The 226895-nt window shown below is 64.8% G+C and carries 203 protein-coding genes, 2 tRNA genes and 1 other RNA gene (2 of these 206 running past the window's edge); 81 read left to right on the forward strand and 125 right to left on the reverse strand.

Annotated elements, in window-relative coordinates:
* Together ACSQ8Y_RS18900 and ACSQ8Y_RS18905 are read left to right on the forward strand one after the other, a co-directional pair.
* Positions 1–738, forward strand: partial view of an isocitrate lyase/PEP mutase family protein gene (locus tag ACSQ8Y_RS18900; RefSeq protein WP_436267975.1) — the 3' portion only. It extends 69 nt beyond the left edge of the window; only the last 738 of its 807 coding nucleotides appear in the window; its start codon lies beyond the left edge, outside the window; its stop codon occupies positions 736–738.
* An 85-nt stretch (positions 739–823) separates the two neighbouring features.
* Positions 824–1741 carry a substrate-binding periplasmic protein gene (locus ACSQ8Y_RS18905; protein ID WP_436267976.1) on the forward strand — a complete coding sequence of 306 codons (918 nt, stop codon included), beginning with the start codon at positions 824–826 and terminating at the stop codon, positions 1739–1741.
* A gap of 6 nt (positions 1742–1747) precedes the next feature.
* Here ACSQ8Y_RS18905 and ACSQ8Y_RS18910 read toward each other — a convergent pair whose 3' ends face one another.
* The 12 genes from ACSQ8Y_RS18910 to puuE form a co-directional block, all read right to left on the reverse strand.
* Entirely contained in the window at positions 1748–2005 is a 258-nt protein-coding gene (locus ACSQ8Y_RS18910; protein WP_436267977.1) for a hypothetical protein, read from the reverse strand.
* Between the two features lie 2 nt (positions 2006–2007).
* On the reverse strand, positions 2008–2235 hold the full coding sequence (locus ACSQ8Y_RS18915; protein ID WP_436267978.1) for a type II toxin-antitoxin system HigB family toxin: 228 nt from the start codon (positions 2233–2235) through the stop codon (positions 2008–2010).
* Between the two features lie 135 nt (positions 2236–2370).
* On the reverse strand, positions 2371–3516 hold the full coding sequence (locus ACSQ8Y_RS18920; protein ID WP_436267979.1) for a S1/P1 nuclease: 1146 nt from the start codon (positions 3514–3516) through the stop codon (positions 2371–2373).
* Positions 3513–4730: a phospholipase D-like domain-containing protein gene (locus ACSQ8Y_RS18925; protein WP_436267980.1), complete on the reverse strand. Its 1218-nt coding sequence runs from the start codon at positions 4728–4730 to the stop codon at positions 3513–3515. The genes ACSQ8Y_RS18920 and ACSQ8Y_RS18925 overlap by 4 nt, the downstream gene beginning before the upstream one ends.
* A gap of 13 nt (positions 4731–4743) precedes the next feature.
* Complete coding sequence (locus ACSQ8Y_RS18930) at positions 4744–6438, reverse strand: bifunctional metallophosphatase/5'-nucleotidase (RefSeq protein WP_436267981.1); 1695 nt, start codon at positions 6436–6438, stop codon at positions 4744–4746.
* Between the two features lie 160 nt (positions 6439–6598).
* Complete coding sequence (locus ACSQ8Y_RS18935) at positions 6599–10036, reverse strand: carboxypeptidase regulatory-like domain-containing protein (protein ID WP_436267982.1); 3438 nt, start codon at positions 10034–10036, stop codon at positions 6599–6601.
* Positions 10037–10577: 541 nt separating this feature from the next.
* A complete protein-coding gene (locus ACSQ8Y_RS18940; RefSeq protein ID WP_436267983.1) occupies positions 10578–12077 on the reverse strand; it encodes an adenosine deaminase in 1500 nt (499 codons plus the stop codon).
* 164 nt (positions 12078–12241) lie between these two features.
* Positions 12242–13549 (reverse strand): guanine deaminase, encoded by a 1308-nt coding sequence (gene guaD / locus ACSQ8Y_RS18945; protein ID WP_436267984.1) that lies wholly within the window; start codon positions 13547–13549, stop codon positions 12242–12244.
* 8 nt (positions 13550–13557) lie between these two features.
* Positions 13558–14808, reverse strand: a complete 1251-nt coding sequence (gene xdhC / locus ACSQ8Y_RS18950; RefSeq protein ID WP_436267985.1) for a xanthine dehydrogenase accessory protein XdhC — start codon at positions 14806–14808, stop codon at positions 13558–13560.
* A gap of 1 nt (position 14809) precedes the next feature.
* On the reverse strand, positions 14810–17140 hold the full coding sequence (gene xdhB / locus ACSQ8Y_RS18955) for a xanthine dehydrogenase molybdopterin binding subunit (RefSeq protein ID WP_436267986.1): 2331 nt from the start codon (positions 17138–17140) through the stop codon (positions 14810–14812).
* A 10-nt stretch (positions 17141–17150) separates the two neighbouring features.
* Positions 17151–18617: a xanthine dehydrogenase small subunit gene (gene xdhA, locus ACSQ8Y_RS18960; RefSeq protein WP_436267987.1), complete on the reverse strand. Its 1467-nt coding sequence runs from the start codon at positions 18615–18617 to the stop codon at positions 17151–17153.
* Between the two features lie 87 nt (positions 18618–18704).
* Positions 18705–19658, reverse strand: coding sequence for an allantoinase PuuE (gene puuE, locus ACSQ8Y_RS18965; RefSeq protein WP_436267988.1), 954 nt, complete (start codon positions 19656–19658; stop codon positions 18705–18707).
* An 82-nt stretch (positions 19659–19740) separates the two neighbouring features.
* Here puuE and uraH point away from each other — a divergent pair, with 82 nt between their 5' ends.
* A complete protein-coding gene (gene uraH, locus ACSQ8Y_RS18970; protein WP_436267989.1) occupies positions 19741–20094 on the forward strand; it encodes a hydroxyisourate hydrolase in 354 nt (117 codons plus the stop codon).
* A gap of 84 nt (positions 20095–20178) precedes the next feature.
* Here the strand turns inward: uraH and ACSQ8Y_RS18975 are convergent, their stop codons facing one another.
* Positions 20179–21420 (reverse strand): glutamate carboxypeptidase, encoded by a 1242-nt coding sequence (locus tag ACSQ8Y_RS18975; protein ID WP_436267990.1) that lies wholly within the window; start codon positions 21418–21420, stop codon positions 20179–20181.
* 133 nt (positions 21421–21553) lie between these two features.
* On the opposite strand from ACSQ8Y_RS18975, the gene ACSQ8Y_RS18980 reads away from it, so the two are divergent.
* Positions 21554–21808 carry a type II toxin-antitoxin system prevent-host-death family antitoxin gene (locus tag ACSQ8Y_RS18980; protein WP_436267991.1) on the forward strand — a complete coding sequence of 85 codons (255 nt, stop codon included), beginning with the start codon at positions 21554–21556 and terminating at the stop codon, positions 21806–21808.
* Positions 21798–22091, forward strand: a complete 294-nt coding sequence (locus tag ACSQ8Y_RS18985) for a type II toxin-antitoxin system RelE family toxin (RefSeq protein WP_436267992.1) — start codon at positions 21798–21800, stop codon at positions 22089–22091. Before ACSQ8Y_RS18980 ends, ACSQ8Y_RS18985 begins: the two co-directional genes overlap by 11 nt.
* A 7-nt stretch (positions 22092–22098) precedes the next feature.
* On the opposite strand, the gene ACSQ8Y_RS18990 is transcribed toward ACSQ8Y_RS18985, so the two are convergent.
* Entirely contained in the window at positions 22099–22527 is a 429-nt protein-coding gene (locus tag ACSQ8Y_RS18990) for an META domain-containing protein (protein ID WP_436267993.1), read from the reverse strand.
* Between the two features lie 105 nt (positions 22528–22632).
* On the opposite strand from ACSQ8Y_RS18990, the gene ACSQ8Y_RS18995 reads away from it, so the two are divergent.
* On the forward strand, positions 22633–22938 hold the full coding sequence (locus tag ACSQ8Y_RS18995) for a PsiF family protein (RefSeq protein ID WP_436267994.1): 306 nt from the start codon (positions 22633–22635) through the stop codon (positions 22936–22938).
* Between the two features lie 22 nt (positions 22939–22960).
* On the opposite strand, the gene ACSQ8Y_RS19000 is transcribed toward ACSQ8Y_RS18995, so the two are convergent.
* On the reverse strand, positions 22961–24178 hold the full coding sequence (locus tag ACSQ8Y_RS19000; RefSeq protein WP_436267995.1) for a hypothetical protein: 1218 nt from the start codon (positions 24176–24178) through the stop codon (positions 22961–22963).
* Positions 24179–24446: 268 nt separating this feature from the next.
* Between ACSQ8Y_RS19000 and ACSQ8Y_RS19005 the strand changes: the two genes are divergently transcribed.
* The 3 genes from ACSQ8Y_RS19005 (at position 24447) to ACSQ8Y_RS19015 (ending at position 28824) form a co-directional block, all read left to right on the forward strand.
* Positions 24447–25724 (forward strand): HlyC/CorC family transporter, encoded by a 1278-nt coding sequence (locus ACSQ8Y_RS19005; RefSeq protein ID WP_436267996.1) that lies wholly within the window; start codon positions 24447–24449, stop codon positions 25722–25724.
* Between the two features lie 123 nt (positions 25725–25847).
* Positions 25848–27578 (forward strand): type IV-A pilus assembly ATPase PilB, encoded by a 1731-nt coding sequence (gene pilB / locus ACSQ8Y_RS19010; RefSeq protein ID WP_436267997.1) that lies wholly within the window; start codon positions 25848–25850, stop codon positions 27576–27578.
* A 22-nt stretch (positions 27579–27600) separates the two neighbouring features.
* Entirely contained in the window at positions 27601–28824 is a 1224-nt protein-coding gene (locus ACSQ8Y_RS19015; RefSeq protein ID WP_436267998.1) for a type II secretion system F family protein, read from the forward strand.
* 6 nt (positions 28825–28830) lie between these two features.
* Here the strand turns inward: ACSQ8Y_RS19015 and ACSQ8Y_RS19020 are convergent, their stop codons facing one another.
* Genes ACSQ8Y_RS19020 through ACSQ8Y_RS19030 form a run of 3 tightly spaced genes read right to left on the reverse strand, consistent with a single transcriptional unit; the run spans position 28831 to position 31426 of the window.
* Positions 28831–29229 (reverse strand): carboxymuconolactone decarboxylase family protein, encoded by a 399-nt coding sequence (locus ACSQ8Y_RS19020; protein ID WP_436267999.1) that lies wholly within the window; start codon positions 29227–29229, stop codon positions 28831–28833.
* A gap of 16 nt (positions 29230–29245) precedes the next feature.
* Positions 29246–30025 carry a 3-hydroxybutyrate dehydrogenase gene (locus tag ACSQ8Y_RS19025; RefSeq protein ID WP_436268000.1) on the reverse strand — a complete coding sequence of 260 codons (780 nt, stop codon included), beginning with the start codon at positions 30023–30025 and terminating at the stop codon, positions 29246–29248.
* A 9-nt stretch (positions 30026–30034) separates the two neighbouring features.
* Positions 30035–31426 (reverse strand): GntP family permease, encoded by a 1392-nt coding sequence (locus ACSQ8Y_RS19030; protein ID WP_436268001.1) that lies wholly within the window; start codon positions 31424–31426, stop codon positions 30035–30037.
* 252 nt (positions 31427–31678) lie between these two features.
* Between ACSQ8Y_RS19030 and ACSQ8Y_RS19035 the strand changes: the two genes are divergently transcribed.
* The 5 genes from ACSQ8Y_RS19035 to yacG all read left to right on the forward strand — a co-directional run bounded on the left by ACSQ8Y_RS19035 (position 31679) and on the right by yacG (position 35665).
* The gene (locus ACSQ8Y_RS19035) at positions 31679–33088 is read left to right on the forward strand and encodes a sigma-54 interaction domain-containing protein (RefSeq protein ID WP_436268002.1); all 1410 of its coding nucleotides are present in this window, start codon (positions 31679–31681) and stop codon (positions 33086–33088) included.
* Between the two features lie 56 nt (positions 33089–33144).
* Complete coding sequence (locus ACSQ8Y_RS19040) at positions 33145–34014, forward strand: prepilin peptidase (protein ID WP_436268003.1); 870 nt, start codon at positions 33145–33147, stop codon at positions 34012–34014.
* Between the two features lies 1 nt (position 34015).
* The gene (coaE, locus tag ACSQ8Y_RS19045; protein ID WP_436268004.1) at positions 34016–34663 is read left to right on the forward strand and encodes a dephospho-CoA kinase; all 648 of its coding nucleotides are present in this window, start codon (positions 34016–34018) and stop codon (positions 34661–34663) included.
* 64 nt (positions 34664–34727) lie between these two features.
* Positions 34728–35483 (forward strand): cell division protein ZapD, encoded by a 756-nt coding sequence (zapD, locus tag ACSQ8Y_RS19050; protein WP_436268005.1) that lies wholly within the window; start codon positions 34728–34730, stop codon positions 35481–35483.
* Positions 35484–35494: 11 nt separating this feature from the next.
* Entirely contained in the window at positions 35495–35665 is a 171-nt protein-coding gene (gene yacG, locus ACSQ8Y_RS19055; protein ID WP_436268006.1) for a DNA gyrase inhibitor YacG, read from the forward strand.
* 129 nt (positions 35666–35794) lie between these two features.
* On the opposite strand, the gene mutT is transcribed toward yacG, so the two are convergent.
* From mutT to argJ, 3 genes are read right to left on the reverse strand one after another with little or no spacing between them, the layout of a single operon-like run.
* Positions 35795–36208, reverse strand: coding sequence for an 8-oxo-dGTP diphosphatase MutT (gene mutT / locus ACSQ8Y_RS19060; RefSeq protein WP_436268007.1), 414 nt, complete (start codon positions 36206–36208; stop codon positions 35795–35797).
* Complete coding sequence (locus tag ACSQ8Y_RS19065; protein WP_436268008.1) at positions 36205–37086, reverse strand: ATP-binding protein; 882 nt, start codon at positions 37084–37086, stop codon at positions 36205–36207. The genes mutT and ACSQ8Y_RS19065 overlap by 4 nt, the downstream gene beginning before the upstream one ends.
* Positions 37087–37089: 3 nt before the next feature.
* Positions 37090–38325, reverse strand: coding sequence for a bifunctional glutamate N-acetyltransferase/amino-acid acetyltransferase ArgJ (gene argJ, locus ACSQ8Y_RS19070; RefSeq protein ID WP_436268009.1), 1236 nt, complete (start codon positions 38323–38325; stop codon positions 37090–37092).
* Positions 38326–38635: 310 nt separating this feature from the next.
* Here argJ and ACSQ8Y_RS19075 point away from each other — a divergent pair, with 310 nt between their 5' ends.
* The 5 genes from ACSQ8Y_RS19075 (at position 38636) to ACSQ8Y_RS19095 (ending at position 44214) form a co-directional block, all read left to right on the forward strand.
* Positions 38636–39853 carry a porin gene (locus ACSQ8Y_RS19075; RefSeq protein ID WP_436268010.1) on the forward strand — a complete coding sequence of 406 codons (1218 nt, stop codon included), beginning with the start codon at positions 38636–38638 and terminating at the stop codon, positions 39851–39853.
* Between the two features lie 10 nt (positions 39854–39863).
* Positions 39864–40283 (forward strand): hypothetical protein, encoded by a 420-nt coding sequence (locus ACSQ8Y_RS19080; RefSeq protein ID WP_436268011.1) that lies wholly within the window; start codon positions 39864–39866, stop codon positions 40281–40283.
* A 208-nt stretch (positions 40284–40491) separates the two neighbouring features.
* Entirely contained in the window at positions 40492–41706 is a 1215-nt protein-coding gene (locus tag ACSQ8Y_RS19085) for a porin (RefSeq protein ID WP_436268012.1), read from the forward strand.
* Positions 41707–41740: 34 nt separating this feature from the next.
* Positions 41741–42139, forward strand: a complete 399-nt coding sequence (locus tag ACSQ8Y_RS19090; RefSeq protein ID WP_436269859.1) for a hypothetical protein — start codon at positions 41741–41743, stop codon at positions 42137–42139.
* A 68-nt stretch (positions 42140–42207) separates the two neighbouring features.
* On the forward strand, positions 42208–44214 hold the full coding sequence (locus tag ACSQ8Y_RS19095) for an ATP-binding protein (protein WP_436268013.1): 2007 nt from the start codon (positions 42208–42210) through the stop codon (positions 44212–44214).
* A 40-nt stretch (positions 44215–44254) separates the two neighbouring features.
* On the opposite strand, the gene secA is transcribed toward ACSQ8Y_RS19095, so the two are convergent.
* Positions 44255–47011: a preprotein translocase subunit SecA gene (secA, locus tag ACSQ8Y_RS19100; protein ID WP_436268014.1), complete on the reverse strand. Its 2757-nt coding sequence runs from the start codon at positions 47009–47011 to the stop codon at positions 44255–44257.
* A 341-nt stretch (positions 47012–47352) separates the two neighbouring features.
* On the opposite strand from secA, the gene ACSQ8Y_RS19105 reads away from it, so the two are divergent.
* Positions 47353–47760, forward strand: coding sequence for a hypothetical protein (locus ACSQ8Y_RS19105; RefSeq protein WP_436268015.1), 408 nt, complete (start codon positions 47353–47355; stop codon positions 47758–47760).
* A 27-nt stretch (positions 47761–47787) separates the two neighbouring features.
* Here ACSQ8Y_RS19105 and lpxC read toward each other — a convergent pair whose 3' ends face one another.
* Positions 47788–48726 carry a UDP-3-O-acyl-N-acetylglucosamine deacetylase gene (gene lpxC / locus ACSQ8Y_RS19110; protein WP_436268016.1) on the reverse strand — a complete coding sequence of 313 codons (939 nt, stop codon included), beginning with the start codon at positions 48724–48726 and terminating at the stop codon, positions 47788–47790.
* Positions 48727–48879: 153 nt separating this feature from the next.
* On the opposite strand from lpxC, the gene ACSQ8Y_RS19115 reads away from it, so the two are divergent.
* Positions 48880–50271 carry a KAP family P-loop NTPase fold protein gene (locus ACSQ8Y_RS19115; protein ID WP_436268017.1) on the forward strand — a complete coding sequence of 464 codons (1392 nt, stop codon included), beginning with the start codon at positions 48880–48882 and terminating at the stop codon, positions 50269–50271.
* Positions 50268–53078 (forward strand): NACHT domain-containing protein, encoded by a 2811-nt coding sequence (locus ACSQ8Y_RS19120; protein WP_436268018.1) that lies wholly within the window; start codon positions 50268–50270, stop codon positions 53076–53078. Before ACSQ8Y_RS19115 ends, ACSQ8Y_RS19120 begins: the two co-directional genes overlap by 4 nt.
* Before the next feature lie 635 nt (positions 53079–53713).
* Here the strand turns inward: ACSQ8Y_RS19120 and ACSQ8Y_RS19125 are convergent.
* Positions 53714–54556 carry a DMT family transporter gene (locus tag ACSQ8Y_RS19125; RefSeq protein ID WP_436268019.1) on the reverse strand — a complete coding sequence of 281 codons (843 nt, stop codon included), beginning with the start codon at positions 54554–54556 and terminating at the stop codon, positions 53714–53716.
* Positions 54557–54780: 224 nt separating this feature from the next.
* Here ACSQ8Y_RS19125 and ACSQ8Y_RS19130 point away from each other — a divergent pair, with 224 nt between their 5' ends.
* Positions 54781–55236 (forward strand): DUF2628 domain-containing protein, encoded by a 456-nt coding sequence (locus ACSQ8Y_RS19130; protein WP_436268020.1) that lies wholly within the window; start codon positions 54781–54783, stop codon positions 55234–55236.
* Between the two features lie 15 nt (positions 55237–55251).
* On the opposite strand, the gene ACSQ8Y_RS19135 is transcribed toward ACSQ8Y_RS19130, so the two are convergent.
* Positions 55252–55656 carry a hypothetical protein gene (locus tag ACSQ8Y_RS19135; RefSeq protein WP_436268021.1) on the reverse strand — a complete coding sequence of 135 codons (405 nt, stop codon included), beginning with the start codon at positions 55654–55656 and terminating at the stop codon, positions 55252–55254.
* The gene (locus ACSQ8Y_RS19140; protein WP_436268022.1) at positions 55635–56099 is read right to left on the reverse strand and encodes a hypothetical protein; all 465 of its coding nucleotides are present in this window, start codon (positions 56097–56099) and stop codon (positions 55635–55637) included. Before ACSQ8Y_RS19140 ends, ACSQ8Y_RS19135 begins: the two co-directional genes overlap by 22 nt.
* A 55-nt stretch (positions 56100–56154) precedes the next feature.
* On the opposite strand from ACSQ8Y_RS19140, the gene ACSQ8Y_RS19145 reads away from it, so the two are divergent.
* Positions 56155–56646: an SET domain-containing protein gene (locus ACSQ8Y_RS19145; RefSeq protein WP_436268023.1), complete on the forward strand. Its 492-nt coding sequence runs from the start codon at positions 56155–56157 to the stop codon at positions 56644–56646.
* A 53-nt stretch (positions 56647–56699) separates the two neighbouring features.
* Here the strand turns inward: ACSQ8Y_RS19145 and ACSQ8Y_RS19150 are convergent, their stop codons facing one another.
* The 19 genes from ACSQ8Y_RS19150 to rnpB form a co-directional block, all read right to left on the reverse strand.
* Positions 56700–57203: a peroxiredoxin gene (locus ACSQ8Y_RS19150; RefSeq protein WP_436268024.1), complete on the reverse strand. Its 504-nt coding sequence runs from the start codon at positions 57201–57203 to the stop codon at positions 56700–56702.
* Between the two features lie 108 nt (positions 57204–57311).
* The gene (gene ftsZ / locus ACSQ8Y_RS19155) at positions 57312–58538 is read right to left on the reverse strand and encodes a cell division protein FtsZ (RefSeq protein WP_436268025.1); all 1227 of its coding nucleotides are present in this window, start codon (positions 58536–58538) and stop codon (positions 57312–57314) included.
* A gap of 121 nt (positions 58539–58659) precedes the next feature.
* On the reverse strand, positions 58660–59892 hold the full coding sequence (gene ftsA / locus ACSQ8Y_RS19160) for a cell division protein FtsA (RefSeq protein WP_154375265.1): 1233 nt from the start codon (positions 59890–59892) through the stop codon (positions 58660–58662).
* Between the two features lie 40 nt (positions 59893–59932).
* On the reverse strand, positions 59933–60700 hold the full coding sequence (locus ACSQ8Y_RS19165) for a cell division protein FtsQ/DivIB (RefSeq protein ID WP_436268026.1): 768 nt from the start codon (positions 60698–60700) through the stop codon (positions 59933–59935).
* A gap of 17 nt (positions 60701–60717) precedes the next feature.
* Positions 60718–61692, reverse strand: a complete 975-nt coding sequence (locus tag ACSQ8Y_RS19170; protein WP_436268027.1) for a D-alanine--D-alanine ligase — start codon at positions 61690–61692, stop codon at positions 60718–60720.
* A gap of 4 nt (positions 61693–61696) precedes the next feature.
* Entirely contained in the window at positions 61697–63085 is a 1389-nt protein-coding gene (gene murC, locus ACSQ8Y_RS19175) for a UDP-N-acetylmuramate--L-alanine ligase (RefSeq protein ID WP_436268028.1), read from the reverse strand.
* Entirely contained in the window at positions 63082–64161 is a 1080-nt protein-coding gene (gene murG / locus ACSQ8Y_RS19180) for an undecaprenyldiphospho-muramoylpentapeptide beta-N-acetylglucosaminyltransferase (RefSeq protein WP_436268029.1), read from the reverse strand. Before murG ends, murC begins: the two co-directional genes overlap by 4 nt.
* The gene (gene ftsW / locus ACSQ8Y_RS19185) at positions 64158–65369 is read right to left on the reverse strand and encodes a putative lipid II flippase FtsW (protein ID WP_436268030.1); all 1212 of its coding nucleotides are present in this window, start codon (positions 65367–65369) and stop codon (positions 64158–64160) included. Before ftsW ends, murG begins: the two co-directional genes overlap by 4 nt.
* 3 nt (positions 65370–65372) lie before the next feature.
* Positions 65373–66902 carry a UDP-N-acetylmuramoyl-L-alanine--D-glutamate ligase gene (murD, locus tag ACSQ8Y_RS19190; protein WP_436268031.1) on the reverse strand — a complete coding sequence of 510 codons (1530 nt, stop codon included), beginning with the start codon at positions 66900–66902 and terminating at the stop codon, positions 65373–65375.
* Positions 66902–68071: a phospho-N-acetylmuramoyl-pentapeptide-transferase gene (gene mraY / locus ACSQ8Y_RS19195; protein WP_436268032.1), complete on the reverse strand. Its 1170-nt coding sequence runs from the start codon at positions 68069–68071 to the stop codon at positions 66902–66904. The genes murD and mraY overlap by 1 nt, the downstream gene beginning before the upstream one ends.
* A gap of 2 nt (positions 68072–68073) precedes the next feature.
* Entirely contained in the window at positions 68074–69531 is a 1458-nt protein-coding gene (locus ACSQ8Y_RS19200; RefSeq protein WP_436268033.1) for a UDP-N-acetylmuramoyl-tripeptide--D-alanyl-D-alanine ligase, read from the reverse strand.
* The gene (locus tag ACSQ8Y_RS19205) at positions 69531–71111 is read right to left on the reverse strand and encodes a UDP-N-acetylmuramoyl-L-alanyl-D-glutamate--2,6-diaminopimelate ligase (protein WP_436268034.1); all 1581 of its coding nucleotides are present in this window, start codon (positions 71109–71111) and stop codon (positions 69531–69533) included. Before ACSQ8Y_RS19205 ends, ACSQ8Y_RS19200 begins: the two co-directional genes overlap by 1 nt.
* A gap of 8 nt (positions 71112–71119) precedes the next feature.
* Complete coding sequence (locus ACSQ8Y_RS19210) at positions 71120–72901, reverse strand: peptidoglycan D,D-transpeptidase FtsI family protein (RefSeq protein WP_436268035.1); 1782 nt, start codon at positions 72899–72901, stop codon at positions 71120–71122.
* Positions 72901–73173, reverse strand: coding sequence for a cell division protein FtsL (gene ftsL / locus ACSQ8Y_RS19215; protein WP_436268036.1), 273 nt, complete (start codon positions 73171–73173; stop codon positions 72901–72903). The genes ACSQ8Y_RS19210 and ftsL overlap by 1 nt, the downstream gene beginning before the upstream one ends.
* Complete coding sequence (rsmH, locus tag ACSQ8Y_RS19220) at positions 73170–74135, reverse strand: 16S rRNA (cytosine(1402)-N(4))-methyltransferase RsmH (protein WP_436268037.1); 966 nt, start codon at positions 74133–74135, stop codon at positions 73170–73172. The genes ftsL and rsmH overlap by 4 nt, the downstream gene beginning before the upstream one ends.
* A gap of 11 nt (positions 74136–74146) precedes the next feature.
* Positions 74147–74575, reverse strand: coding sequence for a division/cell wall cluster transcriptional repressor MraZ (mraZ, locus tag ACSQ8Y_RS19225; protein ID WP_436268038.1), 429 nt, complete (start codon positions 74573–74575; stop codon positions 74147–74149).
* A gap of 603 nt (positions 74576–75178) precedes the next feature.
* The gene (locus ACSQ8Y_RS19230) at positions 75179–75460 is read right to left on the reverse strand and encodes an acylphosphatase (RefSeq protein WP_436268039.1); all 282 of its coding nucleotides are present in this window, start codon (positions 75458–75460) and stop codon (positions 75179–75181) included.
* Positions 75457–76962 (reverse strand): glycerol kinase GlpK, encoded by a 1506-nt coding sequence (gene glpK / locus ACSQ8Y_RS19235; RefSeq protein ID WP_436268040.1) that lies wholly within the window; start codon positions 76960–76962, stop codon positions 75457–75459. The genes ACSQ8Y_RS19230 and glpK overlap by 4 nt, the downstream gene beginning before the upstream one ends.
* Positions 76963–76991: 29 nt before the next feature.
* Positions 76992–77333, reverse strand: an RNA gene (gene rnpB / locus ACSQ8Y_RS19240) — RNase P RNA component class A.
* Positions 77334–77624: 291 nt separating this feature from the next.
* On the opposite strand from rnpB, the gene ACSQ8Y_RS19245 reads away from it, so the two are divergent.
* The gene (locus ACSQ8Y_RS19245) at positions 77625–79340 is read left to right on the forward strand and encodes a thiamine pyrophosphate-binding protein (protein WP_436268041.1); all 1716 of its coding nucleotides are present in this window, start codon (positions 77625–77627) and stop codon (positions 79338–79340) included.
* Between the two features lie 147 nt (positions 79341–79487).
* Here ACSQ8Y_RS19245 and ACSQ8Y_RS19250 read toward each other — a convergent pair whose 3' ends face one another.
* Together ACSQ8Y_RS19250 and ACSQ8Y_RS19255 are read right to left on the reverse strand one after the other, a co-directional pair.
* Positions 79488–80060, reverse strand: coding sequence for a hypothetical protein (locus ACSQ8Y_RS19250; protein ID WP_436268042.1), 573 nt, complete (start codon positions 80058–80060; stop codon positions 79488–79490).
* A gap of 74 nt (positions 80061–80134) precedes the next feature.
* On the reverse strand, positions 80135–81211 hold the full coding sequence (locus ACSQ8Y_RS19255) for a porin (protein WP_436268043.1): 1077 nt from the start codon (positions 81209–81211) through the stop codon (positions 80135–80137).
* Between the two features lie 788 nt (positions 81212–81999).
* Between ACSQ8Y_RS19255 and ACSQ8Y_RS19260 the strand changes: the two genes are divergently transcribed.
* The 7 genes from ACSQ8Y_RS19260 (at position 82000) to ggt (ending at position 89457) form a co-directional block, all read left to right on the forward strand.
* Positions 82000–82941, forward strand: a complete 942-nt coding sequence (locus tag ACSQ8Y_RS19260; protein ID WP_436268044.1) for a MerR family transcriptional regulator — start codon at positions 82000–82002, stop codon at positions 82939–82941.
* A gap of 123 nt (positions 82942–83064) precedes the next feature.
* Positions 83065–84183: a signal recognition particle-docking protein FtsY gene (gene ftsY, locus ACSQ8Y_RS19265; RefSeq protein WP_436268045.1), complete on the forward strand. Its 1119-nt coding sequence runs from the start codon at positions 83065–83067 to the stop codon at positions 84181–84183.
* A gap of 18 nt (positions 84184–84201) precedes the next feature.
* Positions 84202–84885, forward strand: a complete 684-nt coding sequence (locus ACSQ8Y_RS19270; RefSeq protein WP_436268046.1) for a cell division ATP-binding protein FtsE — start codon at positions 84202–84204, stop codon at positions 84883–84885.
* Positions 84882–85796, forward strand: a complete 915-nt coding sequence (gene ftsX / locus ACSQ8Y_RS19275) for a permease-like cell division protein FtsX (protein ID WP_436268047.1) — start codon at positions 84882–84884, stop codon at positions 85794–85796. The genes ACSQ8Y_RS19270 and ftsX overlap by 4 nt, the downstream gene beginning before the upstream one ends.
* A 343-nt stretch (positions 85797–86139) precedes the next feature.
* Positions 86140–87033, forward strand: a complete 894-nt coding sequence (rpoH, locus tag ACSQ8Y_RS19280; RefSeq protein ID WP_436269860.1) for an RNA polymerase sigma factor RpoH — start codon at positions 86140–86142, stop codon at positions 87031–87033.
* Between the two features lie 182 nt (positions 87034–87215).
* Complete coding sequence (locus ACSQ8Y_RS19285; protein WP_436268048.1) at positions 87216–87659, forward strand: hypothetical protein; 444 nt, start codon at positions 87216–87218, stop codon at positions 87657–87659.
* Positions 87660–87702: 43 nt separating this feature from the next.
* Positions 87703–89457 carry a gamma-glutamyltransferase gene (gene ggt, locus ACSQ8Y_RS19290; RefSeq protein ID WP_436268049.1) on the forward strand — a complete coding sequence of 585 codons (1755 nt, stop codon included), beginning with the start codon at positions 87703–87705 and terminating at the stop codon, positions 89455–89457.
* 132 nt (positions 89458–89589) lie between these two features.
* Here ggt and ACSQ8Y_RS19295 read toward each other — a convergent pair whose 3' ends face one another.
* Positions 89590–89934: an antibiotic biosynthesis monooxygenase family protein gene (locus ACSQ8Y_RS19295; RefSeq protein ID WP_436268050.1), complete on the reverse strand. Its 345-nt coding sequence runs from the start codon at positions 89932–89934 to the stop codon at positions 89590–89592.
* The gene (locus ACSQ8Y_RS19300) at positions 89931–91151 is read right to left on the reverse strand and encodes a cytochrome P450 (protein WP_436268051.1); all 1221 of its coding nucleotides are present in this window, start codon (positions 91149–91151) and stop codon (positions 89931–89933) included. Before ACSQ8Y_RS19300 ends, ACSQ8Y_RS19295 begins: the two co-directional genes overlap by 4 nt.
* A 76-nt stretch (positions 91152–91227) precedes the next feature.
* Between ACSQ8Y_RS19300 and ACSQ8Y_RS19305 the strand changes: the two genes are divergently transcribed.
* From ACSQ8Y_RS19305 to ACSQ8Y_RS19320, 4 genes are read left to right on the forward strand one after another with little or no spacing between them, the layout of a single operon-like run.
* On the forward strand, positions 91228–91920 hold the full coding sequence (locus ACSQ8Y_RS19305; RefSeq protein ID WP_436268052.1) for an ArsR/SmtB family transcription factor: 693 nt from the start codon (positions 91228–91230) through the stop codon (positions 91918–91920).
* A gap of 60 nt (positions 91921–91980) precedes the next feature.
* Positions 91981–92664 (forward strand): signal peptidase I, encoded by a 684-nt coding sequence (gene lepB, locus ACSQ8Y_RS19310; protein WP_436268053.1) that lies wholly within the window; start codon positions 91981–91983, stop codon positions 92662–92664.
* Positions 92661–93395 carry an ABC transporter ATP-binding protein gene (locus tag ACSQ8Y_RS19315; RefSeq protein WP_436268054.1) on the forward strand — a complete coding sequence of 245 codons (735 nt, stop codon included), beginning with the start codon at positions 92661–92663 and terminating at the stop codon, positions 93393–93395. The genes lepB and ACSQ8Y_RS19315 overlap by 4 nt, the downstream gene beginning before the upstream one ends.
* Positions 93392–95911 carry a CPBP family intramembrane glutamic endopeptidase gene (locus ACSQ8Y_RS19320; protein ID WP_436268055.1) on the forward strand — a complete coding sequence of 840 codons (2520 nt, stop codon included), beginning with the start codon at positions 93392–93394 and terminating at the stop codon, positions 95909–95911. The genes ACSQ8Y_RS19315 and ACSQ8Y_RS19320 overlap by 4 nt, the downstream gene beginning before the upstream one ends.
* Before the next feature lie 9 nt (positions 95912–95920).
* Here the strand turns inward: ACSQ8Y_RS19320 and ACSQ8Y_RS19325 are convergent, their stop codons facing one another.
* Both ACSQ8Y_RS19325 and garD read right to left on the reverse strand, forming a co-directional pair.
* Positions 95921–96727 (reverse strand): NAD-dependent epimerase/dehydratase family protein, encoded by an 807-nt coding sequence (locus ACSQ8Y_RS19325; protein ID WP_436268056.1) that lies wholly within the window; start codon positions 96725–96727, stop codon positions 95921–95923.
* A gap of 47 nt (positions 96728–96774) precedes the next feature.
* Positions 96775–98337: a galactarate dehydratase gene (gene garD / locus ACSQ8Y_RS19330; protein ID WP_436268057.1), complete on the reverse strand. Its 1563-nt coding sequence runs from the start codon at positions 98335–98337 to the stop codon at positions 96775–96777.
* Positions 98338–98469: 132 nt separating this feature from the next.
* Here garD and ACSQ8Y_RS19335 point away from each other — a divergent pair, with 132 nt between their 5' ends.
* The 5 genes from ACSQ8Y_RS19335 to ACSQ8Y_RS19355 all read left to right on the forward strand — a co-directional run bounded on the left by ACSQ8Y_RS19335 (position 98470) and on the right by ACSQ8Y_RS19355 (position 106521).
* On the forward strand, positions 98470–99174 hold the full coding sequence (locus ACSQ8Y_RS19335) for a FadR/GntR family transcriptional regulator (protein ID WP_436268058.1): 705 nt from the start codon (positions 98470–98472) through the stop codon (positions 99172–99174).
* A 182-nt stretch (positions 99175–99356) separates the two neighbouring features.
* Positions 99357–102047 (forward strand): TonB-dependent receptor, encoded by a 2691-nt coding sequence (locus ACSQ8Y_RS19340; RefSeq protein ID WP_436268059.1) that lies wholly within the window; start codon positions 99357–99359, stop codon positions 102045–102047.
* Positions 102048–102060: 13 nt separating this feature from the next.
* The gene (locus ACSQ8Y_RS19345; protein WP_436268060.1) at positions 102061–103026 is read left to right on the forward strand and encodes a rhamnogalacturonan acetylesterase; all 966 of its coding nucleotides are present in this window, start codon (positions 102061–102063) and stop codon (positions 103024–103026) included.
* 152 nt (positions 103027–103178) lie between these two features.
* Positions 103179–104651 (forward strand): pectinesterase family protein, encoded by a 1473-nt coding sequence (locus ACSQ8Y_RS19350; RefSeq protein WP_436268061.1) that lies wholly within the window; start codon positions 103179–103181, stop codon positions 104649–104651.
* Between the two features lie 10 nt (positions 104652–104661).
* A complete protein-coding gene (locus tag ACSQ8Y_RS19355) occupies positions 104662–106521 on the forward strand; it encodes a glycoside hydrolase family 28 protein (protein ID WP_436268062.1) in 1860 nt (619 codons plus the stop codon).
* A 49-nt stretch (positions 106522–106570) separates the two neighbouring features.
* On the opposite strand, the gene ACSQ8Y_RS19360 is transcribed toward ACSQ8Y_RS19355, so the two are convergent.
* The 4 genes from ACSQ8Y_RS19360 to ACSQ8Y_RS19375 all read right to left on the reverse strand — a co-directional run bounded on the left by ACSQ8Y_RS19360 (position 106571) and on the right by ACSQ8Y_RS19375 (position 110793).
* On the reverse strand, positions 106571–107446 hold the full coding sequence (locus ACSQ8Y_RS19360) for an SMP-30/gluconolactonase/LRE family protein (RefSeq protein ID WP_436268063.1): 876 nt from the start codon (positions 107444–107446) through the stop codon (positions 106571–106573).
* Entirely contained in the window at positions 107434–109008 is a 1575-nt protein-coding gene (locus ACSQ8Y_RS19365) for an aldehyde dehydrogenase (NADP(+)) (RefSeq protein ID WP_436268064.1), read from the reverse strand. The genes ACSQ8Y_RS19360 and ACSQ8Y_RS19365 overlap by 13 nt, the downstream gene beginning before the upstream one ends.
* A gap of 13 nt (positions 109009–109021) precedes the next feature.
* Complete coding sequence (gene kdgD / locus ACSQ8Y_RS19370; protein WP_436268065.1) at positions 109022–109933, reverse strand: 5-dehydro-4-deoxyglucarate dehydratase; 912 nt, start codon at positions 109931–109933, stop codon at positions 109022–109024.
* Between the two features lie 113 nt (positions 109934–110046).
* Complete coding sequence (locus ACSQ8Y_RS19375) at positions 110047–110793, reverse strand: FadR/GntR family transcriptional regulator (RefSeq protein ID WP_436268066.1); 747 nt, start codon at positions 110791–110793, stop codon at positions 110047–110049.
* A 307-nt stretch (positions 110794–111100) separates the two neighbouring features.
* Between ACSQ8Y_RS19375 and ACSQ8Y_RS19380 the strand changes: the two genes are divergently transcribed.
* From ACSQ8Y_RS19380 to ACSQ8Y_RS19395, 4 genes are read left to right on the forward strand one after another with little or no spacing between them, the layout of a single operon-like run.
* Positions 111101–113047 (forward strand): TonB-dependent receptor domain-containing protein, encoded by a 1947-nt coding sequence (locus ACSQ8Y_RS19380; RefSeq protein ID WP_436268067.1) that lies wholly within the window; start codon positions 111101–111103, stop codon positions 113045–113047.
* Positions 113044–113589 carry a YfiR family protein gene (locus ACSQ8Y_RS19385; RefSeq protein WP_436268068.1) on the forward strand — a complete coding sequence of 182 codons (546 nt, stop codon included), beginning with the start codon at positions 113044–113046 and terminating at the stop codon, positions 113587–113589. The genes ACSQ8Y_RS19380 and ACSQ8Y_RS19385 overlap by 4 nt, the downstream gene beginning before the upstream one ends.
* Complete coding sequence (locus ACSQ8Y_RS19390; RefSeq protein WP_436268069.1) at positions 113586–116630, forward strand: response regulator; 3045 nt, start codon at positions 113586–113588, stop codon at positions 116628–116630. The genes ACSQ8Y_RS19385 and ACSQ8Y_RS19390 overlap by 4 nt, the downstream gene beginning before the upstream one ends.
* A 3-nt stretch (positions 116631–116633) precedes the next feature.
* Positions 116634–119297: an EAL domain-containing protein gene (locus ACSQ8Y_RS19395; protein WP_436268070.1), complete on the forward strand. Its 2664-nt coding sequence runs from the start codon at positions 116634–116636 to the stop codon at positions 119295–119297.
* Between the two features lie 46 nt (positions 119298–119343).
* Here ACSQ8Y_RS19395 and ACSQ8Y_RS19400 read toward each other — a convergent pair whose 3' ends face one another.
* The 4 genes from ACSQ8Y_RS19400 to ACSQ8Y_RS19415 form a co-directional block, all read right to left on the reverse strand.
* Positions 119344–119925: a TerD family protein gene (locus tag ACSQ8Y_RS19400; protein ID WP_436268071.1), complete on the reverse strand. Its 582-nt coding sequence runs from the start codon at positions 119923–119925 to the stop codon at positions 119344–119346.
* Between the two features lie 26 nt (positions 119926–119951).
* Positions 119952–120647: a TIGR00266 family protein gene (locus tag ACSQ8Y_RS19405; protein ID WP_436268072.1), complete on the reverse strand. Its 696-nt coding sequence runs from the start codon at positions 120645–120647 to the stop codon at positions 119952–119954.
* Between the two features lie 2 nt (positions 120648–120649).
* Entirely contained in the window at positions 120650–121225 is a 576-nt protein-coding gene (locus ACSQ8Y_RS19410) for a TerD family protein (RefSeq protein ID WP_436268073.1), read from the reverse strand.
* 91 nt (positions 121226–121316) lie between these two features.
* On the reverse strand, positions 121317–122363 hold the full coding sequence (locus ACSQ8Y_RS19415; protein WP_436268074.1) for a DUF475 domain-containing protein: 1047 nt from the start codon (positions 122361–122363) through the stop codon (positions 121317–121319).
* Between the two features lie 101 nt (positions 122364–122464).
* Here ACSQ8Y_RS19415 and nhaR point away from each other — a divergent pair, with 101 nt between their 5' ends.
* Together nhaR and ACSQ8Y_RS19425 are read left to right on the forward strand one after the other, a co-directional pair.
* Positions 122465–123373 (forward strand): transcriptional activator NhaR, encoded by a 909-nt coding sequence (nhaR, locus tag ACSQ8Y_RS19420; protein ID WP_436268075.1) that lies wholly within the window; start codon positions 122465–122467, stop codon positions 123371–123373.
* 123 nt (positions 123374–123496) lie between these two features.
* Positions 123497–124840 (forward strand): hemolysin family protein, encoded by a 1344-nt coding sequence (locus ACSQ8Y_RS19425; RefSeq protein WP_436268076.1) that lies wholly within the window; start codon positions 123497–123499, stop codon positions 124838–124840.
* Between the two features lie 19 nt (positions 124841–124859).
* Here the strand turns inward: ACSQ8Y_RS19425 and ACSQ8Y_RS19430 are convergent, their stop codons facing one another.
* The 8 genes from ACSQ8Y_RS19430 to ACSQ8Y_RS19465 all read right to left on the reverse strand — a co-directional run bounded on the left by ACSQ8Y_RS19430 (position 124860) and on the right by ACSQ8Y_RS19465 (position 133007).
* Positions 124860–127094 (reverse strand): EAL domain-containing protein, encoded by a 2235-nt coding sequence (locus tag ACSQ8Y_RS19430; protein WP_436268077.1) that lies wholly within the window; start codon positions 127092–127094, stop codon positions 124860–124862.
* Complete coding sequence (locus ACSQ8Y_RS19435) at positions 127091–127642, reverse strand: heme NO-binding domain-containing protein (protein ID WP_436268078.1); 552 nt, start codon at positions 127640–127642, stop codon at positions 127091–127093. The genes ACSQ8Y_RS19430 and ACSQ8Y_RS19435 overlap by 4 nt, the downstream gene beginning before the upstream one ends.
* Positions 127643–127694: 52 nt before the next feature.
* Complete coding sequence (locus tag ACSQ8Y_RS19440; RefSeq protein ID WP_436268079.1) at positions 127695–128732, reverse strand: AI-2E family transporter; 1038 nt, start codon at positions 128730–128732, stop codon at positions 127695–127697.
* A 70-nt stretch (positions 128733–128802) separates the two neighbouring features.
* Positions 128803–129402, reverse strand: a complete 600-nt coding sequence (locus tag ACSQ8Y_RS19445; protein ID WP_436268080.1) for an SCO family protein — start codon at positions 129400–129402, stop codon at positions 128803–128805.
* A 5-nt stretch (positions 129403–129407) separates the two neighbouring features.
* Complete coding sequence (gene cyoE, locus ACSQ8Y_RS19450; RefSeq protein WP_436268081.1) at positions 129408–130301, reverse strand: heme o synthase; 894 nt, start codon at positions 130299–130301, stop codon at positions 129408–129410.
* Positions 130298–131662, reverse strand: a complete 1365-nt coding sequence (locus tag ACSQ8Y_RS19455; protein ID WP_436268082.1) for a COX15/CtaA family protein — start codon at positions 131660–131662, stop codon at positions 130298–130300. Before ACSQ8Y_RS19455 ends, cyoE begins: the two co-directional genes overlap by 4 nt.
* A 9-nt stretch (positions 131663–131671) precedes the next feature.
* Positions 131672–132220 (reverse strand): SCO family protein, encoded by a 549-nt coding sequence (locus ACSQ8Y_RS19460; RefSeq protein WP_436269861.1) that lies wholly within the window; start codon positions 132218–132220, stop codon positions 131672–131674.
* Positions 132221–132275: 55 nt separating this feature from the next.
* A complete protein-coding gene (locus tag ACSQ8Y_RS19465) occupies positions 132276–133007 on the reverse strand; it encodes an SURF1 family protein (protein WP_436269862.1) in 732 nt (243 codons plus the stop codon).
* Between the two features lie 36 nt (positions 133008–133043).
* On the opposite strand from ACSQ8Y_RS19465, the gene ACSQ8Y_RS19470 reads away from it, so the two are divergent.
* Positions 133044–133247 (forward strand): twin transmembrane helix small protein, encoded by a 204-nt coding sequence (locus tag ACSQ8Y_RS19470; protein WP_436268083.1) that lies wholly within the window; start codon positions 133044–133046, stop codon positions 133245–133247.
* 98 nt (positions 133248–133345) lie between these two features.
* Here ACSQ8Y_RS19470 and ACSQ8Y_RS19475 read toward each other — a convergent pair whose 3' ends face one another.
* The 7 genes from ACSQ8Y_RS19475 to ACSQ8Y_RS19505 form a co-directional block, all read right to left on the reverse strand.
* The gene (locus ACSQ8Y_RS19475) at positions 133346–134200 is read right to left on the reverse strand and encodes a cytochrome c oxidase subunit 3 (RefSeq protein ID WP_436268084.1); all 855 of its coding nucleotides are present in this window, start codon (positions 134198–134200) and stop codon (positions 133346–133348) included.
* Between the two features lie 25 nt (positions 134201–134225).
* On the reverse strand, positions 134226–134429 hold the full coding sequence (locus tag ACSQ8Y_RS19480; RefSeq protein WP_436268085.1) for a DUF2970 domain-containing protein: 204 nt from the start codon (positions 134427–134429) through the stop codon (positions 134226–134228).
* Positions 134430–134438: 9 nt separating this feature from the next.
* The gene (locus ACSQ8Y_RS19485) at positions 134439–134987 is read right to left on the reverse strand and encodes a cytochrome c oxidase assembly protein (protein WP_436268086.1); all 549 of its coding nucleotides are present in this window, start codon (positions 134985–134987) and stop codon (positions 134439–134441) included.
* 1 nt (position 134988) lies between these two features.
* Positions 134989–135093 carry a cytochrome oxidase small assembly protein gene (locus ACSQ8Y_RS19490; protein WP_436268087.1) on the reverse strand — a complete coding sequence of 35 codons (105 nt, stop codon included), beginning with the start codon at positions 135091–135093 and terminating at the stop codon, positions 134989–134991.
* Positions 135094–135102: 9 nt separating this feature from the next.
* Entirely contained in the window at positions 135103–136716 is a 1614-nt protein-coding gene (ctaD, locus tag ACSQ8Y_RS19495; protein WP_436268088.1) for a cytochrome c oxidase subunit I, read from the reverse strand.
* 16 nt (positions 136717–136732) lie between these two features.
* On the reverse strand, positions 136733–137956 hold the full coding sequence (coxB, locus tag ACSQ8Y_RS19500; RefSeq protein WP_436268089.1) for a cytochrome c oxidase subunit II: 1224 nt from the start codon (positions 137954–137956) through the stop codon (positions 136733–136735).
* A 268-nt stretch (positions 137957–138224) separates the two neighbouring features.
* Positions 138225–139151: a methyltransferase domain-containing protein gene (locus ACSQ8Y_RS19505; protein WP_436268090.1), complete on the reverse strand. Its 927-nt coding sequence runs from the start codon at positions 139149–139151 to the stop codon at positions 138225–138227.
* 68 nt (positions 139152–139219) lie between these two features.
* Here ACSQ8Y_RS19505 and ACSQ8Y_RS19510 point away from each other — a divergent pair, with 68 nt between their 5' ends.
* A complete protein-coding gene (locus tag ACSQ8Y_RS19510; RefSeq protein ID WP_436268091.1) occupies positions 139220–140164 on the forward strand; it encodes a ComF family protein in 945 nt (314 codons plus the stop codon).
* Positions 140165–140186: 22 nt separating this feature from the next.
* A complete protein-coding gene (gene trmL, locus ACSQ8Y_RS19515; RefSeq protein ID WP_436268092.1) occupies positions 140187–140657 on the forward strand; it encodes a tRNA (uridine(34)/cytosine(34)/5-carboxymethylaminomethyluridine(34)-2'-O)-methyltransferase TrmL in 471 nt (156 codons plus the stop codon).
* Positions 140658–140728: 71 nt separating this feature from the next.
* On the opposite strand, the gene ACSQ8Y_RS19520 is transcribed toward trmL, so the two are convergent.
* From ACSQ8Y_RS19520 to ybaK, 7 genes are all read right to left on the reverse strand, one after another.
* On the reverse strand, positions 140729–141646 hold the full coding sequence (locus ACSQ8Y_RS19520) for an ion transporter (protein ID WP_436268093.1): 918 nt from the start codon (positions 141644–141646) through the stop codon (positions 140729–140731).
* Positions 141647–141748: 102 nt separating this feature from the next.
* Positions 141749–142975 carry a metal-dependent hydrolase gene (locus tag ACSQ8Y_RS19525; RefSeq protein ID WP_436268094.1) on the reverse strand — a complete coding sequence of 409 codons (1227 nt, stop codon included), beginning with the start codon at positions 142973–142975 and terminating at the stop codon, positions 141749–141751.
* The gene (locus ACSQ8Y_RS19530; RefSeq protein ID WP_436268095.1) at positions 142976–143266 is read right to left on the reverse strand and encodes a DUF427 domain-containing protein; all 291 of its coding nucleotides are present in this window, start codon (positions 143264–143266) and stop codon (positions 142976–142978) included.
* 20 nt (positions 143267–143286) lie between these two features.
* Entirely contained in the window at positions 143287–144348 is a 1062-nt protein-coding gene (locus ACSQ8Y_RS19535; RefSeq protein WP_436268096.1) for a sensor domain-containing diguanylate cyclase, read from the reverse strand.
* A 135-nt stretch (positions 144349–144483) separates the two neighbouring features.
* Positions 144484–145131: a DsbA family oxidoreductase gene (locus ACSQ8Y_RS19540; protein WP_436268097.1), complete on the reverse strand. Its 648-nt coding sequence runs from the start codon at positions 145129–145131 to the stop codon at positions 144484–144486.
* Positions 145132–145207: 76 nt separating this feature from the next.
* Positions 145208–145843: a glycerol-3-phosphate 1-O-acyltransferase PlsY gene (gene plsY, locus ACSQ8Y_RS19545; protein WP_436268098.1), complete on the reverse strand. Its 636-nt coding sequence runs from the start codon at positions 145841–145843 to the stop codon at positions 145208–145210.
* Between the two features lie 70 nt (positions 145844–145913).
* On the reverse strand, positions 145914–146405 hold the full coding sequence (gene ybaK / locus ACSQ8Y_RS19550; RefSeq protein ID WP_436268099.1) for a Cys-tRNA(Pro) deacylase: 492 nt from the start codon (positions 146403–146405) through the stop codon (positions 145914–145916).
* A 38-nt stretch (positions 146406–146443) separates the two neighbouring features.
* Here ybaK and ACSQ8Y_RS19555 point away from each other — a divergent pair, with 38 nt between their 5' ends.
* Positions 146444–147415, forward strand: coding sequence for an endonuclease/exonuclease/phosphatase family protein (locus ACSQ8Y_RS19555; RefSeq protein ID WP_436268100.1), 972 nt, complete (start codon positions 146444–146446; stop codon positions 147413–147415).
* Here the strand turns inward: ACSQ8Y_RS19555 and ACSQ8Y_RS19560 are convergent.
* Entirely contained in the window at positions 147412–150213 is a 2802-nt protein-coding gene (locus ACSQ8Y_RS19560; RefSeq protein WP_436268101.1) for an EAL domain-containing protein, read from the reverse strand. The two genes, ACSQ8Y_RS19555 and ACSQ8Y_RS19560, sit on opposite strands and share 4 nt — an antisense overlap.
* Positions 150214–150437: 224 nt before the next feature.
* Between ACSQ8Y_RS19560 and ACSQ8Y_RS19565 the strand changes: the two genes are divergently transcribed.
* Genes ACSQ8Y_RS19565 through ACSQ8Y_RS19575 form a run of 3 tightly spaced genes read left to right on the forward strand, consistent with a single transcriptional unit; the run spans position 150438 to position 155020 of the window.
* Entirely contained in the window at positions 150438–151691 is a 1254-nt protein-coding gene (locus tag ACSQ8Y_RS19565; protein WP_436268102.1) for an efflux RND transporter periplasmic adaptor subunit, read from the forward strand.
* A gap of 3 nt (positions 151692–151694) precedes the next feature.
* Positions 151695–154823, forward strand: coding sequence for an efflux RND transporter permease subunit (locus tag ACSQ8Y_RS19570; protein ID WP_436268103.1), 3129 nt, complete (start codon positions 151695–151697; stop codon positions 154821–154823).
* Positions 154820–155020 (forward strand): hypothetical protein, encoded by a 201-nt coding sequence (locus ACSQ8Y_RS19575; RefSeq protein ID WP_436268104.1) that lies wholly within the window; start codon positions 154820–154822, stop codon positions 155018–155020. Before ACSQ8Y_RS19570 ends, ACSQ8Y_RS19575 begins: the two co-directional genes overlap by 4 nt.
* Positions 155021–155075: 55 nt before the next feature.
* On the opposite strand, the gene ACSQ8Y_RS19580 is transcribed toward ACSQ8Y_RS19575, so the two are convergent.
* Positions 155076–156257 (reverse strand): hypothetical protein, encoded by a 1182-nt coding sequence (locus ACSQ8Y_RS19580; RefSeq protein WP_436268105.1) that lies wholly within the window; start codon positions 156255–156257, stop codon positions 155076–155078.
* 167 nt (positions 156258–156424) lie between these two features.
* On the opposite strand from ACSQ8Y_RS19580, the gene ACSQ8Y_RS19585 reads away from it, so the two are divergent.
* A protein-coding gene (locus ACSQ8Y_RS19585; RefSeq protein WP_436264818.1) for an IS3 family transposase occupies positions 156425–157677 on the forward strand; the annotation gives its coding sequence in 2 pieces (ribosomal slippage) (positions 156425–156704 and positions 156704–157677; 1254 coding nt in all).
* A gap of 170 nt (positions 157678–157847) precedes the next feature.
* Here ACSQ8Y_RS19585 and ACSQ8Y_RS19590 read toward each other — a convergent pair.
* The 9 genes from ACSQ8Y_RS19590 to ACSQ8Y_RS19630 form a co-directional block, all read right to left on the reverse strand.
* Positions 157848–159325 (reverse strand): IS3 family transposase gene (locus ACSQ8Y_RS19590; RefSeq protein WP_436268106.1). Its coding sequence is split into 2 segments (ribosomal slippage): positions 157848–158897 and positions 158900–159325, totalling 1476 coding nucleotides; the frame shifts between segments, so codons are not numbered across the junction.
* Positions 159326–159486: 161 nt separating this feature from the next.
* On the reverse strand, positions 159487–159792 hold the full coding sequence (locus ACSQ8Y_RS19595) for a HigA family addiction module antitoxin (RefSeq protein WP_436268107.1): 306 nt from the start codon (positions 159790–159792) through the stop codon (positions 159487–159489).
* A gap of 46 nt (positions 159793–159838) precedes the next feature.
* Complete coding sequence (locus tag ACSQ8Y_RS19600) at positions 159839–160108, reverse strand: type II toxin-antitoxin system RelE/ParE family toxin (protein WP_436268108.1); 270 nt, start codon at positions 160106–160108, stop codon at positions 159839–159841.
* A gap of 340 nt (positions 160109–160448) precedes the next feature.
* Positions 160449–160622 (reverse strand): hypothetical protein, encoded by a 174-nt coding sequence (locus ACSQ8Y_RS19605; protein WP_436268109.1) that lies wholly within the window; start codon positions 160620–160622, stop codon positions 160449–160451.
* 72 nt (positions 160623–160694) lie between these two features.
* A complete protein-coding gene (gene xerD / locus ACSQ8Y_RS19610; protein ID WP_436268110.1) occupies positions 160695–161597 on the reverse strand; it encodes a site-specific tyrosine recombinase XerD in 903 nt (300 codons plus the stop codon).
* A complete protein-coding gene (locus ACSQ8Y_RS19615) occupies positions 161573–162094 on the reverse strand; it encodes a methylated-DNA--[protein]-cysteine S-methyltransferase (protein ID WP_436268111.1) in 522 nt (173 codons plus the stop codon). Before ACSQ8Y_RS19615 ends, xerD begins: the two co-directional genes overlap by 25 nt.
* Positions 162095–162453: 359 nt before the next feature.
* Complete coding sequence (locus ACSQ8Y_RS19620) at positions 162454–163734, reverse strand: TRAP transporter large permease (RefSeq protein WP_436268112.1); 1281 nt, start codon at positions 163732–163734, stop codon at positions 162454–162456.
* A complete protein-coding gene (locus tag ACSQ8Y_RS19625; RefSeq protein WP_436268113.1) occupies positions 163731–164303 on the reverse strand; it encodes a TRAP transporter small permease in 573 nt (190 codons plus the stop codon). The genes ACSQ8Y_RS19620 and ACSQ8Y_RS19625 overlap by 4 nt, the downstream gene beginning before the upstream one ends.
* An 84-nt stretch (positions 164304–164387) precedes the next feature.
* Positions 164388–165374: a TRAP transporter substrate-binding protein gene (locus tag ACSQ8Y_RS19630; RefSeq protein ID WP_436268114.1), complete on the reverse strand. Its 987-nt coding sequence runs from the start codon at positions 165372–165374 to the stop codon at positions 164388–164390.
* A gap of 141 nt (positions 165375–165515) precedes the next feature.
* Between ACSQ8Y_RS19630 and ACSQ8Y_RS19635 the strand changes: the two genes are divergently transcribed.
* Positions 165516–167507 carry a PAS domain S-box protein gene (locus ACSQ8Y_RS19635; RefSeq protein ID WP_436268115.1) on the forward strand — a complete coding sequence of 664 codons (1992 nt, stop codon included), beginning with the start codon at positions 165516–165518 and terminating at the stop codon, positions 167505–167507.
* Between the two features lie 13 nt (positions 167508–167520).
* Positions 167521–168108, forward strand: coding sequence for a response regulator transcription factor (locus ACSQ8Y_RS19640; RefSeq protein WP_436268116.1), 588 nt, complete (start codon positions 167521–167523; stop codon positions 168106–168108).
* A gap of 120 nt (positions 168109–168228) precedes the next feature.
* Here ACSQ8Y_RS19640 and queG read toward each other — a convergent pair whose 3' ends face one another.
* A complete protein-coding gene (gene queG, locus ACSQ8Y_RS19645; protein ID WP_436268117.1) occupies positions 168229–169317 on the reverse strand; it encodes a tRNA epoxyqueuosine(34) reductase QueG in 1089 nt (362 codons plus the stop codon).
* A gap of 57 nt (positions 169318–169374) precedes the next feature.
* On the opposite strand from queG, the gene tsaE reads away from it, so the two are divergent.
* From tsaE to ACSQ8Y_RS19660, 3 genes are read left to right on the forward strand one after another with little or no spacing between them, the layout of a single operon-like run.
* Positions 169375–169860, forward strand: a complete 486-nt coding sequence (gene tsaE, locus ACSQ8Y_RS19650) for a tRNA (adenosine(37)-N6)-threonylcarbamoyltransferase complex ATPase subunit type 1 TsaE (protein ID WP_436268118.1) — start codon at positions 169375–169377, stop codon at positions 169858–169860.
* Positions 169824–171314 carry an N-acetylmuramoyl-L-alanine amidase gene (locus tag ACSQ8Y_RS19655; RefSeq protein ID WP_436268119.1) on the forward strand — a complete coding sequence of 497 codons (1491 nt, stop codon included), beginning with the start codon at positions 169824–169826 and terminating at the stop codon, positions 171312–171314. Before tsaE ends, ACSQ8Y_RS19655 begins: the two co-directional genes overlap by 37 nt.
* Positions 171315–171338: 24 nt before the next feature.
* Entirely contained in the window at positions 171339–172130 is a 792-nt protein-coding gene (locus ACSQ8Y_RS19660; RefSeq protein ID WP_436268120.1) for a D-hexose-6-phosphate mutarotase, read from the forward strand.
* A gap of 161 nt (positions 172131–172291) precedes the next feature.
* Here the strand turns inward: ACSQ8Y_RS19660 and ACSQ8Y_RS19665 are convergent, their stop codons facing one another.
* Positions 172292–173359 carry a carbonic anhydrase gene (locus tag ACSQ8Y_RS19665; protein WP_436268121.1) on the reverse strand — a complete coding sequence of 356 codons (1068 nt, stop codon included), beginning with the start codon at positions 173357–173359 and terminating at the stop codon, positions 172292–172294.
* Between the two features lie 118 nt (positions 173360–173477).
* Positions 173478–174122: a VTT domain-containing protein gene (locus ACSQ8Y_RS19670; protein WP_436268122.1), complete on the reverse strand. Its 645-nt coding sequence runs from the start codon at positions 174120–174122 to the stop codon at positions 173478–173480.
* A 140-nt stretch (positions 174123–174262) separates the two neighbouring features.
* Here ACSQ8Y_RS19670 and ACSQ8Y_RS19675 point away from each other — a divergent pair, with 140 nt between their 5' ends.
* The 3 genes from ACSQ8Y_RS19675 (at position 174263) to miaA (ending at position 178444) form a co-directional block, all read left to right on the forward strand.
* Complete coding sequence (locus ACSQ8Y_RS19675) at positions 174263–175204, forward strand: peptidylprolyl isomerase (RefSeq protein ID WP_436268123.1); 942 nt, start codon at positions 174263–174265, stop codon at positions 175202–175204.
* A gap of 191 nt (positions 175205–175395) precedes the next feature.
* On the forward strand, positions 175396–177420 hold the full coding sequence (gene mutL / locus ACSQ8Y_RS19680) for a DNA mismatch repair endonuclease MutL (RefSeq protein WP_436268124.1): 2025 nt from the start codon (positions 175396–175398) through the stop codon (positions 177418–177420).
* A 55-nt stretch (positions 177421–177475) separates the two neighbouring features.
* Positions 177476–178444 carry a tRNA (adenosine(37)-N6)-dimethylallyltransferase MiaA gene (miaA, locus tag ACSQ8Y_RS19685; RefSeq protein ID WP_436268125.1) on the forward strand — a complete coding sequence of 323 codons (969 nt, stop codon included), beginning with the start codon at positions 177476–177478 and terminating at the stop codon, positions 178442–178444.
* Here the strand turns inward: miaA and ACSQ8Y_RS19690 are convergent, their stop codons facing one another.
* Positions 178445–178852: a VOC family protein gene (locus ACSQ8Y_RS19690; protein ID WP_436268126.1), complete on the reverse strand. Its 408-nt coding sequence runs from the start codon at positions 178850–178852 to the stop codon at positions 178445–178447. It abuts the gene before it with no gap.
* A 106-nt stretch (positions 178853–178958) separates the two neighbouring features.
* Here ACSQ8Y_RS19690 and ACSQ8Y_RS19695 point away from each other — a divergent pair.
* Positions 178959–179035 (forward strand) — tRNA-Met (locus ACSQ8Y_RS19695).
* Positions 179036–179042: 7 nt separating this feature from the next.
* Positions 179043–179119, forward strand: a tRNA-Met gene (locus ACSQ8Y_RS19700).
* Positions 179120–179169: 50 nt separating this feature from the next.
* Here ACSQ8Y_RS19700 and cynS read toward each other — a convergent pair.
* Entirely contained in the window at positions 179170–179640 is a 471-nt protein-coding gene (gene cynS, locus ACSQ8Y_RS19705) for a cyanase (protein WP_436268127.1), read from the reverse strand.
* 209 nt (positions 179641–179849) lie between these two features.
* Between cynS and ACSQ8Y_RS19710 the strand changes: the two genes are divergently transcribed.
* Positions 179850–183293 (forward strand): hybrid sensor histidine kinase/response regulator, encoded by a 3444-nt coding sequence (locus ACSQ8Y_RS19710; RefSeq protein ID WP_436268128.1) that lies wholly within the window; start codon positions 179850–179852, stop codon positions 183291–183293.
* Positions 183277–184257 (forward strand): response regulator, encoded by a 981-nt coding sequence (locus ACSQ8Y_RS19715; protein WP_436269863.1) that lies wholly within the window; start codon positions 183277–183279, stop codon positions 184255–184257. Before ACSQ8Y_RS19710 ends, ACSQ8Y_RS19715 begins: the two co-directional genes overlap by 17 nt.
* Before the next feature lie 128 nt (positions 184258–184385).
* Here ACSQ8Y_RS19715 and urtE read toward each other — a convergent pair whose 3' ends face one another.
* The 6 genes from urtE to ACSQ8Y_RS19745 all read right to left on the reverse strand — a co-directional run bounded on the left by urtE (position 184386) and on the right by ACSQ8Y_RS19745 (position 191111).
* Positions 184386–185084: an urea ABC transporter ATP-binding subunit UrtE gene (gene urtE, locus ACSQ8Y_RS19720; RefSeq protein WP_436268129.1), complete on the reverse strand. Its 699-nt coding sequence runs from the start codon at positions 185082–185084 to the stop codon at positions 184386–184388.
* 8 nt (positions 185085–185092) lie between these two features.
* A complete protein-coding gene (gene urtD, locus ACSQ8Y_RS19725) occupies positions 185093–185869 on the reverse strand; it encodes an urea ABC transporter ATP-binding protein UrtD (RefSeq protein ID WP_436268130.1) in 777 nt (258 codons plus the stop codon).
* The gene (gene urtC, locus ACSQ8Y_RS19730; protein WP_436268131.1) at positions 185866–187008 is read right to left on the reverse strand and encodes an urea ABC transporter permease subunit UrtC; all 1143 of its coding nucleotides are present in this window, start codon (positions 187006–187008) and stop codon (positions 185866–185868) included. The genes urtD and urtC overlap by 4 nt, the downstream gene beginning before the upstream one ends.
* Positions 187005–188612 carry an urea ABC transporter permease subunit UrtB gene (gene urtB / locus ACSQ8Y_RS19735; protein ID WP_436269864.1) on the reverse strand — a complete coding sequence of 536 codons (1608 nt, stop codon included), beginning with the start codon at positions 188610–188612 and terminating at the stop codon, positions 187005–187007. Before urtB ends, urtC begins: the two co-directional genes overlap by 4 nt.
* A gap of 92 nt (positions 188613–188704) precedes the next feature.
* Positions 188705–189904 (reverse strand): urea ABC transporter substrate-binding protein, encoded by a 1200-nt coding sequence (urtA, locus tag ACSQ8Y_RS19740; RefSeq protein ID WP_436269865.1) that lies wholly within the window; start codon positions 189902–189904, stop codon positions 188705–188707.
* An 82-nt stretch (positions 189905–189986) separates the two neighbouring features.
* Positions 189987–191111, reverse strand: a complete 1125-nt coding sequence (locus tag ACSQ8Y_RS19745) for a porin (protein WP_436268132.1) — start codon at positions 191109–191111, stop codon at positions 189987–189989.
* 203 nt (positions 191112–191314) lie between these two features.
* Here ACSQ8Y_RS19745 and ACSQ8Y_RS19750 point away from each other — a divergent pair, with 203 nt between their 5' ends.
* The gene (locus ACSQ8Y_RS19750; RefSeq protein ID WP_436268133.1) at positions 191315–191776 is read left to right on the forward strand and encodes a cache domain-containing protein; all 462 of its coding nucleotides are present in this window, start codon (positions 191315–191317) and stop codon (positions 191774–191776) included.
* A gap of 83 nt (positions 191777–191859) precedes the next feature.
* On the opposite strand, the gene ACSQ8Y_RS19755 is transcribed toward ACSQ8Y_RS19750, so the two are convergent.
* Positions 191860–192657, reverse strand: a complete 798-nt coding sequence (locus tag ACSQ8Y_RS19755; protein WP_436268134.1) for an NAD(P)H-dependent oxidoreductase — start codon at positions 192655–192657, stop codon at positions 191860–191862.
* 104 nt (positions 192658–192761) lie between these two features.
* Between ACSQ8Y_RS19755 and ACSQ8Y_RS19760 the strand changes: the two genes are divergently transcribed.
* Positions 192762–193847, forward strand: a complete 1086-nt coding sequence (locus tag ACSQ8Y_RS19760) for a porin (RefSeq protein ID WP_436268135.1) — start codon at positions 192762–192764, stop codon at positions 193845–193847.
* A gap of 62 nt (positions 193848–193909) precedes the next feature.
* On the opposite strand, the gene ACSQ8Y_RS19765 is transcribed toward ACSQ8Y_RS19760, so the two are convergent.
* The 11 genes from ACSQ8Y_RS19765 to ACSQ8Y_RS19815 all read right to left on the reverse strand — a co-directional run bounded on the left by ACSQ8Y_RS19765 (position 193910) and on the right by ACSQ8Y_RS19815 (position 207580).
* Entirely contained in the window at positions 193910–194602 is a 693-nt protein-coding gene (locus tag ACSQ8Y_RS19765) for a Crp/Fnr family transcriptional regulator (protein ID WP_436268136.1), read from the reverse strand.
* 126 nt (positions 194603–194728) lie between these two features.
* Entirely contained in the window at positions 194729–195403 is a 675-nt protein-coding gene (locus tag ACSQ8Y_RS19770) for a glutathione S-transferase family protein (RefSeq protein WP_436268137.1), read from the reverse strand.
* Positions 195400–196311 (reverse strand): hydroxymethylglutaryl-CoA lyase, encoded by a 912-nt coding sequence (locus ACSQ8Y_RS19775; protein WP_436268138.1) that lies wholly within the window; start codon positions 196309–196311, stop codon positions 195400–195402. The genes ACSQ8Y_RS19770 and ACSQ8Y_RS19775 overlap by 4 nt, the downstream gene beginning before the upstream one ends.
* 9 nt (positions 196312–196320) lie before the next feature.
* Positions 196321–198348, reverse strand: a complete 2028-nt coding sequence (locus tag ACSQ8Y_RS19780) for an acetyl/propionyl/methylcrotonyl-CoA carboxylase subunit alpha (protein ID WP_436268139.1) — start codon at positions 198346–198348, stop codon at positions 196321–196323.
* A 100-nt stretch (positions 198349–198448) separates the two neighbouring features.
* A complete protein-coding gene (locus ACSQ8Y_RS19785; RefSeq protein ID WP_436268140.1) occupies positions 198449–200071 on the reverse strand; it encodes a carboxyl transferase domain-containing protein in 1623 nt (540 codons plus the stop codon).
* Between the two features lie 27 nt (positions 200072–200098).
* Complete coding sequence (locus ACSQ8Y_RS19790; protein WP_436269866.1) at positions 200099–201283, reverse strand: isovaleryl-CoA dehydrogenase; 1185 nt, start codon at positions 201281–201283, stop codon at positions 200099–200101.
* Positions 201284–201362: 79 nt separating this feature from the next.
* Positions 201363–203042, reverse strand: a complete 1680-nt coding sequence (locus ACSQ8Y_RS19795) for an AMP-binding protein (protein WP_436268141.1) — start codon at positions 203040–203042, stop codon at positions 201363–201365.
* Positions 203043–203065: 23 nt separating this feature from the next.
* Positions 203066–204274 (reverse strand): ABC transporter substrate-binding protein, encoded by a 1209-nt coding sequence (locus ACSQ8Y_RS19800; protein ID WP_436268142.1) that lies wholly within the window; start codon positions 204272–204274, stop codon positions 203066–203068.
* 482 nt (positions 204275–204756) lie between these two features.
* Positions 204757–205098: a thioredoxin family protein gene (locus ACSQ8Y_RS19805; RefSeq protein WP_436268143.1), complete on the reverse strand. Its 342-nt coding sequence runs from the start codon at positions 205096–205098 to the stop codon at positions 204757–204759.
* 27 nt (positions 205099–205125) lie between these two features.
* Complete coding sequence (locus tag ACSQ8Y_RS19810; protein ID WP_436268144.1) at positions 205126–205950, reverse strand: ChaN family lipoprotein; 825 nt, start codon at positions 205948–205950, stop codon at positions 205126–205128.
* Positions 205951–206179: 229 nt separating this feature from the next.
* The gene (locus tag ACSQ8Y_RS19815) at positions 206180–207580 is read right to left on the reverse strand and encodes an MFS transporter (protein ID WP_436268145.1); all 1401 of its coding nucleotides are present in this window, start codon (positions 207578–207580) and stop codon (positions 206180–206182) included.
* A 76-nt stretch (positions 207581–207656) separates the two neighbouring features.
* On the opposite strand from ACSQ8Y_RS19815, the gene ACSQ8Y_RS19820 reads away from it, so the two are divergent.
* Positions 207657–208520 (forward strand): LysR family transcriptional regulator, encoded by an 864-nt coding sequence (locus tag ACSQ8Y_RS19820; protein WP_436268146.1) that lies wholly within the window; start codon positions 207657–207659, stop codon positions 208518–208520.
* On the opposite strand, the gene ACSQ8Y_RS19825 is transcribed toward ACSQ8Y_RS19820, so the two are convergent.
* Genes ACSQ8Y_RS19825 through ACSQ8Y_RS19840 form a run of 4 tightly spaced genes read right to left on the reverse strand, consistent with a single transcriptional unit; the run spans position 208517 to position 211342 of the window.
* Positions 208517–208693, reverse strand: a complete 177-nt coding sequence (locus ACSQ8Y_RS19825) for a hypothetical protein (RefSeq protein ID WP_436268147.1) — start codon at positions 208691–208693, stop codon at positions 208517–208519. The genes ACSQ8Y_RS19820 and ACSQ8Y_RS19825 overlap by 4 nt on opposite strands.
* A 38-nt stretch (positions 208694–208731) precedes the next feature.
* Entirely contained in the window at positions 208732–209133 is a 402-nt protein-coding gene (locus ACSQ8Y_RS19830; RefSeq protein WP_436268148.1) for a DUF3224 domain-containing protein, read from the reverse strand.
* 17 nt (positions 209134–209150) lie between these two features.
* The gene (locus ACSQ8Y_RS19835; protein WP_436268149.1) at positions 209151–209711 is read right to left on the reverse strand and encodes a DUF1697 domain-containing protein; all 561 of its coding nucleotides are present in this window, start codon (positions 209709–209711) and stop codon (positions 209151–209153) included.
* Between the two features lie 38 nt (positions 209712–209749).
* Complete coding sequence (locus ACSQ8Y_RS19840) at positions 209750–211342, reverse strand: sensor histidine kinase (protein WP_436268150.1); 1593 nt, start codon at positions 211340–211342, stop codon at positions 209750–209752.
* Positions 211343–211495: 153 nt separating this feature from the next.
* On the opposite strand from ACSQ8Y_RS19840, the gene ACSQ8Y_RS19845 reads away from it, so the two are divergent.
* Together ACSQ8Y_RS19845 and ACSQ8Y_RS19850 are read left to right on the forward strand one after the other, a co-directional pair.
* Positions 211496–211840, forward strand: a complete 345-nt coding sequence (locus ACSQ8Y_RS19845; protein WP_436268151.1) for a hypothetical protein — start codon at positions 211496–211498, stop codon at positions 211838–211840.
* Positions 211837–212682: an HDOD domain-containing protein gene (locus tag ACSQ8Y_RS19850; RefSeq protein WP_436268152.1), complete on the forward strand. Its 846-nt coding sequence runs from the start codon at positions 211837–211839 to the stop codon at positions 212680–212682. Before ACSQ8Y_RS19845 ends, ACSQ8Y_RS19850 begins: the two co-directional genes overlap by 4 nt.
* Before the next feature lie 72 nt (positions 212683–212754).
* Here ACSQ8Y_RS19850 and ACSQ8Y_RS19855 read toward each other — a convergent pair whose 3' ends face one another.
* On the reverse strand, positions 212755–213084 hold the full coding sequence (locus ACSQ8Y_RS19855) for a hypothetical protein (protein ID WP_436268153.1): 330 nt from the start codon (positions 213082–213084) through the stop codon (positions 212755–212757).
* Positions 213085–213351: 267 nt separating this feature from the next.
* The gene (locus tag ACSQ8Y_RS19860; RefSeq protein ID WP_436268154.1) at positions 213352–213651 is read right to left on the reverse strand and encodes a hypothetical protein; all 300 of its coding nucleotides are present in this window, start codon (positions 213649–213651) and stop codon (positions 213352–213354) included.
* Between the two features lie 156 nt (positions 213652–213807).
* Between ACSQ8Y_RS19860 and ACSQ8Y_RS19865 the strand changes: the two genes are divergently transcribed.
* Together ACSQ8Y_RS19865 and ybeY are read left to right on the forward strand one after the other, a co-directional pair.
* Positions 213808–214866, forward strand: coding sequence for a PhoH family protein (locus tag ACSQ8Y_RS19865; RefSeq protein WP_436268155.1), 1059 nt, complete (start codon positions 213808–213810; stop codon positions 214864–214866).
* The gene (gene ybeY, locus ACSQ8Y_RS19870; RefSeq protein ID WP_436268156.1) at positions 214850–215311 is read left to right on the forward strand and encodes an rRNA maturation RNase YbeY; all 462 of its coding nucleotides are present in this window, start codon (positions 214850–214852) and stop codon (positions 215309–215311) included. Before ACSQ8Y_RS19865 ends, ybeY begins: the two co-directional genes overlap by 17 nt.
* Before the next feature lie 146 nt (positions 215312–215457).
* Here ybeY and ACSQ8Y_RS19875 read toward each other — a convergent pair whose 3' ends face one another.
* Entirely contained in the window at positions 215458–215739 is a 282-nt protein-coding gene (locus tag ACSQ8Y_RS19875) for a hypothetical protein (protein ID WP_436268157.1), read from the reverse strand.
* Between the two features lie 142 nt (positions 215740–215881).
* Here ACSQ8Y_RS19875 and ACSQ8Y_RS19880 point away from each other — a divergent pair, with 142 nt between their 5' ends.
* The 7 genes from ACSQ8Y_RS19880 (at position 215882) to ACSQ8Y_RS19910 (ending at position 223976) form a co-directional block, all read left to right on the forward strand.
* Entirely contained in the window at positions 215882–216760 is an 879-nt protein-coding gene (locus ACSQ8Y_RS19880; protein WP_436268158.1) for an HlyC/CorC family transporter, read from the forward strand.
* Positions 216761–216822: 62 nt separating this feature from the next.
* Positions 216823–218322, forward strand: coding sequence for an apolipoprotein N-acyltransferase (gene lnt / locus ACSQ8Y_RS19885; protein WP_436268159.1), 1500 nt, complete (start codon positions 216823–216825; stop codon positions 218320–218322).
* Between the two features lie 67 nt (positions 218323–218389).
* Positions 218390–219322 (forward strand): glycine--tRNA ligase subunit alpha, encoded by a 933-nt coding sequence (gene glyQ, locus ACSQ8Y_RS19890; protein ID WP_436268160.1) that lies wholly within the window; start codon positions 218390–218392, stop codon positions 219320–219322.
* A gap of 14 nt (positions 219323–219336) precedes the next feature.
* Positions 219337–221457: a glycine--tRNA ligase subunit beta gene (gene glyS / locus ACSQ8Y_RS19895; protein ID WP_436268161.1), complete on the forward strand. Its 2121-nt coding sequence runs from the start codon at positions 219337–219339 to the stop codon at positions 221455–221457.
* Positions 221458–221470: 13 nt separating this feature from the next.
* Positions 221471–222043, forward strand: a complete 573-nt coding sequence (gene gmhB / locus ACSQ8Y_RS19900; RefSeq protein ID WP_436268162.1) for a D-glycero-beta-D-manno-heptose 1,7-bisphosphate 7-phosphatase — start codon at positions 221471–221473, stop codon at positions 222041–222043.
* Positions 222044–222111: 68 nt separating this feature from the next.
* Positions 222112–222804 carry a lysophospholipid acyltransferase family protein gene (locus ACSQ8Y_RS19905; RefSeq protein ID WP_436269867.1) on the forward strand — a complete coding sequence of 231 codons (693 nt, stop codon included), beginning with the start codon at positions 222112–222114 and terminating at the stop codon, positions 222802–222804.
* Positions 222750–223976: a M48 family metallopeptidase gene (locus ACSQ8Y_RS19910; protein WP_436268163.1), complete on the forward strand. Its 1227-nt coding sequence runs from the start codon at positions 222750–222752 to the stop codon at positions 223974–223976. The genes ACSQ8Y_RS19905 and ACSQ8Y_RS19910 overlap by 55 nt, the downstream gene beginning before the upstream one ends.
* An 8-nt stretch (positions 223977–223984) precedes the next feature.
* Here ACSQ8Y_RS19910 and ACSQ8Y_RS19915 read toward each other — a convergent pair whose 3' ends face one another.
* The 3 genes in view from ACSQ8Y_RS19915 to ACSQ8Y_RS19925 are tightly spaced (at most 28 nt apart) and all read right to left on the reverse strand, a layout consistent with a single transcriptional unit that may run on beyond the window.
* A complete protein-coding gene (locus tag ACSQ8Y_RS19915) occupies positions 223985–225388 on the reverse strand; it encodes a 3-deoxy-D-manno-octulosonic acid transferase (RefSeq protein ID WP_436268164.1) in 1404 nt (467 codons plus the stop codon).
* Positions 225389–225416: 28 nt separating this feature from the next.
* Positions 225417–226496 carry a lipopolysaccharide heptosyltransferase I gene (waaC, locus tag ACSQ8Y_RS19920; RefSeq protein ID WP_436268165.1) on the reverse strand — a complete coding sequence of 360 codons (1080 nt, stop codon included), beginning with the start codon at positions 226494–226496 and terminating at the stop codon, positions 225417–225419.
* 20 nt (positions 226497–226516) lie between these two features.
* Positions 226517–226895: the final stretch of a phosphomannomutase/phosphoglucomutase gene (locus ACSQ8Y_RS19925; RefSeq protein ID WP_436268166.1), read on the reverse strand. Its footprint extends 1004 nt past the window's final position; the window shows 379 of its 1383 coding nt (coding positions 1005–1383); its start codon lies off the right edge, out of view; the stop codon is at positions 226517–226519.

The following is a 226895-nucleotide window of genomic DNA, read 5'->3' on the forward strand; positions in this document are numbered from 1 at the left end:
TGGGACGCGGGCAGCGCCCGGCTGATAGAAAGCCTGGGCGCGCAAGCGGTCGCCACCACCAGCGCCGGGGTGTCATGGTCGCAGGGCTACGCAGACGGGCAAAAAATGCCGGCGGACGTGGCCATCGCCGCCGCCCGCAGCATCGCCCGCGTGCTGCAGGTGCCGCTCACCGTGGATGCCGAAAACGGCTATTCGGACGACCCGCAAGCCGTCGCCGCCCACGTCATGCGCCTGGCCGACAGCGGCGTGGCCGGCATCAACATCGAGGACGGCAACGACGCACCGGACCTGCTGGCCCGCAAGATTAGCGCCATCAAGGACGCTGCCGCCAAAGCCGGCGCCGACATCTTCGTCAACATACGCACCGACGTCTATCTGCGCGGCCTGGCGCCGGAAGCGGAACGGGTGCAGGAAGTGCTGTCGCGCGCGGCGCTGTACCGCGCAGCGGGCGCCGACGGCCTGTTCGTGCCGGGCGTCTGCAAGGCAGAGGAGATCCAGCGCATCGCCGGCGCGGCCGGCCTGCCGCTGAACGTGATGGACTGGCCGGGCGTACCGGATGCGGCGCAACTCGCCGCACTGGGCGTGCGTCGCCTGAGCGCCGGCTCCGGCATCGCCGAAGCGCTGTGGGGCGTCGGACGGGAGATGGCGCAGAGTTTCCTCGACGGCGGCAACATCGGCCCGCTCAAGGACAAGGCCATGACCTACGGCCAGATCCAGCAGCTGTTCCTGGCCCGGTAGGCCGATCCCGGCAAGCCTGTCGAATTCGCAACGCTATTGCGGCGTGCCGCTTGCTGGCAGAGCGGCCGGATGGCACACTGAATGCATGGAGCGCTCATCCCCCACCCGCAGACGCTTTCTCCAGGGCACGCTCACCAGCTGCCTCTGGCCGGTGCTGGACAGCGCCAATGCAGGGCTGTCCAGTCCGCAAACCCTGGTCTACCCACGCTACATCGACGCGGTGGACCAGCTCTACGATTATGACTGGCTGATCCTGCGCACCTCGCTCGAGAAATCGGCAACGGCCTTCGGGCCTTTCGACATGAAACAGCTGGACGAGCCCATGTCGCCGCAGCGGGTCCAGCAGGAGCTCAGCCTGGCGCAAGGGCGCATCAACGTGTTCGCCTATCCCACGGCGCGCGATCTGGAGCAGCGCTTCCTGCCGATCCGCATCCCCATCGACAAGGGCTTGCTGGGTTTCCGCGTGTTCCTGGTGCGCGCCACCGACCTGCCGCGCTTCGAGGCCGTGCGCAGCGTGCAGGACCTGCGCGGCATGCGGGCAGGCCAAGGCAAGGGCTGGGTCGATATCCCCATCCTGCGCGCGGCCGGCATGCCGGTGGTGGAAGGTTCGTCGGATAGCATGTATTCGATGCTGATGGCGGGCCGCTTCGACTACTATTCACGCGGCGTGGACGAGGCGCCGCGCGAGTTGGCCGAGAACAGGCAGCGCTACCCGCAAATGGCGCTGGAGCCCAGTCTGCTGCTGCACTACCCGCTGCCGCGCTATATTTTCGTCCGGCGCGACGCCGAGGGCGAGCAGTTGGCCAGGCGCATCAAGGCGGGGCTGGAAACGATGGTGCAGGACGGCACGCTGAACGCGCTGTTCCGCCAGCACAAAGGCCCCATCATCGAACGTTGCGGCCTGGACAAGCGGCGCCTGCTGACGGTGCCCAACCCCTTCATGTCGCCCGACACCCCGCTGCAGCGGCCGGAACTTTGGTATCGGCCGCTGGCGGGGAAATAAAGACTGTCACGGGTTTGCTTCAAGAGAAAACAAGGCAAAATGCTGACGATCATAGAGCATCACCAGGTCCGAAATCAGATCAAGCAGGCCTGCCAGGGGATGCTGCTCATCGTCTCCGATAGTGTCAATCAACTGATCCATCAGACTCACCGCATGATCGTAGTCTGCCTCGGACCTGAGAGCGCGCAAACAGCTGATGCGTGCAAATTCTGCCCACAAACCTTGCAACGCAGCCAGATCAATACCTTCCGACATGGTATTCATCGCTACCCTCCTCTTTTCCGATAGTGCTTGCACCACACATCATATTCCGAATGCGTCCATACACCACAAATGTACACTTTGTGCGCGTCATACCGGATGTGAACCACTAAACGATATTTGTTGCCGCCAATGTCGAACACAGTGTAAGGACGTACGTAGTCGGCACTAGGGAAGTCTGCGCGCAGGCATTGAAATCCTGATATTGGCGACTGGTCATGCGTTTTCCCCACTCCCGCATCGGCGCCTCAGCCGATGGATGCCGCTGCCAGAATTCTCTCAGTCTCTTTTCGGTGATGATATGCATAGGGCAGTGTACGAAGTTCGAACAGGCGCCCTATTGAGACTAAACAGTGATTGTTGACGAATTAAGGCCAGATCGCCTGCAGCAGCGATGCCAGGTGGTAGCCGCCTTTGATCAGCTGCTCTTTGGCGATGGCCGACGATGGCACCGGGTAGTTGTCCGGCACGTTCAGCGTCCACACCGTATAGACGGTGCCGGTGCGGCTGGTCTGTTTGCCGGCGGCGCCTATGGTGACGTCGGCGTGCGCCAGCTTGGCCACCGCCAGCGCGTCGTCCGCCCACTGGTAAGGCCAGCTGGCTGGGTCGCCCGAGTTGCCCGCCACGGCCGGCTTGCCGCCGATGGCGATCTGCGCGAACTGCTCCGGCGTGCGCGCGCTCACGCGGCGCATCGCATAGTCCACCACCGTGGTGTCCCAGTAAGAGTGGAAGGGTTTGGTCTTCGGCACGGGCGAAGCGGTCTGCGAGACGGCCGGCTTGGCGTCGGCCGTTGGCGCTATAGCCGCAGCAGCCGCCGATGCCGATGAAGCGGCAACCGTATCCGGCTTGGCTGCTTCCCCCTCTTTCGGCGCCGCGGCCGGAATCAGCGCGCTGCTGTTGGCGAGCAGCTTGGCATCGTCCAGCAGCATATTGTTGCCGCCCTGCGGATTGAAGATGTTCACGCCGTCGATCTGTTCCTGCTTCAGCGGCACGACGAACACGCCGTTCTTGCTGATGAAGGCCGAACCCACGTGCAGCGGCTGGTGCACGTCGCCGGCCAGGTGGGCCAGCAGCAGCAAGGCCTGGCGTCTGGTGAACTTGTGCGGATTGACGGCCGCGCCGTCCTTGCCCTGCAGGACCCAGATCGCCTGGCGCAGCGACTGCACGATGTCGTGCTCGTCGGTGCCGACGCCGTGGTCGTGGTATTCGTTCAGCTGGAACGGCACGTCGGTGTAGTGGTACTCGCTGTGCTTGGGATTGGCGGCCGTGTAGTCGGTCATCTCCGGCGTCTGCGGACCGCAGTAAGTGCCCTTCACGCAGTCCATCCAGTTGGCGACCTTCTCCAGGCTTTCGCCCGGCACCAGCAGCGCGCGCACCTGCTTCTCGGCGTTGCTGCCCTTGATCAGCTGGTCGGCGATGGCGCCGACCACGCGGTGGCCGTCGTTACCCCATGCCATGACGTTGGTCGATACGAACGCCGCGCCCAGCGCCAGCACACATGCAAGCTTCTTCATTCTTGTTTACCTTTGCTCGGTTTCGGATAATTCCTGTTCACGTCCAGCGGCGCCGCGTACGGAGAATCCCACAACTGCTCATGCAGGGCGCCCAGGCGCTGCGCCATCTTCTCGTTGCGCATCACCACTTCCAGGTTGCGCGACAAATCGAAGTAGCCGCCGGCCCAGTTGCTCGTGCCCACCCATGCGACCTTGCCATCGATGCTCATGGTCTTGCTGTGGATGACGCGCGCGAACGGAATGAAGCCGGTCGACGCGGCGGGCAGCGTCACGATCCTGATCTCCACGTTGGGCAGCATGGCCAGGCTTTTCAGGTAGGCGATCGCGGGCGCCTCGGTGTTCCAGTTCGAGACCATCAGCTTGATCTTCACGCCGCGCTGGGCGGCCGCGCGCACAGCGTTGTCGACCACCGGATAATAGGGACGCGTGCCTTTCGCGCCGTAGCTGAGCGGCGCGTAGTCCAGCAGCTGCACGCGCACTTCGCTTTGCGCCTCGTCCAGCAGCGCCGGCAGGGCGCGCTCGGAATCGGCCACGCCTTGCGGGTTGTAGGCGTAGGGGCTGGCCAGCAGGAATGCGTCCGGCGCGTAGTTGGCGCTGAACGTCGACGTGCCGATTTCCGGCACCCGCAAACCACGCGCCTGGCGCGCCTGCGCATTCCAGTCCTGCTCGAATATGGACTGCACCTGCCGCACCACTTTCGCATCCGTGATGCGCAAGCCGGTTTCGTGGATGTGGGCGAACGAGCGCCAGTCGAAGTTCTGGCTGCCCACGAAAGCCACCGCGCCGTCCACCACCAGGTACTTGGCGTGGATGATGCCATTGCCGGTCAGCTGGTTGAAATCGAGGATGCGCAGTTCCACATTCGGGATCGCCTTCAGGCGCTCGAGGGTCGGCGCCTCGGACAAGTTGATGCCCTTTTTATCGAGCAGGAAGCGGATCTTCACGCCGCGCTTGCCCGCTGCTTCCAGGCGCTCCATGACTTTCTCGAAGGCGCTGCCTTCGCGCACCACGGCGTAAAACTGGCCGATCGCGATGTCCTTCTTCGCGTTGTCGAACAGTTCGGTCCACACCGCCGCAGCTTCGCGCAGGTCGGGATTGGAGAGCGAGGTTTCGACCGGCGTGGTCAGCACCAGCTCATAGCCCGGAATGGAAAAGTCGGCGCGGGCGCTGCCGAAGGAGGCGGCCAGCAGTGTGGCAAGTAGTAAGCGGCGCATAGAATTTCCTTGCTTATTTGAGACGCTGGATACGGCCCGCCGACACGGCGGACCCGGCCGGCTTGCCATCACGGTCGCGCTGCGCCAGGTAGGCAGCCAGCGCGTCGATGTCGCGGATGGAGGTTGGTGCGCGGTTGGTACCGCGGGCGAATGTCGGGAAGTAGTCGCCGCCCTCGGACAGGAAGTGGTTGGTCACCACGCGGTAGCTGGCACCGTCCTCGACGCGCACGCCATGCAGCAACAGGCTGCCCGGCACCACGCGCTGGCCGCCGGGCTGCTTCGGGTCCCACTGGTAGGTGAAGCCGTCCGATGACTGCAACATGCCGCGCGTGACGTTGCGGCCCTGCAGGAACTGCTCTTCCAGCAGCGCGCGGAGCTGCGCGCCGGTCAGGTTCATCACGTCCAGCGTATTCCCGAACGGGAGCACCATTTGCAGCTGGCCCAGCGTGGCCATATTGTCCGCTCCCGCCAGCAAATCGTTGCGCAGCCCGCCCCGGTTCATAAAGGCGATTTGCGCGCCAAAAGACTTGGCCGCGTGCAGCATGGAGTCGGCCACCAGGTCGCCCACCGCAGACTCGTCGATATCGTCCGCTTCTGTGCGCCCCACCCTGCCCACCGCCAGGCGGGCGACCGGTTTGGCCAGCACCTCGGCGCTGCGCTGGCGCACATTGGCCAGATAGGCGGCCATGGCCGGATCGGCCGCGTGGCGGTTCTGCGTCATGACCTCGTTGCGCGCACTGCTGTCTAGCAGCGTGTTGCTGGCCTTGTCCACACGCAGGCGGATGCGCGACATCACATGGCCGGCCGTCTCGGCCTGCGTCACCAGGCGGCCGTCCACGCGGCACAAATAGCCTTTGTGCGAGTGGCCACTGACGATGACGCGGATGGCCGGATCGAGGCGCTTGACCACGTCCACGATCTCGCCCTGCAGGTTGGGGCAGTCCGGCTGGTTCAGCGCGGCCGTCGTACGTCCGCCCTGGTGGATCAGGACAACGAACACGTTCACGCCCTGCTCGCGCAGTTCCGGCAGCACGCGGTTGATGGCTTGCGCTTCGTCCTCGAACTGCAGGCCGGCGATGCCGGAAGCCAGCACCGCGTCGGCGGTGTCTTTCAGCACGGCGCCGATGAAGCCTATCTTCACGCCGTGCGCCTCTTCGATGCGGTAGGCCGGCAGGAAAGGCTTTTTGGTGACCATGTCCACCACGTTGGCAGCCAGGTACTGGAATTTGGCGCCGGGGTAGACAGGCGTGAACTTGCACGCCTTGTCCGGACGCGGCGACGCGCAGCCGCCCTTCTGCTGGCGCAGCAGCTCGGCGCGGCCGGCGTCGAATTCGTGGTTGCCGACCGAAGTCACGTTCAGGCCCAGCAGGTTGAGCGCGCCCAGCGTGGTTTCGTCGGCCCACATCGACGAGATGGCCGGACTGGCGCCGATCAGGTCGCCGGCCCCCACCAGCAGCAATTCGTGATCTTCCCTGCGCCATGCCTTCAGCGCGGCGGCAATGGTATCGATGCCGCCGGCCAGTTCACTGCGGGCCTCTCCACCGGCGTCGGTGTAGTTGAATTTGCTCGCTTCGATGTAGCCGTGGAAGTCGTTCAGCGTGGCCAGGTTGATGTCCACCACCGTGGCTGGACGGATGGCGGCGCAGCCCGACAGCAGCGCGGCCGCCATTGCCAGTGCCACCGTTGGAAATTGGAGGGAAATTTTCATCGTAAATTGAGAAACAGGTGTGACTATTGTACCGCTCCGCAGCCGCGCGTCGGCGGGCTGGACGGGCAGCGAAACGTTACGTTACAGAGTAAATGCGGACCCAAAAAAAAACGGCTGGTGTCGCCACCAGCCGTTCATTCGGACTACTTAAGCGACGAGCTTAGAACTCGTACTTGACGGTAGCCTGGATGGCCCACTGGGATTCGCCCTTGGCTTGGCGCACGTCGAGGTCTTCAACCTTGTCGCGCAGCTGGTAGACGTACTTGTTGCCTTCCATGCCGACGAAGTCAACGAAGCTGCGAGCCTGGCCGCCATTTGACTGGAAACCCACTTCATTGATACGGCCCCACTTCTTGTTGAGCATATTACCGACGTTGAACATGTCGAGCGTGAACAGCGCTTTGTGGCCGCTGATGAAGCTCGGGATCTCCTGGCTGACGCGCATGTCGAAGCTGTTGGTCCATGGCGCGAAGTCGGTGTTGCGGCCGACCACTTTGCCGGCGGCCGATTTCAGCACCTTGTTGTCGTTGACGATGGACCAGAATTTGTCTTCGTTGGCATGGCTGGTTGCGGTGTCGCCCCTGAACACCACTTCGCCAGCACCTGGTGCGGAAGGGATGTACATCAGGTCGTTGCCGCCCAGGCCGTCGCCGTTCAAGTCGTTGTTGACGGTCCAGCTGTACGGTTTGCCGGCACGGCCTTCATAGAACAGGCCAAACGAGGTCTTGTACGAGGCGAAGAAACGCTTCTGGAAGTTGACCAGCGCGTTGATACGGTCTTTCACCAGGTAGCTCGAGTTCGATTTGACTTCTTCGTTCGGGTTGAATACCGCACGGCCAGCCCAGTTCGAGTTCGAAGTCGAGGAAGTCAGCGGCGACACTTCTCTCGCTTCCGTGTAGGTGTAGGACACCGACCAGCCGAAGCCGGCGGTCATCGGACGGCTCAGCGACATCGTCAGCAGGTTGGAACCACCTTGCTTGGTCTTGGCCGCCAGAATCACGTTGTTGAAGCTCTGGTTGGAGCCGGACTTTGCACGCAGACCGGTACAATCCGTGCCGTTGGTGATGGCGGTCGCGCTCGTGGTCGCGGTCCAGCACTTGGTGTTATAGGCTTGCTGGGTATAGTACAGTTCCCGGCCATCGCTACCGGTACGGGTTGGCGCACCCAGGTTCAAGTTCTGGTAGTAGATACCGTCCTTGACGTCAATCTTCAGGTACTCGGCACCGAATACAATCCCGTACCACGGCAGTTCATGTTCAAACGCGATGTTCGCTTTCCAGACCGACGGCTGGCGCAGGCCAGGCGCAAGGATGTCGACGTTGGCCGCCGGCGGCGTGCCGACGAAGTTGTTTGGCTGCTTGTTGATGTCCGCGCTGAAACGCCCATCGGTGTTGTCGCAAGCTGCATAGCCGGAAATGCCGCAGCCGACGGTCTTGGTGACCACGCCAGGGTTCGAGAACGCATTCGATACCCAAACTGTCGCTGCAGCGCCTTGGAACAGACCTGCGCCGCCGCGAACCTGCATCGGACGCACGCTGTCGAAGGTGTAATTGAAGCCGACGCGCGGCTGCACCAGGTTCTGGCCGTCGAAGGTGTTGGTGTTATCCAGGCCATAGCCGCCGGTCTGGCGGCCGGTTGCGGTAGTACGCGGGATCATAGGCGTAGCCACGACCGCATTGGCCAGCGGACGGTCGCCCATGCGGTTCGCGTCCACGCGCACGCCGCCGCTCACGGTCAGGCGCGGGTTGACGGTCCAGGTATCCTGCACGAACATACCGTAATTCTTCATGCTGAACTGGGCTACTGCGTCGTCCAGCGTCAGGCCGGCGTTGGCCACCTGGGTCTGGTAAGACAGTGGACGGCCACGGCTGAAGTTCTCCAGCACCGACTGTTCCATCTGTGCCGGGGTCAGGTTGGCGCAGGTGACGTTGGCTGTCGGCAGGACGCCGGTGATGCCGTTGTACTTGATATTGTTGATGCAGCCGAAGGTGTAATTGCCGAAGACGTTCTGCAGGAAGGCGTTGTACACCTTGTTGTCCTGGTAGTCGCCGCCGAATTTCACTTCATGGTCGCCCAGCGACCAGTTGGCGCCCAGGTAAGCGTCCTTGGTCTTGGTGCCCAGGATGTTGCGCTGGCGGCTGTTTTCCGTACCGAAGTTGATGAAGCGGTTGGCGGTCGACAGGTTGGCTGGCGAACCGGCAGGCAGCGCGCCCGAGAACTGCAGGCCGACCAGCGGCATCTTCGCGTTCACTTTCGGTTCCGAATCGTAATCGCGCGAGGATACCTTGAACTCGGTCGAGAAAGTCGGGGTCCAGTCGGCGGTCCACTGCGCAACCATGGTCTCGATGGCTTTTTCCTGGTTGTACCAGGTCGAGTTCAACGAAACGCCGGTGGCGCTCAGCAGTGGGAAGATCGGCTCAGCCTGCTCGGTTTTCGAGTAGCGGAACATGGCGCGGTGGTCGTCGCTGATGTTCCAGTCCAGTTTGAGCAGCTTGTCCGTGACGTTCAGCGCGGTGCCGGCAGGCACTTCCGAGGTGCCGATATCCATGCCGTACCGGTCTTTGGCGATCTGCTGCGCGGCGGCGATCGCGGCCGGCGTCACGCCGACGTTGGTCTTCTCGCTGCCCAGCGGGCCGAAGGCCGGCGCCGAGCGGCTCGACTGCAGCTTCTCGTAGTTGGCGAAGACGAACAGCTTGTCCTTGATGATAGGCGCGCCGACGGTGAAGCCCTTCGTGGTTTCCTTGAACGGCGCAGGTGGCGCGTAGGTGTCGTTGGTCGCGTTGTAGCGGTCGCCTGCCAGCGCGTCGTTGCGGAACACGTAGTAGACGCTGCCCTTGACCTTGTTGGTGCCCGATTTGGTGACGGCGTTGATGTTGCCGCCGGTGTAGCCCTTTTGGGTCACATCGTAGTTGGCCACGTTGATCTGCACCGACTGGATCGCTTCGATCGAGATCGGCTGCTTGGCCGTTGGCGAGCCGTTTGCTTCCAGCCCGAAGGTATCGTTGACGGACACGCCGTCGATGGTCAGCGAGTTGTAGCGCGCGTTCTGGCCGGCCACGGACATTTCGCCGCGTTCCTTGTCGGTCTGCGAAACGCGCGGGTCGCTGCGGGCGTAATCCTGCAGGTTGCGGTTGATCGAACCCTGGATCGCCAGTTCGGTGGCGGAGATGCTGGTGCCCGCGCCCATCGAGGTCTTCGAGAACTTGTCGGAACGGCCGCCAGCGACGCCGGCGATGGTTACGGTTTGAATGGCTTCGCCGCCCAGGGTGGCATCCACGTTGGCCGTTTCGGCCAGCTGGACGAACACGCCTTCGCGCTTCTCGGTCACGCCGTTCTTGGTGATGGTGATCGTGTACGGGCCGCCCACGCGCAAGCCACGTGCGACATAACGACCTTCCGCGTCCGTGACCACGTTGCTCGTGGAGCCGGATTCGGTGTGCAAGATCGTGATAGTCGCGCCGCCTGCAGGTTTGCCGTCGACACCGGAAATGCGGCCGCCGATGGCCGACGTGGTGTTCTGAGCGTATGCCGGCGCCGCGAGCGCGATGGACAGGCTGAGCGCGATTTGCGTCAACCGTAGCCGTGGATGCTTGATCATTGTATAACCCCAAAAAAGACTAATATTATTGAAGCGCTGTCAGCCGTCCTGTAGGCTGGCCGGGCGTTCCTCTTTACTTTGCTGCAAACTTGCCGACCGGTGCGCCACGTGTGCCTGGCACCGGGAGAGATGCTCTGTAGCGAAAAACGAGTGAGTCTATATATGCAATGTTTCAAGAACGTGACACCGCTACAGCGGGTACGACGGTCGCGCAACATGGTATTTTTGTAATGCTGATCTCACTATGCATGAAGCAAAAATGCATGACAAATTCGTTTTTCCTCGCGGATTCAGACCATAAATATATAAATCGGCCGGTTTTAGTCGGCCGACTGGATATGGAATGGGAAATTAGCCGGAATTATAAAGTTGGCTGAAATTAATTCATGGCCAAAATGAAAAAGGGGCGCAGAAAAGCGCCCCATGTGTTGCTACCAAACCACAAAGTTTTCAAAAAAATATTGCAAATCAACCATTTTGCCAAACGATCAGTTTGGCTTGCAAAGCTTCGTACGGCTTGGTTACCGGGTCATAATCACCATCAATGCGCCGCATTGTGCAGCGAAGACGCAACATCCGCCTCAAAACGCGAGAATTTGACGGCCAGGGCGCGCAGCAGGCGCTCCTTGTCTGCTGCGGCAAGGAAGCTGTAACGGATGCTGTCGTATGACAATTTCTTTACTTCCGCATAACTGGTCTTGTAGCGGCTGGCGAACAGCACATATTCGTTGGCCAGGTTGTTGCGCGACACGCCTGCGTCGTCGGTCGAGATGACGAAGGGCACGCCGTACTTGCGGTACAGCGTGACGGGATGGGCATCGCCCTTGATGCCGAGAATGAAATCGTTGCTGGTCAGGTTCACTTCGACGGCGATGCCGCGGTCACGCATTTTTTTCATGGTGGCCAATGCATTGCCCTCGTGCGCAATGTCCATGCCATGGCCGATGCGGCTGGCGCCGGCCACATCAATGGCGTCGGCGATGTGCGACTGCAGGCCTTCAGGCGGCACCATGCCCAGCGCCAGTTCGCCCGCGTGCAGCGCCAGTTTCACGTCCGGGTACTTCGCTTTCAGGAATTTGAACATCTGCATGTGCAGCTTGTAGTCGCGCATCGATACATAGGTACTTTCCTGGCCGACGATGTTCACGCCCACCACTTTCGGGTTCTCGCTCGCCAGCTTGAAGGCCGACACCATGGACGAAAACACCTGCGACGGCGACAGGAAGCGCAGCACGAAAGGCTGGTAGCGCATGGTGAACTGTTCGTCGTCGATGCCGGCGGTGGCGGTGTCGATGTTGGCCTTGTAGGCGCCCAGCCAGCCGGTCCAGCCGGCGTCCTTGTCCAGCAGGGGCAGCAGCGCTTCCAGCTGGGCGTTCAAGTGCGCGTTCATCGCGGCGCCGTCCATGCCCGGGGCCAGTACGGCTTTGTCGAAGTCCGCGTTGGCGGTGAAGGGCGCCAGTTCGAACACGGTTTCGATGTAGCTCAGGTTTTCATTGATGGCGCGCTGCTTCAGTGTGCGCAGGCCGTCGGCCGTGTTGGTCGAAGCGACGGGGTTGAAGTAGCCGAAGGTATCGAAGAAGGTGCGGTCGGGTGGGGTTTGCTGTCCGCTATGGTTGTAGAAGTCCTTGGTGCCCCAGCGTTGCAGCAGTTCGGCCAGCATGCTGTTGTCCTGCATGACCGCTACGCCCGACAGGCAGGTGCGCGCGGCTGGCGTAGCGACGCGCTCAAGCGCCAGCTTGCCGGCGTCGGTTTCGATCTGATAGGTGTTCTTGTAGACGCAGTAGTTTTGCTTGTCCACCCATTGCAGAAACTGCTCGGCGTAGATCGCGCCGGAATAGTGGTGGTGCAGGTCGCCGCCCTTGGGCATCATGGTGAAGAACAGGGTCAGCTCGGCGGACTTCGGCTGACCGCCCGAAACCAGGGAAGCGAAGTGGCGTTTGGTGGCCTCTTCGCTGGCGTTCGGCGCGGCCTTTTGCGCGTGCGCATTGCAAGCGGCCGCCACGGCCAGCGCCATCATCAGTTTCGGGAAAGTGTGCGTCATCAGGTGCCCTCGGTTAGATTGAACATCAACGAAGGGCGCTAGCTTGGCATTCCGCATTGGCGTACGCCTTGCACACAGGAGTCCATGCAACGCATGGCTCAAGGCGGCGTATGGGTTCCCGTGTGCACGGCGGTCCGCCGATGCGGAACGACAATGCTGCGGCGTCAGGCCAGGCGCTGGTGGACCTGCTCGCCTGCCGCATAGGTCGCGGCCACGGTGCGGTCGTCGCCCAGCAAGGCCAGCGCGAACAGCAGCTCTTCCAGGCTTTCGGTGTGGCCCGTCCGGCGCGCCAGCAGCGGCGTGGCCTGCGGGTCGAGCACCACGAAGTCCGCCTCCGCGCCTGCCGCGAAACTGCCTATCGTGCCTTCCAGCTGCATGCTGCGGGCCGCACCCAGCGTGGCCAGGTAGAACATGCGCAGCGCCGGCAGATAACTGCCCTTCAAGCGCGCTACTTTATAGGCTTCGTTCATGGTTTGCAACATGGAGAAGGAAGTGCCCGCGCCCACGTCGGTCGCCAGCGATAACAGCATGCCCGCTTCGTCGGCGCGTTCGAAGTCGAACAGGCCGCTGCCAAGGAACAGGTTGGAGGTCGGGCAGACGGCGGCGGCGGCCTGTGTCTCCGCCATCCTGCGGCGGTCGCCCTCGTCGAGCCAGATGCAGTGGCCGTACATGGCGCGCGGACGCAGCATGCCGTATTGGTCGTACACGTCCAGGTAGCTGCGCGCTCCCGGGAACAGCTCCTTCACCCACTTCACTTCGTCCTCGTTCTCGGACACGTGGGTCTGGATATAGGTGTCCGGATAGGCGCGCGCCAGCTCGCCCGCCACCGCCAGTTGCGCCTCGGTGGAAGTGGGCGCGAAGCGCGGCGTGATGGCGTACAGCGCGCGGCCGCGCTTGTGCCAGCGCTGGATCAGCGCTTCGCTTTCGCGGCCGCCGGTTTCGGCGCAGTCCTGCAGGAAGGTCGGGCAGTGACGGTCCATCAGCACCTTGCCGGCGGCCATGCGCAAGTTGCGCTTTTCGCTGGCGGCGAAGAAGGCGTCAACCGATTGCGGATGCACGGTGCAGTACACCATGGCAGTGGTGGTGCCGCAGCGCAGCAACTCGTCGAGGAAGAATTCGGCCGTCGCGGCGGCGTGCAGCGGGTCTTCGAACTGGCGCTCGGTCGGGAAGGTGTAGGTGTTCAACCAAGGCAGCAGGCCGGGCGCCGGCGAGGCGATCATGTCGGTCTGCGGATAGTGCACGTGGGTGTCGATGAAGCCGGGCGTGATCACCTTGCCGCGGTAGTCGTGCACCACCGTGCCCGCCGGCAGCGTGGTGTGCAGCGCCGCGTAGTCGCCTGCCGCCTGCACTTTTCCGTCTGCGACGATCAGCAGGCCGTCCTCGTGCCAGTGGTGGGCGTCCGGCGTAAACGCTGGATCGGCGTGGAAGTGCAGCAAGCCTGCGCGGTAGGCTTGCACCTGGGTCGTTTGCATAGGAGTCTCTAGATCTTGTATTGCGTGGAACCGGCTGCGCGCAGCAGGGTTGCTGTCTGGCTCAGCGGCTTCGGCAGGCGCTCGGACTCCTGCTCTTCCCACACGCCCAGCAGCTGGGCGCACACGGAAGCGGCGATGACGGCTGGCGCCTTGTTGGTTATGCCGGCGATACCGATCGGGCACACCATGGCGTCGATGCGGGTCTGGGCGATGCCTTTGGCCTGCAGCCGGTGTTCGAACTGCATGCGCTTGGTCTTGGAGCCGATCAGGCCGAACCAGTAAACGTCCTTGCGTTGCAAGATGGTTTCGGTCAGGCGCTGGTCGAGCGCGTGGTTATGGGTCAGCACCAGATAGCTGCTGTTGGGCGGCGCGTCGGCCACGCAGGCTTCCGGCCACTCGCTCGCTTCCACCGTGACATTGGCGGGGATGTCGGCCGGGAACATGTCTTCGCGTTCATCGACCCAGGTCACGGTGCATGGCAGTTCGGCCAACGCGCGTACGATGGCGGCGCCGACGTGGCCGGCGCCGAACAAGGTCAGGTGCGCGCGCGGGGCCAGGATGGGATCGACCATCCAGCGGCGCCCTGCTTCGTCCTGCATCAGGTGCGCGCCACGGTCGCGCGCGAAGGCCGGCGCGGACAGCGGGTCGGCCATCGGCGTAGCCAACGGCGCGGTAGCGGCCCCATGCGCGGCGGCCACGCTGGTGGCGGCGGCGGTGACGGCGGTAGCGCTGACGGCGGTAGCCGTGGCGGTGGCGGTGGCGGCGGTGACGGCGGTGGCGCTGACGGCGGTAGCGGTGGCGGTGGCGGTGGCGGCGGTGGCGGCGATGGTGGCGGCGGCGGCAGGGCCGGGTTTCGCCGCCGACAGCGGCTGGCCGTGCATGTCGAACAACGCGACGCAGGCCGGGCCATCGATGGCGGTCAAACGCCAGCAGTCCTCGCGGCGGCGCTCGCGCAGGGCCGCCATGACGGCGCCGAGGCGCGTATCGACGCGTTCGAACAGCAGGTAGACCACGCCGCCGCAGCACTGCCCCAGGCTGGGGCCGAGCGCGAAACGCTCGTAGCGCACGGCCTGGCCGGTGAGCATCTCGCGCGCGATGTCGATGGCGCGCATTTCCAGGTGGCCGCCGCCTATGGTGTCGAATTCATGGTCCGCCGTCACCAGCATCTTGGTGCCGGCCTCGCGCGGACCGGAGCCGTCCACGCGCGCCACGGTAATCAGCACCGCCGGTGCCTTGGGATCTGTCAGCCAGTCGCTCATACTATTTCATTGCCGCTTCAACAGCGGTAATGGCCTTGAGGATTTCTTCGGAAGTCGCCGGCGCGTTCAGCGGCGGATGGATCTTGTGGCCGCCGACGGCCGAAACGGCGTCGCGGATGGCGAAGAACACCGAGAACGGCAGCAGCAGCGGCGGTTCGCCCACGGCCTTGGAACGGTGGATGCTGTCCTCGACGTTGCAGTTCTGGAACAGGCGCACGCGGAAGTCTTCCGGGCAGTCGGACACGCCGGGAATCTTGTAGGTCGACGGCGCGTGCGTCATCAGCTTGCCGCCCGCGTTCCACCACAGTTCTTCGGTGGTAAGCCATCCCATGCCCTGGATGAAGGCGCCCTCCACCTGGCCGATGTCGATGGCCGGATTTAGCGACTGGCCCGCGTCGTACAGCGCGTCGGCGCGCAGCAGTTTCCATTCGCCGGTCAGCGTATCGACCACCACTTCGGACACGGCCGCTCCGTAGGCGTAGTAGGAGAAGGGATGGCCGGTCATGGTCTTCGGGTCCCAGTGCAGGTGCGGCGTGGCGTAGTAGCCGTCCGACCACAACTGCACGCGCGCCAGGTAAGCCTTCTGCACCAGCTCCGGGAAGGGCAAGGCGTGGCCGTTGACGTGGATGCGGTTATCGTAGAACAGCACCTCGGCCGCGTCGCCGCCGTACTGCTTGACCGCGAAGACGGCCAACCGTTCGCGGATCTGGCGCGCGGCGTCCTGCGCGGCCTTCCCGTTCAGGTCGGCGCCGGTGGAGGCGGCGGTGGCGGAGGTGTTGGCGACCTTGCTGGTGTCGGTGGCGGTGATGCGCACGCGCTCCAGGTCCAGCCCCAGTTCATGCGCGACCACCTGCAGCACCTTGGTGTTGATCCCCTGCCCCATCTCGGTGCCGCCGTGGTTGACCAGCACCGAGCCGTCCACATACACGTGCACCAGCGCGCCGGCCTGGTTCAGGTGCGTGACGTTGAAGGCGATGCCGAATTTGAGCGGCGTCAGCGCCAGCCCCTTCTTCAGCAGCGGACTGCCGGCGTTATAGGCGGCCACCGCCGCGCGCCGCGCGCGGTACTCGCTGCTCTGCTCCAGTTCCGCAGTCAGTTCGGCGATCACGTTGTCGACCACCACCTGGCCGTAAGGGGTGACGTTGCGCTCGTCCTTGCCGTAGAAATTCAGGCGGCGGATGTCGTAGGCGTCCTGCCCGAGATCGCGCGCGATTTCGTCGATGATGTATTCGATGGCGATGGCGCCCTGCGGCCCGCCGAAACCGCGGAAGGCGGTGTTTGACTGCGTGTTGGTCTTGCCGCAGGCGGCGCGGATGTCGACGTCCGACAGGTAGTAGGTGTTGTCGAAGTGGCAGACCGCGCGCGTGGCGACGGGGCCGGACAGGTCGGCCGAGTAGCCGGCGCGCGAGACCATGTCCACCTTGGCGGCGATGATCTTGCCGTCGTCGCCGTAGCCTACTTCGTATTCATAGTAGAAGCAGTGGCGCTTGCCGGTGACGAGCATGTCGTCGTCGCGGTCGGCGCGCAGCTTGACCGGGCGGCCGGACTTCCTGGCGGCGATGGCGGCGGCGGCGCACCACAGCGCCGATTGCGATTCCTTGCCGCCGAAACCGCCCCCCATGCGGCGGCACTCGACCTGGATATTGTGCGAATGCACGCCCAGCGCGTGCGCCACGACGTGCTGCATCTCGCTCGGGTGCTGCGTCGAGCACAGGATCTGCATGCCGTTCTGCTCTTTCGGGATGGCATAGGCGATCTGGCCTTCCAGGTAGAACTGTTCCTGGCCGCCGACGTACAGCGTGCCCTTCACCGTGCGCGGCGCGCGCTCGAACGCGGCCTGGTAGTCGCCGCGCTTCAAATGCATGGGCGGCAGCACATAGGACTGCGCGGCCTTGGCCGCTTGCGGCGTCAGGATGGCGGGCAGTTCCTCGTAGCTGACGTTGGCGCGGCGGGCGGCGCGGCGGGCGTTGTCGTGCGTGTCCGCCAGCACGATGAAGATGGGCTGGCCCACGTATTCCACCTTGCCGTCCACCAGGATGGGATCGTCGTGGATGATGGGGCCGCAGTCGTTGGTGCCGGGGATGTCGCGCACCGTGTACACCGCCACCACGCCGGGCGCGGTGCGCACCGGGTCGAGATCGATGGCGCTAATGTTGGCGTGCGCCTTGGACGACAGGCCGAGCGCCGCATGCAGGGTGCCGCGCAGTTCGGGAATGTCGTCGGTGTAGGTGGCCTGGCCCAGCACGTGCAGCTCGGCCGATTCGTGCGGTTTGGCCAGGCCCACGGCGGTCCACGCCATGGCTTTGATATCCGTTGCGCCGGGATGGTTCATGGCGGTCCTTTCAGGCGCGGCAAGCGAAGGCGTTGACGGCATTGGCCGCAAGCGGCGCGTCAACACGGGTTTCGAACCAGAAGCGGCGCAGCAGGTTTTGCGCCGTCTTCATGCGGTAGGTGCTGGAGGCGCGCATGTCGCTCAGCGGTTTGTAGTCTTGCGCCAGCAGGTCCATGGCGACGGCCAGATTGGCTTCGCTCCATGGCTTGCCGTTCAGCGCGGCCTCTGCCAGCGCGGCGCGTTTCGGCGTGGCCGCCATGCCGCCGAAGGCGATGCGCGCTTCGCGCACCGTCTCGCCGTCCAGCGCAAAAGCGAAGGCGGCGCACACGGCGGAGATGTCCTGGTCGAAGCGCTTGGCCAGCTTGTAGGTGCGGAACTGCACGCCGGCGCGCGGCAGCGGGACGCGCACGGACTGCACGAATTCGCCGGGCTGCAGATCCTTCTTCTGGTAGTCGAGGTAGAAAGCGTCCAGCGCCAGCGTGCGCGGGCCGGCCGGGCCGCGCAGCACCACTTCGCTGCCCAATGCGATCATCCACGGCATGGAGTCGCCGATCGGCGAGCCGTTGGCGACGTTGCCGCCCAGGGTGCCCGCGTTGCGGATGGGGAGCGACGCGAAGCGCTGCCACATTTCGCCCAGCTGTTCGGGGTAGTGCCGGCACAGCGCCGCGTAGGCGTCGTTCAGCGACACGCCAGCGCCGATTTCCAGCATGCCGCCGTCGTCGCTGACGGTCTTCAGCACGTCGACGTGGCCCAGGTAGATGATGTCGTTCAGTTCGCGCATCTGCTTGGTGACCCACAGGCCGACGTCGGTGGAGCCGGCCAGCAGCAGCGCGGAAGGACGGCTGGCGCGCAGCGCGGTCAGTTCCTCCAGCGTGCGCGGGGCGTGGAAATGGCGTTCGCCGACGCTGTAGGTGGCCAGCTTGTCGCGCTTGAGCGCTTCCAGCTGCTGCGCCAGCGCGGCGCGGTCGAACGCCACTTTCGGCAGTTCGGTCATGCGCTGGGCCGCTTCGATGATGGGGCGGTAGCCGGTGCAGCGGCACAGATTGCCGGACAAGGCGTCGTCGACTTCCTTGCGCGCGCAGGGCTGTGCGTCGTTTTTGAGGTACATGCCCCACAGGGACATGGCGAAACCGGGTGTGCAGAAACCGCACTGGGAACCGTGGCATTCGACCAGCGCCTGCTGCACCGGGTGCAGCGCGCCGTCCGGCTGCTGCAGGTCTTCCACGGTGAACAGGGCTTTGCCGTCCAGCGTGGGCGTGAACTGGATGCAGGAATTGACGGATTTGAGCTCGACCTGGCCGTCGACCAGGGTGCCGACCACCACCGTGCAGGCGCCGCAGTCGCCCTCGGCGCAGCCTTCCTTGGTGCCGGTGCAATGCAGATCCTCGCGCAAGTGCTGCAGCACGGTCTGCGTCGGCGACACCGTGCTCACTTCATGCACGGCGCCACGATAGTAAAAGCGGATCGGTTCTGACATTGTAGCCTCGGGGGGTTATCCTGGATTACAAGGTTAGCAGTTCACGGCGCCCGTTACTTATATTATTCGGATGATGTCGGATATGCTTTATTCGGCATAAGGATGGGTCGCATGCCAATGCTCGGCGATATCGATGCGGCGCGTGATCCAGACTTTGTCCAGGCTCTGCACATAATCGAGGAAACGCGCCAGCGCGGCGGCCCGGCCCGGACGGCCTATCAGGCGGCAATGCAGGCCGATCGACAGCATTTTCGGCTGGTTCAAGCCATTCGGATCGCCCTCGGCGTACAGGGTGTCGAACGCGTCCTTCAGGTAGTCGAAGAACTGCGTGCCCGAGTTGAAACCCTGCATGGCGGCGAAGCGCATGTCGTTGGTGTCCAGCGTGTAGGGCACGATCAGTTGCTGGCTGACCACATCCCGGCCGCTGCCGTCCTTGTGCGCCACCGGCAGCCAGAACGGCAGGTCGTCGCCGTAGTGGTCGGCGTCGTAGCGGAAACCGCCGTGCTCGATCACCAGCTTGTGCGTATTCGGCGAGTCGCGGCCCGTGTACCAGCCCTGCGGCGCGCTGCCGGTCAGCTCCTGGATGATCTCGACCGCTTCCTTCATATGGGCGCGCTCGGTGGCCTCGTCCATGTTCTGGTAGGAAATCCAGCGCAAGCCGTGGCAGGCGATTTCGTGTTTCAGTTCCAGGAAGGCGGCCACCGCCTCCGGGTTGCGCTTGAGCGCCATCGACACGCCGAATATGGTCAGCGGCAGCTTGCGCTCTTCGAACATGCGCAGCAGGCGCCACAGGCCGGCGCGCGAGCCGTACTCGTAGATGGTCTCCATGCTAAGGTGGCGCGTCGGAAACGCCGCCGCGCCGATAATCTCGGACAGGAAGGTTTCGGAGGCGGGGTCGCCGTGCAGGACATTGTTTTCGGCGCCCTCTTCATAATTGAGAACGAACTGCAGCGCCACGCGGGCGCCGCCCGGCCATTGCGCATGGGGTGGGGTGCGGCCGTAGCCGATCATGTCGCGGGGGTAGTTGTCGTAAGTGCTCATCCGCCAATAATATATGGCATTGCCGACATCAGTATAGGTTTTGTACGATAGCGTGATTCACTCAACACATATAGGACTCATCATGGGAAAACTCAGTACGCACGTGCTCGACACCTCCGCGGGCAGGCCGGGCGCGGGCGTGAAAGTGGCGCTGTTCGAAGTGCGGCCGGAAGGCAAGGTCTTGCTGAAGATGGAGATCACCAACGCCGACGGCCGCTGCGCCAGCCCGCTGCTGGAAGGCGACACGATGAAGGCCGGGCAGTATGAACTGGTGTTCAACGCCGGCGACTATTTCGCCGGACAGGGCGTGGACCTGCCGTCGCCGCGCTTTATCGACCTGGTGACTATCGCCTTCGGCATCGCCGATCCTGCACAGAATTACCATGTGCCGCTGGTGGTCTCGCCTTGGTCTTACTCTACCTACCGGGGAAGCTGAGGAGGAAGCTGAGGAGGAAGCCGTGACGCACAGGCGCGGCTCCTTAGCCAGCATGGGCCGCTCCGCCTGCGCGAGAATCACACGCTAAGGCCGCTGGCCGTACTCCTGGATGAGCCGCGCCAGCAGATAGACGCGCGGAGCGATGCTGTCCACTTCCGCGTATTCCTCGGGCGTGTGGATGGCGCCGCCGACGATGCCCAGGCCGTCGATGGTCGGCACGCCGGCCGCGAAGGTCAGGCTGGAATCGGCCGCGCCGCCCGAACTTTCCAGGGTCAGCTTGCGGCCCAGTTCCGCGTACACGGCCTGCACCCTGGCAGCCACTGCGTCGGTGACCGGGCTTTTCGGCATCGGCGGGAAACCGCGCCGCAGCTTGGCGTTGACCTTGGTGTCCGGAATCAGATGGTTGGCCGAGATGCGCGCCAGGTCCTGCTCGACGCGGTCGAACTCCTCCGGCACCGCCACCCGCACATCGGCCTGTACCAAGGCGCGGTCCGGAATCACATTGCTGCGCTCGCCCGACTTGATGACCGTGAAATTGACCGTGGTCTGCTTGCCGCTGTCGGCCAGCTTGGACAGTTGCAGCATCTGGTGCGCCGCCTCCATCGCCGCGTTGCGGCCGGAATCGGGCGCCACGCCCGCGTGCGCGGCCTTGCCCGTCACTTCCAGCTCGATGTCGCCGCTGCCCTTGCGCATCACCACCAGGCCGTCTGCCGGCCGGCCCGGTTCCAGATTCAGCGCCACGTCATGCTCCCTGGCGAGCTTTTCCATCAGCGCGCGGGTGCCGCGCGAGCCGGTTTCCTCGTTGGTATTGAGCAGCAGGGTGACCTTGGCGTAGTGGTTGAAATCCGACTGCTTCAGGATCTTCAGCGCCGCCAGCGCGACCACGATGCCGCCCTTGTCGTCCATGATGCCCGGGCCGTAGGCGCGGTTGCCCTCGATGCGGAACGGCCGCGCGGCGGCGGCGCCGTCAGCGAAGACAGTGTCCATGTGCGCCACCAGCAGGATGCGGCCCTTGCCGGTGCCCGTCAGCGTGGCCTGGATGTTGCGGCTCAGCGCAGGCGTGGCAGGCGACGTTTCCACCTTGGCGCCCAGCTTGGCCAGCTCTTCCTGCACGACGGCGCCCACGCGGTCCAGGCCCGCGCCGTTGAACGTGCCCGAGTCGATATTGACCAGCCGCTCCAGCAACTGCAGCGCCTCCGGCCTGGCCTGCTCCGCCTTCGCCAGCAGCGGCTGGTTCGCCTCCGCCGCACCGGCAGCACCGCACGCCAGCGCCAGCAGCATCCCGGCTACAGCACCGCCCTTGGCCCACACCGCATCTTTGCCCATCACTTCTCCCCAGAGGATTTATTAGTCAACAATAGTAGCCCAACAATAGTACTCCCGCTTGTGCGATCCGAAACGGAAGCATATTATTGGACCAATTAATACACGAAATAACGTGCTTTTCTTGGGAAACCGTATGGCACTCACAAATTCCATTTTCGCTTCGACAACCGTCAGCATTACCGAACTGCGTCGCAATCCGGGTGCGGTTATCGAAGAAGCCGGCGGCATGCCGGTTGCAATACTCAACCACAACCGCCCGACCGCATACCTGGTCCCTGCCGAGGCATTTGAGGCCCTGCTTGAACAGTTGGAGGATTTGGATCTTGCTGAAGTGGTCCGCCAGCGACGGGGAGGCAAGACTGTAAAGGTCTCGCTGGATGAGCTATAAGCTTGAATTCAACGAGGATGCACTGAAGGAGTGGAAGAAGCTGGATGGCTCCATCAGGGAACAATTCAAAAAATTGCTGACGCGGCGATTGATTGCGCCGCACGTCCCGTCGGCCAGGCTGCACGGCGCGGACATGCAACACATCTACAAGATAAAGTTACGCGATCTCGGATACAGGCTGGTCTACGAGGTCATAGACCAGACTGTAACTGTGCTCGTTTTAAGCGTAGCGAAGCGGGACAAAAATCGCGCTTACGACTTGGCAATACGGCGCCGCACTTAATCCGCGATCACTGCGCCGTGAAGCGGGCCAATTGGCCGGTATCGCCGCTCAGGATCAGGGTTTTTCCTTCGACTTTCCAGGTGCGCGTGGCGTTGAGCGCCTGCAGGAAGGTATTTTCCTGGCGGCTGGCCGATTCGTCCGCGCAGGCGCGGCGGGTCGAGGCCAGCGGTCCCAGCTTCAGCGACTTGCCGCTCCACTGGTAGGCGCCGTTGAAGTTGTTGCAGCCGCCGCTGCCGGATACCACGCCCCGCGCCGAATCGAACGTCAGCGATTGCTGGCCGCCCGGCTGGCCGGCCAGTTCCGCAAGCTTCCACGAGGTGTCCGTCAGCGATGCGCCCGCAGGCGCCGTCGCCGTCTGACTGGTGCCGCAGCCACTCGCCAGCGTCGCCGCAGCCAGCGCGGCCGCCGCCATCATCCATTTGCCCATATTTTGCATAGCCCACTCCTTTCAGTTGTGTTGCTTCCAAAACACATGAAATCGGAAATACTGTCGTATAGTTAGCCTTAGCAGTTCCGCCACTCAACTCTACAGGATTACGTCATGAAGAAGATCATTGCCGTTCTGGCCGCCCTCGGTTTCGCCACCTCCGCTTTCGCTGCGCCTGAAGCGGCGTCCGCTCCCAAGAATTCCCAGCAATCCAAGATGGCGACCTGCAACGCCGATGCGACCGGCAAGAAAGGCGATGAGCGCAAGGCCTTCATGAAGGAATGCCTGAGCGCCAAACCAGCCGCCGCCGCGCCGGTAACGCAGCAGACCAAAATGAAAACCTGCAACGCGGACGCCACCGGCAAGAAGGGCGACGAACGCAAAGCCTTCATGAAGGAATGCCTGAGCGCCAAGAAATAACTCCGGCGGAAGGCCGCACAGATTACTTCAGCAAGTTCTCGTACCAGGCCTTCTTGCTCTTCTCCACGATCACCGCCTGGTAGGCGCCGATGTCCAGCGCGCCGACCACCGGCCGCTGCATGCCGCCCGCCACGTGCTTGTACTGCATCACCGGGCGCAGAGGCACGCCGGACGGCAGCACCGGCGCCTCGGCGCCGGCGTTGATGATCTTCGGGTTCTCGGTCGGCACCAGGTTGTAGCCAGCGCGGTCGACGAAATCGACCTCCATGGCCGCGTAGTTGTTCCTGGAGACGGCCGAGGCCTGGTTGGTCAACTGCCCCTTCCCCACGAATAGATTATTCTGGATCAGCGCAGGCGCCTTGACGCGCTCATGCACGCGCACGAACACGCCGTTACGCTTGTCGTCGTTGAGGAAGGTGTTGTTCAGCACGTATAGCGCGTCGTTCGCGCCGCCCCCCTCGTTGCCGTAGGCCAGCAAAGTGTTGTTGTCGTTGTCGGCCGGCTGTTCGATCACATTGCCCACCACATAGGCCTGGCCCGCGTTCGGCAAGTCGATCTCGAAGCTGGGACGGCCGGCGGCGGTGCTGCCCTTTTCGCCCGGCGCCAGGCTGGAGAAGCGGTTGTAGGCGATGGTATTGATGCGGGCGCGCGACTTCAGGTTGTGGCCGACGTTGGCGTCGTGCGAGAAATTGAAGCGGAAGCTCAGGCTGGCCACGTCGCCGACGTAGATGTTGTGGGTCTGGCCGCTGCCGTCGCCATTGCGGCCGAACTCGTTGTTCTCCAGCACGATGCGGCTGGTCGGCGAGGCCCCGGTCAGCACGCCGTTCTCGTTGTCATGCAGAAAGCTGTTCTTCAGCGTGAAGTTGTTGCCTTCGATACGCAGCGCGGCGCCGTTGTGGTCCGCTACCTTGGTGTTGAAGATTTCCACGTTGTCCACCGTCACGTCGTTGCCCGCGACTATCCAGGCCCCCTTGCCTTCCGCGCCGCGCCCTTCGGCGTCGATGCGCGCGCGGCCGTGCACGCCGCGTACGGTGAGGAAGCTGGCGGCGATCTTGCACACTTCGCCCTTGTACAGGCCGGCCTCGATCTCCACCGTGTCGCCGCTGCGGGCGGCGGCGAACGCCAGGCACGGCCGTGCGTAGGCCATGCCCGGCCCAACGTTCAGCACGGCGGCATGGACGGCGGTTTGAGCGAAGCAGATCGATACAGCCAAGGCCAGGTGGCGGACGCGTAACGTCATGATGCAATCCTTGTGAATTTGGAACTGCAATTTTACGACGGCGCAGCGCTGGCACGGCAGAAAATCAGCGGCTCCGGCATCTGCTCGCAGACACGGCGAATTGGCTTGCGCCAGATCAAACTTGCCGCGCTGGAAACATGTCCGGCTTGCACCGCAGCCGGGCTTGCCTTAAAATCCTCAGCTCTGAAGCCGCATCGTGCAGCTTCCCGCTCTGGGCCGGCGCCGCCTGACCAGCTACTCCCCATGCCAGTTTCTTCACGGTGACCCATTGGATACCGTTCCCATATGGGCGCAATTCCTCGCGCTCGCACTCCTGATCCTTTGCTCGGCGTTCTTCGCCATGGCCGAAACCGCCCTGATGGCGGCCAACCGCTATCGATTGCGCCACCAGGCCAAGCGCGGCAGCCGGCGCGCGCTGGCCACGCTGTGGCTGCTCGACCGCACGGATAAGCTGCTGTCGCTGGTGCTGATCGCCAACACGCTGATCAACGCCACGGCCATCGCCCTGGTCACCGCCATCGTGATCCACACCTTCGGCTACGACGAATGGCTGATCGTGGCCTCCACCGCCTGCATGACTTTCCTGCTGGTGGTGTTCGCCGAAATCTCGCCGAAAATGATAGGCGCGACCTATCCCGAGCAGATCGCCTTGCCCACCGCCACCATCCTGCGTCCGCTGATGGCGGCCGCCAAGCCGGTGATCTGGTTCACCAACCTGTTCGTCGGCGTGGTGCTGCGGCTGTTCCGCATCAAGATGGGCACGCCGCTGCGCGAGACCCGGCTGTCGCCCGAGGAACTGCGCTCGCTGGTGCTCGAAGGCGGCAACTTCATTCCGCAGAAACACAAAAGCATCCTGCTCAACCTGTTCGACCTGGAAGCCATTTCGGTCGAGGACGTGATGACGCCGCGCGCCCAGATCGAGGCCCTGAACCTGTCCGCACCGGTCGACGAGATCAAGCTGCAGCTGACCACCTGCTACCACAACAAGCTGCCGGTCTACGAGGGCGAGATCAACCAGATCGTCGGCATCCTGCATGTGCGCAAGGCCATGTCGCTGCTGACGATGGACGAGGAACTGACGGCCGAGCATTTCCGCGCCCTGCTGTCCGAGCCCTACTTCATTCCGCTGGACACCGCCGTGTTCGCCCAGTTGCAGTACTTCCAGGAAAACAAGGAACGCCTGGGCATCATCGTCGACGAGTACGGCGAAGTGCAGGGCCTGGTCACCTTGGACGATATCATCGAGGAAATGATCGGTGAATTTACGACATCAACGCCGGGCGCGGCGCGGGCCGACAGCTTCAACTGGACCGAGGCCGGCGACTGCCTGCTGGAAGGCACCACGGCCTTGCGTGACATCAATAAGCGTCTGGGATTAAACTTTCCCCTGGACGGGCCGAAAACATTGAACGGGATGCTGCTCGAGTTATTGCAGGAAATTCCCGAAGCCGCCATCAGCGTCAAGCTGGGCGGCTGCGTCATCGAAGTGGTGCAAGTACAGGAACAGGCGATCAAAGTCGTCAAATTGATACGTCCGCGCAGCTAGGCTGGCGATAGAGCCGCGCACGGTACGCATCTGCTTTACAAAAGTGATGCCTACGGGCATCATCCGATGGATGGCTCCAGAGGGGCCAGCCCCATCATGCAGTTTTCCTAACAGCGCGGTTCTATGGCAGCAGTTCAACCCAACACGGCGTCCAGCGTCCCCATGGCGGGCCTGGCGCGGGCCCTGATGCAAGCCGGGCGCCTCACCGCGCCCCAGGCCGACGCGCTGCAAAAAAAAGCGCTGACAGATAAGCAACCCTTCATCGACACCCTGCTCGCCAGCGGCACCATCCAGGCCCGCGAGCTGGCCATGTTCTGCTCCGAGACCTTCGCCTATCCGCTGATGGACCTGGCCGCCTTCAGCGTCGAGGCGCTGCCGCCCAAGATCATCGACGCCAAGCTGATGCAGAGCCAGCGCGTGATCGCCCTGGCCAAGCGCGGCAACAAGATGTCGGTGGCGATCTCGGACCCCACCAACACCCAGGCGCTGGACCAGATCAAATTCCAGACCGAGTCCTCGGTGGAACCGGTGATCGTGGCGCACGACGCGCTGCTGGCCCTGCTGAGCAGCCTGAACCGCAACGCCGAGCAAAGCCTGAACGACATCGCCGGCGACGAGCAGGACATCCAGTTCGCCGAGGAGTCGGACGCGCCGTCGGCCGCCGCCGAGCAGGCCGCCAACGAAGTCGAGGACGCGCCCATCGTGCGTTTCCTCAACAAGATGCTGATGGACGCGGTCAACCTGGGCGCCTCGGACTTGCACTTCGAACCGTTCGAGAAGTTCTACCGCATCCGCTTCCGCGTGGACGGCGTGCTGATGGAACACGCCCAGCCGCCGGTGTCGATCAAGGAAAAGCTGGTGTCGCGCATCAAGGTGCTCGCCAAGCTCGACATTTCCGAAAAGCGCGTGCCGCAGGACGGCCGCATGCGCCTCATCGTCTCGCCCACCAAGACCATCGACCTGCGCGTGTCGACCTTGCCGACCCTGTTCGGCGAGAAGACCGTGATGCGTATCCTGGACGCCACGCAGGCGCAGATGGGCATCGACTCGCTGGGCTACGACCCGGACCAGAAGGAGATCCTGCTCAGCTGCATCGAGCGGCCCTACGGCATGGTGCTGGTGACCGGGCCGACCGGCTCGGGCAAGACGGTGTCGCTGTACACCTGCCTGAACATCCTGAACAAGCCCGGCATCAACATCTCCACCGCCGAGGATCCGGCCGAGATCAACCTGCCGGGCGTCAACCAGGTCAACGTCAACGACCGCGCCGGACTGACCTTCCCGGTGGCGCTGAAATCCTTCCTGCGCCAGGATCCCGACATCATCATGGTCGGCGAGATCCGCGACCTGGAGACGGCCGACATCGCCATCAAGGCCGCGCAGACCGGCCACATGGTGTTCTCCACGCTGCACACCAACGACGCGCCGTCGACCCTGACGCGCCTGATGAATATGGGCGTGGCGCCGTTCAACATCGCCTCCTCGGTGATACTGATCACCGCGCAGCGCCTGGCGCGCCGGCTGTGCACCTGCAAGCAGCCGGTGGACATCTCCAACGAGCTGCTGCTCAAAGCCGGCTACCAGGCCGAAGAGCTGGACGGCAGCTGGAAACCGTACGGCCCGGTGGGCTGCGAACGCTGCAACGGCGGCGGCTACAAGGGCCGGGTCGGCATCTACCAGATCATGCCGATCACGCCGGCGATCGAGGCCATCATCCTGGCGCACGGCAACTCGATGCAGATCGCGGCCCAGTCGGAAAGCGAGGGCGTGAAATCGCTGCGCCAGTCCGGCCTGGTCAAGGTGAAGAACGGCCTGACCAGCCTCGAGGAAGTCCTCGGCTGCACCAACGAATAAAGTTAAGCGAGGAAACACCATCATGGCTACATCGAGCAACGCCGGCAATCCGGTCAAGGAATCGGTCTTCGCCTGGGAAGGCAAGGACAAGGCCGGCAAGACCGTGCGCGGCGAACTGCGCGCCGGCGGCGAGGCGGTGGTCAACGTGACCTTGCGGCGCCAGGGCATCATGGTGACCAAGGTCAAGAAGAAAACCTACCGCAGCGGCAAGAAGGTCACCGACAAGGACATCTCCCTGTTCACGCGCCAGCTGGCCACGATGATGAAGGCCGGCGTGCCGCTGCTGCAGTCCTTCGACATCGTCGGCAAGGGCCACTCCAACCCGTCGGTGGCGAAACTGGTGATGGACTTGCGCGCCGACATAGAAACGGGCACCAGCTTGAACCAGGCGTTCCGCAAGTTCCCGCTGTATTTCGACCCGCTGTTCTGCAACCTGGTGGGCGCCGGCGAACAGGCCGGCATCCTGGAAGACCTGCTGACCCGGCTGGCGATCTACAAGGAAAAGACCCTGGCCATGAAGGCCAAGATCAAGTCCGCGCTGACCTACCCGGTGTCCATCCTGGGCGTGGCCTTCATCGTCACGGCCGTCATCATGATCTGGGTGGTGCCGGCCTTCAAGGAGGTGTTCGCCACCTTCGGCGCCGACCTGCCCGCGCCGACCTTGTTCGTGATGGCGGTGTCGGAATACTTCGTCAAATACTGGTGGCTGATTTTCGGCACTTTGTTCGGTTCGCTGTACTTCTTTTTCCAGGCCTGGCAGCGCTCGCCGCAAGTGCAGCGCTTCATGGACGTGGCCCTGCTCAAGCTGCCGATTTTCGGCGAAGTGATACGCAAGGCCACCATCGCGCGCTGGACCCGCACGCTATCGACCATGTTCGCCGCCGGCGTGCCGCTGGTCGAATCGCTGGACTCGGTGGGCGGCGCTTCCGGCAACATCGTCTACCTGGAAGCGACGCGCCGCATCCAGAAGGAAGTCAGCACAGGCACCAGCCTGACGGTGGCGATGCAGAACGCCGACGTGTTCCCGAACATGGTCACGCAGATGGTGTCCATCGGCGAGGAGTCCGGCTCGCTGGACGCCATGCTGGGCAAGGTGGCCGACTTCTTCGAAGAGGAAGTGGACGAGGCCGTGGCCTCGCTGTCGAGCCTGATGGAACCGCTGATCATGGTGATCCTGGGCGTGCTGATCGGCGGCCTGGTGGTGGCCATGTATTTGCCGATCTTCAAGCTCGGTTCGGTGGTGTAAGCGGCTTCATGTGAGACCCTCGCTGGCCGACAGCACTTCCTGCGCGGCCCGGAAGGCTTCGGCCACCAGCGGCACGCCGCAGTAGACGGCGGCGTGCAGCAGCACTTCCTGCAGTTCGCCGACGGTGGCGCCATTGTTCAGCGCACCGCGGATATGGCCCTTCAGCTCATGCGTGCGGCCCATCGCCGTCAGCATGGCCACGGTGGCCAGGCTGCGCGTCTTCAGGTCCAGGCCGGGCCGCTGCCAGACCGTGCCCCACGCTACACGCGTGATGTAGTCCTGCAGCGGCTGCGTGAACGCGGTGGCGCCGTCCAGCGCGCGCGCCACGAAGTCCTCGCCCATCACCTGCTTGCGCGTGCGCAGGCCGTCCTCATACTGCTGATCCTGCTGATCCGTTTTTTCCATGCCGTCCTCGACCATGTTATTGGGCGGCCCAGCCGCCGTCCATATTGAGGGCCGCGCCGCGTATCTGGTCGGCGCCGGCGCTGCACAGGAACACGGCCAGCGCGCCGATCTGCTCGGGCGTGGCGAACTCCAGAGAAGGCTGCTTCTCGCCCAGCAGCCTGGCGCGCGCCGCCTGTTCCGTCAACCCTTCCCGCCCGGCCAGGTCGTCGATCTGTTTTTGCACCAGCGGCGTCAGCACCCAGCCAGGGCAGATGGCGTTGCAGGTGACGCCGCTGCGCGCGTTCTCCAGTGCCACCGCCTTGGTCAGCCCGATCACGCCGTGCTTGGCCGCCACGTAGGCGGCCTTGTTGACCGACGCCACCAGCCCATGCACGGAGGCGACGTTGATGATGCGGCCCCAGCCGCGCTCACGCATCTGCGGCAAGGCGGAGCGGACGGCATGGAAGTTGGACGACAGGTTGATGGCCATGATCTGGTCCCATTTATCGACCGGAAACTCGTGCACCGGCGCGGTGTGCTGGATGCCCGCGTTGTTGACCAGGATGTCGACCGCGCCGAAGGCCTGCGTGGCTTCGGCCACCATGGCGGCGATCTGCTCCGGCCGCGACATGTCGGCCGCGCTGTGGCGCACTTGCACGCCGAGCGCGCGCAATTCCTCGATCAAGCCGGCAATGGCGGCGGCGTCGCCGAAGCCGTTCAGCATGACGTTGGCGCCCTGCGCGGCCAGCGCACGCGCGATGCCCAGGCCGATGCCGCTGGTGGAACCGGTGACGATGGCTGATTTGTTGTGCAACATGGAAACTCCTTAGTAGATGCCCAGCAGGTAGTAGGCGGCTATGACGACGAACACGGCCATGGTTTTGATGCAGGTGACGGCGAAGATGTCGCCATAGGAAGTCTTGTGCGTCAGGCCGCTGACCGCCAGCAGCGTGATGACGGCGCCATTGTGCGGCAGCGTATCCATGCCGCCGCTGGCCATGGCAGCCACGCGGTGCAGCACTTCCATCGGGATGTGGGCGGCCGTGGCGGCCTGGATGAAGGTGTCCGACATGGCGGCCAGCGCGATGCTCATGCCGCCCGAGGCGGAACCGGTGATGCCGGCCAGCGCGGTGACGGCGATGGCCTCGTTGAGCAGCGGGTTGGGCACGCTGCGCAGCGCGTCGGCCACCACCAGGAAGCCCGGCAGGCCCGCAATGACGGCGCCGAAGCCATACTCGGAGGCGGTGTTCATCGACGCCAGCAGCGCGCCCGAAATGGCGATCTTGCTGCCCTCGGCGAAACGCCGGCGCACCGTGTCGAATGCCAGCAGCAGCACGGTGGCGATGCCGATCAGCAGCGCCGCTTCGACGGCCCAGATCGCCGCCACTTTCGACACCTCGGTGGCAACCGGTTTCGCCGCGCCCGCCAGCGTCATGCTGTGGGTCTTGCCGTAGTACAGCGGAATCAGGATGGTGAAGACCTTGTTCAGCACGCCGACCAGCACCAGCGGCAGCAGCGCCAGCAGCGGGTGCGGCAGCTTCTCGTGCGTGTAGTCCTCGGGTTCGTTGCTGTGGCCGGTGCCATAGCCCTCGCCCTTGGCCAGCGCCTGGCGGCGGCGCCATTCCAGATAAGCCAGGCCGGTGGCCAGGATGAAGACCGAACCGGTCACGCCCAGCCACGGCGCGGCCCAGGTGTCGGTCTGGAAGAAGGAGGTCGGGATGATGTTCTGGATCTGCGGCGTGCCGGGCAAGGCGTCCATCGTGAAGGTGAATGCGCCCAGCGCGATGGTGCCGGGGATCAAACGCTTGGGGATATTGCTCTGCCTGAACATCTCGGCCGCGAAGGGGTAGACCGCGAACACCACCACGAACAGCGATACGCCGCCGTAGGTCAGCACCGCGCACACCAGCACGATGGCCAGCATGGCGCGCTCGCGGCCTACCAGGCGTATCACCAGCGCCACGATGGACTTGGAGAAGCCGGACAGCTCGATTACCTTGCCGAACACGGCGCCGAGCAGGAAGACCGGGAAATACAGCTTCACGAAGCCGACCATCTTGTCCATGAAGACGCTGGTAAACATCGGCGGCACCAGGGCCGGGTCGGTCAGCAGCACGGCCAGCATGGCCGCCACCGGGGCAAACAGGATGACGCTGAAGCCGCGATACGCGACCACCATGAGGAAAACCAGCGCCAGCAATACAATCAAGAAGCTCATACGCACTCCGATAAGTTAGAATATTGTCTACAGCACAATCCATGCCCGGGGCGGAAAGTCCTGTTAATTCAAGTACTTAGATATCACCGGGCGTGATACGCGAGTATCGTTCGGACGCATATTGTCCGGATATCCGGACAGCTGACGCAAAACAGCCGCAAAAGCGTGTCTGGAATTCCGGACAGGGTGCCGGAATACTGGACAGTGTGGCCTCCAGCGTCCAGAATCGGCCTTTTCCGGAGGGCGGCCGCGATGGATCTGATGCACTGGTTTACCGAGAACCCGGGCGGTTTGCGCCACCTGGCCATGCCCTCGCTGCTGGAACGGCTGGACGCGCTGTGCGAAGGCACGATCGCGGTCGACACCGAGGCCCGCATCGTCTGGTGCAACGACAAATACCTGCAGATGCTGGGCTACACCGACCCGCAGTCGCTGCTGGGCCGCGACGTCGAGGACATCATCCCGAACAGCCTGATGCGCCAGGTGGTCAAGACCGGCGAACCCATCCTGCTCGACCTGATGGCCTTCGGCAGCGAAACCCTGGTCGTCTCGCGCCTGCCTCTGACCGGGCCGGACGGCAAGGTGATAGGCGCGGTCGGCATCTGCCTGTACGACAAACTGCACCACCTGAAACCGCTGCTGGGCAAATTCTCGCAACTGCAGGAAGAGCTGGCCGCCACCCGCCGCATGCTGGCGGCGGACCGCCGGCCGCGCTACAACCTGGCCAGCTACGTCGGCAACAGCCCGGCCAGCCTGGAGGTCAAGCGCCAGGCGCGCCGCGCAGCGCAGCTGGGCAGCACGGTGCTGCTGCTGGGCGAAACCGGCACCGGCAAGGAGCTGCTGGCGCAAGCCATCCACGCCAGTTCCGGGCGCGCCGGCCAGCCCTTCATCGCCGTCAACGCGGCGGCGATACCGGAAGCGCTGCTCGAGTCCGAATTCTTCGGCGCGGCGGCCGGCGCCTACACCGGCGCCGACAAGCGCGGCCGCGACGGCAAGTTCAAGCTGGCCCACGGCGGCACCCTGTTCCTGGACGAGGTGGGCGACATGCCGCTGCAGATCCAGGCCAAGCTGCTGCGCGTGCTGCAGGAGCAGGAAGTGGAACCGCTGGGTTCGAACAAGGTGATCAAGGTGGACGTGCGCATCATCGCCGCCACCAGCATCGACCTGGTGCAGGCCTTGGCGCAGGGCCGCTTGCGGCGCGACCTGTATTACCGCCTGAACGTGCTGTCGATCACGCTGCCGCCGCTGCGCGAGCGCAAGGCCGACCTGGAAGCGCTGTGCGAAGGCGCACTGGAGCAGATCGTCGAACGGACCGGCATGGCGCGGCGCGAGATCACGCCCGGCGCCTTGCAGCGGCTGGCCGGGTACGACTGGCCCGGCAATGTGCGCGAGCTGCGCAACGTGCTGGAAAAGGCCGTGCTGCACAGCGACAACCGGCGCCTGGTGGCGGACGACTTCGACACCATCCTGCCGCTCGCCGTACCGGCCAGGCCGGGCGTGCCGGCCATCGTGCAGCCGCTGGCGCAGGCGGTCGCGGCGGCCGAACGCGGCGCCATCGAAGCGGCGCTGCTGGCCGCCGGCGGCAAGAAAACCGAAGCCGCGCGCCTGCTCGGCATTTCACGCGCCACGCTCTATGAAAAAATGGCGCACCTGCAACTGTAGTTGTGCCTTGCCCTGCCTTATACTGTGCGCTGCCCAACCCAAACGGAAGCAACCCGATGCAGGATATATTGCTGTTCGCCCCGCCCGCCACCCTGGCCGCCGCCATCGCGGCCGGCATCTTCGGCCTGCTGATCGGCAGCTTCCTCAACGTCGTGATCCACCGCCTGCCCATCATGATGCAGCGCGAGTCGGACAACTACGTGGCTTCCGAACTGGGCAAGGAATTGCCGCACACCGAACGCTACAGCCTGGTCGTGCCGCGCTCGGCCTGTCCGCACTGCCGGCACCAGATCACGGCGCTGGAAAACATCCCCGTGATCAGCTACCTGGTCCTGCGCGGCAAATGCAGCAACTGCAAGGCCAAGATCTCGCCGCGCTATCCCCTCATCGAAGCGCTGACCGGCCTGCTGTCGGCGGCGCTGGTGTGGCAGTTCGGCAGCGGCTCGATGGGCCTGGCCACGCTGTTCTTCCTGTACTGCCTGGTCGCCATGACCTTCATCGACGCCGACACCCAGCTGCTGCCGGACGACCTCACCTTCCCGCTGCTGTGGGCGGGCCTGCTGATCAACATCAACGGCACCTTCGTGCCGCTGCAGGACGCGGTGATCGGCGCGGCGGCCGGCTACCTGGCGCTGTGGTCCATCTACTGGCTGTTCAAGCTGGCCACCGGCAAGGAAGGCATGGGCTACGGCGACTTCAAGCTGCTGGCGGCGCTGGGCGCGTGGCTGGGCTGGACCATGCTGCCGACCATCATCCTGCTGTCGTCGGTGGTGGGCGCCGTGGTCGGCATCTGCCTGATGGTGTTCGCCAAGCGCGGCCGCAACAACCCTATCCCCTTCGGTCCCTACCTGGCGGCGGCCGGCCTGATCGCGCTGATGTACGGCGGCCCGCTGTCCGGCTTCACCTCCGGCCTGCTGGGACAGTAAAGTGGCCGACACGGTGCGCGACAAGTTCAGCGTCGGCCTGACCGGCGGCATCGGCAGCGGCAAAAGCGTGGTCGCGTCCATGTTCGCCGCGCGCGGCGCCACCATCGTCGACACCGACAAGATCGCCCACGGCATGACCGTGGCCGGCGGCCCCGCCATGCCTGCCCTGCTGGCCGAGTTCGGCCCGGAATTCGCGGACGCCAGCGGCGCCATGGACCGCGCCCGCATGCGCGCCCTGGTGTTCAGCGACGCCACCGCCAAGGCCAGGCTGGAAGCCATCCTGCACCCGCTGATCCGGGGCGCCGCGCTGGCCGAGGCCGAGGCGGCGACCGGCAGCTATGTCATCTTCGACGTGCCGCTGCTGGTCGAGTCCGGCGCTTGGCGCAGCCGGGTCGCGCGCGTGCTGGTGGTGGACTGCCCGGAGGCGGTGCAGATCGCCCGCGTCATGGCGCGCAACAAGATGCCGGCTAGCCAGGTGCAAGCCATCATGGCGGCCCAGGCGCCGCGTTCAACGCGGTTGGCAGCCGCCGACGATATCATTAATAATGAAGGGGATTTAGCCGCATTGGAGCCGCAAATTGCGCGATTGCACGATTTATACCTGGCATTTTCCGCAGGAACGATAACAATACCATCGCAACGTTTGTAATTTTGCTTCGCTTGGTTCAGAATCACGGAATTCTTTGCAGGCCCATCTATAGAGGGAAGTCATTTTGATTGTCTACGAATACCCTTTCAACGAGCGCATACGCACGTTGTTGCGGCTGGAAGACCTGTACGAGAAATTCAAGTTCTTTGTGCATCAAGAACACCCGATGCAGCACCACGTCGCGCTGGCCACGATATTCGACATGCTGGAAGTGGCCGGCCGCGCGGACCTGAAGTCCGACCTGCTGCAGGAACTGGAGCGCCAGCGCCAAAGTTTGCTGAGCTACCGCTCCAATCCGAATGTACAGGCCGAAACGCTGGACGCCATCCTGTCCGAACTGGACAGCGTGAGCACCGCCCTGGTGGCCGCGCAAGGCAAGACCGGCCAGAATATCCGCGACAACGAATGGCTGATGAGCATACGCGGCCGCACCATCATCCCCGGCGGCGCCTGCGAATTCGACCTGCCCTCCTATTACGCCTGGCAAAAGCGCAGCGCCGAACACCGCTTCAACGATATCGCCGGCTGGTTCGCGCCGCTGGCGCCGCTGTTCGACGCGCTCGGCCTGGTGCTACGCTTGCTGCGCGATTCCGGCGGCCCGGTTAAAATGATCGCCAATGCGGGAAGTTACCAGCAGATGTTACAAGGCAAGGTCTACCAGATGTTGCGGCTGAGCCTGGATGAATCGCTGGGTGCGATCCCCGAGATTTCGGCCAATAAATACATGCTATGGGTGCGTTTCACCACCCAGGGCGGCGACCTGAAACCGAAGCCGCTGGAAGAAGACGTCCCATTCGAGCTCACGCTCTGCAATTTTTGAATAGAACCGCCATGACCGTAGTTGAATGCCCGACCTGTTCCGCCAAAGTGGAATGGACCGAAAAGAACAAATACCGCCCGTTCTGCTCCGAGCGCTGCAAGCAGATCGACCTTGGCGCCTGGGCCGAAGAAAAATACGCCATTCCGGCCGCCCCCCCGCGCGACCCGCTCGAAGAAGAATAAGCCCTACGGCCATCCCGCTCTGAAAAAGGGGTCAGGGTTATTTATTCCCGCCCGGGGGAAAAAATAACCCTGGCCCCTTTTGGGTTTACGGCAATGCGGCGGAAAAATAACCCTGGCCCCCTTTGGGGGTTACGGCAATGCGGCGGGATCGTGGCGGATCTGCTCCAGCCATTCGAGCAGCGGTATCGTGGCCGGCAGCAGCGGCTCGACGCCGACCGTGCCCTGCCAGGCGAAGGCTTGGCCCTCCAGGCTCTGCGGCTCGCCGCGCCAGTCGCGGCTGATGTAGAAATGCAGCCGCACATGGGCGTGCGGGTAGACATACTCGACGCCGCACCATTCCTGCGCGCTGCTTATGTGCAGACCCAGCTCTTCGACAAACTCGCGCTTCAGCGCTTCAAGCACCGTCTCGCCCGGATCGACTTTACCACCGGGAAATTCCCAGTAACCGTCGTAGGGTTTGCCGGCCGGACGCTGGCCCAGCAGCACGTCCCCGTTGGGCTTGATCAGGATGCCGACCGCGACATCCACTTTTTTCTCCGTCATGCACTTCCTTCGGACAGTTTGCCGGCGTAGTCCTTAGCGAACTGCCAGGCCACGCGGCCGGAGCGCGAACCGCGCTGCAGCGCCCAGCGCAGCGCGTCGCCGCGCGCTTCGGCCACCTGCTCCGCCGTGCAGCCGAAACTGCCCAGCCAGTGCGCGACGATGTCCAGGTAGTCGTCCTGCTTGAAGGCGTAGAACGACAGCCACAGGCCGAAACGCTCGGACAGGGAAATCTTTTCCTCCACCGTCTCGCCCGGATGCAGGTCGCCGTCCTCGTCGTGCTTGTAGCTCAGGTTGTCGGCCATGCGCTCGGGCATCAGGTGGCGGCGGTTCGAGGTCGCGTAGATCAGCACATTGTTCGACTGCGCCGAGATCGAGCCGTCCAGCGCCACCTTCAGCGCCTTGTAGCCGCTCTCGCCCTCTTCGAACGACAGGTCGTCGCAGAAGACGATGAAGCGTTCGGGGCGCCCCGCCACCAGGTCCACGATGTCGGGCAGCTCGGCCAGGTCGGCCTTGTCGACTTCGATCAAGCGCAAGCCGTCTTTGGCGAACTGGTTCAGGCAAGCCTTGATCAGCGACGACTTGCCGGTGCCGCGCGCGCCCGTCAGCAGCACGTTGTTGGCCGGGCGGCCGCTGACGAACTGGCGCGTGTTCTGCTCGATGGCGGTCTTTTGCGGGCCGATGTTGTGCAGGTCGTCCAGCCCGATGGAGGACACGTGCTTGACCGCCTGCAGGTGCGCCACGCCGCCGGCGCGGCGGCGCCAGCGGAAGGCGTAGCCGAGTTTCCAGTCCGGCTCGCGCGGCGCTTGCGGCAAAATCGCCTCCACCCTTTGCAGCAGGGCTTCGGCGCGCACCAGGAATTGTTCGAGGGGCGTAGCCATGGCTCAGGAACGGTAGTCGGCGTTGATGCTGACGTAGTCGTGCGACAGGTCGCAGGTGTACACGGTGGCGGCGGCCTGGCCGCGCGCCAGCTTGACGCGCACGGTGATCTCGCTCTGCTTCATGATGCGCTGGCCGTCTTCTTCCTTGTAGTCCGGGTTGCGGCCGCCGTTCTTGGCCACCCACACGTCGTCCAGGTACAGGTTCAGCTTGCTTACGTCCAGGTCCACGCCGGCGTAGCCGATCGCGGCCAGGATGCGGCCCAGGTTGGGATCGGAGGCGAAGAAGGCGGTCTTCACCAGCGGCGAGTGGGCGATGGAGTAAGCGATCTTGCGGCATTCCTCCATGTCCTCTCCCTCTTCCACGGCGATCGTCATGAACTTGGTCGCACCTTCGCCGTCGCGGATGATGGCTTGCGCAAGGAACACCGACAGCTCGGTCACGGCGGCCGACAGGGCCTGGAATTCGGGCGCGTCGACCGAGTTCACCTCCAGCGTGCCGGCGCCGGTGGCGACCAGCATGAAGGAATCGTTGGTCGAGGTATCGCCGTCGATGCTGATGCAGTTGAAGGACTGGTCGGCGGCCTGCTTGACCAGCGCGTCCAGCACCGGCTGCGCCACCTTGGCGTCGAAAGCCAGGAAGCCCAGCATGGTGGCCATGTTGGGACGTATCATGCCGGCGCCCTTGCTGATGCCGGTCAGGGTCACTTTATGGCCGCCGATATCGACCGTGCGCGAGCCCGCTTTCGGCTGGGTATCGGTGGTCATGATGGCTTCGGCCGCGTTGAACCAGTTGTCCGCGGTGAGGTTGGCCACCGCCTGCGGCAGGCCGGCGGTGATGCGGTCCACCGGCAGCGGTTCCAGGATCACGCCGGTCGAGAACGGCAGGATCTGGCCAGCCTCGCAGCCCAGCAGTTCGGCCAGCGCGGCGCACGATTGCTGCGCGCGCGCCATGCCCTCCTCGCCGGTGCCGGCGTTGGCGTTGCCGGTGTTGACCATCAAGGCCTGGATGGGCTTGCCGCCGGCGTTCACCGCCGCCAGGTTGGCTTTCGAGATCTGCACCGGCGCGGCGCAGAAGCGGTTCAGCGTAAACACGCCGGACACCGTGGCGCCCGGCGCCAGGCGCAGCACCAGCAGGTCTTTGCGGTTCGGCTTCTTGATGCCGGCTTCGGCGTAACCGATGTCGATACCGGCAACCGGCTTCAGATCGGCGGCGACAGGAATGGGGGAATTGACGGCCATGGTGGGTTCTCGGGCTAGTGTAGAGGAAGCCGTTATTGTAATGCCTACGGCCGGACGGCGCGGCGCACTACTTCCAGTACGTCCCGCCGAACGAACTTTGTTATACGACGTCATCCCACTTGGTTAAGTGTCATTAAAAGATGACAAAGTGCGCTCAAACTATCGCCAAAATGCGACATTTTTCTAGAGCAAGCACTCCAATTCCGAGATTTTAGTTCGACCGTGCGGAAATTTCATTTATCTTTGGCAACGCATGCGGCTCTGTGTCCTTGCCGCGCCTCCGAAAAATAAAGTGATTGGAATTCGTACGATGAAAAAGCAACTTCTAGTAGCATCCGTCCTGGCGGCTTGCGGCGCAATGCAAGCCCAGGCCGGCACTTTGAGCGACGGCAACCTGAGCATCAGCGGCTTCGGCACGCTGGCGGCGGCCCAGAGCGATAGCGACACGGCGCAGTTCGCCCGCTACAACCAGGCCACCGGCGTCAAGGACAGCCCGCGCATCGGCCTCGATTCCAACCTGGGCCTGCAGGCGACCTACAAGATCAACGACTGGCTGTCCGGCACCGCGCAAGTGCTGACCCGCAAGAACACCAGCCCGAGCTTCACCACCGACCTGACCTGGGCCTTCCTGAAGATGAAGGTCAACGACGAGATCAACGTGCGCGTAGGCCGCGTCGTGATCCCCGCCTTCCTGATCTCCGACTACCAGAACGTCGGCTACGCCAACACGATGATGCGTCCGCCGATCGAGATGTACGGCCAGGATCCGATCGAGAACGTGGACGGCGTCGACGCCAACTACCAGCACGCCTTCGGCGACACCAACTTCACCGCGCAAGCCTTCTTCGGCTCCAGCCGCGGCAAGCTGTTCGTGCCGAGCGCCGGCGGCTCGGTGGCGAAATACCGCGCGCCGGCGCAGGGCTTCAGCCTGGCCGTCGAGCACGGCCCGTTCACCGTGCGCCTGGGCCATGCGCGCGCCGAACTGTACAGCGACAACCTGCTGCCGCTCAACGCCCTGGCCGCCACGCTCAAGCAGGTCGGCTTCGCCCAGCTGGGCAGGGACCTGGGCATCGTCGACGGCAAGAAGATGAGCTTCACCTCGCTCGGCCTGACCATGGACTGGAACAACATCGTGGTGCAGTCCGAGTATGCCCAGCGCCGCGCGCACGACCCCGTCTACATTCCTGAAACCAATTCCTGGTACGTCATGACCGGCTACCGCTTCGGCAAAGTGCTGCCGTACTACGCGCACGCCGCCAGCAAGGGCGCGGGCAGCTCGATCACCGTGCCGGCCGGCCTGGCCAAGATCCCGGCCCTGAACGCCGCCGTCAACAACCTGCTGGTGTCGCCAGAGCAGTCGACCGACCTGGTCGGCGTGCGCTGGGACTTCGCCAAGTCGCTGGCCCTGAAAGTGCAGATCGACCGCGTCAATCCCAAAGTCAAGTCGGGCCAGCTGATCTTCACGCCGGCCGCCGGCCAGAAGGACAAAGTGACCGTGGTTGCAGCCGGTCTGGATTTCGTATTCTAAGGTGATGGCAATGAAAAAACTGACAGCTAATTTGGCAAGCACGCTTATCCTGGCCGCGCTGGGCGCGGCCGCCCTGCCGGCCGGCGCCGAGACGGTGGTGATCGTCAACAAGGCCAATCCGGCCACGCGCATGTTCTCGGAACAGGCGTCCCAGTTCTTCCTGGGCAAATCGAACATGTTCACGCCGGTGGACCAGGCCGAAGGCTCGGCCATCCGCAACGACTTCTACACCAAGGTCGCCGACAAGGACGCGGCCCAGGTCAAGGCGCTGTGGTCCAAGCTGGTGTTTACCGGCAAGGCCACGCCACCGAAGGAATACAAGTCCAACGCCGACGTCAAGAAGGCCGTGGCGGAAGACCCGAAAGCCATCGGCTACATCGACAAATCGGCCGTCGACGATACCGTCAAGGTCATCCTGACCCTGCCATAAGCGGCGCCATTGGCCGCAGCGCCCGCCCGGAGCGATCCCGGCGGGCGTTTTTATTTGCGCAAGCTTATCGATTCCACTAGTTGAAGAAATACCACACCGCTGCCTGGTCCTGCGCGCCGCCCGCACTTCTTTGGTGCTCTATGGCAAAAATTCGACTAAGGTGAAATGACGCGCCAGCCCGGCGCGGCAAGAGATCAGCGAGGTCAGGATGAAAAGAGCATTTTACGTCAGCTCCCTATTGGCAGCCATGGCGCTGCCGCAAGCCCAAGCGGCCCTGGTCGACGACGGCAAACTCAGCATCAGCGGCTTCGGCACGCTGGGCGTGGCCAAAAGCGATACCGACCAGGCCCAGTTCGTGCGCTACAACCAGGCCACCGGCGTCGGCGACAGCTGGCGCCTCGGCCTGGACACCAACCTCGGCCTGCAGGCCAGCTACAAGCTCAGCGAGCAGCTGTCCGGCACCGTGCAGGTGCTCACGCGCAAAAACACCAGCAAGAGCTTCACCACCGACCTGACCTGGGCCTTCCTCAAGTACAAGGTGAGCGACGAGCTGAACGTGCGCGTCGGCCGCGTGCAACTGCCCACCTTCCTGATTTCGGACTACCAGAACGTCGGCTACGCCAACACCATGATGCGTCCGCCTATCGAGCTGTACGGCCAGGTGCCGATCGAGAACCTGGACGGCCTGGACGTCAACTACCAGCACGCCTTCGGCGACACCAACTTCACCGTGCAGGCCGGCGTAGGCCAGGCGCGCGGCAAGCTGTTCGTCCCGGCCGCCAATACCGTGGCGCATTACCGCGCGCCCGCCAAGGCCATCAGCATGGCGCTCGAGCGCGGCCCGCTGATGGTGCGCTACGCCCACCTGGAAGCGGTCATGAACAGCGACGACGTGACGCCGGTCAACGCGCTGTCGGCCACGCTGGCCAGCGTCGGCTTCGCCCAGCTGGGCCGCGACCTGGGCTTCGTCGGCGGCAAAAAAATCAAGTTCGACGCGCTGGGCGCCACGCTGGACTGGAACAATCTGCTGCTGCAGGCCGAATTCGGCAAGCGGCGTTCGGTCGACCCGATCTATGTGGCCCAGACCGACGCCTGGTACGTGCTGGCCGGCTACCGCGTCGGCCAGTTCGTGCCCTATTACGCGCACGCCAGCTACAAGGGCAAGGGCACCTCGGTCACGCTGCCGGCCAATTTCCCGGCCGCGGGCCCCTTGTCCGCCGCCGTGCGCGGCCTGCTGCTGCCGGCCGAGCAGGACGCCAACCTGGTCGGCGTGCGCTGGAACTTCGCCAGCGCGGCCGCGCTGAAGCTGCAGGTCGACCGCGTCGAGCCCAAGGTCAAGACCGGGGCGCTGATCTACGGACCGGCCGCCGGACTGAAGGACAAGGTGACGGTGTTCGGCGCCACGCTGGATTACGTGTTCTGACCGGGAGCCCGCCATGCAATCATTGACCCGCAAAATGCTGCCGGCGCTGCTGCCCGCGCTGATGCTGTCGGCCGCGCCGCGCGCGATGGCCGAGACGGTGGTGATCGTCAACAAGGCCAATCCGGCCACGCGCATGTTCTCGGAACAGGCGTCCCAGTTCTTCCTGGGCAAATCGACCATGTTCACGCCGGTCGACCAGGCCGAAGGCTCGGCCATCCGCAACGAGTTCTACCAGAAGGTGGCGGACAAGGACGCGGCCCAGGTCAAGGCGCTGTGGTCCAAGCTGGTGTTTACCGGCAAGGCCACGCCGCCCAAGGAGCTCAAGGGCAACGCCGACGTCAAGAAAGCGGTGGCCGACGACCCCAAGGCCATCGGCTACATCGACAAGTCGGCGGTGGACGACACGGTGAAAGTGATCCTGAGCTTGCCTTGACGTTTTGGTCATGAGTTATATTGCTGTCTGGTGGACGCCGCGGGCGTCCAGGACGGCAAGGAGAGGGTGTGAGCTTATCGCTGCGTGCGAAATTTCTGTTGTTGAGCGCCATCGTGCAAGCGCTGGTGGTGGCGCTATTGATCGGCAACAGCCTGCGCGTGATGGACCTCGCGGTCAACAAGAACGCCGAGCGCGTGGCGCACGAGTACGCGGTCACGCTCAATCTCACCCTCAGCCCCTACGCGATCCGTGGCCGGCTTAGCGAGCTGAACGATTACTGGGCCGAGATGCTGTCCGATCCGCAGGACAGTTTTCTGCGCTACATCGTCGTGCTGGACCAGAACGGGGCGACGGTGGCCACCGCCGGCGAGCGCCCGGCCGAGCTGCCGGCGGCGCTGCGCAACCCCGGCGCCGCAGACGGCAACAGCAGCACCAGCATCATGAACGGCGTGCGCACCTGGCAGCAAGGCGGCACGCTGCACGCGCGCGCGCCCATGCTGCTCAAGGATAACCAGATCGGCTCGCTCAATTTCGGGCTCTCGACGAGCGAACTGAGCAAGGCGCGCGAGGAAGTGCTGCTGCAGTCCGGCCTGATTTCCCTGTTCGGCCTGGCGCTGGGCGTACTGCTGTTCTATGCGTTTACACAAGGCATAGGGCGCCGCCTGCGCGCCCTCACCGGGCAGGCCGAGCAGATGATGAAAAGCGCCTTCGGCCGCAGCACGCCGGCCGGCGACGGCGACGAGATCGAAGTCTATGCGCGTTCGCTGAACTCGATGAGCGTGGCCCTGCGCGAACGCGTGCTGCAACTGGAGGCGTCCGAGCGGCGCCTGTCCGAGTCCGAGGCGCGTTTCAAGACCCTGTTCGACATGGCGCCGCTGCCGCTCAGCGTGAGCGACCGCAGCGGGCGCATCATCGGCGCCAACCAGGCCCTCACGCGCGCCTTCGGCTACAGCGAGGAACAGCTGATCGGCAAGCGTTCGGACCAGGTCACTTTCTGGGGCGCGCCCGAGGAGCGCGAGCGCATCTGGCAGCTCTACATGCGCAACGGCGCGGTGCAGGGCGAAGTGGCCAGCATCGCGCTCAAGGACGGCAGCAGCGGCCAGCTGGCGATCTGGTCCTCCTCGCTGACCCTGGACGGCACCGACGCCATCATCTGGGCGCTGCTGGACCTGACGGCCGAGCTGCGCGCCAAGCAGGAACTGGAAGTGCTGAACGTGTCGCTGGAGAGCCGGGTGCGCGAGCGCTCGGCCGAGCTGGAACGCGCCAACGACGACCTGTCGCACGCGCTGCTCACGCTGCAGCACACCCAGCACGACCTGCTGGCCGCCGAGAAGATGGCCTCGCTCGGCTCGCTGGTGGCCGGCATCGCGCACGAACTGAACACGCCGATCGGCAACAGCCTGCTTGCCTCGACCGCGCTGGGCGACCGGGTCGCCGAATTCGAAGCCCTGCTGGTCGGCGGCACCTTGCGCCGCTCCGCCCTGAGCGCCTACAACGAGGAAGTGAAACTGGCCTCCGGCCTGATTTCCAGCTCGCTTAACCGGGCCGCCAGCCTGATCGCCTCCTTCAAGCAGATCGCGGTCGACCAGACCAACGACCAGCGCCGCGTGTTCAATCTGCTGGCCGTGGTGCAGGACACCTCGGCCACCTATATGCCGCGCCTGCGCCGCGCCAACTGCAGCACGTCCTTCCATGTGCCGCCGGAGCTGGCGCTGGATTCGTATCCGGGCAGCTTCTACCAGATCTTCAACAACCTGATCAACAACGCGCTGGCGCACGCCTTCGAGCACAGCGAGAGCGGCACCATCACGGTCAAGGCCCGCGAGCTGGCCGGAAACATGGTCGAGATCGTGTTCGGCGACGACGGCGCCGGCATGCCCGAGGAAGTGCGGCGCCACGTGTTCGACCCCTTCTTCACCACCAAGATGGGGCGCGGCGGCACGGGGCTGGGCATGAACATCGTCTACAACATCGTGACCGGCATACTGAGCGGACGGGTGACGGTGGAATCGCAGCCCGGCAAGGGTACGTCGGTGCGCATCGTCATCCCGCGCAGCTCGCCGATGCGGGCATAGGGGGCATAAAAAAACCGGAGGCCAGCTCCGGTTTTCTGTTTCAAGCCAGCTTGCCGTGGCAAGCCTTGAACTTCTTGCCGCTGCCGCAAGGGCAAGGATCGTTGCGGCCGATGCGCGGCGCGCCGTCGTCGATCTGGGCGCCCGGCGCCGCAGCAGTCGGCGCCAGCAACTCTTCCGGCGCCGCGTTCGGGTTGAAGTCGGCGTGCTGGTAATGCACGTTCTCCAGGTGGGTTGCCTGCATGGCCGCTTCGGCCGCGTCGATTTCCTCGCGCGACTGGATGCGCACCGTCATCACGTGGCGCACCACCTCGTTCTTGATCATGTCCAGCATCTGGCCGAACAGCTCGAACGCCTCGCGCTTGTATTCCTGCTTGGGATTCTTCTGCGCGTAACCGCGCAGGTGGATACCCTGGCGCAGGTGGTCCAGCGCGGCCAGGTGCTCGCGCCAGTGGCTGTCCACGCTTTGCAGCATGACGTTGCGCTCGAAGCCGCCGAAGGCTTCCTTGCCGACGATGTCGATCTTGGCCTGGTACACGGCGTCGGCCGCGGCCAGCACCTTGTCCAGGATTTCATCGTCGGTCAGGCTGGCGTCGGCCGCCAGGGCGCCCTGCAGGTCCACCTGCACCTGCCATTCGCCGGCCAGCGCCGCCTCCAGGCCCTTGATGTTCCACTGCTCCTCGACCGATTCCTCCGGCACGTATTCGCGCACGATGTCGGTGAACATGCCGTGGCGCAGCGACTGGATCATCTCGGAGATGTCGGTCGCCTCCAGCAGCTCGTTGCGCTGCTGGTAGATCACCTTGCGCTGGTCGTTGGCGACGTCGTCGTATTCCAGCAATTGCTTGCGGATGTCGAAGTTGCGCGCCTCGACCTTGCGCTGCGCCGATTCGATGGAACGGGACACGATGCCCGCTTCGATCGGTTCGCCTTCCGGCATCTTCAGGCGGTCCATCACGGCGCGCACGCGGTCGCCGGCGAAGATGCGCAGCAGCTGGTCGTCCAGCGACAGGAAGAAGCGCGACATGCCGGGGTCGCCCTGGCGGGCGGCGCGGCCGCGCAGCTGGTTGTCGACGCGGCGCGATTCGTGGCGCTCGGTGCCCACGATGTGCAGGCCGCCCGCGGCCACCACCTGCTCGTGCAGCGCCTGCCAGCCGTCGCGCAGCGCCTGCGCCTGGGCGGCCTTGTCGGCGTCGCTCAGGGCCGGGTTGGCGTCGATGAACTTGATCTGGTTTTCCACGTTACCGCCCAGCACGATGTCGGTGCCGCGGCCCGCCATATTGGTGGCGATGGTGATCGCTTTCGGGCTGCCGGCCTGGGCGATGATTTCCGCTTCGCGCGCGTGCTGCTTGGCGTTCAGGACGTTGTGCGGCAGGCCGCCCTTGGTCAGGATGCCCGACAGCAGTTCCGAGTTTTCGATCGAGGTGGTACCGACCAGCACCGGTTGGCCGCGCTCGTAGCAGTCGCGGATTTCCAGCAGCATGGCATTGTATTTTTCCTGGTTGGTCTTGTAGACCTGGTCCTGCTTGTCCTTGCGCGCGGAAGGGCGGTTGGGCGGGATCACCACGGTTTCCAGGCCGTAGATCTCCTGGAATTCGTACGCTTCGGTGTCGGCGGTACCGGTCATGCCGGCCAGCTTGGCGTACATGCGGAAGTAGTTCTGGAAGGTGATCGAGGCCAGGGTCTGGTTCTCGTTCTGGATCTTCACGCCCTCTTTCGCCTCGACCGCCTGGTGCAGGCCGTCCGACCAGCGGCGGCCCGTCATCAGGCGGCCGGTGAATTCGTCGACGATCACCACTTCATTGTTCTGCACCACGTAGTGCTGGTCCTTGAAGTACAAGGAGTGCGCGCGCAGCGCCGCGTACAGGTGGTGCACCAGCGTGATGTTGGCCGAGTCGTACAGCGAGGCGCCTTCGGGCAGCAGGCCCATCTTCACCAGGATGGCTTCGGCCTTCTCGTGGCCGGCTTCGGTCAGCAGCACCTGGTGCGCTTTCTCGTCCTTGGTGTAGTCGCCCGGCACTTCAATCTGGCCCTTGCCGTCCGGCGTTTCCTCGCCGATCTGCTGGGTCAGCATTTTCGGCACTTCGTTGATCTTGTAGTACAGATCGGTGTGGTTCTCGGCCTGGCCGGAGATGATCAGCGGGGTGCGGGCTTCATCGATCAGGATGGAGTCGACTTCATCGACGATGCCGAAGTTGAGTACGCGCTGCACGCGGTCGCGCGCTTCGAACACCATGTTGTCGCGCAGGTAGTCGAAGCCGAATTCGTTGTTGGTGCCGTAAGTGATGTCGGACGCGTAGGCGGACTGCTTGGCGGCGTGTTCCATCTGCGACAGGTTGACGCCCACCGTCAGGCCCAGCCAGTTGTACAGTTTGCCCATGGTCTCGGCATCGCGCTGGGCCAGGTAGTCATTGACGGTCACGATGTGCACGCCCTTGCCGGACAGCGCGTTCAGGTAGGCCGGCAGGGTCGCGGTCAGGGTCTTGCCCTCGCCGGTGCCCATTTCGGCGATTTTGCCGAAGTGCAGCACCATGCCGCCCAGCAACTGGACGTCGAAGTGGCGCATCTTGAACACGCGCTTGGACGCTTCGCGGCACACCGCGAACGCTTCCGGCAGCACCGCATCCAGTGCTTCGCCGTTGGCGATGCGCTCCTTGAAGGCGGGGGTTTTCGCTTGCAGCTCGGCATCCGACAACTTCTCCATGGCCGGCTCGAGCGCATTGATTTCGCGTACCGTTTTTTGATATTGCTTGAGCAGACGCTGATTGCGGCTGCCGAAAATCTGGGTCAGTAAGGACATTGGTTAACGCCGTTAAAAAAAGCTATGGTATGAGGTGCTCAGCTTGCCAAGGGCAAAAGACCGGTGATTTTATCATGCCGTCCGGCCTACATAGGGTTATTGCCCTTTATAACAATAGCCAGGATTGTAACTAATTCGGAATTTTTGCCGCGGCGCGGTGGCCGTCCCAGGCGAACCGCGCCGCATTCCGGGGCCTGGCGGGGACCGCGGGTCCCTAGCGGCTCAGTTCGCTTGGGCGGGCAGGCGGGCTGTGGTATGTTTCGGCCATGCGCTTATTCAACTCCCTCAATCAAGGCCGGTCGCCCAAGGTCGCCACGGACTTTCTTAAAAGAAATGACAAGATGGCGGCCCTGCTGCCGGCCGTCGAGCGCATGGCCGCGCTGCAGAAGGATTGCGCGGCCACGCTGCCCAGCATGTTCAGCCTGTGCGAGATCCTGGCGTTCGAGGAAGGCAATCTCCTGCTGTCGACGCCCAGTTCGGCGGTCGCGGCCAAGCTCAAGCAGCAATTGCCGAAACTGCAGGACGCGCTGCTCAAGCGGGGATGGCAGATTGGCAACATCAAGCTGCGGGTGCAGATGATGAAGGCGGCCGAGATCAAGGAACAGATGCGGGTGCTGACCCTGCCGCCGGCGGCGGTGAGCGCCTTCGAGGAACTGAGCAAGTCGCTCGACCAGAGCAAGCAGAACGACAGCCTGATCCAGGCGCTGCAGTTGCTGGTGCAGCGCCGCCGCGACCGGCCGGACTACTGATTGCCGGCTACCGGCTACCAGCTACGGTCAATGGCTTAAATCCCACTCGTGCGTCATCTGGCGCACATAGGACGGCGGCGCCGCCGCCAGCGTGTCATAGCTGACGACTTCGTACGACGAGGGGTCGGCCAGCAGCGCGCGCAGCAGCTGGTTGTTCAGCGCGTGGCCCGACTTGTGCGCCTCGTAGCCGGCCACCAGCGGGTGGCCGACCAGGAACAGGTCACCGATCGCGTCCAGGATCTTGTGGCGCACGAACTCGTCGTCGTAGCGCAGGCCGTCCGCGTTCAGGATGCGGTACTCGTCCATGACGATGGCGTTCTCCAGCGAGCCGCCGCGCGCCAGGCCTATGCCGCGCAGCATTTCCACGTCCTGCATGAAGCCGAAGGTGCGCGCGCGCGCGATCGCCTGCACATAGGTGACGTCGCCGAAGTCGATGCTGGCGCGCTGGGCCGTGCCATCGACCGCCGGGTGGTTGAATTCGATGAAGAAGTCCAGCTTGAAGCCGTCGTGCGGCACCAGGCGCGCCCATTTCTCGTTGCCGCCCTTGCCTTCGCGCACCTCGACCGGCTTCAGCACGCGGATGAAGCGCTTGGCCCCGTCCTGCTCCTGCACGCCGGCCTGCTGCAGCAGGTAGACGAAGGACGAGGCCGAGCCGTCCATGATGGGAATTTCCTCGGCGCTCACGTCCACGTACAGGTTGTCGATGCCCAGGCCGGCGCAGGCCGACATCAGGTGCTCGACGGTGGAGACGCGCGCGTCGCCCTTGCTCAGCACGGTGGCCATGCGCGTGTCGGTCACGCCCATGGCGCTGGCCGGGAATTCCACGACAGGGTCCAGGTCGACGCGGCGGAACACGACGCCCACGCCGGGGCCGGCCGGGCGCAAGGTCAGCACCACCTTGGTGCCCGAGTGCAGGCCCACGCCGGTGGTGCAGACTTTTTCTTTGATGGTGCGTTGTTTTAACATCCGTAAATTATATCGGAGTTGCCTTTCTACCGCAGAACATCAGACATCCCAACCTTCGAACTCAGGAACTTTCCCCCTCCCCACCACTGCCCTCCTCTACACAACGTATAAATGCGATAATCTTCCATCTCCTCATCTATCATCCCAAACGCCATGGCCGGTCCCAAAAAAGCATCACTTCTTCACAACGACCTTCCAACAACTGGCGACCACCTAGGATGGGCTGCAGAGATCGAACGCATGACTACAAGACTTCGTACCTGCGCAACACCGCACGTACTAGGGATTCACGGCGACTGGGGAAGTGGCAAGACGAGTTTCATGCGACAAGTTCAGTGCGCGCTTGGCGGCGATATGCCGTCTGACTCCTCAGTAAATCACAATCGCAATACAGCCCCAAACGCTGCTGCAAAAAAGCTACTTCAGACAGAAATAATAACTGTCTGGTTCGACGCGTGGCGTTATCAGAACGAACCAGTCCCAGTCGTACCGCTATTGCATGAGATGCGTCGTCAAATGACTCTAGCGAGAAGTGTAGCGGAGAATTTAAAAAGGCTGGGCACCGTTACCGCTTATGGGATCCTCGATGGACTATCTGACATAGCGAAAGTTTTAAGTATAGAAGGCCTACCTAGTGTTGAAAAGTTAGAAAAACGAGGTGAGCAGTGGGAACGCGATCACTTTGAAACCTCGTTACAAGTAAACTCCTTACGCGAGCATCTTTCGGAGACCATAAAGCACCTACTGCCACAAAAAAATTCCAGAGCAGTTATTTTCATCGACGATCTTGATAGATGCAATCCAAAATCTGCGGTCAGACTTTTGGAAGCCCTTAAAATATACTTATGCATACCTCGATGCGTATTCGTATTGGGAATGAATGAAAGAATTTTGGTAGATGCAATTAAAGATGAAATTTCAGGGCTAAATCTAGACTCGACGGAAGATGCAAAATTAAGAGCCAATCAGCTTAGAGCCAGCCACTATTTGGAAAAAATTTGTAGTGATATTTACAGGATTCCACTTCCAAAATCCACCCTATCGTTATTCGCAAAATTAATATCCGACACAGATCATCAACAGGCGCTCACTCTTGCAGTAAAAACAAATAACTGCCTCCCACCTAATCCGCGTCGATTGAAAGCGCTATCGAATCAGTGGCATAATTTTGCTGAAAAAATTCCATTCCCGATCAACGGAGTTGAGCAGGAAAAGATTTGGGCAGTAAGAGTTCTAATAGTGTGCTATATACACCAATTTCATCGCGATTTATGGGAAAGATGGCAATTTAATCCCGACTTCTGGGAGAAAATCCGTAGTTGGTGCAATGGCGACAGTTCTGATGCCAGTTCTGATTGGATGCTTTCTTTGAGGCTAACTCGTTCAGTTTCAGGCTATGATCAAACAACAAGCCGTGCCATTTTTTCGTCTTCATATCCAAACCCCGGCGATGTAAACATATTTTGGATTAGCACTTTAATTGCGGAATATAGTGATCAATTAACAGCTGCTGACTTTTCGCCACTTTTAAACGTACACGTATGAAAAAAGCCACTTCAGTTCCTGCAACTTCTATGTGGGATAACATTGCATTAAGACCATATTTAGGTGAGATAAGGCGCCGTCATGGCATTGTTGACACACTTGCCCTGCCAAACATGCGCGACCTTCCTCCGGTGCGCATAGAAAGCCTATTTGTACAACCACTTCTGAGTGACATATCGGTGAGCCCGACCAGTGCGCCTGAAACGTGGCCAGAAGGGGACACGCTCTTTGAGGCAATGAAGGCCGCGAATTGTTTAGTTCTCCTTGGCGACCCAGGATCAGGGAAAACGATGCTGGCCAATTGGCTCTCATGGCGCCTCTCATCTGGAATATCAACTCCTTTGCCAGAATACTTGCACAACAAGCTCCCTATCCCTTGTGTTCTGCGAGAAATGGATTCAAAACTATTTTCGCCACAAACCACCATCTCCGACCTTGCCATGCACGTGGTAAATAGATACTTAGGCGACAGAGTAACTACGGAGATGAAAGATAGCATTCTTTCTCTTGTAAAAAAAGACGACTATGTTTTAATATTGGATGGAATAGATGAAATTCCCGCAGTTAATCGCAAGACAGTCGCATCTTGGATACACCAAGTTTCAATTGGAAAAGCCCGGCTTCTAGCCACATCGCGTAGTGTGGGATATGAAGATTATCCAGTCCATATCCCACCGGCAAGAAGCTCGGGGCAAAGCAAAAAAATTCTTCTTAAAGATATTCTTAAGGGGCAAAGTTTAGACGATCAATCCTCACCTTCACTGAAGGTAGTGAGAGAATATACCATTAAAGAGCTAGTAGACATCTCGACACATGGTATCTCCAGCAGTGGAAAATGGGCAACAGTCGCTTACATAATGCCTTTTGATCCGACGCGCGTTCGTACGTTCGTAAAAAATTGGTATCTTCAACGCAGTGGAAGCGAACTCGAAAGCCTGACGAAGACGGAAGATTTACTGTCCGCTTTGGGGCAATCGGAAGTGACGCAAGAACTTTCGCGAACTCCGAATTTACTTAGCCTTATGGCCATTGTTCATCGAGAGAGAGCCAATCTACCGGACGGGAAGGCGTTACTCTATAAGGAAATAGCCAATGCTTACATCAACACAATTGACCAGCATAGAAAAATCCAAAATGGCGACGTTCTAGCCCCCTACAGTTGGGAAATAAGAGAAAGCTGGATCGCCTACGTTGGATTCCAGATGCAAATCGAGCGATTTGCGAAAGGAAAGGAAAGCAAATCAGGTGTTCTAATTAATGAAAAAAAAGTTATCTCATGGATTCAGCATGCAATGCGAGTATCAGAGGTCAAAAATCCAGAAGTGATATCAAAGAACTTTTTAGAATGGGTTGCGAGGCGCAGTGGTCTTCTTTTGCCGAAGGGCGAAAAACTCTACGCGTTCGTTCACTTAAGCTTCCAAGAATACTTTTGCGCTAGATATATCGCGACGCAGATTATTAATCCACTTTTTATCAAAGATGACGGCAGCAATTCAAAAACAATAAACCCAGAGCAGTTGAAAATTTGGTCACGCCATCCGCTTTGGCGAGAGGTTTTTATATACCTTCTTGAACTCATTTCAGCTGAGAGAGGAACTGCATGGTGCGATCACCTAATTGATATTATCTTCGGCGAAGTTGTTTTACAATCCGAAGATGAAAATATAATAAGCTTAAGTGCCGGAATTTTATCGAATCGGCACGTTCATCTAAACAAAAAAAATAAAGAGAAGCTTGCGTCGTTCTGCATGCCTTCAGCCATTACGGTTTGGGCGGAGCCATGGTTTGCACACGACAAACTCCCTCTGAAGGCCGTTCAATCGTCAAACTTCTTTTACATATTTAGCGATAGGTCAGAAATTATCGGCAGGCCGAACATAGCAGCCGATAGCCTCAAAAAAATTGATTCAGTGGTTCCGACGGAAACGCTAGGCTTGGTTATTAAGTGCAAGAACTATCCGGAGATGCTAAATATTTCTGATTTTAAAAATCTTCAATTGCTCGAAATAGATGGTTACCCACTGGAGGAAATTTCATTTATAAGCAGAATGTCTAGCTTGACATATTTAGCACTGCACGGGTCACTTCTCTCTCGATTAAAATCGATATCTACACTTAAAGAATTGATATATTTAGATCTATCATCGACCAATCTCTCTAGATTAACAGAATTTAAGTCTTTGTCGAATTTGGTAGATTTGAATTTATCAAGGACTTCGATAAAAAATATTTCAGCTTTGGGTCATCTCCCATCCTTATTCGATTTGAATATTAGCAACACAATGGTCGAAGACGTCAATCCACTTTCAACGCTCCGAAAGTTAGCATCTCTGAATATTTCGAATACGAAAGTAAGGATAATTGAAGGTTTAGGAAAAATAAAATCTTTAATATTATTAAATGTTTCTAACACTGAAATAGAAGACCTAGACGCTCTAAAAAATTTGGATCATCTAACGTTCTTATATGCAGGAAAGACGAAAATTAAGGATCTCTCGGCGTTGTCGAAGCTTGATAAAATACGTAGGCTTGACGTATCAGAGACGAAGATTACTGACGTTTCCGCATTAATCGAAATGAAAAACCTTACCGACCTCACTATAAGTGAAACACACATCACCGACATTTCGAAAATTGCAAACATTACCCAACTTGAGCGTTTGGATATAAGCGGAACAAAAATAAGAAATTTATCACCGATTTTACAGCTAAAAAATCTTCATACCTTAATTGCAAATAACATAGACATTTCAGCGCTAGAGAAATTAAAAGGCCAAGTAAAGGGTTTGTCAATTATTCATGACTAGGTCACGCATCTACTTTAACCGCCCTCAACGAGTTGATACCGCTTAATTTTCTTGCGAAAGTGATAAAATTAGCTATCTGAATTCGCAAGCTTCGTCATAATCTTGGTATTTCTTGCGTATGTCACAGACTTGAATGTCGCTGAAGGCCCGTCGGGCAGAAAAAAGACGACATGTTCAGCAACGTCTGGACGACATGGTCAACCCGAAACATTCGCTGGCACCAATGGCAGGGCATATAGACTGACCATCGTTTGAGTGGAAATGGTCGGGCACATTCAGTGCTTGCCGATGGTGCCCCGCTACGCCAACGCGGCTATTAGCCTGTCCGCTTACATATAGCGGGCCTTCTTGCTATCGTGAGAATGTCCTATGGACTGGGCTGAGAACCCGTATTGACGATTGTTTTGCAGCTAAAGCTGGTTTCAACACCGACCGACGGTCAAGAAAAGGCTTGCTGCGCGCGGCGCAAACAGAAATAATGCTGACGCCACAGCGATTGAAGACTGCATTAGCCGCGTAACCTGAGCAGATTCTGCTGGGTATTGCAGACAATAGTAATAGACATCTCATTGATCTACTGAGCTGTTCGGACTACCCTACAATCAAACTGTCTACGCAGCATGATTGTCTTGATCTCAGGGATGCTCGCTCTCGGCGTGCACCGCCTCGCGCCGCACCAGGTAGATGCCGCTGCCGATGATGATGGCCGCGCCCAGCAAGGTGTAGGCATCCGGCAGCGTCTGCCACAGCAGCCAGTCGATGGCCACGCCCCAGGCCAGCGCCGAGTACTCGAACGGCGCCACGGTGGACGCCTTGCCCATGCTGAAGGCGATGGTGATGGCGAGCTGGCCGAAGAAGCCGCTCAGCGCCAGGCCGGCGATGACCAGCCAGTCCTCGCGCCGGATCGGCACCCAGGTCTGCCAGCACAGCGCCACCGAGCCCACGCCCATCATCACCAGCAGCCAGAACATGATGTGCTCGCTGGCATCGCTGCGGCTCAGGATACGGCTGGCGATGGCGGACACGGCATAGCAAACGGCCGAACCCAGCACGGCGAGGCCGGCCAGCGAGATGAAGCTGCCGCCATCCGGACGCAGCACCACCAGCACGCCCACCAGGCCGACCACGATGGCGGCCCACTGCATCGCGTCCACTTTTTCCTTCAGGATGAATACCGACAGCGCCGTGATCAGCGCCGGCGCGATAAAGAAGATCGAATAGGTGTCGGCCAGCGGCAGGCTTTTCAGCGCATAGGCGAACAAGGTCAGCATGCCGATGCCGAGCGCGCCGCGCAGCAGCTGGAGCGGCCAGCGCACCTTGAACAGGCCGGCGAATTTGCGGCGGTAAGCGATGTAGCCGCACAGCAGCGGCAGCGAGGACAGCGAACGCAGCGCGGTCACCTGCATCGCCGGATAGTGGGCCGCCAGCAATTTCATGGCCGTGTCCATCAGCGCGAACATGGCGACGGCGATCAGCATGGCGTAGATGCTGCGGAGGTTTTCGGCTTGCGGTGTCAGAAACGGCTCCTGGTCGGGGCATGGTGCGGGAGCGGCCCATTATAGCAACTGTTGTGTTTACGCACGCTATTGGCCCCGATATCGCGGCAAAAGCGCGCCAGTGTGACAAAGCGCGTGTTTGTGCGGCTTGGCGGGGCGCTATCATTTAGGCAATCCCTCATCGAACCAGCCCAGCAAGGAAAGAAATGCCGTTCTGCCAGCAATGCGGATCCCAGGCCTCGTCCACCGCCCACTTCTGCTTCAACTGCGGCGCCGACGTGGCGGCCACGGCCATCGCGCTGCCCGGCCTGTCCGAGGGCTGGAAGACTTGCTTCGCCGCGTTGCAGAAAGCCGGCGGCGTCGACCTGCCGCAATCGATAGAGCTGACCCTGGCCGAGCGCGCGCTGGTGCTGTTCAATCCCTGGGCCTTCCTGTTCGGGCCCTTCTACTACGTGGCCAAGGGCATGGCCCGCAAGGCGGTCGCGCTGTGCATCGTCGCGTTGGTGCTGACCGCCGGCGTGCGCCTGCTGCTTGGCGCCGCCGGCCTGCACAGCGTGATGTTCTCCGCGCTGGTCTTTTTCATCCCCTCCGCCCTGTTCGCCACCCGCGCCAACATCGACTATTTCAAGAAGATGGTGCTCGATGACGAGGGCTGGCTGTAGCCGCTCTTAATTCGTTCAGATGCGATAGATGTGCGCGTCCATGCCGTATTGGCGGCCGAGCCGCGGACGCGGCGGAGGCGGTGGCATTCCCGGTTTGCGGAAAAAATTAACGTCTGTAAGCAACTTCCGGTATGCAGCGCTGTCCTCGTTGACTAGGCGGTAGTCAAGGTCTTCCGTGTCCAAGCCTTCATCCTTGAGCGCAGCTTCGATGGCGGATATTCGGAAGTGTGCATCCGGAACATCACGATCCCAGTCGCCGGGATAGACCAAGGATAGTTCCCAGCAGTGCCCCCCGTAATCGAAGCGCCAATAGGCAGCTTTGACTGGCACGCCGGTCTTGTCGAGTTGTTCAATCAGCCGTGCGCCCAACTCTTTCATTTCGCGGCTTAGCTCCCGCGTCACCACATAGTCCTCAGCCATCGCAAGACTCCAGTTTGCTTGTCCGCGCACGCCGCGTAAAGCTGCCGGGCAGCGGACTCCGTCAGGTCTAAACTATATCTCGCCTCCTCGCTCCATGCCAATGCCGCTTTCCAGTTGTTGCGCAATTTGGAAACTTCCGACTCGCCCAACATATCCTCTTTCAACCCGGCAGTGATCAGCAACTGACCCAGCTTGTGTGTGTGGACCAGATTGGCAAACGCCTTGTCGGGAAAGTCATGCCGCTGAGTACGTCTGGAAATAATGGCCTTTAAAGCGCATTCGACGGCATAGCCGGCAAGGTAGTAGCTGCCGCCGTAGAAGCCTGCGTCGAGCAGCACCTTGGCTTCGCGGATGCGCATGCGGGACAGTTGCTGGAAGTCGCGTCGGTTCATACAGCTACGATAGGCGTTGCCGCGGAGCAGCATCTTGAGCGAAGTCAGCAAGGCACGATTACGCGTTAATTCAATGCGGGCTCAAAGTCGCGGTAATATTGCGCCCATGACTACGACCATCGACACCCCGCTCTACATCGTCAAGGAATCCCCCATCCACGGCCGGGGCGTGTTCGCGCGCGAGGATATTGCGCCGGGCACGCGCATCATCGAGTACACCGGCGAGCGCATCAGCAGCGACGAATCGGCGCGGCGCCAGGAAGCGGGCGGCGGACCGGTCAACCACACCTTCTTCTTCAGCCTGGCCGACGGCAGCCTGATCGACGGCGGCAGCGGCGGCAACGATTCGCGCTGGATCAACCACGCGTGCGAGCCGAACTGCGAAGCCTACGAGGAGGACGGCAAGGTCTTCATCTATTCGCTGCACCACATCGAGGCCGGCGAAGAGCTGAACTACAATTACGCGCTGATCTACGAAGCGCGCCACACCCCCGCCATCAAGCGCGCCTTCGCCTGCTACTGCGGCGCCCCGTCCTGCACCGGCGTCATGCTGGCGCCCAAGCGCCGCAGCCGCAAGGCCGTGCAAGCGGCGGCATAACGAAAAACGGCGCCGGGGCGCCGTTTTGCATTTACTGCGAAAAACCAACTGGATTACAGCTGGCCCAGCAGCGTTTCCGCGTTCGACACTTCGAACTTGCCGCCCTGCTCGATGTTGAGCTGGCTGACCACGCCGTCGTCGACCAGCATCGAGTAGCGCTGCGAGCGGGTGCCCATGCCGAACTTGCTGAAGTCGGCGTCCAGGCCCAAGGCCTTGGAGTAGGCGGCGTTGCCGTCAGCCATCATGCGCACGGTGCCGGTGGCTTTCTGGTCGCGGCCCCAGGCGCCCATGACGAAGGCGTCGTTCACGCTGATGCACCAGATCTCGTCCACGCCCTTGGCTTTCAGCTCGGCGGCGTGCTGGACGTAGCCCGGCACGTGCTGCGCCGAGCAGGTTGGGGTGTAGGCGCCTGGCAGGCCGAAGATCGCGATCTTCTTGCCCTTGACCAGGTCTTCGACTTTGAACGTGTTCGGGCCGAGCGAGCAGCCTTCGGTTTCGGTTTCGACGAATTCGGACAGGGTGCCTTCCGGCAGTTTGTCGCCAATCTTGATGGTCATAGTCTGGACTCCTTTTGTAGGGTTGAAAAAAAGCCGCGCTGGGCGCGGCATGCCTCTGGCACGAACTAACAGTATGCCAGAGGTTAGCAGGATGCGTCGGACGCCGCCTTAGTCGGCTTGCTTGCGCAGGAAGGCTGGAATGTCGTAGGTCTCCATGCCGTTCTTTTCCATCGCGCGCACCTGCTCGGAAGCCGATTCGCGGCGCCATACGGCCGGCGCCTTCATGCCGTCGAACGCTTGCGCGCCGCCGCCCGAAATGCCGCCGCCCGCGCCGCCCATCGTCACCGACGAGGTGACCGCGCCGCCGCCCATTGCCGCCTGCGTCAGCGGGCCGTTGTGGGTGCCGGTGCGCAGCATCGGCTGCTGTACCAGCTGCACGTGCTTCTTGGTTTTACCCAGGCCGGTGGCAACCACGGTGACGCGGATGGAATCGCCCATGTCGTCGTCGTAGGCGATACCTTGTGCGATCGACGCGTCCGGCGCGGCGAAGGCGCGCACGGCGGCCATGACTTCCTTGATCTCCTTGCCCTTCAGGCCGCGCGAGGCGGTCACGTTGACCAGCACGCCGCGCGCGCCGGACAGGTCCACGCCGTCCAGCAGCGGCGAGGCCACGGCCTGCTCGGCGGCGATGCGGGCGCGGTCCACGCCCGATGCGGTCGCCGTGCCCATCATGGCCTTGCCCTGCTCGCCCATGATGGTCTTGACGTCGTTGAAGTCGACGTTGATGTGGCCGGGCACGTTGATGATCTCGGCGATACCGGCGACAGCGTTGTTCAGGACGTCGTCGGCGTGCTGCAGCCATTCGATCAGCGATTCGTCCTCGTAGATCTCTTCCAGCTTCTCGTTCAGGATCACGATCAGCGAGTCGACGTTCTGCGACAGCTGCTCCAGGCCTTCGTCGGCGATGTCCATGCACTTCTGGCCTTCGTGCGAGAACGGCTTGGAGACCACGGCCACGGTCAGCGCGCCCATCGCCTTGGCCACTTCGGCCACGATGGGTGCGGCGCCGGTGCCGGTGCCGCCGCCCATGCCGGCGGCGATGAACACCATGTGCGCGCCGCGCAGCGCGTCTTCAATGCGCGCGCGCGATTCCTCGGCCAGCTTGCGGCCCACGTCGGGCTTCATGCCCGCGCCCAGGCCGGTCTCGCCGATCTGGATGATGTTGCCGGCCTTCGAGGTCGACAACGCCTGCGCGTCGGTGTTGGCGGCGATGAATTCCACGCCGCTCATGCCCTTGTTGATCATGTGCTGAACTGCATTGCCACCTGCCCCACCGACGCCGACGACCTTGATGACGGTGCCCAAAGCTGCGTTATCGACCATATCAAACTCCATGATGTGCTCCTATCTTGTGCCGTTTTCAATCGCCAGTCCTCATATCGTTAGGAGAGCTGGGGATTGAAAATTGCGGTTTCAATTAAAAAATATTTTAGACCACGAACTTCAGAAATCCACTTCAGAAATTACCGAGGAACCATTCCTTCATGCGCTGCCACACCGCCTTCACCGATCCATCCTGGCGCGTAACGATATGGCCGCGCAGGTACTGTTTTTTCGCTTCCAACAACAGGCCGAGCACGGTGGCGTAGCGCGGACTGCGCACCACGTCGGCCAGCTGGCCTCGATAGTCCGGCGTGCCGAGGCGCGCCGGTTTCAGGAATATGTCTTCCGCCATTTCCACCATGCCGGGCATGATGGAGGTGCCGCCGGTGAGCACGATGCCCGACGAGAGCACGCCTTCGTAGCCCGATTCGCGCACCACCTGGTGCACCATGGCGAACAGCTCTTCGACGCGCGGCTCGATCACGGCCGCCAGCGCCTGGCGCGACAGGTTGCGCGGGCCGCGGTCGCCCAGGCCCGGCACTTCCAGGTGCTCGCCCGGGTCGGCCAATACCTGCTTGGCCACGCCATAGCGGATCTTGATCTCTTCGGCTTCCGAGGTCGGGGTGCGCAACGCCATCGCGATGTCGTTGGTGATCTGGTCGCCGGCGATGGGGATCACGGCGGTGTGGCGGATCGCGCCGTCCGAAAACACGGCCACGTCGGTCGTGCCGCCGCCGATGTCGATCAGCACCACGCCCAATTCCTTCTCGTCCGGCGTCAGCACCGCGTCGGCCGAGGCCATCGGCTGCAGGATCAGGTCGGACACTTCCAGGCCGCAGCGGCGCACGCACTTGACGATGTTCTGCACCGCGCTCACGGCGCCGGTGACGATGTGCACCTTCACCTCCAGCCGGATGCCGCTCATGCCGATCGGCTCGCGCACATCTTCCTGGCTGTCGACGATGAATTCCTGCGGCACCGTATGCAGCAATTGCTGGTCGGTCGGGATGTTAACCGCTTTCGCCGTTTCGATGACGCGCGCCACGTCGGTGGCCGTCACTTCCTTGTCCTTGATGGCCACCATGCCGCTCGAATTGAAGGAGCGGATATGGCTGCCAGCGATGCCGGCGTAAACGTTGCGGATCTTGCAGTCGGCCATCAGCTCTGCCTCTTCGAGCGCGCGCTGGATGGACTCGACGGTCGCCTCGATGTTGACCACCACGCCCTTCTTCAGCCCCTTCGACTCGTGCTGCCCCAGCCCGATCACTTCGTGGCGGCCGTCGCCCATCACCTCGGCCACCACGGCCACCACTTTCGAGGTGCCGATGTCGAGGCCGACGATCAGGTTTTTCGCATCTTTTGTCATCTGTTTTGCCTGCTTTTCGTATGCTGTAAAGTGTTCGGTCTTATTTCGCTTTTTTACCCTCGGGCGGGATCTTCAAGCCCGCCGCGCTGAGCGCCAATCCGTTCTGGTACCGCATGTCTATCGTTTCGATGTTCTGCACCCGGTTCGCCAGCTGGGGCCAGATGCCCACCAGCCGGTCGACCCGTTCCTTCAGCATGGACTTCGATTGCTCGCGTCCCAGCTCCACGCTCATGCCGTTGTCCAGCTTCACGGTCCACGCGTAGCGGCCCGACAGGTCCAGCGCCTGCGGCTCCAGCCTGGCCGGAGCGAACCACGCCTTCAGCTCGCCGAAGCGCGACAGCACTTCCTTCTCGCTGCCTTCCGGACCGGAAAAGGCGGGCAGCTCATGGTCTTCCTCCGCCTCGGCCAGGTTGGCGGTAAACACGTCGCCCTTGGTCGACAGCAGGCGGCCATCCTCGCCCCAGGTCCCGAGCGCCTCATGTTCTTCCAGCGCCACGATGAGCTGGTCCGGCCATTCGCGGCGTACCGTTGCGCGGCGCACCCACGGCACCGATTCGAACGCCAGCCGGACCGAGTCCAGGTTGGTGGTGAAAAAATTGCCCTTGATGCGGCCGGCCGTGCTGGCATGCAGCGTCAGCTGGTTCACATGGCGCAGGTCCGACCGGTCCATCGTTTCAACGCTGATGCTGCGCAGGTCGAACATCGGCCGCTGCGACACCCACCACACGCCGGTGGCCGCGCAAGCCAGCGCCACCGCGGCATAAATGCCGCTGGCGGTTGCATTCAAGGCTTTCGCGTCTTGCCACATCGTGCTTACCCCTTCAACTAAGGTTTAGCCAGTTTCAAGCTGGCCGAACGCAGGATCTCGACGCACAGCGCTTCGTAGCTGATGCCCTCGGCGCGCGCCGCCATCGGCACCAGCGAGTGGCTGGTCATGCCCGGCGAGGTGTTTACCTCCAGCAGGAAGGACTTGCTGTCGGCCGCGCGCAGCAGCACGTCGACCCGCCCCCAGCCCTGGCAACCGAGCGAGCGGTAGGCCTGCACGGCGATGCGCTGCATTTCATCAGTAATCGCCTGGTCCAGCAGCGCCGGGCAGAAATACCGGGTATCGTCGGTGAAGTATTTGTTCTGGTAGTCGTAATTGCCTTCCGGCGCCACGATCTCCACCACCGGCAGCGCGCGCGCGGCGGCGCCGCTGCCCAGTACCGCGACGGTGAACTCGCGGCCAGCGACGAATTCCTCGGCCAGCACCGAGTCGTCCAGCGCGGCGGCGATGTCGTAGGCGGCCTTGAAATCGGCGCCCTGCTCCACCTTCGTGATGCCGATGGTCGAGCCTTCGTGCGGCGGCTTGACGATCAGCGGCAGGCCCAGGTCGGCCGCCACTTGATCGAGGTCCGAGTCCGCGTTCAGCACCGCGTACTTCGGCGTCGGCAGGTTTTCCGCCAGCCACAGGATCTTGGTGGTGATCTTGTCCATGCCCACCGAACTGGCCATCACGCCGCTGCCGGTGTAGGGGATGCCCAGCAGTTCCAGCGCGCCCTGCAGGCTGCCGTCTTCGCCGAAGCGGCCGTGCAGCGCAATAAAGACGCGGTCGAATTGTTCGGCCGCCAGTTCAGCCAGCGTGCGCTGGCCCGGATCGAAGGCGTGGGCGGCGATGCCCTGGCTTTGCAGCGCGGCCAGCACGCCGGCGCCGGACATGAGGGAGACGTCGCGCTCGGCCGAGCGGCCGCCGAACAGCACGCCCACCTTGCCGAAGGCCTGCGCTTCTTGCGCGGAGAGGAATTGAATGGTATCGGCCACGTTATCAGACCTTATAAGTAGTCAGTTTCGCAGGGACGCCGCTGATCGAGCCCGCCCCCATCGTGAGCACGACGTCGCCGTCGCGCACCACGTTCATGATCGTTTCCGGCATGTCGGCGATATTCTCCACAAACACCGGCTCGACCTTGCCGCGCGCGCGGATCGCATGCGCCAGCGAGCGGCCGTCGGCCGCCACGATGGGCTGCTCGCCGGCCGCGTACACGTCGGCCAGCACCAGCACGTCCACGGTGGAGAGCACGCGGGCGAAGTCCTCGAACAGGTCGCGCGTGCGGCTGTAGCGGTGCGGCTGGAATGCCAGCACCAGCCGGCGGCCGGGATAAGCGGCGCGCGCTGCGGCCACGGTGACTTCCGTTTCAACCGGGTGATGGCCGAAATCGTCGACCAGCGCGAACGTGCCGCCAGCGGCTGCGGCAACCTCGCCGTAGCGGGTGAAGCGGCGGCCCACGCCGGCGAAGCCCGCCAGGCCGGCCTGGGTCGCGCTGTCCTCGATGCCGATTTCCCGCGCGATGGCGACCGCCGAACAGGCGTTCTGCACGTTGTGCATGCCAGGCTGGTTCAGCACCACGTCCAGGTCCGGATAGCCTTCCTGCAGCACGGTGAAGTGCATCTGCAGGCCGGCGGCGCGCGCGTTCACGGCGCGCACTTCGGCGTCTTCGTGGAAACCGTAGGTGGTGATCGGTTTGGTCACATGCGGGATGATGCTGCGCACATGCTCGTCGTCGATGCACAGCATGGCGCGGCCGTAGAACGGCAGGCGGTGCGTGAAGTTGACGAAGGCCTGCTTCAGCTTTTCGAAGTCGTGCTCATACGTTTCCATATGGTCGGCGTCGATGTTGGTGATCACTTCGATCATCGGCGTCAGGTTCAGGAAGGACGCGTCGGATTCGTCGGCTTCGGCCACCAGATAGTCGCCGGTACCCAGCTTGGCGTTGGCGCCGGCGGCCGTCAGGCGGCCGCCGATGACGAAGGTCGGATCCAGGCCGCCTTGCGCCAGCACGGACGCCACCAGGCTGGTCGTGGTGGTCTTGCCGTGCGTGCCGGCGATGGCGATGCCGCGCTTCAGACGCATCAGCTCACCCAGCATCACCGCGCGCGGGACGATGGGGATCTTGCGCGCGCGCGCGGCCACCACTTCCGGGTTGTCCGCCTTGACGGCGGTCGACGTGACCACCGCGTCGGCATTGCCGATGTGGCTTTCGGCGTGGCCCTGGTGCACCGTGGCGCCCATGTCGATCAGGCGCTGGGTAACGGCGTTGGCGCCCAGGTCCGAGCCGCTGACGTTGTAGCCCAGCGTCAGCAGCACCTCGGCGATGCCGCTCATGCCGCTGCCGCCGATGCCGACGAAGTGTATGTTCTTTACTTTATGCTTCATGGTTTCTGTTCCACAATCTGTTCCAGTACTTGTGCGATCGCGTGGTTCGCGTCGCGTTTGCCCGCCTTGCGGGCGGCCATGGCCATGGTCAGGCATGCGCCGCGCGTCAGCGTTTCCAGCAGCGTGGCCAGGCTGCGCGGATTCATTTCCGTCTGCGGCATGTGGATGGAGGCGTTCTGGCCGGCCATCCATTGCGCGTTGTCGCGCTGGTGGCTGGTGGTCGACGCCACCAGCGGCACCAGCACGCTCGCCACGCCGGCCGCCGTCAGTTCGGACACGGTGATGGCGCCGGCGCGGCAGATCACCAGGTCCGCCTCGGCGTAGGCGCGCGCCATGTCGTCGATGAAATCGACCACATTGGCCTGCACGCCCAGTTCCGCGTAGCCGGCGCGCAGGGCATCGATATTCTTTTTTCCCGACTGGTGCGTGACCAGCGGGCGCTGCGCCTCGGGTATCAGCGCCAGCGCGGCGGGCAGGTTGTCGTTCAGCGCTTTCGCGCCCAGGCTGCCGCCGACCACGAGCACGCGCAAGGCGCCGTCGCGGCCGTCGAAGCGCGCCTGCGGCCCGGCCAGGTCCAGGATCTCCTGGCGCACCGGATTGCCGGTGACGATGGCTTTGCCGGCCGCGCCGCCGAAGTCCGCCGGGAAGCCGAAGCAGACCTTGCCGGCGAATGGCGCCAGCGTCTTATTCGACAGCAGCAGCGCCGCGTCCGCGTTCACCAGCACGATGGGCACGCCGCGCAGGCGCGCCATCAGGCCGCCCGGCACGGTGACGTAGCCGCCCATGCCGAGCACCGCGTCCGGCTTGCGGCGGCCGAGGAAGCGGAAGCAGTCGGCGAAAGCGCCCAGCATTTTCACGGCGCCGCCGACGCTGTGCTTGAGGCCCTTGCCGCGCATGCCGGAAAACTCGATGGTGTCCATCGCGATGCCTTGTTTGGGCACCAGTTCCCGCTCCATGCCGTGGCTCGTGCCCAGCCAGCTCACTTCCCAGCCGCGCGCGCGCATGGTCTGCGCGATCGCCAGGCCGGGGAAGATGTGGCCGCCGGTGCCGGCCGCCATGATCATTAGTCGTTTCATACTCTACCGCCGCGCATCAGGACCCGGTTCTCGTAGTCGATCCGGAGCAGGATCGCGAGTCCGATGCAGTTAATCAGAATGCCCGTGCCGCCGTAGCTCATCAGCGGCAGGGTCAGGCCCTTGGTCGGCAGCAGGCCGAGGTTCACGCCCATGTTGATGAAAGTCTGCACGCCGATCCAGATGCCGATGCCCTTGGCCGCGAGGCCGGCGAAGGTCTGGTCGATGGCGATGGCCTGGCGCCCGATGTCGAAGGCGCGCTTGACCAGCCAGTAGAACATGGCCACCACGCACAGCACGCCGGCCAGGCCCAGTTCCTCGCCGATCACCGCCAGCAGGAAGTCGGTGTGCGCCTCCGGCAGGTAGTGCAGCTTTTCCAGGCTGCCGCCCAGGCCAACGCCGAAAAGCTCGCCGCGCCCGAAAGCGATCAGCGAGTGCGTCAGCTGGTATGCCTTGTTCAGTGCGTTCTCCTCTTCCCAGGGATTGAGGTAGGCGAAGAAGCGGTCGCGCCGGAATTTCGACAGCGCGATGATGGAGACGAAGATCGTCACCAGCATGGCGCCGATGCCGCCGAACCAGATCGCATTGATCCCGCCCAGGAACAGGATGCCCATGGCGATGCAGACGATGACGCCGAAGGCGCCCAGGTCGGGTTCGAGCAGCAGCAGCAGGCCGACGAAGCTGACCGCCAGCGCCATCGGCATGAAGCCCTTGGTCAGCTTGTGCATGTACTCCTGCTTGCGCACGGTGTAGTCGGCCGCGTACAGCACGATCACCACCTTCATCATCTCGGACGGCTGGAACTTGAAAAACACCAGATTGAGCCAGCGCCGCCCGCCGTTCACCACCGAACCCAGGCCGGGTATCAGCACGGCCACCAGCAGCACCAGCGTGGCGATGAACAGATAGGGCGCCCCGCGCTGCCAGAGCGCGATCGGGACCCGGAACGTGATCAGCCCGACCAGCACCGAGATGCCGATGAACATGGCCTGGCGCACCAGGAAGTAGTTGTTCTTGTAGGCGCCGTACTTGGGCGAATCGGGCAGCGAGATCGAGGCCGAATACACCATCACCATCCCCAGCAGCATGAGGATGAGCACCACCCACACCAGCAGCTGGTCGTACTCCATCATCTTCGACGGGCGCGCGCGGCTGTCGATCGCCTTGGAGCCCGAAGAGGAAGAGAAGCGGAATGGCAGCTGGAAGGCCATGGATCAGAGCTCCTGTCCGGCGTCGAGCGCGATTTCGCGCACGGTGTCGATGAACACCTGCGCGCGGTGCGCGTAGTTCTTGAACATGTCCAGGCTGGCGCAGGCCGGCGACAGCAGCACGGCGTCGCCCGGTTTGGCCAGCTTGGCAGCCAGGCGCACGGCGGACGGCAGGTCGGTGCCGCAGTCGGCCAGGTCGACGCCCGAGGCCTCCAGCGCGCCGCGCAGCGCCGGCGCGTCGCGGCCGATCAGCATCACGGCGCGCACATAGCGCGACACGGGTTCGGCCAGCGGCTCGAAGGCCTGGCCCTTGCCGTCGCCGCCGGCGATCAGCAGCAGGCGCTGGCCGGCGCCGGTGAAGCTCTTGCCCAGGCCATTGAGGGCGGCCACGGTGGCGCCCACGTTGGTGCCCTTGCTGTCGTCGTAGTATTCGACGCCGTTGATGGCCGCGACCAGTTCCACGCGGTGCGGCTCGCCGCGGTATTCGCGCAGGCCGTGCAGCAGCGGCGCGAACGGCAGGCCGATGGCGCGGCACAGGGCCAGCGCGGCCAGCGCGTTCGAGGCGTTGTGCAGGCCGCGGATCTGCAGCGCGTCCGAAGGCATCAGGTTCTTGGCGGAGGTAGGCGCCGGCGGCGGCGCCGGATCATTCTTCTTGCGCTTCTTCGGCGGCTCCGCATCCTCGTCCGGCACGGCCGTGGCCAGCCAGTAGATGCCGCGTTCATTGTGCAGGCCGAAGCTGCCCGCTTCCTGCGGTTCGCCGGTGCCGAAGCTGACGTTCTCGCCGACCGGGTTCGCCATCCGCATGACGGCGGCGTCGTCGCGGTTCAGCACGCGCACGGTGTTGGCGCCGAAGATGCGCGCCTTGTCGGCGGCGTAGGCATCCATCGAGCCGTGCCAGTCCAGGTGGTCCTGGGTGATGTTCAATACGGTGGCGGCGTCCGCCTGCAGGCTGAAGGTGGTGTGCAGCTGGAAGCTGGACAATTCCAGCACCCAGATTTGAGGTAACTGCGGCGCCAGCGCATCCGCGTCAAGAACTTCGCGCAGCACGTCCAGCGCGGCCGGGCTGATATTGCCGGCCACGCGCACGCTGAAGCCGGCGCGCTGGCACAGCTGGCCGGTCAGGCTGGTGACGGTGGTCTTGCCGTTGGTGCCGGTGATGGCGATGATCTTGGGCGCGTAGCCGCGCTCTTCCTTCAGCGCCGCCAGCGCCTGGGCGAACACTTCGATCTCGCCCCAGACCGGGATGCTGGCCGCGGAAGCCGCGCGCATCAGGTCCGCCACGTCGCCCTGGGGCGCCAGGCCCGGGCTGATGGTGACGAAGTCGGTGTCGTACAGCAGCGCGATGTCGAGCCGGCCTCCGATGAATTCGGCGTCCGGCGCGGCGGCCTTCAAGGCTGCCAGGCGGTCCGCCACGGCGCTCTCGTCGCGCGTGTCGGCCACGCGCACGCGCGCGCCGCCACGGGCCAGCCATAGCGCCATCGCCAGGCCGGATTCGCCCAGCCCGAGTACCAGTGCCCGTTTGCCTTGGTAGCTCATCAGCGCAGCTTCAAGGTGGAGAGGCCAACCAGGACCAGCATCATCGTCACGATCCAGAAACGCACGACGACCTGGGTCTCTTTCCAGCCCTTTTGTTCAAAGTGGTGGTGCAAGGGCGCCATCAGGAACACACGCCGGCCGGTGCCGTAGCGCTTCTTGGTGTACTTGAACCAGCCCACCTGGATGATGACGGACACGGTTTCGGCCACGAAGATGCCGCCCATGATGAACAGCACGATTTCCTGGCGCACGATGACCGCGACGGTGCCGAGCGCGCCGCCCAGCGCCAGCGCGCCGACGTCGCCCATGAACACTTGCGCGGGGTGCGCGTTATACCAGAGGAAGGCCAGGCCCGCCCCCGCCATCGCGCCGCAGAAAATGATCAGCTCGCCGGCGCCGGGAATGTAGGGGATGAACAGGTATTTGGAATAGACGGTGCTGCCGGTCAGGTAGGCGAACAGGCCGAGCGCGGAGCCGACCATCACGGTCGGCATGATGGCCAGGCCGTCCAGGCCGTCGGTGAAGTTGACGGCGTTGCTGGTGCCGACGATGACGCAGTAGGTCAGCGCGATGAAGCCCCACACGCCCAGCGGATAACTGATGGTCTTGAAGAACGGGACGATCAGGTCGGCCTTCGGCGGCAGTTCCATCGAGAAGCCGGACTGCACCCAGGCGAAGAACAGCTCGAACACCTTGGCCGGCGTCGGCGCGGAGACCGAGAACGCCAGGTACAGGGCGGCGCCGATGCCGACCAGCGACTGCCAGAAGTACTTTTCAGCGGAGCGCATGCCCTCGGGGTCCTGGCGCACCACTTTGCGGTAATCGTCCACCCAGCCCACTGCGCCGAAGCCGATGGTCACGACCATCACCGGCCAGATCAAACGGTTCGACCAGTCGCACCACAGCAGCGTGGACACGCCGATGGCGATCAGGAGCAGCACGCCGCCCATGGTCGGGGTGCCGTGCTTTTTCAAATGGGTTTGCGGACCGTCGGTGCGCACGGCCTGGCCGTATTTCAAGGCGGTCAGCTTGCGGATGACGGACGGGCCGGCCCACAGGCCGATGATGAGCGCCGTGATGGTGGCGAACACCGCGCGCGCGGTAATGAAGTTGAATACGCGCAGGGGACCGAAGTCGTCCTGGTACATCTGTGCGAGCCAGAGCAGCATGATTAGTGAGTTCCTTTGTTAGCTTGTTGCGATCCAATCAAATGCTGCACGACCCGTTCCATTTTCATGAAGCGGGAGCCCTTGATCAATACGGTTGCATCCGGCGTTGCCGCTGCGTCTACGGCGGCGAGCAAGGCGTCGAATTCTTCAAAATGCCTGATATCGCCGCCACCCGAGCCGCTGTCGCACATATAGCGCGCCAGTTCGCCCGTGACGAGGATATGTTCCAGGTCCTTGCTGGCGGCGTAGGCGGCGATCTCCTCGTGGAATTCGCGGCCCTGCGCGCCGACTTCGCCCATGTCGCCCAGCACCAGCACGCGCGGTGCGGCGGCCCTGGCCAGCACGTCGATGGCGGCGCGCACCGAGTCCGGATTGGCGTTGTAGCTGTCGTCGATGACGACGGCGCCGTTCACGGCGGCCTTCCTTTGCAGGCGGCCGCTGACGGGCGCGAAGGTGTCCAGGCCCAGCTTGATGTGCTCGGCGCCGATGCCGGCCGCGCGGGTGCACGCGACCGCGGCCAGCGCGTTCATGACGTTGTGCTCGCCGGCCGCTTGCAGCGCGACGAAGAATTGCAGCGGTGCGGCAGCGTCGCCGGGCCCGCCCTCGCGCACGGTGACGAACATCTGGCTGCCGAAATCGTCGGCGCGGAAGGTGCAGGAAACGTTGGCTTCCTTGCTCAGGCCGAAAGTCAGCGTGCGGCGCGGCGCGCCTCCGCTCGCTGCCAGCTCGCGCCACACCGGCGTGAATTCGTCATGCTGCGGGAACACGGCCACGCCGTCGGCCGGCAGGCCGGCCAGCACGGCGCCGTTCTCGCGCGCCACCGCTTCCACGGTGTGCATGAATTCCTGGTGCTCGCGCTGCGCGTTGTTCACCAGGCCTATGGTCGGTTCGGCGATGGCGCTCAGGCGGCCGATTTCACCCGGATGGTTCATGCCCAGTTCAATCACCGCTGACTGATGCGCGGCGTCCAGGCGGAACAGCGTGAGCGGCACGCCGATTTCGTTATTGAGGTTGCCGCGCGTGGCCAGGCGGCCCTCTTCGCCGTGCGCCGCCGCCAGGATGGAGGAGATCATTTCCTTCACCGTGGTCTTGCCGTTGCTGCCGGTGACGCCGATGACGGGCAGCGTGTACTGCTTGCGCCAGAAGTTGGCGATGCGGCCCAGGGCGGCCAGCGTGTCCGGCACGATCAAGGCAGGCAGGGTCCAGCCTTCCGGCAGCTGCTCGGCGACGACGGCGGCAACGCCCTTGGCCGCCACTTGCGGCAGGAAGTCGTGCGCGTCGAAGTGCTCGCCGCGCAGGGCGACGAACAGCGAACCGGCCGGCGCGCTGCGGCTGTCGGTGGAAACGCCTGCGAATGCCACGGCATCGGCAGGTTCTTGCGTGGCGGCGCCATGCGCGGCGCCCGGCGCGTAGCTCGCTCCGGGAATCGCGTTCAGCAGCTGGGCCAGTGTTGCTTGCATCAGTTGGTCCTCATCATGGTCAGGCGGGCGGAGAGCGCCAATTGCGCGTGGTCCGCATCCGAAAACGGCATCTTGCGGCCCTTGATTTCCTGGTAGGGCTCATGGCCCTTCCCTGCCAGCAGTATCACGTCCGGCTTGGCGGCGTGCTTGATGGCGGACAGGATGGCCGCCGCGCGGTCTTCCACCGCCTGGAAAACGGAAGTCGGGTGGTTCTTGTCCATGCCGGCCACGATCTGTTCGATGATGGCTTGCGGATCTTCGCTGCGCGGATTGTCGCTGGTGACCAGCACGTGGTCCGCCATCTGCGCTATGCGGCCCATCTGCGGGCGCTTGCCCGGGTCGCGGTCGCCGCCGCAGCCGAACACGCACCACAGCTGGCCGCCGCGTTCCTGCGCCACGTGGCGCAGCGTGTCCAGTGTTTTTTCCAGCGCGTCCGGCGTGTGCGCGTAGTCGATCACGACCATGGGCACGTCGTTGCCGCCCACTTGCTGCATGCGCCCCGGGGCCGGCGTCAGGCCTTCGATGGCTTCGACGGCGGGGCGCAGCGCGGCGCCCTTCACCAGCAGCGCACCCAGCACCGCCAGCGCGTTGCTGATGTTGAACTGGCCCACCAGGTGGGTCTTCACGTGGGCCGAGCCTTGCGGCGTGTCGAGATGGAATTCGGTGCCGGCGCTGCGGGTGCGGAACTGGCTGGCGCGCAGCATGTCCACGCCCGGCAGGTCCGGCAGCGCGGCCGCCTCGGCCAGCGTGTAGCCGAGCACGCGGCCGTTGCGGGCCACGATGCCCTTGGAAGCGCCGTTGTCGGCTTGCGCCGACAATCGCTTCGCTAAGCGAAGCCCCATGGCGTCGTCCAGGTTGACCACGGACGCCTGCAGGCCGGGCCAGTCGAACAGCCGGGTCTTGGCCGCCTCGTAGGCCGCCATGTCGCCATGGTGGTCCAGGTGGTCGCGCGTGAGGTTGGTAAACAGCGCCACGTCGAAGTGCATGCCGTCGGTGCGGCCCAGGTCCAGGCCGATGGAGGTGACTTCGATGGCCAGCGCGGTGGCGCCCTGGTCGCGCGTTTCGGCCAGCTTTTGCGCCAGCAGCACAGCGTCCGGCGTGGTGTAGCCGGTCGGATCGAATTCGACTTCGCCGCGCGCGCGCGACATGCCCACGCCCAGCGTGCCGATGACGGCGGTCAGGTCGCCCAGGCGGCTCAGCGCCTGGCCCAGCCAGACGGCGCAGGAGGTCTTGCCGTTGGTGCCGGTGACGCCGACCGTAAACAGGCCCGTATCGGGGTTGCCGTAGTAGGCGTGCGCGATCGGGCCGGAATGGCGCTTCAGGTCGGCCACGGCCAGGTGCGGAACGGTCCACGCCGCGTCCCAAGGGTAGGCCGAGGCCGGGCCGGCTTCCTCGTAGACGATGGCGGCGGCGCCCTGCGCGATGGCGGCGGCGATATAGTCGCGGCCGTCCTTGCCCTCGCCCGGATAGGCGAAGAAGACGTCGCCCGCCTTCACGCGGCGCGAGTCCGAGGCCAGCTGCCCCGTGCTGCCGGCGGGCGCGGCCTGCTTGATCCAGTTGCTGATGTCGATAGGTGTCATGGCGCTCATTACATTACGTCCGGTCCGCCGTCCGCGGGGATCACGATTTCGGTGACGGACGAATCCGGCGGTACGTTCAGGGAACGCAGCGCGTTGGCTGCGACGGCGGCAAAAGTCGGTGCTGCCACCTGGCCGCCGAAGTGGCCGCCCGAAGTGGGTTCGTCGATCATGACTGCGATAATGAAGCGCGGATTCGACATCGGCACCATGCCGACGAAGGAGCCGATGTATTTGCGCGGCATGGCGTAGCGTCCGTTTTCCACCTTGTACGCGGTGCCGGTCTTGCCGCCCGCGCGGTAGCCCGGGATCTGCGCCTGCTTGGCGGTGCCGTCCTTGCCCGAGACCACCGACTCCAGCATCTCGCGCATCTGCGCCGCGGTCTTGGGCTTGATGATCTGCTGGCCCACCGGCGGTTCGGACACCTTCTGGAACGACAGCGGTATGGTGTCGCCGTTACGGGCGAACATCATGTAGGAGCGCGCCAGCTGGATCAGCGAGACCGAGATGCCGTTACCGTAGCTCATGGTGGCCTGCTCGATCGGACGCCAGGATTTATAAGGACGCACGCGGCCCGCGACGGCGCCCGGGAAGCCCCATTTCGGCTGCTGGCCGAAGCCGACCTTGGTAAACATCTCCCACATTTCCTGCGATGGCATGCCCAGCGCGATTTTCGAGGTGCCGATATTGGACGACATCTCGATGATCTGCGCCACGTTGATCACGCCGTGGCCCTTGGTGTCGCTGATGGTGCGGTCCAGGATGGTGTACTTGCCGGCGCCGGTGTCGATGTAGGAGTTCGGGTTGACGCGGTTGGTGTCCAGCGCCAGCGCCACCGTGATCGGTTTGAGCGTGGAGCCGGGCTCGAAGGTGTCGGTCATGACGCGGTTGCGCAGCTGCGCGCCGGTCAGCGAGCGGCGGTCGTTGGGGTCGTAGCTCGGGTAGTTGGCCAGCGCCAGCACCTCGCCGGTGTGCACGTCCAGCACCACCGCGCCGCCGGCCTTGGCCTTGAACTTCTCCACCGCCGCCTTGAGCTGGGTGTAGGCGATGTACTGGATCTTGCTGTCGACCGACAGGGTCAGGTCCTTGCCGTCGTGCGGCTCGTGGATGGAACCGATGTCCTCGACGATGTGGCCGAGGCGGTCCTTGATCACGCGGCGGCTGCCGGTGGCGCCCTGCAGCGTTTTCTGCTGCGCCAGTTCCATGCTTTCCTGGCCGATGTCCTCCACGTTGGTGAAGCCCACCACGTGCGTCATCACTTCACCCTGCGGGTAGAAGCGCTTGTATTCCTTGCGCGCGTCGATGCCGTCGATCTTCAGGGCGGCGATCTTGTCGGCCACTTCCATCTCGACCTGGCGCTTCAGGTAGACGAAGTTGCGGTCGGAATCGAGCTTCTTGCGCAGCTCGGCCTCGCTCATTTCGAGCAGGCCGGCCAGCGCGCGGATTTTCTCGGGCGGCGCTTCGAGCACGTCGTCCGGGATCGCCCAGATGGCTTTCACGGGGACGGACGAGGCCAGCACCTGGCCGTTGCGGTCGGTGATCTTGCCGCGCGTGGCGGGCAGTTCCAGCGTGCGCGCGTAACGGATTTCGCCCTGCGCCTGCAGGAACTGGGTCGACAGCCCTTGCAGCCACAAGGCGCGGCCGGCCAGCGCGGCGAAGGCGGCGAACAGCACGAACAGCACCACGCGCGAACGCCACGGCGGCAGGCTCACCGCCAGCATCGGGCTTTTCGAGAATGGCATGCCTTTCGAGCGTGCCACGCGTGCGCTGTTCGCTCCGCCGCCGGACCGCATTATTGGGCTCCCTCGGTCAGGTACTGCGTGCGGTTGGCGGTCAGCTGCGTCATGTTCAGGTCGCGGCGCGCGATGGCTTCGATACGGGCGTGCTTGCCCAGCGTGGACTGGTCCAGCTGCAGCTGGGCCCAGTCGATGTCGAGCTGGCGCGCCTGCGCCTGCGCGCGCTCAAGGTCGATGAACAAATGGCGCGCCTGGTACTGCGCGTTCACCAGGGACAGCGCGCAGCCCACTAGCACGGCGGCCAGGACGATGTTGATCTTGAAACTCACGCCGCGCCTTCAGCGTAAGGGAGCCGGCGTGCCACGCGCATCACCGCCGAGCGGGCGCGCGGATTGGCGTCCACTTCCTCGTCGGACGGCTTGATCTTGGCCAGCAGCTTCAGTTCCGGCTGCGGCAGGTCGACCGCGCGGATCGGCAGGCGGCGGTCCGGCTGCGGCACGTTGGCCTTGGAGGCGAAGAAACGCTTGACCATGCGGTCTTCCAGCGAGTGGAAGCTGATGATGGCCAGGATGCCGCCCGGCGCCACGCAGTCGTAGGCGTGGATCAGCCCGGCCTCGAGATCCTCGAGTTCTTTGTTGATGTGGATACGGATAGCCTGAAAAGTCCGGGTGGCCGGGTCTTTACCTTTTTCACGGGTCTTGACCGCCCCTGCCACGAGACCGGCAAGCTGTCGTGTGGTTGAAATTGGCTCGACTGCCCGGCGAGCAACAATCGCCTTTGCAATCTGAAAAGCAAACCGTTCTTCCCCATATTCTTTAATCACCTTTTCCAGTGTCTCGGCGCTTTCGGTGGCCAGCCATTCGGCCGCCGACTGGCCACGGGTGGTGTCCATGCGCATGTCGAGCGGGCCGTCGTTGCGGAAACTGAAGCCGCGCGCGGCGTCGTCCACCTGCGGCGAAGAGATGCCCAGGTCCAGCAGCACGCCGTCCACCTTGGGCAGGGCGCGTTCCCGCAGCGCGTCGGCCATGGTGGCGAAACTGTCGTGCACGATCTGGAAGCGCGGGTCGGCGATCTGTCCGGCGGTGGCGATGGCCTGCAAGTCCTTGTCGAAGGCCAGCAGGCGGCCCTGCCCGCCCAGGCGCGACAGGATCAAACGGCTATGGCCGCCGCGTCCGAAGGTGCCGTCTATATAGAGGCCGTTGGCACGGTCGCCGCTCAACTGGAGCGCGTCAACCGCCTCGGTAAGCAGCACCGTACGATGCTGGAATTCTGGCACCGCAAAAGAAGTCATCGGGGCGGGCCTTAGAAAGAAAAATCGGAAAGCGCGTCGGGCATGCCGACGTCGATGGTTTGCTGCTCGTTTTCGGCACGGCGGGCCGGATCCCAGATCTCGAAGTGGGTCAGCATGCCGGACAGTACGATGTCGCGGCCCAGGCCGACAGCGTCGCGCAGTTCGGGCGCGACCAGGATGCGGCCGGCGGAGTCCATCTCCACGTCGTTCGCGTTGCCCAGCAAAATGCGCTGCCAGCCGCGCGCCGACATCGGCCAGTTGGCAATCTGGTCGCGCTTGGCTTCCCACACATGGCGGGGATACATCAGCAGGCAACCGTCGGGGTGCTTGGTAAGCGTGAGGCGTCCTTCGCACTGGATAGCCAGTGCGTCGCGATGCTTGGCGGGAATTGACATCCTGCCTTTCGCATCGAGAGTGATCGCGGAAGCGCCTTGAAACACGTATTACCTTTTCATTTGGAAGGGAAGAAAATCCCACAAAACTACACTTTTTCACACAGTTGCCCACTTTAGAGGATGAGCAGGGGGTGGTCAAGCGGTTTCCAATTGGGAAAAAATGGATTTTATTAATGAAATTAAGGACTTAGCGTCGTTCCTTGATGCAGCCTCGCATGAAATGTGCCTTTGAAATTAGGCACTTACATTGGATACTGAAAGTGCTACCTTATCAGTCACCGGCCTGACCACCCCTGACTGAGCGCAAAAAAGATGTCAAGAAAAAATTGAAATATAACCATAAGGTTGCCAGGCGCCAACATAGTCGTAGCTAATCGGCAACAGTCGGCCAGGGCCTGCGCGCGGCTTTGCCGGGACGGACGGAGTGGTGATTTTCTTTGGGATTTGGCACTCTGCCGCGCTTTGCGCGCGATCAGGCAGGACGGCGGATCTTGGGTTGAAACCAGTGCTGAACGTTTCCTTCTGACTGCAATTGCGGTAACTTGTATAGACAAATTCAGGCCCGCGGTGCGCGCGCCTGATCCATCTCAATTATACGTAAAAGCGCGGGGATGACGCGTACATTACGCTCAGCGACCGCCATGACGCTTACCAAGTCGGCAATATCTTGAATACCTCCCGCGCGGATGGCAGCGTATCCGCATCCTCGATGGCGATCCGATCCACCCGCGCGGCAGGCGGGCCGCGTTTGGCCCACAGGACAATCGCCTCGATTGCCTGCGCATCGCCGTCGACGCAGGCTTCCACCGCGCCATCCCGGCAATTGCGTACCCAGCCGTGGAGGCCCAGGGCGAGCGCCTGCTCCGCCAGGGAAGCGCGATAGCCGACGCCCTGCACCCGTCCCTCGATGAGCAGCCGCTTGGCCGTCATAGCGGCGCCTCCCAGCCCCTGGCGCGTTCGACGCCGCGCGCCCAGCGCGCCAGCAGCGCGGCGCGCCGGTCGGCGCCCATGGCCGGTTCGAAGCGGCGCTCGCACTGCCATTGGGCCGCGATTTCCTCTTTCGATTCCCAGAAGCCGACCGCCAGCCCGGCCAGATAGGCCGCGCCCAGCGCGGTGGTCTCGGTGACCTTGGGCCGCAGCACCGGCACGCCCAGCAGGTCGGCCTGGAATTGCATCAACAGGTCGTTGCGGGCCGCGCCGCCGTCGGCGCGCACTTCGGTCACCGGTATCGGCCGCTGCGCCGAGGCGACATCCTTCTGCATCGCCGCCAGCAGCTCGGCGCTCTGGTAGGCGATGGACTCGACCGCCGCGCGCGCGATGTGGGCGGCGCTGGTGCCGCGCGTCATGCCCAGCAGTGTCCCGCGCGCGTACGGATCCCAGTGCGGCGCGCCCAGGCCGGTGAAGGCCGGCACCAGCAGCACGCCGTCGCTGTCGGACACGCTGCCCGCCAGCGCTTCCACGTCGCCCGACTGCCTGATGATGCCGAGCCCGTCGCGCAGCCACTGCACGGTGGCGCCGCCCATGAAGACGCTGCCCTCGAGCAGGTAGTCGGTGCGCCCGTCGACGCGCCAGCCCACCGTCGACAGCAGGCGGTTGTGCGACACGGCCGCGTGCCGCCCCGCGTGCATCAGCATGAAGCAGCCGGTGCCGTAGGTGTTCTTGACCATGCCGGGCTCGTGGCAGGCCTGGCCGAAGGTGGCGGCCTGCTGGTCGCCGGCGATGCCGGACACCGGGATCTCGCCGCCGAACAGCGCGGCGCGCGTCCGGCCCACCTCCTCGCTGGAGGAGACCACCTGCGGCAGCATCTGCTCGGGAATGTCGAACAGTTCCAGCAAGTCCGCGTCCCAGCGCATCAGGTGGATGTTGAACAGCATGGTGCGCGCGGCGTTGCCGACGTCGGTCACGTGCACGCCGCACAGCTTCCACGCCAGCCAGGAATCGATGGTGCCGAAGGCCAGCGCGCCGTGGCGGGCCCGCTCGCGCGCGCCGGGCACGTGGTCAAGCAGCCATTTGAGCTTGGTGGCGGAGAAGTAGGCGTCCAGCTCCAGGCCGGTGCATTCGGTGATCAGCCTGGCCTTGCCGGCCGCGCGCAGCTGGTCGCAGGTGTCGGCGGTGCGGCGGTCCTGCCAGACGATGGCGGGCGCGATCGGCTCGCCCGTCTTGCGGTCCCACACCACGGTGGTTTCGCGCTGGTTGGCGATGCCGATGGCGCTCACCTGCTGCGGATCGACATGGTGGTCGTGCAGTACCTTGCGGGCGACGGTGAGCTGGCTGTTCCAGATCTGGTTAGGGTCGTGCTCGACCCAGCCTGGATGGGGATAATGCTGCGGAAATTCCAGCGCCGCGCTGCCGTGGATCCGGCCGTGGCGGTCGAACAGGATAGCGCGCGAGCTGGTGGTACCCTGATCGAGGGCCAGGATGTATTGATTCATCGGCGTTCCCCAAGCAAAGCATGGTATTCAGTTGAAGCAAGCCGGTAGGCCGGATTTTGTTACGGCGCTCGCCCTTGCGGATCCGCGCTATGACAGCCATTCCTCTAGGCGCTGGATTACTCCAGCGCTCAAGCTTTCTACCCGCACGCTCCGCGAGCAGCATCATCGCGTGCCTATTTGAAATTGCACCAGGTGGAGGTTACCGCGTTTCACCGTAACTTAATACGCTCGTCTCTGTGGCCCTATTCCTCGCCTTATACCCCGAAAGGCTTTCAGCGGACGGCCGTTAACCGTCACCCCGCTCTATGGAGTCCGGACCTTCCTCCCGCCTTTGCATTGCTGCATCGGCCAGCGGCTGTCTGGCTTGCTTCAGGGCATATTGTACCACGCCCCCCCGCCACGCCGAAAAAGGGCCAGGGTCAAATCGTAAAAGGGGCCAGGGTTATTTTCTCCACGCTGGCGAGCGGCACACTCGGCCAGCGGGCATCCGGGCGCCCGGCTCTCTCCCTGCGAAATAATTAACCCTGACCCTTTTTATTTTTTGACCCTGGCCCCTTTTTGGAAATTTGATGTCGCCATTTCAAAAGCCGCCGGCTGTGGGGCGCTTTAGAATGCGGCAACACTTTCCCGCTTGCCGCATCTCATTGAATAAAGGTCAGACCATGACGCATCCCTCCCGCACCGGTGGCCAGATACTGGTGGACGCCCTGAAGATCCACGGCGTCGATACCGCCTTCGGCGTGCCCGGCGAAAGCTACCTTGACGTGCTCGACGCGCTGCACGAATCGGGTATCCGCTTCATCATCAACCGCCAGGAGGGCGGCGCCGCGTTCATGGCCGAGGCCTACGGCAAGATGACCGGCCAGCCCGGCATCTGCTTCGTCACGCGCGGCCCGGGCGCGACCAACGCCTCGATCGGCGTGCACACCGCGTTCCAGGATTCGACCCCGCTGATCCTCTTCATCGGCCAGGTCGGCAGCGACTTCATGGACCGCGAGGCCTTCCAGGAGATCGACTACCGCCGCATGTACGGCCAGATGGCCAAATGGGTGGCGCAGATCGACCGCGCCGACCGCATCCCCGAATACATGGCGCGCGCCTTCCAGGTGGCCACCAGCGGCCGTCCCGGCCCGGTGGTGCTGGCCTTGCCGGAAGATATGCTGACCAGGATGGCCGCCGTGGCCGACACCGGCCGCTACCAGCCGGTGCAAGCCTGCCCATCAACGCCGCAGATTGCCCGGCTGCGCGCCATGCTGGCCGGCGCCCAGCGTCCGCTGGTGCTGCTGGGCGGCGGCGGCTGGAACGCGCAGGCCTGCGCCGACGTGCAGCGCTTCGCCGAAGCGAACGCGCTGCCGGTTGCCTGCGCCTTCCGCTTCCAGGACCTGCTCGACAACGCGCACCCGCAGTATGTGGGCGACGTCGGCATCGGCATCAACCCCAAGCTGGCCGCGCGCGTGAAAAACGCCGACGTGCTGATCGCCATCGGCCCGCGCCTGGGCGAGATGACCACCAGCGGCTACGAGCTGCTGTCCTCGCCGGTGCCGCAACAGCGCGTGGTGCACATCCATGCGAGCGCCGAGGAACTGGGCAGCGTCTACCAGGCCGAACTGATGATCGTCAGCGGCATGCCGCAAGCGGCGGCCATGCTGGCCGGCATGGAGCCGGTCGATGCCGCCGCCTGGCGCGGCAGCGTGGCCGAAGCGAAGGCCGAGTACCTGGCGTTCCAGCAGCAGCCGCCCATCTTCCAGGACGGCAAGGCGCCCCTGAACCTGTGGCAACTGGTGCAGGACATCGGCGAGCTGGCCCCGGCCGACACCATCATCACCAACGGCGCGGGCAACTACGCGACCTGGGCCCACCGCTTCCACCGCTACGGCGGCATGCGCACCCAGTTGGCGCCGACCAGCGGCGCCATGGGCTACAGCGTGCCCTCCGGCGTGGCCGCCAAGATCATCGATCCCGCGCGCACCGTGATCACCTTCGCCGGCGACGGCGAATACATGATGAACGGCCAGGAGCTGGCCACCGCCGTGCAATACCAGGCCGGCGTGATCATCATCGTGTTCAACAACAATATGTTCGGCACCATCCGCATGCACCAGGAAAAGAACTATCCGGGCCGCGTGTCCGGCACGGAACTGCACAACCCGGACTTCGCGGCGCTGGCGCAAGCCTATGGCGCGCACGGCGAGGTGGTGACGGCGACGGCGCAATTCGCGCCGGCCTTGCGGCGCGCCCTGGAACACACGCGCGGCAAGAAGCTGCCGGCGGTGATCGAGCTGCGCTACGACGGCAACCTGATCACGCCTGGCGCCACGCTGGAAACGATACGCAAGAACGCGCAAACGGAAAAAGCCAAAGGCGCGCCGGGCGGCTAAGCGCCAGGCGCCTCTTAAGTCACTCCGGCAGGAGTGACGTTCGTACGATGCGCCCGTTTTGGCGGGCGCCAGCACCATGGCGGCTTGCGCGGCACGCCGCTAACCGGCCCTGCGGCATCACCGCAACACGGCCGCGCGCATGGCGGGTCAGGCCTGCTGCGGCGACGGGGCAGCCTGCTTGACGGGGGCCTCGTGCGGCATGGCCGGGGCCGGGCGCGCGGGGGCCTCGTCCTCCGGCTCCACCGGCGCCGGCTTGGGTGCCGGGCACGGCTTGCACACCGGCGCGTCGCGCCCGAAATCCCTCATCTTCTTCAACCTGGCCGGCACATCCGCCTGGCCGCAATAGCCGCCATCGAGCACCAGCGTGTCGCCATTGTCGGCGAACTTGCCGCTAACGGTGCGTTCTTCGTGTTCCAACTGCAGCGTGAAATACATCTGCTTGCCCAGCGGGTCGATGTTGACGTCGCTCGCCACGATGGGCCAGCTCAAGCCGCCGGCCGTGAATTCATAGATCACCGTGTCCACTTCGGCGAAACGCTGCACGCTGATGCGCTGGCCGCCGAACTCGCCACTCTCGGGGTGCACGCACAAATCGGAATACACGGCCATGCCATAGCGCGGCAACCCCTTGGACGCGGGCTTGTTGGCCGCCTTGGGCGCGGCGATCGCGGCACTGGCGGCCAGCAGGAAAAAACACGCAATTTGATGGGCAATTTTCATGTCCGCATTCTAACATTGCAAATAAAAACGGCGGCCCGAAGGCCGCCGTTTCAGCGTTCAAATTCCGGCAGGAATTAGAAGGTGTGCTTCATGCCAACGTTGAAAGCTTTGTCGCCGGTACCGGCGTCGGAGTTGTTGCCGACGGTGTAGCTTGCGCCGCGCTTGTTGTTGATCTTGGCGTAAGCGACGTAGGCGCTGGTACGCTTCGACAGCGCGTACGAGTAGCCCAGTGCCCATTGAGCGGCGTCGCGGTTGGCGACGTTGTTGTCATCCTTGCGGATGTAGGAAGCGATCACGGTGCCGGCCGGGCCCACTGGAGCGGTCGCGCCCAGCAGGATGGTGTCGCTGTCGGTCGAACCGGCAACGGCGGTCGTGGTGAACGCGGTTGGGTTAGGGATAGGCGACGAGGTCGGGCCTTTGTCGCTGCTGTACGCGAAGTAGGCTTTGACGACCTGGAAGTCGTAGTTCGCTGCGAACAGGGTGTTGTGCGCGTATTCGTTCTCAACAACTGGCGCCAGGCCGGTTGCGATGTCGCGGTTGCGGTTGTTGTAAGCCAGACGGGCGTTCAGAGGACCGTTGGAGTAAGCGAAAGACACACCCAGTTGACGGCCAGCGTCGGCCTTGGCTTGTTCGCCCACGCCGTACTGGACTTCAGCGTTGAAGCCGCTGTAGGTCGGGGTCTTGTAGTTGACCGCGTTCGAGGCACGCACGTTGGTGCCCGAAGCACCGAACAGGTTCTTGGCGGAACCGGCCAGGCCAGCCTGGAACGGGTCGGCTACTTGCGACAGCGCCAGATAGATCGGCGTGTACTGGCGACCCAGGGTCAGGCTGCCGGCGTCTTTCGACACCAGGCCGACGTAGGATTGACGCTGGAACAGGCCAGCTGCGTCGCCCACGCCGGTGTCGGCTGCAAAGCCGCTTTCCAGCACGAACACGGCCGACAGACCGCCGCCCAGGTCTTCCGTGCCGCGGAAGCCGATACGGGAGGCGCTACCAACACCACTGCTTACTTTCGTTACGTTACCTGCTTTGCCGCCACGCTCGGAAACCAGGCCGGCGTCAACGATGCCGTAGATGGTGACGTTCGATTGGGCGAATGCAGCGTTGCTCAGTGCACCCAGGACCGCGATGGAGATCAGAGTTTTTTTCATTACGAGTTTCCTTCAGTTTGTGTTGCAAAAAAAGGGCAAGCTGGAACTACGGCTCAATTCGTGTGCTTTGTCAGCGCCTGCTTTGCGGGCGCTACACTTATGTGTGACGGCAATCCCCGATTGCCTTTGCGGTTTCGGATAAGAAACGCATCACTTATATTCGGCGGCCGCTCATGTTGCCGGCTTTGTCACAGAGCGTTTAGCTCCGGAGGCGGCACTATACTGGCCGTTTGCTATTCCAGCAAGTGTTATGAATCGTCCAGTGCGGGCCCTGCGGCCCCCGCTTGACAACGGTGGCAGAACTGCAATCTGAACCAAACAGCAGCATTTATACAGCAATTGACTATCGTTCGCTTGTACTTGTTAGTTATAAGCAATTTCCACAATAGCATATCGTCAGCACCGGTTTATGGCGCGCTCCCCTCTGGGACGACGCTGGCCTCGGCCCATGGTTTACCGAAAGTGCCGGCTTTGGCGGCACCGCAATTTCCCCTTTCAATACAACACTTCAGGATTTTTTTTCAAATATTTGAGTTTTTTTGTCTACGACAAAAATACAACTGAAGGCCTAATCGGGTTCTATGTTCTGGCTGCGGGGGCTGTGTCGTGGACAAGCTCCAGCCAAGCCGGGTTTCCGGCAGAGCGGCGCTGCCGGCCTGGCACTTTCTCTACCGAAACGAATGTAGAATGCAGGGCGCATCACCCGGGCTACGGCTCCCCAACAGTATGAAAGCGCGGCAACCCTAAGCTTGTTGCCACTTATGCAAATGAACACTGAGGCCCCCTCTTTGACTGTCCCCAGTACCATCAGCGACGTCGAGCGCGACACCGGCGTGGCCAAGGAAACCTTGCGCGTCTGGGAACGCCGCTACGATTTCCCGCAGCCCCTGCGCGACCCGTTTGGCGAGCGCGTCTACCCGACCGAACAGGTGGTCAAGCTGCGCCTGGTGAAACGGCTGATCGACCTCGGCTTCCGGCCCGGCAAGGTCATCCAGTACAGCCACGCCGAACTGCAAGCGCTGGCCGAAAAGGCCGCCGACAGCACCAAGGCGCGCAGCCGCGCCCAGCATCCTGAACTGCAGGTCTACCTCGACTTGTGCAAAGCGCACCAGATGGATGCGCTGCGCCGCAAACTGTCGCAGGCGCTGCTGGTGATGGGCTTGAAAAGCTTTGTCATCGACCTGGTCACGCCGCTGACGGTGATGGTGGGCGACGCCTGGGCGTGCGGCCGCTTCGCCGTGTTTGAAGAACATCTGTTCGCCGAATCGCTGCAGATGGTGATGCGCAGCGCCATCTTCTCGGTGCCGCAAGCGAACGCCGGCCACAACGGCGCGACGCGTCCGCGCATCCTGCTGACCACGCTGCCCCAGGAACGCCACGGCCTTGGCCTGCTGATGGCCGAGGCGCTGTTCGCGGCCGAGGGTGCGTACGCCATCTCGCTCGGCATCCAGACACCGGTGCCCGATATCGCCGACGCGGCCCGCAGCTTGGGCGCGGACATCGTGGCGCTGTCGCTGTCGGCCTCGATGAATCCGCGCCAGGCGCTGGACGGCTTGAAAGAGCTGCGGGCGCGCCTGCCGGACACGGTGGAAATCTGGGCCGGCGGCCAGTGCTCGGCGCTGCGCAAGCGTCCGCCCGCCTTCGTGCGCGTGTTCCAGCTGGCCGAAATCGGCGGCGGCATCGCCGACTGGCGCGTGCGCGTGCGCAGCCAGGCGTTGCCTATCGGTTAACAAGCCAGGCGACGGCCCCCTGCCCGCGCCGGGGGGCGGCAGCCCGCGCTCTGGTAGAATACCGGCAGAATTCCCCCGTCCGGCGCCGCCGGACCTTCGCTTGAAGCCCTCTACCGCACACCCATGTTCAGCTTCTTCAAGAAAAAACCTGTCCAGCCCGAGACTCCTCCCGCCCTGCCCACCGCAGCCGCCCCTCCAGACTCCGCCACGCCTGCCGCGCCGACGGCGGCGCCTGCGCCGGCGTCGACGCGGGCGAGCGCCGCGCCTGACCATGCGCCGGTCGCATCGGTCATGCACGCGCCGCTCGCCGGCCCGTCCGCCGAACAGGACAAGCCCGGCCTGGACAAGCCGAACTGGATGGCCCGCCTGAAAGCCGGCCTGTCCAAGACCTCCGCCAATTTGTCGGTGCTGTTCGTCGGCGCCAAGATCGACGACGCACTGTACGAGGAACTGGAAGCGGCGCTGCTGATGTCGGACGCCGGCATCGACGCCACCGAATACCTGCTCGACGCGCTCAAGCGCAAGGTCAAGGAAGACAAGCTGCTCGACGCGGCGGCCGTCAAGAACGCGCTCAAGGCGCTGATGACGGAACTGCTGCTGCCGCTGCAAAAACCGTTCGAGCTGGGCCGCCACCAGCCCCTGGTGATGATGATTTCCGGCGTCAACGGCGCCGGCAAGACCACCACCATCGGCAAGCTGGCCAAGCACATGCAGGGCCACGGCCAGTCCGTGCTGCTGGCCGCCGGCGACACCTTCCGCGCCGCCGCCCGCGAGCAGCTGATGGTGTGGGGCCAGCGCAACAACGTCACCGTCATCTCGCAGGAATCGGGCGACCCGGCCGCGGTCTCCTTCGACGCGGTGCAGTCGGCCAAGGCCAAGGGCATCGACGTGGTGATGATAGACACCGCCGGCCGCCTGCCGACCCAGCTGCACCTGATGGAAGAGCTGAAAAAGGTCAAGCGCGTGCTCGGCAAGGGCCTGGCGGGCGCGCCGCACGAAACCCTGCTCGTCATCGACGGCAACACCGGCCAGAACGCGCTGGCCCAGGTGAAAGCCTTCGACGACGCACTGCAGCTGACCGGCATCATCATCACCAAGCTGGACGGCACGGCGAAAGGCGGCGTCATCGCCGCCATCGCCCGTGTGCGCCCGGTGCCGGTGTACTTCATCGGCATCGGCGAGCGCATCGAGGACTTGCAGCCGTTTAACGCCACGGAATTCGTCGAAGCCCTGCTCGGCTAAGGCTGGAGAGACCCTGTCATGATCGAATTCCAGCACGTCTCCAAACACTACTCGGCCGACGCCACCGCGCTGCGCGACGTCACGTTCACCGTCGGCAAGGGCGAACTGGTGTTCCTGGCCGGCCCGTCCGGCGCCGGCAAGTCCACGCTGCTGAAGATGATCGCCGCCATGGAGCGCCCCAGCGCCGGCAAGGTCATCGTCAACGGCCAGGACATCGGCAAGCTCAAGGCGGCCGGCGTACCCTTTCTGCGCCGCAACCTGGGCCTGATTTTCCAGGAGCAGCGCCTGCTGACCGACCGCTCCATCCTGGCCAACGTCATGATGCCGCTGATGGTGACCGGCCAGCCGCGCGCGCAAGCCGAACAGCGCGCGCGCGCCGCGCTCGACAAGGTGGGCCTGGCCGAGCGCGCCAACGCCATGCCGCTGGCCCTGTCCGGCGGCGAACAGCAGCGCGTGTCGATCGCGCGCGCCATCGTCAACCGGCCGCAGATCATCCTGGCCGACGAGCCGACCGCCAACCTGGACCGCGCCAGCGCCGAACGGGTGCTGGACGCGCTGCGCGCCTTCCACTCGGTGGGCGTGACCTGTCTGATCTCCACGCACGACGAGCTGGTGCTCGAAGGCGCCGCGCGCGTGATCCATTTGAAGCAAGGCCAGCTGCTCAGCAACAGCGCCGCGCCGGAACCGGAGGTGGCGGCATGAGCAACTGGTTGCGTCAACACGGCTTCGCGCTGGGCGCGGCGCTGGTGCACCTGCGCAAGGCGCCGGGCAGCTTCCTGTTCAACATCCTGGTGGTGGCCATCGCCCTGGCCCTGCCCTTCATGGGCCTGACCCTGCTCGACAATGTGCGGCCCCTGTCCGAGCAGCTGTCGGTCGATCCCGAGATCAGCCTGTTCATGAAGCAGGACGTGGCGCGCGAACAAGCCGCCGGGCTGGCCACGCCGCTGCGCGAGATGATGAAGGACGCCAAGATCATCTTCGTGCCGCGCGAAAAGGCGCTGGACAACCTGAAAGGCAAGAGCGGCCTGTCCGACGTGCTGGCCACCCTGGGCGAGAACCCGCTGCCGGACAGCTACATCGTCAAGCTCGACGCCTTCCGCAGCGCCGCCGCCGGTGTCGACGTCGACCAGCTGGCCGAACGCATGCGCAGCCTGCCCGGCGTGGACACGGTGCAGATCGATTCGGCTTGGGTCAAGCGCCTGGCCGCGCTGATCGGCGTGCTCAAGCTGGCCCTGCTGCTGCTGGCCGCGACCCTGGGCACGGTGGTGGTGGCCGTGGTATTCAACACCATCCGCCTGCAGGTATTGACGCAGCGCGAGGAAATCCTGGTGTCCAAGCTGATCGGCGCCACCGACACCTTCATCCACCGCCCGTTTTACTACACGGGGGCCCTGCTCGGCCTGTGCGCCGGCGGCGTCGCGCTGGGCGCGGTCGCGCTGGCGCTGCGCCCGCTCAACACGGCCATCGCCGAATTCGCCCGCCTGTACGCCTCCGAATTCCAGCTGGCGCCCATGGAACCGCTGCAAATGGCCGGCCTGCTGGCCGTCTCCGCCGCGCTCGGCCTGGCCGGCGCCCTGCTGTCCGTGCAGCGTCACCTGGCACGCCTCAATTAAGCCAGGGCGGCGGGCCTGCACGGCCCGCCGATCCCGCCGCTGCGTGCGTTCACGCACAGTTCCGCCCCTCCCCCTCGGCTATGCTGACCGCGTTGATGCACCGCAAAGTTCGTGCGGTTTAAGCGCCTTTGCAAAAAACCATCGACTAGAATCGGCCCATAGCATTATCGCTATCAGGGTCATTGCGACTGGCGATTGGCACTCTCCCAATGAGAGTGCTAATATATGGCCAACAGCCACTTCCGCCCATGCCTTACGGAAATATTAAGCGTGGTTTAAGAAGTGTCACGCAAGATGCATTGATCCGAAACACTCCGTTTTCGAGCGAGGAATTAAAATGACGATGATGACCGCACCTGCCGCATTGGTACCAGCCAGTAAAAATGCCCTGGGATTGGGATTCACTGGCAACCTGGGCAATCTGGACGCCTACATTTCGGCGGTCAACCGCCTGCCTATGCTCACGCCCGACGAAGAAAAGCGCCTGGGCCGCAGTCTCAAGGAAAACAACGACCTGGGCGCCGCGCAGGAGCTGGTGCTGTCGCACCTGCGCCTGGTGGTGTCGATCGCGCGCGGCTATCTGGGCTACGGCCTGCCGCACGCCGACCTGATCCAGGAAGGCAATATCGGCCTGATGAAGGCGGTCAAGCGTTTCGACGCCGACCAGGGTGTGCGCCTGGTGTCCTATGCCATGCACTGGATCAAGGCCGAGATCCACGAATACATCCTGAAGAACTGGCGCCTGGTCAAAGTGGCCACCACCAAGGCCCAGCGCAAGCTGTTCTTCAACCTGCGCAGCCACAAGACCGGCCTGGACGCGATGTCGCCGGCCCAGATCGACAACCTGGCCAAGCTGCTCGACGTCAAGCGCGAAGAAGTGATTGAAATGGAAACGCGCTTGAGCGGCCGCGACATCGCGCTCGAATCGCCGACCGACGACGAGGACGACAAGTTCGCCCCCATCGCCTACCTGTCGTCCGAGCAGAGCGAGCCGACCCGGGTGCTGGAAGCCGAGCAAGTGACGCGGCTGCATTCCGAAGGCCTGGAAACGGCCTTGGGCAAGCTCGATGCGCGTTCGCGCCGCATCGTCGAAGCGCGCTGGCTGGCCAACGACGACGGCTCCGGCGCCACGCTGCACACGCTGGCCGACGAATTCGGCGTCTCCGCCGAGCGCATCCGCCAGATCGAATCGGCCGCCCTGAAGAAAATGAAAGGCGCACTCGCCGCCTACGTGTAAGGTTCACCCGCGTACGAGACGTACGAAAAAGGGAAAAAGGGGCCAGGGTCAAATATTAATGAACGCGCGTTCTTTAATATTTGACCCTGGCCCCTTTTCACGTTTTCACGCGTGCGCCACGTGCGATGTATTTTAGCTAATATTTTCATCCGTCAGGCCTCACCGGCCAGCCAGGAGAATCTATGCAGCCCAAAATTATCACCCTGCTCACCACCTTCGCCGGTTTCGGCATAGTGGCCGCGTGCAGCGTCGCCGGCCAGAGCGGCAGCGGCGAACAGCCGGCTCCGGCAAGCCCGCAGCGCACCAGCGCCACCTACACCTTGTCGGCCGGCCAGAGCGTCGCGCTGACGCCGACCGCCAGCCTGAAACTGGAGCGCGTCAACGACAGCCGCTGCAAGACCGGCGCGGTGTGCGTGTGGGAAGGCTATATCAGCTACAGCTTCGTACTCACGAACAACGGCAACAGCAGCAGCTTCGTGCTGTCCGAAAAAATGCCGGGCGCAGCCAATACCATCACCCAGCAGGGTTTGCGCTTCACCCTCGCCGGCGTGGAACCGGCCGAGCCGCCTGCGTTAAATGCTCCGGCGCCAACTTATCGGGTAAGCTTGCGGGTGGATATTTCCTAGCCACCACTGGCCGCGACTGGCCATGCCACCCGATAGAGAGCCCATGACCTCGTCTCCCCGCCGCGCCCTCCCTTCCCTGCTTGTCTCCACCATCGTCATTAGCGCCGCATGCGCGCCGGGCGCCTGGGCCAAAAGCCCGGTAGCGACCGGCACCGGCGGCGCGGTCGCCACCATCAGCGAACAGGCGTCCCAGTCGGCGCTCGCCATCCTGAACCAGGGCGGCAACGCGGTCGACGCGGCGGTTGCCGCGGCGGCGACGCTGGGCGTGACCGATCCGTTCAGCTGCGGCATCGGCGGCGGCGGCTTCATGATGATCTACCTGGCCAAGGACAAGCGCGTCATCACCATCGACCACCGCGAGATGGCGCCGGCCAATTTCAAGCCATCCGTGTTCCAGCAGGACGGCAAGGAGCTCAACTTCGACGAGGTGCTGGCGAGCGGCATGTCGGTCGGCGTGCCGGGCACGGTGCGCGGCTGGCATGAGGCGCTGGACCGCTACGGCTCGATGTCGCTCAGGCAAGTACTGCAGCCGGCGATCAAGGTAGCGGCGGACGGTTTCAAGGTGAACGCGAATTTTTCGCGCCTGGTCGCCTCCAACGAGCGCAAGTTCCAGCTGTTTCCCGCCACGGCCAAGCTCTATCTGAAGGACGGCAAGGCGCTGCCGGAAGGCAGCCTGCTGCGCAATCCGGACCTGGCCAAGGCTTACCGCGAACTGGGCGCGGGCGGCATCAAGGTTTTCTACGAAGGCAAGATCGCACGCGCCATGGTCGATGCGGTCAACCATCCGGGCGCCAAGGTGCGCGCCGGCGCCATGACGATGGCCGACCTGGCCAACTACGAGGCGCGCATCCGCCAGCCGCTGCGCTCGACCTACCGCGGCTACGAGCTCTACGGCATGCCCCTGCCCAGCAGCGGCGGCGTGGCGGTGGCCGAGGCGCTCAATATCCTGGAAGGCTACGACCTGAAGGCCATGCCGCGCGACAAGGTCGAGCACCTCTACCTGGAAGCGAGCCGCATCGCCTTCGCCGACCGCAACGCCTACCTGGCCGACCCCGAGTATCTGGAAGCGCCGGTGCAAGGCCTGCTGAGCAAGGACTACGCCGCGCGGCGGCGCGAGCAGATCAACCCGCAGCGCGCGGCCTCGCACGCGGCGGCGGGCGACCCCTATCCCTTCCAGGACGACCAGAGCGTGCCGCTGCGCCCTGCCGCCGCCAAACTGCTGGCCGAAGGCGCGCACACCACGCACCTGACCGTGTCCGACAAGGAAGGCAACATCGTTTCCTACACCTTCACCATCGAAAGCTGGGGCGGCAGCGGCATCACGGTGCCCGGCTATGGCTTCCTGCTGAACAACGAGATGACCGACTTCGATTTCAGCGGCCCGCATCCCAATGTGCCGGAAGCGGGCAAGCGGCCGCGCAGCAGCATGTCGCCGACGCTGGCGTTCAAAGGCGGCAAGCCTGCCTTCTCGATCGGCAGCCCGGGCGGCGCCACCATCATCACCACGGTGCTGCAGACCATCGTCAACCACGTCGACCTCGGCATGACGATGGACCAGGCGGTGGACGCGCCGCGCCTGTCCGAGCGCAACGGCGCGGCCACCGACATCGAACCCGGCTACGCCGCCACGGGCGCCGCCCAGTCCCTCGAAAGCTACGGCCAGCGCTGGGGCGGCACGCCACGAGAAATAGGCGCCGCCAACGCCCTGCTGTTCAACGCCGACGGCACGGTGACGGCAGTCAGCGAAGGCAAACGCCACGGCACCGGCAGCGCGCTGGTCCAGAAAAAAGCCCACTAGATCAAACCTGGGGTCAGGCCTGCAAAACTGTATTTTTCAGCCTCAGCCCTGACACCCGCTGCATGCAAACTGCACGAATGCAGGCCTGACCCCAAGAGTGGGGTCAGGCCTGCATTCGTGCATTGCGATGAGTTATTTGTGGCGGTGGCGGCTGTCGGCGGGGGCTTGGGCGCGCTCTTGCAAGCCGTAGTCGCGAACGACGCCGGCAATGCGCAGGCGATAGTCTTCGAAGATGGCGGCGCGGCCGGCTGACTGCGCTGCGCGGTGCGCTTCCAGTTGCCGCCATTGCGCGATCGCGTCCTCGTCACGGAAGAAGGACAACGACAGCAGCTTGCCCGGCTGGCTCAGGCTTGCGAAACGCTCGATGGAAATGAAGCCGTCCACCTGCTCCAGCAAGGGTCTCAGACTGGCGGCAATGTCGAGGTATTCCTGCTTCAGTTCGGCCTTGGGCCACACTTCAAAAATCACGGCTATCATGCGCTCTCCTGTTCTGCGATGAATTCGGGGATGCGCGCGTTCACGGACGGCCGGTAGCACCAGGCCAGCGCTGCGGGCGCGCCGTTCCGCAGCAACACCTCAATCGCGGCGGCGGCAATGGTTTGCGCCAGTGCCTGGCCGGGACAAGCGTGCATCCCATGGCCAAAGCCGAGCGGTGCATCCTGGCTCTTCCCGTGCGCGGACGGGCCGCAGCGTGCCGCAGCAAGCAGCACCAGTATCGCCTGCCCCGCCTCGATCTTCACTCCGTCGATGTCGATGGCTTGTGCCGTGTAGCGGCGTGTGTTCTGGATAGGCGGGTCGTCCCGCATCACGCCTTGCACCAAGGCTGCGGCGGGCAGGCAAGCTTGCGCCGGCTCACGCATCAGCGCGACGACCGTGTTGCCGATCAGCCCGGCCGTGGCCTCGTATGTCTGCGACAGCATGCCAACCAGATTGGCGAGGATGGCGTGTGAGTTGTTCCAGCCTGCGGCATCGGCTTCCGCCAGCACACCGGCCAACAGGCTACCCGCCTGCGCATCGGATGCCGATACTCCGCGCAGCATCGTCTTGAATCGTTCCAGCAGCGCCAGCGCCGCACCGTGCGCGCGGCCGACCCGCTCTTCGCTGGCAAGCGGCGACAGGCAAGCCACAAAGTCGCCCATCCATGCGGCGACCTGGGGCAATTGCGCGTCCGGGAAGCCGAGCAGGCTGGCCACGGTTTGCACCGGCACTGCGAACATCCACGCCGACAATGCAGATGGCTGGCGCAACTCATCCACCGGCAGTGCCGCGCCGGTTCCGGCTCCCGCGCCCGCCTCGCCGCGTTCGGCATAGGCGAAGCCGTGCGTGATGCCGCTGCCACGCCTGCGTCCCAGCGCGGCTGCCAGTTCGCTCGCCCGTGCATGCACCACGCCCGGATCCAGTCCCGCCAGCGCACGCTGCAGCGCCAGCCTGGGCGCCGCGTGGCGCTCGCCGTCGTTCATCCGCACCAGTGCGCCGAACACCTGCCCCGCGCTGCCGCCTGCGATGGCGGTGGGCACCGGCTCGGCCATGGGCCGCACGCGGCAATCCGGATGCGCCAGCACCGCGCTCACCGCAGCCGCACTGGCGGCAATCCACAGCTTCAGGCGCTGGTCATAAACCAGCCCCCGCTGCGCGGCCAGGACGGCGTAATACGGGTACGGATCCGGGTGCGTTACCGCGGCGATGGCATCCATGTCGTCTCCTTTGCATATGTCGATGGGGTGCAGTATGCTGAAAAACAGTCCAACACAATTCGTCCGAGACCGAACCATGAATGCAGACACCCACCTCGCCCGCATTGCCGGCGCGATCGCCGAACCGGCCCGCGCGCGCATGCTGTGCTGCCTGCTGGACGGCCACGCCCGGACCAGCACCGAGCTGTCGGTGGTGGCCGAGGTCAGCCCGTCCACCGCCAGCGCCCACCTGGCGCGGCTGAAGGATGAACAACTGGTGCAATTGCTGGCACAAGGCAAGCACCGCTACTACCAGCTGGCCGGCGCCGACGTCGCCGCCGCACTGGAGGCCCTGCTGGTGGTGGCCGGCCTGCCACGCCCGCAGTTCAAACCCAGCACGCCGGACCGGCTGCGCCATGCCCGCACCTGCTACGACCACATGGCCGGCTCGGTTGCCGTGCGCCTGCACGACCACATGGCGGCGCAAGGCTGGCTGGCGGAGCACGAGGACGATGGCAGGGAATACGAATTGACGCCGGCCGGCGAACAGGGTTTCGACCGGCTCGGCGTCGATACCAAGGCGCTGCGCAAGCTGCGCCGGCGCTTCGCCTGCCCTTGCCTGGACTGGAGCGAACGCAAGCCCCACATCGGCGGCGCGCTCGGCGCGGCGCTGCTGCAACTGGCGCTGAAACGCGGCTGGGTGGAGCAGGACCTGGACAGCCGCGCGCTGGCCGTGCCGCCGACAGGACAGCGCCGGATGCTGGCCGCCTTCGGACTAAGCGAGGTTTAAGAATCGCACCGGATGATGTCTTCACCACTTATCCACCACCACACTCAGCGGAGAACAATAATGAAACCCTGGTTACGCGCCAACAAAGGCTTCATCGCCTTCCTTATGCTGTTTGGCCTGTTCCGTACCGCCGTGGCGGACTGGAACCCCATCCCTTCCGCGTCGATGCACCCCAACCTGCTCGAAGGCGACGTGGTATTCGTCAACCGCCTCGCTTTCGACCTGAAAGTGCCGCTGACCGACGTGGTGGTGGCGCACCTGGGCGAACCCAAACGCGGCGACATCGTCACCTTCTCCTCGCCGCTGGACAGGACCCGTCTTATCAAGCGCCTGATCGCCGTGCCCGGCGACACGGTCGCCATGCAGAACGACCAGCTGATCATCAACGGCCAGCCGGCCGGCTACAGCACGCCCGTCAACGCGGTCGAGGCGATCGACCATGTCGGCCCGCTGGCGGCGCTGCAGATGACCGAGACATCCGGCGCCAGCGAACGCCGCATCCAGCTGCTGCCGCAGGTGGCCAGCAGCAAGCGCGATTTCGCGCCCATCACCATCCCGGCCGACCGCTATCTGATGCTGGGCGACAACCGCAACAACAGCGCTGACTCGCGCTACATCGGCTTGGTGCCGCGCGAACTGCTGATCGGCCGCGCCGAACGGGTGCTGGTGTCGGCCGACATCGTCGGCAATTGGCTGCCGCGCACCGAGCGCTTCGGCATGGCGCTGGGCAGCCAGCGGCAATGATCGCATTCCAGGGTTTATCCAAATCCTACAACGGCTTTGAAGCCGTCAAACCGCTATCGCTGACGGTGCCGCGCGGCGAAGTGTTCGGCTTCCTCGGCCCCAACGGCGCCGGCAAGACCACCACCATCCGCATGCTGATGGGCATATTGGTGCCCAGCGCCGGGCGGGTGCTGGTGAACGGGCTCGATTGCCGCGCCGACGCGGCGGAGGTCAAGCGCCACGTGGGCTACTTGCCAGACACGCCGATTTTCTACGACTATCTGCGCGGCCGTGAAATCCTGCAATTCGTGGCGGAGATGCACGGCTTTTCGCGCTCGGAAGCGGCCGGCCGCGCGCACCGCCTGCTGCGCGAACTGGGCCTGGAGGACGTGACCGAGGAGTTCGCGGTGAACTACTCGCTGGGCATGAAGAAGAAGCTCGGCCTGGCCTGCGCGCTGGTGCACAACCCGAAAGTGCTGGTGCTGGACGAACCGATCAACGGCCTCGATCCGCGCGCCGCGCGCGACGTGCAGGAACGCCTGCTGGCCGCCGCCGCGCAGGGCACCACCATCTTCATCTCCACCCATTTGCTGGACATGGCCGAACGCATGTGCAGCCGGGTCGGCATCATCCATCGCGGCGCGCTGGTGGCCAGCGGCACGCTGGCCGAATTGCGCGGCGCAGCCCACGCCGACAGCTCGCTGGAAGATGTCTTCCTGAAGATCACCGACGAAGCCGGCGCTCCCGAATGAACGGCCGCTCGCCCGCCCGCGCCATATGGCTGCTGGCGCGCCTGCGCCTGCTGCGCCTGTTGAACATGACGTCGGCGATCCGCTTCGGCAAGGCCGCCAACGCCAAAAGCCGCGCCGCCTCGCGCGGCAAGAGCAGCAGCCGCTGGCTACTGGGCGCGACGGTGGGGCTGGGCATGCTGTTCAGCTTTGCCACGCTGTCGAAAACATCGCTGCTGAACCTGCACTGCAAGCTCGATATGCCGTCCGCCTGCGCCGCCGTGCTGGCCAGGCAGTCGGCCGAGCGCATGCAGGAGATGGCGGGCGCGCAGCTGCACGCGGCGCAATTCTCTCCCGCGCTGGCCGCCGCCATGACACTGATGTTGCTGCTGATGTGGCTGGTAAGCTTTCTGCTGCCGCTGGGCAGCCATGAAATGGCGCAGGCCGACTGGGACCTCGAATGGCTGGTGACGCTGCCGGTCAAGCGCGCCACGCTGCTGTGGGCGCGCCTGCTGGAGCGCAGCGTGGCCAACCCGATCGGCATCCTGGCGCTGTGGCCCCTGTGCACGGTGCTGGCGTGGTTCGGTAACCACGGCCCGGTCTCGCCGCTGCTCGGTGCAGCCGTGGCGCTGCCCTTGCTCATGCTGGCGGCGCTGATGCGCACCCTGGCCGACACCGGCCTGCGCCTGTCGCTGCCGCCGTCGCAACTGCGCAACTTGCAGGCCCTGGCTTCCGTGCTCAGCATGCCGCTGATGTATGCGGGGATTTCGTTTTCGATCTGGTCCAACAATTCCTTCACGCTGGACTGGGCGCGCGCCTTCCCGGCGTGGACCTTGTGGACGCCGCCCGGCCTGGCCGTGCAGGCACTCACCGCGCACGCCGCCCCCAACGCCGCCCTGGCGGTGGCGCTGCTGCTGGTGCAAACGGCCGCGCTGCTGGCGGCCGGCATGGCGCTGCTGCACCGCCAACTGCGCCACGGCGTGGTCGCGACCGGCGCGCGCGAAGCTGCGGGCCGCAACGCGAAGGCGGCACTAGCTGGCCGCGCGGCCGAGGCCGCGCTGACGTGCGCCGCAGCCGTATCGGTGCCCGGCTTGCACGTGGCGGCGGCGATGAAGGTGGCCGGCGATGAAGGGCCGACCGGGCCGGCCGCCGCATCCGGTGCGGCTGTCGCGGCGGCGGCGGGGACCGCAGCGGCGGGCGCACCGCCGCGCCGGGGCGCCTGGCGCGCCTGGCGTCCCTGGCGCCTCGGCACCATTTTGCAGCGGCGCGAACTGCTGCTGCTCGGCCGCGACCGCAACTTCCTGGCCCAGAGCCTGCTCATTCCCGTGGTGCTGATCGTCAGCCAGCTGCTGGTCAGCGGCCAGCTGTCCAGCGTCACGCTGCTGGGCCAGAACCAGCAGCTGATGGCCGCCATCGGCTTCGGCATCGGCAGCTACGTGCTGCTGCTGTCGGCCTTCCAGGCCATCAACACCGAAGGCCACGCGCTGTGGATGCTGTACACCTTTCCGCGCCCGATCGGCAGCCTGCTGAAAGAAAAGGCCCAGCTGTGGGGCGTGCTGGCCGCGCTGTACCCCTTGCTGGTGTTCGCCATCGGCCTGTACTACACGCCGGATTTCAACTGGCGCCTGTTGGCCTACGCGGCCATCGTCATGGCGGGCATACCGGTCTACGCGCTGATCGCCGTCTCGCTCGGGGTCTTCGCCAGCAATCCGCAAGCGCAGGACGCGCAGTCGCGCGTGCGCCCCGCCTATGCCTACCTGTACATGATGTTGTGCAGCCTGTACACCTACGCACTGTATGCGCCCGAATGGACGCAAACGCTGTCCATCATCATCCTCACGTCCTCGCTCGCGCTGGCGCTGTGGCAAAAAGCCCACGACGAACTGCCCTACCTGCTCGACCCCGCCGCCGCGCCCCCGGCCAGGGTGGCGCTGTCGGATGGCCTGATCGCCGCCACCTTGTTCTTCGTGCTGCAAGGCTTGGTGGGAATGATGTTGGGAGGCCCGCGCGGCAAGCCTGAAGCCGGCGTGGTCGCCTTCGTCGTCGCGGGCGCCACCGTGTACGCGCTGGTGCGCTACCTGTACTGGCGTCACAAGACCATCGGCGTGCCGGCTCTGCTGAACGGGAAATTGAGCGCGGCCGCAGGCCATGCTTTGCTGGGCGCTGTCGCCGCCTGTGCCTTCGGCGCAGCCTATCTGTGGCTGCTGCGTGACACGCCATGGTGGCCCCGTCACGCGCCGCGCCACATTCACCTCGTCCTGCCATTGACGGTGCTGGCCGCGCCGTTGTTCGAGGAGTTCATTTTCAGGGGATTGATTTTCGGCGGCCTGCGGCGCCTGGCGGGAGCACTGCCCGCGGCGGCGGCAAGCGCCGCGCTGTTCGCCATCGTGCATCCATCGCTGGCCATGCTGCCGGTGTTCGTGCTGGGACTATGCACCGCGTGGGCCTATGAACGCAGCAAGTCGCTGCTGGCCCCCATGCTGGTGCACGCCGCCTACAACGCCATGGTGGTCGGCGTGCAGGTGGCGCTGATACGGTAAGCGGCTACGTCAGATGTACTGCGGACCGTCCATCACGAAGCCGCCGCCCTGGTACAGGGTGGCCGCGTCGTCCTTGTCCGGGTAGGCGCCGGTGTCCGGGAACAGGTGCTTGAACTGCTCCGAGCTGTCCTTCGGTTTGAAGCCGATGAAGGCGGCCTTGCTGTTGTCCCACCAGACGGCTTCGTTGTTCGACTGGCCGTACAGGATGGCGTGCCCCACGCGCGGCGCCATCAGCGAGCAGCGCAGTGCTTCGACCAGGTCGTCGTAGCTCAGCCAGGTGCGCATCATGCGCGGATTCTTCGGCTCGGGGAAAGAGGAGCCGATGCGCAGGCACACGGTTTCGATGCCGGTGCGGTCGAAGTAGTAGCGCGCCAGCTGCTCGCCGAACACCTTGCTGATGCCGTACATGCTGTCCGGGCGGGTCGGGCTGTCCGCGTCCAGCACCTCGGTCACCTTGTGGAAGCCGATGGTGTGGTTGGAGCTGGCGAAGATGATGCGCCGGGTGCCCGCCTTGTGCGCGGCCTCATACAGGTTGTAAGTACCGTGGATGTTGGCGCTCATGATGGCTTCGAAATTGCTTTCGGTGGAGATGCCGCCGAAATGCAGCACCGCGTCCACGCCTTCCAGCAGCGCCAGCACGGCAGGCTTGTCGGACAGGTCGCACTTGACGATTTCCTCGCCTTCGCGCGCCTCGCCCATGTCGCCGATGTCGCTCAGGCGCACCACGTCCGCCCATGGTTTGATGCGGTCGCGCAGGATCTTGCCCAGGCCGCCGGCCGCCCCGGTCAGCAGTATGCGTTTAAATGGTTTGCTCATGTCTGTTCCCTCAGCTGCAGTTGTACGATGTCGTATGATACAGGCAATCAGGTCACTGGTGCCGGATTGAACAGCACCAGGGCATTGTGCAGCTTCCACTGTTCGGCCCAGGTCTTGCGGCCGCTGGCCACTTCCAGCATCAGGCGGAACATTTCCCAGCCCACGTCCGCGATGCTCGCTTCGCCGCTGGCGATGCGGCCCGCGTTCACGTCCATCAGATCGTGCCAGCGCGCGGCCAGTTCGTTGCGCGTGGCGACCTTGATCACCGGCACCTCGGCCAGGCCGTAAGGCGTGCCGCGGCCGGTGGTGAAGATGTGCAGATTCATGCCGGCCGCCAGTTGCAGCGTGCCGCAGATGAAATCGCTGGCCGGCGTGGCCGCGTAGATCAGGCCTTTTTGCGTCAGCTTCTCGCCCGGCGACAATACACCCGAAATCGGCGCGCTGCCGCTCTTCACGATGGAGCCCATGGCCTTCTCAACGATGTTCGACAAGCCGCCTTTCTTGTTGCCCGGCGTGGTGTTGGCGCTGCGGTCCACGCCGCCACGCTTGAGGTACTGGTCGTACCACTCCATCTCGCGGATCATGGCGGCCGCCACGTCGGCGTTGACCGCGCGCGAGGTCAGCTGGTCGATGCCGTCGCGCACTTCGGTCACTTCCGAGAACATCACGGTGGCGCCCGCGCGCACCAGCAGGTCGGTGGCGAATCCGACTGCCGGATTGGCCGTCACGCCGGAGAAGGCGTCGCTGCCGCCGCACTGCACCCCCACCACCAGTTCCGACGCCGGCACGGTTTCGCGGCGGCGCTGGTCCAGCACCCGCAGCTGGACTTCGGCCGTGTTCATGATGGAATCTATCATCGACTGGAAACCGACGTGGCCCTGGTCCTGCAGGCACACCAGCGCGGGATCGGCGCCGCCGCCGTTCTGGATCGGGATCGAGCCCTTGGGGAACAGGCGCTGCGGCTGCAGCTTCTCGCAACCGAGGCTGACCACCATGGCCTGGCCGCCGAAATTCGGGTTCAGGCTGATATTGCGCAAGGTGCGGATCGGCACCATGGCGTTGGGCGCGTCGATCGCGACGCCGCAGCCATAGCTGTGTTCCAGGCCGACCACGTCGTCCACGTTGGGATACTTGGGCAGCAGCTCGGCCTTGATGCGGCGCACCGCATGCTCGACCACGCCGGCCACGCACTGCACGGTGGTGGTGATGGCCAGGATGTTGCGCGTGCCGACGCTGCCGTCCGGATTGCGGTAGCCCTCGAAGGTGTAGCCCTCCAGCGGATCCTGCGGCGGCGGCTTCACGGTGGCGATCGGCAAGCCGGTCAGCTCGCGCGCGGCGGGCATGTCCACTTGCGCCTCGGCGATCCAGCTGCCCGCCGGAATGTCGCGCGATGCATTACCAATAGTTACATTGTACCGGATAACCGGGTCGCCCTTGGCGAATGCACGCAGCGCGACCTTGTGTCCTTGGGGCACGGCTTCCAGCAGCGTCAATCCGCTTGGAAACACGCTGCCCGCCGGCAAACCGCCGTCATTGACGACGATGGCCACGTTGTCGTTCTCATGCATGAGGATGTAGCGCGGGCTGTTCGCGCTCGGCTCTGTCGTCATTTTTACGTCCTTGTAGGTTACTTGCTGTCCAATTCAGTATGGCAGAGAAAAAAAAATTTGGCTAGTCCAGATTGATTATTTGGTCAGACCACCTTAGAATGGTCTGACCAAACAGACACAGCGGGACATCCCTTGAGCCAGAAAAAAACCACCTCAACCCCGGAAGCCGGCAGCCACGAGCCGCGCCTTTACCGCGTGGTGGCGGACCGCATCCAGCAATTGATCGCCGACGAGGGCATCGCCGGCGGCGAACGCCTGCCGTCCGAGCGCGACCTGTCCATCAAGCTCAGTGTCAGCCGCGCCTCGCTGCGCGAAGCGCTGATCGCGCTGGAGCTGGGCGGCGTGATCGAGGTGCGCGGCGGTTCGGGCGTCTATGTCAGCGAAGTGCCGGATGGCGACATCGCGCTGCCGGAGGGCGGGCCGGGGCCCTTCGAAGTGCTGGCCGCGCGCCGCTTGTTCGAAGCCGAAATCGCCGCCATCGCCGCGCGCGTCGCGACGCCGCACGATATCGACGAGATCTTGCGGGCGGTGCTGGAGATGGAAGCGAGCCACGCCAACAAGGCCAGCAATGAACAGGCCGACCGCAACTTCCACCTGGCCATCGCGCGCGCCACCGGCAACAGCGCGCTGGTGGGCGGACTGGATTACCTGTGGAACCAGCGCGGCCGCCTGTGGCACAAATTGAAAGAGCATTTCCAGACCGAGGAACTGCGGCTGGAAACGCTGAAAGACCACCGTCGCATCCTGGAGGCCATTGCCGCGCGCGACCCCGCAGGCGCCAGGAAAGCCATGCGGTCCCACCTGGAACGGGTGACCCGGACATTCTCAAGGGGATAGCCGCCCCGCAGAGGGCAGCACCCTGCAAACCAGAATTATCGACCGGCGCGAGCTAGGCCGCCCTTCCTTCGTGCAGGTGCTGCCCTCCTCGCAACGGCACGGAGCACGCGAGGTGCTCCACCTGCGGCTGCGCACCATGCGCGGCGCATCACTACGTTTGAAATACTAGGAGACATAGCTTCATGAACAACTTCGACAAAGCGCAGCCGCGCCTGCTGCTCTCGTCCATCACGCTCGCCGTGCTGGCACTGATGAACACCGCCACCGCGCAAGAGATGCAGCGGGTGGAAGTGACCGGCTCCAGCATCAAGCGCCTGGCCACAGAAGCCGCGCTGCCGGTATCCACCATCAAGGCCGAAGAATTCGCCGAACGCGGCATGACCACCCTTGCCGACGTCATGATGGCGCTGCCGCAATCGGCCTCGCTGGCGCCGTCCAACGCCGGTTCGGGCACCAACATCAACCTGCGCGGCCTGGGCGTGAACCGCACCCTGGTGCTGCTGAACGGCCGCCGCCTGGCCAACGAGGCCATCGCCGACGGCTACGCCAACCTGGACGTGATCCCGATGAGCGCCCTGTCGCGCGTCGAAATCCTGCGCGACGGCGCCTCCTCCATCTACGGCTCGGACGCCATCGGCGGCGTGGTCAACTTCATCACCAAGCGCGACTTCGAAGGCGCGTCCGTCACCGCGCAATACATCCAGCCGGAGAAAAGCGGCGGCGGCGACGAACAGCGCCTGACGCTGACCGTCGGCAAGGGCAGCCTGGCCAAGGACGGCTGGAACGTCTACGCCACCGTGGACGCGCACCGCCGCAGCCGCCTGGCCGCCAAGGACCGCGCCGACCTGAGCTCGAACGCGCTGCTGACCGAACTTGGCCGTCCGCCCACCCTGGGCAGCGGCGGCAACGCCATGCCGGCCAACTTCACCACCGCCACCAACAAGAACGCGCAGAACCCCTACTTCTCGGCCGGCTGCGCGGCGCCCTACTCGGTGGTCGGCGCCAAGAACACCTGCATCCTGAACGCCAACGAATACGGCACCGCGCTGCATGAAAACGAGCAGCTCACCTTCTACGCGCGCGGCACCAAGCGCTTCGATGACGACCACACGCTGAGCATCGACTACATGCGCGGCCAGGAAGCCATCCTCTCGGCCCGCAACCCGACCAACGCGGTCGCGGTCGGCGGCGTCAGCGCCAGCCTGCCGGGCAGCAGCAAATGGTATCCGGGCGCCAGCGGCGGCGTACCCGCCGTGGCCGGCCTGAAAGGCGAACCGCTGACCGTGACCTGGGCCGTGGCCGACTACGGCGTGGCCGTGCAGAAGGACAAGCAAGTCAACCAGCGCATCTCGGTGGCCGACGAAAACCGCTTCGGCGAGTGGGACATCCGCACCGGCCTGGTGATCGGCGTCAGCGACCGCGAGAACTACTACGACAACGGCTTCTTCACCGGCCAGGGCCTGCTGGACGGCCTGAAACAAGGCAAGCTCAATCCCTTCGGCCTGCAGGACGCGACCGGCCTGGACTACCTGAAGAGCATCTCGGTGGACGGCCAGAAGAACCGCGACTCGCGCTCCACCTTCACCGGCATCGACCTCAACGCCAGCCGCCAGCTGATGGAGCTGCCGGGCGGCGCGCTGGCCCTGGCTCTGGGCGCCGACATCCATCGCGACACCACGCGCGACGACAAGCTGGCGATCCAAAATTCGGTCACCTATCTCAACTCGACCGCTTCGCACGGCGACGGCGCGCGCAACGTCTACGCGCTGTTCGCCGAGCTGGACGTGCCGGTGTCGAAGAACCTGAACCTGAACTTCGCGGCCCGCGACGATTACTTCAGCGACTTCGGCAACACCTTCAACCCGAAAGCGAGCTTCCGCTACGAGCCGTCGAAGCAGCTGATGTTACGCGGTTCGGCCAACACCGGCTTCCGCGCGCCCACCCTGTTCGACGCCTACGGCTACCGCCTGCCCGGCGCCACCGGCAAGACCAACGCCAAGTGGGACGACCCGATGCTCTGCCCTGGCGGCAAGCCGGGCGTGGCCGGCACCGGCACCGCGCTGGCCGGCTTCGTTTCCTCGGAAGTGTGCAATGTGGCGCTGCCGAAACAGGTCGGCTCCAACGCGGACCTGAAGCCGGAAAAATCGCGCGGCTACACGCTGGGCTTCGTGGTCGAACCGGTCAAGTCGCTGACGGTGTCGGTCGACTACTGGAACATCCGCATGAAGGATATGCTGGCCAACCTGCCGGAACAGGTGTATTTCCTGGACCCGGTCAAGTACCAGTCGCTGATCGTGCGCAATCCGGACCGCACCATCAACTACATCAAGAACGTGACGATGAACCTGGGCGGCCAGAAAGCGGGCGGCATCGACATCTCGGCGACGTACGACCTGCCGCGCACGGAAGCGGGTAACTTCAAGGTGCAGCTGGACGGCACCTACCTGACCCAGTTCGACAACCAGCTGGAAAGCGACAGCCCATTCGTCTCGAACGTGGGCCGCTTCGGCCTGGCCAGCAATGGCACCACCAGCAGCTTCCCCATCATCACCTACCGCTGGAAGCACACGCTGAAACTGGGCTGGAGCAAGGGCGACTGGGCGGCGCAACTGACGCAGAATTACAACTCGGGCTACGAAGACCAGAACCTGGTGGCGCAACAGTACTGGCGCGACATCAATTCGTATAAGGTATGGAATCTGACCACCTCGTACAAGGGCTTCAAGAACATCCAGCTCGTCGCCGGCGTCACCAATCTGTTCGACAGCAACCCGCCGGTGACCAACCACAGTGGCTATTCCTTCGGCTACCTGAGCAGCGCGGGCAGCCCGATCGGACGTTCGTTCAACCTGCGTGCGACTTACAACTTCTGATAGGAAATCGACGATGGCCAGCAATGTGAAAACTGGTCCCCGTCGCCTGGCCAGGGCCGCTGCGGCCCTGGCCTTGGCTACCGCCGCCCTCGTGGCGGCGGCGCCGGTGGCGATGGCGGACGACGGCAAGCCCGTGCGTTTTATTCTCGTCGGTGATTCGACCATGGCCAGCAACAGCGGCTATGGCGACGCGCTGTGCGCACGCATCGTGCGCGGCGACACCTGCATCAACCTGGCGCGCGGCGGACGCAGCTCAGGCAGCTTCCGCGCCGAAGGCCGCTGGGACGAAGTGCAAGGCCTGCTGCGCGGTTCCGCCGCGTACCGCGCAACCTATGTATTGATACAGTTCGGCCACAACGACCAGCCGGGCAAGCCTGGCCGATCGACCGATCTGGCCACCGAATTCCCCGCCAACATGGCGCGCTACGCGCAGGAAGTGAAAGCGCTGGGCGGGGTGCCGGTGCTGGTCACGCCCCTGACCCGCCGCACCTTCAAGAACGGTGTGCTTGAGAACAACCTTCAGCCATGGGCGGACGTGATCCGCAAAGTGGCCGCGCAAGAACACGCGCCGCTGCTGGACCTGAACGCGGACAGTGTCGCCGCCGTGCAGGCCATGGGGCAGGACGAGGCGGATACGCTGGCGGTCGTGCCGCGCCCCACGGGTTACGGCTTGCCCGCAGCCGCAGTGCTACCTGCAACTGGTACTGTACCGGCGGCCGCGACGACAACAGCAACGACAGCGGCATCGATGGCCGCAACGACAGCAACAACGGCAGTGGCGCCCCCAGCGCCTGCGCCTGCGGCATCTGCAGCCGCCGGCATGGCTGCGACCGAGCCGCAAGGCCCTGCCAAGACTGCCTTCGACCGTACCCACCTCGGCGCCAAAGGCGCGGACTACTTCGCACGCATGGTCGAACGCGAAGTGAAAGCCGTGCTGCCGGAAATTGCTGGCCGCTTCCGCCCGGAGGGCCAGCAATGAAACGCCGCCGCGCCGCAGTTGCGGCGGCAGTGCTCGCTTGCGCAGCAGTAGCGCAGGCGCAAGTGCCTGTGCCTGTGCCTGTGCCTGTGCCTGTGCCTGTGCCTGTGCCTGTGCCTGTGCCTGTGCCTGCGCCTGCGCCTGCGCCGGTGCAAGTGCAGACGACGGCACCGGCACAGCAGCAACAGCCCCCTGGCGACAGCAGCACCGCCGCCCGCCCCACCTCCGGCACCGGCAGCGCCCGTCCGCAACTGACGGCGGCGCAGGCAGCGCAGTATTCGTACGCCGAAGTGCTGAAGTACGCCGGGACGGCAGGCAGCGAGCGCATCGACCCATGGGACCCGCTGGCCGATCCGCTGGCCAAGGGGAGTACCTTCACGCCCGCCTACACCGTGGACGCGAACGCGAAAGCCGACGGCATCAAAGTCTTCCACACCGTGCAGGCGGCCATCAACCGCGCCGTCGATACCAGCATGGCCGCGGAGCCGCACAAACGCATCCATATTTTGATCAGACCCGGCGTGTACCAGGAGCTGGTCTATGTGCCGGCCGCCTCCGCCCCGATCACGCTGTACGGCGAAGGCGCGAACGCTGCCGACACCAGGATCACCGCAAAACTGGACGCCGCGACGACGGCCGCCAGCTACAACGCGCGCTACGCCGCGCAATTCACCAACGCCCACCCGTCCGTGCAAGCCATGTATGCGCTGGTCAAGGACCGCGCCGCAGCCGGAACCGCTGCAACCATAGGCACCTTCGGTTCGATGACGGTATGGGTGAAAAACGACGGCTTCCAGGCCCGCAACATCACCATCGAAAACGGATACAACAAGGACACCGGCAACGCGCGCGAGGAATGCGGCGAACGCCCCTGCGGCAAGACCGATATCAACCCGCAGCAGGGCGTGGTGCACCACCAGGCCGTGGCGCTGCAGGTGGAAGGCGCGGACAAGGTGCAGTTCGAAAATGTGCGCCTGATCGGCTTCCAGGACACGCTGTTCCTGCGCGCATCCGACACACGCCGCACCGCGCGCAGCTTCTTCAACAAGTCCTATATCGAAGGCGACGTCGATTTCATCTTCGGCGACGCCACGGCCTATTTCCACCAGACCGAAATCAAGTCGCTGGGCGACCGCAGCACGTCCTACGTGGGCGCGCCCAACACCAACCACAGGACGCGCTACGGTTTCGTGTTCGAACAGTGCCGCTTCACCCACGACGGTTCACCCAACGCGCTGGCCGGGAAGTTCTTCCTGGCGCGCCAATGGTTTCACAACTCGCGCTGCACGCCCTACGGTAAAGTGCCGCTGCCCGGCTACGCCTGCACGCTGGGCGGCGTGAGCCAGTTCCAGTCCCCGGTTGGCACCATCACGCCCACCGTGCTGGAAACGGTCGGCAAGATGGCGGTGCTCAATTCGCGCATCGGCTCGCATATAAACCGCAACGCCCCCTGGTCCGACTGGAACCGCAACGGCACGCTGTCCTACCGCCCTGCGCAATTCAATTCGGACGACTATTGGAACAACCTGAAAGCGGCGGGTATAGCCCCCGTCAAAGACCTCGGCTACACCGGGCAGCCCGTCCCTGCGGACAGCTACCTGGCGGAATACAACAACATTGATGAGTAACGGAGAGAGCATGATCAAGAAGTTGAACGAACAGCGCCGCAGCCTGATGAAAGCCGCATCGGCCACCGGCCTGTCGCTGGCCGGCGGGGTGCCGGCCATGGCGCTGGCAGCCGCCGAGCCGGACCCGTGGGAGCGCGCGGCCGACATCGTCAAACGCCTGTCCAAGCCTCTGGTATTCCGCAAGCAGGACTTCGACGTCACCAAATTCGGTGCCGCGACCTGCAAGCTGGTGAAGGTGAAAGCGTGGAAATCGTTCGAAGAGCAGGGTGAACTGGACACGCCCGTGCCGGGCTCCAGGGACTGCTACGCCGCCTTCGCCGCCGCCATCGCGGCGGCCAGCAAGGCCGGCGGCGGCCGCGTCGTCATCCCGGCCGGCAACTGGTACTGTGCCGGGCCCATCGTGCTGCTGTCGAACGTGCATGTGCACCTGAAAGCCGGCGCCCACATCTATTTCAGCAACCAGCCGTCCGACTACGCCAAGTACGGCGACTTCGACTGCGGCAAGAACGGCAAGCTGGTGATCACGCGCTGGCAGAGCAACGACTGCCTGAACTTCGCCTCCCCGATCTACGCCTACGGCCAGGACAACATCGCACTCACCGGCGAAGACTGGACCAGCGTACTGGATGGCCAGGGCGGCGTCCCGTTCAACAAGGAAGGCGACTGCTGGTGGACCTGGAAGGGCAAGACGCGCACCATGAATTCGGTGGCGGAAAACTCGGTGCCGAACTTCGGCCCAGGCAAGCTGGCGGGCAATGTCGAGAACCCGGCCAACCCGGCCTCGCTGGCCGACGTGGCGCCCGGCCTGAGCGAGGCGGAACGCCTGCAGATCCAGGGCGCCGGCGGAAAGTGGCGCGCCGACGAGCAATACCTGCCGGCGCTGTCGGAAGCGGGCGTCCCGCTGGGCAAACGCGTGTTCGGCATGGGCCACTACCTGCGCCCCTCGATGATCCACATCATCGGCTGCACCAACGTGCTGCTGCAGGGCTACCAGGTGCAGCACACGCCGTTCTGGCAGCACCACCCTGTCCACTGCCGCAACATCGTCATCCGCAAGGTGCACGCCTTCAGCCACGGCCCGAACAGCGACGGCTTCGACCCCGAGGCATGCGACCACGTGCTGGTGGAAGGCTGCACCTTCGACGCCGGCGACGACTGCATCGCCATCAAGGCCGGCAAGAACCAGGACACGCATTTCGGCCCGTCGCAGAACATCGTGATCCAGGATTGCGTCATGCACAGCGGCCACGGCGCCGTCACCTTGGGCAGCGAAATGGCGGGCGGCATCCAGAACGTGTACGCGCAAAACCTGGTGTTCCAGAACGCGCACTGGAAAACCAACCCGCTCAACACCGCGATCCGCCTGAAGACGAATCTGAATCGCGGCGGCTACCTGCGCAATTTCTACGTGCGCAACATCAGCATCCCGAACGGCGTGCAAACCAGCCCGGCGTTCTACGCCTCGCTGCCAGGCTCGCCTATCCAGTCGCGCACCGTGGCCACGGCCGCCGGCGCGGTGGTGACCTTCGACTGCGACTACGCGCCCATCGCCGACACCGTGCGCACCCGTCCCCCGGCGGTCAGCAATGTGCACATCTCGAACGTCAAAGTGGGGAACGTGGAGGCCACGGGCGGCAAGCAGGCCTCGTGTTTCCAGGCCATCGTCATACTGGGACCGGTCGCCTCCGACTACAACGGCCCCGAGCCTATGCCGGCCATCATCCCGGTGAGCAACGTGACCATCACCGATTGCGACTTCGGCACCCCGGTGAACACCGAATCGCCATGGTTCCTGTACAACGTGAAGGGCTTGAAGCTGAAAAACGTGACGGTGGACGGCAAGGTGCTGAACACCGAACTTTCCGCCTGACGAAAAAAAGCCGGGGTTGGAAAACCCCGGCTTTATTCAACTCGAACCGTTATCCTTTGAACCGCGTCTCCGCGATGCCTTTGATTCCGGGCCGCAGCAACACCACCGCGCCGCCCCACTCCTCATCCTCGGGCTTGCCGGACACGATGGACGTGACCAGCAAGGTGCCCATGTCGTCGCCACCGAAGGCGCACATGGACGGCTTGAGCATCGGCACGTCGAGACGGCGGTCGAACTTGCCGTCCGGCGTGAAGCGCAGCAGGCAGCCGGCGTCGTTGGCGCAGATCCAGTAGCCGCCCTCGGCGTCCACCGCCGCGCCGTCGGGACGGCCCACGTGCTGGTGCAGGTCCGCGAACACGCGGCGCTTCGACGGCACACCGGTTTCGGTGTCGTAGTCGAAGGCCCAGACCAGGCGCCGCGATGGATGCGAATCGGACAAATACATGGTGCGTCCGTCCGGCGACCAGGCCAGGCCGTTCTGCGTGATCAGCTCCGGCACCACGGGCCGCGACAGGCCCTGCTCCGCGTCGTAGCTATACAACTCGCCGATGGCGCGCGCGGCCGACATGTCCATGAACATGGTGCCGCTCCAGAAACGCCCCTGGCGGTCGCAGCGGCCGTCGTTGAAGCGCATGCCCTCGCCCAGAGACGCCGGACGCGCCAGCCGGGTTTCCCCGGCATGCCTGGCGTCGATCAGCGCGAGGCTGAACAAACCCGTTTCCATGCCGGCGATCAGCCCGCCGCTTTCCTTCGGCGCCAGACAGGCCACCATTTCGGACGTTTCCCAGCTGCGCAGCGCGCCGCTGAGGCCGTCCATCCGCCAGATACGCTTGGCGACGATGTCCACCCAGTACCAGGCTGCGGCTTGCGCGTCCCAGACAGGGCTTTCACCGACCGTGCATTGGATATCGCTTACACGTTCCATACCAGGTCGCCATCTTCCACGCGCGGGATGGCCAGCGGATTACCGTCGGCCAGTGCGGCTGCCAGCAGTTCCGCAGGCAGGTCCTGGTAGCTCACCGGACGCAGGAAGCGGTCGATGGCGGAGGCGCCAACGGAGGTGCTGCGGCTGTCCGAGGTGGACGGGAACGGGCCGCCATGCACCATCGCATGCGACACTTCCACGCCGGTGCCGAAGCCGTTGAACAGCACGCGGCCGGCCTTGCGCTCCAGCGTAGGCAGCAGGCGCTTGGCGAAGGCCAGGTCGGCAGCGCTGGCGTGGACGGCAGCGGTCAGCTGGCCTTCCAGGTGTTCTGCCACGCGCACCACTTCGTCCTCGTTGCGGCAGCGGATCAGCAGCGAAGCCGGTCCGAAGATCTCGCCTTCCAGGTCGGGATTCGACAGGAAGGTCTCAGCGGCGACTTCATACAGCGCAGCTTGCGCGCCGCACGGCAGGCCGGTGGTCTGGCCCTGGCCGACCAGCTTCACGCCCGGGATGGCGGCCAGCTTGGCCACGCCCGACGAGTAAGCCTGGTGGATGCCGGGGGTCAGCATGGTCTGCTGCGCCTTGGCGGCCAGCGCGGCGGCGGCGCCGTCGACGAAGCCTTGCAGCAGCGGACCGTCCACGCCGATCAGCAGGCCGGGGTTGGTGCAGAACTGGCCCGCGCCCAAGGTCAGCGAATCGACGAAGGCTTGCGGCAGCTTGGCGTTTTCCAGTGCGCCGGCCAGCAGGAACACGGGATTGATACTGCTCATTTCAGCATAGACAGGAATCGGCTCGTGGCGCGCGGCGGCGGTGCGCATCAGCGAGGTGCCGCCCTGGCGCGAACCGGTGAAGCCGACGGCCTTGATGGCGCGGTGCGCGACCAGGTTCTGGCCGACGCTCACGCCTGAACCGATCAGCATCGAGAACACGCCTTCGGGCATGTCGCACTCGATGGCGGCCTTCTGCACAGCGCGGGCCACCAGTTCGGAGGTGCCCAGGTGCGCCGAGTGCGCCTTGACCACGACCGGGCAGCCGGCGGCCAGCGCGGAGGCGGTGTCGCCGCCGGCAACCGAGAACGCCAGCGGGAAATTGCTGGCGCCGAACACGGCGACCGGGCCGAGGCCGATCTTGCGCAGGCGGATGTCCGAGCGCGGCGGGGTACGGTCCGGCAGCTTCGAGTCCAGGGTGGCGCTCAGGAAGCGGCCGTCGCGTACCACTTTGGCGAACAGGCGCAGCTGGTTGCAAGTGCGTCCGCGCTCGCCTTCCAGGCGGGCCTGCGGCAGGCCGGTTTCAGCCATCGCGCGCTCGATCAGCACAGGACCGAGGTCCATGATGCGGTCGGCGATGGTTTCCAGGAAGCGGGCGCGTTGCTCCAATCCGGTTTCGCGATAAAGGTCGAACGCCTGTTCGGCCAGCGCGCAAGCCTTCTGCAGTTCCGCTTCGCCACCCAGCCCGAAGGCCGGTTCGATTTGCTCGTTGCGGGAAGGGTCGATCGCCTTGATCGTGCCTTCCTGGCCGCGTACGACGGAACGGCCAATTATCATTTCACCGGATACTTGCATCACTACTCCTTGGTTATTGCGCGCCTTGTGCACGCATCAGTTTTTCCAGCATTGCGCATTCTTCTTCGGTCAGGTCGGTCAGCGGAGCGCGGACAGGGCCTGCGTCGTAGCCTGCCAGCTTGGCGCCGGCCTTGACGATACTGACGGAGTAGCCGGCCTTGCGGTTGCGGATCTCCAGGTATGGCAGGAAGAATTCGTCCAGCATCTTGTTCTGCGCGGCGTGGTCGTTGCTGGCGACGGCGTGGTAGAAGTCCATCGCCAGTTTCGGCATGAAGTTGAACACCGCCGACGAGTATACCGGCACACCCAGCGCCTTGTAGGCCGACGCGTAGACTTCCGCGGTCGGCAGGCCGCCCAGGTAGCTGAAGCGGTCGCCCATGCGGCGCCAGATCTGCATCATCAGTTCGATGTCGCCCAGGCCGTCCTTGAAGCCGATCAGGTTAGGGCAGCGGTCGGCCAGGATTTCCAGCGAGTCGGCGCTCAGGCGGCAGACATTGCGATTGTAGACCACGACGCCGAAGTCCACCGACGCGCACACTTCTTCCACGTGGCGGATCAGGCCGTCCTGGCTCGCTTCGGTCAGGTAGTGCGGCAGCAGCAGCACGCCTTGCGCGCCCAGGCGCTCGGCTTCCTGCGCGTAGCCGATGGCGGCGCGGGTCGAACCGCCGGCGCCGGCCAGGATAGGCACCAGGCCTTTGCAGGTGTCGACGGCGGTCTTGATGACGTCGCTGTACTCGTTCGGCGTCAGCGAGAAGAACTCGCCCGTGCCGCCGGCCGCGAACAGCGCGCTGGCGCCGTACGGTGCCAGCCATTCCAGGCGCTTGGCGTAGGTGTCGGCGCGGAAGTTGCCCTGCGCGTCAAAGTCGGTGACCGGGAAGGACAGCAGGCCGGACGAAAGGATGGTTTTGAGTTCATTTGCTTGCATGTCTTCTCCAATGGGTGTCTAAAAAGTGGCGCAGCGCCGCCTTGTTGTATGACATCGTACAACCATAATGAAAGCGGGGCAAGCGTTTTGATGCGGCTTTTTAGTTATTTCCCTTAAGAAATTGCAGGGCCGTCCAGCGGCTGCCCTTCCAGCTGCGCGCGGCGCAGGCGTTCGCGGCTGTTGCTGAGGTGGGTGCGCATGGCGGCGCGGGCCGCCTCCTGGTCTTGGCGCAGGATGGCGTTGTAGATGTTCTCGTGCTCGCGGTTCACGCCTTCCAGGTAGTGGGCCGGATCGTCGTGCGCCAGCTGCGCCGAGTTCAGGCGCGCGCGCGGGATGATGTGGGTGCCCAGGTCGGTCAGGATGTCGACGAAATAGCGGTTGCCGGTCGCCTGCGCGATCAGCAGGTGGAACTGCACGTCGGCCTCGACCGAGCCGCCGGCACGGATGCGCTGCAGCGCCTCGCCCATCGCAACGGCCTGCTCCTCGGTGCGGCGCGCCGCAGCCAGCCAGGCCGCTTCGGTCTCCAGGCTGATGCGCAGCTCGAGGATGGCCAGCACGTCGCCGATGGTGCGGATGGTGTCGGCCGAGATGCGCAGCGCGGCCGGCTGCGGCTCCAGCACGAAGGTGCCGATGCCATGCTTGGTCTGCACCAGGCCGTTCGCCTGCAGATGCGAAATCGCCTCGCGCACCACCGTGCGGCTGACGCCGTGCATCTCCATGATGACGGATTCAGTCGGCAATTTGTCGCCCGGCTTGAGCTGGCCGCCCGTGATGCTGGCGGTGATGCTCTCCACCACGCCCTGCGCGAGGTTGCGATGGCGCTTTTTAGGCGGCTGGAAGGCTGCGGCGATGTCGTTCATGGCTTGCGGTAGGTTGCGCGATAGTGAAGATTATAGCAGTTGTATGACGACGCTGGCCCCTGCCGGACGCGCGGCCGCGCACCGCGCCAATATTGCAAATTGCAAGCCAGTGGCTGGCGCGCCCGCGCACCCGGCGGCAAGCATAAATTCCATCCGACATTCTCACCAATTATCACCGTGTATGAATGGTGGCAACACATGCAAATTTGCCTTTGCCGCCAGCATGTTTCGATGTCTAATCGGAATTATCGTATAGCGGCGTGTACAGACCGCGGCCAGGGAGGATGGGATGACAGGGACAGCAACCATGACCACCTGCGGACGCCCCTTCTCCTGGCGGCCATCGTGGCGCCCGGCTTGGCTCCCGGCTTGGCTCCCGGCCGGCTGGATGCTCGGCCTGCTGTGCGCGCTGGCGGCATCCGCGGCAGGCGCGCAGGGGACGGATACGCGCAATGAATACTTCCAGATGTCGCTGGAGGAACTGAGCGAGTACCGCGTCACGTCGGTGTCGAAAAAGGAAGAACGGCTGGCCGACGCCGCCGCCTCGGTTTACGTGATCACGGGCGAAGCGATACGGCGCTCCGGCGCGCGCAGCCTGCCCGAGGCGCTGCGGCTGGCGCCCAATCTGCAGGTGGCCCGCATCGGCGCGTCGCAATACGCCATCAGCGCGCGCGGTTTCAATTCCAGCACCGCCAACAAGCTGCTGGTCATGATCGATGGCCGCACCGTGTATACGCCGCTGTATTCCGGCGTGTTCTGGGATGCGCAGGCGACCATGCTGCCCGATGTCGACCGCATCGAAGTGGTGAGCGGCCCGGGTGGCACCATCTGGGGCACCAATGCCGTCAACGGCGTGATCAATATCATCACCCGGGATGCCGCCAAGTCCGCCGGCACCCTGCTGTACGCCGACGCCGGCACCGACGGCGGCGGCGTTGCCGCGCGCTACGGCGCGGCGCTGGGCGAGCAGGGCCACTACCGCATCTATGCCAGCGCCGACCGCTGGCCGCACTCCGAGCGCGTGAACGGGGCCGCCATGCCCGACGCCTGGCGGCGCAAACAGGCGGGCTTCCGCGCCGACTGGCACGGCGCGCGCGACGACGTCAGCCTGCTGGGCGACCTCTACAACGGCACCGAAGGACTAAGCACGCCGGGCCAGACCACGATCGCAGGCGCCAACCTGCTGCTGCGCTGGGAACGCCCGCTCGGCGACGGTGCGCGCCTGACCGCGCAGACCTATCTGGACCACACCGAACGCGACGTGCCCGGCCTGTTCGGCGAATCGCTCAACACCGCCGATGCGGAGCTGCGCTACGCGTTCAGCCACGGCAGCGCCGAGACCACCGTCGGCGGCGGCTACCGCGTGGCCAGCGACCACGTGCGCAACTCGGCCTTGCTGGCCTTCCTGCCCGCCCAGCGCATGCTGCATTGGGCCAACCTGTTCGCGCAGCAACAGCGCCCGCTGACGCCCGAACTGCGCCTGATCGCCGGGATACGGGCGGAGTCGAACGACGACACCGGCATCGAATGGCTGCCCAGCGTCAAACTGGCCTGGAAGGCCGGCGCCGCGCAAACGCTGTGGGCCGCCCTGGCGCGCGTGGTGCGCGCGCCGGCCCGCCTCGACACCGACCTCTATTCGCCTGCCAAGCCGCCGTTCATGATCGCCGGCGGCCCGGATTTCAAATCGGAACTGGCCAACAAGCTGGAGCTCGGATGGCGCGCCCAGGGGCGCTCCTCGCTGACGTATGCTGCAACCTTGTTCCACAGCCGCTACCACAGGCTGCGCAGCACCAGCCGCAGCGCCGCCGGCCTGGTGCTGGACAACCAGATCGCCGCCCGCGCCACCGGACTGGAGGCCTGGGCCAGCTACCAGGCCGCGCCGGACTGGACGCTGGACGCCGGTGTGCTGCTGCAGCGCCAGCGCCTGCGCGGGCCGGTGGCGAGTGCGCCGCCCGGCAACGATCCGCGCCACCAGTTCAGCGCCGGCTCGAAATGGAATGCCGGCGCAGGCTGGGAGTTCGACCTCGCGCTGCGCCACGTCGGCGCCTTGTCCACCCCGGCGGTGCCCGCCTACACGGCGGTCGACGCGCACCTGGGCTGGCGTCTGTCGCCGGCGCTGGAATTGCGCCTGAGCGCGGCCGATATCTTCCATCGCGGCCACGTCGAATTCCGTTCCGGCAGCGGCACCGCTTCGGCCAACCCGGTCCGCATCGAGCGTTCGCTGGCGCTGGCGCTGACGGCGAGGTTCCCGTGAGCGCCGTTCGCGGCCTGGCCTGGACCTTGGCCGCCGTGCTGTGGGCCGGCGGCGCGCGCGCCGGCGACGGCCAGGCCGACGCTGAATACAAGATCAAGGCCAGCTATATCTACAAATTCGCCAGCTACGTTGACTGGCCGCCGGGCGACGCGGGCGCGGCGCCCTTCGTCATCGGCATCGTGGACGCCGACAGCCTGGCCGAGGAATTGAAAAAACTGAGCGCCACCCACCCGCTGAAAAACCGCCCGGTGCAAATCCGCATGCTGGCGGCCGGCGCCGTGCCGGCCGGCCTGCAGCTGCTCTACATCGGCCAGCGCGCCGCGCGCAGCGCACGCGGCATGCTCGACAGCGTGGCCGCGCAGCCGGTGCTGACGGTGACCGAATCGGCCGGCATGCTGACGTCCGGCAGCGTCATCAATCTGCTGCTCGTCGATGAGCGCATCCGTTTCGAAATATCGTTGCCGCACGCCGAGGCCAGGCAGCTGAAGATCAGCGCGCGCCTGCTCGACGTGGCTTACCGGGTCGAAGGGAAATCGCCATGACGCGCGTCCTGCATGTGCGCTCCATCAGCAAGAAGCTGCTGCTGATGGTGCTGGTGGCCAATCTGTGCACGCTGCTGATGGCCGGCGCCGCCCTGCTCTACCATGACTTCCAGGAAGCCCGCGCCAAAACCGCCGCCGAACTGACCGCGCTGGCCAATCTGCTGGGGCAAGGCAGCATCACGGCGCTGGAATTTTCCGACCCCAAGGTGGCCCGCGAAAACCTGGCCCATCTGCGCGCCGCCCCCAACATCGCGGCGGCCGCCATCTACACCAGCAGCGGCGCGCTGTTCGCCAGCTATGCGCGCGACGCGGCGCAGGCGCGGCTGCTGCCGGCCGGCCCGGCCGCTGAAGGCGTGCGTTTCGAGGGCGCCGAACTGAGCATCTTCAAACCGATCGCCAGCGCGCAGGAAACGCTGGGCGTGGTGTTCGTCAAGGAACAGCACGACCTGTCCGGCTGGCTGCGCGACTACCTGGCCATCCTCGGCGGCGTGCTGCTGGCCAGCCTGGCGTTCGGCCTGGTCATCTCGTCGCGCCTGCAGCGCTGGGTGTCCGGTCCGGTGCTGGCGGTCGGCCAGGTGGCGCGCCAAGTGATGGAGCAGCACAACTACCAGCTGCGCGCGCCCAAGACCACCGAAGACGAGGTCGGCGAACTGGCCGACGCCTTCAACGGCATGCTGCAAACGCTGGAGCACGAGATGGCCGAACGCGGCGCCGCCGAGCTGGCGGTGCGCACGCTGAACGCCGACCTGGAACGGCGCGTGCACGAGCGCACCGCCGAACTGGAGGTGGTCAACAGCAACCTGCTGACGCGCACCGCCGAAGCGGAGAGCGCCAACCGCGCCAAGGCCGACTTCCTGGCCAATATGAGCCACGAAATCCGCACGCCGATGAACGGCATACTGGGCCTGGCCTATCTGCTGGACCGGCGCCAGCTCGACGGCGAAGCGGCCGACATGGTGCACAAGATCCGCAACGCCGGGCGCTCGCTGCAGGCCATCATCAACGACATCCTGGACTTTTCCAAGATCGAGGCGGGCCGCCTTGAAATCGAGCAGACGCCGTTCCGCCTGGTCGACATCTGCGACAACCTGGCCGCCATCATGGCCGCCAACGCCGGCGACAAGGAAATCGAGCTGGCGATCGCGCCGCCGCCCGCGATCGGCGGCCAGGTGCTGGGCGACGCGCTGCGCCTGGAACAGGTGCTGATCAACCTGACCGGCAACGCCATCAAGTTCACCGCGCGCGGCGGGGTCAAGGTGGGCATGAGCCTGCTGTCGCAGGACGAGCGCGTGGCCACCGTCCGCTTTTCCGTCAGCGACACCGGCATCGGCATACCGCTCGACAAGCAGGCCCACATTTTTTCCGCCTTTTCGCAGGCCGACGCCACCACCACCCGGCGCTTCGGCGGCACTGGCCTGGGATTGACCATCTGCCGCCATCTGGTGGAGATGATGGGCGGGCATATCGGCGTGATCAGCACCCCCGGCAAGGGCAGCGAATTCTGGTTCACGGTGCCGTTCGCCTGGGTGCCGGGCGGCGACTACGCGCCGCCGGAGCTGGCCCTGCTCGACGTGCTGATCGCCGACGACAGCGACATCGCGCGCGAAAACCTGGTGCAGACGGCGCGCTCGGTGGGCTGGAGCGCCACCATGGTCGACAGCGGCGAGGCGGCCATGCAGAAAGTGCTGGCCAAGCAGGCGCAAAACGCCCACTACGACGTGCTGCTGGTGGACTGGAAAATGCCGGGCATGGACGGCTTGCAGCTGGCCACGCGCTTGCGCGGCACGCTGCACGACCAGGACACGCCCATTGTGCTGATGGTGACCGCGTATTCGCAGGAGGAATTGCGCCACCAGCAGGATATCGATTGCGTGGACGGCGTGCTGAGCAAGCCTGTCACCAGTTCGGCGCTGTACAACGGCGTGGCCAGCGCGCTGCGGCGCCGGGTGGGCGCGCTGCCCGCGCCCAAGCCGGCCGCCGACGGCCAGCGGCTGCCCGGCCTGCGCGTGCTGGTGGTCGACGACAGCGACATCAACCGAGAAGTGGCGCGCCACATCCTGCAGGGCGAAGGGGCGCAGGTGGAGTTGGCCAACGACGGCGTCTCCGCGCTGGCATGGCTGTCCGCCCAGCCGAACGCGGTCGACATCGTGCTGATGGATGTGCAGATGCCGGAAATGGACGGCTACGAGGCAACCCGCCGCCTGCGCGCCAACCCGGCCTGCGCCGCGCTGCCGGTGATCGCACTGACCGCGGGCGCTTTCAAGAACCAGCAGGAAGCGGCGCGCGCGGCGGGCATGGACGCCTTCGTCGCCAAGCCATTCAATGTGGACGACCTGATCGCCAGCATCCAGCGCCTGACCGGCGGCGGGCCGGCCGCCGCCGCACCTGCCGCAGTTGCCGCAGCGGCCATCCCTGCCGGGCCGGACGCGCCTGCACCCGAAGACCTGCCGGGCCTGGCGCTGCGGCAAGGCCTGGCGACCTGGCGCGACGCGGCCGCCTACCGCAAATTCCTGCGCAAATTCGAGGCCGATTACGGCCAAAGCTGCGCGCAGCTCGAATCATGCTATGCCCGCGGCGACGGCGCCACAGCGCGCAGCCTGACCCATAAACTGAAAGGCGGGGCCGCCGGCCTGGCCCTGAACGGCGTAGTGCAGGCGGCGGCGGAACTGGAGGCGGCCGACTATGCCGGCGGCGACATCGGCGCCGCGCTGGGCGCGCTGCAAACGGCGCTGAACACCGCTTGCGCCTCGATCGCCCGCTATGTTGGCGGCGACGAGGACGCCCCGCCGGCGGCCGAGCATCCCGCCTCCCCCGCCGCGCCCCCGGGCGCCGACGGCGCCGTCCTGCTGCGCGAGTTGCTGCTGGCGCTGGACACCGACGCACCCGACAGCGCAACCGCCGTGCTGGACCGGCTGGCGCCCCTGATCCCGGCCGGCGCGGCCGCCGAGCTGCGCGAGCGCATCGACGGCTTCGATTTCCGCGCCGCCGAAACGCTGGCACTGGGACTGATCTCGGACCTCGGCCTGGAACTGGAGGAATAAAACATGCTACCCGGCCCCATCCTCATCGTCGATGACGAACCCAGCAACCTTGCGCTGCTCAAGCAGATACTGGGCGACAGCTACACGCTGGCCTTCGCCCGCAACGGCGCGGAGGGACTGGCCGCCGCGCGCAAGCACCTGCCCATCCTGGTCCTGCTCGACGTCCAGATGCCGGACATGGACGGCTACGCCGTATGCCGCCAGCTCAAAAGCGACCCGCAAACGGAAAACACGCCCGTCATCTTCGTGTCCGCGATGAGCGAAGTGGGCGACGAGGCGGCAGGTTTCGCCTGCGGCGGGGTCGACTACCTGATCAAGCCGGTCTCGCCGGCCATCGTGCAGGCGCGCGTGCGCAACCACCTGTCGCTGGTGCGCGCCGCCACGCTGGAACACTATGTGCGGCAACTGGAGCTCGAGCAAGCCCAGACCGCACGCCTGAGCCGCATCCACGCGGTGCTGAGCGGCACCAACAGCGCCATCGTGCGCATCCGCCAGCCGCAGGCGCTGCTGCAGGAAGCGTGCCGCATCGCGGTGGCGCACGGCGGTTTCGGCCTGGCCTGGATAGGCACGGCCGACACCGCCGGCGGCGCCATCGCGCTGTCGGCCAGCGAGGGCGGCGCGGGCGAGCCGCCGGACGCGCAGGGACCGGCAGGCGAACTGGTGCGGCACGTCATGGCGCATGGCGCCACCACCCTGTGCGACGACGCGCAAGGCGGCGCGGCCTTTCCGCAGAGCTGCGCCGACGCGCGCGCGCGCGGCTTCCAATCCCTGCTGGGCCTGCCGCTGCATTCGCCGCGCGGCGTGATCGGCGCCATGCTGCTGTACGCCCGCGCCGCCGGCAGCTTCGACGCCGGCGAAATCAAGCTGCTGGGGGAACTGGCCGGCGACATCGCGTTCGCGCTTGAAGCCATCGCCCATGAACAGCGCGCCAATTTCCTGTCGAACTACGACGCCCTGACCGGCCTGCCCAACATGGGGCTGTTCCTCGACCGGCTCGAGCAGATCGAACAAAGCGCGCAGCACAGCGGTGGCGGCGCCTTCGTCATCGCCCTCAACCTGGAACGCTTCAAACAGGTCAACGACGCCGTCGGGCGCAACGGCGGCGACCAGGTGCTGCGCGCGGTGGCCAAACGCCTGAGCGAGGACGTGGGCCGGCCCTGCACCGTGGCGCGGGTGGGCGCCGACAATTTCGCGCTGGCGGGCGAACGTGGGCCCGATGAAAATATCAGCCCGCTGTGCGCCAGCCTGATCAAGCTGATCGGCGAGCCCATCGAGCTGGAAAACGGCACCGTGCAGTTGGCGGCGCGGCTGGGGGTGGCGGTCTACCCGGCCGACGCCAGCGACGCCGAATCGCTGTTCAAGAACGCCGAGGCGGCGCTCAAGCAGACCAAGGCCATGCTGGCGCGCTTCCAATACTACTCGCAGGAGCTGAACGCGCGCCTGGCCGAGAAGGCCGAACTCGAACGCATGCTCAAGGAAGCGGTCGACGCCGGCCAGTTCACCATGTACTACCAGCCCAAGGTGGACCTGAACACCGGCCAGATCTCCAGCGCGGAGGCGCTGATACGCTGGCAGCACCCGCAGCTGGGCATGGTCTCGCCCGACCGCTTCATTCCGCTGGCCGAGGAAACCGGCCTGGTGGTGCCGATCGGCGACTGGGTGATACGGGCGGTGGTCGCCCAACAGGCGCAATGGCAGCGCGCCGGCCACCGCATCGTGCCTGTGGCGCTGAACCTGTCGGCCCTGCAATTCCGCGAAGGCAATGTGCTGCACACCATCGCCCACACCCTGGCCGAGCACAAGCTCGACCCGCGCTGGCTGGAGGTGGAGCTGACCGAATCGCTGGTCATGCACGACCCGCTGGCGGCGCAGCAGACCATGCGCGACTTCCGCGACCTGGGCCTGCGGGTCTCGCTGGACGACTTCGGCACCGGCTACTCCTCGCTGGCCTACCTGAAGCGCTTCCCCTTCAACTACGTGAAGATAGACCGCGCCTTCGTCACCGACATCAACCAGAATCCGGACGACGCGGCCATCGCCACCGCCATCATCGCCATGGCGCACAGCCTGCGCATGGGCGTGATCGCGGAAGGGGCGGAAACGGAGGCGCAGATGCAGTTCCTGCGCTCGCGCCAGTGCGACTACCTGCAAGGCTATTACTTCAGCAGGCCGGTGCCGGCCGCCGAATTCTGCGCGATGGTACAGAACGGCAAGCAGGTGGCCCTGGCCGCCGATACCGCTGGCACGCCGCGCACGCTGCTGGTGATCGACGACGACGACGCCTTCCAGAACGGCATCGGGCGCGCGCTGCGCGGCGAAGGCTACCGCATCGTGCGCGCGGCCTCGGCGCACCAGGCCATGGATTTGCTGGCCACGGAATCGATCCAGGTGGTCCTGTGCAACCAGCTGGCGCAACACGGCCGCGGCAAGCCGCCGCTGCCCGACATCGCGCGCATGCATCCGGACAGCATGCGCATCGTGCTGAGCGGCCACGCGGAACTGCCGGCGGTGCTGGACGCGGTCAACCGTGGCGAGATCTACCGTTTCCTCACCCCGCCCTGGAACGAGGACATCCTCAAGCAGACCATCAACGAAGCGTTCCAGCGCTACCGGCCGATGGCCGACACTGTGAAAAAAAACGGCAGCCTGAAACAGGCTGCCGTGTAAAAGGCGCGCGCCATGGGTGAACGCGCACCGGGAAGCTGGTACATCCTTACAGGTGCGGCGCGATCTGCGGCAGCAGGTCGTCGAAGGTGCGGCCGGTGCCGTTTTCGCCGATCGCGTGCATCTTCCATTCACCGTTGTGGCGGTACAGCTTGGCCATGATCTGCGCCGAGTGGCTGCCCTGCACCGACAGGTTGAAGCGCGCCACTTCCTTGCCGTCGGCCGCGTTGATCAGGCGGCAGTAGGCGTTCTGCACTTGCGCGAAGGTCTGGCCGGTGAAGCTGTTCACCGTGAACACGATACTCTTCACATTGGCCGGCACGCTCGAGAGCGACACGGTGATTTGTTCGTCGTCGCCGTCGCCGGCGCCGGTGCGGTTGTCGCCGCTATGGACCACGCTGCCGTCCTGGCTCTTCAACTGGCGGAACCAGACCACGTCCAGCGGACGGTTCTCGGTGTCGAACAGCACGCACGAGGCGTCCAGGTCGACTTCGGCGCTGCCGCCGCCGAAGCCGAAGAAGCCCTTGCTCTTGACGGCGTCCCAGCCCAGCCCCATCACCACGCGCGACAGCGCGCTGCCCGCTTCTTTGTCCAGAGAGATCTTCTGGCCTTTTTGCAAATTGACTGACATAGCTATACTCCTTGTTTATTGTCCGCTTACTGTCCGGTGCCGCGCACCCAGCCAAGGAAACCCTTGCGGCTGCGCGAACACACCAAAATCTTGCCCTGCCCGGAGAAGCGCAGCACCATGCCCTCGCCGCTGGTCTGGCTGTTCACCAGGTTGCTCAGGAAGCCGCCGCTCTGCGAGGTCGCCACCGACATCTCGTAGTGCAGCGCACTGTCCCAGCACACCACGTGCGAGTTGTCGATCACCACGTCCTTGCCCGGCTCCACTTCCAGCTGCGACATGGAGCCGAAGCCCGACACCGCCAGCTGGCCGCTGCCCTGCGTCTCCGTGATAAAGAAGCCGCCGCTCTGGGCGAACAGCGCATTGCCCAGGCTTTGTGTGCGCACTTTCAACTCCACGCCGGCGCTGGCCGCGACGAAGGCGCCGTCGCTGATCATGTACTGGCGCGGTCCGACGTCGATCACCTGCATCGCGCCCGGCAGCGTCGGCGACAACAGGCAGTCGCCGTTGCCGCGCACCGCTTCGATGTGCTGCTGGAAGAAGGACTCGCCGTTGGCAAAGGTGCGCATGATGGCGCTGCCGATACCGCCCGTGATCTTGCCCTTCAGCTCCAGCGCCGCTTCCATCATCACCATCGCGCCGGACTCGCAGTAGATCTTTTCGCCCTGCCGCAGCGAGACGTGCAGGAAGGGATCGACATCCCCTGTCACGGTGAAGACCGGCATGCTTACACCGCTACGCCGAAGGACGACGCCAGCGCGCCCAGGCCGCCTTTGTAGCCCTGGCCCACGGCGCGGAACTTCCAGTCGCCGCCGTTGCGGTAGACTTCGCCGAACACCAGCGAGGTCTCGGTCGAGCCGTCTTCGGACAGGTCGAAACGGGCGATCTCGGTGTTGCCGGCCGCGTTCACGCAGCGCACGAATGCCTTCTGCACCTGGCCGAAGTTCTGGCGGCGGGCGTCCGCTTCGTGGATGGTGACGCAGATCGCGATGCGGTCCACGTCGGCCGGCACCTTGGACAGCTCGATGGTGACCGTTTCGTCGTCGCCTTCGCCGGCGCCGGTGCGGTTGTCGCCCGAGTGGGTCACCGAGCCGTCGCTCGACTTCAGGTTGTTGTAGAAGATGAAGTCGTTATCGGCGCGGACCTTGCCGTCGACCTTCAGCAGGAAGGCGGAGCTGTCGATGTCGAAAGCCGCGCCGTCCGTGTTGCGTATGTCCCAGCCCAGGCCGACCACCATCTTCGACAGGCCCGGAGCTTCCTTGCTCAGATTAACGTTACCGCCTTTTTGCAGACTGATTGCCATGATTTGCGACTCCTAAATAAAGTTGTGAACACCTTGCTGCATGCGCGGCGGGCCGGTGTTCTTTGGGCGCGCCGCGTTTTCTTTACACCGCTCAGGCAGGGACGCCGAGCGCTTCTTGCTGCTTGCGGTGGCGGACCGACGACCACAGCGACGCCACGATGAAGGCCACGCCGATCAGACCCGTGAAGATCTCGGGTATGTGGAACTTGATACTGGCCAGCATGATCAGGGCCAGGATGCCGATCGCGTAGTGCGCGCCGTGCTCCAGGTAGACGAATTCGTCCAGCGTGCCCTTCTCCACCAGGTAGATCGTCATCGAACGGACGAACATTGCGCCTATGGCCAGGCCCAGCATGATGATCACGACGTCGTTGGTGATGGCGAACGCGCCGATCACGCCGTCGAAGCTGAACGATGCATCCAGCACTTCCAGGTACAGGAAGCCGCCGATACCGCCGCGCTTGACCATGTCGCCCACGTTCGAACCTTCTTCCTCGGACTCCAGCAGGCTGCTCAAGCCGTCGACGGCCACGTAGATCAGCACGCCCCACAGGCCGGCGATCAGCACGATCAGCTTCTGGCCTTCTTCAACCATGCCCAGGCAGGCCAGCAGCGCGCCTATGGTCACCATCACGGACACCGACGACATCTTGCCCAGCGAGCCGAGTTTCTTCTCGACGTTGCCCAGCCAGTGCGTTTCCTTGTCCTTGTCCAGCAGGAAGTTCAGGAACACCAGCAGCAGGAAGGCGCCGCCGAATGCCGCCACTTCAGCGTGGTGGTTGGTCAGGTGCGTCGAATACGCTTTCGGGTCGTTCAGCGCCAGGGTCCAGACTTCGGCCAGGCTGATGTCGGCGGCGACCGCGACGATCACCAGCGGGAACAGCAGCCGCATGCCGAACACCGCGATGATGATGCCCACGCCCAGGAAGAGCTTCTTCCAGAACGCGTCCCAGGTCTTCAGCACCGAGGCGTTGACCACCGCGTTGTCGAACGACAGCGACACTTCCATCACCGCCAGGATGGCGGCGATGCCGAGCGCCGTGAGCGCGCCGCTCCAGCCGGTATGTGAGTAGCCCCACCAGCCCGCAACCGCAAGGCAGATGAAGGAGATAATGAATGACACTCTGAAGTGTTTCATCGGTATTCCCTTTCTTGTTGATTAATGTCATGCAGTGTAGAGATTTCCAGATCATTTAAAAATGGTAGATAATCGAAGTATTACTTCGCAAAAACAGAACCATGAAAACAGCGGGCATCAACTTCAGGCATCTCTATTTTTTCTGGACGGTGGCCAAGGAAGGCAGCGTCACGCGCGCCGCCGAGCGCCTTGGCCTGGCCGTGCAGACCGTCAGCACGCAGCTCTCGCAGCTCGACATCCAGGTCGGCACGGCCCTGCTCAAGCAGCAGGGCCGGCGCCTGGTGCCGACCGAAGCGGGCCGCGTGGCGATCGAGTATGCGGACCAGATCTTCCAGCTGGAGGACCAGCTGCAGCAGGCGCTGACGGAGGTCGACGCGGGCCGCATGCGGCTCACCGTGGGCATTTCCGATTCCCTGCCCAAGCTGGTGGCCTACCGCCTGCTCGAGATGACACAGAACCTCTCCAGGCCCGTGAAGCTGATCTGCATGGAAAATGAGTTCGACACGCTGCTGGCCGACCTGGCCTTGAACAAACTGGACGTGGTGCTGACCGACCGCGCCGTGCGCGCCACGCCCAGCCTGCGCGTGTTCAGCCACTTGCTGCTGGAAAGCGAAATGCAGCTGTTCGGCGCCCGCAAGCTGGCCGGCAAATACAAGCGCAATTTCCCGCAGAGCCTGAATGGCGCCCCGCTGCTGCTACCGACCCGCAACAATGCGCTGCGCGGCCGCATCGACGCCTGGTTCGTGCGGCACGGCGTGCGGCCGGACGTGGTGGGGGAATTCGAAGACAACGCCATGCTCAACACCTTCGGCCGCAACGGCATGGGGCTGTTCTTCGCGCCGTCCGTGCTGGCGCACGACATCGAAGTGCAGTTCGGCGCCGCGCACGTGGGCAACGCGCCCGAACTGCGCGAGCAGTTTTACGCGATTTCCAACGAGCGAAAAATCAAGCATCCGGCGGTGGAGGCGATACTGGAGGCGCTGCATGCGGCGCCGTTCGCGGTGGCGTGATGATTAGTATGCGTGTCCGAACGTCCGCAGCCTGGATTCCGAGTTCCAGGGAGCAATTTTGGGCGTCCGGGCGCCGGGTCGGCTAAGATGTAGCTTTCAACGACGGTCGCGCACGCGATTTATATGGTTAACTTATTGCTGGTCCTGCTCGCACTGCTGCTGGTTGTGTTGAACGGTTTCTTCGTCGCCGCCGAATTCGGCATCGTCACCCTGCGCCGCACCCGCGTGCGCGCCATCGCCAAAACGCAGGGCCTGCGCGGCCGCATCCTGGCCAAGGTCCACGGTGAACTCGATGCCTACCTGTCGGCCTGCCAGCTGGGCATCACCCTCGCGTCGCTCGGCCTGGGCTGGGTCGGCGAACCGGCATTCGCTTCCCTGCTCGAACCCTTGTTCGGCGCCATCGGCGTCACCTCGCCGCAGATCATCCACGGCGTGTCCTTCATGTTCGCCTTCGTCACCATCTCCTTCCTGCACATCGTGGTGGGCGAACTGGCGCCGAAGTCGCTCGCCATCCGCATGCCGGAAGTGGTCGGCCTGTGGAGCGCGGTGCCGCTGTACGGCTTCTACTGGGCCATGTACCCGGCCATCTGGGTGCTGAACCAGAGCGCCAACATGGTGCTGCGCGTCGTCGGCCTGTCCGGCCCCGGCGGCCACGGCGATTCGCACTACACGACCGAGGAACTGAAGCTGATCCTGCGCACCAGCCAGCCGGGCGAGAAGTTCAACAAGGACGAGCGCAACATCCTGGCGCACTCGCTCGATTTCAGCCTGCTGTCGGTGTCGGACCTGATGCGCCCTATCCATGAAGTGATCGCGCTGCACGCCGACAAGCCGCTGGAAGAGAACCTGCAAACCGTGGTGCGCAACCGCTTCAGCCGCTATCCCTACTACGACGAGGACGGTGAAACGGTGCTCGGCATGGTGCACTTGAAGGACCTGTTCTTCGCCGAGCAGTCCGGCAAGGAGATCACCTCGCTGGCGCCCTTCCTGCGTCCGGTGGAGACCTATTCGGCGCGCACCCCGGCGCTGGAATTGTTCCGCCGCTTCAAGGACGGCGCGCCGCACTTCGCGCTGATCGGCGAGAAGGGCAAGCGCCCGGTGGGCTTCCTCACCCTGGACAATCTGCTGGGCGCCATGGTGGGCGAGATCCATGATGAATTCCGCCTCAACGAAAACGACTGGCTCAAGCAGCCGGACGGCTCGCTGGTCGGCAAGGCCAGCCTGCCCATCGTCTCGCTGGAACGCGCGCTCGGCCTCGACATCGAGAACGAGGAGATGGGCCTGCAGGACATCGAATCGGTCGGCGGCCTGGTGATGCTGAAACTGGGCGACATCCCCAAACAGGGCCAGCGCGTGGAGTTCAACGGCTTCGACATCGTCGTCAAGAAGATGACCGGGCCGCGCATCCTGCTGGTGAAAGTGATCCCGCGCCAGCCCCGCCACAGCGAGTCCGACGACCAGGACTGAAGCATCGCCGGCTTGCCGCCTAGCGCTCGTAGTGGCTGAAGGCGCTGGCCAGCACTTCCAGCACGTGGGCGTCGTCGTCCGGCGCGGCGATGAATTTGAAGACGGCCCCCAGGTTGATGGCGTCCGCCAGTTCGTCCGCGCTGCCGGCGCTGGTGAGCAGCACGCGCACGGCGCCCGGATAGAGCCGCTTGATGCGCTGGAAGAATTCGATCGCCCGGTCGCCCTCGGGCCCCTGCCCTGAAATGACCACGCCCACCTCGCGGCTGGCCAGCAATTCATAGGCGTCCTCCGACTTGCGCGCGGACAGCAGTTCGTAGGGCGTGCCGTCCAGCAGGCGGCGGAAATGCGCCTGCACGCGCGCCTCGCGGTCCACCAGCAGCACGGTGCGCCTGGAACGCTTGCCCGCCAGCGGCAACTCCAACATGGCGCCGCTGCGCAGCATGGCGACGATGCCGTCCTCCGCCAGCGGCCGGCTGAAGTAATAGCCCTGGATCTCGTCGCAACCCTGCTTGGCCAGCAGCTGCACCTGGCCTTCCGTTTCCACGCCCTCGGCGATCGCGCGCAAGCCCAGGCTGTGCGCCAGCCGTATCACCGCCATCACGATGGAGCGGTCCTCCGGGTCGCTGGCCACGCCGCGCGTGAAGGACTGGTCGATCTTCAGCTTGTCCACCGGGAAGCGTTTCAGGTAGCTCAGGTTGGAATAGCCGGTGCCGAAGTCGTCGATCGACATGGTGATGCCGATCGCCTTCAGGCGGTGCATCATCGCGATCGATTCCTCCGGGTCCGCCATGGACAGGCTCTCGGTCAGCTCGAACTCGATCAACCCCGGCTCCAGGCTGTACTTGTCCAGCACGTCGACCAGCATGCGCTCCAGGTCCTGGTGCGCGAACTGCGTGGCGGCCACGTTGATGGCCACCGGCACCACCGGCACGCCGGCGTCGATCCAGGCGCGCAAGGTGGCGCACACCTTGTCCAGCACCCAGCTGCCGATGGCGGTGATCAGATTGCTTTCCTCGGCCACCGGGATGAACTGCATCGGCGGCACCAGCCCCAGTTCGGGCGACTGCCAGCGCAGCAGCGCCTCCAGGCCGATCACGGTGCCGCTGGCCAGCTCCACCTGCGGCTGGTAGTGCAGCACGAACTCGTCGCGCTGCAGCGCGCGCATCAAGCCCTGCTCCAGGGTCATCCGCGCGTCCAGGCGGCTCTGCATCTCCTGCGTGAAGAACTGGAAGCCGTTGCGGCCGGCCTCCTTGGCGCGGTACATGGCGATGTCGGCCTGGCGCAGCAGGTTCTCGGCCTGGTAGCCGTCCTCCGGGAACAGGCTCAGCCCCATGCTGCCGGTGATGACGTGCTCTTGCCCGGCCAGCAGCACCGGCTTGGCCAGGTGCTCGCCTATGCGCTCGGCGATCATGCCGGGCGTGGTGTCGCCCAGCGGGCTGTCGAGCAGCAGCACGAATTCATCGCCGCCCAGGCGGGCCACGGTGTCGAAATCGCGCACGCTCTTTTTCAGCGTGGCGGCCACCACGCGCAGCAGCTCGTCGCCGACGGCGTGGCCCAGCGTATCGTTGACCTGCTTGAATTTGTCGAGGTCCAGGAAGACCACCGCCAGCCTCTCCTTGCGGCGCTCGGCGCGGCGGATGGCGTGCGCCAGGCGGTCCAGGAACAGCGCGCGGTTGGGCAGCCCGGTCAGCTGGTCGTGCGTGGCCTGGTGCTCGACGGCCTTCTCGTGCTGGCGCCGTTCGGTGACGTCGTGCGCCACGCTCATCACCGCGTCGGCGTTGTTGAACCAGATGCGGCAGCCGAAATACTCCACGTCCACCGTGCCGCCGTCCAGCCGCAGCACCTGCAGCGCGCTGCGCGGCTGCAGCTGGGCCAGCGCCAGGTCGCTATACGTGCCCTCGGCCAGCTGCGCGTGGAACTCGGCCGGCACGCGGTCCTCGGCACGCGTGCCGAGCAGCGCTTCCGGCGACGCCGCGCCGAACAGGCGCACGGCGGCCGGATTCATGAACACGATCTCGCCGTCCATGTGGATCCAGATCGCGTCCGGTATCAGTTCGACCAGCGTGCGGTAGCGCGCCTCGCTCTGCTCCATGTGCGCGTTCAGGTAACGCAGGTCCTGGTTGATGTCGTACAGCTCCCGGCTCTTTTGCTCGAGCAGGGTTTCCGCCTCCTTGCGGGCGGTGCGTTCGCGCAGCAGGCTGCGCGACGCCACCGTGCCCTGTGCCGCCGCCGGCGGCGCGGTCTCCGGCGTCATGCAGCCCCGGTGACGAGGTGGAAGCGCGCGCGGTGCAGATTGCCTTCCTTGGCCAGGTCGGTGCGCGTGACCGCGATGGTCTCGCCGAAGTGGGCGATGCAGCCGTCGATCAGGCCCGCCGCCAGGTCGGCGAAGCCGCGCGGAGAACTGTACAGCAGCACCAGTTCGCCCGGCGCGGGGCGCTCGCACGGCAGCGAGGGCAGTTCGGCGTCCGGATACAGCTTGCGCACCTCAACATGGATGACCTTGTCGATGCGGCTCAGGAAATCGAACACGTTGCCGGCGTCGGCGAACAATGCCGGATAGGCGACCGAGAAGCGCTGGAACAGGTGCTGGCCGAACAGGTGGACCAGCGCCGGCACGGCCATGCCGGTAGCGTTCGACAGCGCCATCACCAGCCGCACCAGCTCCGCATGGTCGTAGGTGCCGACCGCGGTGTAGGCCCCGTCGTTCGGCAAGTCGGCCTCGGTGATGATGCGGTCCAGCATATCGAGCCCCATGCGGGCCTCGACCAGTTCCATAAATTCGGTAAAAACAACGCCCTTCATTCGATCTCCCGGTGTAAACCAGCGCCAGTATAAACCGGGATTTGACTATCCGTCAGACCGTTTGCCCGGTCCAGTTGCGCAGCAGGCCGAGGCCCACCGCCAGCAAGGTGGGGCCGATGAACAGCCCGACGAAACCGAAGGCCAGCACACCGCCCATCACGCCCAGCAGCACCAGCAGGAATGGCAAGCTGCTGCCCCGGCTGATAATCATGGGCTTGACCACATTGTCCACGCCGCTGATCAGGAAGACGCCCCACACCAGCATGAAGATGCCCCAGCCGGTGCTGCCCTGGTTGAACAGCCAGACGGCGGCGCCGCCCCAGATCAGCGGCGGGCCGACCGGGATCAGCGAGAACAGGAAGGTGGCCACCGACAGCAGCGCCACGGCCGGCACGCCGGCGATCAGGAAACCGATGCAGGCCACCGCCGCCTGCGCCAGCGCCGTGCCGAGCAGGCCGTACATCACGCCGCGCACGGTGCGGCTGACCGTGTCCGCCACTTCCGGCGCGTGCTCGCCCATGATCTTGTCCATGCCGGTGCGCAGCGCGGCCAGGATGGTCACGCCGTCTCGGTACAGGAAGAAGCTGACGAAGGCCGCCAGGCTGACCTGGGCCACGCCGCTGCCCAGCACCCGGCCGCTACCGAGCAGGAAGTGGCGCGCCGGTTCCATGTAGCGCTTGGCCAGCGCGATCAGCTCCTCGCGGCTGCCGATGATCTTGCGCACATAGGCGTCCGCCGCCTCGCCCACCACGGGCAGGTCGCGCAGCCACGATGGCGGTGCGACCGTGCCGGCGTCGACCGCCTCGCGCAGCTTCTCATACACCTGGCCTGCATTGTCGGCGATGTTCCAGGTGACCAGCACCAGCGGCAGGATGATGATGAGGATGAGGGTGAACGTCATGACCGCCGCCGTCAGCGTGCGGCGCTGACGGAAGCGCTGCAGCAGCATCAGGTACAAGGGCCAGCTGGAGATGGTGATGGCGGCGGCGAACAGGATGGCGGCCAGGAAGGGGCGCAGCACCACCAGGCAGCCGACCACCAGGAAGATGATCGCAGCCAGGCGGCTGTAAGGTTGAAAGCGTTTTTCCATCGTTTCCCCGGCAATGTTATGTCGGGGACTAGCTTAGCAGGAAAGCAGCGCTGTCAGGAGCGCGGCGATATCAGGAGAGAAGCAACTTCAGGTCGTGCGCGATCGGGGCCGGGCCCTGGCCGTGGCGCACGAACAGGCGGATCTTGCCGTTCTTGTCGAACACATAGCTGCCGGCGGTGTGGTCGATGGTGTAGCTGTCCGGCGTCTTGCCTTCCACCTTGTTGTAGATGACCTTGAACTCCTTGGCCACGGCGGCGGTCTGCTCGGCCGTGCCGTACAGGCCGACGAAGCGCGGATCGAAGGTGGGCGCGTACTGGGCCAGCAGCTCCTTGGTGTCGCGCGCCGGGTCGAGCGTGATGAACAGGACCTGCACCTGGTCGGCCAGCGGGCCGAGCTCCTTCATCACGCCGGCCATCTCGGCCATCGTGGTCGGGCACACGTCCGGACACTGGGTGTAGCCGAAGAAGACCACCACCGCCTTGCCCTTGTAGCTCTCCAGCGTGACCTGCTTGCCGGTGTGGTCGTTCAGCGTGAAGCCCTGCGCATAGCTCAGCCCCGTCAGGTCGGTGTTCTTGAAGGCCAGGCCGGAGCCGGGCGCGCCCTTCTGGCAGGCGGTCAAGGTCAAGGCCAGGGCCAGGGTCATGCCCAGCAGTGCAATCAGTTTTTTCATGTCGCTCAGATCTTCACGTAATGGTCCACCAGCAGCGCGGCGAACAGCAGGGACAGGTAGATGATGGACCAGGTGAACGCCTTGCGCGCCACCAGGTCGGTGTAGTGGCGGTGGACGCGCCAGCTGTGCCACAGGAACACCACGTTCAGCGCCACCGCGCTCACCAGGTAGATCAAGCCGCTCATCTTGACCGCGAACGGCAGCAAGGTCGTGGCGGCCAGGGCGATAGAATACAGCCAGACGTGGAAGCCGGTGAAGGTCATGCCGTGCGTGACGGGCAACATCGGCAGGCCGGATTTGGCGTAGTCGTCGCGGCGGTACATGGCCAGCGCCCAGAAGTGCGGCGGGGTCCAGATGAAGATGATCATCACCAGCAGCCAGGCTTGCATCGGCACGTCGTTGGCCACGGCGGCCCAGCCCAGCGCGGGCGGCATGGCGCCGGACAGGCCCCCGATGACGATGTTCTGCGGCGTGGCCGGTTTCAATATCATGGTGTAGATGACCGCGTAGCCGACGAAGGTGACGAGGGTCAGCCACATGGTGAGCGGGTTCACCAGCGCGTACAGTATCCACATGCCCGCACCGCCGATCACGGTGGAGAACACGGCCGTCTGGGCCACGCTGATTTCGCCCTGCGCCATCGGGCGGCGGGCGGTGCGCGCCATGCGCGCGTCGATCTCCCGTTCGGCCAGGCAGTTGACCGCGAAGGCGGCGCCGGCGAGCAGCCAGATGCCGGCGGTGGCGGCCACCACCACGCGCCAGTCGGGCAGGTCGTCGGTGGCCAGGAACATGCCGATCACGGCGCAGAACACCGCCAGTTGCGTCACGCGCGGCTTGGTCAGCGCCCAGTACTGTGCGATGCGGTTGGTCGGTTTGTGTAGTGCGGTTTGGGTCGTCATTGGTGGTGTCTGGCTGGCACAGTAGCGGATTCCGAACGCGATACGCCGGTTTCGCTGTACTGGGCCGTGTCGAATTGGTGCTTAGCCCTATAGTTTAACATGGTCAGCAAGAGCACCAGCAGGGCCGCGCCGGCGTTATGCAGCACGGCGACCGCCAGCGGGAAGCTGAGGTAGATGGTGGCCAGGCCGCTGGCCATCTGCAAGGTCAGCACGGCGGCCACGCCGCGCGCCAGCCTTGCCATGCCGGCCAGGTTCCAGGCTTGCCAGGCGGTGCAGCCGGCCAGCGCCGCCACCACGAAGGCGAAGTTGCGGTGCACCCAGTGGATGGCGGTCAGCGCGGAAAACGGCAGATAGTGGCCGGCGGCGGTCTTGCCCAGCTCGCGCCACAGGTGGAAACCGTGTTCGAAGTCCATCTCGGGCACCACTTTGCCGCCGCACAGCGGGAACTCGGTACACGCCAGCGTGGCGTAGTTAGTGCTCACCCACCCGCCCAGCGCAAGCTGGACCAGCAGCGCCGCGCCGGACGCCAGAGCCAGCCAGCGGACCGCGCGCAGCACCGGCAGCGGCGCGGCGCGGGCGGCTGCCGGTGCGGCGGAATGCGGCACGGCAGGCGTGACGGGAAACGCGACGGCAGGCGGTACGGCGGATGCGCCCGTGATGGCCTGGTGCACGGTGTCCTGGCGGCAGCCGAACCACGCCAGCATGGCCAGCAGGCCCATGCCCAGCAGCAGATGCATGGTGACGATGACGGGCTGCAGCTTGAGCGTGACGGTCCAGGCGCCGAATGCGCCCTGCAGGCAGACGAAAAAGAACAGCGCGGTCGGCAAGCCGGGCGCATAAGCCCAGCGCGCGGCGGCGGCGCCGGGCGCGATGCCCTGCCAGGTAGCGCCGCCGCCAGCCAGGCCGGTGGCGGCGGCGGCGCTTGCGGCCGGCCTGGCGGCCGGCTTGGCAAACGGGCCGCCAGCCTTGCCCGCCTTCAGCCGCTGGCGCCACGCCACCGCCATCATGGCCACGATCAGCACGCCGATGCCCATGGCCAGGTAGCGGTGGATCATCTCCACCCAGGCCTTGAACACGGTGACCGGGCCGCTCGGCTGCAGCGCCTCGGCGGCGCTGATCTCGGCGTGCGCCAGGAAGGGGTTGGCCAGGCCGTAGCAGCCCGGCCAGTCCGGGCAGCCCAGGCCGGAGTCGGTCAGGCGCGTGAAGGCGCCGAACACGATCAGGTCGAAGGTCAGGAACACGCTGATCCAGACCAGCTTGCGGTACTTGTTCTCGTCCGACGACACCCAGACCATGGACAGCGGCAGCAGCGCCACCAGCAGGCCGGTGACGGCCAGCTGGGCCAGCGAGGAGGTTTGCATGGCGCGCCCCTAGCCGATGGCCGAAGCCTTGAGCAGCTTGCCGATGTCCTTCTTGACCTTGGACGGGTCCGGGTCTTTCGGGAAGCGCATCATCAGGTTGCCCAGCGGATCGATCAGGTAGATGTGCTGCGAGGCGTCGCCGCCCTGCTCCACCGGCAGCCACTTGGCCACCGTGGCGGCCGGCGCGCGCAGCATGCGGGTGCCGTCGTTTACGCGCAGCAGCACCGTTTCCAGCGGCTGCTCGTCGGTGATCAGCCACACCCGCTCAATGCGCTCCATCTCCTTGCCTTGCATGGTGCGCAGCTGGCGCATGGCGAACAGCTGGTCCTGGCAGGCTTGCTGGCAATCCGAGCCGCCCACCTTGAGCATGATCCACTTGCCCTTGTAGGCCTCCAGCGTGGCCGGCTTGCCGTCCAGCGTGGTGCTGGCCATGGCCGGTATCGGGTAATTGCGCGGGTCGATCAGCGCGCCGTAGTTGGTGCGCCCTCCCGGCTTGACCACGTAATAGGTGAAGTACGACGCGACCAGCGGCGCCGCGCACACGGCCAGCACCACCATCAGTTTCCAGCGGCCGCTGGCACGCTGCTTTGTTTCCGACTGGTTTCGTTCCGGCTTATTTTCCACGATTGTTTCCACGCCTGAATCCCGTTACGACGAAAAAGAGAGCGGCCATCACCGCCAGTGCATACCACTGGAAAGCGTAACCGCGATGTTTGTCCACGCCCGTCGCGGGCGCCGGCCAGTCCTGCACCAGGCCGGTGTCGCCCGCGCCTGCGGGCGCCGTTTGCTCGATGATGAAAGGCTGCATGCGCAAGCCGCTGGCGGCGGCCACCTCCTCCACGCCCGCGTTCTGCACGATGGCGTGGGGCTTGAGCGCGGGCGCGCTGCCCAGCTGGTACACATGGCCCGGATTGCGGCGCACCACGCCTTCGAGCGTGACCGTGCCGGGCGGCGTGCCATACGGCGCAATCTGCTCGCGCTGCGCCATATTGCGCGGCAGCCAGCCGCGCGCCACCAGCACGTGCTGCTCCGATCCGGCGATCCTGAACGGCATCAGCAGGTAAAAGCCGGTGCCGTTCTTGTAGGGGCGGTTCTCCAGGTACAGCGGCCAGCCCGCGACGAATTCGCCAGTGACGCGCACGCGGCGGAACTCGGCTTCGGCGGCCGGCACGGCGGCTGCGCCCAGCAGCAGCGGCGCCGCCGCGCCACCGGCCTGCAGGCGGGCCTCGGTGGCGGTCTTTTCGGCGGCGCGGCGGTCCTGCCACTGGCCGAGCGACACGCCCAGCGCCACCAGCAGAACGGTGGCCGCGAAGGGAACCCATTTGAAGCGGAAGGCCATTACAATGGTGCCTCTACCCTGACATGCGCTGCTGCAGATAACATGAAAATCCTCGTTGCCATTGCCTTCATCCTGATCCTGGCCAGCCTGGGCTCGGCCCTGTACTACATGATGCGCCAAAAGGGCAAGAACGACCAGCGCATGGTGCGCTCGCTGGCCCTGCGCGTCGGCTTCTCGATCGCCCTGTTCGTGCTGATCCTGATCGGCCACAAGCTGGGCTATATCCAGCCCACCGGCATCCGCTAGCGCCGGCGGCTTACGCGCAGAAAAAAGCCGTACGCGGGTTCAACCTGCGTACGGCTTTTTCGTTTTGCGGCAGTATCGGCTGCCGCAAATTATACCGCTTACAGCCAGTAGACGACGATGTACAGGCCGAGCCAGACCACGTCCACAAAGTGCCAGTACCAGGCCGCGCCTTCGAAGGCGAAGTGGTGTTCCGGCGTGAAGTGGCCCTTCATGACGCGCACCATCACCACCGCCAGCATGATGGCGCCCATGGTCACGTGGAAGCCGTGGAAGCCGGTCAGCAGGAAGAAGGTGGAGCCGTAGATGCCCGAGCTCAGCTTCAGGTTCAGTTCGCTGTACGCGTGCATGTATTCGTACACCTGGAAGCACATGAACACCGCGCCCAGCAGCACGGTGGCGGCCAGCCAGCCGACGGTCTTGGCGCGCTTGCCGGCGATCAGCGCATGGTGGGCGATGGTCAGGGTCAGGCCGGAGGTCAGCAGCAGCGCGGTGTTGATGGTCGGGATGGGGAACGGGCCCATGGCGGTGAACGGCTCCACCACGCCGGCCGGGGTGTCGCCCCAGCGCGCCGCGAAGTCCGGCCAGATGAATTTATGGTCCAGGTCGCCCAGCCATGGCAGCGTGATGGTGCGGGCGTAGAACAGCGCGCCGAAGAAGGCGCCGAAGAACATCACCTCCGAGAAGATGAACCAGCCCATCGACCAGCGGTAGGAGTGGTCGATGCGCCGGCTGTACAAGCCGCCTTCGGATTCCTTGATGGCGTCGCCGAACCAGAAATACAGCACGGCCAGCATGCCCACGATGCCGGCCAGGTTGACGGACGGGCCCCACGAAGCGTCGTTGACCCAGGCCGACGCGCCTATCATGGTGATGAGCATGGAAATGCCGGCCAGCATAGGCCACCTGGACGGACCTGGCACGAAGTAATACGGTGCCGCGTTATGTGAACTCATCTTCATCTCCTATGTACCTAGATAATTACTTTGAAACTACGAACTTCACTATTGTTATCAGCAAGCCGATGAACAGCGCGACGCCGATCAGGGCCGCGATGATCACGTGGACCGGATTCAGCTTCGCCTCGTCCTGGTCGAAATCGCTCTTCCGGCGCAGGCCGAAGAACGACCAGATCACCGCTTTCATCGAATACATGAAAGAAGCCGTTTGCTTTTTCTCTTCCATTGCGCGCCCCTAGTTGGAAGCCGTCTTGTCCAGTCCTGCGATCTCGAAGAAGGTGTAGGACAAGGTGATCGTCTTCACATCCTTCGGCAAGGCGGGGTCGATGAAGAACACCACCGGCATCTGCCGCGCCTCGTTCGCCTTCATGGTCTGCTGCTTGAAGCAGAAGCATTCCACCTTCTTGAAGTAGGGCGTGACGTTGTTCGGCGCGTAGCTCGGGATCGCCTGCGCGTTCACCGTGCGCGGCTGCGTGTTGACCACTTCGTACACCACCGTGGCCAGCTCGCCCGGATGGACCTGGACGCTGCGCTGGGTGGCGCGGAAACGCCACGGTCCGTGCGCATTGCTGTCCAGCTCCACCGTCACCAGGCGGCTCGTGTCCACCTGGGTGTTCTTCGGATCCAGCGTGACCGTGCCGTCCTTCTGCGTCAGCATGTTAATCCCGAGTACTTCGCAAATATGCTTGTATACCGGGATCAGCAGGTAGCCGAAGCCGAACATCATCACCGCGATGATGATCAGCTTGCGCAGCATGCGCAGGTTTTCGGCCTTGGCGCTCACGTCACATCCAGCCGCGCTTGACGAACACGGACACGAAAAACACCAGCGCGATCGAGGCCAGCGTCAGCGCCAGCTTCAGGTTGCTTTGCTTCTTGGGGTTGGACATGGCAGCTCTTTACTTCACGGTCGGCGGCGTTTCGAAGGTGTGGAACGGCGCCGGCGACGGCACGGTCCACTCCAGGCCCTCGGCGCCTTCCCATGGCTTGTCGCCCGCAGGCTTGCCGCCGCGGATGGTCGGCAGCACCACGAAGAACAGGAAGAACACCTGGCTCAGGCCGAAACCGAAAGCGCCGATGGTGGCGATCGCGTTGAAGTCGGTGAACTGCGCCGAGTAGTCGGCGTAGCGGCGCGGCATGCCGGCCAGGCCCAGGAAGTGCATCGGGAAGAAGGTGACGTTGAAGGTGATCAGCGACAGCCAGAAGTGCGTTTTGCCCATGGTTTCGTTGTACATGTGGCCAGTCCACTTCGGACCCCAGTAGTAGAAACCGGCGAACAGCGCGAACAGCGAACCGGCCACCAGCACGTAGTGGAAGTGCGCCACCACGTAGTAGGTGTCCTGCAGCTGGATGTCGATCGGGGTCACTGCCAGGATCAGGCCGGTGAAGCCGCCGATGGTGAACACGAAGATGAAGCCCACGGCGAACAGCATCGGGGTTTCGAAGGTCATCGAACCCTTCCACATGGTGGCGATCCAGTTGAACACTTTCACGCCGGTCGGCACCGCGATCAGCATGGTGGCGTACATGAAGAACAGCTGCGAGGTCACCGGCATGCCGGTGGTGAACATGTGGTGCGCCCAGACGATGAAGGACAGGATGGCGATCGACGCGGTGGCGTACACCATCGACGCGTAGCCGAACAGGGTTTTGCGGGCGAAGGCCGGGATGATCTGCGACACGATGCCGAAGGCCGGCAGAATCATGATGTAGACCTCGGGGTGGCCGAAGAACCAGAAAATGTGCTGGTACATGACCGGGTCGCCGCCGCCGGCGGCGTTGAAGAACGAAGTGCCGAAGTGGCGGTCGGTCAGCGTCATGGTGATGGCGCCGGCGAGCACCGGCATCACGGCGATCAGCAGGTAGGCGGTGATCAGCCAGGTCCAGCAGAACATCGGCATCTTCATCAGGGTCATGCCGGGCGCGCGCATGTTCAGGATGGTGACGATGATGTTGATCGAACCCATGATCGACGAGGCGCCCATGATGTGCATGGCGAAAATACCCATGTCCATGCCGGGTCCCATCTGGGTCGACAGCGGCGCGTACAGCGTCCAGCCGGCGGCGGTGGCGCCGCCCGGCACGAAGAAGGAACCGGCCAGCAGCAGCGCCGCAGGCGGCAGCAGCCAGAACGAGAAGTTGTTCATGCGCGCGAAGGCCATGTCGGAGGCGCCCACTTGCAGCGGGATCATCCAGTTGGCGTAGCCGACGAAGGCCGGCATGATGGCGCCGAACACCATCACCAGGCCGTGCATGGTGGTGAGCTGGTTGAAGAACTCGGGCTGGAAGAACTGCAGGCCGGGCTGGAACAGCTCGGTGCGTATCATCAGCGCCAGCACGCCGCCGGACAGCAGCATGATGAAGGAGAACCACAGGTACAGCGTGCCGATATCCTTGTGGTTGGTGGCGAACAGCCAGCGGCGGTAGCCGCTTGGATGGTCGTGTGCGTGGTCGTCATGGCCATGGTCGTGGCCATGGGCGTGATCGTGTGCGTGATCGACAGTGGTGCTCATAATGTGCAACTCCTAATTACTTGCGTGCAGCCAGGACTTCGGCCGGTTGAACGATGTTTTCGGCCGGCTTGTTCGACCAGCTGTTGCGGGTGTACGTGATCACAGCCGCAATGTCGGTGTCCGACAGTTGTTTCCAGGCCGGCATTTCGGCTGGGAACTTACCGCTCTTCTTACCATGCAGCAGCACGTTGATTTGCCCGGCTTTCGGACCGTTGACCGTCTCCGACGCGTCCAGCGCCGCGAACGCGCCCGGCACGCCCTTGCCGTTCGCCTGGTGGCAGACCGCGCAATTGGCGGCGTAGACCTTCTCGCCCTTGGTTTTCAGCTCGTCGATGGTCCAGGTTTTGCTCGGATCGTCGGCCAGCGCGGCCAGTTCCTTTTTCTTCTTGTCGGCCCAGGCAGTGTACTCCTCGGCAGTGACGACGCGCACGACGATAGGCATGAAGGCGTGCTCTTTGCCGCACAGCTCGGCGCACGCGCCGCGGTAGACGCCGGTGTACTGGGCGCGGAACCAGGTGTCGCGCACGAAGCCGGGGATGGCATCCTGCTTGACGCCGAAGGCCGGGATCATCCAGGCGTGGATCACGTCGTTGGCGGTGGTGACGATGCGGATCTTCTTATTGACCGGCACCACCACTTCGTTGTCGACTTCGAGCAGGTAGTGCTCGCCGCGCGCCTGGGTCGGCGCGGTGCCCGGCTCGCCCACTTGCGCGCGCGGGGTGGACAGGTTGGACACGAAGTTGATGCCCTCGCCCTCGCCCTTCAGGTAGTCGTAGCCCCATTTCCACTGCATGCCGGTGGCTTTGATGGTGATGTCGGCGTTCGAGGTGTCCTTCATGGCCACCACGGTCTTGGTCGCCGGCAGCGCCATGCCGATGACGATCAGGAAAGGCACCACGGTCCAGGCGATTTCGACCGCGGTCGACTCGTGGAAGGACGCCGACTTGTGGCCCAGCGATTTGCGGTGCTTGAGGATGGAGTAGAACATCACGCCGAACACGGCGACGAAGATCACCAGGCAGATGATCATCATCAGGTTGTGCAGGTCGTAGATTTCGGTCGCGATCGCCGTTGCAGGAGGCTGCAGGTTCAGCTGGCCGACGACCGGGCCGCCGGTACCGCCGGTCGCCTTCGAGTATTCCGTGGCCGCTGCAGCCGTCTCCGCCGCCCAGGACGGGACTGCGGCGGCTGTCATCGACAGCGCGAGCATCAACGATTGAAATCGCTTTGCATGTTTCATGTTTTCCCCAACCACCCAAGAAATAAAAATATTTTTAAAGGCAGCCGTCCGATGTTCTGAATAGCCGCCGTACGCTACAACACCCAAATCTCCCCGCTCAGCAGTACTTGAGTCGTACTTTCTCTGGGCGAAATGATGGCAAAATTAGTCAAGGATTATAGTCAACACCCCTAAGGGCATCAAGGAAATTATCTGTTACGCAAGGTCAAACGACAGTGGTTTGACGTTATTTGCCACATACGCGCAGCCATATTCCAGTTATCGCTGCCTATTTATTAGGCTTGCGCGGCAAATCGAAGCGGATAATCGACTCGCCCTGGCTGGTGGTGCGCGGCGCCGGGCGGAACGCATGGCCGTACAGCACCTCGAAAGTGAGGCCCAGCTTGCCGTCCGGGCGGCGCTGGCGCTCCAGGCCGGCGACCAGGCGGGCGTGGGCCGCGCGGCCCAGCATACCCTGGCGCCGGGTCGCCAGCGGATTGCCGCCCCAGGCGCGCACGTCGGCCAGCAGGGCCTGCGGCGTGTCATAGGTGACCGTGATCTTCTCCATGTCGAGCACCGGGGTCGAAAAGCCGGCCTCGACCAGCTGGTCGCCGAAATCGTGCATGTCGACAAAGGGCAGCGCGTGCGGGTACAGGTCGACGTCGGCGAAGGCGGTGCGCACTTCGGCGAAGGTGTCCGGGCCGAAGCACGAGAACATCAGCAAGCCCTCCACCCGCAGCACCCGGCGCCACTCGGCGAACACGCGGTCCGGCTGCGGATGCCAGTGCAGCGCCAGGTTGGACCAGACCAGGTCCACGCTGTGCAGCGCCAGCGGCAGGTCGGCGAAATCGCCGCACAGCAGGTCGACGCCGGCTTTCGACGGCAACAGCTTGCTGATCAGCTGGTTCAGGCCGCCCGGCCTGGCCGCCGGTCCGCGCGCCGTGCGCGCCATCGGCTCGGACGCGTCCACGCCCAGCACTTGCGCGGCGGCATACAATTTTTGCAATACCGGCAAATCGGCGCCTTCGCCGCAGCCGGCGTCGAGCACGCGGCGCGGCACGATCTTGACCAGTTGCAAACGGTCCTGCATGCGCGACGAGATCTCGCGGCGCAGGAAGTCGGACGGCGCGGCGCGCTCGGGGCGGGCGAACAGCGCGCGCACGCGCTCGATGTCGATGGGCGCGCTCAATTTAGGCGGCTTGGCGGGAACTTGCATGATCGGTCGGACTCGCGGTCGGATGGGTGAGATAATGGCGGCAGTTTACATGGTTAAGGGAAAACGCGATGCCGACCGGCCTGCCGCCCCTGTTGCCCACGCTGGTACGCGCAATGCAGGCAAGCGCCCGGGCCGCCGCGCGCCTGCCCGACGCGCTGCTGCCGGGCGCCTGCGTGCTGTGCGGCGGCGCGGCCGGCAGCGGGCAGACTTGCCGGGAATGCCACGAGCAGGTATTCGGCGGCGAGCCGGCTGGCTTGCAAGCGCGCTGCCGTGTGTGTGCCAATCCCTTGCCGGGCACGTGGCACGCGAGCCGCGCCGACGGGTCGCTTGCAGCGAGAGCGCAGACCGGCAGTGGCGCAGCGGCCACGGCCGCCTCGGAAGAGGCGGCCAGCCAGCGCGCAGCGGGCGGGGCCCGGGCCGGCGGCGGTGCTGACGCTGGTGGCGGCGCTGACGGTAGCGCTGGCACCTTCGTCCTGTGCGGCCGCTGCCTGGCACACCCGCCAGCGTTTGACGCCACAGTGACCGCCACCGACTACGCGATGCCGGTGGACCAGTTGGTGCTGCAACTGAAATTCGGCGGCCGTTTGGCGCTGGCCGCGCTGTTCGGCCGCGCGCTGGCGGACGCCGCGCTGGCGACGCCGGGCTTGGTCCGCCCCGCCCTGCTCTGTCCCGTGCCGCTGGGACCGCGGCGGCTGGCCGAACGCGGCTTCAACCAGGCGCTGGAGATTGCGCGGATTGTGTCGCGCCGGCTGGACATCGGGCTGCAGCCGCGCCTGGCCGCGCGCGTGCACGACACGGTGGCGCAAAGCCTGGTGCAGCCGTCCGCGCGGCACGCCAACATCGCGCACGCCTTCACGGTGCCGGACGGCGCGCTGGTGGCCGGGCGCCACGTCGGCATTGTCGACGACGTCATGACCAGCGGCCAAACGCTGGGCGAACTGGCCGCCACGTTCAAGCGCTACGGCGCCGCGCGCGTCACCTGCCTGGTGTTCGCGCGCACGCCGCCGCATTAAATTAACAACAGGAGAGCAAGCAGTGTTCCACGTCGTACTCGTCAACCCCGAAATCCCGCCCAACACCGGCAATGTGATCCGCCTGTGCGCCAACACCGGCGCCCAGCTGCACCTGATCGAACCGCTCGGCTTCCCGCTCGAAGACAGCAAGCTCAAGCGGGCCGGCCTGGACTACCACGAATACGCCAGCATGAAAGTGCACAAAAGCTGGGACGACTTCCTGGTCGACCAGCAGCCCGAGCCGGCGCGCATGTACGCGATGACGACGCACGGTTCCGCGCCGTTCGGCGCGTGCCGCTTCCAGCCCGGCGACTACTTCGTGTTCGGTTCCGAGACGCGCGGCCTGGACCCGGCCTTGCGCAACCGCTTCCCCGAAGCCCAGCGCATCCGCCTCCCCATGCGGCCCGACAACCGCAGCCTCAACCTGTCGAACACGGTCGCCGTGGTCGTGTTCGAAGCCTGGCGCCAAAACGGCTACGCCGGCGGCGCCTGACGGCCCTCGTCCCGAGTCGAGCTGAGCCGCATTCCCATACTTTCGCTGGCTCAGCACTGGCTGCGCGCAGGCTAGGCCTGCGGGGCCGGCGACGACGGCGCGGCGGGCAGCGCGGCGCCGCAGTTCTTGCAAAACCGCGCCAGCAGCTCGTGCCCTTCCGCGCTGCAGGCCGGGCAGCGGCGCAGCGGCGCGTAGCCGGTGCTGCGCTGGTGCGTGATTTCCGAACTGATGATGCCGGTCGGCACCGCGAGAATGCCCCAGCCCAGCAGCATCATGAAAGACGCCACGGTGCGCCCCAGGTCGGTCTTCGGCACCAGGTCGCCGAAACCGACCGTGGTCACGGTGCTGATGGCCCAGTAGACGGCGGTGGGGATGCTGGTGTAGCCGTGCCGCGGCCCTTCGACCAGGTACATCACCGTGCCCAGCAGGAGCACCACCATCATCACCACCGACAGGAACACCAGGATCTTGCGCCGGCTCGCCATCAGCGCGCGGCCCAGCATGCTGTATTCCTGGATGTAGAGGGTGAGCTTGAGGATGCGGAACATGCGCAGCAGGCGCAGAATGCGGATGTCGAGCAGCACGTGCGCGCCCGGCACCAGCAGCGCCGCGTAGCTGGGCAGCACGGCCAGCAGGTCGATCACGCCGAAGAAGCTGCGCGCATAGCGCAGTGGACGTCGCACGCACAGCAGGCGGCCGGCGTACTCCACCGTGAACAGCAGCGTGAAGAACCACTCGAAGGCCTTCAGCGGCGTGCCATGCTCGCGCGCCACCGGTTCCATGCTCGACAGCACCACCACGACCACGCTCAGCACGATGGCGCCTATCAGCACCAGATCGAACAGCCGCCCGGCGTGGGTATCGGACTCGAAGATGGCAGCGTACAGCCGCGCGCGCCAGCCGCCGTCCGGCTTGCCGTAGCGCTGGTGCGGATCCGCCGACGCGTTCGCCGGCGCGGGGGCTGCATGAGGAGGTTCGGTAGGCGTCATCGTCGTGGCAGGCAGTGTTGGTTTCGCGCCATCATAGCGCTCCCCGGCAGACGATGCACTTTAACGCGAGCGGACCACGGGACTGCCGATTTGGCGCGAGCGCTAGCGGGCCAGCAAGTCGGCGCGCGGCGGGGTCCATTGCGGGATGCCGGCGGGACAGGCGCGGCCGGCGGATTCGGCGACATCGAGCGTCGTGAAGTTGCCGCGCGGGACGGTGGAGAAGCGCATGTCGCTGGCGACGCCGTCCACCAGCGCCGGCATGCGCGCGAAACGCAGCCAGGCGGCGAACCAGCAGTTGCCGTCGCGCAGGCGCCGCAACTCGGCCAGGCTGCCACCCGCCTGTGCGTACAGCTCGATGCCGGGCACGGCGTTGCCGTGCGGCGGCGGATCGAGCAGGCCGGACGGGCACTGCTGCGGCGGCAGCCAGTCCGGCGCCAGGCTGAGCAGCCCGCGCCGCAGGCGGTAGCTGTCCGCCGCCTCCTTGCTTTCCACCGATACGAATACCCAGCACAGCGGCTGCGCCGGGAACGCCGTCATCGCCACGTCGAGCACGCGCGCCTGCGGATCGGCCGCCTGCAGCGCCGCCAGCACGCGCTGCCGCCCCAGGCCGCTGGCCACGCCCTGCACCGCGACGAAGGCGACGCTGAGCAACAGCGCCAGCGCCATCGCGGACCGGCTGCGGCGGCGCGCGTTCTTCAATGCAGCCAGCCCGGCGCCCAGCACCAGCAGGGCCGCCAGCGACACGGCGCCCAGGTAGCCGCGCGAGGCGAAATAGCACAGCGCGCCCGCCAGTGCTGCCAGCATCGGCCAGCGCAGCCACGGCGCGCCCACCGCCATGATCAGCGGCACGCCGAACGCGACCCAGAACAGCGGTTCGACGATGAAGATCATGTCGCCGTAAAACCAGCGCGCGTCGAAGGGATAGAAAGGGTGCACGCCATAGGAGTTCAAGAAATCCATGCCGATGTGCAGCAGCAAGCCCAGCACAACGGCGGCGGCCAGCCCTAGCCGAGCCTGATGGCTGCGCCGCAGCAGCGCCCGCGCCTTGGGCCACAAGATCCACAGCAGGGCCAGCAACAGCAGCGCCTGCGGCAGTTCGTACAGCAGCGTGTGCGTGTGGCCGCGATGGTTGAGCAGGTAGCCGAGCGGATCGGGCAGCAGCCTGGTCAGGAACAGGTCGAGGTCGGGGAAATTGCTGGCGGCCCCGCAGGCCGTCAGCAGCAGGCGGTGCCGCGTGCGCTGGCCTGCCTCGTCCGGCTCGGCCGGCAGGCTGCGCTGCACCAGTTCGCCGACGCCCAGGCCGACGACGGTGTGGGTGAGGTTGTCCAACTAGGGCTGCACCTCCACGCCGTGCCAGAAGGCGACGTGGTCCTTGATGTGCTGGGCCTTCTCGGACGGGTGGCGGTAGAACCAGGCGGCGTTTTCGTTGACCTTGCCGTCCACCTGCAAATGGTAGTAGTTGGCCTTGCCTTTCCACGGGCACACCGTGGTGTGCTCGCTTTCCTGCAGGTATTCCTCGGCCACCTTGTCGATCGGGAAGTAGATGTTGTTTTCCACGATCTGTACTTCATTGTCGTTCGCTTCGGCGATCACTTCGCCGTTCCAGATTGCTTTCGGCATGGTTGCCTCCTCTGAATGTGCTAACTTTCGATACGGTCGCGTCCCTTGGCCTTGGCGCGCGCCAGCGCCTCCTCTGTCCGGCGCAGCAGGCTGTCGGCGTCGTTGATGTCCATATGATTGAACGAGCCGACGCCGATGCTGGCCGTCACCGGCAGCAGCCGTCCCGCTTCGCGGTGGATCTGCGCGCCTATCCTGACACGCAAATTCTCCGCCAGTTTGAGCGCGCCGTCCTGCGGCGTGTTCGGCAGCAGCACGCAGATTTGCTGCCCGCCGTAGCGCCCGGCGAGGTCGATCACGCGCACGTTTTCGCGCACCAGGCGCCCGACGCTGGCCAGCACCACGTCGCCCGCGTCGTGCCCGTGCCGCTCGTTGACCGCCTTGAAGCCGTCCAGGTCGATCAGCAGCGCCGACAGCGGCATGCGGAAGCGCCGCGTGCGCGCCACTTCGAACGTCAAACGGCTCAGCAGCGAACGGCGGTTGTGCAGGCCGGTCAAGTCGTCGGTGGTGGCCAGCCCGGCCAGTTCGGCTTGCGCCGCTTGCAGCGCCTGCTTGCTGGCGCGCGCTTCGAGCAGCCCCATCACCTGGCGCGCCAGCCGGCGCAGGCTGTCGGCTTGCTGCGCGCTCAACCGGCCCGGCTTGCCATCCATCACGCACAGCGTGCCGATGGCGTAGCCGTCCGGCGTGGTCAAGGCCACGCCGCTGTACATGCGCATGTGCGGCGCGGACACCGTCATCGGCATGCCGGCGGTGCGCGGGTCGGCGCTGAGGTCTTCGATTTCGGTGGCGTGCTGGCCCAGCACGGCCAGCGAGCAGTAGCACTGTTCGCGCGGCAAGCTGTCCATAGCCAGGCCGGTGCAGGCCTTGACCCAGACCCGCTTGGCGTCCACCAGCGAAATGAAGGCATAGGGCACGCCGCACAGTTGCGCGGCCAGTTCGGTGAGGAAGGTGTACTCTTCGCAGGCGGGCGTGTCCAGCACCTGGTAGCGGTGCAGCGCAGCCACGCGGCGCGCGTCGTCCGGCGGGGTGGCGCGGGTGACGCGGGTGGCGTCACTTGGCGGATGTATTCTCTGTGCGGCCAGCATGGTCGTCCCTTCGTAGCGTCGTTGCGCTTGTCTAGTCTATAAGCCTCGGTGCTACATCGGCAAGTTTAGCGCAAAACAAAGGGCAGCGGAAAGCCTGGATGGCCGCCGCCGTACGCGCTGCATGCCCCCTGCCGCCTAACCGTCCGCCAGGATCTGGCGCAGCGCGCGCTCGAACAGCTCGACCGGCTGCCCGCCGGAAATCAGGTGGCGGTCGTTGATGATGACGGCCGGCACCGAATTGATACCCTGGCGCTGGTAGAACTGCTCGGCCTGCCGCACCTCGGCCGCGTAGCGGTCCGAGGCCAGCACGGCGGCCGCGCCCTCCGCGTCCAGCCCGGCCTTGACAGCGGCGGCCTGCAGCACGGCGTGCGCGCTGGGATCCTCGCCCTCGGTGAAATAAGTGCTGAACAGGGCGTGCTTGAGCTCGCGCTGGCGCCCTTCCAGGCCGGCCCAGTGCAGCAGGCGGTGGGCGTCGAAGGTGTTGTAAATACGGCTGCGCTTGCCCATCGCGAAGTCGAAGCCGACCTCGGCGCCGCGCTGCCGTATCATGGCGCGCGACTGTTCCTGCTGCTCCGGGGTGGCGCCGTATTTCTGGGTGATGTGCTCGGTGATGTCCTGCCCTTCCGGCGCCATGTTCGGGTTCAGTTCGAAGGGCTGGAAGTGCAGTTCGGGCGCGGCGTCGGCGCCGACGCGCTGCAGCGCCGTTTCCAGCGCGTTCAGGCCGATGGCGCACCAGGGGCAGGACACGTCGGAAACGAAATCGATCTTGATGGGGGTACTCATGGCGGCCTCGCGTGTGGATGCCGCCCGGTGCGGCGGCTGATTCCATGCAAGATGGGGCCGCCGGCGGGGATTACAACTATTTCTTCCTCGAGGCGGCGGCGCTCTTGCTGCCGATGCGGCTTTCCTTGCCGGCCAGCAGGTTGGCGATGTTGGCGCTGTGGCGGAACAGCAGCAGCATGCTCATGGCTGCCACCGCGATCAGGATGGAATCGACGCCGAACAACAGGCCGTAATAGAACGGCGCGAACACGGCGGCGGCCAGCGCTGCCAGCGAGGAGTAGCGGAAGGCATAGGCCACGATCAACCAGGTCGCCAGGGTGGCCAGGCCCAGCCAGACGTTCAGGCCCAGCAGCACGCCGGCCGCCGTCGCCACGCCCTTGCCGCCGGCGAAGCGGAAGAACACCGGCCACAAATGGCCGAGGAATACGGCGATGGCCACCAGCGCGATGGCGATGTCGTCTACGCCCAGTTGCTCCTGGAAATGCACCGCCAGCCACACCGCCAGCCAGCCCTTGGCGGCGTCGCCGAGCAAGGTGGCGATGGCCGCCTTCTTGTTGCCACTTCGCAACACATTGGTCGCGCCGGGGTTCTTGGAGCCGTAGGTGCGCGGATCGGCGATGCCGAACAGTTTGCTCGACACGACGGCAAACGAGATCGATCCCAGCAGGTAGGCGCCCACGGCCATCGCCACTGTCAACAGTGCTGTATTCATGTTTCCCCTTATTTTGGTCTTCTGTGCCCTGCCGCTTGCGGCGGGCCGCTGACTATACAGCAACTGCGCTTCAGTCTGCCAGCGCGCAGTGCACCGCCTTGGCCGCGATCAAGTCCAGCAGCACCTGCGGCTTGATGCCGACCAGGTAGCCGCGCCGTCCGCCATTGATATAAACCGTATCGAGCGCGAGGATGCTTTCCTCGACGTACACCGGCAAGGCTTTCTTGGTGCCGAACGGCGAAGTGCCGCCCACCATATAGCCGGAATGGCGCTGCGCCACCTCGGGCTTGCACGGTTCCACCGACTTGCAGCCTATGCCGCGCGCCAGGTTCTTGGTCGACACCTTGCAGTCGCCGTGCATCAGCACGATCAGCGGTTTGGCCGCCTCGTCCTGCATCACCAGCGTCTTGACGACCGCGTGTTCGTCCACCCCCAGCTCGCGCGCGGAGACCGTGGTGCCGCCGTGTTCCTCGTAGTCGTAGGGGTGTTCGGAGAATGCGACCTGATGCTTGCGCAGCATCTGCGTCGCCGGGGTTTCGGAAATATGCTCTTTTTTGGCCATGCCGTGATACGCTAACCGTTCAATAGGAGTTTCTAATTATGCAGCAAGAAATTCGCTTTGCCACCTTCAACGTGTGCAATCTCGCCCCAGCGGGCGTGCAATTGTACGATAACCTGCCACCGCTTTCCGAGCAGGAATACGAGGCCAAGGTGGAGTGGACGGCGCAGCAACTGGACCAGCTGGACGCCGACGTGGTGGGCTTCCAGGAAATTTTTTCCCAGGCGGCACTGCAGGACGTGCTCGCCCGCAGCCGTAAATACCGCAACGCGCTGCAGGCCGGTTTCGACCCCGATCCGCGCGCCACGCGCTTGACGCCCAACGTGGCGCTGGTGTCGCGCCTGCCGCTGGCGGCCGCGCCGGCCGTGTACGCCGAGTTCCCGCAGGGCGTGGTGTCCGATTCCGGCAATCCCGATTCCGACCGCTTCGCGCGCGCGCCGCTGCACGCGCAGGTGGTGCTGGGCAACGAGACCATCGTCGACGTGGTGGTGGTGCACCTCAAATCGCGCCGCCCCGACTACCGGCGCGACGACTGCGGCGAGGAGCCGCTGCACTTCGCGCTGGCCAACCTGCGCTCGCTGGTGTGGCGCGGCACCGAGGCGGTGGCGCTGCGCGTGCTGCTGAGCAAGGTGATGAAGGACGGGCGCCGGCCCTGCATCGTCATGGGCGACTTCAACGACACCGCCGACGCGGTCACCACCACCATCGTGCTGGGGGCCAACCCGAACGCGGGACCGGCCTGCGAACCGGGCGGGGAGTTGCGCGGGCGCATGTTCGACTGCGCCCAGATCCAGCTGCGGCAAGACCACTTGCGCCACGTCGGCTACACCACCGTGCACGAGGGGCAATACAGCACCATCGACCACGTGCTGGTGTCCGAGGAGTTCCACCCGGGATCGCCGCGCGCCATCGGCGAGGTGCTGGACGTGACGTATATGAACGACCACCTGAGCCAGCAGCGGCCGGAAACCTCGGACCACGGGCAAGTGCTGGTGCGCCTGCGGCTGCGCTAGCCTGCCAGCAGCTTGCCCAGCGGGCCGGCCTGCACCTGGGCGTCGGCCAGGTAGCCCTGGTACAGGTCGCAGCCCTCGGCGCGCAGGAAATCGAGCTGTTCCTGGGTCTCCACCCCTTCGGCGATGGCCAGCATGTTCAGGCTGCGCGCCATGCCGATGATGGCGCTGATCACCCCGGTGTTGCCGTCCAGCGTGGCAACGAAGGACTGGTCTATCTTCAGCTTGTCGACCGGATAGTCCTTCAGATAGCCCAGGCGCGAATAGCCGGTGCCGAAGTCGTCTATCGTGAGCCGCACGCCCAGCCCGTGCAGCGCCTGCAGCGTGTCGTGCGCGGCGCTGCCGCCCTTCATGATGATGGCCTCCGTCAGCTCCAGTTCCAGGCTAGCCGGCGCCAGCCCGGCGCTGCGCAGCGCCTCGCCCACGCTGGAGAGCAGGTTCTTCTGCGCGAACTGCGCCGCCGACAGGTTGACCGCCACGCCGACCCGGAAGCCGGCGTCGTGCCAGCGCTGCGCACTGAGGCAAGCCTGCTGCAGCACCCAGTTGCCAATCGGAATCATCAGGCCCGCGTCCTCGGCGGCCGCCATGAAGCGCTCCGGGCGCAGCAGGCCCAGCTCGGGGTGGCGCCAGCGCAGCAGCGCCTCCACGCCCACCGGGCGGCCGCTGGCGATGTCGATCTCGGCGTGGAAGGCCAGTTCGAATTCCTGCTTGCGCAGCGCCTGCCGCAAGCCGTTCTCCATCTGCACCCGCTCGGCGATCTGGGCGTGCATGTCGGCGTTGAAGAACTGGAAGCCGTTGCGCCCGCTTTCCTTGGCGTGGTACATGGCCACGTCGGCGTTGTCGATCAGCTGCTCGATGCGGTCGCCGTCGTTGGGGTAGATGCTGATGCCCACCGAGCCGGACACGTGCAGCGCGTGCGGTCCCAGCTGGAAAGGCTGGTTGATGGCGCTCAGCACGCTGCCGGCCACGTGCGCGGCCTGGTCCACGCCGCCGATGTCGGCCAGGATGATGAGGAACTCGTCGCCGCCCTGGCGGCTCACGGTGTCCGCGCCGCGCACGCATTTGACCAGCCGCTGGGCGATTTCCTTGAGCAGCTCGTCGCCCACGTGGTGGCCCAGCGTGTCGTTGACTTCCTTGAAGCGGTCCAGGTCGATGAACAGGATGGCCAGCATGGTGTGGTTGCGGCGGGCCGCCGCCAGCGCCAGGCTGAGCCGGTCGAGCAGCAGCACGCGGTTGGGCAGGTCGGTCAGGAAATCGTGCTCAGCCAGGTGGCGCGTATGGTCCTCGCTGCGCTTGCGGTCGGTGATGTCGGACAGCATGCCCATGTAGTTGCTGACGCGGTCGGCGCTGTCGCGTATGGTCGTCAGGCTCAGCCAGCCGGGGAACAGCCCGCCGTCCCGGCGCCGGCAGCTGACCTCGCCCTGCCAGTGACCGGTGGCATCCATCTCCTGCCATACCAGGTGCTGGAAGTCGTCGGCGCCGACGCCGTCGCGCCGCATCTTCAGCGGCCGCCCCTGCATGGCCTCGGCGGGGTAGCCGGTGATCAGCGTAAACGAGCGGTTGACCGCGATGATGCGCTTGGCGCGATCGGTCAGCACGATGGCGTCGCGGCAATTCTCGAACACCTGCGCCGCCAGGTGCAAGGTGCGCTCGGCCTGCTTGCGGGCGGTGATGTCGCGCACCACCACATAGAACAGGTAGCCGTGGTCCAGCGAGATCGACGTCATCAGCACCTCGGCCCAGAAGGCCTCGCCGGCGCAGTTCAGGAAGCGCCAGTCGTAGCGCAGGCTGCTGTCGCTGCCGCCATGGTCCTGGCCGCCAGCCTGCCCGTCGATCCGCCTATCGATCCGGCTATCGATCCGGCTATCGATCCGGCCGTCGATCCGGCCGTCCGTCTGACCATCCGTCTGACTACCTGCCCGGCCATCACGCCGGCTATCGGAGCGGACATCGGGTGAACCGCCGGACCGGCTGGCGCCCCGGCTATCGTCCGGGCTGCCGGAGCGGCTTGCGGTCTGGCTATTGCGAGGGCTGCCGGACCTGCTCCCGGCCAGCGCTTCGGGCGGCTCACCGGAGCGGCTGCCGGCCAGAACCTCGGGCGCCTCACCGGAGCGGCTGGCGGCCAGGTCATCGGACGAACTGCCTGAGCGGCCACCTGCCTCGGCATCGGGCTGGTCGCCGGGCAACTGTTTGCCCGATTGTTGTAGTGTGGAAAAATCATGCAGTCGGTGCCCCACCATCTGCTCGCGGCTGACGCACTTGAACAGCTGCATCGCGGCCGGATTGAGGTCGGTGACGCGGTCGCCCTGCAGCATCAGGATGGCGTCGCTGGAGCGCAAATACATCTGCCGGAAGTTGATGCCGGCCGCGCGCAGCGCCTCTTCCTCCAGGCGGCGCGCGGTGATGTCGACGTCGACACAGAACACCTGCTGCACCTTGCCGTCCTGCGCCACCGGGAACAAGGTGGAACTGACCCACAGACGGCGCCCGCCGGCCGTGCCGACCTGCCAGTCCTGCGCCGGCTTGGCGCGCCCGCTGCGCCAGGCGTCGGCCAGCGCCTGCGCATGCTCGGCGCCGCGCTCGAAGGTGAGCAGGCTGGCCAGCGGCCGGCCCAGCGCGTCCTGCGGCGCGATACCGTACAGCTCGGCGCAGCCGCTGTTCCAGAACAGCACTTTGGCGGCCTCGTCCATGCAATGCACGGCCACCAGCTGGGCCGGCTCGACGGTGTCGATCAGGCGCGAAATCAGGTCCAGCGCGTCGGGCACCGGGGTCTGCCCGGCGGTCGGATTCTCATTCTCCACTATGGCCTCGCTGCCGGAAGCGCCCGGGTGGGCTACCGGGCCATCTTGGTCCTTTGCCGCCTGAAACGTATTGCGGGATGTCAAAGGTACGCGGCGTGCGCTTCATCCCGCCTTTCTGCCGCTCAGCCGCCCTTTTTGCCGCTTTGTCGCACCGCCGTGGATGCGGCACTTGAAATTCCCTACAGTGCCAACATCCGCATAGCCCCAGACCAGAGACAACCATAATGAAACTAGAAACCTTGCCCCTGTCCCCGAACACTATTCCCACGCCGACCCGCCGCAACAAACGCTGGCGCGCGCCCGCCATCGGCCTGATCGTACTGGGCCTGGCCGGCGGCGGCTGGACCGCCATGCAGTCCAAGGCCAAGGCGCCCGAGCAGAAAACCGCGCCGGCCGCCGACAAGAAGCCGAAAGGCCCGGAGGTATACGAACTGGCAGCCGCCGACGTGACCGCCATCTCGGCGCGCGCGCTGAGCATCAGCCTGCCGTTGTCCGGCTCGCTGGCCCCGGTCAGCCAGGCCACCATCAAGTCCAAGGTGTCGGGCGAGGTGCGCGAGACCACGGTGCGCGAAGGCATGGCCGTCACGCAGGGCCAGGTGCTGGCCCGCCTGGACCAGGCCGACCTGCACGCCCGCCTGACGCAGCAGCAAGCCATGCTGGACGAGGCGCAAGCCAAGCTGGCCATGGCCAGCCGCAACCACGCCAACAGCCAGGCCCTGCTCAAGCAGAACTACATTTCCTCGACCTCCTTCGACACCACCGCCAACGGCGTGGAACTGGCGCGCGCCAGCGTGAAGTCGGCCGGCGCCATGGTGGAGCTGGCCCGCATCGCCCTGAACGACAGCGTGATCCGCGCGCCGATCAGCGGCGTGGTCTCGAAGCGCCACGTGCAGGCGGGCGAAAAAGTCGCGCCCGACATGGCCGTCTACACCATCGTCAACCTGGCCGAACTGACCCTGGAGGCACAGGTGCCGACCTCGGAAATCCCGCGCGTGAAAGTGGGCCAGGACGTGAGCTTCAAGGTCGACGGCTTCCAGCAGCGCGAATTCGCCGGCAAGGTGGCGCGCATCAACCCGACCGCCGAAGCCGGTTCGCGCGCCATGCTGGTCTATATCTCGGTGCCGAACAAGGACGGCGCCCTGCTGGGCGGCATGTTCGCCAAGGGCAGCATCACCACCGAACGCTCGGCGGTGATGCCGCTGGTGCCGGTGGAGGCGCTGCGCAGCGAAGGCGGCAAGCAGGTGGTGTACGCCGTGGCCGAGGGCAAGGTGGTGGCGCAGCCGGTCACGCTGGGCCTGCGCAACGAGGACCAGGGCTACGCCGAGGTGACCGGCGGACTGCAGCAGGGCGCGCAGGTGATCGTGGCCAGGCTGGAGGGCGTGAAACCCGGCGCCAGGGTCAAGGTGTCGGCGCCGCCGCCCGCGCAGTATCCCGGCCTTGTTCCTGTCAAGGCCGGCGTGCTGGCGCAGCGGAGCTGAGCCATGTGGATCACTAAAGTCAGTATCAGGAACCCGGTGTTCGCCACCATGGTGATGGTGGCGCTGATGGTGCTGGGCATGTTCGCCTACAAGCGCCTGGGCGTGGAAAGCATGCCCAACGTCACGCTGCCGTTCGCGGCCATCGAAGTCGAATACCCGGGCGCCTCGCCGGAGGCGGTGGAGAACGACATCACGCGGCCGGTGGAGGACATCGTCAACACCGTCAGCGGCGTGAAGACCATACGCGCCAACTCCTGGGAAGGGCGCGCCGGCGTCTACCTGGAATTCCAGCTGTCCACCAATATGGACAAGGCCATGCAGGAGTTGCGCGACAAGGTGGCGCTGGTGCGCCCGCGCTTCCCGAAAGAAGCGAAAGATCCCTTCATCGCGCGCGCCGAGGGCGAGAACGAGCAGGCCATCGTCAACCTGTCGCTGTCCTCGTCCAGCCGCAGCCTGCGCGAACTGTCGACCATGACCGAGCAGGTCATCGCCAAGCGCTTCCAGGGCGTGCCGGGCGTGGGCCAGGTGCGCACGCTGGGCACCACCAAGCGCCAGATCCTGATCCACCTCAAGCCGGGCGAGATGACGGCGCAGGGCGTGGGCGTGGACGAGGTGATGCGCGCGATCCAGACCACCAACGCCAACCTGCCGGCCGGCAACGTCAGCCAGGGCGTCAGCGAGCAGCTGATCCGCGTCGAGGGCAAGATCAAGGAAGCCCGCGAGTTCAACAAGATCATCGTGGCGCGCCGCGCCAACGGCCCGGTCTACCTGGAACAGGTGGCCAGCGTGGTGGACGGCGAGCAGGAGGCGCTATCGTATTCGCGCATCAACGGCCAGGCCGGCATTTCGCTGGAGATCACCAAGGTGCAGGACGCCAACGTGGTGCAGGTGGGCGACGGCGTGCGCCAGGTGGCCGAGGAGCTGCAGAAGACGCTGCCCGGGGACATCAAGCTGCGCATCCTCGATTCGCAGTCCGAGCGCGTGCAAAGCCAGCTCGACAACGTCAAGCACACCATCGTCGAAGGCGCCGTGCTGACCATGGTGATCGTGTTCTTCTTCCTCAAGTCGTGGCGCTCGACCATCATCACCGGCCTGACCCTGCCGATCTCGGTGATGGCCAGCTTCATCGCCATGCAGGCCTTCGGCTTCACGCTCAATTTCCTCACGCTGATGGCGCTGTCGCTGTGCATCGGCCTGCTGATCGACGACGCCATCGTGGTGCGCGAGAACATCGTGCGCCACTTCGGCATGGGCAAGGACCACCACAAGGCGGCAGAGGACGGCACCAACGAGATCGGCCTGGCGGTGATGGCCACCACCTTCGCCATCGTCGCCGTGTTCGTGCCGGTGGCCTTCATGGACGGCATCATCGGCCGCTTCTTCCTGCAGTTCGGCATCACCGTGACGGTGGCCGTGCTGGTGTCGCTGTTCGTCTCCTTCACGCTGGACCCTATGCTGTCCTCGGTCTGGCCCGATCCCGAGGAGGGCCGCTTCAAGTGGGTGCCGGGCCTGGGCCGCCTGATGGACCGGATCGAGCGCGGCCTGGACCGGGTGCACGCCTGGTACGGCAAGGTGCTGGCGGTCGCGCTGGACTGGCGCAAGAGCACCCTGGCCGGCACCGCCGTGCTGTTCTTCGCCAGCCTGATGCTGGTGCCGATGATAGGCGGCGAGATGTTCCCCGAGACCGACCAGGGCTGGATCAATATGCGCTTCAAGACCCCGGTCGGCTCCAGCCTGGAATACACCAACGACAAGGTCAAGCAGGTGGAAACGGCGCTGCGCGAGTTCAAGGAAATCGACAGCATCCTGTCCAACGTGGGCACGCGCGACGGCCGCAACTCGTCCGAGGTGAACCTGAAGCTGACCGACGTCAAGGCGACGCACCGCCGCTCGCAGAAGGAGCTGGAAAAGCTGATCCGCGAACGCCTGTCGTCCATCGCCGGCATCCAGCTGTCGGTGGGCCAGAAGCCCATCTTCATCGCCATCCTGGGCACCGACGAGGCCAAGCTGGACGCCGTGGCGCACCGCCTGATGGACAAGATGCGCACCATCAAGGGCGTGGCCGACCTGGAATACAGCCAGGAAGGCGCCAATCCGTCGACCATGATCAAGATCGACAACGAACTGGCCAGCGACCTGGGCCTGTCGGTGCAGCAGATCGGCGCCGCGCTGCGCCCCTTCGTGGCGGGCGAGACCGTCAGCCACTGGCTGGCGGCCGACGGCCAGAACTACGACATCAACGTGCAGCTGCCCAAATCGGGCCGCCAGCGCGTGGTCGACCTGTCCGACCTGTCGATCGCCTCCAGCAAGAGCAACCCGGACGGCACGCCGCGCATGGTGCCGCTGCGCCAGGTGGTGGAATTCGTGCCCTCGTCCAGCCCGCAGGTGCTCAAGCGCCAGGCCCTGCAGCGCCGGGTGGCGATCTACGCCGGCGTGGAGGGCCGCCCGGCGGGCGACGTCGACGGCGACGTGCAGAAGGCCATCAAGTCGATCGAGCTGCCGGCCGGGGTGCGCTTCGACGTGGCCGGCAACGCCCAGCAGATGCAGGAAACCATGGGCGGCGCCATCACGGCGCTGGGCGTGGCGGTGATCTTCATCTACCTGGTGCTCGCTTCGCAATTCGGCAGCTTCCTGCAGCCGATCGCCATCATGACCTCGCTGCCGCTGTCGCTGATCGGCGTGCTGCTGGCGCTGCTCATTACCGGCAGCACCCTGAACATGTTCTCGGTGATCGGCTTCATCATGCTGATGGGCCTGGTGACCAAGAACGCCATCCTGCTGGTGGACTTCACCAACCATGGCCAGCAACACGGCCTGGGCCAGCGCGCAGCCATCATGCAGGCCGGCCAGGTGCGGCTGCGCCCCATCCTGATGACCACCCTGGCGATGATCTTCGGCATGCTGCCCATGGCCATCGGCCTGGGCGACGGCGGCGAGACGCAAGCGCCCATGGGCCGCGCCGTGATCGGCGGCGTGATCACGTCCACCCTGCTGACCCTGGTGGTGGTGCCGGTGGCCTACACCTACCTCGACAGCCTGGGCAAGCGCTGCGCGCGCTGGTTCGGCGGCAAGCAGCAGGAAGGCGTGGCGGCCGCCATGGCCGAGCAGGAAAAAATGGCAGAGGTGGCATGAGGCGCCGTCTGGAGCGCGCAGCGGGCACCCTGCCAGTAGCCCTGCCCGCGCAGATACCCGCGCTGCTGCACGGCGAGCAGCACATTGGCCTCAAGCTGCCGGAAGAAGGAATGGGCTACGCACCGCCGCTGTCCGACAAGACCTATCCGGACGACGCGCTGATAAAAATCAAGTTCGTCGACGAAGCGGCTGCGTGAAGCAAGAAAGGGAGAGGCTGCGCTTCTCCTTTTCATTTCCGAATTTCAGGTAGAGCTACCAGTCAAAGCGTTCATCTTGTTCGCGGTATTCCGTTGCTTCACGCTGTCTTTCCCGATCCGCCGCTTTCGCGAGCTTTGGTATCGCAGCCTTCGCCCATTTGGCAATTCTTGCATCCGGATCCCGGCTAAGCTCATCCAGCAGCGGTTGCCGCCCGGCTAGGATGTCGGCAAGTGACCCACTCCATCCCATTGGACTAAGGTGTTTTGCGAAAGCTTCGAGCACAGGGATTGGATCAGGCGCCTCGTGGATCAGCCGCAGTGCGACAGGCGTCCATTTGATACCCACGATGTCATCAGCCTCCGGCGATACCTCGGAGGCTTGTTCTGCGTTGGGGCTGCGCCACCCGATCAGTTCAGATGCAAGGGCCGTGAAACGCGTCCCCGGCTTCTCATGCGCCCACTGAAGTAACACTTCGTCATCGATCTTGCGAAGAGCGCACTGCCCATCCTCGCGAAATGAGCTAAGCAAACCGCGCCCTGATTGGCTATCCGCACGGGCAGGTTCCAACGCTTCTCCGAGAACAATCCGCGGGAACACTCCCGCGATTTCGGCGACTAGCTCCGCGTAGTCATACGGCGAAACCTTATACTCATTAATTCCCACTAGCAGCCGCTGGCACAAGCGTTTAGCAAGCAGATCGTCTGCCGGATGCGCAAGGCAGTGGCGTACAATTTCGGCGAGCTTATGCGGCTCACGATTCTTGTTTTCGTCGAACGTAACTTGCTCAAGCAGTGCCTTTGCAACCTCTCGCTCAACCCTTGTGATCTGCTTCTTCTCTGACCGCAGTGAAAACAGGCGCATAGTGAGAATCTCTGTTGCGGCATCTAAGCCACCTTCCTTCTGAGCCATCACAGAGAGAAGTTCTTTAAAATCCGAACCAGTCAAATCGTCTGTTGATCGTCCGCTAGCGAGAATATGAAGTGTCCACGCAGGTAGGGACTGCGACAACATAGTCTCGACTAATCGTTTGCATCCCGCCCTATCTACCCCAACACATAGCTGCATATGAGGGAGGAATGGATGCCAATGACGATTTAATGTTGTTGCATCAAGCAGCTGGTTGGCTTTCGCGCGATCCCTTTCGGCCAACCCAGCCAAAAAACCGCCGGGAAATGTGTAGACCTTACCGTGATGATCGGGGGCGAGTACAGCATGTTCGATAGCTTCCCAGGCCACCGTCGGATTCGTCGCTGTCCGCCCGACCGCTCGGGCTACAAAATGCACCCTTTCGGATCTGGACTGCAGAAGCTCTGGCAAATGATCTCTAAGCCGATCAACGTCTATAGTGGACCCCGAGTTTGAGACGTTGGTTTAAGCTGTTGTCCTCGATAGGATGAGAGCAAATGGCAGAAGGCAAAAAACGCAGGGTACATACGGCAGAGTTCAAGGCCAAGGTCGGACTGGAAGCGGTACGCGGGGTAAGGACGGTGACGGAAATCGCGCAGGAGTTCGGCGTGCATCCGGTGCTGGTGGGGCAATGGAAAAAGGAAATCCTGGAGAACGCCGGGGCCTTGTTCGACACCAAACGCGGTCCGAAACCGATCGATGAAAGCAGCCCGGAGGACAAGCTGTACGGCGAGATCGGGCGGCTGAAAATGGAAGTGGACTGGCTTAAAAAAAAGCTGGGGCCGTGAGCCAACAGGCGCGCTTTGGCTGGATCGAACCCGAGCACGCAAAGCTGCCGCTGACACGCCAATGCGAGCTGGCCGGTGTGCCGCGCGCGACGGTGTACCGGCGGATCGATGCGGCAACCCGGCAGGCGTGCGAGGACGAGGACGACCTGAAGCTGCGGGCGCTGATTGACGAGGAGTACACCCGCCGGCCTTTTTACGGCAGCCGACGCATGACGGTGTTCCTGCGCGCAGCGGGCCATGAGGTCAACCGCAAGCGCGTGCAGCGCCTGATGCGCAGCATGGGGCTGGCGGGTATGGCGCCGGGGCCGAACACGAGCAAGCCGCACCCGAAGCACAAGGTCTATCCGTACCTGCTGCGCGGTGTGGCGGTAACGCGGCCGAACCAGGTGTGGTCGACGGACATCACCTATATTCGGCTGGCGCGGGGCTTCGCCTATCTGGTGGCGGTCATCGACTGGTACAGCCGCAAGGTGCTGTCCTGGCGCATCAGCAATAGCATGGACGCGTCGTTTTGCGTGGACTGCCTGGAGGACGCCTTGCGCCACCACAGAGGGCCGGAGGTGTTCAACAGCGACCAGGGCTCGCAATTCACCAGCACGGCTTTTACCGATGTGCTTAAGCGTGAGGGCGTCACCATCAGCATGGATGGACGTGGCCGGGCGCTGGACAACATCTTTGTCGAGCGGCTGTGGCGGAACGTGAAGTACGAGGATGTGTATCTGAATGGGTACGTCAACATGGCGGAGTTGACGGTGGGATTGGCGCAATACTTCGCGTTCTACAACGCGCAGCGCCCGCACCAGGCGCTGGGCTACCAAACGCCCAGCCATGTCTACAGCGCCGGTGTTGGCGGCGGTGCATTGATCGTCGACAGGTTTGGTGACGATGACGATAAGCCGCAGGACAAGAGAAATACGGGGCAGCGCCGGGCAGCTGACGAGGTGGAAATGGGCACAGCTTAAATTAACCGGCAAAGTGTCTTGACTGACGGGTCCACTTTAGTCTGCAGCGAGTTCGGCGCCAATGTCATCGCATTCTTTCTCGATGCTGCTGCGCGCTTTCTCGTAACAGCGGAGCGTGTCAATGATTTTGAAACACCTGGTTGAATCGGCGAGAGTCTAAGTCTCGTTTTTCAGGCTGCCTTTTTCTCCATGGTCGGTGGGTTGATCCAAGCCGCCGTTGGCAGCTTCTGCGGCTGCGGCATGCGGTGTTTGAAACGGTTCGGCGTGCGCTGGAAGGCGCCGGCCAGCGTGGCTTGTCGCAGCCTGTGTACTTCGGTCGCGCGGCCGGTGTGGACACTCTCAGGCGTCATCATGCCGATACCGGAATGGCGGTGCTGCTGGTTGTACCAAGCGAAGAACTGGACGCAGTGGGCGCGAGCGTCAGCGAGCGAGCCAAAGCGCGCCGGGAAGCCCGGCAGGTACTTCATGGTCTTGAACTGGGCCTCCGAGTACGGGTTGTCGTCGGAGACGTAGGGTCTGCTGTGCGCCTTGGCAATGCCCAGGTCCGACAGCAGCGTGGCCACCGGCTTGGAGCGCATGCTGCTGCCCCGGTCTGCATGCAAAGTCAACGCGCCCGGAGCGATGCATTCTTTGGCGGCGGTGTCTGCAATGAGCTGCTCGGCCAGCTCGGCGGTCTCCTGTTCGGCCACCATCCAGCCGACGACGTAGCGACTGAAGATATCGAGGATGACATACAGATGGAAACAGGTTCCCCTGACCGGTCCCTTCAGCTTTGTGATGTCCCAGCTCCAGACTTGATTGGGTACCACGGCCAACAGTTCGGGTTTGGTGTACTCGGGATGGCGCAACTGGTTGCGTCGCTCGCGCACGGCGGCACAGCCTTGCAGCAGGCGGTACATGGTGCGCACCGATGCCACGTAACGCCCCTCATCGAGCAATTGGGCGTGAATAGCCGCCGGCGCGCAATTGGCGAAACGCGGGCTGTTGAGCACGTCGAGCACGACGCGGCACTCCAGTTCCGACAACGCCAGCGGCGGACGCCTGACCGGTGCGCCGCTGGTCGGAGCCAGCAACGGACAAACATTGCGCGCGGCGCGGTCGCGATACAACGCACTGCGCGGCAGGCGCAAGGCTTGGCAGGCGGCAGCCACTCCGACCTGGTCGGCCAAGCTGTTGGCGGCGTTGATCACTTCGGCTCGCTCAGCGTGTCGCCGGTGCTCAGGCCCAGCAGAGTGGAAAGTTTTTTTTGGACGTCGATGATTAAATCGGCCTTGACCAACTTGGCGCGCAGGCGTTCAACTTCCTTTTCCAGCTCCAGAACCCGGCGATCTTGGGCTGCGGCGGGATTGGCTTTCGGTCCGCGCTTGCGCTCCAGTGCGCCGGCTTCGCCGCTGAGCTGACGCTGTTTGCGCCAAGTCGCCAGATGCGACGAATAGATGCCTTCACGACGCAGTAAAGCGCCGATGTCGCCGGGTGCCGCGCAAGCGTCCGCGGCCGCCAGAATGCGCAGTTTCTCAGCCTTGGAAAAGGCGCGCCGCTTGGCGGTGGGGACAACCTCGGGGTCGGGACGTTGGGCCTCGGCGGCCGGCACGATAACGGCGTCCTGGGGAGCTGCTGAAGTACTAATTTGATGCTTTCGGTTGTGCATATTGGGAGCCTACCGCTGTACTTTAAATTAATCGGGTAGGTGTCTCAAGTTATATTGGCACAGGGGGGTCGCTCAAGTCTTCGATGTGGGCAGGCGTGACCTCAAAAATCATTGTCTCTTACAGCCGTTCGTTATCCAGATTTGCTTACTTGGTCCATAGATTAGCCCGTTAGTGCAAGGGGACTTATCTCCTTGGCGATGGTCTTGCCAGCCAAGGTTTCCGCAATACGAAGATCGTATGCGCTTTGGAGATTCAACCAGCCTTGAGCCTCGCTCCCAAAGTAACGTTCCAGTCGAAGGGCAGTATCAGCTGTCACCGCACGCTCTCCCTTGGTGATTTCAGCGAGGCGGGAATAGGGAACATGCAAGGCCAGGGCCACAGCACGCACACTTACTCCCATGGGTTTGATGTAGTCTTCCACCAGAATCTCGCCAGGGTGGACAGGACGCATACCGTTCTTGAACATGATGAACTCCGAAGCTATTCAGTTTTTTCACCAGGTTGCTCCTGGATCAATGTGGATCTTCAATCCGCACCTCATAGGGGCCATTCTCGCCCCATTTGAAGGTCAGGCGCCACTGGTCGTTAATTCTCACGTGCCAAGCGCCGCCGTACTCCTTCAGATCGTTACCTGGAGGAGCCTTCATAAATTTCACCGATGGAGCCGCATCAAGTTGGGCCAGCTTGCGCTCAGCTACGCTCTTGATGTTGATGAACTTCCGGCTCTTTCCCGTCGTAAATAGGGCCTCCGTGTCGGGACACCCGAAAGATTGGATTGGCATGGGTGAATGTTATCCGTGAACCGGATAACGGTCAATCAAGCTACCTGTATCTACTACTCGCTGGCGCAAGAACGGCCGGGAAATGTGCGAGCTTCAATCGCCGCGCTATGACGAACTGCAGCGAAAGCAGTCTACAAGAGCTGAGTGACATGTCTGGAATGGTCTAGCCTCGGGCGACCGACGGGCTAACGGAGTCTAGGAGTTTCCTTGCGGAGGCGAATTCGGTCCAAAAAACGCGGCGCCTGAGCGATCCTGGACTCTGTTAGACCGAACTCTCTTCGTTTGGAGCGAATTGGAGTGCCTCCAAAAAGAGCCCCCCCTACCCGCAGCACCAGGACTGTTATTCCTGTGCCGGCGCATCCTCTTCCGGTGCGTCGTCGCCGTCCTCATCCGTGCCCTGCTCGCCCGGCGGCTTGTTCTTGGCTTCCAGCTTGCGCCTGGCCTTCTCCTCGGCCTTTTTCTTCTTCTCCAGTTCCCGCTGACGTTTCTCGTAACTGAAATTTGTCTTAGCCATAACCACCTCTCTATGTTGCGAACAGTGTTCGTTCAGCTACATTATGACGCACTTGAGGCCGACGCAAATATTTCAGCCTCGGGGATGATGTTGCGCATGCAAATGCTTGAGCCGCTCGCGCGCCACATGGGTGTAGATCTGGGTGGTGGAAATGTCCGAATGGCCCAGCAGCAGCTGCACCACGCGCAGGTCGGCGCCATGGTTCAGCAGGTGGGTGGCAAAAGCGTGGCGCAGCGTGTGCGGCGACAGCGGCGAGGTGATGCCGGCCTTTTGCGCGTGCTTCTTGATCAGCACCCAGAACATCTGCCGCGTCATGCCGGCGCCGCGCCCGGTGACGAACAGCGCGTCGTCCTGCTGGCCGTTCAGGATGGCCCAGCGCGCCTCCTGCATGTAGCGCTCTATCCACACGCGCGCCTGCGCGCCGAACGGCACCAGCCGCGTCTTGGCGCCCTTGCCGGTGATGCGCAGCACGCCGTCGTTCAGGCTCAGCTCGAACGTCTTCAACGCCACCAGCTCGGACACGCGCAAGCCGCTGGCGTACATCAGCTCCAGCATGGTGCGCTCGCGCAAGCCCAGCGCCGTGCGCACGTCGGGCGCGGCCAGCAGCGCCTCCACCTGCGCCTCGCTCAAGGTGTGGACGAAGCGCAAGGCCTGCTTGGCGCCCTCCTTCTTCAGGCAGGGGTCGGCCGCCACCAGCTTCTGGCGCAGCGCGTACTGGTAGTAGCGCTTCAGCACCGACAGGCGGCGGTTGGCCGTGCTGGCCTTGGTGTCCGTGTGGCGCGCGCTGAAATAGGCGTCGATATCGTGCGCGGCCACCGCGTGCAGCCCGGCCACGGCCGGCCGCGCCAGCTCCAGCCAGCGCGCGAAAGCGCGCAGGTCGCGCCGGTAGGCATCCAGCGAGTTCTTCGCCAGGCCGTCCTCCAGCCACAGCGCGTCGCAGAAGTCGTCGATCAGAGCAAGGTTGTCTGCTGCCATGCGTATTCGCTATGTCCTTCGTGCGCCAGCAGCCAGCGCTTGACGTTGAGGTGAAAGCCGTTGGCGTCGTCGTGGTTGGCGAAGCCGCCCAGGCCGTTGGCGCCCGTCACGCGGTGGCAGGGCACCGCCAGCGGATACCAGTTGGCGCCGCAGGCCTGGCCGACCGCGCGCGGCGCCGACTCCAGGAATTTGGCCAGCTCGCCGTAGGTGCGCACCTGGCCGCGCGGAATGCTGTTGATGGCGCCCCACACGCGGCGCTGGAATGCGCTGCCGACGGCCGCCAGCGGCAGCTGGAAGGGGAAGTCGGCGTCGGCGCAGTAGCGCAGCACCTGCTCGGCCGCCAGCGCGGCCACCGCGTCCTGCGCATCCTTCTCGGCGTAATGCGGCGGCAGGTAGACCATCTGCGTCACCAGCGCGCCGCCGGTGCGGATGCCCAGCGCGCCGAAGGGTGTGGCGACGACGGCGTTGAACAAATCACTACTCTGTTGTATTTTCATCACGCGATTTTGTGAATATGTGGTATTCATACTACACCACCAAAACGGGGCGGGCAAAAAAAAAGCGCACTGCAACAGTGCGCTTTCAATCATGCTTTCACGGAACCGGCCGTTTGGCGCCGCCGTAGCACGCTTGTGGCGGCCTGCGGCGATCTTCCAACGACATACTGTGAACCGTGTGTCTCCTCAATGTTTATGCGGTATCCAATACCGTTTCTTATCGACTTCTCCCCACTAATTCTGTCTTCTTGCTACCCGAGCGCATATCGTTATTCGTTCTGTTTGCCTCTGGAGCGAAGCAATCATAACTGATCCAAAAACGTTTTTGCTCATTTTTTTGTGGCAAGAAAATATTTAGTTTAGGAGTAAATCAAGTTAGGCAGCCACAAGGAAATCTGTGGTACGTAAGTCACCACGACCAGGAAACCGAGCATGGTGAGCAGCCATGGCCAGACCGCGATGGTCAGTTCGGTAATCCCCATTTTGGTGATACCCGAAGCCACGTAGAGGTTCAGGCCGACCGGCGGGTGGCACATCCCCACTTCCATGTTGACAACGATCAGGATGCCGAAATGGACAGGATCGATGCCCAGCTTCATCGCCACCGGGAACAGGATGGGCGCCATGATCAGCACGATCGACGACGGTTCCATCACGTTGCCGGCCAGCAGCAGCAGGACGTTGACCACCAGCAGGAAGCTGATCACGCCCAGGCCCTGGCCGGTGATCCATTCCGCCATCGCCTGCGGGATGTTTTCGCTGGTCATCAGGAAGGAGAACAGCACCGCGTTGGTGATGATGTAGAGCAGCATGGCCGACATGGCCGCCGAGTCCAGCAGCACCTTGGCCACCTGCTTGAGCTTCAGGTCCTTGTAGACGAAGACGGCGATCACGAAGGCGTACACGGCTGCCATGGCGGCCGCCTCGGTCGGGGTGAAGGCGCCGCTGTAGATGCCGCCCATCACGATGACGATCAGCAGCAGGCCCCAGGCGCTCTTGCGGAAGGTGGCCCAGCGCTCGCCCCAGCTGGCCTTGGGCATGCGCGGGTAGTTGTTCTTGCGCGCCAGGAACCAGGTGGTCACGCCCAGCAGGAAGGCCAGCATGATGCCCGGCACCACGCCGGCCATGAACAGCTTGCCCACCGAGGTGTTGGTGGTCACCGAGTACATCACCATCACGATGGACGGCGGGATCAGGATGCCCAGCGCGCCGGAAGTGGTGATGACGCCGGCGCCGAAGCCTTTCGGATAGCCCTGGCGCACCATGGCCGGCAGGATGATGGAGCCGATCGCCACCACGGTGGCCGGCGAGGAGCCGGACACGGCCGCGAACAGCGCGCAGGCCAGCACGCCGGCCAGGGCCAGGCCACCGTGCCAGTGGCCGACCATGGAACTGGCGAAGTTGATCATGCGCCGCGCCACCCCTCCGTGTGTCAGGAAGTTGCCCGCCAGGATGAAGAAGGGGATCGCCATGATCTCGAACTTCTCGATGCCGGTGAACAGCTTCAGGGCCACCGATTCGATCGGCACGTCCGTCATGGTGAACAGGAAGGTCAGCACTGTCAGGCCGAGCGAGATGGAGATCGGCATGCCGGTCAACATCAAGGTCAGCAGCAGCACGAAAATGATCATGGCGTTCATGCTTGGGCTCCTTTTTCTTCAGCCTTCAGTTCGTCTTCCAGGCCTTCGACGTGCGAATGGTCGTGTTTCGGCAGATGGCCGGTGCGCAGGAAGGCCACCGTCACTTGCAGGAAGCGGAAGCACATCAGGTAGGAACCCAGCGGCACGGCCAGGTAGACCAGCCACATCGGCACTTCCAGGTCGGCCGAGGTCTGGTCGGTGTGGCCGATTTCCCACACGAAGGAGGCGCCCAGGGTGCCCACGATGCCGGTAAACAGCGCGCCGGCCAGCAGGCCGAACACGACGAACTTGTTGCGCCAGGCCGGGTTCATGCGGTTGATGATGACGTCGACGCCGACGTGGATGCCGGTGCGCACGCCGTAGGCGGCGCCGAACTTGGCCATCCACACGAACATGTAGATGCACAGCTCTTGCGCCCAGCTGGTGTTGAGTTGAATCAGGGCGTCCTGCAGGCCGGGGATGGGCAGGCCTGCCAGATAGCGGTGCACGACCGCTATGAAGATGATGACTGTGGCCAGACCCATCAGGGTCGCGATCAGCCATTCTTCCAGGTGGTCCAGGAATTTCATGGTTGAATTCTTTCCAGAGAAAGAGGAATGGGAGCGCGGGGCGGCAGGACGCCGCCCCGCTCAGGACATGCTAGCAGCGCCGGCTTACTTCGCGGCTTCTTTGTTGATGGCCTGGATCAGATCCTTGCCGATGCGGCCTTCCATGTCCTTCTGGACCGGCAGCAGCACCTTGCGCCAATCGGCTTGCTCTTTGGCGCTCAGGGTGTAGATCTCGGTCTTGCCGGACTTCTTGATGGCGTCCATGGCCAGGTCGTTGTCGCGCTGGGCGATGGCTTTCTCGAACGTGGTGGCGTCGCGCATCGCCGTTTCCAGCGACGTGCGGATGTCGGCCGGCAGGCCGTCCCAGAACTTCTTGTTGACGATGACGGCATAGCCCAGGTAGCCGTGGTTGGACACGGTCACATGCTTCTGCACCTCATGCATCTTCTGCGTGTACATATTCGACGGCGGGTTCTCGGTGCCGTCCACCACGCCGGTCTGCAGCGCCTGGTACACCTCGGAGAAGGCCAGCACCTGCGGGTTGGCGCCCAGCGTGCGCATCTGCGCGTCCAGCACCTTGGACGACTGGATGCGCATTTTCAGGCCCTTGAAGTCGGCCGGGGCGCGCAGCGGCTTGTTGGCCGACATCACCTTGAAGCCGTTGTCCCAGTAGGCCAGGCCGGTGATGCCCTTGCTTTCCAGCTTCTTCAGCAAGCCCTTGCCGATCGGACCTTCGGTCACGTTGTACAGCGCGGTCTTGGTCGGGAAGATATACGGCAGGTCGAAGGCCTCGAATTCCTTCACGCCCAGCGGACCGAACTTGGCCAGCGACGGCGCCAGCATCTGCACGGCGCCCAGCTGCAGCGCTTCCAGCTCTTCCTTGTCCTTGTACAGCTGGCTGTTCGGGTACAGTTCAACCTTCACGCGGCCATTGGTGGCTTTCTCGGCCAGCTGCTTGAAGCGTTCCGCCGCCTGGCCCTTCGGCGTGTCGGTGGCGACTACGTGGCTGAACTTGATGACGATGGGGGCTTGCGCGAAGGCGCTGAAGCTGGCGGCCGCGCACAGCGCGGTCAGAATGACTTTCAATTTCATGTGAGGTCTCCGCTCATGGTTAAAGTACATTATTATTGCCTACGATTATGCCTACGCTAGCAGTTTGGAACAGTTGTACGATACCCCGCTATTGTGGAAAACCACAATAGTCCCGTCTCCGCCAAAGCTTATGCTCCGCCCATGACTACACCGACCGCCAAGCCGCCGCGCCAGCACTTCACCAACCCGGTGCGCTGGCTGCTGCCGGTGGTGCTGGTGCTGTTCTTCCTGGCCGTGCTGATCTGGCTGCCGTGGCAGGCGCGCCAGATGGAGAGCAGCGAACGCCAGGAGCAGCTGATCGCCGACACGCTGTGGGTGGAACAGACCATCCGCTTCCAGCTCGGCCGCCACGAGGAGAGCCTGCGCAGCCTGGCCGGCGAGATCGCCTTCGGCCACTTGTCGCCCGAACAGGTGCACGCGCGGCTGCTGCGCATGCTGCAGAACGGCCACGAGGTGCGGCGCGCGATGTGGCTGGCCGCCGACGGCAAGGTGGTCGCCAGCAGCGACGCCTCGCCCCAGCGCGACTCCGGCCTGAGCGCGGCCTCGCTGGCCGCCGCCGACCAGGCGCGCCGCACGCACCGCCCGGTGTACAGCCAGCCCCAGCTCGGCGAGGCGGGCGGCGCCACTTTCGACTTCCACTACCCCCTGTTCAAGGGCGGCGACTACCTGGGCAGCCTGGTGGCGCGCTACCAGGCCGGCACCATCCTGGAAGAGATGGTGCCGTGGTGGTTTGCCCAGGACAACCAGATCACCCTGCTCGACCGCGACGACAAGGTGCTGGCGCGGCGCACCGCCGCCGGCCCAGGCCACGGGGTCTATACCCACAAGCGGGCGCTGGACCTGCCCGGCGCCTCCATCACCCTGGTCACCGACAGCGTGAAAAGCGAGCCGCGCCTGCTGCCCAACCTGCTGGTCGGCTCGGTGATCGCGCTGTCGCTGGCGCTGCTGTGGAGCCTGCTGGCGCTGTGGGGCCACATTTCGCGCCGGCTGGCGGCCGAGGGCGCGCTGCGTCAGCAGATGTCGTTCCGCACCGCGATGGAGAACTCGCTGGTGACCGGCTTGCGCGCGCGCGACCTGGAGGGCCGCGTCACCTATGTCAACCCGGCCTTCTGCCAGATCGTCGGCTACCCGCCGGAGGAGCTGATCGGCAAGCTGCCGCCCATGCCCTACTGGGCGCCGGAAGCGATGACCGAATACCAGCACCGCTTCGCCGGCGTGTTGGCCGGCAACGTCACGCCGCAGTTCGAAACCATCTTCCAGCGCTCCACCGGCGAGCGGGTGCCGGTGCTGATCTTCGAGGCGCCGCTGGTCGACAGCGTCGGCAAGCAGACCGGCTGGATGGGCTCCATCCTCGACATCTCGGACCGCAAGCGGATCGAGGAACTGAACCGGCAGCAGGAGGAAAAGCTGCAGACCAGCGCGCGCCTGGCCACCATGGGCGAGCTGGCGTCGATGCTGGCGCACGAACTGAACCAGCCGCTGGCGGCCATCTCCAGCTACACCACCGGCGCGCTGAACGTGCTGGCGCGCGCCGAGGGCTCGGGCGAGGCGCTCGATTGCGGCATGCTGAGGCCGGCGCTGCAGCAGGCCGGCGCGCAGGCCCAGCGGGCGGGCCAGATCATCCGCAGCGTGCATGAATTCGTCAAGAAACGCGACCCCGAGCGGCAAGAAGTGGCGGTGCAGTCGCTGCTCGACGGCATCGAGGCGCTGATCGACCTGCAGGCGCGGCAAAGCTATGTGTCGCTGCAGCTGAGCATCCCGCCCACGCTGCCGCCGGTGCTGGCCGACCGCGTGATGATAGAACAGGTGCTGCTGAACCTGACGCGCAACGGCATCGAGGCGATGGCCCAGGTGCCGCCCGCGCAGCGCCTGCTGCGGGTCGAGGCCAGCTACGACGCCGCGCTGTCGCAGGTGACGGTGGAAGTGATCGACCACGGCCACGGCATACCGGACGACGTCGCCGCGCGCCTGTTCGCGCCCTTCTTCTCGACCAAGGCCGAAGGCATGGGCATGGGTTTGAGCATTTGCCGCACCGCGATAGAATTCCATGGCGGCACCCTGATCCACCAGGCCAATCCGGCCGGTGGCACCATCTTCGCATTCACGCTGCCGGCCGCCGCCGGCGCGCCCTGAAAGGACTGACAACATGCTGCATATCGTGGACGACGAAGCGGTGGTACGCGACTCGCTTTCCTGGCTGGCTTCCTCGCGCGCGATCGCCGCGACCGCCTACGCCAGCGCGGCCGAGTTCCTGGCATGGACCGAGCGCGGCGAATTCGACGCCCAGGGCGACTGCGTGCTGCTCGACGTGCGCATGCCCGACATCAGCGGCGTGGCCGTGTTCGACCAGCTGGCCGCGCGCGGCCTGACGCAGCGCCTGCCGGTGATCTTCCTGACCGGCCACGGCGACGTGCCGATGGCGGTCGACACGCTCAAACGCGGCGCCTTCGACTTTTTCGAGAAACCCTTCAACGACAACCAGCTGATGGACCGGGTGCAGGAAGGCCTGGCCAACTCGCGCCAGGCCAGCGCCTCGGCGGCGATCCACGCGCGCCTGGCGACGCTGTCGCTGCGCGAGCGCGAAGTGCTGGACCTGATCCTGGCCGGCAAGATGAACAAGGTCGTGGCCGACCAGCTCGGCATCAGCATGCGCACGGTCGAAGTCCACCGCGCCCACATCTTCGACAAGATGCAAGTCAAAACCGCCGTCGAGCTGGCTGGCCTGCTGAAATAGCGAAACACCGTCGTTCCCGCGCAGGCGGCAATCCCGCTTGCCGATCCGCCGCCGACGCATGGATTCCCGCCTGCGCGGGAATGACGCCTTTGTTCTGCGGCACCGCGCCGGTCTATGTATTCAACAATGCAGCGCCAGCGCCCACTCGACATGCTCGCGCACCAGTTCCGACGGATGCGCGCGGCGCGCGTGCAGCGCGGCGACGATGGCCGGATCGCCGCGCAGGCCGGCGGCGGCCGCGTTGCCCAGGCCGACCGCGATGTTGCGCAGCCAGCGCTCGTGGCCGATGCGGCGGATCGGGCTGCCTTCCATCTTGCGGTTGAACTCGTCCTCGCTCCAGCCGAACAGTTCCACCATGCCCGCGCCGCCCAGGCCGTGCCGCTCGTCGAAGTCCGGCAGCGTGGCGCGCTGGGCGAACTTGTTCCACGGGCAGGCGGTCTGGCAATCGTCGCAGCCGTAGACGCGGTTGCCGATCAGGGGCCGCATTTCTTCCGGGATCGCGCCCTTCAACTCGATGGTCAGGTAGGAGATGCAGCGGCGCGCGTCCAGCCGGCCGGGGCCGAGGATGGCTTGCGTCGGGCAGGCGGTGATGCAGGCGCTGCACTGGCCGCAATGCGCACCGGTCGCATCGTCGACCGGCAGCGGCAGGTCGACCAGGATCTCGCCCATGAAGAACATCGAGCCGGCGCTGCGGTTGATCAGCAAGGTGTGCTTGCCGCGCCAGCCCAGGCCGGACTTTTCGGCCAGCGGCAGCTCCATCACCGGCGCCGAATCGGTAAACACACGGTAACCGAATTCGCCGATGGCGCCCTTGATGCGGTCGGCCAGCTGCTGCAGCCGCGCGCGCAGCACCTTGTGGTAATCCCGCCCGCGCGCATAGACCGAGATCACGGCGGCGGCCGGATCGGCAATGCGCGCGGCCTCCCGCTCGCGCCAGTCCTCGCCCAAGGCCGCGGGCAGGTAGTTCATGCGTGCGGTGATCACGCGCACCGTGCCGGGCACCAGTTCGTCCGGGCGCGCGCGCTTCATGCCGTGTGTTGCCATATAATCCATTTCACCGTGCATGCCCGCGTCCAGCCAGGCTTGCAGTCCCGCTTCGGCGGCGGACAGGTCGATGTCGGCCACGCGCACTTCGGCGAAGCCCAGCTCGGTGCCCCATGCCTTGATGGAACGGACCAGTTCATCTAAATTGAGATCGGCAGGGGACATCGGCTTTACAATGCAGCGTTAAGCAACTTATACAACTCACAGCCCACATTTTATTCGATGCAGCACTTTACATCCCACCTCCACGACGAAGCCGGCACCGCCGCCCTGGGCGCGGCGCTGTCGCGCGCCATCGCGCCGGGCATGGCGATCTATCTGCACGGCGACCTGGGCGCGGGCAAAACCGCCCTCACCCGCGCGCTGCTGCACGCGGCCGGCCACGCCGGCCATGTCAAAAGCCCGACCTACACGCTGTCCGAACCCTACCTGGTGAAGATCGCCGGGCGCGACGTGAACGTGATCCATTTCGACTTGTACCGCATGAGCAGCCCCGAGGAATTCCTCGACGCCGGCTTCCGCGAGGACTTCAACGGCGAGAACGTGTGCATCGTCGAGTGGCCGGAAAAGGCCGACCCCGTGCTGCCGCCGCCGGACCTGCATATATTCTTGACTGTGGCCGGCGAAGGACGTGATGTAGAATTGCAAGCGTCCTCCGCTTTAGGTATGTCATGCCTGCAACGCCTCAAATTCGCCTCCCAGCTGTGAAGTCCCGCCACCGGCGCACGGTCCTGCGGGCCGGCGGCGCGCTGCTGCTGTCCGTGCTGGCGCCGCTGTCGGCGCGCGCCGCGCAGATCCTGGCGGTGCGCGTCTGGCCCGCCGCCGACTACACCCGCGTCACGCTGGAGAACGATTCCAACCTCAAGGCCACCCACTTCATCGTCAAGGATCCGGAGCGCCTGGTGGTGGACATCGAGGGCCTGGAGCTCAATCCCACGCTGAAAACACTGGTCGCCAAGATCCAGTCGAACGATCCCTACATCCGCCAGGTGCGCGTGGGCCAGAACCGGCCCAACGTGGTGCGGCTGGTGTTCGACCTGAAGGAACAGGTCACGCCGCAAGTGTTCACGCTGCCGCCCGCCGGCCAGTACAAGCACCGCCTGATCTTCGACCTGTATCCGGTGAACGCGGTCGATCCGATCGCGGCCATGATAGAAAAAGGCGACTTCAGCGGAGTACAGACCGGCACGGCCACGGCCGACGCTGCGGGCGCACCGCCGGCAGCCAGCCTGCCGGGCGTGCCTGCGCAGGCCCCGCCCGGCAGCGCCGCGCAAGCCGCGCAGGCGACCCTGGAAGCGCAGGCGAAAGCGGAAGCGCGCGCTGAAATCAAGGCCGAGGCGAAGGCCGAAGCCGCCGCTGGCAAGACCGACATCGCCGCAGCCCAGTCCGAGCAAAAAGCCGAACACAAAGAGCCGCTGCCGCAAGCCAGGCCGCTGCAAGGCCAAAAAGTTGCGCGCATGATCACCATCGCGCTCGACCCGGGCCACGGCGGCGAGGATCCCGGCGCCACCGGCGCCAGCGGTTCGCGCGAGAAGGACATCGTGCTCGCCATCGCCAAGCGCCTGAAGAGCAAGCTGGAGCAACACCCCAACATCCGCGTGATGCTCACGCGCGACGGCGACTATTTCGTCCCGCTCGGCAACCGCGTGGAAAAGGCGCGCAAGGTGCAGGCCGACCTGTTCGTCTCCATCCACGCCGACGCCTTCGTGCAGGCCTCCGCGCGCGGCTCCTCGGTGTTCGTGCTGTCGGAAAAAGGCGCCAGCTCCAGCGCCGCGCGCTGGCTGGCCAACAAGGAAAACGAAGCGGACAACATCGGCGGCGTCAACGTGCAGGGCCACGACAAGCAGCTCGCCAGCGTGCTGTTCGACCTCTCGACCACGGCGCAGATCAACGACAGCCTGAAGCTGGGCAAGGCCGTGCTGGGCGAAATCGGCGGCATCAACCGCCTGCACAAAGGTTCGGTTGAACAGGCCGGCTTCGCGGTGCTCAAGGCGCCCGACATCCCGTCCATCCTGATCGAGACCGCCTTCATCTCCAACCCGGAGGAAGAGGCCAAGCTGAAGGACAACGACTACCAGGACAAGCTGGCGGACGCCGTCGTCAAAGGCATCCGCCAGTACTTCGCGAAAAATCCGCCGCTCGCCAAGAGCCGGCTAACCTGATTCCCCCCTGATCAAGGAAGAGCAATGATACGCAGCACGACCCACGGCGACCTGCCGGCTGTCAGCATCACCGCGCCCGACGGCGCCCAGGCCGTCGTGGCGCTGTACGGCGCGCACCTGCTGTCGTGGAAAACGGCCGACGGCAAGGAGCGGCTGTTCCTGAGCGCGCGCTCGCCGATGGACGGCAGCGCGGCCATCCGGGGCGGCGTGCCGGTGATCTTCCCGCAATTCTCCACGCGCGGCGACGGCCAGCGCCACGGCGTGGCGCGCCTGTCGAACTGGCGCCTGGGAGAACACGGCCCGGACGCGGACGGGGTCCACGCAGAATTCGAACTGACGCAGGACGACGTGCCCGCGCAACTGGCGCAAGGCTGGCCGCACGCCTTCGCGCTGCGCCTGCGTTTCACGCTGCGGGGCGACACGCTGCACATGCGCTTCAAGGTGCGCAACAGCGGCGCGGAGGACTTCAGCTTCGCCTGCGCGCTGCACACCTACTACGCGGCGGGCGATTTCGAGCGCAGTTCGCTGCACGGCCTGGAGCAGGGCGAGATTGCATTCGGCCCGGCGCTGGACAACATCTACGCCGCGCCGCCGGCGCTGGAACTACGCACGGCCGACAGCACGCTGCAGCTGGAGCAGCAAGGCTTTACGGAATGGGTGGTGTGGAACCCTGGCGCGGAAGGCGCGGCCAAGCTGGCCGACATGGCCGACCACGAGTGGCGCCAGTTCCTGTGCATCGAACCGGCGCGCGTGAACAAGCAGGTGCTAGCGGCCGGCGCCGAATGGACCGGCCAGCACAGCATCACGGCTACGTAGCGCGGGATAGCGGGCTTCGCCCGCGTAAGCCGCCAAAACGGGCGCATCGTACGAACGTCACTCCTGCCGGAGTGACTCAAGAGCAGCAACGCTGCGTAACGCGCCATTGTTTGCAGACAGTCGGCGCTTGGCGGCTTACGCGGCTACGCCGCTAGCCCGCCCTACATGGATTCCTTGACGATGCGGCCCGACGCCGGCTGCACCGGGCGCGAATTGAGCGGGTACAGGCGGCTGAACAAGGCCATCTGCGCCGGCGAAGCTTGCACCGGTTCCTTCATCACCAGCCACAGCACGTTCTCGGTGCACGGCGGCGTGGTCAGCGAGCCCATGAAGGTGAAGTAGTCGCGCCGCTGCGGCAGCAGGTCGTTCGGATCGAGCACGATGGACGGCGACATCACGTCGCCCTTCTCCAGCGGCAGGTTGTTCCACACGGTCTGGATCGCCGGCTGCGGCTTGCCGCGTTCGAGCAGCAGCGCCAGGACCGCCAGGCGGCCCTCGCCGTCCTTGTGCACCAGGTGCACCACCATCTCGAAGCCCCTGCCGTTGATGCGCTCTTCCGACGGCCGGTGGAAATGGAACTGCACCAGCTCATACATGCGGTTGCCGACGTTGAGGAAATTGCCTCCGCCCATGGTCACCTGCACCGTGTGGCCGTTGTCCTGCACGCTGAACGAGGACGGATGGTAGTCGAAGGCGATCTGCTCCAGGTCGACCTTCATGCCGTCGCGGATATCGATCGGCGACTGGCGGTTGCCGGTGCTGCACTTGGCCCAGTCCGAATTGATCTTGCTCCAGTTGGCCGGGCCGAGTTCACCCTCGTAGCCCCAGTGCGTGCCGTTGGCGCGCGGCGGCGGCGCAGCGGCGGCCTTGGCGGCCTTGATGGCGGCCTCCTTTTTCGCCTTCGCGGCGGCGGCGGCGCGCACGGCCTGGTTGGCGCGCATCTCGGCCAGGCGCGCGGCGATCTTGGCCGACAGTTCCGCCTCGGCCTGCTCTTCGCGTTCGCGCTCGCTCAGGCGCGGCGCCGCCGGCGCCCTGGGGCTGATCTTGGGCAAGCCTTTGACGACGGACGTGCTGGCGCCGCCGAGCGGCGCCGGATTGGACGGCCGGATGTTTTCGATATTGGTCTTCAGCGCGGCCGATTTGGGCGGCGCGTAGGGCGGCGGATCGTTGGCGGCGCCCGCCGCCGCGATGGCGAAGCAGCAGGCAGTCAGGGCGATCAGGTTACGCATGGGAATCCAGGAATGAGAAATGCATACCTGGTTTAACGGTTGCACAGGGGTAAAACTTGAGCTGTGCGGGCGGAAAATCAGCCGCGGCAGGGCGCCGCGGCGTTTGTTGCAATGCGGGTCAGCGGCCCAGCACGCGGCGGCCCAGCTTCCAGGCGCCGCCCAGCGCCAGCGGCACGATGGCCACGCCGACGCCTATCATGACGATGGTGGTCAAATGGTCGCGCACCAGCGGCATATTGCCGAACAAATAGCCGCCCACGGTCAGCGATACCACCCAGGCCACGGCGCCGGTAACGTTGTATAGCTGGAAACGGCTGAAGGTCATGTCCGACACGCCGGCCACGAAGGGAGCGAAGGTGCGCACCACGGGAATGAAACGGGCCAGGATGATGGTCTTGCCGCCGTGCTTTTCGAAGAAGTCGTGGGTACGGTGCAGCGCTTCCTTGTTGAGCCAGCGGTAGTCATGGGTAAACACCCGTTGCCCGATGGCCTCGCCTATCCAGTAGTTGACGGTATTGCCGGTGACGGCAGCGGTGATGAGCAGCGCGATCAGCATCGGCAAATTCATCTGGCCATTAGCGCACAGCGCGCCGGCAATGAACAGCAGCGTGTCGCCCGGGAAAAAGAACAGCACCACCAGGCCGGTTTCACTAAAGATAATGAAAAACAGCACGGCGTAGACCCAAAGCCCGTATTGGGCGATCAAGGTGTCCAGCGCCTTGTCGACATGCATCAGCATGTCTAGTAATTGCACGAAATCCATAAAAATCCCAAAAGGTAGCGCCGGAATCATACACCACACTGAGCGGTGCAAGATCGTAGTCACGATTAATTTTGCCACCCTGCAGTATGGGGACGTTTGCCGGCATTACAATTCCCGCACCCATAACAAGGAGACCATGGATGCATGCTGACCAAGTATTGAGGAAAAGGCCGGCGATCCCGGCCCTGGCCACCGCCCTCTGCGCCGTCCTGCTGGCCCAGCCGGTCCAGGCAGCCGAGCCGGTGAATCCGCCGCGACCGGCCGCGGCCGACGCCGTCAACGCGTCCAAGCCTGCCGAATGGCGCCCGCTGGACCCGGAGCACACGCTGTACATGGAGCTGCCGGGCGGACGCGTGGTGATCGAGCTGGCGCCCGCCTTCGCGCCCGCGCACGCCGCCAACATCCGCGCCCTGGTGCGCGAAGGCTATTTCGACGGCCTGGCCGTGCTGCGATCGCACGACAACTACGTGGCCCAGTGGGGCGACCCGGACGAGAAAAACCCGCGCCCGCTGAAAACGGCCAAGGCCAGGCTGGCCGGCGAGTTCACTATGCCGATGTCGAACGACAAACATTTCACGCCGCTGCCGGACCGCGACGGCTACGCCGCCCAGGTCGGCCATTCGAACGGTTTCCCGTCCGCGCGCGACCCGAAAACCGGCCGCGCCTGGCTGGCGCACTGCTACGGCATGGTCGGCGTGGGCCGCGACGTCGACAGCGACAGCGCCAACGGCAGCTCGCTGTACGCCGTCACCGGCCACGCGCCGCGCCATCTGGACCGCAACATCACGGTGGTCGGGCGCGTGGTGTCCGGCATGCCGCTGCTGTCGTCGCTGCCGCGCGGCACCGGTCCGCTTGGTTTCTACGAGCAGCCCGGGCAGCAAGTGCCGATCAAGGCCGTGCGGCTGGCGGCCGACGTGCCCGAAGCCGAGCGCAGCAAGCTCGAAGTGATGCGCACCGACTCTGCCAGCTTCAAGGCCGTGGCCGAAGCCCAGCGCAACCGCGGCGGCCCCTGGACCAAGGTCCCGGCCGGCTACATCGAGCTGTGCAATGTCACCATCCCCGTGCGCGAGCAAGGCAAGTAAGCACAGCCGTATCATTCCCGCGCAGGCGGGAATCCATACTTCCCCTGCCGAAGATACCGTGTAATTGTTCCAGCCGTGGCATTCCCGCGCACGCGGGAATCCATACTTCGCCTGCCGGAGATACTGTGTATGGATTCCCGCTTTTCGCGGGAACGACAGTCGCCCTCCCCCTGGTGTTTTATAATCACGGGATGAACGCTCCCGCCCCCTTCCGTCCCATCCAGGCCCTGCCCGACCAGTTGATTTCCCAGATCGCCGCCGGCGAGGTGGTGGAGCGGCCGTCGGCCGTGGTCAAGGAATTGCTGGAGAACGCGCTCGACGCTGGCTCCTCCCAGATCACCGTGCGGCTGGAGGAAGGCGGCGTCAAACGCATCGCCATCACCGACAATGGACGCGGCATCGCGCCCGAACAGATGCCGCTGGCCCTGGCGCGCCACGCCACCTCCAAGATCGCCTCGCTGGACGACCTGGAGAACGTCGGCACGCTCGGCTTCCGGGGCGAAGCGCTGGCGTCGATCGCCTCCGTGGCGGCCGTCACGCTGACCTCGCGCACCGCCGACGCGGCCCACGCCTGGGAACTCACCGGCTCGCACAACGGCACCGTCACCCCATCGTCCGGCGCGCACGGCACCACCGTCGATGTGCGCGACCTGTATTTCAACACGCCCGCGCGCCGCAAATTCCTGAAGTCCGAGCAGACCGAATTCGGCCACTGCGCCGAAGTGGTGCGCCGCATCGCGCTGGCGCGGCCGGATGTGGCGTTCTCGCTGTCGCACAACGGCCGCACCGTGGACCACTGGATGGTGGGCGAAATGGCCAAGCGCAGCGCGCAGATCCTGGGCGAGAACTTCGCCACCGCCCGCCTGTCCATCGACGAACACGCCGGCCCGCTGCGCATCCACGGCTACGCCGGCCTGCCCACCGCGTCCAAGGCGCGCGCCGACGGCCAGTTCTTCTACGTGAACGGCCGCTTCGTGCGCGACAAGGTGCTCATGCACGCGGTGCGCGCGGCCTACGAGGACGTGCTGCACGGCGACCGTTTCCCGTCCTACGTGCTGGCGCTCGACCTGGATCCGGCGCTGGTGGACGTCAACGTGCACCCGTCGAAAATCGAAGTGCGCTTCCGCGACAGCCGCGCGGTGCACCAGTTCGTGTTCCACGCGGTGCAGCGCGCGCTGGCGCAGACCTCGGCCACCGCGCACGGCAGCGTGCCTTCGCCGCTGCCCGCCGCCGACGGCCTGAACGCGACCACGCCAGGCTGGCGTCCGCAGGAGCAGACCTCGTTCGGCTCCATCCTCAATCCCGACTACCAGCCGACCTTCTCAGCCTCGCCTTTCGGCCAGCCGCAGCGCCAGTTCGGCGACGCGGCCGGCACAAACGGCGGCGTGGCGCAGAGCACGGAACGCTACGGCGCCCTGTTCGGCGGCGGCACCGCCTTCGGCGCGCGCGCCAGCTACGGCGTCGAAGACGGCGCCGCCGGCTATGGCGCTGCGGGCAACCTGCCCGGCGCTGCCGAAGGCGGCAACGGCACCCGCGGCATGCCCGGTGCTGCCGGCTCGGGTTACGCCCTGCCGCAAGCTACGCCCTACACCGCCTCCTCCGCCGCGCTGGCCGCAGAGGAGTTCCCGCTCGGTTTCGCCCTGGCCCAGCTGCACGGCATCTACATCATGGCGCAGAACAGCAAAGGCCTGGTGCTGGTGGACATGCACGCCGCGCACGAGCGCATTCTGTACGAGCAGTTGAAGAACGCGCTCGACGCGCAAGTGTCCGGCCAGGACATGCAGGTACAGCAGTTGCTGATCCCCGTCACCTTCTACGCCGACCCGGTGGAGGTGGGCACCGCGCAGGAACACCAGGAAACGCTGCAGTCGCTCGGCTTCGACATCGCCGCGCTGTCGCCGACCACGCTGGCGGTGCGCACCGTGCCCGCGCTGCTGAAGAACGCCGACGCGCAAACGCTGGCGCGCGACGTGCTGCGCGACGTGCGCGAATTCGGCGGCTCGCGCGTGCTGATCGAGCGCAGGAACGAACTGCTCGGCACCCTGGCCTGCCACACCGCCGTGCGCGCCAACCGCATCCTGTCGGTGCAGGAGATGAACGCGCTGCTGCGCCAGATGGAAAGCACCGAGCGCGCCGACCAGTGCAACCATGGCCGCCCGACCTGGGTCCAGGTTGAAATCAACGCACTCGACAAGCTGTTCCTGCGCGGCCAGTGATCTGACGCAAGCACCGACTTAAGCAAGCCTGAACCAAGCCAGCCCCGAAAGCAACATGACGCAACAAGCATCCCTAGCAAGAGCGAAACCGCTGGCCGTGGCCATCATGGGCCCCACCGCCAGCGGCAAGACCGCCGCCGCGCTGGCCATCGCGCAGCAGATCCCGTCCGAAATCATCTCCGTCGATTCGGCGCTGGTGTATCGCGGCATGGACATCGGCACCGCCAAGCCCACGCGCGAGGAACGCGCCGCCGCGCCCCACCACCTGATCGACATCCTCGATCCGCTCGACTCCTACTCGGTGGCGCAATTCCGCGCCGATACGCTGCGCCTGGTCGACGAGATCGTCGCGCGCGGCAAGCTGCCGCTGCTGGTCGGCGGCACCATGCTGTACTTCAAAGGACTGGCCGACGGCCTGGACGACCTGCCCGGCGCCGACCCGGTGCTGCGCGCCGAACTGGAAGAACAGGCCGCGCGCGACGGCTGGCCGGCGATGCACGCGCGCCTGGCGCAGCAAGACCCCGCCACCGCCGCCCGCCTGGCGCCGAACGACGCCCAGCGCATCCAGCGCGCGCTCGAGATCATCGCGCTGAGCGGCAAGCCGATGTCCGAGCTGCTCGCGCTGCGCGAACAGACCGAGCTGCCCTTCGACCTGCTGTCGTTCGCGCTGGAGCCATCCGACCGCGCCGTGCTGCACGAACGCATCGCGCGCCGCTTCGACCTGATGCTGGAGGAAACCGAGGACGGCGACCTGATCACCGAAGTGGAACAGCTGCGCCGCCGTGGCGACCTGCACCCCGGCCTGCCGTCGATGCGCTGCGTCGGCTACCGCCAGGCGTGGGAGTACCTGGACGGCACCATCGACTTCAAGACCCTGCGCGAAACCGGCATCATCGCCACCCGCCAGCTGGCCAAACGCCAGCTGACCTGGCTGCGCTCGATGCCGGAACGCGTCGTGATCGACTGCCTGGCGCCCGATACGGCAGGCACGATGCTGGCCGCGATCCGCGCGGCGGGCGCCTGACTACTGCGGCTGCACCGCGCTCGGGTCCATCCACACCACTTCCCATACGTGCCCGTCCAGGTCCTGGTAGGCGCGGCCGTACATGAAGCCGTGGTCCTGCGGCGAACGCGGCTCGGTGCCGCCCGCCTCCAGCGCCCTGCCCACCCGCTCATCCACGCCCGCGCGGCTGTCCTCCGTCAGGCAAAGCAGCACCTCGGTGCTCTTTTTCGCGTCGCAGATCTCGGTGTTGATGAAGCCCTGGAACTTCTCATGCGTGAGCAGCATGGCGTAGATGGTGTCCGACACCACCATGCAGGCGGCGGTGGCGTCGGTGAACTGGGCGTTGAAGGAATAGCCCACCCGCTTGAAGAATTCGACCGACTTGTCCAGGTCGCGCACCGGCAGATTGACAAAAATGTTGGTAGCCATACATGTCCCCCGTTGTGGATTTAGCATCGAAACAGGAGCATAGCAAAAAAATGCAGGCTTGCGCTTGACAGTTCGGCGCCCGAAACGCGATAATTCTGGCCGTTGCGGTGATATAGCTCAGTTGGTTAGAGCACAGCATTCATAATGCTGGGGTCGGTGGTTCAAGTCCACCTATCACCACCAACCGTTCGGTGATATAGCTCAGTTGGTTAGAGCACAGCATTCATAATGCTGGGGTCGGTGGTTCAAGTCCACCTATCACCACCAAGATACTCAGAGAAGCCCTGCTCCGGAAACGGACCAGGGCTTTTTTGTTGTCAGAACGGCTTGTAGGGCAGGAACTTGCCGTCCAGCGTAATGACCGCGCGCGAGCCGCCTTCGGGGTCGTCCACCTTCTGGATATCGAGCTTGAAGTTGATGGCGCTGATGATGCCGTCGCCGAACTGCTCGTGCACCAGCGCCTTCAGCGTGGTGCCGTAGACCTGCACCATTTCGTAGAAACGGTAGATGGTGGGATCGGTCGGCACGCCGCCGGGTATGCTGCCGCGCAGCGGGATGGTCTGCATCTGCGCGGCCGCTTGCGAGTCCATGCCCAGGCGGTCGGCCACGGTGGCGGCAGCTTCCTTCGGCAGCGGGTGCTGGCCCAGCAAAGCGGCCGTCACATAGGGCACGCTCAAGCCCGTGCCTTGGGCCAGCTGGGCCCACGTCAGATCCTTCATGGCCTTCGCGGTGAGAATGCGGGCGCTCAGCGCCATGTGCGCGTCCTGCGTATGGGTCGATTGCGGCATGGTGTTTCCTTTTAGGGAAGTGGAAAACGGACACTCACTTCCATGCAACTACCATGCCACATTTCCGCACCAATTTGCGCCAACCGCGCCAACGGAGACGGTTTAGATACTTCGGTTTAGATGCGTCTTGTAGTCCGGCATGCCGCAACCCGCCATCCAGGCTTGGATCTTGCTTATTAAAGCGGCACTACGCTACCTGGGACTGTCAAATGCCGGTGTCTGCACCAAAAACGGGCGTGGCCGATCAGGAAGCGCCGCTGCGCATCGTCAAGATACGCCGCGACTACAACACCTGGGTGGCCAACGAAACCATCGAAGACTACGCGCTGCGCTATACGCCGCGCTCTTTCCGCAAGTGGTCGGTGTTCCGCGTGTCGAACACCGCCTTCGGCGCCATCTCCTTCCTGGTGCTGGAGGCGATAGGCGGCACCATCGCCGTCAACTATGGTTTCATCAACGCCTTCTGGGCCATCCTCGCGGTCGGCCTGATCATCTTCCTCACCGGCTTGCCGATCAGTTACTACGCGGCCAAATACGGCGTCGACATGGACCTGCTGACGCGCGGCGCCGGATTCGGCTACATCGGCTCGACCATCTCCTCCTTCGTCTACGCGTCCTTCACCTTCATCCTGTTCGCGCTGGAGGCGGCCATCATGGCCTACGCGCTGGAGCTGTATTTCGGCCTGCCGCTGTGGATAGGCTATATGGTCAGCGCGCTGGTGGTGATCCCGCTGGTGACGCACGGCGTGACCTTGATCAGCCGCATCCAGATGATTTCGCAGCCCGTCTGGCTGGTGCTGCTGGTGCTGCCCTTCATCGCCATCATCGCCAAGAAGCCGGAACTGCTGGCGCAGCTCGGGGAGTTCGCGGGCCAGTCGCCCGGCAACGGCCGGTTCAACATGCTGGCCTTCGGCGCCGCCACCGCCGTCGGCGTGGCGCTGATCACGCAGATCGGCGAGCAGGTCGACTTCCTGCGCTTCATGCCGGAGAAGACGCAGAAGAACCGCGTCCAGTGGCACCTCGGCGTGCTGATCGCGGGGCCGGGCTGGATACTGCTCGGCATCGCCAAGATGCTGGGCGGGGCCCTGCTGGCGCTGCTGGCGATCGAGGGCGGCGTGTCTTTCGCGCAGGCGATCAACCCCAACCAGATGTACCTGGCGGGCTACCAGCAAGTGTTCGCCAGCCCCACCGCCGCCGTGCTGGTGACGGCCTGCTTCGTCATCATCTCGCAGGTGAAGATCAACATGACCAACGCCTACGCCGGTTCGCTGGCGTGGTCCAATTTCTTCGCGCGGCTCACGCACAGCCACCCGGGCCGCGTGGTGTGGGCCGTGTTCAACGCGCTGATCGCGGTGCTGCTGATGGAGCTGGACGTGTTCCAGGCGCTGGACCAGGTGCTGGGCTTCTATTCCAACATCGCCATCTCGTGGATCACCGCCGTGGTGGCGGACCTGGTGGTGAACAAGCCCCTGGGCCTGAGCCCGAAAGGCATCGAGTTCCGCCGCGCCTACCTGTACGACATCAACCCTGTCGGCGTGGGCGCCATGGTGCTGGCGTCCGCGCTGTCGGTGGCCGCTTTCGCCGGACTGTTCGGCGGCCAGGCGCAGGCCTTTTCGGCCTTTATCGCGCTGGGCACCGCCTTCATCGCCTCGCCGCTGATCGCCATCGCCACCAAGGGTAAATACTATATCGCGCGCCAGCCGGCGCCGGCCTCCGCGTCCAGCAAGGTGTGCTGCATCTGCTCCAGGGAATACGAGTCCGACGACATGGCGCACTGCCCGGCCTACCAGGGACCGATCTGCTCCCTGTGCTGCTGCCTGGACGCGCGCTGCAACGACGTCTGCAAGCCGCATGCGCGCTTCACGGCGCAGTGGGACGGTGCGATGAAGGCGCTGCTGCCCAAATCCATGTGGCCCTACATCACCAGCGGCCTGGGGCACTACCTGCTGCTGATGATGGTCACGCTGCTGTTCCTGGGCGGCCTGCTGGGACTGATCTATGTGCACGAGGAGCGCGTGCTGATCGAGGCCGGCTCCACCATGCTGCCGCAGTTGCGGCTGGCCTTCGTCAAGATCTTCGGCGCGCTGCTGCTGGCCAGCGGCATCGTGGCGTGGTGGCTGGTGCTGACCAGCGAAAGCCGCCGCGTGGCGCAGGAGGAATCGAACCGGCAAACCGGCCTGCTGACGCGCGAGATTGAACTGCACAGCCAGACCGACGCCCAGCTGCAGCAGGCCAAGAAGCAGGCCGACCAGGCCAACCAGGCCAAGAGCCGCTACATCGCCGGCATCAGCCACGAAATCCGCACGCCGCTCAACAGCATCCTCGGCTACGCGCAGCTGCTCGACAACGACCCGTCGATACCCGAACACCGCCAGCAGGCCATCCGCGTGATACGCGGCAGCGGCGAGCATCTGCTGTCGCTGATCGAAGGCACGCTGGACATCGCCCGCATCGAAGGCGGCAAGCTCAGTTTCGACATCAAGGAAGTGAAATTCCCGGACTTCATCGGCCAGCTGGTGCGCATGTTCGAGCAGCAGGCCAGCAGCAAGGGGCTGAGCTTCCGCTACGAACTGACGGGCGAGCTCCCGCGCGTGGTGCGCGCGGACCGCAAGCGCCTGGGGCAAATCCTCATCAATATCCTAGGCAACGCGGTCAAGTTCACGGAGCGCGGCGGCATCGTGTTCCGGCTGCGCTACGCGCGCGACATGGCCTCCTTCGACGTGGAGGACAGCGGCCCGGGCATCTTGGACGAGGAGCGCGAGCGCATCTTCGAACCGTTCTCGCGCGGCAGCGCGGGCGACAACGCGGGCGCAGCGGGCACCGGCCTCGGCCTGCCGATCAGCAAAATGCTGACGCAGCTGATGGGCGGCGACCTGACCCTGAACAGCACACCGGGCAGCGGCAGCGTGTTCCAGATCCGGCTGATGCTGCCGCGCGTGCATGCCGATGCCCGCAGCGACGAGACGCCGGAGTTGGTGCGCAGCGGCTACACGGGCCGGCGCCGCAAGGTACTGGTGGTGGACAACGAGCGCGTGGACCGCGAACTGCTGGTGAACATCCTGGCACCGCTGGGTTTCGAGATGGCGCAGGCCGTGTCGGGCGCGGACTGCGTCGACAACTACGCCGCCTTCGGCCCGGACCTGATCCTGATGGACCTGGCCATGCCGGGCATGGACGGCTGGGAAGCGGGCCGCATCATCCGCAAGGTACACAAGTACGACGTGCCGGTCGCCATCGTCTCGGCCAACGCCTACGACAAGGGCCTTGAGAACCCGGCCGGCATCCCGGCGGAGGACTTCTTCGTCAAGCCGGTCAACGTGGCCGAACTGCTGGACTGGATAGGCCGCCGTTTGCAGCTGGAGTGGATCACCCATGCGGGGCCCAAGGGCATCAGCAGCGAGATCGTGGCGCAGGAGCCGGCAGCGCCGCCGCCGGTGATCTTTCCGCCCGCCGCGCAGCTGGAGCCATTGCGCGCGCAGCTCAAGCTCGGCTATGTGCGCGGCATCGTCCACCAACTCGACGTGATCGCCGGCCTCGGCCCCCAGTACGCAGCATTCACCGCCGCCATGCGCGGCTACGCCGCCCGCTTCCAGCTGGACGCGATGGCGAGGTTCATCGAACAAGGAGAAAAGCATGATGCCGAATCAGTTTGAACACCGTCCCGGCCACCTGGTGCTGATCGTGGACGACGTGCCGGAGAACCTGGCCGTGCTGCACGACGCGCTGGACGAGTCGGGCTTCACAGTGCTGGTGGCCAACAGCGGCGCGGCCGCGCTGGAGCGCTGCGCGCAGGTGGTGCCGGACATCATCCTGATGGACGCGGTGATGCCGGGCATGGACGGCTTCGAAACCTGCCGCCAGTTGCGCGCGCAGATCGCCACGCGCCACGTGCCCATCATCTTCATGACGGGGCTGACCGAGACCGAGCACGTGCTGGCCGCGTTCCAGGCCGGCGGCACCGATTACGTGAGCAAACCGGTGCGGCAGAGCGAAGTGCTGGCCCGCATCGGCGCGCACTTGCAGACCGCGCGGCTGATGAACCAGGCCCGCAGCGCGCTGGACGCTTTCGGCAGCGCGACGCTGGCGATCGCGCCGCACAACGGGCGCATCGTGTGGCAGACGCCGCTGGCGCGCCAGCTGATGCGGAACTATTTCGCGCTGCCGGGAACCGGGCACCTGACCGACACGCCGGCGGAACTGACGGCCTGGCTGGCGGCCACCGTTGAGGCGCGGCGCGGCGGGCAGGATCATCCGTCGCTGAACGTGATCCAGGGCGCCTCGCGGCTGGTCTTCAGCGCAGCCGACGTGAGCAATCCGGAACAGTGGATGGTGTTGCTGCGCGAGGAATCGGACACGGCGCAAGTGCAGGCGCTGTCGGCGCTGTTCAAGCTCACGTCGCGCGAGTCGGATGTGCTGCATTGGGTGATCAAGGGGAAGACCAACCGCGATATCGGGGACATCCTCGGCACCAGTCCGCGCACGGTGAACAAGCACCTCGAGCATGTGTTCGAGAAGCTGGGCGTGGAGACGCGCACGGCGGCGGCGTCGCTGGCGATGAACCGGCTGCGCGGGACGGTGAGCGATGCCGGCGCAAGCGCCGTGGCAGCCAGCGCCTAGCCGTCGCCCTGTCATTCCGCATCGGCGGACCGCCGCGCACGCGGGAATCTATGCACAGCCAAGTCGCCCGCGAAGCATGGATTCTCGCGGGGGCGCCGAGCCCTGCGCGGGAATGACACGTCTGGCGTCTAAACCGCCAAGTGGCGCCGCACCTCCTCGCTGTCCATCTGATCCGGCGCCCCGGCGGCCACCACTTCCCCACGCGACAGCACCACGAATTTGTCCGCCAGGGCGCGCGCGAAATCGAAATACTGCTCGCACAGCAGAATGCCGATGTCGCCGCGCTGCCGCAGCAGCCGTATCACCCGCTCGATGTCCTTGATGATGGACGGCTGTATCCCTTCGGTCGGCTCGTCGAGGATGATCAGCTTCGGCTTGGCCAGCAGCGCGCGCGCGATGGCCAGCTGCTGCTGCTGCCCGCCCGACAAATCCCCGCCGCGCCGCGCCAGCATCTCCTTCAGCACCGGGAACAGCTCGTACACCTCGCCGCTGATGCTGGACGCCTCGCGCCGCGACAAGGTGGCCATGCCCATCAGCAGATTCTCCTCCACGGTCAGCCGCGCAAAGATCTCCCGCCCCTGCGGCACATAGGCGATGCCGGCCGCCGCGCGCTGGTGCGGCTTCAAGCGCGTGATGTCGCGCCCGTTGAACGTCACCTTGCCGCGCGCCACCGGCAGCACGCCGGTCAGGCACTTGAGCAGCGTGGTCTTGCCGACGCCGTTGCGCCCCAGCAGCGTCAGGCACTGCCCCTGCTCCACAGACAGCGAGATCCCGCGCAGCGTGTGCGACGAGCCGTAATACTGGTTCACTTGTTCGACTTGCAGCATATGGTTCCCTAGCGTCCCAGATAGACTTCGATCACGCGTTCATCGGCCTGCACCTGGTCCATGCGGCCTTGCGCCAGCACCGCGCCCTCGTGCAGCACCGTCACATTGCCCTGCTGCGCGATCTCGGCGACAAAGCCCATGTCGTGCTCCACCACCATGATGGAATGCTTGCCGCGCAGTTCGTTCAGCAGCTCGGCGGTGCGCGCGGTCTCGGCGTCGGACATGCCGGCCACCGGTTCGTCCAGCAGGATCAGCTGCGGCTCCTGCATCAGCAGCATGCCGATCTCCAGCCACTGCTTCTGCCCGTGCGACAGCAATCCCGCCAGGCGGTCCTCCTGTCCGTTCAGGCGGATCAGGCGCAGGATCTCGGCGATCTTGTCGCGCTGTCCGGAATCCAGGCGCGCGAACAGCGTGGGGCGCACGCGCTTGTCCATCTTGGCCGCAAGCTCCAGGTTCTCGAACACCGTATGCTGCTCGAATACCGTGGGCCGCTGGAATTTTCGGCCGATGCCGGCGTGCGCGATGTCGTATTCCGTCATGCCCGCCAGGTCCATGGTCTGGCCGAAGTAGGCACTGCCCGAGGTGGGCCGCGTCTTGCCGGTGATGACGTCCATCATGGTGGTCTTGCCGGCGCCATTCGGTCCGATCACGCAGCGCAGTTCGCCCACCTTGATGTCCAGGCTCAGTTTGTTGAGCGCCTTGAAGCCGTCGAAGGAGACGGTGATGTCTTCCAGGTAGAGGATGACGCCATGCTCCGTGTCCAGCCCTTCGCGTTTGACCGTCATGCGGCCTCCTTCGCAGATGCGGCGGCTGGCTCGGCGTCGGACGCCGGCGCCGGTTCGGGCGGCGGCGCGCCGCGTTTCAGTTTTTCCATCAAGCCCAGTATGCCCTTTTGCATGAACAGCGTGACGAGGATGAACAGCAGGCCCAGTGCGAACAGCCACAGGTCCGGGAAGGCGGCGGTGAACCAGCTTTTCAGGCCGTTCACGGTGAACGCGCCGATGATGGGGCCGACCAGCGTGCCGCGCCCGCCGACGGCGGCCCAGATCACCATCTCGATCGAATTCCCCGGCGACATTTCGGACGGGTTGATGATGCCCACCTGCGGCACGTACAGCGCGCCCGCTATGCCGCACAGCACCGCCGACAGCGTCCACACGAACAGCTTGAACCACAACGGGTTGTAGCCGATGAACATGAGGCGCGATTCCGAATCGCGCACGGCCTGTAGCACACGCCCCAGCTTGGACGTGACGATCCAGCGGCACAGCAGCAGCGCGCCGACCAGGAAGCCCAGCGTGAGCAGGTAGAGGACCGCCTTGGTTGCCGGCGCCGTGACGCTGAAGCCCAGGATGCGCTTGAAGTCCGTGAAGCCGTTGTTGCCGCCGAAGCCGGTGTCGTTGCGGAAGAACAGCAGCATGAAGGCGTAGGTCATCGCCTGTGTGATGATGGAAAAGTACACGCCCTTGATGCGGGAACGGAAGGCGAAGTAGCCGAACAGGAAGGCCAGCACGCCGGGCACCAGCACCACCAGCGCCATGCAGTACCAGAAATTGTCCGTCATGGCCCAGTACCAGGGATAGGTCTTCCAGTCGAGGAAGACCATGAAGTCCGGCAGCGTGCTTTGGTAGACGCCGTCGCGGCCGATGGCGCGCATCAGATACATGCCGTGGGCGTAGGCGCCCAGCGCGAAGAACACGCCGTGGCCGAGCGACAGGATGCCGGTGTAGCCCCACACCAGGTCGAGCGCCAGCGCGGCCAGCGCGTAGCACATGAATTTTCCGGCCAGGCCCATGGCATAGCTGGACACGTGCAGCGCGTGGCCGGCCGGGAAGGCGAGGTTCAGCAGCGGCAGCAGCGCGGCGGCGGCGACCGCCGCACCGACGGCGATCCATGCGGGACGGGAGTACAGGACGGTGCTCATTCGACACTCCGGCCCTTCATCGCGAACAGCCCTTGCGGCCTGCGCTGGATGAAGATGATGATGAAGACGAGGATGGAGATCTTGGCCATGACGGCACCCGCCAGCGGTTCCAGGAATTTGTTCACTTCGCCCAGGCCCAGCGCGGCGATCACGGTGCCGGCCAGCTGGCCGACGCCGCCCAGCACCACCACCATGAAGGAATCGACGATGTAGGCCTGGCCCAGGTCCGGGCCGACGTTGCCGAGCTGGGACAGCGCCACGCCGCCCAGGCCGGCGATGCCGGAACCGAGGCCGAAGGTCATCATGTCGATGCGGCCGGTGGGCACGCCGACGCAATCGGCCATGCGGCGGTTCTGCATGACGGCGCGCACGAACAGGCCGAGCCGGGTCTTGTTCAGGATCAGCCAGACAGCGGCCACCACCACGATGGCGAAGGCGATGATGGCGATGCGGTTGTACGACAGCACCAGGGAGCCCAGCACGGTGACGCCGCCGGACATCCAGGAGGGGTTGGCCACTTCCACGTTCTGCGCGCCGAACACGGTGCGCACCAGTTGCATCAGCATCAGGCTGATGCCCCAGGTGGCCAGCAGGGTTTCCAACGGGCGGCCGTAGAGCCAGCGGATCACCGTGCGCTCCAGCGCCACGCCGACCGCGAACGCCACCAGGAAGGCGGCGGGCAGCGCGGCGGCCAGGTACCAGTCCAGCGCGCCGGGCAGGTACTGCCGGAACAGGGACTGGCAGATATAGGTGGTGTAAGCGCCTATCATCAACAGCTCGCCGTGCGCCATATTGATGATGCCCATCAGGCCGAAGGTGATGGCCAGGCCGAGGGCCGCCAGCAGCAGCACGCTACCCAGCGAGATGCCGTAGAACAGGTTGCCGACGAATTCGGTGCGGGCGACGCGGCTGTCTATCCGGTTCAGCGCGTCGACGGCGGCGGCGCGCACGGCCGGATCGGGTTCGGCGTAGCTGCCCGCCTCCTGCGCCAGCATCGCCTGCAGCACGGGACGCAGCGCGGCGCCGCCGCTTTCCGCCAGGCCGTCGACCGCAGTCTTACGCACTGCGGCGTCGGGCGATTTCAGGTCGGCGGTGGAGACCAGCACTTGCAGCATGGCCTTGATGGCCGGATCGTCTTCCGCTGCGTAGGCTTTGCGTATCAGCGGCGCCTGGGCGGCGTCGGCTGTTTTGACCATGAGCTGGCGGGCGGCGGCGAGGCGGCGCACCGGGTCCGGCGACAGCAACTCCATGCCAGACAGCGCGCTCTCGACCGCACCGCGCAGGCGGTTGTTGACGACCACGCCGTCCACGCCGTCCGGCACCGGGCCGGTGGCGCCGGTGGCCGGGTTCCACGCGCGCTCGCCGTCGATGACGACAACGCCGCCGTCCGGCGTGGCGTAGAGCGCGTCGCCGTTCAGGGCTTGCAGCAGCTTGAGCGCATCGCCGTCGGCCAGCGCGGCGATCTTGCCGACCGCTTCGATGCGGGCGTCGGGATCGTCGCCGGCCAAGGGCTTGAGCAAGGCCGGGTCGATGGCGGCCTGGGCCGCCATCGTTGCCAGGCAGAGCGCGGCGCCGGCCAGCGCCCGCCGCGCCGCCACTGTCATCCCCGCGCAGGCGGGGATCCATACGGTGCGGGCCAGGAGACGGAGTATGGGTTCCCGATTGCTCGGGAACGACAGGTTAGTGGTCATCATCGTCACATCTTCTGTTTGCCTTCGTTACCCTTGATGAAGGGACTCCATGGCTGCGCGCGCACCGGGGCCTTGGTTTTCCACACCACGCTGAACTGGCCGTCGCCCTTGATCTCGCCTATCATCACCGGCTTGTGCAGGTGGTGGTTGGTCGGGTCCATGGTCAAGGTGAAGCCGGACGGCGCCTTGAAGCTCTGGCCGCCCATTGCGGCGATCACCTTGTCGCTGTCGACGGTGCCCGCCTTCTCCACCGCCTGCTTCCACATATGGATGCCGACGTAGGTCGCTTCCATCGGGTCGTTGGTGACCACGGTGTTCGCGTTCGGCAGCTTCTTGGCGATGGCGTAGGCCTTCCACTTCTTGATGAACTCCGAATTGACCGGGTTCTTCACCGACTCGAAGTAGTTCCACGCCGCCAGGTGGCCCAGCAGCGGCTTGGTGTCCACGCCGCGCAGCTCCTCCTCGCCCACCGAGAACGCCACCACCGGCACGTCCGTCGCCTTCAGGCCGGCGTTGCCCAGCTCCTTGTAGAACGGCACGTTGGAGTCGCCGTTGATGGTGGAGATGACCGCCGTCTTGCCGCCCGCCGAGAACTTCTTGATGTTGGCGACGATGGTCTGGTAGTCCGAGTGGCCGAACGGGGTGTAGACCTCGTCGATGTCGCTGTCCTTCACGCCTTTGCTCTTCAGGAAGGCGCGCAGGATCTTGTTGGTGGTGCGCGGGTAGACGTAGTCGGTGCCGAGCAGGACGAAGCGCTTGGCGGCGCCGCCGTCCTTGCTCATCAGGTATTCCACCGCCGGTATCGCCTGCTGGTTGGGCGCGGCGCCGGTGTAGAACACGTTCTTCTCCAGTTCCTCGCCCTCGTACTGCACCGGGTAGAACAGCACGCTGTTCAGCTCCTTGAACACCGGCAGCACGGACTTGCGCGACACCGACGTCCAGCAGCCGAAGACGGCGGCCACCTTGTCGTTGGCGATCAGCTGGCGCGCCTTCTCGGCGAACAGCGGCCAGTTCGAGGCCGGGTCCACCACCACGGCTTCGAGCTTCTTGCCCAGGACGCCGCCGTTGGCGTTGATTTCGTCTATGGTCATCAGGGCCACGTCCTTCAGCGACGTTTCCGAGATGGCCATGGTGCCCGACAGCGAATGCAGGATGCCGATCTTGATGGTGTCGGCGGCGTGCGCGGAGACGCCGGCCATCAGCATGGCGGCGCCGGCGGCGATCTGGCTCAGGGTGGCGATAAATGTGCGGCGAGTTTGCATGGCGATCCTCGTTAGGTGTGGGGGTTCAGTATTGGAGCTGCAGGGCGACGACGAATTTGCTCTGGTCCGGCGCTGCCGTGACCTTGGTGCGCGAGTAGACGGCGCTGATCTGCGCGTTGTAGCCGTCGATGATGTAGTTCACGCCGGCGTCGGCCTGGCGCGTGTCGATGTGGGTGTCCGGCGTGAAGCGCTGCAGGCGCACGAAGGGCTGCACGCGGCCCCAGCCCAGGCCCTTGTCGAAGATGTAGGAAGCGCCTGCCGACCAGGCGTTGCCCTGTTCGGATTTGATGACGTTGTCGGTATCGTAGTCATAGTAGGCCGCTTCGAAGGCGACCGCGCCGGAGCCGGGAATGCGCTTTTCCAGCAGGAAGTCGACGTTGACGGCGTTGTAGTCGCCCACGCCGGCCACGGTCAGCACGCCGTTCTTCTGCTGGCGCGCGGCCACGCCGATAGCGAGGATGTCCTTGCCGCCGAGGTAGTTGCCGGTGCCGTAGTAGCCCGGTTCCGCGTCCCAGAAATCGTATTGCAGGCGGCCCGCGTACATCAGCGAGTCCGAGCTCTTCACGCCGGCTGCCTTGGCCTGGTTCTGCGTCAGCGAACCGATGCCGAAGGTGTGGCCCTCGAAGGCGCCGAAGGAATAACCCAGCTTGCCGCCGTCGAGCGCATTGCCCCAGACGACCACGCCGTCGTCGCGGCCCCGGAAGATGCCGCCGTTGTAGCCGTAGCGCGAGGACACGCCGGCCCAGTAGCCGCCGCCCAGCGAGTAGTAAGGACCGGCCATGTTGGCGCGGTCGCTCGGCGACAGCAGGCGGCCGGCCCAGATGTTGAGTTCGGGCGAGATGGCGAACTGCCCAGCCGCGTCGAGCACGCGGATCTTGTCGCCGTCCCACTCGGTGTTGAACATGCCCTTGATGTTCTTGTTGAGCGAAGCGCCGAAGAACAGGCGGGCGCTGTCCAGGTTCAGGTCATGCGAGCGCGAGGTGCCGTTGCTGGCGCCGTCCTCCACGCTGGAGTAGCTGCCGCGCATGCCGAAACCCACGCTGACCGACTGGTCGGCGCCGATCGGTATCGTGGCGCCGGCGTGCGCCTGCAACAAGGGGGCAGCGGCCAGCAGGGCCGCCAGCGTGCGTTTCATCGGTATTTTGGTCATCCCAGGCCTCTCTCATGTAGTAATGCGTTGACATGAGATTAACCATTGCGGGATGACTAAGACATACGTCACCTTACGTAGGTGGGCCAATTGTTCGGCGCGTGACAGTTCAAAACGCGGACGACGGCTATGATTGCGCAAGAGGCGAAAACGCATTCTTCGTGCGCCCATGCCCCCCACGATTCCCCCCAGGAGACAGAAAAATGAGACAAATGCTGAAGATGATATCCACCGCAGCTTGCGCACTGGCCCTCCACGCCCCGGCGTGGGCGGTGGAAGACCGGGGGACCGCCGCCGAAGCCACGGCGATGTGCCGGCGCGCCGCCGACTACATGAAGGCGAACGGCGCGAAGAAGGCCTACGCGGCCTTCAACGATGCGGCTGGCCAGTTCAAGGACCGTGACCTGTATGTGTTCGTCTTCGATTTCAGCGGCAAAGTGCTCGCGCATGGCGCCAATCCAAAACTGATCGACAAAAACCTGCTGGAGCTGAAGGATGCGGACGACAAGTACTTTGTCAAAACCATGGTCGACGTCGCCCAGAGCAAAGGCAAGGGATGGGTCGATTACAAATGGCCGAATCCGGTGAACAAGGCGATAGAGCCGAAATCGACCTATGTCGAAAAAATCGACGACGTGTTCATCGGCTGCGGCATATACAAGTAGCACGAAGTACGAATAGCATGAAAATCCGGGCATCGGTCAATGCGCCGGATTCATCCCTTCTGCATACGCAAACTGCCGGCCCGTCAAATTGCCGCCGTCAAATGCCCACGCAGCCGCGCGATGTCGCCTTCGATGTCGGCTTGCTTCACGACGTCATGGCAGGAGAACGATGGCAGGACGTCCGCGCCGCAAAACTTGTAGTTGGCGGTATTCGACACAAAGACGTCGTCGACGGACCTTCCCTCGAATAGAAACTGCCGTGCGTCGCCGAAGGCTTCCTCGGGCGCGTTCCATGTCAGGGACAGCATGTATTTTTTGCCCTGCATTTTCCCGCCCGAGCCGTATTGCTTGCTTGGATCGTCGCGCGTCCGCCCGTCACTGACCAGTAGACGCTGCTGTACCAGCCCAGCCGTAAACACTTCATCCACGTACTTTTTGTAGATCCACGGAGTAGCGAACCAGTAGACCGGCGACTGGAGAATGATGACGTCGGCGTCGACATGTTTTTGAACTTCGGCATCGATGTCGTAGCCATCTTCTATGACTGTTTGCATGACTTCATAACCCAGCAACGCCATTTCCTCCTTGATGACGGCGGCCATGGTCTTGTTCAGCTTGCCATTGGCAAAGCCTGGGTAATGTTGGTGGGCGTCAATTAGTAGTGCTTTTTTCATCGCTTGTTCCATCGCTTGTTTCATCGTTATTCCCTGTAATTTCCGCGTCTGCATGCGGCATGAAGTGTTGCAGATGGCAGAGATTGTGGGGGCGGCGGCGCCAAAGGCGGTTGCCGGATCCGATCTGCTTATTGCCCATTCCGATGAGTCCGCAGCAATCCGGATATGGGAAAACAACGACATTGTCTTCGGCGTTACAAAGCCCATGCTCTTTCCCTCATAAACTGAAAAGGTCGGCCTGGAACCGGTCCGCAGGCCGCGATGGCATGTCGCACTTCGGATCGATATCACACCTTTTCAATGGAAAAAAAATGAGAAAAACACTGGGGACACTGGCACTGCTGGGAATATCCGGAACGGTCACGGGCGCTCACGCGCAATCGTCCGTCACGGTCTACGGCACGCTGGACGCGGGCATCGCCAAAGTGTCGGGCACCACCGCGCAAATCGCCAAACGCGACAATAACAAGCTGGGCTTCCGCGGTGTCGAGGATCTCGGCGGTGGCCTGAAGGCGCTGTTCCAGTTGGAGATCCGCTACGAGTCCGACACCGGCACCGTCGAAGCGGGGTCACGCCCCTTGTTTCAGGGCCAAAGCCGGGTCGGCCTGCAAGGCGCATTCGGCACCGTCCGCCTGGGCCGCGGTCTGACGGCCTACCAGGAAGCCAGCACGGCGTTCGAACCCTGGAACGGCCTGCCCACCGTGGTGCCATCGAGCACCGGCGGCAGTATCGGCCCCGGCTTCCAGCCGGACATCCATGTCGCCGGCTACACCAGCGATGCACTGGGGCCGGCCGGCAATTCGCGCAACCGCTTTTCGAACGCGGTGTTCTACAACTCCCCGCTCTACAACGGCTTCCAGCTCAACCTGACTGTGGGCGCCAAGGAAGCCAACGGCAACGCCGCGCTGATCGGGCGCGGCACCGCGCTGGCGCCGCAATATCCGGCCAACAGCGCGCCTTCGGCCGCGCCCTACTCGGTCAGCGCCACCTATAACTCGGGCCGCTTCGGCGCACTGGCCGCCTACGAGCGCAACGCCATCGAGACCAAGTTGTGGGCGCTTGCCGCCTCCTACAAGCCGCTGCCGGACTTGAAGCTGATGGCGTCTTATCAGCAGCAGGACCAAAGCCATACCATGGCCGCCAACGCGGACATCAAAGCCTGGCTGCTGGGCGCCAACTACACCATGGGCGCCGGCAAGCTGCTGTTAGGCTACGGCCAGAAAACGCCGGACGCCGCACCGCACGTCAAGCAGGCATCGATAGGCTACGAGCACAGCCTGTCGGCCCGCACCTACCTCTACGCCGACCTGTCGAACAGGAAAACGCCACCGGTTTCCACCCCGGCCATCCTGCGCAGCTACACCTTCTACGGCGCGGGCGTGCACCACAACTTCTGATTACCCTGCAAGCAACGGGAACATGCCGGCGGCCTTGGCGACAGGGCGCCGCCGGCTGGATGCTATTCCAGCGGCTCGGAAGCGAAGGCGCGCAGCGCTTCGATGTTGAGTATCCGGATCGATCCGTAGCTGGTTTGCAGCAGCTGCGCCTCCTCAAGCCGGTGCAGCGTGCGGTTCGCGAGCTGGCGCGACACGCCGGCCAACAGGGCAAGCTCCTCCTGCGAGATCTGCAGCTTGGCGGCGGTGCCCGGATAGAGTTCGGCGTTAAACAGTTCAGCGAGGCAGTGCGCGACGTGTTTTTCAGGCGCAGACGAGCGGAAATGCTCGAGGCGAATGACGAACTGGGCGAGCCTGGCGTTGAGTTGTTCGATCAGGAAGCGGTTGAAGGGCAAGCTGGTGCCCAGCAGCCAGTGAAAAGTCGAGGAAGGCACCAGCGCCAAGCGGCTCGCGCGCAAAGCCACCACGTCGTAAGGACGGGTTTCATTCTTCAAGACCGAGCCTTCGCCGAACCAGCCTCCCGTGGGGATGCCGATCAAGGAGGTCGGACGTCCGCCGCGTGACACATTGGACACCTTCACCAGACCGTCGGCGACGCCATACCAGTACTCCGCGCGCACACCGCGGTGGCACACCGTCTGGCCGCCGTCCGCCGTCATCTCCGACGCGTCGCACAGCACGCGCCGCAACTCGGCCCCCGTCAACGCCGCCCCCCACTGGGAAGACGCTATGAAATCCTTGATACCCTCGCTAGCCATGGCCGCATTCCATTCTTGTCAGTGCAGGCCCTGCAGAGCCTGCCGTTCCACCACTATACGTCCGCCAGGGATTGAAAACCAACACCACCACCACGGTGCATGTCACCGGCCAGTCCCGCGCGGCTTTTATGTCCCAGGCAGCAGCAAGGGAGCGGGCATGGTGCTGACTCCTTGCGTCTTGGCCGCCGCTGTTTCCGCAGTGCGGGCCCGCTGGTAACCGTCCCGCTGCTGCAGCTGCCGCCAGTAATGCCGCACCGGCTCGGGAAATTCCGCCTCCATGCCGAGATACTCGGCCAGCAACAACGCGTATCCCAGCGAGATATCGGCCATGGTGAAGCGGCCGGCACAGATCCCCGGCTGCGTTGACAAGATGGGCGCCAGCGTGCGCAGCCTGCCGAGGAACCAGCGCCGGTAGTCGGCGGCAGCCTGCGGGATGCGCCGCTCGGGCGCTTCGAAGCGCTCGTAACGCAGCACGATGGTCTGCGGGAAGGTCAACGTGGCCTCGCCGAAATGCAGCCAGTTCAGGAAGGCGCCATAGTCCGGCTCGCCGGCATGGACAACCAGGGCGGAGGGTCCGTACTTCGCGCCCAGGTAGTGGCAAATCGCAGCCGATTCGGTCATGCGCACGTCGCCATCGCACATCAACGGCACCGTGCCAAGCGGATTGAGCCGCAGATAGCCCTTGTCGGCAATGCGGGGCGGGAAGGCGAGCATGTTCAGCTGATAGCCCAGCCCCAGTTCCTCCAGCGCCCACAATGGCCTGAACGAGCGCGCGGCGACGCAGTGATAAAGGGCGATCATGCGAACCGGCGCTTGGCGGCGATCGCGTTGCCCGCGCGGCTGGCGGCCTTGCGGCCGAGCTGCTGCGAGATGAATTGGCCCGCGTCGACCACGGCATCGAGATCGATGCCGGTTTCGATGCCTAGCCCTTGCATCAAATACAGCACGTCTTCGGTCGCGACATTGCCAGTAGCCCCCTTGGCGTAGGGGCAGCCGCCGAGTCCTGCGACCGACGAATGGAACACCGCGATCCCGACTTCCAGGCTGGCGTAGATATTGGCTACCGCCTGGCCATAGGTGTCGTGGAAATGGCCAGACAGCTGCCCTATCGGAAACTCGCGTGCGGCGCGCTCCATCACGCGCCGCACCTGTCCAGGCGTGCCGACGCCGATGGTGTCGGCGATATCGATCTCGTCGCAGCCCAGTTCGCGCAGGCGCCGCACCACGTCGGCCACGCTGTCGGGCGGCACCTCACCCTGGTAGGGGCAGCCGAATGCGCAGCTGATGCTGCCGCGCAGGCGGATGCCGTGCAGCTTGGCCGCTTGCGCGACGGCGCGAAAACGCTCGACCGATTCGGCGATCGAGCAGTTGATGTTTTTCTGCGAGAAGGCTTCGGAGGCCGCACCGAAAATCACCACTTCATCGGCCTTGGCGGCGATGGCCGCTTCCAGCCCCCTCATGTTGGGCGTGAGCGCGGAATAGACCACGCCCGGCTTGCGCCGGATCGCCGCCATGACCTCGCTCGACGTCGCCATCTGGCGCACCCATTTTGACGACACAAAGGAGGCCGCTTCGATATTGGCGAAACCGGCAGCGCTCAGACGGTCGACCAGTTCGATCTTGACTTCGGCGGGAATGATTTCCCGTTCATTCTGCAAGCCGTCGCGCGGGCCGACTTCGACGATCTTGACCTTATTTGGCAGGCTCATGGTGCTTCCTTAATCTGCTTGGCCCAGGGCCGTGAATACCAGCAGCTGATCGCCATCGGCAACCTGGTCCCCGACCGCATACAGCAGTTCCTCCACGGTCCCGCTGGCCGGCGCGGCGATGGTGTGCTCCATCTTCATGGCCTCCATGATCAGCAAGGGGGCGCCTTTTTCGACGGTATTGCCCGGCTCGACCAGCAAGGCCACGATCTTGCCCGGCATGGGTGCGGTCAAGCGCCCGCCCTCCGCCTCGGCTTCGCCCGCGTGCGCCAGCGGATTGCTGTACGCGAGCATGTAGTGGGCGCCGCCGGTAAACACGTGGAACATGTCCGCCGCCAGCACCACCGTGCCGCGCACCGTCGCGCCATCGAGCTTGATCGTCAGTTGTCCGCCATCGCGTGCGACCAGGGTCATCGCCACCGTGCCCTCCCCCAGCCCCACCGTCCAGCCGGCATGGCTGTAGCCCACGCGCACCGCATAGCTGTTCGCCTCGTCGGCAAAATCCAGCGCGCGTTGCAAGGCACTATTCATGCGCCAGCCGCTGGCATGGGCCCAGGGGGCCGGCCCGTCCGCTCCCTGGGCCTGCTCGGCCGACAGCAGCCGCGCCGCGGCCAGGCCGAGCACCTGCAGGGGCGCCGGCCGCGCAGGCGGGAACAAGGCCGCCTGGTGCCGCTCGATCAGGCCGGTGTCCAGGTCGGCCCGGGAAAACGGCTGGCTCTCCACCAGGCGTTTGAGGAAGGCGATGTTGGTGGCCAGGCCGACCACCTGGTATTCCGCCAGCGCCAGCGCCATGCGGGCCAGCGCCTCGTCGCGGTCTCTCCCCCAGACGATGAGCTTGGCCACCATGGGGTCGTAGAACGGCGAAATCGCATCGCCTGCGCGTACACCGGAGTCGATCCGGACCGCTGCCGGATGGCCGGCCTCGGCGCCGTCCCCCAGCTCGAACGTGACCGCCGGCGGCGTTTGCACATGCCGCAGCGTGCCGATGGACGGCAGGAATCCCTTTTCCGGATTTTCCGCGTAGATCCGCGCTTCCAGCGCATGGCCATGAATGGCCAGTTCGTTCTGCCGTTTAGGCAGCGCGCCGCCAAAGGCAACCCGCAACTGCCATTCCACCAGATCCTGCCCGGTGATCATTTCGGTGACCGGGTGTTCCACCTGCAGGCGGGTGTTCATCTCCATGAAATAGAAGCTGCCGTCCTGGTTGGCGATGAATTCCACTGTGCCCGCGCCGACATAGCCGACCGCCTTGGCCGCCGCCACCGCCGCCTCGCCCATCGCGCGCCGGCGCTCCTCGGTCATGCCGGGCGCCGGCGCCTCCTCCAGCACCTTCTGATGGCGGCGCTGCACCGAGCAGTCGCGCTCGAACAGATACACGCAATCGCCGTGGCTGTCGGCGAACACCTGGATCTCGATATGGCGCGGACGGGTCAGGTATTTTTCAACCAGCACCTTGTCGTCGCCGAAACTGTTGATGGCCTCGCGCTTGCACGACTCCAGGGCGGCTTTGAATTCGCCGCTCTTGTCGACGATGCGCATGCCCTTGCCGCCGCCGCCCGCACTGGCCTTGAGCAACACAGGGTAGCCTATCTTGTCGGCCTGTTCCCGCAGGAAGTCCGCATCCTGGATGTCTCCGTGGTAGCCGGGCACCAGCGGCACGCCGGCGCGCTCCATCAAGGCCTTGGCCGCCGACTTGGAACCCATCGCGCGTATCGCGGAGGCGGGCGGGCCGATAAAGACCAGGCCCGCCTCCGCGCAGGCGTCCGCGAAATCGGCGTTCTCGGACAGGAAACCATAACCGGGATGGATGGCTTGCGCGCCGGTGGCGAGCGCGGCTTCGATGATCTTATCGGCGCGCAGATAGCTTTCCTTGGCGGGCGGCGGGCCGATCAGGACCGATTCGTCGCACACGGCGACATGCTTGGCATTGGCATCGGCTTCCGAGTAAACGGCGACGCTTTTTACGCCGAGGCGGTGGGCGCTGGCGGCAACCCGGCAGGCGATCTCGCCGCGGTTGGCGATCAGGATTTTATTGAACACTATAGTCTCCGGAGGTATGTGTGATTCCAGCGTGGCTTTTTCAAGATAGGCGTTCGAGGCCACGCGGCGACGCGGGGAGGCCGGCACCGGTCTCCATGGCTTACATCCGGAACACGCCGAACTTCGTGTCCGGGATCTCGGCGTTGAGCGCGGCGGACAGGCCCAGGCCCAGCACCATGCGGGTGTCGGCGGGATCGATCACGCCGTCGTCCCACAGGCGCGCGGTGGCATAGTAAGGGTGACCCTGGTGCTCGTACTGGTCCTTGATCGGCTGCTTGAAGGCCGATTCCTCTTCGGCGCTCCACTGTCCGCCCTTGGCCTCGATGCCGTCGCGCTTGACCGTGGCCAGCACCGACGCGGCCTGGTCGCCGCCCATCACCGAGATGCGCGCGTTCGGCCACATCCACATGAAGCGCGGCGAGTAGGCGCGGCCGCACATGCCGTAGTTGCCGGCGCCGAAGCTGCCTCCGATGATGACGGTGAACTTCGGCACGGCGGCGGTGGCGACAGCGGTCACCATCTTGGCGCCGTTGCGGGCGATGCCTTCGTTTTCGTACTTGCGGCCGACCATGAAACCGGTGATATTTTGCAGGAACACCAGCGGGATCTTGCGCTGCGCGCACAGTTCGATGAAGTGCGCGCCCTTGAGCGCGGACTCCGAGAACAGGATGCCGTTGTTGGCGATGATGCCGACCTTCATGCCGTAGATGTGGGCGAAGCCGCACACCAGCGTGGTGCCGTAGCGCGCCTTGAATTCATCGAAGTCGCTGCCGTCGACGATGCGCGCGATCACCTCGCGGATATCGAAAGGCTTGCGGGTGTCGACCGGGATCACGCCGTACAGTTCCTGGGTCGGGTATTTCGGCTCCACGGACGCACGCAAGGCCATCTGCTGCGGCTTGACGCGGTTCAGGTTCGAGACGATGGTGCGCGCCAGCGACAGCGCGTGCAGATCGTTCTGCGCCAGGTGGTCGACCACGCCGGACAAGCGCGTGTGCACGTCGCCGCCGCCCAGGTCTTCCGCCGTCACCACTTCGCCGGTGGCCGCCTTCACCAGCGGCGGGCCGCCCAGGAAGATGGTGCCCTGTTCCTTGACGATGATGGACTCGTCGCTCATGGCCGGCACATAGGCGCCGCCGGCGGTGCAGGAACCCATCACCACGGCGATCTGCGGGATGCCCTTGGCCGACATATTGGCCTGGTTGAAGAAGATGCGGCCGAAATGGTCGCGGTCCGGGAACACGTCGTCCTGGTTGGGCAGGTTGGCGCCGCCCGAGTCGACCAGGTAGATGCAGGGCAGATTGTTCTCGTCGGCGATTTCCTGCGCCCGCAGGTGCTTTTTCACGGTGACCGGGTAGTAGGTGCCGCCCTTGACGGTGGCGTCGTTGCAGACGATGACGCATTCCTGGCCCGACACGCGGCCGATGCCGGTGATGATGCCGGCGGCCGGCGCCGCGTCCACGCCCTTGGCGTCCTGGTACATGCCGTAGGCGGCCATTTGCGAGAATTCGAGGAAGGGCGTGCCGGGATCGAGCAGCATCTGCACGCGGTCGCGCGGCAGCAATTTGCCGCGCGCGACGTGCTTGTCGCGCGCCAGTTCGCCGCCGCCCAGGGCGATCCTGGCGACCTTGTCGCGCAGGTCGTCGACCAGGGTCTGCATGGCGCCTGCGTTGACCTTGAAGTCATCGGAACGCGGGTTCAGTTTTGATTCGAGTGTAGTCATGATGGCGGGCAGTGAGGATTGAACAAATCAGCAGGTTTCAGCGAACAGCTCGCGTCCGATCAGCATGCGGCGGATTTCGCTGGTGCCGGCGCCGATCTCGTACAACTTGGCGTCGCGCCACAGGCGGCCGACCGGATACTCGTTAATGTAGCCGTTGCCGCCCAGCGCCTGGATCGCTTCGCCCGCCATCCAGGTGGCCTTTTCCGCCGCGTACAAAATGCCGCCGGCGGCGTCCTTGCGCAACGCACGGACCTGTTCCGGCGTCTGCGCCCGGTCGCAGGCCTGGCCGATGGCGTACACATAGGCTTTGCAGGCCATCATGGTCGAATACATGTCGGCCAGCTTGCCCTGCATCAGCTGGAATTCGCCGATAGCCTGGCCGAACTGTTTGCGGTCAAGCACATACGGTAATACGACATCCATGCATGCCTGCATGATGCCCAGCGGCCCGCCGGCGAGCACGGTGCGTTCGAAATCCAGGCCCGACATCAGCACGTTCACGCCGCGCCCCACCCCGCCCAGGATGTTTTCCTCGGGTACCTCACAGTCCCGGAACACCAGCTCGCCGGTGTGCGAACCGCGCATGCCCAGCTTGTCCAGCTTCTGCGCCACGGAAAAGCCGGGGTAGCCCTTTTCGATCAGGAAGGCGGTGATGCCGCGCGCGCCGGCCGCCGTGTCGGTCTTCGCGTAGACCACCAGCACGTCGGCGTCCGGGCCGTTGGTGATCCACATCTTGCTGCCGTTGAGCACATAGCGGTCGCCCTGCTTGTCGGCGCGCAGCTTCATGCTGACCACGTCCGAGCCGGCGTTCGGTTCGGACATGGCCAGTGCGCCGACATGCTCGCCTGACACCAGCTTGGGCAAATACCGGGCCTTTTGCGCTGGGCTGCCGTTGCGCTTGATCTGATTGACGCACAGGTTGGAATGCGCCGCGTAGGACAGGCCGACAGAAGCCGAAGCGCGCGAGATCTCCTCCACCGCGATGATGTGGGCCAGGTAGCCCATGCCGATGCCGCCGTATTCCTCCTCGACCGTGATGCCCAGCAGGCCAAGCTCGCCCATCTTGCGCCACAGGTCCATGGGGAACTGGTCGCTGCGGTCGATCAGGGCGGCGCGCGGCGCGATTTCCCCTTGGGCGAATTGGCGGATACCTTCCCTTAAAGCGTCGATGTCCGCGCCGTGGGCGAAGGACAGGCCGGCCAGGTCCATGATGTGAGTTGCCATTGCGTTCCTCTATATGACGTGTATGTATGTCCGTGTATGCCTGTTCAAGCAGCCCTGCCTCAGGCGCTCAGGCGCTCAGGCCAAGGTCGGTGGTCACCTGCTCGCGCAGCAGGTATTTCTGGATTTTTCCGGTCACAGTCATCGGGAAGGCACTCACAAACCTGACGTAGCGCGGTACCTTGTAGTGGGCGATCTGCCCTTGGCAAAAGGCGCGGATGTCGTCTGCCGTGGCCTCCATGCCGGGCCGCAGGATAATGCAGGCGCACAACTCCTCGCCGTATTTCTCGTCCGGCACGCCGACGCACTGGACATCCAGCACCTTGGGATGCCGGTACAGGAACTCCTCCACCTCGCGCGGATAGATGTTTTCACCGCCGCGTATCACCATGTCCTTGGAGCGCCCGACGATGCAGGCGTAACCCTGCTCGTCGATCACGGCCAGATCGCCGGTGTGCAGCCAGCGCGCCGTGTCTATCGTGTCGCGGGTCTTGTCCTCGTCGCCCCAGTAGCCCAGCATGACCGAATAGCCGCGCGTCAGCAGCTCGCCCTTCACGCCGCGCGGCACGATGGCGCCAGCCGCATCGACGATCTTCACTTCCAGGTGCGGGTGCACGCGGCCGATGGTGGACACGCGCAGCTCGACGGGGTCGTCGACCGAGCTCTGGAAACTGACCGGCGAGGTTTCCGTCATGCCATAGGCGATGGTGATCTCGCGCATGTGCATCTTGCGTATCACCCTGCCCATCACTTCGGACGGACAAGGCGAGCCGGCCATGATGCCGGTGCGCAGGGTGGACAGGTCGTAGTTGCCGAAGTCGGGGTGGTCGAGCAGGGCGATGAACATGGTCGGCACGCCGTGCAGGCCGGTGCAGCGCTCGGCCTGCACCGTCGCCAGGACCGCCTGCGGCTCGAAGCCCTCGCCCGGGAAGACCATGGCGGCGCCGTGCGTGACGCAGGCCAGGTTGCCGAGCACCATGCCGAAGCAGTGGTACAGCGGCACCGGTATGCACAGCCTGTCGCTGCCGGTGAGCTTCATCGCTTCGCCGATGAAGAAACCGTTGTTGAGGATGTTGTGATGGGTCAGAGTCGCGCCCTTGGGCGCGCCGGTGGTGCCGGAGGTGAACTGGATATTGACCGGATCGTCGAATTGCAGCGCCGCCTGGACCGCCGCCACGCGGGCGCGCAGTTCGGCGTCCGGTTCGGCCAGCAGCTCGTCGAAATTCAACATGCCGGGCGTCTTGCCCGCGCCCAGCCGTATCACCTGGCGCAGCTGCGGCAGGCGCTCCGACTGCAGCGCGCCCGGCTTGGCGTGATGGATTTCCGGCACCACGTCCTGCACCATGCCGATATAGTCGCTCGACTTGAATTCGGGCGCGAGGATCAGGGCGCTGCACTGCACCTTGTCGAGCACATATTCCAGCTCCGAGCGCCGATACGAGGGGTTGATGTTGACCATGACCAGGCCGGCCCTGGCGGTGGCGAACTGGACCAGCACCCACTCGGCGCAGTTTTGCGACCAGATGCCGATCCGGTCGCCCGGATGCAGGCCAAGCTTGAGCAGGCCGGCTGCCAGCCGGGTCACGCGTTCGTCGAATTCCTGGTAGCTCCAGCGCACGTTCTGGTGGGGCACGACCAGCGCCTCGTTGGCGCCGAAGCGCTGCGCCACCGACGCCAGGTAGGTGCCGATGGTGACACCGATGAGCGGCACGTCGTGGGCGCCGTGCACATAGCTTAAATTGTGTTGCATACCGGTCTCCTGTGCTTCGCCGCTCATCGTTTCAACATTGGGCAAGCCGACTGCGCCAGAGGACGGAAGGCCTCGCCGGCCGGGATCACGTCCACCACCTTGTAATAGTCCCAGGGCGTCTTGGACTCGCCCGGCTTTTTCACCTGGAGCAGCAGCATGTCGTGCACCACGCGGCCGTCGGCGCGCAGCGTGCCCTTGGGCATGATGACGTCGCTGATCGGCGTCTCGCGCATCTTCTTCATGACCGCGGTGGTTTCATCCGTACCGGCCGCCTGCACCGATTTCAGGTAGTGCGTGACCGCCGAATACATGCCGGCCTGCGCCATCGTCGGCATTTTCTTTTGCACGGCGAAGAAACGCTTGGCCCAGGCGCGGGTGGCCTCGTTGTAGTCCCAGTAGAAGCCCTCGGTCAGATACATGTCCTGTGCATACTTGAGTCCGATCGCGTGGACATCGCTGATGAACATCAGCAAGGGGGCGACCACCGTGCCCTTGCCGGCGATGCCGAATTCGCCGGCCTGCTTGACCGCGTTGGCGGTGTCGCCGCCGGCGTTGGCCAGGCCGATGACCTTGGCCTTGGAGGCCTGCGCCTGCAGCAGGAAGGAGGAGAAGTCGCTGCTGTTCAAAGGATGCCTGGCCGAGCCCAGGACCTTGCCGCCGCCCGCCGTGACGACATCGGTCACGTCTTTTTCCAGCGACTTGCCGAAGGCATAATCGGCCGTCAGGAAATACCAGCTGCTGCCGCCGCGCTTGAGCAGGGCCTTGCCGGTCCCCACCGAACTGGAATAAGTGTCGTACATCCAGTGCGCGCTGGTCGCCGTGCACTTCTCGTTGGTGATGACGCTGGAGGCCGAGCCGACCACGATCGCCAGCTTGTTCTTTTGCTGCGCGATCTCCATGACCGCCAGCGCGACATTGGTCGGCACCAGGTCCATCAGTACGTCGACGTGCTGCTGGTCTATCCATTCGCGCGCACGGGCGGAGGCGACGTCGGCCTTGTTCTGGCTGTCCGAGGTGAGCAGTTCGATCGGTTTGCCGAGCACGCTCTTGCCGAAATCGTCGATGGCCATCCGTGCCGCCACGATGGAACCCTGCCCCGACAGATCGGAATACAGGCCGGAAAGGTCGGTGATCACGCCGATTTTGACGACATCATTGCTGACTTGCGCCGTCGCGGAAACTGAACCGGCCAACAGCAAGGCTGCGACCAGTGAACTGTGCCTGAGCTTCATATGCTTTTGTCTCCATCATGTTCTTGGGTTGAAACAGGTCTTTACGTTTACGTTAACGTCAATCAAAAGCCAGATTAGCACCGAACTTTTCGGCGAATTGTTCACGCCGTGACAATTGGGAAAATTTCTTGGCTAGCCCGGAAATCCGCTCAATTGTCGCGGCATGGACATTCAACTGCCGGGAGCGGTGCTACCCTCGGTCCAGATTGACGTTAACGTAAACGTAAGGCACGAAGTTCAACCAAGGAATCTGATGCTGAATACTGAGATGGCGTCCTCATTCGAGTACCTTCGCATCGGCGGCGGCTTCCGCCGCATATTGAAGACGGAGCTCGGACAGGAACAGCTATGCGCCCGCTGCCACGAACCGTGGCCCATGGACGCGGAATTCTTCATTGTGTCTGGATGTGGCGTGAGCTATGAATGCAAAGCCTGCATTCAAGAGCGCAGGCAAAGCCAGTAGGGGCGCAAGCCGCCAACGCTTAGTCGCCGGCGACGCTGGAGGCGGCTTCGATGGCGGCGAAGCCTTCACGGATTTCGTCGGCGTCTTCGGGGCGCACCACGCGCGCCACTTCCTTACCGTCGCGCAGGAAGATCAGCGTCGGCCACAGCTTGACGCGGAAGGAACGGCCCAGCAGGCGACCCGGCCCATCCTCGATCTTGTAGTGCTTCACTTGCCCGTAGGACGAAAACGCCTCGGCAATCGCGGGCTGCGCCGCGCTGCAGTAGCCGCACCAGTTGGTGCCGAACTCCAGCACCGCCGGGCCGCTCAGCGCGTCGATCTCTGCGCGCGTGGGCGCGCTTTCCTTGTAGGTGGTTTCCATGATCGTGTCCTCCTGTGGCGCTATGATCTACGATTTCGGCTTCTGGCCGGCGCACGGGTCGGGGCGCCGTTTCCCGGCCACCGTGTAGCTGGCGTCGTACAAGCCCTGCTCCGGCGCCGCTTCCACATAGCCGATGCTGCGCACGGTCAGCCTGGGTTCGACCGCGTTCAGCCAGCGCGGCACGCCGTAGTCCTTGCGCACGTGGCCGTTCCCGGCGATCAGCACCACGTCGCGCGGCTGCTGGGCGCGCAGCAGCTTGGCCATCCAGATGTCGCGCGCGACCTGGGCATTGACCATGCCGGGCACCATCATGTCCGACAGCATATTGCAATGGCCGGCCACGATTTCCTTCTGCTGCGTCTTGACGATGTCGGCCGGCAGCGGCTCCTTCAGGCGGTACTCGGCCACGGTTTTCTCGTCGAAGCTGGAGGCGACGCCGTCGCGCACCACGCGCGAGGCGTCGGCCCGCGACAGGTTGGCGGCGATCAGCGGCAGTTCGTAGCGCAGCGCCAGGTCGATGATGGGACGGTACTGGTCCCAGTCCCAGTGCGGACCGGCCATGACCAGCAGCAGGCATTTGGCGTCGCGGCAGTCGCGCTGCGCCTTGTTCAGCAAGGCCTGGTGCTCGCGGTCGAACTGCTCCATGGCGATGGCGGGTCGCCAGCCGGCTTCCACGCGCTGGAACAGCTGCCGGTAGCGCAGCTTGTGGCCCTCGGCATTGTCGTGCACTTCGCCCAGCAGCAGCACTTGCGGATTGACGAGGACAGTTTCGGGTTGGGACTTGTTCTTGCTGCCTGCACAGCCGGCGATGGCGGCGGCGAGCAGCAGCAGCGCGGGTAGGGAGCGGTTCATGGTTGCTTGCTTGGGATGGCGAAAACTCCAGTCTAGCCTAAGCCGGCCTCCCCCGTTGCGGGAACCGGTTGCGGCGCCCGCCCAGCTGAAAGCGCCTGCCCCGGGGTCCGCCCTGGTGTCTGCCCTGGGGTCGGGTCTGCCTTGGTGCCCTGGGGGCCCTGGGGTCAGGCCTGCATTCGTGCGCTACGCTTGAGAAACAAGTGCACGATTGCAGGCCTGACCCCAGGGTTTATCGAGCTTGGGCGGCGGCAGGGAGACGCCGGGGGGCGGCGACGCAGAGCCACGCCGCTGCTGCGGCGCATAGCAGCAGCGCGGACGAGATCATCAGGGTGCTGCGCACGCCCACCGCCACCAACTCGGGACTGGCGGCGGCGGCCATCGCGCCGTAGACCGCCACGCCCAGCGCGCCGCCCACCTGGCGCGCGGTGTTCAGGATGGCCGACGCGGTGCCGGCCTGGCCGCTGCCGACACTGGACAAAATCGAGGTCGTCATCGCTGGCACGGCCAGGCCCATGCCTGCCGGGATCAGGGCCAATCCGGGCAGCATGGACCAGAAGCCCGCCTGCCCTGAAATGCCGAACACGCACAGCAAGGCGTAGCCGCTGGCGCCCACCAGGCCGCCGATGATCATCGGCGCGCGCAAACCGGTGCGGGCCGCAACCCAGCCGCTGGCGATGTTGGAAAAGATGAAGGTGCCGGTCAGCGGCAGGAAAATCAGGCCCGCTTCCATCGCCGTGTAGCCGCGCACACCCTGCAGGTACAGACTCAGCACGAAGATCACGCCGTAGTAGGCGAAATTGACCAGCACGCCAAAGGCGACCGCGCCCGAAAAGCCCGCGCTGCGGAACAGCGCCAGCGGCAGCATGGGCGCCTTGCTGCGCGCTTCCACCAGCAGGAACAGCGCGCCCGTCCCGCCCGCCACGGCCAGGCCGAGCTGCACCGCAGCGTGGGTCCAGCCCAGCGCGTGCACTTCGATGACGGCGCCGATGAAGGCGATCAGCGCGACCACCGCCAGCAGCTGGCCCGGCATGTCGAAAGCGCGCCCGGGATCCTTGCCCGCCGCCGCCGGCACCGCGCGCAAGGTCAGCCAATAACCGGCCAGGCACAGCGGAATGTTGACCCAGAAAATGCTGCGCCAGCCGGCCAGCTCCAGCAGCGCGGCGCCCAGCACCGGACCGGCGGCGATCGACACGCCGCCGGCCGCCGTCCACCAGCCGACCGCCTTGGCCAGCATCTGCTTGTCGTGCGCGTAGGCCGCGTTGAGGATGGACAGGGAACTGGGCACCAGCAGCGCGGCCCCGATGCCCTGCGCGGCGCGGGCGATGTTGAGCGCCAGCGCGCCGGCTGCGGCGGCGCAGGCCAGCGAGGCCAGCGTGAACAGCGCGAAGCCGGCCAGGAAGACGCGGCGCGCGCCGAATTTGTCGCCCAGCACGCCGGCCGACAGCAGGAACACGGCGAAGCCCAGCGTGTAGGCGTCGATCACCCACTGCAGGCCGGCCACGCTGGCGCCCAGTTCGCGCCCCATCTGCGGCAGCGCCACATTGACGATGGTGACGTCCAGCTGGACGATGATGAAGGCGAAGCTGCAAGCCAGCAATACAGCGCGCGGGGGAGTGGTCGAGGTTTTCATGCTTCCAATATAGGCGGATTTACTTATTTCGAAAAATGAATAATAATGATCAGACCTATCGCCTAAAGAGAACATCATGGAACTCTCGGCACTACGCATTTTCAAGGCTGTGGCGGAAGAAGGCAGCGTGACGCAGGCCGCCGCACGGCTGCACCGGGTGCAGTCGAATGTGTCGGCGCGGCTGGCGCAGCTGGAGGAGACGCTGGGCGTGGCGCTGTTCCACCGCGCCGGGCGCCGTTTGCTGATCACGGCCGAGGGCGAACGCCTGCTGAGCTATGCCGACCGCCTGCTGACCCTGGCCGACGAGGCGCAGGCTTCCGTGCGCGGCGACCTGAAGCCGTCCGGCCAACTACGCATCGGCAGCATGGAAACGGCCGCCGCGGCGCGCTTGCCGCTGGTGCTGGCGGCCTTCCACCAGCGGCATCCGGACGTCGATCTGGTGCTGGAGACCGCCCCCACTGACCAGCTGGTGCACGCGGTGCTGAACCACAAACTGGACGTGGCGCTGGTGGCCGCGCCGGTGCTGCGGCCCGAGTTGGCGCAGCTGGCGGTCTTCGACGAGGAGCTGGTGCTGCTGACGGACGCGGCGCACGGCCCGGTGCGCACGGCGCACGACGTGGCGCGCCGTGCGCTGCTGGTGTTTCGCAGCGGCTGCGCCTACCGGAGGCGGCTGGAAAGCTGGTTCGCCGAAGCCGGCGTGGCGACCACGCGGATTTCGGAATTCGGCACCTTCGAGGCCATCCTCGGCTGCGTGGCGGCCGGCATGGGCGTGGCCCTGATGCCGAAAGCCGTGCTGGAACAGCGCCAGCTGGCGGGCAGCATCCTGTGCCACGCACTGCCGCCGCACACCGCGCTGGTGCAGACCATGCTGGTCTGGCGCAGCGACGTGCTGCACCACCCGGCGCGCGACGCCTTCGCCGCCTGCCTTGCTGCCCGCTAGGCTTTCAGCCCGCAGACCTGGCCGATGCTGCCGAAGGAAACGCCGCTGCCGATGGCGCGGCCGATGCAGCTGGCTTTTTGCATGCCGTTGTCCGACAGCGCGAAGCCGCCCACCACCAGCGCCAGCAGCAGCCCGACCATGATCAGGATGCCTTTGAATAGATCGTTGTTCATAATATTGCCGACAAGCAAAGACCGCCATTGTAGCCGCGCTAGGGGATCGCCGCAATCACGTAGTCGAAGGTGTAGTAATGCTTGCCGTCCTCGTTGCGTATATCGAGCTTACCACTCAATCCGGTCAGGTCGCCGCTGCCCGAGTCGGGCACCACCAGCACCGCCAGGCTGGGCAGGCCGCGGTCCATGATGCCGTTGTGCTGCAGCGTGAAGCCGCCGCTCAGGCCGTCCAAGGTGCCCTCCACGCGCTCCATCGCGACATAGCCGGCCGAGCCTTGCGCCGCGCCCATGAAGGTCAGCATTTCGCCGTTGCCGGTCGCCTCCAGCGCGCCGTGGTAGCGCTTGTCCAGCACCATGCGGCCGAGGCCGAAACCGGACGCGCCGACCGACATGCGCTCCGGACTCATCGTCACATCGAACTCTCCCTCTACTCGTGCCATCGCGCTCTCCCCTAGGTTCAGGCCGGCTGTTCGCAGGCCAGTGCATACAATTTGCTGATGGTGGTCCAGTTGCGCGTGGTGACGGCGTCGCCCAGCACCTTGCCCATGGCGGCGGCGGCCCGGCTGGCCAGCACGCCGTCCGGGCACCACAGATAGGCCGACCAGCGCCCCAGCGCGAACGCCTCCGGCTCCCAGCTCTGGTGCGCCAGCGGCAGCAGCCGTTCCCGGTCGGCCGGGTTGTTGAGCACGGCCACCAGCAGGCGCGACGGGTCGTCGGCCAGCGGCCGCAGGCTGTTGTCCTCGACCACGTGGACCAGCTGCTCGGCGTCGAGCACGGTCACCCGCGCGCCCACGCCCAGCTTGACCACCAGCGCCTCCTCGATCAGGGTGGCGGACTCGGATGCCGGCATCGGCTCCGCGTCCGGGCAGTCGAACACCACATTGCCGCTGTTGAGCAGCGTCTTGACGTCGCAGTAGCCCAGGTCGGTGATCAGCTTGCGCAGGTCGGCCATGGCGACGCGCTTGGCGCGGCCGACGTTGATTCCGCGCAGCAGGGCGATCCGCCTGCGTGTCCCCATCTCGTTCTCCTTCACCGCAAAACGGTAGTATGCGGCAATCAGGCGTGCAGCGGCGCATCCGCGAGCGGCTCGCCGCTGCCGTGCGCGCCTTCGATCGGCGTCACGCGCGGAATGCGCAGCACGAAACTGGCGCCCTGCCCCGGCGTGCTGCTCACCGTGATGGTGCCGGCGAACTGCTTGGCGATCAGGTTGAACACGATGTTGAGTCCCAGGCCGGTGCCGCCCTGGCCCCGGCGCGTGGTGACGAAGGGGTCGAACACCTTGTCCAGCATGTCGGCCGCGATGCCCTTGCCGTTGTCCACCACCTGCATCTCGATCCACTCGCCGTCGGGCCGCACATTGATGCCGATGCGGCCCTCGGTGTCGGCGTCGAAGGCGTGTTCGACGCAGTTGAGCGTGAGGTTGGTGATGACTTGCGCCAGCGCGCCCGGATAGCTGTCGAGCACGATTTCCGGCGGGCAATCGATCTCGACGTGGATATGGGTTTTCTTCAGCTTGGGCTGCAGGCTGGAGACCACCTCGCCGATGTATTCGTGCAGCTCGAAGCGGCGCCGCACCTCGCTCACCTGGTCCACCGCGATCTGCTTGAAACTGTGGATCAGGTGCGCGGCGCGGTAGGCGTTGTTCATGATCAGCTTGGTGCTTTCGCTGGCCGTCTCCAGGTATTGCAGGATGTCGGACTTCTTGATGACGCCGTCGGCCACCGCCTGGTGCACCTTCTCGGTCGCCTCTGCCAGGATGGACGCGCTGGTCAGCGCGATGCCCACCGGCGTGTTGATCTCGTGCGCCACGCCGGCCACCAGGCCGCCCAGCGAGGCCAGCCGCTCGGCCTGCAGCAGCGATTCCTGCGTGCGGCGCAGGTCGTCGAGCGCGCGCGCGGTCTGCTGCGCGGCGCGGCGGGCCTCGTCCTCGGCCTCGCGGGTGCGGGCGATGATGGTTTTCACGCGGCGCTGGATGGCGTTGAAGCCGCGGATCACCTGCCCCAGCTCGTCGCGCCGGTTTTCCGGCAGCTCGCCCACCTCGTCGGAGCCGCGCGTGGCCAGGTCGTGCAAGCCGTCGCGCAGCTGCTTGAGCGGGTCGAACACGATGCGCAGGCTCAGCGCCAGCGCCGCCACCAGGATGGAATCCAGCAGCAGTACTTCGATCACCTTGCGCCGCACTTCGTTGCGCAAGGTGGCGTCCATTTGCGCGCGGCTGAAATTGACCACCACGCGGCCGACGATGACGGGTTTGGGCGCGTTGCCGGCCGCGCCGGCGTCGCGGTAGGCCAGGTCGGCCACCACCGGCGTGCCGCTGATCTCGGCGTCGGTCTCGATCTGGCCGACGCCGCCGCCGTCCTTGCGCAGCTTGCCCGAGAACAGGCCGACCGAGGTGTCGTAGACGCGGATCGCCACCAGCTCGGGCGGCAGCATCTCGGCGGCCACGATGTTGTCCACCTTGGCCTTGTCGAGGTCCCACAGCGCGGAAGGCAAGCTGGTCTGCAAGCGGGTCAGCACGCCCTGGCGCAGGCGCAGGTTGCTGACCTCCAGTTCATGGCTCAGACTGTATTGCGCATAGGTGCCGGAGATGCCCAGCACCAAGGTCACGATCACCACGAACAGCAAGGTCAGCCGACCTTGAATTCCAAACATCGAGAGACTCCTCCCGGCCAGGCGGGCAGATGGATTGAGCGGCAAAGAAACAACTCACCCCAATGTAAAGTAAGCCTAGCGCCTTGGCAAGATTTTCGGTTCCCGCCCGGCGCGGATGGTAAGATCATGCGACGAGAACGATGGGGACGCGCGATGACAGCCAGTTACCACCACGTGCCGCTAGCGCAGGTGCAGGCAGGAATGATATTGTCGGACGAGCTGCTCGACATGCAAGGCCATGTGCTGTTGCCGCACGGCACAGTGCTGACCGAGGCCATGATCGCGCTGATGCCGCGCCACGGCATCGCCGTGCTGCCGATCGCGCTGTCCGAGCAGCCCAGCGCGGCCGAACAGGCGGCCGGCCACGAGCAGCACCTGGAGCGCATCGACCACCTGTTCCGCAAAAACGATCCCGACAGCGACGAGGACTGGGCCACCGCGCTGCTGCGCCGCTTCGTCACCGATTTCCGCCTCGGCCTTGCCCCCGCAGAAGAATGAGCGCCATGCTGACCTATGACGACGTCGTGAAAAACCTGGACGACCTGCCCTCGCTGCCGGCGGTGGTGATGGAGCTGTTGAACAGCATCGACCAGGAGGATGTGGATATTTCCGTGCTGGCCAAGAAGGTGTCCTACGACCAGGCGCTGACGGCCAAGACCTTGCGCCTGGCGAACTCGTCGCTGTACGGCCTGCAGGTGAAGGTCACCACCATCCAGCAAGCGATCACCTTCCTCGGCTTCCAGTCCACGCGCAAGCTGATCACGGCGGCCGCCATCACCGGCTGCTTCGCCGAGCGCGCCTGCGCCGGCTTCGACCACAAGGCCTTCTGGCGCCATTCGATCGCCAGCGCGGCCTGCGCCAAGGTGCTGGCGCGGCAGATGCGCTTCAACCAGGACTACGCCTTCACGGCCGGCCTGCTGCACGACATCGGGCGGCTGGTGCTGGTGGCCTGCTTCCCCAAGCAATACGAGCAAGCGATCGCCCACCGCGACGCGCACGACTGCCTGATGCTGGAGTCCGAACGCACGGTGCTGGGCATCGACCATGTCGACGCCGGCGCGGCGCTGGCCGAACACTGGAATTTTTCCGACACCATGCGGCTGGCGATCGCCCACCATCACGATCCGGAAGCGACCGGCGCGGGTTTTCTGGCGGCCATCATCCATGTGGCGGACGCGATCGCCCATGCGCTGGATCTGGCGCATATGCCGGACGGCCTGGTGCCGCCCGTGTCGACCGTCGCCTGGCGCGCGCTCGGTCTCGATGAAGCCGTCTATCTGCAGTTGTTCCGCGAAACGGAATTGCAGTACGAAGAAATTTCTATGGTGCTGCTGTCTTGATGCCGCTGTAACGCTGGCCGCGCCGCACCAGACCGGAACCCGCGGGCTCCGGTCCAGCCTCCGCGCACCGGCTTAGTGTGCGTAGCTGCCGGCGTCCTGCTTTTCCGGCCTGTCCTCCGGCTTTGGGCGGCCTTGCGCGTCGGACAGGCGATACTTGGTGCGGCGGTCGCCCATCAAGTCGCGCAGATCGCGGATACTCATCCCGGTCACTTCATGCATGCGTATCAGCAAGGAAGCGCCGACCGGCAAGCGGTGGTGGCGGATCTTGCTGATGACAGGCGGCGCCACTTCCAGCATGCGCGAGAGCGCGGCGTCGTTCTTCAGCTGCATTTTTCCGAGCAGCATATCCAACAGATGGTTGGGGTTGTAACTTTCTTGAGAAGCAAGGGCGTGGTGTGCCATGATTTTCCTCGTCTAGTGAGTTGTCTATCCCGGAATGGCATTGCAATTTCAATAACAATTCTAATACCAAACCAGCCCGTTCCGGCCAAGCTGCGACTAGCGAAGCTTGTGTTAGGTCAAGCGCCCGCTAGAATTCTTAGCAACAATGCCATTTCAACACACGGGAATATTCCGTGGCGCACGGAAGAACTTTTAGGAAAGAATTACGCGGTGCATTGCTGCTTGCCGGGGATGAAAACGCCCGCAGAACGCGGGCCGAGGAGGAGTCTACGCAGTCGTGTTGACGTTCTGGCCGGCGCGTGCGGACGGCGACGTGCTGTTCTGGGTGCTCTGCTGCGATTCGAGTTGCTGCCGCTTCACGGCGTCAGCCTGCTGGGTCTGCCGCTCCTGCTCGGCGCGCGCGGCCTGCTGCGTCTGCTGGGCCTGCTGATCGGCGCCGGCGGCCTGCTGCTCGCGCCGCGCTGCCTCCTCGCGGCGGGCCTGGCGTGCTTGTTCGGCGCGCTGGTCGGTCGCGACGCTGGCCGGCTGGGGCGCGTTGCCGACGCCTGAGATGGAACTGACTGCCATGGCATGCTCCGTAAACATTGCGGGACTGTTCATTCGACTCTAGAGCAAGCTGGCCTGAATGCAATGTCTAAGCGTCAACTCGCGCGGGAATTTCGCCGCGCAAGGCCGCATACGGTAAACTAGCGCCATCCAGTACATCCTAGCAGGCACCGCCCTTTGAAAACCAAGACCCCAAGCCAGCCGCACTACTTCATCCCCGAGCCGCTCGACAACACGCGCCTGGCGCACCTGTGCGGCCCGCTGGATGAAAACCTGCGCCAGATTTCGGCCGCGCTGGACGTGACGATTTTCCGCCGGGGCGAGAAATTCATCGTCAACGGCACCAACGCCGAGCGCGCGGTGCAGATCCTGGAGCAGTTCTACAACGTGGCGCAGAAAGTGGTGCCGGTGGAGGAAGTGCAACTGGCCCTGGTCGAACAACGCGCCGGCCTGGCGCCGCCGCTGGAGCCGGACCAGGAGGAACCGCCGTTCAACGAGCCCGACATCACCAGCCCGACCCTGAAGACGCGCCGCACCGACCTGCGCGGGCGCACGCCGCACCAGATCAAATACCTGCGCAACATCCTCGACCACGACATCAGCTTCGGCCTGGGGCCGGCGGGCACCGGCAAGACCTACCTGGCGGTGGCCTGCGCGGTGGACGCGCTCGAGCGCGACGCCGTCAAGCGCATCATCCTGACCCGCCCCGCCGTGGAAGCGGGCGAGCGCCTGGGCTTTTTGCCGGGCGACCTGGCGCAAAAGGTGGACCCGTACCTGCGCCCGCTGTACGACGCGCTGTACGACCTGCTGGGCTTCGACCGCACGCAGAAGATGTTTGAAAAAGGCGTCATCGAGATCGCGCCGCTGGCCTATATGCGCGGACGCACGCTGAACCACGCTTTCGTGATCCTGGACGAGGCGCAGAACACCAGCGTCGAACAGATGAAGATGTTTTTGACGCGTATCGGTTTCGGCAGCAAGGCCGTGGTCACCGGCGACACCACGCAGATCGACTTGCCGAAGAGCCAGAAGAGCGGCCTGGTGGACGCCAGCCATGTGCTGCGCGACGTGCGCGGCATCGCCTTCACGCAATTCAGCAGCGCCGACGTGGTGCGCCATCCGCTGGTGGCGCGCATCGTCGACGCCTATGAAAGCGCGCACAACGCGTCGGCCGAAATCTCGCCCCTGTTCACCCCTGCCAAGACTGCCTCCGTCAAACATGCCCGAAAAAAATAAGCTGACTTTATCGGTGCAATACGCCGACCCGCGCCTGCAGGACAGCATCACCCGTCCGATGGTGCGCAAATGGATCAAGGCCGCGCTGTTCGCGCCGGCCGAACTGACGATACGCTTTGTCGACGCCGAGGAAGGCCGCACGCTGAACCGCGACTACCGCGAAAAAGACTATGCGACCAATGTGCTGACCTTCGCCTACAACGAAGGAGAAGAGATCGCCGAGGACGAGCCGACGCGGGCCGACATCATCCTGTGCACCGACGTGCTGCAGAAGGAAGCGGCCGAGCAGAAAAAAACGGTGGAGGAGCACACCGCGCACCTGATCGTGCACGGCGTGCTGCACGCGCAAGGCTACGACCACATGGACGAGGAAGAAGCGGACGAGATGGAAGGGCTGGAGACGGAAATCCTGGCCGGCCTGGGCTACGCCGATCCCTACGCCTGACACCCCAAGGAAAATCACGCCCCGGTGCGCCGAGTCCGCGTAGCTCAAAGCAAAAGGGGCAAAGCAAAAGGGGCCAGGGTTATTTATTCCGCTGGGCGGAGAAAAATAACCCTGGCCCTTTTTACGATTTGACCCTGGCCCCTTTTTCAGGGGGTTTTGGTGCCGGTGGTGCCGAGCAGGGCGCGGTGCAGGTCGAACGGGGTCTTTTCGATCAGGCGCGAGGTCGGCTCGGCCTGTTTGTCGGCTTCGAACAACATCGGCGCGGCCGCTTCCGGCGGCGGCGCTTCGGGACTGGCCTCGGCCGGCGGCACGGCGTTGATCGCCTGCGGATCCGGCGCGACGGTGTCGACGTCGGGCGGCGCCTCTTCCGCCATCTTGCGCTGCGGGACCAGCCCCGTGGACGGGCTGAGGGATGAAATGCTGACCATGGCGGGCTCCGCGCGGGAAGTAAATGTCCCCCATTGTAGCGCTAAAAACGATGCCGAAAGCCATGCCTTTCCGACAAAAACGAAGCGCCCTGGCCATTTGTAGTATCCTATAGGACTTCGAAACAACTGGCTCACGCCTCCTATGCAAGAGCACCCTAGTGGCGTCAAGACTGACGCCAAACCCCATAGATCGCTATTTGAGCGACTCACCGCTTTCATCTCCCCCGAGCCCGAGAACCGCGCGGAACTGCTCGAAGTCCTGCACGATGCCCATGAACGCAACCTGATCGACGCCGACGCGCTGTCCATGATCGAAGGCGTGTTCCAGGTGTCGGACCTGTCCGCGCGCGACATCATGGTGCCGCGTTCGCAGATGGATGTGATCGACATTTCCAAACCCATCGAGGAATGGATGCCCTCCGTGCTGGAGACGGCCCACTCGCGCTTCCCAGCCATCGAGGGCGAGCGCGACAAGGTTATCGGCATCCTGCTGGCCAAGGACCTGCTGCGCTACTACGCGGAGGAATCGTTCGACGTGCGCGACATGCTGCGCCCGGCCGTGTTCATCCCCGAGTCCAAGCGCCTGAACGTGCTGCTGCGCGATTTCCGCGCCAACCACAACCACATGGCCATCGTCGTCGACGAGTATTCCGGCGTGGCCGGCCTGATCACCATCGAGGATGTGCTCGAGCAGATCGTCGGCGACATCGAGGACGAGTACGATTTCGACGAGGAAGAGGACAACATCCTGTCGATCAAGGAAGGCAAGATCGGCCCGCGCTGGCGCATCAAGGCGCTCACCGAGATCAGCCAGTTCAACGAGGAACTCGACACCGACCTGTCCGACGAGGACGCCGATACCATAGGCGGCCTCGTGGTCAAGCATCTGGCCCGCATGCCCCACAAGGGCGACACCTTCGACATCGGCAACCTGCGCTTTGAAGTGCTGCGCGCCGACGCCCGCCAACTGCACGTGCTGCTGGTCGAAAAACTGCCGCCGGCAGTGGACGAACAAGACTGATGCGCTGGCGCCGCGCCCAACCCGGCGATCCGCTTCCCCCGCAACGCAGTACCCGTGGCCGGATGTTGATCGCCACGCTGGCGGGCGGCGCCAGCGTTTTCTCCTTCGCCCCCTTCGGCTGGTGGCCGGTGCAGATCCTGTGCCTGGCCGCGCTGTTCTACCAGGCGCTGCGCGCCGCCACGCCGAAAGCCGGCGCGCTGGTCGGCTGGGCCTTCGGCTTCGGCTGGGGCCTGGCCAATGTGCACTGGCTGGTGGTGGCGCTGAACCGCTTCGGCGGCCTGCCGCTGCCGCTGGCGGTGGCCGCCATCGCGCTGCTGGCCGTGGCCATCGGCGCTTACGCCGCCCTGGCCATGTACGGCGCGCTGTGGCTGCGCAAACGCTGGGCGCTGCCGCTGCCGGCCGCCAATCTGCTGCTGCTGCCCGCCATGTGGGCCCTGCTCGAGTGGGTGCGCGGCTGGCTGTTTACCGGCTTCCCGTGGGCCGTGGCAGGCTACGCCCACAACGATGGCCCCTTGGGCGGCTACGCCCCCATCGTCGGCGTGTACGGCGTCGGCTGGCTGGCCGCGCTGTGCGCCGGCGCGCTGCTGCTGGCGGCGCACCGCAGCCGCTGGCTCGCGCTGGGCACCATGGCCGCCGTGCTGCTGGCCGGTTTCGGCCTGCGCTTGGTCGACTGGACCCACGCCGTGGGCGAGCCGATCTCGGTGCGCCTGGTGCAGGGCAACACGCCGCTGCAGCAAAAGTTCGACGCGCGCCACACCGAGGCCACGCTGAACAAATACCGCGACGCCGTCAGCGCCGAGGCGGCCGACCTGATCGCCACGCCGGAAACGGCCATCATGCTGTTCCCGCACCAGCTGCCGCCGGACTACCTGCCCAAGCTGGGCCAGTTCGCCAAGCGTTCCGGCAGCCACCTGGTGCTGGGCATCCCGCTGATGGACAGCCCGACCCAGTATTCGAACAGCGTGATCGGCGTGCCGCCCGAATCGGGCCTGCCGACCTACCGCTACGACAAGCACCACCTGGTGCCCTTCGGCGAATTCATACCGACCGGCTTCCGCTGGTTCACCAATATGATGCACATTCCGCTCGGCGACCAGACGCGCGGCAAGACGCTGCAGGCGCCGTTCCAAGTGAAGTCGCAGCGCGTGCTGCCCAATATCTGCTACGAGAACGTGTTCGGCGAGGAGATCGCCGACCAGCTGGCGGCCGATCCGAACCCGGCCACCTTGCTGCTGAATGTGTCCGAACTGGCCTGGTACGGCGAATCGATCGCCATCCCGCAGCACCTGCAGATTTCGCAGATGCGCACGCTGGAGACGGGCCGCCCGATGCTGAGCGCCACCAACTCCGGCGCCACCGTGGTGATCGACAGCCACGGCAAGGTGACGGCGGCCCTGCCCTATTACCAGGCCGGCGTGCTCAAGGCCACCGTGCGCGGCACGGCCGGCAACACGCCCTACATTGTGCTGGGCAACAGCCTGTTCCTGGCGCTGGCCGCGCTGGCGCTCGCCGGCGCCTGGTTCCAGACACGAAAAAACGCAAAGAAGCCCCCCGAAAAATAGCCAAGCAGACAGCCAATACGGCTAAAATTAGCCGTTTATGGCTTAGCCTGCGCAAAGAACAACGACAATGCTCACATTTCAACAAATTATCCTGACGCTGCAATCCTACTGGGACAAGCAAGGCTGCGCCCTGCTCCAGCCGTATGACATGGAAGTGGGCGCCGGCACCTTCCACACCGGCACCTTCCTGCGCGCGATCGGCCCCGAGCCTTGGCGCGCGGCCTATGTGCAGCCTTCGCGCCGCCCGAAGGACGGCCGCTATGGCGAAAACCCGAACCGCGGCCAGCACTACTACCAGTACCAGGTGGTGATGAAGCCGGCGCCGGAAAACATCCTGGACCTGTATCTGGGTTCGCTGGAGGCGCTGGGCCTGGACCTGAAGCAGAACGACGTGCGCTTCGTCGAGGACGACTGGGAAAGCCCGACCCTGGGCGCCTGGGGCCTGGGCTGGGAAGTCTGGCTGAACGGCATGGAAGTGACCCAGTTCACCTACTTCCAGCAAGTGGGCGGCCTCGATTGCAAGCCCGTGCTGGGCGAGATCACCTACGGCATCGAGCGCCTGGCCATGTATCTGCAGGGCGTCGAGAATATGTACGACCTGGTGTGGACCGAGTGGGAAGAGGGCGGACAAACCAAGACGCTGAAGTACGGCGACGTGTTCCACCAGAATGAGGTGGAGCAGTCGGCCTACAACTTCGAGCACTCGAACACCGAACTGCTGTTCGCGCAGTTCAACAACCACGAGTCCGAAGCCAAGCGCCTGATCGAGCTGCAACTGACGCTGCCGGCCTACGAGCAGATCATGAAGGCTTCGCACAGCTTCAACCTGCTGGACGCGCGCGGCGCCATCTCGGTGACCGAGCGCGCCGCCTACATCGGCCGCGTGCGCGCCCTGTCGCGCCTCGTGGCGCAGGCTTACTACGATTCCCGCGAACGCCTCGGCTTCCCGATGGCTCCCGCAGTTGCCGCCGCTCCCGCAGTTGCCTCCCCTGCCGCGTAAAAGATTAGAAGAACATGAACCAGACCCTGTTAATTGAACTGCTGACCGAAGAACTGCCGCCGAAAGCCCTGGCCAAACTGGGCGCCGCTTTCGCCGCCGGCATCGTCAACGGCCTGAAATCGCGCGACTTTTTGGAAGCCGACAGCGACGCCACCATCCACGCCACGCCGCGCCGACTGGCCGTTTCCGTCACCAAGGTGCGCGCCACCTCGCCGGACAAATCCATCCGTGAAAAAGTGCTGCCGGTGTCGGTCGCGCTGGACAAGGATGGCAATCCGAGCGCGCCGCTGGCCAAGAAGCTGGCCGCGCTGGGCTTCCCCGGCCTGACCGTGGCCGACCTGGAACGCGCGCAGGACGGCAAGGCCGAGAGCTTCTTCTACACCTACACCGCGCCGGGCTCGCAGCTGCTGAGCGGCGCGCAGGCCGCGCTGGAAGAATCCGTGGCCAAGCTGCCGATCCCTAAGGTGATGAGTTACCAGCGTCCGGACGGCGCCACCGTGCAGTTCGTGCGCCCCGCGCACAGCCTGATCGCGCTGCACGGCGCCACCGTGCTGCCGCTGACCCTGCTGGGCCTGACCGCGTCCAACCTGACCGAAGGCCACCGCTTCCTGACCGCCCCCGGCGCGCGCAACGTGACCGTGGCCAACGCCGACGCTTACGCGGGCGTGCTGGCCGAACAGGGCAAGGTCATCCCGGGCGTCGATGCGCGCAAGGAAAAGATCCGCGCCGCGCTGCTGGACAAAGCCGGCGCCGACCAGGTGCTGATGCCGGAATCGCTGCTCGACGAAGTGACCGCGCTGGTGGAATGGCCGGTGGTGTACGAGTGCCGCTTCGAGGAGGAGTTCCTGGCCGTGCCGCAGGAATGCCTGATCCTGACCATGCAGACCAACCAGAAGTACTTCGCGCTGACCGACGCGGCGGGCAAGCTGCGTTCGCGCTTCCTGATCGTCTCGAACATCGCCACCGACACGCCGCAAGCCATCATCGGCGGCAACGAGCGCGTGGTGCGTCCGCGCCTGTCGGACGCCAAGTTCTTCTTCGAGCAGGACAAGAAGAAGACGCTGGAATCGCGCCTGCCGCTGCTCAAGAACGTGGTCTACCACAACAAGCTGGGCACGCAGGCCGAACGCAGCGAGCGCGTCACCGCGCTGGCCGGCGCCATCGCGGGCAAGCTGGATTCCGCCGGCTTGAAGGCGGACGTGGCCTTGACCGAACGCGCCGCGCGCCTGTCCAAGGCCGACCTGCTGACCGACATGGTGGGCGAGTTCCCCGAGCTGCAAGGCATCATGGGCACCTACTACGCGCGCCACGACGGCGAGCACGAAGACGTGGCGCTGGCCGCCTCCGAACATTACCAGCCGCGCTTCGCCGGCGACAGCCTGCCGACCACCGCCACCGGCACCGCCGTGGCGCTGGCAGACAAGCTGGAAACCCTGGTCGGCATCTGGGCCATCGGCCTGGCGCCGACCGGCGACAAGGACCCGTTCGCGCTGCGCCGCCACGCCCTGGGCGTGCTGCGCATGCTGATCGAGAAGCGCCTGCCGCTGTCCATTTCCGGCCTGCTGGCCGACGCGGCCAAACAGTTCGCCTCCGTGGCCGGCTTCAAGGATCCGGGCGCCGACGTGGCGGTGTTCATGCTGGACCGCCTGCGCGGCATCCTGCGCGAGCGCGGCTTCACGCCGAACGAGATCGAGGCCGTGGTGGCCCAGAACCCGGACCGCCTGGACGACATCGTGCAGCGCCTGGAAGCGGTGCAGGCTTTCGCCGCGCTGCCGGAATCGGCCTCGCTGGCCGGCGCCAACAAGCGCATCACCAACATCCTCAAGAAGAACGAGGAAGCGCTGGCGCTCGCCGGCGCCGTTGTGAAGGAATCCCTGCTGCAGGACGCCGCCGAGAAGAGCCTGCACGCCGCCATCGTGCGCGTGCAGCCCGAAGTGGACGCCGCTTTCGCGGCGGGCGACTTTGCCGGCACGCTGAAAACGCTGGCCAAGCTGCGCGACGACGTCGACGCCTTCTTCAACGACGTGATGGTGATGGCCGAGGATGTCGCCCTGCGCAACAACCGCCTGGCGCTACTGTCCTCGCTGCACGGCATGATGAACCGCGTGGCCGACATCTCGAAACTGGCGGCATAAGATGGGCGCTGCGATGAAGCTGATCATCCTTGATCGGGACGGCGTGATCAATCACGATTCGCCGGACTTCATCAAGTCGCCCGCCGAGTGGATCCCGGTGCCGGGATCGCTGGAAGCCATCGCCCGCCTGAACCAGGCGGGCTACCGTGTGGTGGTGGCGTCCAACCAGTCCGGCATCGCGCGCGAGTATTTCGACATGTCGGTGCTCAACGCCATCCACCAGAAGATGCATATGCTGGCGCAGCAGGTGGGCGCCGAGATCGAGGCGATCTTCTTCTGCCCGCACGCGGCGGCCGACAATTGCGACTGCCGCAAGCCCAAGCCGGGCATGTTCGCCGAGATCGCGAAGCGCTACCAGGTCAACCTGAAGGGCGTGCCGACGGTGGGCGATTCGCTGCGCGACCTGCAGGCCGGCTTCGTCAGCGGCTGCGTGCCTTACCTGGTGCTGACCGGGAAAGGCGAAAAAACCAATGCCACGGGCGGCCTGCCACCCGGTACAATGGTCTTCGCCAACCTGGCGGCCATGGTGGACCACCTGCTGAAGAAGGCCCCGGCGGCCAACGCTGAAACCAAAGCTGTTAATTGAATTGATTCTGGAGTGTCGCATTGGGTAAGCCTGTACTGTTTCTGCGTTCCTTGATATTCGCCGTCGTCATGGCGATCGCCACCGTCATCTGGTGCGTCGTCTGCATGCTGGCAACGCCGCTGCCGTACGCCCAGCGCTACTACGTCGTCTCGCGCTGGAATGTGTTCATCATCTGGTGCGCCAAGGTCATTTGCGGTATCGAATATGAAATCAAGGGCGCCGAGAATTTCCCGGACGCGCCGGCCGTGGTGCTGTCGAAGCACCAGTCGGCATGGGAGACCATCTTCCTGCTGTGCAGCCTGCCGCGCCCGCTGGTATTCGTGTTCAAGAAAGAGATCCTGTACATCCCCTTCTTCGGCTGGGGCATTGCCGCCCTGCGCATGATCCCGATCGACCGCAAGCAGGGCAAGAACGCCTTCAAGCAGGTGGTCGCGCACGGCAAGCGCCGCTTGAAAGCCGGCCTGTGGATTATCATGTTCCCGGAAGGGACGCGCATCCCGGTCGGCCAGAAGGGCAAGTACAAGAGCGGCGGCACGCGCCTGGCGATCGAGACCGGCGCCATGGTGGTGCCGATCGCGCTCAATTCCGGCGAATGCTGGCCCAAGAATTCCTTCATCAAGAAGCCCGGCAAGGTGACGGTTTCCGTCGGCAAGCCGATTTCTTCCGAAGGACGCACACCAGACGAGTTGATGGAGCAGGTGGAACAGTGGATAGAATCAGAAATGCGCGTCATTTCGCCCCACGCCTACAGCGCTGGCTAGACGACCTGGCCACCGCCGCCCGACCGGCGGCCAGCCAAGCGGACGAGGGGCAGCTTGATTTGTTCGGCGAGAGCACGCCGGGCGCGGCATCGCGTCCCCAAAGCCACGCCGCCAATGCGGCGGTGATGCACCCGCCGTCGAATCCGCCGTCCAGTCCGCCCCCGGTCCCGGCGCCTTCCACCTGGCAGGCGCCGCGCCCCGTTTCCGCGGCACCCGCGTCCCCATGGTCGGCCTCGCCAGCGGCAACACCGGCCGCCGCCCCTGCCGCAGCACCCGCCGCCCCATCTTCCGGCGCCCCCGCCAGCCCTTCCGCCGTTTCCGCAGCGTCCCCGTCCCCGGCCGATACCGGCTCTCCCGCAGTCCCCACCGCCAATCTGCTGCGCCCTCCACCTGTGCCGCTGCGCGCGCCCGAGCCGCCGCCCGCGCCGGACGCCGACGCGCTGCCGCGCCGCCAGTTGATGGTGGGCCAGTTCATACTCGAATACACGCTGCGCCGCTCCACGCGCCGTTCGATCGGTTTCATGATCGACGACGAGGGCCTGCGCGTGACGGCGCCCAAACGCATCAGCATCGCGGAGATCGACAACGCCATCCGCGCCAAGCAGCACTGGATCATCTCCAAGCTGGACGAACGGCGCGAGCGGCGCGCGGCGCGGCTGCGCAAGCCGCCGGTGGCGTGGGAAGACGGCGCCACCCTGCCCTATCTGGGCGGCGAACTGAAGCTGCGCCTGTACACGGCCACCCGCAACCGCACCGACTACAACCCGGACACGCGCGAACTGCATATGGGACTGGTGCAGGGCGCCACCGAGACGCTGCTCAAGGAGCGCGTGCGCGCCTGGATGCAGCAGCAGGCCAAGACGCTGTTCGAACAGCGCCTGGACCTGTACGCGGCGCGCCTGGGGGTGCAGTACAGCGCCTTCGCGCTGTCCTCGGCCGGCACGCGCTGGGGTTCCTGCACCGTGCAGCGCGTGATCCGCCTGAACTGGCGCCTGATCCACTTCTCGCTGCCGCTGATCGACTATGTGGTGGCGCACGAACTGGCGCACATCCTGGAGATGAACCACAGCGCCCGCTTCTGGGCCACCGTCGGCCGCATCTACCCGGCCTACGACGAAGCCAAAGCCCTGCTGCGCAAGCGCGCGCAGGAACTGCCGGTGCTGTTCAGCTAAGCTTCTTTTCAGCCCGCATGCTCTTCTTGCGGCAGCAAGGCTGGCAATAAGGCCAGCGTGCGGGCGGTGGCGCCGCGGTGCTGGTTGGCGAAGGAGAGTGCCTGGCGGCCCATCGCAGTTCGCGCCATGTCGTCGCGCAGCAGGCGAGCCGCCTGTGCCATCAAGTCGTGCGCGCTGGCGACGCGCCGGGCGCCGCCGGCTTCGACGGCCTGCTCGGTCACCAGGGCGAAGTTGAAGGTATGCTCGCCGATCAGCACCGGTTTGCCCAGCGCGGCGGCTTCGATCAGGTTCTGCCCCCCCAGGGGCTGCAGGCTGCCGCCGATGAAGGCCAGGTCGCAGGCGGCGTAGTAGGCGAACATTTCCCCCATGGAGTCGCCCAGCAGCACTTGGGTAGACTCCGCCACCGAGGCGCCAGGCTGCGCCAGGACGCTGCGGCGCTGCGCCGGCATGCCGCGCGCCGCCGCCATCTGCTCGACTTCGTCGAAGCGCTGCGGATGGCGCGGCACCAGCAACAGCAGCGTGTCCGCAGCCATGGCGGCATGGCCGGCGCCAGGCGCGGCGGCGCCAATGGCAGCGCCGGTCGTGGAGGTCGTGCCAGAGCCAGCGGGCGCCGTGCCGGCTGCCGCGTTGGCGCCGGCCAGGGCGCGCCGGAAAGCGTCCAGGATCAGCTCTTCCTCCCCCTCGCGCGTGCTGGCGCACAGCAGGACCGGACGGCCGCCGATCTGCGCGCGCAGCATGGCGCCCACGGCCAGCGCGGCGGGCGGCACCACGACGTCGAATTTGATGCTGCCGGTGACGGCCACTTGCGACACGCCCAGCGAGCGTACCCGTTCGGCGTCGGCCTCGGTCTGCGCGGCCACCAGCGTGATGCCGCGCGCCGCTTGCGCGATCAGCGTGCCGAGCTTTTTGGCCTTGCGCAGCGAGCGCTCGGACAAGCGCGCATTGGCCAGCACCACCGGCACGCGGGCGTTGCCGCATTCGGCGATCAGCGTCGGCCACACTTCGGTTTCCATCAGGATGCAGATACGCGGCTCGAAGTGCTTGATGAAGCGGCGCACCATGGTGACGGTGTCGTAGGGCAGGTAGGCTTGCGCCAAGCGCGCGCCGTGCCTGCCGAACAGCTGCTTGCCGGTGGCGCGGCCGGTCGGCGTCATGTGGGTCATGACGATGCGGCTGCGCGGGTATTGCTTGAGCAGCGCGTCGACCAGGGGTTCGGCGGCGCGGGTCTCGCCCACCGAGACCGCGTGCACCCAGATGGTGTGCGGCTCGTCGTTGGCGGCGCGCGGCCGGTAGATGCCGAGGCGCTCGTTCCAGTGCTGGCGGTAGCCGGCCTCGCGGCGGCCACGCCACCACAGGCGGCCCAGCACCAGCGGCATGGCGAACCACCAGATCAGGGAATAGAGTCTCAGCATAGCGATGTCAGGGAATGGGGATGCACTGTCATCCTCGCGAACGCGGGGATCCATGCTGAGTAGGGACCGGATCGCCGGACCGTCCCGCGTTCGCGGGAATGGCAGGGGTGGCGGCGCTGGACGCATGACTTACGGCAAGGACGGCCTGGCTTGCCGCGAGCACTTCGGCCACGGACGGCGGCGCGCCTTTGTCGCCGAGGTTGATGATCTTGGGCGACCAGTTGCCCTCGGTCTTCCAGCGCGGCGAGTCGGCGTAGATTTCCACTGTCGGCGTGGTGAAGGCGGCTGCGATGTGGGTCAGGCCGGTGTCGACACCGATAGCCAGCGCCGCATGGCGCGCCAGCAGCACCGCGTCGGACATGGACAGCTTGGGCAGCACGCGCGCATTCGGCAGGCTGGCGGCCAGGGCCTCGGCTTCGGCCTTCTCCTTGGGTGAGCCCCACGGCAGCAATATCGTCATCGGCGCCAGCGCGGCGCCCAGTTCGATCCAGTTGGCGGGCGCCCATTTCTTGGCGTCGCGCGCGGTGCCGTGGAAATAGACAGCGTACGGCCCTGCCGGCATCCACTCCGGACGCGGGTCGGACGACGACACGGCCGGCAAGCCGAAGTCGGCCGGCGTATCGACCGGGTAGCCCAGCGCTGCGCCCGCCACCAGGCGCCCGCGCGCCACAGCGTGCGTGCGCGGGTCCAGCGGTATGCTTTTAGTATGGAAGAAGCGCGAGATGCCCTCGTAGCCGGAGCCTTCGCTGCCGTTGGCCAGGCCCACCTTCTGCCCGCCCTTCACCACCCGGGCCGCGCCCATGATGATGCCGGTCTTGAGCAGGCCCTGGGTGTCGAACACATGGTCGTAGCGCTCGGCGCGCAGCGTGCGGAAGAAGACCTTGATCTCGGCGCGCGTGGCCGGATTGCCCAGGCTTTTGCGCCAGCGCCGCAGCGCGAACGGAATGATGTTGCGCACCCGTCCGTTCAGGCGCACCAGGCTGGTGTAGCCCTCCTCCACCACCCAGTCGATATGCGCGTCCGGGTAGCGGCGCGCGATATCGGCCACGATGGGCATGTTGTGCAGCACGTCCCCCAGGGAGGAGACGCGCACCAGCAGAATATTCATATGAACTGCGTCATGCCGCTTTAGTAAGGCAGCTCGGCGTCCGGCTTGGCAGCCAGGATCACGCGCTTGAATTCACCCTGGATGCGCGCCAGCGCTTCCGGGGTTTCGGCTTCGAAGCGCATCACGATCACCGGCGTGGTGTTCGAGGAGCGCGCCAAGCCGAAGCCGTCGGCGTATTCCACGCGCAGGCCGTCGATGGTGATGATGCGCTCATTGCCGGGAAACTTGGCGTCGCTGCGCAGCTTGTCCATGACGATGAAATTCTCGCCTTCCTTCAGGTGCAGGTGCAGCTCGGGCGTGCTGTCGGACTGTGGCAGGGAATTGAGCAGCGCCGAAGGGTCGGCCTCCTTGGTCAGGATTTCCAGCATGCGCGCGCCGGCGTACATGCCGTCGTCGAAG

This window comes from Pseudoduganella sp. LjRoot289 (assembly GCF_964252925.1).
Taxonomy (GTDB): domain Bacteria; phylum Pseudomonadota; class Gammaproteobacteria; order Burkholderiales; family Burkholderiaceae_D; genus Rugamonas.

Bases quoted from the DNA above. Each gene is read 5' to 3' on its own strand.
- ACSQ8Y_RS18905 (WP_436267976.1), top strand. From the start codon at position 824: ATGGAGCGCTCATCCCCCACCCGCAGACGCTTTCTCCAGGGCACGCTC.
- ACSQ8Y_RS18910 (WP_436267977.1), bottom strand. From the start codon at position 2,005: ATGAATACCATGTCGGAAGGTATTGATCTGGCTGCGTTGCAAGGTTTG.
- ACSQ8Y_RS18920 (WP_436267979.1), bottom strand. From the start codon at position 3,516: ATGAAGAAGCTTGCATGTGTGCTGGCGCTGGGCGCGGCGTTCGTATCG.
- ACSQ8Y_RS18925 (WP_436267980.1), bottom strand. From the start codon at position 4,730: ATGCGCCGCTTACTACTTGCCACACTGCTGGCCGCCTCCTTCGGCAGC.
- ACSQ8Y_RS18930 (WP_436267981.1), bottom strand. From the start codon at position 6,438: ATGAAAATTTCCCTCCAATTTCCAACGGTGGCACTGGCAATGGCGGCC.
- ACSQ8Y_RS18935 (WP_436267982.1), bottom strand. From the start codon at position 10,036: ATGATCAAGCATCCACGGCTACGGTTGACGCAAATCGCGCTCAGCCTG.
- ACSQ8Y_RS18940 (WP_436267983.1), bottom strand. From the start codon at position 12,077: ATGACGCACACTTTCCCGAAACTGATGATGGCGCTGGCCGTGGCGGCC.
- guaD (WP_436267984.1), bottom strand. From the start codon at position 13,549: ATGCAAACGACCCAGGTGCAAGCCTACCGCGCAGGCTTGCTGCACTTC.
- xdhC (WP_436267985.1), bottom strand. From the start codon at position 14,808: ATGAGCGACTGGCTGACAGATCCCAAGGCACCGGCGGTGCTGATTACC.
- xdhB (WP_436267986.1), bottom strand. From the start codon at position 17,140: ATGAACCATCCCGGCGCAACGGATATCAAAGCCATGGCGTGGACCGCC.
- xdhA (WP_436267987.1), bottom strand. From the start codon at position 18,617: ATGTCAGAACCGATCCGCTTTTACTATCGTGGCGCCGTGCATGAAGTG.
- puuE (WP_436267988.1), bottom strand. From the start codon at position 19,658: ATGAGCACTTACGACAACTACCCCCGCGACATGATCGGCTACGGCCGC.
- uraH (WP_436267989.1), top strand. From the start codon at position 19,741: ATGGGAAAACTCAGTACGCACGTGCTCGACACCTCCGCGGGCAGGCCG.
- ACSQ8Y_RS18975 (WP_436267990.1), bottom strand. From the start codon at position 21,420: ATGGGCAAAGATGCGGTGTGGGCCAAGGGCGGTGCTGTAGCCGGGATG.
- ACSQ8Y_RS18980 (WP_436267991.1), top strand. From the start codon at position 21,554: ATGGCACTCACAAATTCCATTTTCGCTTCGACAACCGTCAGCATTACC.
- ACSQ8Y_RS18985 (WP_436267992.1), top strand. From the start codon at position 21,798: ATGAGCTATAAGCTTGAATTCAACGAGGATGCACTGAAGGAGTGGAAG.
- ACSQ8Y_RS18990 (WP_436267993.1), bottom strand. From the start codon at position 22,527: ATGCAAAATATGGGCAAATGGATGATGGCGGCGGCCGCGCTGGCTGCG.
- ACSQ8Y_RS18995 (WP_436267994.1), top strand. From the start codon at position 22,633: ATGAAGAAGATCATTGCCGTTCTGGCCGCCCTCGGTTTCGCCACCTCC.
- ACSQ8Y_RS19000 (WP_436267995.1), bottom strand. From the start codon at position 24,178: ATGACGTTACGCGTCCGCCACCTGGCCTTGGCTGTATCGATCTGCTTC.
- pilB (WP_436267997.1), top strand. From the start codon at position 25,848: ATGGCAGCAGTTCAACCCAACACGGCGTCCAGCGTCCCCATGGCGGGC.
- ACSQ8Y_RS19015 (WP_436267998.1), top strand. From the start codon at position 27,601: ATGGCTACATCGAGCAACGCCGGCAATCCGGTCAAGGAATCGGTCTTC.
- ACSQ8Y_RS19020 (WP_436267999.1), bottom strand. From the start codon at position 29,229: ATGGAAAAAACGGATCAGCAGGATCAGCAGTATGAGGACGGCCTGCGC.
- ACSQ8Y_RS19025 (WP_436268000.1), bottom strand. From the start codon at position 30,025: ATGTTGCACAACAAATCAGCCATCGTCACCGGTTCCACCAGCGGCATC.
- ACSQ8Y_RS19030 (WP_436268001.1), bottom strand. From the start codon at position 31,426: ATGAGCTTCTTGATTGTATTGCTGGCGCTGGTTTTCCTCATGGTGGTC.
- ACSQ8Y_RS19035 (WP_436268002.1), top strand. From the start codon at position 31,679: ATGGATCTGATGCACTGGTTTACCGAGAACCCGGGCGGTTTGCGCCAC.
- ACSQ8Y_RS19040 (WP_436268003.1), top strand. From the start codon at position 33,145: ATGCAGGATATATTGCTGTTCGCCCCGCCCGCCACCCTGGCCGCCGCC.
- yacG (WP_436268006.1), top strand. From the start codon at position 35,495: ATGACCGTAGTTGAATGCCCGACCTGTTCCGCCAAAGTGGAATGGACC.
- mutT (WP_436268007.1), bottom strand. From the start codon at position 36,208: ATGACGGAGAAAAAAGTGGATGTCGCGGTCGGCATCCTGATCAAGCCC.
- ACSQ8Y_RS19065 (WP_436268008.1), bottom strand. From the start codon at position 37,086: ATGGCTACGCCCCTCGAACAATTCCTGGTGCGCGCCGAAGCCCTGCTG.
- argJ (WP_436268009.1), bottom strand. From the start codon at position 38,325: ATGGCCGTCAATTCCCCCATTCCTGTCGCCGCCGATCTGAAGCCGGTT.
- ACSQ8Y_RS19075 (WP_436268010.1), top strand. From the start codon at position 38,636: ATGAAAAAGCAACTTCTAGTAGCATCCGTCCTGGCGGCTTGCGGCGCA.
- ACSQ8Y_RS19080 (WP_436268011.1), top strand. From the start codon at position 39,864: ATGAAAAAACTGACAGCTAATTTGGCAAGCACGCTTATCCTGGCCGCG.
- ACSQ8Y_RS19085 (WP_436268012.1), top strand. From the start codon at position 40,492: ATGAAAAGAGCATTTTACGTCAGCTCCCTATTGGCAGCCATGGCGCTG.
- ACSQ8Y_RS19090 (WP_436269859.1), top strand. From the start codon at position 41,741: ATGCTGCCGGCGCTGCTGCCCGCGCTGATGCTGTCGGCCGCGCCGCGC.
- secA (WP_436268014.1), bottom strand. From the start codon at position 47,011: ATGTCCTTACTGACCCAGATTTTCGGCAGCCGCAATCAGCGTCTGCTC.
- ACSQ8Y_RS19105 (WP_436268015.1), top strand. From the start codon at position 47,353: ATGGCGGCCCTGCTGCCGGCCGTCGAGCGCATGGCCGCGCTGCAGAAG.
- lpxC (WP_436268016.1), bottom strand. From the start codon at position 48,726: ATGTTAAAACAACGCACCATCAAAGAAAAAGTCTGCACCACCGGCGTG.
- ACSQ8Y_RS19115 (WP_436268017.1), top strand. From the start codon at position 48,880: ATGGCCGGTCCCAAAAAAGCATCACTTCTTCACAACGACCTTCCAACA.
- ACSQ8Y_RS19120 (WP_436268018.1), top strand. From the start codon at position 50,268: ATGAAAAAAGCCACTTCAGTTCCTGCAACTTCTATGTGGGATAACATT.
- ACSQ8Y_RS19125 (WP_436268019.1), bottom strand. From the start codon at position 54,556: ATGCTGATCGCCGTCGCCATGTTCGCGCTGATGGACACGGCCATGAAA.
- ACSQ8Y_RS19130 (WP_436268020.1), top strand. From the start codon at position 54,781: ATGCCGTTCTGCCAGCAATGCGGATCCCAGGCCTCGTCCACCGCCCAC.
- ACSQ8Y_RS19135 (WP_436268021.1), bottom strand. From the start codon at position 55,656: ATGGCTGAGGACTATGTGGTGACGCGGGAGCTAAGCCGCGAAATGAAA.
- ACSQ8Y_RS19145 (WP_436268023.1), top strand. From the start codon at position 56,155: ATGACTACGACCATCGACACCCCGCTCTACATCGTCAAGGAATCCCCC.
- ACSQ8Y_RS19150 (WP_436268024.1), bottom strand. From the start codon at position 57,203: ATGACCATCAAGATTGGCGACAAACTGCCGGAAGGCACCCTGTCCGAA.
- ftsZ (WP_436268025.1), bottom strand. From the start codon at position 58,538: ATGGAGTTTGATATGGTCGATAACGCAGCTTTGGGCACCGTCATCAAG.
- ftsA (WP_154375265.1), bottom strand. From the start codon at position 59,892: ATGACAAAAGATGCGAAAAACCTGATCGTCGGCCTCGACATCGGCACC.
- ACSQ8Y_RS19165 (WP_436268026.1), bottom strand. From the start codon at position 60,700: ATGTGGCAAGACGCGAAAGCCTTGAATGCAACCGCCAGCGGCATTTAT.
- murC (WP_436268028.1), bottom strand. From the start codon at position 63,085: ATGAAGCATAAAGTAAAGAACATACACTTCGTCGGCATCGGCGGCAGC.
- murG (WP_436268029.1), bottom strand. From the start codon at position 64,161: ATGAAACGACTAATGATCATGGCGGCCGGCACCGGCGGCCACATCTTC.
- ftsW (WP_436268030.1), bottom strand. From the start codon at position 65,369: ATGGCCTTCCAGCTGCCATTCCGCTTCTCTTCCTCTTCGGGCTCCAAG.
- murD (WP_436268031.1), bottom strand. From the start codon at position 66,902: ATGAGCTACCAAGGCAAACGGGCACTGGTACTCGGGCTGGGCGAATCC.
- mraY (WP_436268032.1), bottom strand. From the start codon at position 68,071: ATGCTGCTCTGGCTCGCACAGATGTACCAGGACGACTTCGGTCCCCTG.
- ACSQ8Y_RS19200 (WP_436268033.1), bottom strand. From the start codon at position 69,531: ATGCAAGCAACACTGGCCCAGCTGCTGAACGCGATTCCCGGAGCGAGC.
- ACSQ8Y_RS19205 (WP_436268034.1), bottom strand. From the start codon at position 71,111: ATGACACCTATCGACATCAGCAACTGGATCAAGCAGGCCGCGCCCGCC.
- ACSQ8Y_RS19210 (WP_436268035.1), bottom strand. From the start codon at position 72,901: ATGCGGTCCGGCGGCGGAGCGAACAGCGCACGCGTGGCACGCTCGAAA.
- rsmH (WP_436268037.1), bottom strand. From the start codon at position 74,135: ATGACTTCTTTTGCGGTGCCAGAATTCCAGCATCGTACGGTGCTGCTT.
- ACSQ8Y_RS19230 (WP_436268039.1), bottom strand. From the start codon at position 75,460: ATGACGGCCAAGCGGCTGCTCATCGAGGGACGGGTGCAGGGCGTCGGC.
- glpK (WP_436268040.1), bottom strand. From the start codon at position 76,962: ATGAATCAATACATCCTGGCCCTCGATCAGGGTACCACCAGCTCGCGC.
- ACSQ8Y_RS19245 (WP_436268041.1), top strand. From the start codon at position 77,625: ATGACGCATCCCTCCCGCACCGGTGGCCAGATACTGGTGGACGCCCTG.
- ACSQ8Y_RS19250 (WP_436268042.1), bottom strand. From the start codon at position 80,060: ATGAAAATTGCCCATCAAATTGCGTGTTTTTTCCTGCTGGCCGCCAGT.
- ACSQ8Y_RS19255 (WP_436268043.1), bottom strand. From the start codon at position 81,211: ATGAAAAAAACTCTGATCTCCATCGCGGTCCTGGGTGCACTGAGCAAC.
- ftsY (WP_436268045.1), top strand. From the start codon at position 83,065: ATGTTCAGCTTCTTCAAGAAAAAACCTGTCCAGCCCGAGACTCCTCCC.
- ACSQ8Y_RS19270 (WP_436268046.1), top strand. From the start codon at position 84,202: ATGATCGAATTCCAGCACGTCTCCAAACACTACTCGGCCGACGCCACC.
- ftsX (WP_436268047.1), top strand. From the start codon at position 84,882: ATGAGCAACTGGTTGCGTCAACACGGCTTCGCGCTGGGCGCGGCGCTG.
- rpoH (WP_436269860.1), top strand. From the start codon at position 86,140: ATGATGACCGCACCTGCCGCATTGGTACCAGCCAGTAAAAATGCCCTG.
- ACSQ8Y_RS19285 (WP_436268048.1), top strand. From the start codon at position 87,216: ATGCAGCCCAAAATTATCACCCTGCTCACCACCTTCGCCGGTTTCGGC.
- ggt (WP_436268049.1), top strand. From the start codon at position 87,703: ATGACCTCGTCTCCCCGCCGCGCCCTCCCTTCCCTGCTTGTCTCCACC.
- ACSQ8Y_RS19295 (WP_436268050.1), bottom strand. From the start codon at position 89,934: ATGATAGCCGTGATTTTTGAAGTGTGGCCCAAGGCCGAACTGAAGCAG.
- ACSQ8Y_RS19300 (WP_436268051.1), bottom strand. From the start codon at position 91,151: ATGGATGCCATCGCCGCGGTAACGCACCCGGATCCGTACCCGTATTAC.
- ACSQ8Y_RS19305 (WP_436268052.1), top strand. From the start codon at position 91,228: ATGAATGCAGACACCCACCTCGCCCGCATTGCCGGCGCGATCGCCGAA.
- lepB (WP_436268053.1), top strand. From the start codon at position 91,981: ATGAAACCCTGGTTACGCGCCAACAAAGGCTTCATCGCCTTCCTTATG.
- ACSQ8Y_RS19315 (WP_436268054.1), top strand. From the start codon at position 92,661: ATGATCGCATTCCAGGGTTTATCCAAATCCTACAACGGCTTTGAAGCC.
- ACSQ8Y_RS19320 (WP_436268055.1), top strand. From the start codon at position 93,392: ATGAACGGCCGCTCGCCCGCCCGCGCCATATGGCTGCTGGCGCGCCTG.
- ACSQ8Y_RS19325 (WP_436268056.1), bottom strand. From the start codon at position 96,727: ATGAGCAAACCATTTAAACGCATACTGCTGACCGGGGCGGCCGGCGGC.
- garD (WP_436268057.1), bottom strand. From the start codon at position 98,337: ATGACGACAGAGCCGAGCGCGAACAGCCCGCGCTACATCCTCATGCAT.
- ACSQ8Y_RS19340 (WP_436268059.1), top strand. From the start codon at position 99,357: ATGAACAACTTCGACAAAGCGCAGCCGCGCCTGCTGCTCTCGTCCATC.
- ACSQ8Y_RS19345 (WP_436268060.1), top strand. From the start codon at position 102,061: ATGGCCAGCAATGTGAAAACTGGTCCCCGTCGCCTGGCCAGGGCCGCT.
- ACSQ8Y_RS19355 (WP_436268062.1), top strand. From the start codon at position 104,662: ATGATCAAGAAGTTGAACGAACAGCGCCGCAGCCTGATGAAAGCCGCA.
- ACSQ8Y_RS19360 (WP_436268063.1), bottom strand. From the start codon at position 107,446: ATGGAACGTGTAAGCGATATCCAATGCACGGTCGGTGAAAGCCCTGTC.
- ACSQ8Y_RS19365 (WP_436268064.1), bottom strand. From the start codon at position 109,008: ATGCAAGTATCCGGTGAAATGATAATTGGCCGTTCCGTCGTACGCGGC.
- kdgD (WP_436268065.1), bottom strand. From the start codon at position 109,933: ATGCAAGCAAATGAACTCAAAACCATCCTTTCGTCCGGCCTGCTGTCC.
- ACSQ8Y_RS19375 (WP_436268066.1), bottom strand. From the start codon at position 110,793: ATGAACGACATCGCCGCAGCCTTCCAGCCGCCTAAAAAGCGCCATCGC.
- ACSQ8Y_RS19380 (WP_436268067.1), top strand. From the start codon at position 111,101: ATGACCACCTGCGGACGCCCCTTCTCCTGGCGGCCATCGTGGCGCCCG.
- ACSQ8Y_RS19390 (WP_436268069.1), top strand. From the start codon at position 113,586: ATGACGCGCGTCCTGCATGTGCGCTCCATCAGCAAGAAGCTGCTGCTG.
- ACSQ8Y_RS19395 (WP_436268070.1), top strand. From the start codon at position 116,634: ATGCTACCCGGCCCCATCCTCATCGTCGATGACGAACCCAGCAACCTT.
- ACSQ8Y_RS19400 (WP_436268071.1), bottom strand. From the start codon at position 119,925: ATGTCAGTCAATTTGCAAAAAGGCCAGAAGATCTCTCTGGACAAAGAA.
- ACSQ8Y_RS19405 (WP_436268072.1), bottom strand. From the start codon at position 120,647: ATGCCGGTCTTCACCGTGACAGGGGATGTCGATCCCTTCCTGCACGTC.
- ACSQ8Y_RS19410 (WP_436268073.1), bottom strand. From the start codon at position 121,225: ATGGCAATCAGTCTGCAAAAAGGCGGTAACGTTAATCTGAGCAAGGAA.
- ACSQ8Y_RS19415 (WP_436268074.1), bottom strand. From the start codon at position 122,363: ATGAAACACTTCAGAGTGTCATTCATTATCTCCTTCATCTGCCTTGCG.
- nhaR (WP_436268075.1), top strand. From the start codon at position 122,465: ATGAAAACAGCGGGCATCAACTTCAGGCATCTCTATTTTTTCTGGACG.
- ACSQ8Y_RS19425 (WP_436268076.1), top strand. From the start codon at position 123,497: ATGGTTAACTTATTGCTGGTCCTGCTCGCACTGCTGCTGGTTGTGTTG.
- ACSQ8Y_RS19430 (WP_436268077.1), bottom strand. From the start codon at position 127,094: ATGACGCCGGAGACCGCGCCGCCGGCGGCGGCACAGGGCACGGTGGCG.
- ACSQ8Y_RS19435 (WP_436268078.1), bottom strand. From the start codon at position 127,642: ATGAAGGGCGTTGTTTTTACCGAATTTATGGAACTGGTCGAGGCCCGC.
- ACSQ8Y_RS19440 (WP_436268079.1), bottom strand. From the start codon at position 128,732: ATGGAAAAACGCTTTCAACCTTACAGCCGCCTGGCTGCGATCATCTTC.
- ACSQ8Y_RS19445 (WP_436268080.1), bottom strand. From the start codon at position 129,402: ATGAAAAAACTGATTGCACTGCTGGGCATGACCCTGGCCCTGGCCTTG.
- cyoE (WP_436268081.1), bottom strand. From the start codon at position 130,301: ATGACGACCCAAACCGCACTACACAAACCGACCAACCGCATCGCACAG.
- ACSQ8Y_RS19455 (WP_436268082.1), bottom strand. From the start codon at position 131,662: ATGCAAACCTCCTCGCTGGCCCAGCTGGCCGTCACCGGCCTGCTGGTG.
- ACSQ8Y_RS19460 (WP_436269861.1), bottom strand. From the start codon at position 132,220: ATGGTGGTGCTGGCCGTGTGCGCGGCGCCGCTGGTCGCGTCGTACTTC.
- ACSQ8Y_RS19470 (WP_436268083.1), top strand. From the start codon at position 133,044: ATGAAAATCCTCGTTGCCATTGCCTTCATCCTGATCCTGGCCAGCCTG.
- ACSQ8Y_RS19475 (WP_436268084.1), bottom strand. From the start codon at position 134,200: ATGAGTTCACATAACGCGGCACCGTATTACTTCGTGCCAGGTCCGTCC.
- ACSQ8Y_RS19480 (WP_436268085.1), bottom strand. From the start codon at position 134,429: ATGGAAGAGAAAAAGCAAACGGCTTCTTTCATGTATTCGATGAAAGCG.
- ACSQ8Y_RS19490 (WP_436268087.1), bottom strand. From the start codon at position 135,093: ATGTCCAACCCCAAGAAGCAAAGCAACCTGAAGCTGGCGCTGACGCTG.
- ctaD (WP_436268088.1), bottom strand. From the start codon at position 136,716: ATGAGCACCACTGTCGATCACGCACACGATCACGCCCATGGCCACGAC.
- coxB (WP_436268089.1), bottom strand. From the start codon at position 137,956: ATGAAACATGCAAAGCGATTTCAATCGTTGATGCTCGCGCTGTCGATG.
- ACSQ8Y_RS19505 (WP_436268090.1), bottom strand. From the start codon at position 139,151: ATGCAAGTTCCCGCCAAGCCGCCTAAATTGAGCGCGCCCATCGACATC.
- ACSQ8Y_RS19510 (WP_436268091.1), top strand. From the start codon at position 139,220: ATGCCGACCGGCCTGCCGCCCCTGTTGCCCACGCTGGTACGCGCAATG.
- ACSQ8Y_RS19520 (WP_436268093.1), bottom strand. From the start codon at position 141,646: ATGACGCCTACCGAACCTCCTCATGCAGCCCCCGCGCCGGCGAACGCG.
- ACSQ8Y_RS19530 (WP_436268095.1), bottom strand. From the start codon at position 143,266: ATGCCGAAAGCAATCTGGAACGGCGAAGTGATCGCCGAAGCGAACGAC.
- ACSQ8Y_RS19535 (WP_436268096.1), bottom strand. From the start codon at position 144,348: ATGCTGGCCGCACAGAGAATACATCCGCCAAGTGACGCCACCCGCGTC.
- ACSQ8Y_RS19540 (WP_436268097.1), bottom strand. From the start codon at position 145,131: ATGAGTACCCCCATCAAGATCGATTTCGTTTCCGACGTGTCCTGCCCC.
- plsY (WP_436268098.1), bottom strand. From the start codon at position 145,843: ATGAATACAGCACTGTTGACAGTGGCGATGGCCGTGGGCGCCTACCTG.
- ybaK (WP_436268099.1), bottom strand. From the start codon at position 146,405: ATGGCCAAAAAAGAGCATATTTCCGAAACCCCGGCGACGCAGATGCTG.
- ACSQ8Y_RS19555 (WP_436268100.1), top strand. From the start codon at position 146,444: ATGCAGCAAGAAATTCGCTTTGCCACCTTCAACGTGTGCAATCTCGCC.
- ACSQ8Y_RS19565 (WP_436268102.1), top strand. From the start codon at position 150,438: ATGAAACTAGAAACCTTGCCCCTGTCCCCGAACACTATTCCCACGCCG.
- ACSQ8Y_RS19570 (WP_436268103.1), top strand. From the start codon at position 151,695: ATGTGGATCACTAAAGTCAGTATCAGGAACCCGGTGTTCGCCACCATG.
- ACSQ8Y_RS19575 (WP_436268104.1), top strand. From the start codon at position 154,820: ATGAGGCGCCGTCTGGAGCGCGCAGCGGGCACCCTGCCAGTAGCCCTG.
- ACSQ8Y_RS19595 (WP_436268107.1), bottom strand. From the start codon at position 159,792: ATGTTCAAGAACGGTATGCGTCCTGTCCACCCTGGCGAGATTCTGGTG.
- ACSQ8Y_RS19600 (WP_436268108.1), bottom strand. From the start codon at position 160,108: ATGCCAATCCAATCTTTCGGGTGTCCCGACACGGAGGCCCTATTTACG.
- ACSQ8Y_RS19605 (WP_436268109.1), bottom strand. From the start codon at position 160,622: ATGGCTAAGACAAATTTCAGTTACGAGAAACGTCAGCGGGAACTGGAG.
- xerD (WP_436268110.1), bottom strand. From the start codon at position 161,597: ATGGCAGCAGACAACCTTGCTCTGATCGACGACTTCTGCGACGCGCTG.
- ACSQ8Y_RS19615 (WP_436268111.1), bottom strand. From the start codon at position 162,094: ATGAAAATACAACAGAGTAGTGATTTGTTCAACGCCGTCGTCGCCACA.
- ACSQ8Y_RS19620 (WP_436268112.1), bottom strand. From the start codon at position 163,734: ATGAACGCCATGATCATTTTCGTGCTGCTGCTGACCTTGATGTTGACC.
- ACSQ8Y_RS19625 (WP_436268113.1), bottom strand. From the start codon at position 164,303: ATGAAATTCCTGGACCACCTGGAAGAATGGCTGATCGCGACCCTGATG.
- ACSQ8Y_RS19630 (WP_436268114.1), bottom strand. From the start codon at position 165,374: ATGAAATTGAAAGTCATTCTGACCGCGCTGTGCGCGGCCGCCAGCTTC.
- ACSQ8Y_RS19635 (WP_436268115.1), top strand. From the start codon at position 165,516: ATGACTACACCGACCGCCAAGCCGCCGCGCCAGCACTTCACCAACCCG.
- ACSQ8Y_RS19640 (WP_436268116.1), top strand. From the start codon at position 167,521: ATGCTGCATATCGTGGACGACGAAGCGGTGGTACGCGACTCGCTTTCC.
- queG (WP_436268117.1), bottom strand. From the start codon at position 169,317: ATGTCCCCTGCCGATCTCAATTTAGATGAACTGGTCCGTTCCATCAAG.
- tsaE (WP_436268118.1), top strand. From the start codon at position 169,375: ATGCAGCACTTTACATCCCACCTCCACGACGAAGCCGGCACCGCCGCC.
- ACSQ8Y_RS19655 (WP_436268119.1), top strand. From the start codon at position 169,824: ATGCCTGCAACGCCTCAAATTCGCCTCCCAGCTGTGAAGTCCCGCCAC.
- ACSQ8Y_RS19660 (WP_436268120.1), top strand. From the start codon at position 171,339: ATGATACGCAGCACGACCCACGGCGACCTGCCGGCTGTCAGCATCACC.
- ACSQ8Y_RS19665 (WP_436268121.1), bottom strand. From the start codon at position 173,359: ATGCGTAACCTGATCGCCCTGACTGCCTGCTGCTTCGCCATCGCGGCG.
- ACSQ8Y_RS19670 (WP_436268122.1), bottom strand. From the start codon at position 174,122: ATGGATTTCGTGCAATTACTAGACATGCTGATGCATGTCGACAAGGCG.
- ACSQ8Y_RS19675 (WP_436268123.1), top strand. From the start codon at position 174,263: ATGCATGCTGACCAAGTATTGAGGAAAAGGCCGGCGATCCCGGCCCTG.
- mutL (WP_436268124.1), top strand. From the start codon at position 175,396: ATGAACGCTCCCGCCCCCTTCCGTCCCATCCAGGCCCTGCCCGACCAG.
- miaA (WP_436268125.1), top strand. From the start codon at position 177,476: ATGACGCAACAAGCATCCCTAGCAAGAGCGAAACCGCTGGCCGTGGCC.
- ACSQ8Y_RS19690 (WP_436268126.1), bottom strand. From the start codon at position 178,852: ATGGCTACCAACATTTTTGTCAATCTGCCGGTGCGCGACCTGGACAAG.
- cynS (WP_436268127.1), bottom strand. From the start codon at position 179,640: ATGCCGCAATCGACCCATACGCAGGACGCGCACATGGCGCTGAGCGCC.
- ACSQ8Y_RS19710 (WP_436268128.1), top strand. From the start codon at position 179,850: ATGCCGGTGTCTGCACCAAAAACGGGCGTGGCCGATCAGGAAGCGCCG.
- ACSQ8Y_RS19715 (WP_436269863.1), top strand. From the start codon at position 183,277: ATGCCGAATCAGTTTGAACACCGTCCCGGCCACCTGGTGCTGATCGTG.
- urtE (WP_436268129.1), bottom strand. From the start codon at position 185,084: ATGCTGCAAGTCGAACAAGTGAACCAGTATTACGGCTCGTCGCACACG.
- urtD (WP_436268130.1), bottom strand. From the start codon at position 185,869: ATGACGGTCAAACGCGAAGGGCTGGACACGGAGCATGGCGTCATCCTC.
- urtC (WP_436268131.1), bottom strand. From the start codon at position 187,008: ATGAGCACCGTCCTGTACTCCCGTCCCGCATGGATCGCCGTCGGTGCG.
- urtB (WP_436269864.1), bottom strand. From the start codon at position 188,612: ATGACAGTGGCGGCGCGGCGGGCGCTGGCCGGCGCCGCGCTCTGCCTG.
- urtA (WP_436269865.1), bottom strand. From the start codon at position 189,904: ATGCTGATGGCCGGCGTCTCCGCGCACGCCGCCGACACCATCAAGATC.
- ACSQ8Y_RS19745 (WP_436268132.1), bottom strand. From the start codon at position 191,111: ATGACCAAAATACCGATGAAACGCACGCTGGCGGCCCTGCTGGCCGCT.
- ACSQ8Y_RS19750 (WP_436268133.1), top strand. From the start codon at position 191,315: ATGAGACAAATGCTGAAGATGATATCCACCGCAGCTTGCGCACTGGCC.
- ACSQ8Y_RS19755 (WP_436268134.1), bottom strand. From the start codon at position 192,657: ATGGGCTTTGTAACGCCGAAGACAATGTCGTTGTTTTCCCATATCCGG.
- ACSQ8Y_RS19760 (WP_436268135.1), top strand. From the start codon at position 192,762: ATGAGAAAAACACTGGGGACACTGGCACTGCTGGGAATATCCGGAACG.
- ACSQ8Y_RS19765 (WP_436268136.1), bottom strand. From the start codon at position 194,602: ATGGCTAGCGAGGGTATCAAGGATTTCATAGCGTCTTCCCAGTGGGGG.
- ACSQ8Y_RS19770 (WP_436268137.1), bottom strand. From the start codon at position 195,403: ATGATCGCCCTTTATCACTGCGTCGCCGCGCGCTCGTTCAGGCCATTG.
- ACSQ8Y_RS19775 (WP_436268138.1), bottom strand. From the start codon at position 196,311: ATGAGCCTGCCAAATAAGGTCAAGATCGTCGAAGTCGGCCCGCGCGAC.
- ACSQ8Y_RS19785 (WP_436268140.1), bottom strand. From the start codon at position 200,071: ATGACTACACTCGAATCAAAACTGAACCCGCGTTCCGATGACTTCAAG.
- ACSQ8Y_RS19795 (WP_436268141.1), bottom strand. From the start codon at position 203,042: ATGCAACACAATTTAAGCTATGTGCACGGCGCCCACGACGTGCCGCTC.
- ACSQ8Y_RS19800 (WP_436268142.1), bottom strand. From the start codon at position 204,274: ATGAAGCTCAGGCACAGTTCACTGGTCGCAGCCTTGCTGTTGGCCGGT.
- ACSQ8Y_RS19805 (WP_436268143.1), bottom strand. From the start codon at position 205,098: ATGGAAACCACCTACAAGGAAAGCGCGCCCACGCGCGCAGAGATCGAC.
- ACSQ8Y_RS19810 (WP_436268144.1), bottom strand. From the start codon at position 205,950: ATGAACCGCTCCCTACCCGCGCTGCTGCTGCTCGCCGCCGCCATCGCC.
- ACSQ8Y_RS19815 (WP_436268145.1), bottom strand. From the start codon at position 207,580: ATGAAAACCTCGACCACTCCCCCGCGCGCTGTATTGCTGGCTTGCAGC.
- ACSQ8Y_RS19820 (WP_436268146.1), top strand. From the start codon at position 207,657: ATGGAACTCTCGGCACTACGCATTTTCAAGGCTGTGGCGGAAGAAGGC.
- ACSQ8Y_RS19825 (WP_436268147.1), bottom strand. From the start codon at position 208,693: ATGAACAACGATCTATTCAAAGGCATCCTGATCATGGTCGGGCTGCTG.
- ACSQ8Y_RS19830 (WP_436268148.1), bottom strand. From the start codon at position 209,133: ATGGCACGAGTAGAGGGAGAGTTCGATGTGACGATGAGTCCGGAGCGC.
- ACSQ8Y_RS19835 (WP_436268149.1), bottom strand. From the start codon at position 209,711: ATGGGGACACGCAGGCGGATCGCCCTGCTGCGCGGAATCAACGTCGGC.
- ACSQ8Y_RS19840 (WP_436268150.1), bottom strand. From the start codon at position 211,342: ATGTTTGGAATTCAAGGTCGGCTGACCTTGCTGTTCGTGGTGATCGTG.
- ACSQ8Y_RS19845 (WP_436268151.1), top strand. From the start codon at position 211,496: ATGACAGCCAGTTACCACCACGTGCCGCTAGCGCAGGTGCAGGCAGGA.
- ACSQ8Y_RS19850 (WP_436268152.1), top strand. From the start codon at position 211,837: ATGAGCGCCATGCTGACCTATGACGACGTCGTGAAAAACCTGGACGAC.
- ACSQ8Y_RS19855 (WP_436268153.1), bottom strand. From the start codon at position 213,084: ATGGCACACCACGCCCTTGCTTCTCAAGAAAGTTACAACCCCAACCAT.
- ACSQ8Y_RS19860 (WP_436268154.1), bottom strand. From the start codon at position 213,651: ATGGCAGTCAGTTCCATCTCAGGCGTCGGCAACGCGCCCCAGCCGGCC.
- ybeY (WP_436268156.1), top strand. From the start codon at position 214,850: ATGCCCGAAAAAAATAAGCTGACTTTATCGGTGCAATACGCCGACCCG.
- ACSQ8Y_RS19875 (WP_436268157.1), bottom strand. From the start codon at position 215,739: ATGGTCAGCATTTCATCCCTCAGCCCGTCCACGGGGCTGGTCCCGCAG.
- ACSQ8Y_RS19880 (WP_436268158.1), top strand. From the start codon at position 215,882: ATGCAAGAGCACCCTAGTGGCGTCAAGACTGACGCCAAACCCCATAGA.
- lnt (WP_436268159.1), top strand. From the start codon at position 216,823: ATGTTGATCGCCACGCTGGCGGGCGGCGCCAGCGTTTTCTCCTTCGCC.
- glyQ (WP_436268160.1), top strand. From the start codon at position 218,390: ATGCTCACATTTCAACAAATTATCCTGACGCTGCAATCCTACTGGGAC.
- glyS (WP_436268161.1), top strand. From the start codon at position 219,337: ATGAACCAGACCCTGTTAATTGAACTGCTGACCGAAGAACTGCCGCCG.
- gmhB (WP_436268162.1), top strand. From the start codon at position 221,471: ATGAAGCTGATCATCCTTGATCGGGACGGCGTGATCAATCACGATTCG.
- ACSQ8Y_RS19905 (WP_436269867.1), top strand. From the start codon at position 222,112: ATGGCGATCGCCACCGTCATCTGGTGCGTCGTCTGCATGCTGGCAACG.
- ACSQ8Y_RS19915 (WP_436268164.1), bottom strand. From the start codon at position 225,388: ATGCTGAGACTCTATTCCCTGATCTGGTGGTTCGCCATGCCGCTGGTG.
- waaC (WP_436268165.1), bottom strand. From the start codon at position 226,496: ATGAATATTCTGCTGGTGCGCGTCTCCTCCCTGGGGGACGTGCTGCAC.